The organism is Mesorhizobium sp. NZP2234 (assembly GCF_013170765.1).
Classification (GTDB): Bacteria; Pseudomonadota; Alphaproteobacteria; order Rhizobiales; family Rhizobiaceae; genus Mesorhizobium; species Mesorhizobium loti_D.
Genome location: NZ_CP033364.1, coordinates 4,692,892 through 4,914,161 on the forward strand (window position 1 = coordinate 4,692,892; position 221,270 = coordinate 4,914,161).

Sequence of the window (221,270 nt, forward strand, 5' to 3'; positions counted from 1 at the left end):
CCTGAAGACCGGCACCAGCGGCCGCCTTGCCAGCGGCGTCGGCGGCTTCGGCACCAGACTTTGCAAGCAGCAGTATGACAGGGGCAGCAGCACTGACCGCCGCAGAGACCGCGCCAATGCCGAGGGCAACGCGCTCGAAAGTGGATGTGATGTCGCTGCCGAAGTTGTGAAGCGCATTGCCGACGTTGGCGAACGAGACGTTTTTGGCAGCGGTATCGATCTTTTTAAGCGCAGCCTCGCCGGTGGTTCCGAGCTGTTTCAACTCGGTCGTCATCTCCTGGCCGCCCAAGAGCTTGATCAGGACATTGATCGCGTTTCGTTTGTCAGCCATCGGTCAGGCTCCCGCAAGCTGGGCTAGGGCCAAGGCCAGTGAATCCGGCTGCGTGTGGCGCAGCGCCAGCGAGGCCGAGCCGCGGCGATGGTTGGTGAAATGTTTGCCGGCCATGTCGACGCATCCGGCCGCCGGGATTTCGGGAAATTCAACAGCCAAGTTGAGCGCTGCCAGAAGCTTGGCGTCATTGCCGTTGCAGCCTCTCACGACGTCCATGAAGCGCCTGCCCTCCGCCTTCGCGCCAACCTTCTTGCCTTCGGCTATGCCCTCGAAATGGCCCGCCGATCGGGCTGCTGCGCATGCGCGCTCGTGCTCGGCCGGCGACGCCGTGTCTTCCTCGGCCGGCTCTTCGGCCATCAGCCGGGCCTCGCGATCGGCGCGCAACTCTTGCGCCAGAGAGGCGGTCACGGATCTCGCCGCCCCATAATCGAGATCGAAGTCGAAGTCCTGCCGCTGCTGCGAGATCAGCACCGGCTGGCCGTATTGATCGAGAATGTAAGGCATCAGGAATCCTCCTCGTCGTCTGGCTCGTCGTCGGGAAGACCGGCGCGAAGGTTGTTGGACATTTCGTCGAACTTGTCGGAAAGACGCTGCCGGCCGGTATCGATGATCGCTTCGATGCGCTGCCGTTCACGGGGTTCTCTCGTTATGCGCGCCGGCAAGCCGCCAATCGCCTGGAGGAAATCACCAGTCACGCGGTCCAGCGCCGCCACCGCCTCGCCCATATCGACGATCCGCCGGTCTTCACGGGCAATACGCAGTTCAATTTCAGCCGCTCGAGCATCCTGCGCCCGATTGCTCGATGCGCTTTTAGTCTGCCCGGCGATCGTGCCCTTCAAGAATTTGATGTAGCCGCGAACCGCTGCCTGTAGCGGATATCGGCCGCGCCCCAAGCTTCGGAATGTGGCCTTCCCTGACAAGCTGGTCGAGCCTGCTGGACCTGCCAGCGTCTTGCGGTCGATGTCGTCCGGCGGCGTTTTAGACAATTATTCCTCCCGCCGAGCGAAAGGAAAGCGGGAATTTGTGCACCGCAAAAACGCACGGTCCCCGGCCTAAGCCGTCCCGCATTGCTGTTCGACCTCCCAAAAGGAACCTATTTAGGGGGCAGTGCAGCATAAACCATTGTGCACTGCATATAGTTTGGAATGATTTTCTAATTTCGATCAGTTCGGGGGTGGCGGCCGGCGCCCGTCCAACGAGGCGCCGGCCGCCCTTTGCTGCCGATCGAACGGAGATTGATCCGATCGACAAGCGTTGGACGGCTCCATCCTCACGAGACCCGCCATCCAATGGTATGACCGGCACGACACCATCAGCGCGCACCGGTCCACGGCCATGATCAACCCAGCAGTAGACCATGGCCGATCTCCTATTCACCAATCCTGCCGCGGCTCTGGTCCGTCGATGCCAAGCAGTGCACGCGGATCGAGGTCGGCAGGGATGAGGTGGAAGGCAGCGTCACGCCACACGATGGCACCAAGCACGCGCTCCTCTGCCAGCAGCCGACCATTGAGGCGGGCAAGCTCTGCGGTGCGCTGCTCGGCGTCGAGCGCGATGTCGTCGTTAGCAGCCGCGTCGATCTCGGCATGGACCTTGGCAATGAACGCGTCACGGAAGAGCCAGCACATGATGGCCGTGCTGCTTGCTACCTGCCGCACATCGTACATGTCGCCCATGCCGCGACCGAAGCCACGAAGCGTGACGTCCTCGATATGAGGCCAGGCCATCTGCCCGCGATACTGGATCGACTGGCCGACTTCGATCTTGCCCTTACCGGCCAGGAAGTCGATCTCTGCTGTCGCGCGTGCCTTGGCGTCTGCGCTTGGCCATGGCTTCGATACCATGTCGAACACGTCGTTCCGGATGCTGGCGATGCGATCGGCCATGATGGCGAGCGTGTCGGCCTTGCCGATCCTGACGTCGGCGGCCGGCCTCATCTCCGAGATCTGCGCATAGGTGAGGTACTTGTCGACGCTGTTCAGCGCTTGGCCGATGGCATTCTGCCTCTCGATATGCGGCGCGCGGCGCGCCTCGATGCGATCGATGTCGGCTTTCAGCCTCGCGATATTCTTGTCGCAATCGATTTTCGAAGGATGATCGTCGGCAACGGTCTGGGTAGGGAATTCGTCGGCCAGGTGCTTCAGGCGAATCTGGTGCTGCTGAATTGCGGTCCGCTTATCATCGACCTCTTCACGTCCGCCGATGGCCAGGATCCAGGCCTCCTGCTTTGAGTCGAGCAAGGTCCGATATCGCTCGGCACCAGGCGCCGGGAGATATTCCGCCACCGTCTCCGGGCTGGAAAGCCGAAGGTGCGCCGGGACGGCCGAGTCGGGTGCCGCGGCTGGAGCGTTAGCACGAACCTGCTCCCATGACGGCGCCGGCAACGACGACGCTGCGGGTTCTGCCCGGCCACTCAATGCGCTCGGGCTGGGCGCAGCGTGCGCCGCTTCCTTGGCTTGGCGGAAGGCTTCCCACGATGCAGCGCCCGCCGGCTTGCTCTCGGGAAACGCGCCGTTGAACATCATTGCAGCGCCGATGGTGTCGTTGGTGGCCATGGGTGATCTCCGTTCTTGCAGAGATGATGACGCAGCAAACAGGACACACGAAGCCCCTAAAACAGGACAAAACAGGACAACTAGCGGATGCCGAGTTTGGCCTGCATCTTCGCGATCGAGACGTACCATCGGTTGCTGCCGTCGCGCTTCTGCCCGAAACTAGGATCGCGCTGGCACCATTTCTGGATCAGTTCCTTGGATTGTTCGAAGCGATCGGCCGCTTCCGTCGCTGGGATCCAGTCGTCGATGACGGCTTCTTTCTGCTCAGCCTTCAGCGCATGGGCTGCGGCAAGAGCGCCCTCGAGGTGTTCGATGAGGATGTCGAGGGAGGTCAAGCAGGACATCCCTCGCGCGCGGAGGAAGCGCTAAAGCTTATGAACGAAAGGGGCTCTGCCTCTCTGTCTCTCTGCTCTGTCTCTCTGGTCTGTGTCTGTGTCTCAGGTCTGTGTCTATCTGTGTCTGTGTCTATGGGATACCCTATGAATACGGTATCGAAACAGTATCGCTTCAAGGTCATTCTGCGGCCTCCTGATGTGGCCGGCGGACCTCGCTTTGTAACCTCAAACGCGACTTGGTGGCGTCCTTGAACTCGCCGAGCGCGACCAGTTTGACGGGCTCGCTCTCGATGTCGTTGACGCGTGTCATGGTGCCAACAGCATGCTTGTCGTTCATTGGCGGGCAGACCTTGAACCATCCGCAAACGAACACTTCTTCGGTGTCGTCGTCGTAGGCGATGAGGCATGCCTCGACGAGCTCGTCGAGGTGGATCCGATACTCTTCTGCCGACCAGCCGAGATCGGCCAGGGCATAGCCCACAGGGAGGCGGTAAGCGCCGGCACTGTTCTGATGCTGGCACGTGATCAGATACAGCAACAGCAGCCGTGCCCGGTCATGTCCGAGAGCCAAGAAGCGCTTTGAGTGCCACAGGGCCGACGACACCTTGGAGAACTCGCGCTTGCTCATGCCGCTGCCTCGATCCGATCGGGCGCGATTGCACCAACTTTTCTTGACAATCCGGCGCGATTACCGCTATCTTTGTGAACACCGACTGCCTGCCCAAATGCCCGGTTGCCGCCTGCCAGCGGCGCCGGGTTTCGCGTTTCAGGCGGCTGCATCGGCGCCTCCTGCCCGGATGAGATTGGCCAGGCGGACCGCTTCACAGGCGCCCTGCAGGTCAAGGGGATACCGCTCCCTCACCTCGACGACAGCCGGCCGAGGGCGTTGAACCTTTGGCGTCTCGACAATGAAGCGAGCGGCCTCCTGGACGACGAAATTGGGGTCGAGATCGGTCTGGCCCATATTATGCCGCCTCCCCTTTCAGAATGCGGTCAAGCGCCGCCTTCGGAACCAAGAGGCGCTTCCCGATTTTGATGACGGGAATCTCGCCACGCCGCACAGCGTCATAGCCCGCGTTTCGCCCGATCCCGAGAGCTTGGGCCGCTTCGGCGACCGTGATCGTTTGACGGGCATTTTCGATAACAGCAGTCATCGTGCATTTCTCCGTTTCGTTCCCGCCGGGACCACCCCAAACGGGTTAGTGTAAGAATGCACTAATAGTTAGGCTCGGCCTTTACAAACGTCAAGTGCGCACTTACACTAACCAACAGATACGGCGCGGGATGAAGCGCGACAGGTCGGGAGATGAAACGGAAATGATGCTGACCTATTCAGCGGCCGAAGCGGTTCTTGCCGGGATGTATGGCCTCGACGCAAACGTCCAGGAAAAGGCGTTCCGGGCACGGCTGAAGCATCTTAAGCGGCTGGGCGTGCCGCTAGGCTCAAACCCCGGTCGAGGTACTAAGATTTGGTATCACGACGAGCAGGTCTACCAGTGGGCTTTCTGCCTGGAACTGGCGGAGTTTGGGATTGATCCTACTTCGGTCGTTGGCTTCATCCGGGACTCGTGGGCCGACATTTTTCAGCACTTCAACGAGGCGCGCGGCCGGCAGGGTGAGGAAGAACTCTGCTTCTGTTCTGAGCCTCGATTTATGGCAGCGCCGTTGTCCGGTGGCGGGATTGGCTTCGAATACTCCTGGCGCGAAGCTGGGAGAGTGCGCGTTGACGGCGTCAGAAGAGCTCTGGTGATCAACCTGACAGCAATGGTCCGCGAGATCGATATCCTGCGCGTGCGCGCTGACAGCACGCAAGAGCGGAGTGACCACAATGGCTAAGGTTCGCAAGCGCACCCTGCCCTCCGGCGAAGTCCGCTGGCTCGCCGACTACTTCGATGCCGGCGGCAATCGTCGTGCGAAGCAGTTCGACAAGCGCAAGGATGCCGACGCCTATCTCGTCAAGGTCAGGCGCGATCTGCAGCTGGGTGTGCACGTCGCCGATAGCACCTCGATCACGATCAAAGAGGCGTCGAAGCTCTGGCTCGAAAGATGCGACGCCGAAGGCCTGGAGCGCTCCACGCGCGACGCCTACGCCCAGCACGTGAACATTCACATAGTCCCGCTGATCGGCGCCAGGAAGCTCTCGCAGTTCAACACGCCGCATGTCCACGCCTTCGCCGACGAACTGGCGAAAGACCGGTCGCCGGCCATGGTAAAGCGCGTGGTGCGCTCTCTCGGCGCGATCTTTGTTGAAGCGAGGCGGCGCGGCTTGGCTGCCACCAATCCGGTATCGGACGCCAAGGTGAAGGCAAACGATCGCCGAAAGTTGAAACGGCCCGAGATCCCGACCAAAGCCGAACTGCGCACCATTCTCGCCGCGGTCCAAGGCAAGCACCGGCCGCTGATCATCACCGCGCTATTCAGTGGCCTGCGCGCGTCCGAACTGCGTGGCCTCCGCTGGAGCGCCGTCGACTTGAAGCGCGGCGTGCTGACCGTCAAAGGCCGGGTTGACGCATGGGGCGATTTCGGCCTGCCTAAGACGTCCGCCGGCGAGCGCGACGTCCCGCTGGCGCCGATGGCGATCAATGCACTGAAGCAGCAGCGGCTCTCGATTCCGAATGGTCCAGATGGTCTGGTGTTCCCTTCCGACGAGGGGACGCCGCTCGACCACCACAACATCCTCGCTCGCGTCTGGACGCCCCTCCTAGTCGGTGCGGGTCTGTTCAAGACCCACACCACGAGGCTCGATGCGGACGGCAATCCGCTCAAGGTCGCCAAGTACAATTTCCATGCGCTACGGCATGCAGCGGCCAGCCTGTTCATCGAACAGAAGCTCTCGCCAAAGCGCGTTCAGACGATCATGGGGCATAGCTCGATCACGGTGACGTTTGACACGTACGGTCATCTTTTCGAGGACGACGCCGCCGATCAGACGGCAGTTGCAGAGATCGAGGCCCGTCTACTCTCCTGACGTCAGATGCAACACGACTGCAACACGACTGCAACACAAGGCCGGATTTGCCAGCGAAAACAACGGAGCAATCTGTCTCTGACTCCGTTAGTCCTGGTTCGAATCCAGGTTCCCCAGCCAATTCCCAATTGTAGAACCGTTTAGGGCCCCTTTGCGGACCGAGCAGTAGCTTCGCTTGCGGTGGGGGGGGGAAATGATGGCGGACCTTTAACCTCCAAGGGCCGACGTGGTGACTTGATGGCAGGCCGACGCCGGGGGCTTGGCTGCTTGGCAGGCTGGCCATGTCATCAAATTCGCGAGGACAACTCAAGCAACCATTGCGGAGAGCGGTCAACCAAATATGTCTCGATCCGCTTGTCCGCGCCGGTCAGAATGAACAGTCCGGTGATGAGCACCAGGCCACCGAGGGCCATCTTGCCGCTTCTTCCAGCCTTCAGCATTTGATCTCGCCTTCTTGCCAGCCATTCGCGCGAGAACCGCCCGAGCATGAGCAGCGGTAGCGCAGCGCCGAGCCCGAACGCCACCATGACGGCCGAGACCTGGAACAAATCCCTTCCTTGGGAGGCGAGCACCGAGGCTGCGCCCAAAGTCGGCCCTACGCACGGGCTCCATATCGCACCGAGCGATAGGCCCAAGCCGAACTGGCCCCCGAGCCCGCTGGCGCTGAAGCCGGATAGGCGGCGATCAGCCCAATTGCTCACCGGCCCGCCGGCAGAGGCGAACCGGGTCTGAAGGGCCGGGACGACGAGCACAACGCCGGTAGCCACCAGAAGCACCGCCGCGACGCCGCGGAAGACGTTGGTGTCGAGACCGAGGGCAAATCCAGTCGTTGCGACGAACAGGCCAATCGCGACGAAGGAAAGAGCCAGGCCCGCAGCCAACGCCGCTGGACCCCATCTGTGTTCCGATACCGCAGCGCCCAGCACCAGTGGCAAGAGAGGGAGAACGCATGGCGACAAGATCGAAAGCACTCCAGCGACAAAGCCAACGAACACGCTCGTTAACGACATGGGACGACGGCGCTCAATGAGTCGACTGGACAAGGCTCGCGATCGACTGGGGGGCGGTATCTCCAACCGAGCGGCCCGTTTCGTTCGGCCCGCGGAAGGCGATCAGAGTGCTTTGCGTGCGCGCGTTGAAATAGCGGACGACCTCTTTTTGCGTATCGAAGTCGACATCGAAGATGACCACATTTTGGTTTCCGGCTTCATCCATCAAGGCATTGACGATCGGCTCTTGTGCCCGGCAGGTCGGGCACCAATTCGCCGAGATATCGACCAGGATGCGCGCGTTCCGTTTCTGGGCTGCGGAAAAGGCCTCCCCGGAGAAGTGTTGCCTGTTCGCAGCTACGGCCGGGAGCGCCGAGATTGCGGCTATCAGAGACGTCGCGACAGCAAAGGTGGCAAATTGGCGTCGGTTCATGGCTATTCTCCAAGAGTCGGATCAGTTGAGGGTCGGGGATCGCGGCGCCACCCAGCCAAACATCGTGCGCGCAAAGACACCGCCCAAAAAGACGAGCATCGCGGCCATGCCGACGTTCATGATCAGGATCATGACGGTCGCATCGATCGGGTGGATCAAGGACAGTGCCGTGGCCGTGATGGCCGCGATGGACAGGCTGCCCATGACCGTCACGATGCGCGGTCGCAGCAACGCCGAATGGCGCAGCATGACCAGCATAGCGAGAGACAGCGGCAGGCTCGTCAGAACGATCGTGGCGAAACACCGGGCGGTTTCGCCGAAGGTCACGCCTTGCGGACCGATGCTCACCCATTGCGTGAGGCATTGATAGCCGATGTTCGACAGCCAAAGGCTGAGGGCCGGAATCGGCAACAACAGCCACAGCCGCGAGCGATCCGGCAAGCTCAGCGCGAAGGCGGCGATCGCCGAGAGGATTCCGGTTGCGAGCGAAGCCGTCATTCCGATCACGAAGGAAGGCTCGCGCAGACACTGTGCCAGGTCGAAACGGATGCCTTGGCTGATGACCAGCAGAAACAGGACCATCGCGGCGAGCAGAAGCCAGATTGCCGCACGGTTTACCGGCGGCCGAAGCCGTTTGACGGGCTTTACGTCGCTTGCCAAACCGGCAATGAGATCATCGGTTCTCACGACTGTCGTCTCCCTTGAGGATTGCCCTGCGCAGGCTTGCAATGGCGCGGTGCGTGGCCACTTTGAGCGAACCAATTGAAATGCCTGTAGCCGCTGCCGCCTCCTTCAGCGATAGGCCTTCCAACTTCAGAAGCCGGATCGCCGTCTGCTGGATGGGCGGAAGGTTCGTGACGGCGCGGGCCAGGCCTATCGAATCGCTGTCCGTTGCGGTGTCGGGGCTTGCCCACCATTCTTCGTAGCCGTCCGGAAGCTGCGTTTCACGCGTCCGGATGCGCGTCCCTCTGCGCGACCGATCGACAACACGTCGATTGGCGATCGCATGAAGCCACGGCCCGAACGGGCGCGTCGGGTCGAAAGTGTGACGGATGGAGTGGAGCGTCAGCAGGATGTCCTGCACGACGTCCTCGCGATCGGACGGCGGAGTGTACCATCGGGCCACATAGGATCGGAGGTAGGGAGTGATCTCACGCAGCAGCCGTTCGTAGGACTGTGAATCGCCCTCCTGGGCCCGCGTCATCAGGATGGACCATTCGACGTCGGGAATTGTCCGTCGCATGTGCGCCGCCTTCGGACGAACGGCGGCTGGACCGCCCTCTTCGTCCGACACGAGCCGGAGCTTTGGTTGCGTTTTGCGCGTCGCATGTGTCATCGGAATGGTGCTTTCCTCACGCGTTGCCATCCGATGCTAGGCCAGCAAGGCCGTCGAGCAGGCGGTCCAGCGAGGCCGGCCCGGGTCCGACCGCAACAATTGCGATCGCCAAGGCTGCCCAAGGCAAATGGAAGTTGGCCCATCCCTCGGGCACGACGAGCTGGATGACGCCGGTCATCACTAGGAGAGCCAAAGCGCTGAGGCGCGTCGCCAGGCCGACGATGAGCAAAATCGGCAGTACGATCTCTGCGATGCCATCCAGGAGCGCCATCAGGTCGGGCGCCGGCATGTCGTAGAGCTGGCCGAAAATGTGCAGCTTGAATTCATCCTCGAAGAGGTACGAAGCGGTCGGCGCCAGTTGCAGGAAGCCGTCCCACTTGGTCATGCCCGACATCAGGAACGGCATCGCGAGGGCAATTCGCAGAGCGATCGGTGCCACCAAGGCGGCAATGCCGGCCAAGCCGCTCAGCCCCGCCCGCACAGCCGCGATCAGGCCGTCGAGCAGGCCGGGGTTCGCGTTTCTAGCTGGCAACATCGCTTGTCCCCTCAGGAAGGTGCCAACCGGTGAGCGCACCGATGGCAATCAAATCTTGAATATTGCCCGCCAGGTCGAACCGCTCATCGGCACGAAACCCCGTCTTGGCGGCCTCCGCCAGGCAGCGGCCTTCGGCAAGGGCGCTTACGAACTCAAATGCACCGGGCGGCATTGCGCGGATTTCCACGTCGGCGTCTGGTCTCACCAGCATGACATCCTCGGCCACGTCGAGGTTCACCGGTGCCGGACTGCAGCCAGGCTGGTTCATCTGCCAGATCGTCAAGGCCGGGAAGGTCGAGCGCACCAGTCTCAGCGTCGGATGGAGCGAAAAGCTCATCAAAGGTGCGACATGCTGTGGAATCGCGTTGAAAGCCGCCGGCTCGAGCGAGGTCGCGTCCGTCCCGTGGAAGGCCTCCGTGAAGGACCGTTCGATGCACGCCACGTCGCTGAGATAAGGCACAGTCGCGGCTGGGGGAAAGCCGCGCAGGAACTCCGGAAAGCCCGCGCCGTATTCCAAGAGGACCGGGGTCGCGGGCGGCGAGCGGCGAAGGAAAATGCCCGCTATGGCATCGAAGAACTCATCGCCGACAATCCGAACGACCGCAGGGTAGGCGGCGCGAAGCGCCTCCGTCAGTCCGACGACCACATTGTTGCGGTAGACCGCAAAGCGCTTAGGGCTGGGCTCGCCGTCAGGCCCGACGAGTCCCGGAGGGACCAACTGGCCCGGATCGAGCAAAGCAGCGCCAAAGCTCCTCAACCGTTCGTCAAGCGACAGCATGGCGCGGTCCCTTGCTGCCCTTGTCGCGAAGAATAGTCTCGGCACGATCGGCTTCCGACTTCAACTCGCTCCACGACGGGACATTGGCGTCCCATTCGATCAGGGTCGGGAGAGCCCCTGTCCGGGTCACTGACTTGGAATACAGCGCCCAAACTCTCTGACTGACGGGGCGGTCATGGGTATCGATAAGGAGTGGGCGATCCCTATCGTCGGTTTCCTGGGTGTAACCCGCCAGATGAATCTCCTGCACGCGGGTAAGTGGGAAGCGGTCGATGTAGTCGATAGGATCCCACTGCTGATTGGTGCAGGCGATATGCACGTTGTTGACATCGAGCAGCAGTCCGCAGTCCGTGCGTTTCGCAATTTCGGCCATGAAGTCGACCTCGTCGTAGGTGCTTTCGACAAAGGCCAGGTAGGTCGAAGGATTCTCAAGCAGCATCTGCCGCCCGAGAAACTCTTGGACCTCGTCGATATGCTGGCAGACCCGCGCAAGGGTCTCCCTCGTATAAGGCACTGGCAGAAGGTCATCCATGAACCCCGCGTCATGAGTCGACCAGGCCAGATGCTCGGAAAAGAGACCGGGTTCATATCGGGTGATCAGCGCCTTGAGCCGGACCAGATGATCACGATCAAGAGGACGATCGCCGCCGATCGACAGGCCGACGCCATGGAGCGACAGCGGGTAGCGCTCCCGAATGGCAGTGAGATAGCGGTGCGGCGGGCCACCCGCACCCATATAGTTCTCCGCATGGACCTCAAAGAAACCGAGATCGGGAGCTGACTCCAGGATGATCCGGTAATGCTCAGGCTTGAGCCCGACGCCCGCTCTGGCGGGGATAGTCGCCGCGCGAAAGTTTTGAAGAGAGTGCATGTTCATGGTGGGGCCTGTCCAGAGAGGTCGGTAGGTTTGTGATGGGCAGCCGGGAATACCGCCCATCACCACCGACGTTTAGGCCTTGAGGGGCTTGAGGCTGCCGTGGCCGCTCGGGGTCGAGATTGTGGTGCAGCTACCCTTGGCGACGAGCTTCCAGGCATTGCCCTGGTAGTCGATCATGCTGGTGCCCGCGCAGGTCGTGCCGGCGCCGGCGTAGCAGTCGTTGTGGCCCTTCACCGCCACGCCGTAGCATTTCTCGAACTTGCCGGTTTTCATCTTGGCCTGGTTCTTGGCCTGGGTTTCCTTCATCATCTTTTCCATGTCGGCCTTGCTCGTGCTCATGGCGGCATAAGCAGGCGCGAGCGAGACGACCGCGGTTGCGAACGCTGCGGAAACGACGGCTGAGATCATGCGGTTGGACATCTGTTTCTCCACTGAGTGAAACTGGCCTTCGCCAGACGAGGCCAGTGATGGCTCGCTCTATCCAAGTTCGCTCGGAGGACCGTTTAGGTTACGCGAGTCCGCAAAAAAGCGATCGCGACCTCGATCTGGCGGAGACCAATACTGGCGGGCACGTTGTCGTCCTGGCGTCGATCCCGGAGGCAATTCGCTTTTCCAAGAAATTGCGGGCTCAATACCGAGGTCTGCCCTCTATTTCACATTGATGGGCCGGGTCCACTTTGCCCGACGAGGCGTCGTGAACGGTCAGCGATTCGAAGACGGCTAGGAGCACGCTAATGGCAATCTCGCTGCGCAACCTTCAGTGGGTTACAGCTATCGCAGGGCGCGAGCATAGTTTGTTGGAGAATCTCCGGCGAACTTCTGGATCAATTCCAAGGGACTTGCGCTAACTGATGTTCACGACCAATGACGGCACGCGCCAGAATCTAATGTCCGCAGTCACCCATTCAGGTGATGAGCGCGGGCTGTGGCCGAGCCTTTGCTTATAAAAGCATTTTCTAATATAATTGAAGGTGCCCGCTTTTGGGTCCGCGTCGCGTATGGGAGGATGCCATGGCCGATGGTGGAATGAATGTCACCAAACTTGAATCCAAATCTCACGACAACCCGGATGAGGTTCGCTCGCCCGCCAAGACACGCGTCGAGGTGGTACGGCTTCCGGGCTTTACGCTTGGACGGCTCAATATGGAGCCGGGATGGAAATGGTCCGAATGCGTGAAGCCGGTCGTCAAGACGGATAGCTGTCAGGTATCGCATGTCGGCTACGTCGTTTCCGGAACCATCACCGTCAGGATGAATGACGGAACTCAGAAAACCTTCACGAAGGGTACGTCCTACACAATCCCGCCCGGTCACGACGCCTGGGTGGAAGGCAACGAACGCTTTGTCTGCATCGAGGTCATGAGCGCCGAGCAATACGCCAAGCCGGCGTAGGGCAGGCTGCAAAAAGGTTCGCGTCGCGCGGCGAGGCTGCCGCCGCAACATGAACATGCAGTCCACAACCACCGCGCATATCAGCGCCACGCCATTGTCGCGGTCGCACGCCGGTCGCCTCATCCCTTCCACATCGTCGATCGAAGAACGGCCTGCATATGCTCCGGGAGGTCGAGTTCGCCGCGCGCCTCGATCTCCAAAAGATACCGGGCCTTGGCCACGCGATCGCCTTCCTCGACCGCGGCATGGCCGCAGATGGCGAGCAGCGCCCTCTCCTCCTCCCGGCCTGCCCTGCCGGAGTCGCCGCCGCCTATGTCGTGCAGCGCCTTGCCGAACGCCGCATATGCCGTCCTGTGCGCCTCAATCAGTTCTCCCAGTCTATCGGACGGTTCCTGGTCTCGGCCCGGCGACTCCGTGTCGCGTGCGGTTGCCGCAACCGTCGAGGCGACGACTGCGCTGCCGGAATGGAAAAGCAGGGCGCGGCGGTTGATCCTGGACGTGGCGAACTCTCCCATTGCTCCGATGGCCATCCGATCGATGGCATGACACCATCAGACGTTAACACGACGGTTCGCACATTCGTGTCAGGATGGAAGGCCCCGAGGCAGCCGACGGCAAGCGCGGCAGGGTGATGCGCGGCACCTGAATCAAGCTTCCCGCCCCCGAGAACGGGCACGGCGCTTCACTTTGAGCGGCTTGAGGCAGCGAGATTTGCAAGGCAAAAAAAGATCGGTGGCTGCTGGCGCGGTCCAATGGCTAAGGTTGCGTAGAAGTTTCCTGCACGAGGCGGCGTAGTGGTCACTGATACCGAATTCATTCGCGAGAGCATCCGCCAAGGCTGCGTGATGCCTGCCGATCGCGAATTCGTCATCGACAGGCTGGTAAAGTATGTCGGCAACGGAAGGATCCGTTGGCATGTCGAGTTTCGTGGGCATCGCGTCGAGTTCACAACCGGCCAGTTGAAGAAGCAGCCTACCTTCCGCAGAAGGATGCTCGAACAGGCCGGTGTGCTGCCGCCGCAGCGTGCCGGGGCCGACTACAGGCGATGGGCTCTTGATCTGAGAAAGAATGCCATCGAGCTTCCCTGGCGGGATAGGCCGGTCGATGCCGGTTTTACCATCGACAGGCTCACCAGCCATGGGAATGACCGCTGGACGGTTGAACACCAGGGCAAGGTCATCAAATTCACGACGACCAAGCTCCGCAGACAAACCAGTTTCCGCAAACGCATGCTGGCCAAGGCCAAGGTTCTGCCGCCCCAACTGGATCCTGCTGCCTATCGCAAGTGGATGGATTGGCTCATTCAAAACGCCACCGAGGCAGACCTTCAGACCGGCGCTGCTTCAATGACCGAGAAAAGTTGGCTTGACCACCTGCCCGAGCTGGCTGGCTGGCAGAGCGAAGCGACGCCACAACGGCGCGGCCGAAGACCACCTACCTCGGGTTGACGAGTGCTGGCGGCGTTGCCATCGGGCTGACTTAGACCGCGCGGCTTCCCTTTTTGGGAAACCAGCCCCTCGGCCTTGCAGCCTATTGCGGTGACGCTTCCACAACCTTGGGCGACGGCTTCCCAGGTCTTTTTTTCGGGCCGGCGGAGAGCTCCCTTTCGGCAACGACAGGCTCCGCTTCCTGCATCCCACGGCCGCGGTCCACGATCCTGTCGGCATTTGCAAGCGCGGCGTAGACATCCGCGATCAGTTCCGGAAGTAGCGCGGCGTCGATCGAGTTCGATTCCACATAGGCCGTGATGATGTCCGTGGTCATCGAAAGAATGGGCATCGCCGGGTTTTCTGGAGAGACAGTCCCGGGAGACTGAATCGCCTCGCTCATCCCTGCGTGCCGCGTCTGCGCGATCGTGTCGAAGCCAATGTCCTGCCCGACGCTCGGCGCCATCACGGATTCGGTCATCGCCAATCCGTCGCCAACAGGACCATCAAATGACATTGCCCCCATCGTCACCGCCAGTGGAACCGCACCCGCCGGCCGCAGCGCCGAGAGGAAGCGGCTGTGGTATCCTGCTATTGCCTCGGCAACGCCGGGCTCATAGCCGTTGATGATCTTGCGCGCCCCGATCGGGTCATTCGTATGGGGGTTGAAGTAGCGCGTCAGCGTGTGCGGGCCGTGCGCGTCGCCTCGGAACCAACCCTGCACCATGCCGACAAACATCGCCGCCGCGGCATAGTCAGGTCTCAAGGCAAGGTCCGGAGACTGAACAAGGTTCGCCCCGACAAAGTCTCCGGCCTTCTTGTAGTTGGTCTGATGGGTCAGTTGAACGTAGCCACGCCCATAATATGGGTAGTAGCTCAGATGCGTCTTTCGCCACTGTTCCGACAGCCAGTAGGCCTCGCGAACAGGCACCATCTGTCTGGCGGTCTCATGAAAAGTCGTCGCAAACATGTAACCCAGCCAGCGCTGGTCGGCATTGGGCATCCGGATCTCCCACTGATCCAGCACCGCCGACATTCCGCTGACTTGAGCCTGGCTGAGACTGCCAAACAGGGACCGAATGCTATTAAAGAAGAAGGGACGATCGAAACTCATAATTTCTCTCCCATTTCGCCCATCACAGGGCCTTCTCGCTTTATTTCGGCGGGCCAGCTATTACCGCGCCAACGACCTCAAATCCTGTACCGGGCCGGATCCCTCATCGAACGGGGCCAACACCTCGACAACACTGTCGATGCATTGATCCGTTTTAGCGGGTGCCGACCAATTCAGCCCACCATCCTTGCTGCTGGCTGTGAAACACTCGGGCTTTCGCTCTTCGGAAAAATGGACGATGCCGTCCAGACTGCCATCGCCTGCGGCATCCAGAAGAACCGATCTGATCTGCATATAATCCAACGTATCAAGTTTGGTTTTTGGCGCAGGCACCTCGCCACACTTGACCGTCGCAAAGCCATCTCGCGTTGACAAAACCTGATAAGATTGGCCTGGCCCCTCGACACTGATCATCGAGAAAAATATGGCCCGCCCAGTTTCCGCATGCACATAGATATTCGAAAAACTGGCCTGCTCCTGCACGGCAAAGGCCTTCCACGCGTCCGCCTCTTTTACGAATATCGTGGAATAAACTCCGCCGTTTTCCATGTCTTTGACAAAGCCCCCGACGAACGCTGGAAGCTTGTCCTTCGCGGGATGGACGTAGGTCGGGTGAAAGGACGCAACGATTTCCGGACTGACTTCAATCCGGCTTCCGCAAGCCCAATGATCGGAGATCACAGGATTATGGGCAGGCTCGTCCGCGTATACGATTTCGGCAGAGGAAATGCCCATGCAAGCCGATGCAAGGATAGTGACACTCGTCAATGCTTTTAACGCAGTCATTTTTCCCGCCTTTCCAGATATATCCAATAAAATCATTTGCCTGGATGGCACCCTCTTCTTGCAGGGTGGGCGTGAAACGATCGTGAATTTCGGATAAGCACCAACAAGCGCATTTGACACGCTGAACCCGATCCCGCCCGCGTCGCCATGGATATCCATCCACGGCGTTTGCCAAGCGACGACATTCGTTACAAATTGCCCGCGGACAAAACTTGGCTGGCTTCGCGCCTGGCCGTCTTATTGCATGGACCCCATGGACCGCTTCGACCTCGGCACCTATCGCCGCCCCATCTCCACTCGCTCAACCGAAACCCAGCGCTGGTTCGATATCGGGCTCAACTGGTGCTATGGCTTCAATCATGAGGAAGGCATCAAGTGCTTTGAGAAGGCGCTGGAGACGGATCCCGACTGCGGCTTCGTGCATTGGGGCATCGCCTATGCGGCCGGGCCTTTCTATAACCTGACCTGGAAGGAACATGGCGAAGACGAGGCCAACAGGGCGACGAAACGCTGTTTCGAGCATGTCCAGCTGGCGCGCGCCAATGCCGCTGGCGCCAGCGATGTCGAACGGCGACTGATCGAGGCGCTGGCCAGCCGTTTTCAAAAGCCGCACAAGGTAAGCCCGCAGGAATTCGAACAATGGGATGATGCCTACGCCGCCGCGATGCGGCGGGTGTACCAGGACTTTCCCCACGACCATGATGTGATGGCGCTGCTGGTCGAGGCGCTGATGATGCGCACGGTGCGGCGGCTTTGGAACCTCAAGACCGGTGAACCGGCGCCGAATTCCGATGTCGTCGAGGCCCTGGAGGTTTGCGAGCGGTCGATCCGGCTCGCCGATGAGGCCGGCGCGGCACAGCACCCGGCGATCCTGCACCTGCATATCCATCTGCTGGAAATGTCCACCATGCCGGAACGCGGCATTCGCTCGGCCGACCGGCTGGGCGCGATGTGCCCCGATGCCGGGCACATGAACCACATGCCGGGGCATATCTATGTGCTGTGCGGCGATTATGAGAAGGCGAAGATCGCCAGCGAAAAGGCTGTCCGCGCCAACGACCTCTATCTCGCCTATGCCGACGAGCCGACCTATTATCTGCTCGGCTGCTGCCACGACCTGCATCTGATGATGTTCACCTGCATGTTCCTCGGCCAGTACCGGCCGGCCCTTTGGGCCGCCGACAAGGTGCGCAGCCTGGTGACGCGAGACGTGGTCGCCATCCAGGCCCGGCCCAAGCTGACGCAAACGGTGGAAGGCTATCATGCGATGAAATCGCATGTGCAGGTGCGCTTCGGCCGCTGGCAGGAGATCATCGACGAACCGGTGGTTGAAGAGCCCGGCCTGTATGTACTGACGGCGGCCATGCAGCACTACGCCAAGGGTGTCGCGCATGCGACGCTCAGGCAATTCACGGAGGCCGAGCGCGAGCGCAAGCGGTTCCAGAGGCATATGGAGAACATCCCGGCCGAACGGCGTTTCCTCAGCAACCCGACCCGCGCTTCGCTGGCCGTCGGTGCCGCCTTGCTGGATGGCGAGCTCGCCTACCATCAGGGCCGGCACGAGGAGGCCTACGCCCATTTGCGGCAGGCGGTCGAGCTGGACGACGACCTTTCCTACACCGAGCCATGGGCGTGGATGCACCCGCCGCGCCATGCGCTGGCGGCGCTGCTTCTCGACCAGGGCCATGCGCAAGAGGCCGAGCAGGTCTATCGCGACGATCTCGGCCTGAGCGCCAAGGTGCAACGCTGCGCCCAGCACCCGGACAATGTCTGGGCGCTGCACGGGCTGGTGGAATGCTTGAGGCGCCGCGGCGAACGCGAAGAGCTGCCGGCCCTGCAGGCAAGACTCGCCACGGCGATGGCCAAGGCCGATGTTGCGATCAGTTCGTCATGCCTGTGCCGAACGAGCGTGCCACCGGCGGCCAGCTGCTGTCATTGAGGCTCGGCAGGCGGCCCCCAGCTTCACCCTGCCGATCAGGCCAGCCCCACTGATCTGCCTTCCTCAATTAGCGCAGAGCAGTCTATCTCATCATGAAGTTGGGCGTGTGGGTCAGGCGCCAGCCAGGAAGCGTAAGACCGAAGCCGCTTAAGCCTGGCCGTTTTCTCGAGCCGCGCCTGACGCTCATCTTCTGGCTGAGTACGAGGCAGCCTTTTGTTCCACTCGCCAGGATATTGCATTCTCCGTTCTCCTCGGTCGGAGCGCATAAAGAGGCGCACTCAATGAGGGAGTTGGCCCCCCTGCCGGAGGACCACCTGTCGCTCCGGTCCCCGCTCTCCACCTGAGCTGGATGCCACCACAGGCGTGGACGAGAGTCGCCATCCATTTTGATGAGGCTGCCGCAATTAAGCTGGGCCTCGGCAAAGCTATCCTTCAAACCTCAAGCCTCGGCTTGTCGAACGCCGTGGCTCAACTGACGATCAGACATGTCATACCTGTGCCGGACGAGCGCGCAGCCGGCGCCAGGCTACCATTAAAAGCTGACGGCAGGCGACCGCCGCCCTGCCCTCAGCCCAGCCATTTCTCGTAGTCAGCCACCAGCAGGTGCACTGGAGCAACATCCTCGTCGATGTTGGAAAAGCGGCCGATCGGCTCGCGGAACACGTTGTCGGTCAGGTCGTCGTTGACGGTCGACACCTCACCGATCAGCACGTCCTTGCCCTCGGCCCAGAAGGCGTGCCAGACGCCGGGCAGCAGTGTGACGCTCTGACCCGGGTCGAGCTTCAGGAGGCCGCCCGCCGGCAGCCTGTGGATGGTCCCGTCGACCGACACGGAAACCTCCGCCTTGGGGTCGATGCCGCCGTCTCGATCGTGCATGAACAGTTCCAGCACCAGCTTGCCGCCGCCACGGTTGATGATGTCCTCGGCCTTGATGTTGTGGCGGTGCATGGGCGACAGCTGGTCCTTGCGCGAGATCATGATCTTCTCGGCATAGAGCATGCCCATGCCCTTCTTCATGTCCTCGTAGCGGCCATTGCGCACGGTGAACAGGAACAGGCCGAGTTCGTTGAATTTCTCCTGGCCGTAATCGGTGATGTCCCAGCCGAGCCGCGAGGTGAATATTGCGGAGGAGTCGACCTGGCGCGCCTTCATCTCCTCGGGCGACCAGTAGGCGAAGGGCGGCATGATGTAGCCGAACGAGCGGATGAAAGCGTCGGCTTCGCGGATGATGTCATTGATGGCGGAGCGTTTCATGATCGTAACCCCTCGTGTCGACACGCTTTAGGTTGTTGCTTGTCGTCATCCCAAAACCGCTGGGCACTTTTGGGCGACATGCATTGCAAATCGCATAGCCGAACGCCGATGCGGTGTCGATCCATCTCGCGCCTGCCCGGTGCTGCGCCACGCGCGGATGGCCCACCGATCCGGTCCGCTGGCCGCGTGACATCAACCGCTTTCAGGCTCATAACCCCCGCGAATTCTCACAGAGTGATAGCCCATGCCGACCATCCACGACCTCGACACGCCGTCGATCCTGATCGACGCCGCGCGCGCCGAAGCCAACATTGCACGCGCACAGGCCCATGCCGACCGAAACGGGCTGAAGCTCAGGCCGCACATCAAGACGCACAAGCTGCCTTACTGGGCGAAGAAGCAGGTGGCGGCGGGTGCCGTCGGCATCACCTGCCAGAAGATCGGCGAGGCCGAGGTGATGGCCGATGCCGGGCTGACCGACATTTTTCTTCCCTACAACATCCTCGGCCGCGCCAAGCTGGAGCGGCTGAAGGCGCTGCACGGTCGCGTGACCCTGTCAGTCACGGCGGACAGCATGGATACGCTGGAAGGACTGGCCGCCACATTCACCGATGCCGGCCATCGCCTCCCCGTGCTGGTCGAATGCGACACCGGCATGGGCCGCTGCGGCGTCCAGACGGCCGATGAGGCGGTTGCGCTGGCAAGGGCGATCGACAAGGCCGGTGGCCTCGCCTTTGGCGGGCTGATGACCTATCCGGCGGCCGGTCGCGCAGCGGAGGCCGAAGCGTGGCTCGCCGACGCCAGGCAGGCGCTGACCGGTTCGGGTCTCGCCTGCGAACGCATCTCCAGCGGCGGCACGCCCGACATGTGGCGGTCCAGCGATACATCTGTCGTCACCGAGTATCGGCCAGGCACCTACATCTATCTCGACCGCTATCAGGTCGCCAAAGGGGTCGGCACCTTGGACGATTGCGCGCTGACGGTGCTGTCGACCGTGGTCAGCCACCCGACGCCGACGCGTGCCATACTCGATGCGGGCAGCAAGGCGCTGTCCAGCGACACGCTCGGGTTAAAGGATTTTGGCGAGTTGCTCGGCGCTGCCGACGCAAGGGTGACCGGGCTTAGCGAAGAGCATGGCACCGTCACGCTTTCCGGTGAAGCGAAACTGCGCATCGGCGATCGCGTGCGCGTGGTGCCCGATCATTGCTGTGTCGTCACCAATCTCTTCAACCAGGTCAACCTGATCGACGGCGAGAAAGTGCTGGAAACGCTGCCGGTCGCTGCGCGCGGGCTGATGGCGTGAGCTCTTTCGGCGGGTAACGGGTGAACTAGCCCGGTTGCCGTTCCGCCTGTCGAGCCGCGACCCTGCGCATGGCGATGACCCTGCGGCGGCGTATCTCGGTGCGCATTGCCATCAAGTGCAGCGCGAAGAACAGCGCGGTAAAGCCGATAGCCATGACCAGCAGTGGCCAAAGCAGGCTGGGATCGATGGTCGGGCCGTCCATCCGGAACACCGAGGCCGGCTGGTGCAGCGTGTTCCACCAGTCGACCGAGAATTTGATGATCGGGATGTTGATGAAGCCGACCAGCGTGATGATGGCGGCGGCCCAGGCTGCGCGGCTGGCATCATCGAGTGCGCGGGTCAGCGCGATGATGCCGAGATACATCAGGAACAGCACGAAGACCGAGGTCAGGCGGGCATCCCACACCCACCAGGTGCCCCACATCGGCTTGCCCCAGATCGAACCGGTGATCAGCGCAAGTGCCGTGAAGACCGCGCCGATGGGTGCCGCCGATTTCAGCGCGACATCGGCCAGCGGATGGCGCCAGACCAGCGTGCCGAGGGCGGAAACCGCCATCAGCGTGTAGCACATCATGGCGAGCCAGGCGAAAGGCACGTGGATGTACATGATGCGGACGGTGATGCCTTGCTGGAAATCCTCGGGCGCGGTGAAGCTCATATAGAGGCCCACCGCAAGGATGAGTGCGGCGATCGCCGCCAGCCACGGCACGATCCTGTCCACCAGCGCGACGAAGCGCGTCGGGTTGGCAAGGTCCATCCAGCCGCTCGGGCGTGAAGTCGTGTCGCTCATGCGACTTTACATAGACCGCCGGCGCGATCGGGGCAATCGAGCGGCGGTGTCGCAGGCTGGATCAGCCCTGCCCCTCGCGGGGACGATCGCTGCGAGCCAAAGGGCGGCGCTGCCCCCCGGCACATCTGGTCCGACCTCCCCACAAGGAAGAGGTAAAAAGGACGATTCTTACGCGGCCTCGCCCTGCACGGAGCGGCTGAGACGGCGGACTTCTTCGTCGTTGAGCAAGCCGCCGGCGCGCAGCAGGCTGGCAAAGCGGCCGTTGCGCAGCGACAGTTCGGCGAAGCCGCCCATTTCGACAACCCTGCCCTTGTCCATGAACACGACCAGATCGGCGTCGCGAACGGTGGTCAGGCGGTGCGCGATGATGAAGGTGGTGCGGTCGCGCCGCAGCTCGTCGATCGCTTCCTTGACGCGGTCCTCGGTCTCGACGTCGAGCGCGCTGGTTGCCTCGTCGAGCACCAGGATCGGAGCATCCTTCAGCACGGCGCGGGCAATGGCTATGCGCTGGCGCTCGCCACCCGACAGCTGGCCGCCACGCTCGCCGACCACGGTGTCGTAGCCATTGCTCTTGGCCAGGATGAAGTCCTGCGCGGCAGCCGCGACGGCGGCGGCATGGATCTCGTCATTGCTCGCATCGGCGCGGCCGACGCGGATATTGTCCTCGATCGAGCGGTTGAGAAGCCCGGCGTCCTGGAACACGGTGGCGATCGAATGGCGCAGCGACTTGCGGGTCACGGTGCGGGTATCGATGCCATCGATCAGGATGCGGCCGCTGGACGGCGAGAAGACGCGCTGCAGTAGATTGATCAGCGTGGTCTTGCCGGCACCCGTCGGTCCGACGATGGCAACCGTCTGGCCGGCCTGGACCTCGAAGGAGACGTCGCTGACGCCTTGCCCCGAATTGGCGAATTCGAAGCTGACATCCTCGAAACGGACATGGCCGGTGACATTGGTGAGGTCGCGCAGGCCATCGGGCTCCGCGGCGTCGGCGGCCGAGTCCTCGAGCTTGTAGAAGTCCTCGAGCTTGGCGCGGGCTTCCGAGATCTGATTGGCGAAAGCCGACATCTGGTCGAGCCGCGAGATCAGCAGCGTGGCGAAGCCTGTGAAGGCGATCACGTCGCCGACGCGCAACTGGCCATGCGTGACTAGGTAGGCGCCGATCAGAAGCACCACCATCATCGAGATCGTCGACGACAGGCGATTGAGCGCATTGGCGATGGCCCACCAGTCGAGCACGGGGTTTTGCGCGTCGAGCAGGTTCTTGACATAGCGGCGCAGCGTCTCGGCCTCGTGGCCCAGACGGTTGTAGCTCTGCAGAACAGCGACGTTGCTCACCGAGTCCGTCACATGCGCGAACACCTTGTGGTAGTGACGCTCGACGGCGGCCTGGCCTGCCTTGGTGCGCTTCATGACCAGCCGGCCGATGCAGACATAGAGCACTCCGAGCCCGAGCAGCACCATCGACATGCGCACGTCCATGCTGAGCGCCGTCGGCACCAGCAGCACGAGTGCAACGGCGGTGGACAGATGCTGGCGCATGAATTCAAGCCACAGGCTGAACAGCGTCTCGACGGCGCGCAACAAGGTGTGCAGCGCGTTGGAAGTGCCGCGCTGATGATGCCAGGCGAGCGGCATGGTGATGACGCGTTCGAAGGACTGGCACAGCACTTCGCTACGCCTTGCGTGGGCAAAGCGGTCCGCGCCGCGTGCCACCAGGACGAAAGCGATCACATTGAAGGCGCCCAGGCCGGCCCATACGGCAAGCGTGGAGAACACCGAGCCGCGCGCGGAAATCGCATCGATGACCCGGCCAAACATGATCGGCTCAAGAATGGCTATGGCGGCAAGGGCGACGTTGGCCGAACAGATCAGCGCCACGCGCTTCTTGTCGGCGGCCAGATAGCCCAGCGCTCTCCAATAGATCTGCAGAAGTGACACTTCAGCTACTCCGCCAACTCTGTATTGTGCCCAATACCAGTATTGTGCACTGCACCATTCCATGACACGTAACGGTTGATGCGTCGCAAAACAATGCCCGTCTATCGCTTCCGTTCCCATTTAGCGAACAAAAGATGACGACGATACGAAATCTGACGTGATCACCTAACGGTTTGAGATAAAAGGTGAAATGCCAGCCTTGCGGCAAAATCATGGCAACGGCCGAGCGCTGCCACAATTTTAATCACAACAGGTTTGCAGGAATTGGCACTGGGTGCGCCTGGCGAACGTCATCGCGGATCGCGCAAGTAACAAGGGGCCATGCCGCGCGTCCCGAAGGACGCGCGATCCATTGATCTAAGCCACTGATTTCACGCCGGTATCTTGACCACGATCTCGGTCTTCGAACCAGCTTTGGGTTCGAAAGAAGCGGATTTTGTTTTCGAACCATCAACTTCCAGCGAGATCGTCTTGGTCTTTTTGTCGCGAATGACATGAACCTTGATCTCGGCGCCAAGCATCTTGAGCGTGGCGTGGTAGCCATCCCAATGGCTGGGCAGCTTCGGCCGGAACGTGATCTGCTTCCCGCGCCGTTCGATGCCGAGGATGCCCTCGACCGCCGCCCGGTAGAGCCAGCCCGCCGAGCCGGTGTACCAGGTCCAGCCGCCGCGCCCGCCCTTGTCCTCTCCGGCATAGATATCGGCCGCCACCACATAGGGTTCGACGCGATAGTGTTCGGTCGAGGCCTCGTCGATTGCGTGGTTGACCGGGTTCAGCATCGAGAAGCAGCGATAGGCTTCGTCGGTCTGTCCCATCTCGGCGAGCGCGATGACGAACCAGGTCGCGGCGTGGGTGTACTGGCCGCCATTCTCGCGCACTCCAGGCGGATAGCTCTTGATGTAGCCAGGATCTTTCTGCGTCTTCGAGAAGGGTGGCGTGAACAGTTTGACGATCTTGAGCTTGTCGTCCACCAGCAGGCTGGTAGCCTGCCGCATCGCAGTCGTCGACCGCGCCGGGTCGCCCTCACCCGAAAGCACGCTCCAGGACTGGGCGATGGAGTCGATCCTGCACTCTTCGGACGTGCGTGAGCCCAAAGGCGTGCCGTCATCGAAGCTGCCGCGCCGGTACCATTCGCCGTCCCATGCCGTGCTCTCAAGTGCCCGCTTCAGCGCATCGGCATGCTTTGCCCAGGCCTGCTCGCGCTTGCTGTCGCCCTCGGCCTTGGCGACGGTGGCGAAGTCGCCCAGCGTCTTCAGCAGGAACCAGCCCAGCCACACGCTCTCGCCCTTGCCGTGTTCGCCGACACGGTTCATGCCGTCGTTCCAGTCGCCGCCAAGGATCAGCGGCAGGCCGGCAGGACTGCTGCGCTTGATGGCGAGGTCGAGCGCGCGCGCGCAGTGATCGTAGAGCGACACCGTCTTCTTAGAGATTTCCGGGGTGAAGAAGGCATCGTGCTCGCCCTCGCCCAGCGCCTGCCCATCGATGAAGGGCAGTTGCTCCTTCAGGATCGTGGCGTCGCCGGTCACCGAAAGGTAGCGCGCCGTGGCGTGGGCCAGCCAGACCACGTCGTCGGAGATCATCGTGCGCACGCCGGCCCCGGTGCGCGGCAGCCACCAATGTTGCACGTCGCCCTCCGGGAACTGACGCCGCGCGGCGTTGAGTATCTGGTCGCGCGCCAGCGTCGGATCATGCGCCAGCAGTGCCAGCGTGTCCTGCAACTGGTCGCGGAAGCCGAAGGCGCCGCTCGCCTGATAGAAGGCCGAGCGGGCGCGGATGCGGCAGGCAAGGCTCTGATAGGGCAGCCAGTGATTGACCATGGCATCGAGCCCCTTGTCCGGCGTCTCGACCTGGATGGTGTCGAGGAAGCCGCGCCACTCGCGCTCGTTGTCGGCCAGGCGCTGGTCGAAATCCTTGCCCCGGTGCTTTTGCACCAGCGCGCTCGCCTGCGCCGCGGAATCGGCGTCGCCGAGCAGCCAGAGCAGCGTGACGTCGCCGCCGGCCGGGATCTCGATGTCGCGGGCGATCGCCGCGCATGGATCGTCTCCGGCCTCGACGCGACCCGACAGCGCCGCGCCGCTCAGCACCGCCTGCGGCAGTTCGCTGGACCCGTGCCGGCCGAGGAACTCGGAACGGTCCGCCGTCACCGAATGAACAGCCGCGTCGGCGGCGAGGAAGGCCACGCGCTCGCTGAAATCGAGCCCGTAGGGGTTTTGCGCCAGCAAGGCGCCGGTCGCGCTGTCGCGGGACGGAACGATGGTCGCCGCGGTGCGTGACCGGTGCCCACCAAGCACCCATTCGGCATACGCATAGACGCGCAGCCGCGCCGGTACCGAGCCGGAATTCTGGATGCGCAGCCGCGTGATCTTCACCGGATCAATGGGGTCCACGACATGGGTCAGGTCCATCGACAACGGCCCGCGCTTCGACCGGAACGTCGAGAAGCCCTGCCCGTGCCAGGCCTCGTACGTCATCGAGGGATCGCGCACCATGGCCGCGAGCGGCGAGAATGCCCTGCCGCTGGCCTGATCGTAGATATAAATGCCCTCGCCCGGCCGGTTCGAGACCGGATCGTTCGACCACGGCGTCAACTGGTAGTCGCGGCTGTTGCGGCTCCAGGTGAAGGCGGCGCCCTCGGCCGAGGTGTGGAAGCCGAACGAGGCGTTGGAGACGACGTTGATCCAGGGCTGCGGCGTGCTGCGCCGGCCAGCCAGGCGCACCACATAGTGCCGTCCGTCGCCGTCGAAGCCGCCAAAGCCGTTCCATTGGTTGAGGCCGGTGCCATCGGCGCTGACATCCGCCACGGCTTGCGAGGCGAATGCATGCGCCACCGGCGCCGGAATCTCGCGCGGCGTCGTCAACCCGGTCGGCACAAGCGCGTCGCGCGCCTGCAGGGCCGCTGCCTCGGCCCGCTCGATCTGATCGAAGATGGTGCCGTTGCGCGTATGCAGCACCACCCGGGCGACGGCGAGCAATGTCTTGTATGTGGTCTCTTCCATCAGGTCGCGGCGCACCGCGAAAATATGCTGCCGTGGTCCGAGTTCCTTGCCGCGCAGACGGCTGTTTTCGCACAGCGTCTCGACCGCCCGCTGCAGGTCCTGGACATAGGACGAGGCCTGCTCGTTGACGACGACGAAGTCGATCATCATGCCGCGGGTGCGCATATACTCCTGGAAGCGCAGCGCCTGGGCGACGATTTCCAGGTCGGCGACGTCGCCGATCCTGACCAGGAAGATCGGAAAATCGCCCGAAATGCTGGTCGGCCACAGGCTCGACTGCTTGCCCAGGCCCGAAGCGATGGATTCGGCAGGCAGCCGCAGGAACGCATCGGGATAGATCAGATAGCGTGCCAGTTTCTGCACATTGGCGGCATCGGTCAGGCTAAGGCCCATGTGGCGGGTCTGCACCTGGCTGCGGGTCCAGGCAAGCATCGCCTGGCGGGCAAAGCTCTCCTGATGGTCGAGCCGATTGATGGCATCGTCCAGCTCGGCGCGATTGGCCCCGACCACGGTCCAGAAGGTCAACGATATCTTCTTGTTGGCGGGTACGCGCACCTGGCGGCGGAGCGAGGCGATGGGATCGAGCGTGAAGCCGGAATGGCCGCCAAGTCTCGCGCCTGGATCGAAAGCGGCGGCATCGACGATGGAGCGGCCACGGCCGATGAAGGCACGCCTGTCGGTCTCGGCCTCCGCATCGCGCGCCGGCCCGGACGGATCGGTGACGAAATGCGCCAGGGTGATATCAGGCTCGCTGGTTTCGCGCTTGCGGCGCGTGGCGAAGATCGCGCCGTTGTTGGCGGCGATTTCGGTCTCCACGAACATCTTCGAGAAGGCCGGATGCGCGTTGTCGGAAGCCTCCGAACCCAGCACCAGTTCGGCGAAGGACGTCACCTCGATGTGACGATCGGATGTGCTTTCATTGTAGAGCGTTATGCGACGGCCTTCGCCATTGCCTTCGGAAACGACGATGCAATCGACCTCGGAGCGCAACGTGCCGACCGATTTGACGAAGCTCGCCTTGTCGTCGGAGAACAGGGTCTGCACCTTCTCCTCGGCCGCGCGCTTGGGCTCCGCCGTTGCCGACCACCAGTCGCCAGTGCTGACGTCACGCAGGAAGATGTACGAGCCCAGACGGTCCTCGACCGGATCCGGCTGCCAGCGGGTCACGGACAGATCGCCCCAGCGGCTGTAGCCGGAACCGGTCGCGGTCACCATCACCGAATAACGGCCATTCGACATCACATTGGTCGATCGCAACGCTCGCAAGGGATCGAGCACGATGCGGGTGTCGGGACTCTCGGTCTCGGTCTCGTCCTTGGCTCGCTCGTCCGCTTCGGTCCTGACGGTGGCGGTCGGGATGTCGCGCGGCGCCCTTTCCTGCAGCAGGAGTTCAGCCGATTCAATAACCGGATCGCTGTGGAAACGGTCGCGCAGGCGACCCTCGAAGATCGCGTCGGCGACCGCCGCGATCGACATGCCCGAATGGTGCGCATAGTAATTCAGCACGACCGCGTGGTTGGTACCTTCAGGCACGCGTTGCGGCGTGAAATCGACCGCATCGTAATAGCCATGAGGACCAAGCGCACCGATCTCGCGCAGCCGAGACAGGTTCTGCACGGCTTCGCGCGGGTTGAACTGCGCCGCCAGGATGGTGGCGTAGGGCGCGATCACCGTGTTCTGGCCAAGGCCGCGCTTCAGCCCAAGCCCGGGCACACCGAAATTGGTATACTGATAGGTCAGTTCCCGGTCGCGAGCGTTGTAGGCCGCTTCCGAAATGCCCCACGGCACGTTCTTCTGGCGGCCGTACTGCATCTGGCGCTTGATAATCAGCTTGCTGGTCTGGTTGAGGATCGAGCCTTGCGGCTCCTTCATTACCAGTGGCGGCATCAGATACTCGAACATCGAGCCCGACCAGGACATCAGCGCGCCCTGGAAGCCGATCTCGACGATTGGGCGGCCGAGCCGGAACCAATGCTCGGTAGGCAGGTCGCCCTTTGCGATTGCGAACAGGCTAGTCAGCCGCGCCTCGGAGGCGAGAAGGTCGTAGCAGCTTTCGTCGAGCTGGTGCTCCTCGACCCGGTAGCCGATCGACAGCAGCTTGCGCTCCGGCCGCATCAGGAAGGCGAATTCCATCTCGAAGGCGAAACGGCGCGTGCGCTCGCGCAAGGTCAGTAGCTTGGCGCGCAGTGCCTCGACGGCGTTGTCGTCGCTGTGGGCGTCGTGGACATGCGCCTCGCAGGTCGCTTCCAGCCTTGCCGCCCAGTCGACGATGACGTCGCTCTGTGCCGACGCTGCCTCGGTGTGGATGGCGGTGGCCAGCTTGCGGATCTCGCCCGCCAGCACGGCAAGGTTGATGGTGCGGATCGAGGCCATTTCCGGCTGCGCCTTGATCGTCTCCACGGCACGCCGCATGCCGTCCAGGCGGTCAGCGAGGCGCTGGCGCAAGGGCCGCAACTGGCGGCGATCGTCAGGCAACTCATCGAGGCTTTCGCTCAGAATGGTCACCGTGTCGAGAATGCCTTCGAAATCGCCCTGGAGGTGAACGGAAGGGGCTTCCGCCCACTCGGCACAGGCAGCCGCCACCGCCACCAGGTGGCCGGCGAGATTGCCGCTGTCGACAGCCGAGATATAGAGCGGGTAGAGCGGCTTCAGCGTCGTGGTGTCGTACCAGTTGAAGAGATGGCCGCGGTGGCGCGGCATGCTCTCGATGGTCGTCATGGTGGCGTCGATGCGGGTGATGGCATCGGACAGGCTGATCCAGCCGAAATCGCGCGCCGAGACGACCGACAGCAGGTAGACACCGACATTGGTGGGCGAAGTGCGCGGTGCCACGACCGGCGCCGGGCTTTCCTGGAAATTGTCCGGCGGCAGATTGTGATGCTCCGCCGTGACGAAGCTTTCGAAATAGTGCCAGGTGCGCCGCGCCACGGTGCGCAGCGCATGAATGTCGGCCTGCGATATGCGCAGACGATCCTCCGTTTCAGCCGAGCGGCTGATCCAGCTGGCGATCGCCGGCGATCCGATCCAGAACAGGGCGAAGAAGAAGGCGACGAAGGCGCCGGTGGAATCGGCCAGCACCGGAATGGCGAGGCCGACGAAGCCGATGATTACGGCACCGTACATCATGCCGTAATAGGAGCCCACATCATTGTCGCCGGCCTTGTGCGCCTGCGAGGCGGTGCGCCATTCCAGGAGGTTCTGGCGGCTGACGAACAGCCGGTAGAGCGTACGCACGATGGCGTCGCCCATCATCCAGGCATTGTGCGCCATCAGCACGATCTTCAGCGCCACCATCGCGGTGCCAAAGGCAACGTCGCGCGCGAGCGCCGAGAAATGGCCGCGCGGCGTCTGGTCGCCGCTCTTGGGCAGGATGGCGTTGACGACGTCGAAGGTCGGCGCCATGAACAGGCTGAGGATCAGCAGCGCCTGCCACTGTGCCGCCTGCGTGAACGGCAGCAGGGTCCAGCCGGCGATCGCCGCCATCACCCAGAAGATCGGCGTCAGCGAGCGGCGCAGATTGTCGACCATCTTCCAGCGCGACAGGGCCGGAACGCCGGAGCGCGGATCAAGGATATAGCCCAGAAGCTGCCAGTCGCCGCGTGCCCAGCGATGGTGACGCGAGGCGTCGACCGAGTATCGGGTCGGATAGTCCTCGACCAGTTCGACGTCGGTGACCAGCGCCGCGCGCGCCAGCGCGCCTTCGAGCAGATCGTGGCTGAGGATGGTGTTTTCCTCGATGCGGCCCTGCAGGGCCGCCTCGAAGGCATCGACGTGATAGAGGCCCTTGCCGGTGAAGGAGCCGTCACTGAACACGTCCTGATAAAGATCCGAGACGGCGAAGACGTAGGGATCAAGGCCGCGATTGGCCGAGAACACGCGCTGGAAGAACGAGGCCTCGTCGCCTGATGTCAGCGAAGCGGTGATGCGTGGCTGCAGGATCGTGTAGCCGGCGGTGACGACGCGCCTGGTGGCGTCGAAATGCGGGCGGTTGAGCGGATGACAGAGCTTGCCGACGAGGCTCGCCACTGCATCGCGCGTGGTACGCGTGTCGGCGTCCAGCGTCATCACATGGACGACTTTTTCCGGCAGCGGCACATCCAGCGGCAGGAAGGTGGTGTCGCTGTCGCCGCGCAGCAAAAGGTCGAGCTCATGCAGCTTGCCGCGCTTGCGCTCCCAGCCCATCCAGGCCCCTTGAGCAGCGTTGAAGAGCCGGCGGCGGTGCAGGATGTAGAAGCGCGGCGCGCCTTCCGAGGGATAGCGGGCGTTGAGACGGGCGATCTCGGCGCGGGCGTATTCGAGGATCTCGGTGTCGGCCGCATCGATCTCGATCTTGCTGTCGGGCCAGTCCGACAAAAGCGCGAAATGGATCTCATCCACCAGGTTGGCCAGGTAATGCACTTCGATGTTGCGGATGTTCTCCTCGACATCGTCACGCGAGCCGATCAGCGAAGGGACGACCACCAGCGTGCGCGCCTCGGGCGGCACGCCGTGCCTGTAGTCATAGCCGATCAGGCGTGTCGGCTTGAGGAACAGCGAGACCACGGTGTTGAAGAAGGCGAGCGCGCCCTCGCTCGCCGGCACGGCAAACAGCGCCAGCATCAGGACGATCGAGGTTACCGACAGGCCGAGATTGGCCAACGCATTGCCGGTGAGGACAAGAAGCAGGGCCGTCAGCGCGAAGACCGGCAGGACGATACCAAGCCATCCGGTCTTGGCGAAGGCCCGCTTGACTGTCTGGCTGATGGTCGGCCGATAGCCGATCGCCTTTTCCAATTCCAGACGGCGCGGACCGACGAGATAGAAGCCGACATCGGTGTGAGCGGATGCCGTTGGCGTGTCACCCTCTTCAATGCTCGAGCCGGTCTCGCCGGTGGCGTGGCCGGCCAGTTCGATCGCCTTTTCGGCGACGCGGTATTCCGACAGGTCGGAGCGGCGCGCCAGTTCCTCGATCGCGGTCCGGTACTGGTCGCGCGAGAAGAAGTCGAGCGCGGCGAAATCGGTGCGTTCGCGCAACACGGTATCGATGCGGCTGACGCCCTCGAACCATACTGTCCAGTCGACGTCGTTGATGAGGCGCAGGCCGCGGATGATGTTGCCGGTCGTCACATTGCCGCTGGACAGCGTGTGATGCTCGGAGATGATTATCTCCTCGGCATCGGAGCCGGTCTTTTCGAGCTCGCCTTCCAGCCATTCCAGGGCCTTGCCGGCATTCTGCGACCCGTCGCGCAGGCGATAGAGAAGCTGGGTGGCAAAGGTGGTGTCCTGCGCGTGGGCGCTGAAATTGGCCAGGATAGCCTGCCGGTCGGCGCTGTCGTCGGTCGCCAGCACCTTGTCGGCCACATCGTTGGCGATCTGCCGCATCTGGCGGGTGCGATTGACCCTGACCGCCAGACGGCGGAGATTCTCGATCAGCACGAAGCGCAGAAGCGATGGCAGTGCCCAGAGTTCACCGATCTTCAGCGGCTCGACCGACTGAAAGCCTTGGACGATGGACTTGAACATGGTCGCGGAGACGGAACTGTCCGAATGCGCGACATAGGTCCAGGCCAGTGCCAGCGCACGCGGCACGGTGCCGCCATCAGGCAGCTTCAGCGTCGGCAGCTGGCGGTAGAAGCGGCGTGGCAGATCGCGCTTGACCTGGAAAATGGTCTCTTCGACGAGGTAATTGTTGTCGAGCAGCCATTGCGCGGCCGGGGTGATCGTTTCGCCCTTGGCTTGTGCCGCATTGGTCGAACGGTAGACTTCGAGGATCTTCTTGGCGCTGTCGCGGATACGCGCCTGGAAGTCGAACGGGATAAGCCCGAACAGGTCGGTGAGATCGCCTTTTGCCAGGCTTTCGCCGAGCAGCCGGAGCCGTTCCTCCGGCAGGAATGTCGACCTTATCGGCTCTTCCGTAATGGCCGGGAAGCTGGCGCTGGTCTTCTCGATCTGGGCTGGGTTCGTCTGAATATTCATTGAAAATTCCGTAAGCGGGCACTCAGCGGCGTCACCGCCACGGCAATGGCCCTAAAACCGGTTCAAATGCAATTGGTTGCATAGTCCCACTTGCCGAAAGTTTGTTTCCGCACCGCGACAGGGCGTCATCTCTCGGCAAAATTCCAAGACGAGCGCCCCTCTTCCCGTCGAGATCGATCGGCGGAGAGGATTCGGGCTTTTTCGTGATGCCGGCAAGAGCTTACGCTATATTTCGCCGGCAGCACGATCATGTTTGGAAACAGGCGGTAACCGTTGGCGCGAAGGCGTCAGGCCGCGATGGTTACGCGGACCACGAACAGCGTCGTATCCCGAGCAGGCTCGACCCTCAGCGCCGGGGCATCCGGCCCGAGCAGCAGCGTGTCGAGCGGCCCGAGGCGAATTGACCCGGCCTCGTGGAAGACGGCTTCGCCCTTGTGACACAGGATGAGGGTCGAACCGGCCTGGGTCGCGATTTCCACAGGCCGCGAAATCGCCAAGCGCTCGACCGAATGCAGTGTGCGGCCACGGCGGGTCATGACGTTGAGATCGGTGATCGGGCCTGCGATCAGCGCGGCGCTGGTCGGCTGGTCGGCTGGAAAGGAAAAAGGCTGGGAAGCCGGTGTCAGCCGCGCCGCCGGCCGGCCGGCGATATCAAGCACGATGCCCTCGCCCTCCAGCACCGACAGTGTGCGGTCGATGCCGGCAAAGGTGGAGAATGGCCCGCTGCCTTCGACGCGGGCCATCGACACGCGCCAGTCGAACTCATCGAGGCCCGCCCCGTCGGGCGAAACGGCGATCTCGGTTGTCGTGCCGCCGCCGTTCTTCCACGGCATGACGCGGTAGTCGGCGGCACGAAGAATGCGCATGATCTCAGCCTATCACCCGAGGATGCCGGGCAAATTGAGCTGATGCTCCTTGGCGCACTCGATGGCGATGTCGTAGCCGGCATCGGCATGACGCATGACGCCGGTCGCCGGGTCGTTCCACAGCACGCGCTCCAGGCGCCTGGCGGCATCGGGCGTGCCGTCGGCGACGATGACCATGCCGGCATGCTGTGAAAAACCCATGCCGACGCCGCCGCCATGGTGCAATGACACCCAGGTGGCGCCGGAAGCGGTGTTGAGCAGTGCGTTGAGCAGCGGCCAGTCGGATACGGCATCGGTGCCGTCCTTCATCGCTTCGGTCTCGCGGTTCGGCGAAGCAACCGAGCCGGAATCGAGGTGATCGCGACCGATGACGACTGGCGCCTTGAGTTCGCCCTTGGCAACCATCTCGTTGAAGGCGAGGCCGAGCCGGTGGCGGTCACCAAGACCGACCCAGCAGATGCGGGCCGGCAGGCCCTGGAAGGAAATGCGCTCGCGCGCCATGTCCAGCCAGTTGTGCAGATGGGTATTGCCAGGCGTCAATTCGCGCACCTTGGCGTCGGTCTTGTAGATATCTTCCGGATCGCCCGAGAGTGCCGCCCAACGGAATGGGCCGATGCCGCGGCAGAACAGCGGGCGGATATAGGCCGGCACGAAACCCGGGAATGCAAAGGCGTTCTCAAACCCTTCGTCCTTGGCGACCTGGCGGATATTGTTGCCGTAGTCCAGCGTCGGCACGCCGGCGTTCCAGAACGCCACCATCGCCTCGACATGCTCGCGCATGGAAGCCCGCGCCGCCTTCTCGACCGCCTTCGGGTCGCTGACGCGCTTCTCGCGCCACTCGGCCATCGTCCAGCCCTTGGGCAGATAGCCGTTGATCGGGTCGTGGGCCGAGGTCTGGTCGGTGACCATATCGGGGCGGATGCCGCGCCTGAACATTTCCGGCACGATCTCGGCGGCATTGCCGAGCAGCCCAACCGACTTCGCCTCGCCGGCCTTGGTCCAGCGCTCGATCATCTCCATCGCTTCATCGAGCGTCTCGGCCTTCTCGTCGACGTAGCGAGTGCGCAGGCGGAAATCGATCGAGTCCGGATTGCATTCGATCGCCAGGCAGCAGGCGCCGGCCATGACGGCGGCGAGCGGCTGGGCGCCGCCCATGCCGCCGAGGCCGCCCGTCAGGATCCATTTGCCCTTGAGATTGCCGCCATAATGCTGGCGGCCGGCCTCCACGAAGGTCTCGTAGGTGCCCTGCACAATGCCCTGCGTGCCGATATAGATCCAGGAGCCGGCCGTCATCTGGCCGTACATCATCAGACCTTTCTTATCGAGCTCGTTGAATTTCTCCCAGGTCGCCCAGTGCGGGACGAGGTTCGAGTTGGCGATCAGCACGCGTGGCGCGTCGGCGTGGGTGCGGAACACGCCGACCGGCTTGCCGGATTGCACCAAAAGTGTCTCGTCCTCACCAAGCGTCTTCAGCGAGGCAACGATGCGGTCGAAATCATTCCAGGTGCGCGCCGCCCGGCCGATGCCGCCATAGACGACCAGCTCGTTGGGATTTTCAGCGACGTCGGGGTCAAGATTGTTCATCAGCATGCGCAGCGGCGCTTCGGTCGTCCAATACCTGGCGTTGAGCTTGTCGCCGCGCGGCGCCCGGACTTCACGGATGTTGTGGCGGGGATTGTTCATCATTGTCCCTTTCAAGCAAGACGGGCGGCGCGTCAGCGCCTTGCCCAGTCGATCGCGGTTTCGAGGATGGTCTTCAGCGTCGCGCGGATCGGCGCCGCAAACTCGGCATCGTAGGGTACCGGCCAATTGTCCGGCGTTCCTTTTTCTTCCGGCTCGCGCATGTAGCCACGGTTTGAGAGTTCCATCTGCAAGGCGTGGACACCCTGTTGCGGTTGGCCGAAGTGGCGTGTGATCCAGCCGCCCTTGAAGCGCCCGTTGACGACAGAGGTTTCGCCGGTTTCGGCCATGATCTGGCTGACCGTTGCCTGCAGGTTCGGGTCGGCGCTCTTGCCGTCATTGGTGCCGAGGTTGAACACCGGCAGCGTGCCTTCGAACAGGCGCGGCAGCACCGAACGGATCGAGTGGCAATCGTAGAGGACGATCTTGTCGTGAAGGCCACGCAGCCGGTGGATCTCTGCCTGCAAGGCGGCATGATAAGGCACAAAGAACTTTTCGCGACGCTCGTCGACCTCCGACGGTCCCGGCTCTTCGCCCTCGCGGTAGAGCGGATCGCCATCAAAGGTTTCGGTCGGGCACAGACCGGTGGTGGCCTGGCCGGGATAGAGCGAAGCACCCGAAGGATCGCGGTTGACGTCGATGACGGTGCGCGAGATCGCGGTGTGGACGACGGTGGCGCCGAGGCTGCCGGCGAAGTCATAGAGATTGTCGATCCACCAGTCGCAGTCGCGGCGGCCGAGCCAGGGCGACACCAGCCGGTTTTCGAGGCCGGCAAGGTCGATGCCGGTGTGCGGGATCGACACCAGCAGGGGTGCTGTGCCTTGGCTGACGGTGAGCCAGGGTGTGGCGGCCATCACGCCGCTCCCGCAATCGAGGGCAGCGCCACCGCGCCGGCAGCCTTGACCGTCGCGCCACTGCGCACCATGGCGATTGCCTTCTCCATGTCAGGGTGGAAATGCCGGTCATTGTCGAGATGCGGCACTTCGGCCCGGACCAGTTTGCGCACCGCTTCGAGCGCGGCGCTCGACGCCAGTGGCGCATGGAAATCGCAGCCCTGCGCGGCGGCCAGCAACTCGATGCCGATCACCGCCGTCGCATTCTCGACCATGCCGATCAGACGGCGCGCGCCGTGCGCGGCCATCGAGACATGGTCTTCCTGGTTGGCCGAGGTCGGGATCGAATCGACGCTGGCCGGATAGGCCTTCTGCTTGTTTTCCGAGACAAGCGCCGCCGCCGTCACCTGCGGGATCATGAAGCCGGAGTTGAGGCCGGGCTTCGGTGTCAGGAAGGCGGGCATGCCGGACAGTGCCGGGTCGACCAGCATGGCGATACGGCGTTCCGACAGCGAGCCGATCTCGCAAACGGCAAGCGCGATCATGTCGGCGGCAAAGGCCACCGGCTCGGCGTGGAAATTGCCGCCGGAGAGCGCGGTATCGTCCTCGGCGAAGATCAGCGGATTGTCGGTGACGCCATTGGCCTCGGTTTCGAGCGTATCGGCGGCCTTGCGCAGCACGTCGAGCGCGGCACCCATCACCTGCGGCTGGCAGCGCAGGCAATAGGGATCCTGCACGCGCTCGTCGCCGAGACGGTGCGACTCGCGGATGGCACTGCCGGCCATCAGGTTGCGCAGCGCATCCGCCGTCTCGATCTGGCCACGGTGCTTTCTCAGGAGATGAATGCGCGGATCGAACGGCGCGTCGGACCCCTTGGCGGCATCGGTCGACAGCGCGCCGGCGACCAGCGCCGACTGATAGAGCACTTCGGCCTCGAACAGAGCGGCCAGCGCATAGGCGGTCGAGAACTGCGTGCCGTTGAGCAGCGCCAAACCTTCCTTGGCGCCAAGCGTCACCGGCTCGAGGCCGTGCGAGACGAAGGCGACCTTGGCCGGGAAGCGGCCATGCGGGGTAAAGCATTCGCCGACACCGATCATCACCGCCGTCATGTGCGACAGCGGCGCGAGGTCGCCGGAAGCGCCGACGGAGCCTTGCGCCGGCACCACGGGGATGACGTCGTTGGCGAGCATCGCTTCCAGCAACTCGATGGTTTCGGAGCGCACACCGGACGCTCCCTGCGCCAGGCTGGCAAGTTTCAGCGCCATCATCAGCCGGGCAACGGCAACCGGCATCGGTTCGCCGACGCCGGCGGCATGCGACAGCACGATGTTGCGCTGCAAGGTCTCGAGATCGCCGGCTGGGATACGCACGCTGGCCAATTTGCCGAACCCGGTGTTGATGCCATAGACCGGCTCGCCCTTGGCAACGATCCTGGCGACAGCCTCGGCGCTCGCCTTGATCTTTGGGCGGCACGCATCGTCCAGCCGCAATGCGGCGCCACGGTAGATGGCGCGCCAGTCGGCCAGCGTCGCATTGCCGGGCTTCAAGGTCAGTTCGGTCATTGTCCTCTCCAGATGCGGGCATGAAGCGGGTTGAAGCCCATGCGGTAAACGAGTTCGGCGGGGCGCTCGATGTCCCAGATCGCCAGGTCGGCGGATTTTCCCGCTTCCAGCGTGCCGGTTTCTCCCAACAGGCCTAGTGCGCGGGCGGCCTCGCGGGTAACGCCCGCCAGACATTCATCGACCGTCAATGCAAACAGGGTCGCCGCCATGTTCATGGTCAAAAGCAGCGATGTCAGCGGCGAGGTGCCGGGATTGTTGTCGGTAGCGACAGCCATCCTGACACCGTGCTGGCGGAACAGGCCGATCGGCGGCTTCTTCGTCTCGCGAATGAAGTAATAGGCGCCCGGCAGGATCGTGGCCACGGTCCCTGATTTGGCCATCGCCACGGCACCGGCCTCATCGGTGTATTCGAGATGATCGGCCGACAGTGCGCCATAGCGCGCGGCGAGTTCGGCGCCATGCAGGTTGGACAGTTGGTCGGCATGGAGTTTTACGGGAAGACCGGCTGCCTTTGCCGCATCGAATACGCGTGCCATCTGTTCCGGCGAGAACGCTATGCCTTCACAAAAACCGTCAACCGCGTCAGCCAGGCCTTCGGCGGCAACCGCCGGTACGATGGTTCCGGCAACAAGGTCGATAAAGGCGTCCTTGTCGCCCTTGGCTTCGGGCGGCAGCGCATGGGCGGCCAGACAAGTCGTGCGGATCGTCACAGCCCGTTCGCCACCCAGCCGGCGGGCGGCGCGCAGCGACTTCTTCTCATTGTCGACATCGAGCCCGTAGCCCGATTTGACCTCGACCGACGTGACCCCCTCGGCCATCAGCGCGTCGAGGCGGGGCAGCGTCTGGGCAACCAGTTCGTCCTCGCTGGCGGCGCGCAAGGACTTGACCGAGGACACGATGCCGCCGCCGGCCCTGGCGACTTCCTCATAGGTGGCGCCAGCCAGCCGCATCTCGAATTCGTTGGCGCGATTGCCGGCATGGACCAGATGGGTGTGGCAGTCGATCAGGCCGGGCGTGATCCAGCGGCCCTCGCAATCGACCGTTTCGCCCCGGGCAAGCGCCGAGGGCATCTCGGATTCCGGCCCGGCATAGACAATGCGGCCGTCTCGCGCGGCGACGGCGCCATGCTCCACGATACCGAGACCGGCGGAACTTTCGGCCAAGGTCGCCAGACGCGCATTGCGCCACAGACGAAGATCCCCTGCCCGGCTTTTGCTCTCTGCAGCCATCATCTTTTCCGTTTCAATCGGTGGCGATTATGTATATACATATTGAAACGCACTGCAAGTGGCATCATCGCACGAGAGACGGGAAAGCGGAGAGAAAAGTGACTGACATCTTTGCGGAACAGGCGCTTCTTCCCAATGGCTGGCACAACAATGTGCGGGTCACCTGCTCCGGCGGACGCATCGCGGCCGTTGCGTCCGGAGCCACCGCGTCAGTGGGCGACGAGCGCCACTCCATCCTGTTGCCCGGCATGCCCAATCTGCACAGCCACGCATTCCAGCGCGGCATGGCTGGTCTTGCCGAGCTTCGCGGCCCCTCCGCCGACAGTTTCTGGAGCTGGCGCGAGGTGATGTACCGTTTCGCACTGTCGATGACGCCGGACCAGGTCGAGGCGGTTGCCGCTCAGCTTTATGTCGAGATGCTCGAGGCCGGTTTTTGCCGCGTCGGCGAATTCCATTATCTGCATCACGACCGCGACGGGAAACCCTATGCCAATCTCGCCGAGATGGCCGAGCGCATCGCGGCCGCGGCTGGCGAAACCGGCATCGGCCTGACGCTGCTGCCGGTGTTTTACGCGCACTCCTCCTTCGGCGGCGCCGCACCAAATGAAGGCCAGCGCCGATTTATCAACGATGTGAATCGGTTCTCCCGGCTTGTTGAGAAGTCTAGCGAATCGGTTCGCGCGTTGAATCAAGCCGTCGTCGGTGTGGCGCCGCACAGCCTGCGCGCCGCGACGCCCGGAGAACTGGCCCAGGTCGCTGCCTTGGCTCCAAATGGGCCGATCCACATCCACGTCGCCGAACAGGTCAAGGAAGTCGAGGACTGCCTTGCCTGGTCCGGCGCACGCCCGGTCGAATTCCTGCTTGGCCATGCCGATGTCGACCAGCGCTGGTGCCTGATCCATGCCACCCACATGACCGATACCGAAACCACAGGCATGGCCAGGAGCGGCGCCATCGCCGGTCTTTGCCCGATCACCGAGGCCAATCTCGGCGACGGGACGTTCGCGGCGCCGCTGTTCAGGGAGCATGGCGGCCGTTTCGGTGTCGGCTCCGATTCCAACGTGCTGGTCGGCCTGCCCGACGAATTGCGGCAGCTCGAATATTCGCAGCGCCTGGCGCATCGCGCCCGCAACGTGCTCGCGGTGGCCGGTGGCTCGACCGGGCGGGCGCTGTTCGACGCGGCGCTCGAGGGCGGCGGCGTCGCGCTCGGTGCCGGTGCCTCGCGGATCGCCGTCGGCGCGGCCGCCGATCTCGTCTCGCTCGATGCCAAGACCCCCTCACTGGCCGGCAAGTCCGGTGACGCCATCCTCGACGCCTGGATCTTCGCCAATGGCAGCAAGGTCGATTGCGTCTGGGTGCATGGGCAGAAACAGGTCAGCGGCGGCAGGCATCTGAAGCGAGGCGTGGTAGGCGAGCGATTCCGCAAGGTGATGACGGCGCTGTCCGAGGGCTGATCCAAGATGAGCATGGCCGAAACGACAGAGATCGAGGACAGCGAGACCGTCTCGCTGCACCAGCGCATCCTCTCCGATATCCGCGAAAGAATCCTGTCCGGGGCCTGGGCGCCCGGTCACCGTATCCCGTTCGAGCACGAGCTGACCGCCGAATACAAATGCTCGCGCATGACTGTGAACAAGGCGCTGTCGCAGTTGGCAAAGGCCGGCCTGATCGAGCGCCGCCGCCGTTCCGGCAGTTTTGTACGCCAGCCGCAGTCGCAGGCGGCGGTGCTGGAACTTCACGACATCAGGATCGAGGTCGAAGCGCTCGGCCTGCCCTATCGCTACGAACGGCTGGAGCGCCTGAAGCGGCGCGGCAACGCGGAGGACAGAGCGCTGCTGGGGCTGTCCGCGGCAGGGCCATTGCTGTGGGTCGAAGGCCTGCATTTTGCCGGCGAGCGGCCGTTCGCGCTCGAGCAGCGTCTGATCAATCTTTCGGCTGTTCCGGAAGCGGGGGACGAAGAGTTCCTGGACATCGCCGCCGGGCCCTGGCTGATCGGCCGCGTGCCCTGGAGCGAGGCCGAACACCGCATCCGCGCCATGGCCGCGGATGAGACCATTGCCGACGCGCTCGACATCGATCCCGGCGCGCCCTGCCTTGTGGTCGAGCGCCGCACCTGGAGCGCGGAACACCCGGTCACCCATGTCCGGTTTGTCTATCCCGCGGAAAGCCACACGCTGGTGGCGAGGTTTACGCCTTCGCAGGGGTGAGTGATCTCCCCCACGTGGGGGGAGATTGGCAGTTCAGGCGCCGCGCTTAGATCGCCGCCGTAATAATGATCTCGACCAGATATTCCGGACCCGCGAGCTTGGCTTCGCCGGTGGCGCGGGCGGGGGTGTGGCCCTGCGGCACCCACTTGTCCCATTCTGAATTCATCTCGGCGAAGGTGCCCATGTCGGCCAGCCAGATGATCGCCTGAACGATCTTGGTCTTGTCGGTGCCGGCCTTGGCCAGCAATTCGTCGATGGTCGCCAGAATATCACGGGTCTGCGAGGCGACGTTGCCGCCGGGTTCGCCGACCTGGCCGGCCAGATAGACCGTGTTGCCGTGAATCACGATCTGGCTCATGCGCGGGCCAACATCGATGCGTCGAATGCTCATGGGAGGTTCCTTCCTGTTACAGGTGGCGACTGTTTAGAGTTGCGGTTCGCTTCGGGCAAGGCCGCCGGGCCAATTCCCCTTGGACCAGCAAGAGTGAGATTCACGGCAAGTTGAGCCGCCGTTCGCAATTCCGCCCGATTGGCTTGTTGACTAATGTAATAACATCACATATCCAAACCGCCATCCCTGCCGGACATGGCATCGCCACGGAACGACATGACCCAGACCTGCCTGACATTCCGTGATCTGACGCTGGGCTACAACAGCCACCCGGCAATCCATCACCTCGACGGCGTGATCCGCAAGGGCTCGCTGACGGCCGTGGTCGGGGCCAACGGATCCGGCAAATCGACGCTGATGAAGGGTATTGTCGGCGTGCTGAAGCCGATGGCCGGCGAGGTTGTTCGCGCACCCGGCGTGCGCGCCGCCTACCTTCCCCAGCAATCAGAACTCGACCGCTCCTTCCCGGCGCGCGTTGTCGACCTTGTCTCGCTGGGGCTCTGGCCGAAGCGCGGCATGCTCGGCCGCTACACATCAGAAGATCGCGCGGCGGTCAGCCAGGCGCTGATGGCGGTCGGCCTCGGCGGCTTCGAAGAGCGCCCGATCGACACGCTGTCGGGCGGCCAGTTGCAGCGCACGCTGTTCGCCCGCGTGCTGTTGCAAGACGCCGACCTCATCCTGCTCGACGAACCGTTCAACGCCGTCGATGCCAAGACCGTCGGTGACCTGATCGCCCTGATCAAGCGCTGGCATGGCGAAGAACGCACCATCATGGTCGTCGTCCATGATCTCGATCTGGTCCGTCAGAATTTCCCGGAAACCCTGCTTTTGGCCCGCCAGCCGATCGCCTGGGGCGAAACGCGCGAGACGCTGAAGCCGGAAAATCTGCTGCGCGCGCGCCGCTTTCATGAAGCCTGGGAAGAAAACGCGCCGTGGTGCGAACCGAACGACCACACCGACGATAATGCGCATGGCCACGATCATCACGGCCACCATCATCACGGCGCCGGACCGAGGGCTGCCTGATGGACACGCTCCATGGTCTTTTCATCGCGCCCTTTGCCGATTTCGCCTTCATGCAGCGGGCGCTGTTCGGCTCGCTGATGCTGTCGCTCGGCGCCTGCCCGATCGGCGTCTTCCTTATGCTGCGGCGCATGAGCCTGTCCGGTGACGCCATGGCGCACGCCATCCTGCCGGGTGCGGCCGCCGGCTTCCTGTTCTACGGCCTCGAAATCCTGCCGATGACCATTGGCGGGCTGATCGCAGGCATCATCGTCGCGCTCGGCGCCGGTGCCGTCTCGCGCTTCACCATCCAGCGTGAGGACGCCTCGATGGCGGCCTTCTACCTGATCTCGCTCGCCATCGGCGTGCTGATGGTCTCGATCCGCGGCTCCAGCGTCGATCTCATGCATGTGCTGTTCGGCACCGTGCTGGCGCTCAACAACGAAGCGCTGACACTGATCGGCGGCATCGTCGTGATAACCTTGGTCAGTCTCGCCGTCTTCTGGCGGGCACTGGTCGCCGAATGCCTCGATCCGCTGTTCCTGCGTTCGGTCAGCCGCATGGGCAGCCCGGTGCATTTCATCTTCCTTGGCCTGGTCGTGCTCAACCTCGTCGGCGGCTTCCAGGCGCTCGGCACCTTGTTGTCCGTCGGGTTGATGATGCTGCCGGCGGCCGCCGCCCGCTTCTGGACGGTGCGCGTCGAGCCGATGTGCGTGCTGGCCGTGCTGATCGGCTTTGCCTCCTGCATTGCCGGGCTGCTTTTGTCCTATCACGCCTCGCTGCCGTCCGGCCCGGCCATCATCCTGTCGGCCGGCGTCGTCTATTTCGCATCGATCCTGTTCGGCACGCGCGGCATTCTGCGCGCCCGCATCATCCATCACCGTCACAGAACAGCCTGACCCCCGCCCCTCGAAAGGAGACCCGTCCATGCTGAGATCGATCCGTGCCGCCTTGGCGATGAGCGTTATAACATTAACCGCCTTTAGCGCTTCTTCGGCCTTCGCGGCACCGCTGAAAGTGGTCGCCAGCTTCACCGTCATCGCCGATTTCGCCAGGAATGTCGGCGGCGACCGTGTCGACATCACCACCATCGTCGGCCCGGACGGCGACGCCCATGTCTATGAGCCGAGCCCGGCCGACGCGGTCGCCATGGCCAGGGCCGACATCGTGCTGGTCAACGGCCTGCATTTCGAAGGCTTTTTGCAGCGGCTGGTCGATGCCAGCGCCACCAAAGCCTCTATCGTCACCTTGACCAAGGGCGTGACGCCGATCGACTTCAAGCCTGAATTCGCCGACGCCGACGCGGCCGAAGGCGCCGGCACGGGCGGCGGCAAGACCGTCACCGATCCGCACGCCTTCCAGTCGATCGCCAATGCCAAGATCTATGTGAAGAACATCGCCGAGGCTTTCTGCGCGGCCGACAGCGAGGGCTGCGTCAGCTACCAGACCAATGCCGCCGCCTACACCAAGAAGCTCGATGCGCTGGAAGGCGAAGTGAAGGCGGCGATCCAGTCGATCCCCGAGGCGAAGCGCGTCGTTATCACCTCGCATGACGCCTTCGGCTATTTCGAACACGAATACGGCCTGATCTTCCTTGCCCCGCAAGGCATTTCGACCGATTCCGAGCCGTCGGCCGCCGATGTCGCCAAGCTGGTCGAGCAGGTGAAGCAGGACAAGGCGGCGGCCATCTTCGTCGAGAACATCACCAACCCGCGCCTGATCGAGCAGATCGCCAGCGAGACCGGCATCAAGGTGGGTGGCACGCTCTATTCGGATGCGCTGTCGCGGCCCGATGGCCCGGGCTCGACCTATATCGACATGATGCACAACAACATCCGCCAGATCAAAGGCGCCATCCTCGGCAGCTGAGGAGCGCCATGCTCGGAAAGGTGGAGCCAGTCTCCGCCTTTTGTTGCTGATCTGTGGTTGAAGCCGACGACTTCCGGCCCGAGCTGTGGAACGGGCCGCCCGATCCGTTCCCGGCCTGGGCCGCTTGAGTTGGATTCTCCGCTGGATGCGTCTATCTCAGTTGAATGATTTCTATCGGCGCGGATTGCCGGCCACGTCGGGGAGTGGCAAGACTCCCGACAAACCAGATTGCGAGGATGATGCCATGGAATACCGCGAGATCAGCGAAGACTATTCGGTCTCGGGCCAGATCCAGCCCGAAGACGTCGCGGCCATCAAGGCCGCCGGCTTCAAGAGCGTCATCTGCAACCGGCCGGATGACGAACAGCCCGGCCAGCCTTCGGCCGACACGCTCAAGGCGGCGGTCGAAGCCGCGGGCCTCGCCTTCCGCTACATTCCAGTGATCAGCGGCCAGATCACCGCCGAGAATGTCGAGGACCAGGCCGAAGCACTGGATGAATTGGAAGGCCCGGTGTTCGCCTATTGCCGCTCCGGCGCGCGTTGCACCAACCTTTATGGGCTGATCCAGCAGTCGAAGGGTTAAATCGGCAGCGCGCCGGTTTCCTTGAGCGTCTCCAGCACGATCGCCGTCTTCACATGCTGCACGGATTCGTGCGGCAGGAGCACGCCGTTGACGAATTCAGACAGCGACTTCAGGTCAGGCGTCACCACCTTCAGGATATAGTCCATCTCGCCGGTCAGCGCGTGCGCCTCCTGCACTTCCGGCAGCCGCGCCACCAGTTCGCCGAAGCGCCGGGCGTTGTCGCGGTTGTGGGTTGCCAGGGTCACGGAAATGACGTTGACCAGCGAGAAGCCGAGCTTGTCGCGGTCGAGCACCGCCCGATAGCCCTTGATATAGCCGTCTTCCTCGAGCCGCTGGCGACGGCGCGAGCATTGTGATGCCGACAGGTTCACCCGCTCCGAGAGATCATTGTTGGTCAGCCGCGCATCACCTTGCAGAAGCGCCATTATCTTGCGATCAAATTGATCAATGCGCGTCTCATCCATGGTTTTGTCTTTCAACATGCATGCTTCACGCATGAGATGACCATTTCAAGCGTTTGAATGCAAGCACCATGCGCCGGCTCCGCGCTATGATGGCGTCAGATGGCCGTTTCAGGCCGAGCCAGCTTCCGGAGGAATACCATGGGTCCCTTCCCGCACGATGCCCCGCCCGCCAAGATCAGCAAGGAAAACCCTGCCGGCACCGATGGTTTCGAGTTCGTCGAATTCGCGCATCCGGAGCCGCAGAAGCTGGCCGAGCTGTTTACCCGCATGGGTTATGTGACGGTGGCCAAGCATCGCACGAAAGACATCACCGTCTGGCGCCAGGGCGACATCAACTATGTCGTCAATGCCGAGCTGGGCTCGCATGCGATGAAATTCGCCGACAAGCATGGGCCCTGCGCCGCCTCGATGGCCTGGCGCGTGGTCGACGCCAAGCACGCTTTCGACCACGCCGTCTCGAAGGGCGCCACGCCTTACGAAGGTGACGACAAGGCGCTCGACGTGCCGGCAATCATAGGTATCGGCGGTTCGCTGCTCTATTTCATCGACGCCTACGGCAAAAAGGGCTCGGCTTACGATGCCGAGTTTGAATGGCTCGGCGCGCGCGACCCGCGGCCGCAAGGCGTCGGCTTCTATTTCCTCGACCACCTGACCCACAATGTCTATCGCGGCCAGATGGACAAATGGTGGGATTTCTACCGCAATCTGTTCGGCTTCAAGCAGATCCATTTCTTCGACATTGACGGCAAGATCACCGGCCTGGTCAGCCGGGCCATCACCTCGCCCTGCGGCAAGATCCGCATTCCGCTCAACGAATCCAAGGACGAGACCAGCCAGATCGCCGAGTACCTGAAGAAGTACAATGGCGAAGGCATCCAGCACATCGCGGTCGGCACCGACGAGATCTACGCCGCCACAGACAAGCTCGCCGCCAACGGGCTGAAGTTCATGCCAGGCCCACCGGAAACCTATTACGACATGTCGTATGCCAGGGTGAACGGCCATGACGAGCCGATCGAACGGATGAAGAAGCACGGTATCCTGATCGACGGCGAAGGCGTGGTGGACGGCGGCATGACCAAGATCCTGCTGCAGATCTTTTCGAAGACGGTGATCGGGCCGATCTTCTTCGAGTTCATCCAGCGCAAGGGTGACGAAGGCTTTGGCGAAGGCAATTTCCGCGCGCTGTTCGAATCGATCGAGCAGGACCAAATCAAGCGCGGCGTGATCAGGGTCGACGGCAAGGCGGCGTAGGCTGCCTCGAACCGAACTTCTTGCGGCGCGATCAATTATGACCTAAATTATGGTCATAAAGGATCGCGCTATGAATGTTTCCATCGCCGAGGCCAAGGCTAAATTGTCTGAACTCGTCAGCCGCGCTGAAGCCGGCGAGGAGATCATACTTACACGCCACGGCAAAGTGGCCGCGCGCATTGTACCACCGGCGGCCATCGAAACGCTGCCGCGTATCGGCGCCTTGAAGGGCAAGATCTGGATTGCGGACGATTTTGACGAACTCGGCCCCGAATGGGACGAGTACGTGAAATGACGGTCGGCCAGTATCTCGCCGACACCCATATCATCCTCTGGTCGATTTCGGACGACCGACGTCTCAGCGAACAGCACCGCGCTATCCTGGCTTCGGACGTCGTGGTGTTCGCCAGCGCGGCAAGCGTGTGGGAAATCGCCATCAAACGTTCGATCGGAAAACTCGATGCGCCGGACGATCTGCCAACGCTGCTTCCAAGGATGCGATTTCAGCCGCTCGCCGTAACTTTGCATCATGCGAATACCGTCAGCGGCCTACCCCACCACCATGGTGATCCGTTCGACAGACTGCTGATCGCGCAGGCGCAGGTGGAGAACCTGACCATCCTAACATCTGACCCGCATTTCGCCCGTTACGGCGTCGCTCTGGCCTGATAGGCGAAAACCGGCTCACAATCCCAGCTGCTCGACCTCCGCCTTCCTCAGCTTGATGTCATAATCGAGCAAAAACTCGTCCAGCTGCGGCGGCGCAACCGAGGTGCCGGACAGCATTGCGTGCACCTGACCGCGATGGTGGATATCGTGCAGGAAGACATGGGCAAGGATATCGCCGATGCGCTCGGGGATCATGCCGTCCTCACGCCGGTCGGTGATCACGCGGCGGTCGAGATCGGCCTCCGACAGGCCGTCGCAGAAGGCGATCAGACGCCGGTCGGCCGCGATCTGCGCGGCAAACAACGCATGGGGCTCGTCGAGAGGCACAAAATCATCATGGGCTGCGGCACCGACGCCACCCTCTTCGAGAAAATCGAGATAGAGATAGTCGACCGCAAGGACATGGTTGAGCGTCGCCTTGATCGACGGGAAAAAGCTGGTGCGCTCGGCCTCGAACTCACCGGGCTTGAGCGCCAGCACGGCGCGATAGAGCCGGTCGTTAGACCAGAGATTGTTCCCGGCCATGCGGCGCAGATGATCCAGAAGATTCATCGCTGAAACCTCTCTTAGCCCCTACCCCTCGTATTTCTCGACCTTCTGCTCGATGGCGCCGAAGATCGAATGTCCGGCCTTGTCCTTCATCTCGATCCGCACCGTGTCACCGAAGCGCAGGAACGGCGTCTTGGGCTCGCCTGACGCAATGGTCTCGATCATGCGCAATTCGGCGATGCAGGAATAGCCGGCGCCGCCCGCCGACACCGGCTTGCCCGGTCCGCCGTCGAGCTTGTTTGAAACCGTGCCCGAGCCGATGATCGTGCCGGCGACAAGTGGCCGCGTCTTCGCGGCGTGCGCGATAAGGGCCGGGAAATCGAATGTCATGTCGACGCCGGCATTGGCGCGGCCGAACGGCTTGCCGTTGAGATCGGCAAGAAGCGGCAGGCTGACCTTGCCGCCATCCCAGGCATCGCCCAGCTCGTCCGGCGTCACCGCCACGGGTGAAAAGGCCGAGGACGGTTTCGACTGGAAGAATCCGAAACCCTTGGCCAGTTCCGGCCCGGTGAGCGCGCGCAGGGTGACATCGTTGACCAGCATGACCAGCCGGATGGCGGCGTGCGCTTCATCGGGGCTTGCGCCCATCGGCACGTCATCAACGATGACGGCGACCTCCGCCTCCATGTCGATACCGAAGGCTTCGTCGGTCATGCGGATCGGATCGCGCGGCCCGATGAAGGAGTCCGAGCCGCCCTGGTAGATCAGCGGATCGGTCCAGAAGCTTGCCGGCATCTCGACGCCACGCGCCTTCCGCACCAGTTCGACATGGTTCACATAGGCCGAGCCGTCAGCCCACTGATAGGCGCGCGGCAGCGGCGAAAGTGCGTCGTGCTCGTGAAAGCGCGCGGACGGCACGGCGTTGTTCTCCAGAGATTCCGCTATGGTCGCCAGATGCGGCGAGATCCTGCGCCAGTCGTCGAGTGCGGCCTGCAGCGTGCGCGCCAGGAACGAGGCATCGGTGTACTGCGTCAGGTCGCGCGAGACGACGACGAGTTTCCCGTCGCGCGTCCCGTCCTTCAATGTGGCAAGCTTCATGCGGTTTCCTCTCCTTGTGCAGCCTTGGCGCCGCTTAACCCCACAACAAGGCCGTCGCGGGCGATCGTCAAGTCGCCGGCCCATGTATTCCTGACAGCGGCAAGCCAGTCCGCCTCGCCGATCTCGGGATCGTCGGCGGGGATGAGGTGGTTGAGCACCAGCCTCTTGACGCCGGCATCGCTGGCGATGCGCCCGGCTTCCTCGGCAAAGCTGTGGCTGGCGAGCAGATGTTCCTTGAGCCGGGCGCCATTGCCGGTTCTGGCGACCAGCCGCTCGATGCCTTCCTGCAGCATGGCTTCATGGACGAGAAGGTCGGCACCCTTGGCGAAATCGGCGAGCGGTGGAAAGAAGGCCGTATCGGCGGAAAAGACTACGTTTTTCCCGCCATGCTCGACGCGCAGGGCAAAACAGTCTGTAACCGGCGGATGGTCGACACGCAGCGCCGTGACCTTCAGGCCACCTTGCTCGACCACCTGGCCCTCGCCGAACTCGTCGATCGAAACCAATTCGCGAATGTCGGGCCGGCCCTCGTCGACGATGCGGATCTCGATGTCGAATTCCATCGCCTGGCAAAAGCGCCGCCAGTAGTGGCCGGTGCCGGGCGGACCAAACACGCTGATCGGCGTCGCCAGCCCCGCCGTCCAGGCGGTGTGGATCAGCGGCCCCAGTTCCAGCACATGATCGGAATGCAGATGCGTGATGAAGATCAGGTCGAGCGCCTTAAGGCTGATGCCGGCATCGACCAGCCCCCGCGTCACGCCAAGTCCGCAATCGACGACGATGGTTCGCCCCCCGATCTCAAGCAGTGACGAACTCGGCCACGGCCCGCCTGGCCGCAGCGCCGGGCCGCCCTTGGAGCCCAGCAGCACCAACCGATCCGGCATTGGCTTGCGGCTCAAGACCAGTCGCCCTCCGGCGTGCCATTAAAACGCTTCTTCAGGTCTGCCCAGCAATCGATGTAGTTGTCCTGGCGGGTTTCCAGTTCGGCGCCATAGCGGGTCAGCATCTGCGGGAAGCGGGTCTCGAACATGAAGGCCATGGTGTTGTCGAGCTTGACCGGTTTCAGATCCGCGCGCGAGGCTTTTTCGAAGCCAGGGGCATCCGGGCCATGGGCCAGCATCAGATTGTGCAGGCTGATGCCACCGGGAACAAAGCCTTCTTCCTTGGCATCGTACTGGCCATGGATCAGGCCCATGAACTCGCTCATGATGTTGCGGTGGTACCATGGCGGCCGGAACGTATCCTCTGCCACCAGCCATCGCGGCGGGAAGATGACGAAGTCGATATTGGCCGTGCCTTCCTCGCCGCTCGGCGCGGTCAGCACGGTGAAGATCGACGGATCGGGGTGGTCGAACAGGATGGCGCCGACCGGCGAAAACGTCGCCAGATCATATTTGTAGGGCGCGTAGTTGCCATGCCAGGCGACGACGTCGAGCGGCGAATGGCCGATCTCGGTGACATGGAAATTGCCGCACCATTTCACGATCAGCCGGCACGGCGTCTCCTTCTCCTCGAACCAGGCAAAGGGCGTCTTGAAATCGCGCGGGTTGGCCAGGCAATTGGCGCCGATCGGGCCCCGATCGGGCAAGGTCAGCTTGGCGCCGTAGTTCTCGCAGACATAGCCGCGTACTTGACTGTCGACCAATTCGACCTTGAAGACGAGGCCGCGCGGCAAAACGGCGATCTCGCCGGGCCGAAGCTCGATGACGCCCATTTCGGTGACGAAGCGCAAGGCGCCGACCTGCGGCACGACCAGCAACTCACCGTCGGCATTGAAGAAATGATCGTCGACCATCGATGTGTTGGCGACATAGACGTGGGCCGCCATGCCTGTCTGCCCGAGCACATCGCCTGCCGTGGTCATGCTGCGCATGCCTTGAATAAAATCGGTCGGTTCCTTCGGCATTGGTACCGGGTTCCAGCGATACTGGCCAAGCGCCAGTTCGTGGTCACCGACATTGGGAGCGGTCTTCCACAGGGGATAGCTCGCCGCCTTGAAGCGGTCGGTGTGCTTGACGCTCGGCCGGATGCGATAGAGCCAGGACCGCTCATTGGTGCCGCGCGGCGCGGTGAAGGGCGAACCGGAAAGCTGTTCGGCGTAAAGGCCGTAGGCCGGCCGCTGCGGGGAGTTCCGCCCCTGCGGGAGCGACCCCGGCAAGGTCTCGGTCTCGAAATCGTTGCCGAAGCCCGGCATGTAGGAAAAGGCCATCGCTTCCTCCCTTGCGCATCCGGCAGGCGCCAGCCGGATTGACCAAACTGGTTTCATTTGTAACCATCGAAAATGTAACTATCAATGCCACCATGGCGCTTAGGGAAATGAACCATGGACCCGGAGATCCTGGAGCTCGAAAGCTTCCTGCCCTACCGGCTGTATCGTCTTGCCGATGCGGTCAGCCGCGAATTCTCGCGGATATACAAGGACAGTCACGGGCTGACACGGCCGGAATGGCGAACGCTCTCCGGACTTGGCCAGCGCGGGACGATGACCGCGACGGAGCTCGGCGAGCAGTCGGCCATGCACAAGACCAAGGTGTCACGCGCGGTGGCCGAGCTTGAAAGGCGGCGCTGGCTCATCCGGACACCTGATGAGAACGATCGCCGTGTCGAGCATTTGAGGCTTACCAAAGCGGGCCTTGCCGCCTATCGTGAGATGGTACCGTTGGCGAAGGCGTTCGAGCAGGCGCTGCTGGCCCAGTTGAGCGCCGACGAACGGACTTCCATCGTAAAGGGCGTCTTGTCGCTGGAAACCGCATTGGATAGGAGATAGCCGCCGTCGCCGGAGGAGATATAAGACGGTCGCCGCGAAGGGGTCGCGCGTTCAGGCAGCCACGGGTCTCGCGGTCCCTGCTTGTCCGGTAGCGGATTTTCTGCGCCTGCATGTCAGCTGGCGGATGATCCATGAGCGAATTGGGGGATGGATGAAGTCGCTGATTGCCAAGCCGGTGGCGGTGATCGTCCTGCTGTTTGCGCGTGCCATCACCGCCGTGCGGCCGTTCTGGCACGAAGGCAGGCTGCCTCGCCGTCGCTCGATCTTCTTTGCCAACCACTCCAGCCATGGTGATTTCATCCTGATCTGGGCTGTTCTGCCGCCGCGCCTGCGTCGACGGGTCCGTCCCGTAGCGGGTGCCGACTACTGGCTGAAATCAAAACTCCGAAGCTTCATCGGGCGCGACGTTTTCAACGCAGTCCTGATCGATCGCAATCGCGACGCACGCACGATGGATCCTGTCGAGAGCATGGGGGAAGCGATGAAGGAAGGCTCTTCGCTGATCCTCTTCCCGGAAGGCACGCGCAACCAGTCCGATGCGTCCTTGCAGCCTTTCAAATCCGGCCTGTTCCATTTGGCGGCATTGCATCCGGACTTCGAACTGGTGCCGGTGTGGATCGCCAATCTCAACCGGGTGATGCCGAAGGGAGAGTTCGTTCCCATACCGCTGATCTGCACGGTGACGTTCGGCGAGCCAATGCATCTGGTTGATGGCGAGGACAAGGATACGTTTCTCGAGCGGGCACGGGAGGCGCTACTCGCGCTGGCGCCGAAAAAGGTAGCGGAATGAGCTCGACCCAATTCGACATGATGGTTCTCGTGCTCGGCGTCTTCGGGATCCTGCTTGCGGCCTCTTTCGTCGGCCAGATCCTGGAGCGACGCTTGTCGCCAGAGGGCTCAAACCCGGCCATCGAGAACCTCAACGCCCGCATCAATGCCTGGTGGGTGATGGCGATCCTCATCGCCATCGCATTCGTCGCTGGGCGCATCGGCGTTCTGCTCCTCTTCGGCTTCTGCTCCTTCGCAGCCCTTCGCGAGTTCGTGACGCTGACCAATACGCGGCGTGCCGACCACTGGGCGCTGGCCACCGCGTTTTTCGTCGTGCTGCCGTTGCAGTATGTCCTGCTCTGGATCGAGGACTACGAAATCTTTTCCGTTTTCATTCCGGTCTACGCCTTCCTGTTGATGCCCATCATCTCGGCGGTGCGAGGCGACACACAGCACTTCCTGGTCCGAATCGCGGAGGTGCAATGGGCGCTAATGATCTGCGTCTTCTGCGCCTCGCACGTGCCGGCTCTTCTGACGTTGCACATTCCCGGCTACGAGGGCCGCAATGTGCTTTTGATAGCCTTCCTTGTCATCGTCGTTCAGTTGAGCGATGTGCTGCAATATATCTGGGGCAAGATGATCGGGCGTACGAAGATCGCACCAAGGCTTTCGCCGTCCAAGACTGTTGAAGGGTTCGTCGGCGGCATCGCCTGCGCCAGCCTCGTCGGCGCTGGCCTGTGGTGGATCACGCCGTTCTCTCCGCTCCAGGCCGGCGCAATGGCCTTCCTGATCACGTTGATGGGTTTTTTCGGCGGCCTCGTGATGTCCGCCATCAAACGCGACCGCGGCGTGAAGGATTGGGGCCATCTGATAGACGGCCACGGGGGCCTGATCGATCGGCTGGATTCGGTGGTGTTCTCCGCTCCGATCTTCTTCCACCTCACGCGTTACTTCTGGTCGCCGGGATGAGGCAGTCATGAACACAGGCGACCGCAGACCCCTTGCAAGCCGCGACACGCGCTGGGCACAGGCGGCGGCCAGACGTCTCGCCGCACTCTCGGTGACCCCCAACCAGATTTCGCAGGCCAGCATCCTCGCCGGCGCGCTGGCCGGCGCCGCCTTCTGGCTTGGCGGGCAGAGCGACGGCATGGCGCGTCTGCTGTTGTTGCCTGGTGCCGCGCTGTTCTGCCAACTACGCCTACTGTGCAACCTTTTCGACGGCATGGTCGCCGTCGAAGGCGGCAAGGCGTCGGCCGATGGGCCGTTCTGGAACGAGTTCCCGGACAGGATCGCCGACATCGCCATCATGGTGGGCATAGGCTACGGCATCGCCATGCCTGGCCTTGGCTGGGCAGCCGCCTGTTTTTCGGTTCTCACCGCCTATGTGCGGGAACTCGGGCGGGCCAATGAAGCACCGAGCGATTTCTCCGGCCCGATGGCCAAACCGCATCGCATGGCGGTTGCAACCATCGCTGCGCTGCTGTCATCAGTGGAATTCCTCTGGCATGGCCGCAACGAAATCCTGACACTCGCGCTTGCCATCATCGCGATCGGCTCCGCCGCAACCGCGCTGCGCCGCGCATGGCGACAAGTGCGTTGGTTGAGAAGCGAGCGCCCCTGAGGCCTTTCCTGGCTGCGCTCGCCGGACGCGTCTACCAGTCCATCACGACCTTGCCCGAACTGCCGCTCCTCATCGCATCGAAGCCTGCCTGGAAATCGTCGATGCCGATGCGGTGCGTGATCAGTCCCGAGACATCGAGCGGACCCTGCACCAGCGCGATCATCTTGTACCAGGTCTCGAACATCTCGCGGCCGTAGATGCCCTTGAGATGCAGCATCTTGAAGATGACCTTGTTCCAGTCGATCTCGAAGCCGGTGGGCGCAATGCCCAGGATGGCAATCTTGCCGCCATTGTTCATGGTGTCGATCATGTCGCGGAAGGCCGGGGCGGCGCCCGACATTTCGAGGCCGACGTCAAAACCCTCGGTCATGCCGAGCGCCGGCATGACGTCGCGCAGCTTTTGCTTCGAGGCGTCGACGACATGCTGGACGCCCAGCTTTTTCGCCAGCGCCAGCCGAACCGGGTTGATGTCGGTGATGACCACCTTTCGCGCACCGACGCATTGCGCAACCAGCGCGCCCATGATGCCGATCGGCCCGGCGCCGGTGACCAGCACATCCTCGCCGACCAGATCGAAGGACAATGCCGTGTGGACGGCATTGCCCAGCGGATCGAAGATCGCCGCGACCTCGTCCGGCACGTCATCGGGGATCGGAACGACATTATGCTGCGGGATCGCCAGATACTCGCCGAAAGCGCCTGGCCGGTTGACGCCGACACCGAGCGTGTTGCGGCACAGATGCCCCCTGCCCGCACGGCAGTTGCGGCAATGGCCGCAGACGATGTGGCCTTCGCCCGAGACACGCTGGCCGACCTTGTATTCGGTGACGGCCGCGCCGAAATCGGCGACGGTGCCGACGAATTCATGGCCGGTCACCATCGGCACCGGCACCGTCTTCTGCGCCCACTGGTCCCAATTGTAGATATGAACGTCGGTGCCGCAGATCGCCGTCTTCTTGACCTTGATCAGCACATCATTGGGGCCGATCTCCGGCACCGGCACTTCTTCCATCCAGATGCCCGGTTCGGCCTTGGCCTTCACCAGCGCCTTCATCATGTTCGACATTCTCTTGTCCCTTGAATCTCTTGATCCGGAATCGCTTTTCGGCGCCGGCCGCTCAGGAAATCACGCCCAGTTCCCTGCCGACCGCGCCGAACGCCTCCACCGCGCGGTCGATGTGGGCGCTGGAATGCGCCGCCGACATCTGGGTGCGGATTCGCGCCTGGCCCTTCGGCACCACGGGGAACGAGAAGCCGATGACATAGATGCCGCGCTTCAACATGCGTGCCGCCATTTCCTGCGCCAATGTCGCCTCGCCCAGCATCACCGGAATGATCGGATGATCGGCACCGGCCAGCGTGAAGCCGAGCTTGCCCATCTGCGACCTGAACCGCGCCGCATTGGCATATAGGCGTTCGCGCAAGGCGTCGCCATTGCGGATCAGGTCGAACACCTTGATCGAGGCGCCGGCGATCGCCGGCATAAGCGTGTTGGAAAAGAGATAGGGCCGCGAGCGCTGGCGCAGCCAGTCGACCACCTGGCTCTTGCTGGAGGTGTAGCCACCGGAAGCGCCGCCGAGCGCCTTGCCCAGCGTGCCGGTGATGATGTCGACCCTGCCTTCGACGCCGCAGTGCTCGGCCGAGCCGCGGCCATTCTTGCCGACGAAGCCGACCGCATGGCTGTCGTCGACCATGACCATCGCATCGTATTTGTCGGCAAGGTCGCAGACGCCTTTCAGGTTGGCGATGATGCCGTCCATCGAGAACACGCCGTCGGTGGCGATCAGTCGGAAGCGGCAATCCTTCGCCTCCTTCAATCGCGCTTCGAGATCGGCCATGTCGTTGTTGGCGTAGCGGAAGCGCTTGGCCTTGGACAGCCTGACGCCATCGATGATCGAGGCGTGGTTCAGCGCATCCGAAATGATCGCGTCTTCCTCTCCAAGCAGCGTCTCGAACAGTCCGCCATTGGCGTCGAAACAGGAGCCGTAGAGGATGGTGTCTTCCAGGCCGAGGAAGGAGGAAATCGTCGCCTCGAGCTGCTTGTGTTCCTCCTGCGTGCCGCAGATGAAGCGCACCGAGGCCATGCCGTAGCCGTAGCGATCAAGCGCCTGCGTAGCCGCCTTTCGCAGGTCGGCGCTGTCGGCAAGGCCGAGATAGTTGTTGGCGCAGAAGTTCAGCACTTTCTCGCCGCCGACCTCGATCTGCGCCGACTGCATCGAGGAAATCACCCGCTCTGATTTGTAGAGCCCGGCTGATTTCAGCCCTGCAAGCTCATTGTCGATATGGGAGAGAAATGCTGCGGTCATGATCAGGCCTCGTTTGACGTGCGCAGACTGTCGTCCCGCTTGCGCAAAAAATCCATCGCAAAAGCGACCGGGTCGGGTGGTCGGACAGCATCAACCGGGGCGCGACTGGCATCGCCCGAGCGGCCGTTCGATAGCGTACGCGACAAGCAATGCTCAAATGCAGGGCGGCGGCGAAAGGAGCCGATAACCATTTAGCGATCTTCCCGGCTCTCCCCTTGCCGGGCCGGCTGTCGATTTCCAATCCTGTTAACGTTTGTGGCTCAATGGTGACCATACAGGAATCCGTTGGCGAGAGGGCCGCCCCCGAAAATGTCGCAGCAGCCGGTGCAAACCGTTTCAGGCAAGCTCATACTGCTGATCAAGGCTGGCTACTGGCTGGCGCTGTTGATCATTGCCACCATGGTGGCAGCCTCCTTCGTCCTGCTGCAGCAGACGATTGCCACGCAGCAGCACAACCACACCTTGCTCGATATCGTCGGCACGCAGAAGACATTGTCGCAGCGCATCGTCTTCCTTGCCAGCGCAACGGGTGCCGCGTCGCGCGACAAGCAGCCGGCGCTGGTCAGCGCGCTCAAGCAAGCCACGGCGGAGTTCGAGACCAATTACGATCTGCTGCTCAAGCAGACGGGCGCAGATCCGCAATCGCCGGCCAAGCTCGATGCGAAGTCGATCGAGAGCGTGCTTTTCGCCAAGCCCTTCCATCTCGACTATTTCTCGGTTGGGCTGATCGCCAATGGCGACCGTCTGATCTCGGCATTTGAATCGAAACTCAATCTCGACAATGACGGCTACAAGGGCGGCGCTGAACGCGTCAACCTCGATACGTCGGTCGCCAATGCAACCTTGTCGGGTTATGCGGCCCTTGGCCAGCGCATCAGCGCCGAGGCCGACGAGCGCTCCGAAAAGCTGCTCGCCCTCCACCGCACGCTGTTCTACGCAACACTCGGCGTCATCCTGCTGGTGGCACTGTTCATCTTCAGGCCGATGTCCAATGCGATCCTGCGCAAGACGCGGGAATTGGTCGATGCGCGCAACTCAATGGCCTTCATCGCGGTTCACGACGGCCTGACCGGCCTGCACAACCGCACTTTCCTGACCGACCATTTCGACACGCTCATCAAGGGTGCGCACCGGCGGCGCGAACGCCTGGCAGTGGTCCAGCTGGACCTCGACCGGTTCAAGCAGATCAACGACACGCTCGGCCACGCCGCCGGCGACTATGTCCTGGTGGTGACGGCGCAGCGCATGCGCGATTCGTGCCGGGCGTCGGATCTGTGCGCGCGGCTCGGTGGCGACGAATTCGTGATGATCCTCAATGGCGCGGGCAGCACCGAGGACATCAACATGCTGGCACGGCGGATCCTGGCGCATATCAACGAGCCGATCATTTTCCAGGGCACCACGATTCTTCCGGGTGCCAGCGGCGGCATCGCCGTCTATCCGATCGATGCCGACAATGCGCAGGACCTGCTCGTCCATGCCGATCTGGCGCTTTACTCCGCCAAGAAGATGGGCGGTGGCAACTTCTCGTTCTTCTCGGAGGAGTTGCGCCGCGAACTCGACTACCGCAAGCAACTCGAGCACGACATCAAGGTCGCCATTTCAGAAAGAGCGTTCCAGGTCTATTTCCAGCCGCAGGTCTCCCTGACAAACGGCGCCATCAGCGGCATCGAAGCCCTCGTGCGATGGAACCATCCCGAGCGCGGCATGATCTCGCCGGGCGAATTCATTCCTGTCGCCGAGAAATGCGGTTTCATGCCGGAGATCGGCCGTATCGTGATCAGCAAGGCGATCAACGAAGCCGCCGAGTGGAACCGTGCCGGGATTGCCTTCGGCCGGCTTGCCGTCAACGTTTCGGGCACCGAACTGCGCGAGCACGATTTCGATGCGTTCTTGTTCGATACGCTGGAAAAGGCCGGGCTGCCGCCGCAGAAACTCTCGCTGGAAATCGTCGAATCCGTCATTCTGGACGACGAGAAGACAGGCATCGCCGCCAAGCTGCGCCACATCAGGGCCGCGGGCGTGCATCTGGAACTCGATGATTTCGGCACCGGCTATGCGTCGCTCAGCCACGTCAATCCCAACGAGATCGATCGGCTCAAGATCGACCGCCGCTTCGTCCAGAACATCCATGAGAATGGGGACAACTCCAAGATCGTGCGCGCCATCACCGAGCTTGCCCGCGGGCTCGGCATCTCGATTGTCGCCGAGGGGGCTGAAACCGAGGCCGAACTCGACTCGCTGATGGCGATCGGCTGCGACCAGGTACAGGGCTATTCCATCGCCTTCCCGATGCCGCACGACAAGGCGCTCGAATGGCTGACCGCGCGCATGCCGAAGAAGGCCAGGCTGACGGTGCTGCAAGGCAGTCTGGCATAGCCGAAACCTGGCCCGCCTTGACAACCGTCCGCCGAAATGGCGGCCTGTCGTGATCGCAAACGGATACAGCGGCTTATGACATTCTTTCGGCTTGTGCTGGCGGCCATGCTGATGTCCGCGCTGCCGGCTCATGGGGCGGATCGCACCATCTATCTCACCTTCGACGATGGTCCGCTGAACGGCACCAGCAACATCCTCGATGTGTTGGCGGCGGAACAGGTTCCTGCGACGCTGTTCATGGTCGGCATGCATGCCGAGGCCAGTGTGTCCAACAAGGCCCTGGTCCGGCGCGCCAAGGCGATGCCGCTGGTGACGATCGGCAACCACAGCTACAGCCACGCCTACAATCACTACCGGCACTTCTACAGCGACACGGAAGGTGTGGTTGCCGACATGCTGATGGCGAATGCCGTGCTGGGCCTGAAGCCCGCGGTGCACGCGCGGCTGCCGGGTCGCGATGTATTCCGGCTGCCTTCGATGTCGAAGGACGACAACTCGCTTGGGCCGGCGCAAGCCGGCCGCGAGGATCCCGACTACGAATTCGTCGCGGCGTCCGGCTTCTATCTCTACGGCTGGGACCACGAGTGGGTGCACAAGGATAACGGCGAGCCGGTCCAGAGCGTCGACCATCTGGTCAGCGAAATAGATCACCTGTTCGGCTATGGCCGCTTCGCCAAACCGGGCAAGCTGATCCTCCTGATGCATGACGAGATGTTCCAGGACAGTTTCGACGGCAAGACGCAGCTCACCAACCTGATCACCGCACTGAAGTTGCGCCGCTATGCGTTTGGAACAATCCAGAGCTATGACTGAGCGGGCAAAGACGGCAAATTTTTCAACGGATTAAGCGTCGGCACCCCAAGCGGGCAAAATGAGGTTCGTTATCCGTCAGTATTGTCAAGCCATGGACCTCGGCGGTTGCCGCGATCACCATATCCTCAAATCCAGGCCTGTGCGCCCTCGCCCGATCCAGGAGTAGCCCAGCCGCATGCGGCATGCAGGTCGAAGGGAAGCACTCTTTCTCCGCAGAGGTGCTGGACCGCTCGCCACCATCTGCGCAGCAAGGTTTGCGGGGTCGAGACGGAATATCGTCAACGTCGCTGGGAAAAAGCCGCCAACAATTGACCAAAACTGGGCACGCGCGAGAGCCTTTCGTAGTCTTCGAAAGACAGAATGACAGCTTGCTTGCGTCCGTGACGGGTGATGACGGCAGGTTTCCCCGCGACGGCTTGGTCAACCACCGCCGAAAGCGTTGCCTTGGCATCCTTCAACGGAATCTCGCGCATGCTCCGCTCCAGAAATGACCATAGTGGTCATACAGCAAGGCAAGTTGGGTAAAACAAGGCTGTCGACCGACCGGGGTCAACCGACATTGTCGCGCAGCGCCGCCAGCACCTGCGCAAACTCCGCCAGACGCTCGTCGGGCAATCCTTTGCGGAGCCGCTTGTCGAAGGCGAGTGCGGCTTGTCGCAACGTCTCGAACAGCTCTTCTCCGGCTTCCGTCAATTCGACCAGATGGACCCTCCGGTTGACGGGATCGCGGCGGCGCGTCAGCAGGCCCTGCGCCTCCATCGCGTTGAGATGGTGGGTCAGCGTCGCGCCCTGGATGCCGATCATCCCGGCGAGTTCGCGCTGATTGGCGAGCTTGCTCGACTTGACCGACAGCAGCGTGAGCCAGACCGGCAATGTGCCGCCCGCTTCAACCAAAGCGGCGTCGAAGGCCTGCGCAACGAGCTTGGCGGTGCGGCCGAGATTCATGCCGACTGGCGGGCGTTCAAAGGGCGTCATTGCCGGACACTAGACGGTGTTTTCCGCGGATGGAACAGGCTCGCGTTTATACATTGACATCTAACAGTTAGATATCTAACTATTAACACGATAGCAGGCGAGAGAGGAGAGCCGGCATGCAATACGTCTACATCGTGGTTATCGGTCTTCACGTCATGGCCGGCGTGTTCTGGGCTGGCACCACAATCACGCTCGCCCGCGACCCCGAAATCAAGGCGGAGCGCTTCATCCAGCCGCAGATGGGCGCGGCCGGCATGGTTTTCCTGACCGGGGCGCTGCTGTGGTACTTCTTCCACGGCGCTTATTTCGGCTCGATGGAAATGGTGCTGGCGCTCGGCATCCTGGCCGCTTTTGCCGCGGCCGGCGTGCTCGGCGCCATGGTCAGGGCGCCGAGCAGGCGGCTTGCTGGCGCCAATGCGGAAATCGAAGTGCAACTGCGCGCCAGAATGGCGGTCGGCGAACGCATTGCCGCATGGCTGCTGGTGGTCACCGTGCTGTGCATGGCAATCGCCAGGATGGTCTGAGCGTCGTCCGCACCGCAAGCTCACAAGATCGCACGTTATCAGGCGATAAGCCAACGGCGTGCGGGCGCGCGGCCGGGCCGGCATACATGGGCTCTCGTATGCCGGTCCGGACCGCGCGCCACCAACATTTGCAATTGCCGAAGCCGCTTTCTCAGGTCAGTTTTTTGCAGGCCTGTTTCTCGAGTGCCTCCACGAAGACCGCCGGCTCCCATCCTGCATCCAGAGCACGATGGAAAAGCGCCTGTTGGGTCTCCGGCGCAAGGCCGCCGAGCGGCGGGTCGCGATCGAGATTGGTCGGAAAGGAATAGCCTTCCGCCGACGACGCAATGGCGTTGCCCGCCGCCTGACTGGTCAGGCTGCCATCGTCCAGCATACGCTGGAGAACGGGATAGAGGGCCGCGCTCATGCGGGTCCGGTCCACGCTCTCCATGGCGCGGCCATAGGCCGATGAGACCTGCAACAGGTTCGCCATGCGCTGGATGTCGGCCGACCGATTGGTGCCGGCGGCGTGGAACAGTGCCGGATTGAAGAAGGCCGCGTCGCCCTTTTTCAGGGGCAGCTGAACATGATGCTCGGCGAAATAGGCCTGGAATTCGGGGCGGTTCATCGCCAGGTAGCCAGGCAGGTAGGTCTGCGAATAGGGCAAATAAAGCGTGGGGCCGCTTTCCACCGGCATATCGCAATGAGCGACGGCCCCCTGCAGCGTCAGCACCGGCGAGACCCGATGGACGTGCACCGGATAGCGTTCGATGATGGGCGCGGTCTGGAAACCGAGATGATAGTCCCGGTGCGCGGACTGCGATGCGCCACCCGGCCTGACATTGTTCACCTGCGACGTCACCTGATAGGCCGGGCCGAGCCAGGCTTCCGATATCAGCGCGATAATATCGTTGCCGTAATAGGCGGCGAAGGTCGCGGGATCGCGCAGGCACAGCTTCTCCAGCGCATTCCACACCCGGTCGTTGGCGCCGGGCTTGGCAAAATGATCGCCGCCGCCTGCCCCGGCCGCACGTTCCTCGGCGATGATGGCATTGAACGCTTCGGTGGCTGCGTCGACTGGCGCCACATCCTCGAAGGCACCGCGAAACACGACGACACCCGGACCATCGGTCATCGCCTCGACCCATTCGGCCAGAAGCGCCTTGCGCCGGGCCGGATCGCCGGCGGCCGCACGAACAGGCGCACCATCGTAGATCAGGACGTTCTTCCGCACCTCGGACGCGAACGGATAGTCCGCTGGATTTGTCGTCCTTTGCGTCGACGCGGCAAAATCATCGATGCTGCACACATCGGCGGTAAGCCAGACACGATCGGATCTGAGCTTGGCATAATTGTCGGCCTTCACGGCATCCTCCCCTTGGTCTTGTTTCGACTGGATGGCGGAAGTATAGCTCTGGCTGAGAGGTAGCATACAGCTGAAACACCTCAAAAACACCTCAAAATTGATCGAGGCGGCCGATGGCGCATCCGTTTCTGGTGAAGGACATCGCCCTGCAGGCCGGCGTCAGCATCGCCACGGTCGACCGCGTCCTGCATGGGCGCAGCGGCGTGCGTCGGCACACAATACGCCGCATAGAGCAGGCGATCCGGGAACTGGAAACGCAACGCTCCCAACTCGGCCTATCGGGCCGCAAGTTCATTCTCGATCTCGTCATGGAGGCTCCCATGCGCTTCACCGAGGCGGTGCGCGCCGCGCTGGAGGCCGAGATGCCGGGCCTCCATCCGGCGGTGTTCCGCGCGCGCCACCACCTGGCCGAAGTGCGCGCGGCAGCGAACACGGTCGCACTGCTCGACGCGATCGCCCGGCGCGGCAGCAACGGGATTTTCCTCAAGGCGCCCGATATTCCGGAGATAGCGGCCGCGGTGGACCGGGTCGTCCGGTCGGGAATACCGGTGGTGACGCTGGTCACCGATCTGCCGAACAGCCGGAGGCTGGCCTATGTCGGCATCGACAACCGCGCCGCCGGCGAAACGGCTGCCTATCTGATCGGCGCATGGCTTGGCGAGCGTCGTGCCGATGTCCTGGTCACCTTGAGCAGCAACCGATTCCGGGGCGAGGAGGAGCGCGAAATCGGCTTTCGCCGCGCCTTGCGCGAAAACTTCCCCGACCTTGGGATCGTCGACATCAGCGAAGGCCACGGCATTGATCGCGCGACGGGCGAATTGGTCCGCACCGCGCTGGCACATCATCCCGATGTTGCGGCCGTGTATTCGATCGGCGGCGGAAACGCCTCAATCGTGCAGGCATTCGCCGAGATGAAGCGGCCCTGCCTTGTGTTCATCGGCCACGATCTCGACGCCGACAATATCGACTTGCTGCGAGGCCGGCACATCTCGGCCGTGCTGCATCACGATCTCAGGCAAGACATGCGTTCGGCCTGCATCCACATCATGCGGGCACAGGGCGCGTTGCCGAGATCGGTCGCGCCAGGCGCGTCCAACATCCAGATCATCACGCCGTTCAACATGCCGGCCTGAGCCGACGGTGCATCAGATCCGCAGGCCGAACCTGATCCCGTCGTAGATGGCGGCATGGATGTTTCGCGAGGCGACCGCGTCACCGATGCGGAACAGCACGAAGCCCGCCCCTGGATTACGCGCAGGAAAAATGTCGCCGCCGCCGACCAGACGTTCGTAGTCGACCGCCCCGCCATTCTTCGACAGCGGCTTCAGGCTGAGATAGAGATCGTCGAGCGGCGCCGCGCCGTGCTCGACCACCACCTGGTCGACCCTGCGCTCCCCGCGCCAGCCGTCGGCAAAGTCCGATGCGAGTTCCGCGACCAGTTGGTTGCCCTCGCGGCGCACCGAGCGCAGGCGCGTGTTGATGGTGATCGTGACGCCCTTTTCCTGGAAGGCGCGCATATAAGGCACGTGGTTCATGCCGCCCATTTCAGGAGCGAAGAAACGCTCCGGCGAAACCAGTTCCAGCCTCGCGCCGCTGTTGGCGATCAACTCGGCCGCGCCCATGCCTTGATGGCCGCCATTGTCGTCATAGATGAGCACGTTCTCGGCCGGCTTGACGCTGCCGGCCATGATGTCCCAGCTCGAAGTGACGAGAGTGTCGCCCGCTGTCAGCGGCGGGTTTCGCGGCAGGCCGCCGGTGGCCACGACGACCACATCGGGCGCCAGCGCCAGGACGTCATCCTGCTCCGCCCAGGTGTCGTACCGGATTTCGACGCCGAGCCGGTCGAGTTCGGCCAGCCGCCAGTCGATGATGCCGATCAGTTCCTTGCGGCGCGGGTTCTGCGTCGCCAGACGCACCTGGCCGCCGGCCTGGCTCGAAGCTTCAAGCACCGTCACCTGGTGGCCGCGCTCGGCCGCGACACGTGCCGCCTCCAGTCCGCCGGCCCCGGCGCCGACGACAACGACCTTTCTTCTCGGCCCTTCGGTCTTGACGATGATGTGCGGAATCTCGGCCTCGCGGCCGGTCGCCGCATTGTGCACGCACAGCGCCTCGCCGCCTTCATAGATGCGGTCGAGACAATAGGTGGCGCCGACGCAGGGACGAATCTCGTGCTCGCGGCCCTCCATCACCTTCCTGATGATGTGCGGATCGGCGATGTGCGCACGGGTCATGCCGACCATGTCGAGCTTGCCGGTGGCGATCGCATGGCGGGCGGTGGCGACATCGGAAATGCGCGCCGCGTGGAAGGTCGGGAACTTTGTCGCCGCCCTCACCTCGCCGGCGAAATCGAGATGCGGCGAAGACCGCATGCCGGCCACCGGAATGACCTTGGTCAATGCCGCGTCGCTTTCGATCGAGCCGCGGATGATGTTGAGGAAATCGACCTTGCCGGAGCCGGCGAGCCGCCTGGCGATCTCGACCCCCTCTTCCTTCGACAGGCCCTTCTCGAAATCCTCGTCGGCGACCATGCGGATGCCGACGACGAATTTTTCGCCGACCGCCGCGCGCACCGCATCCAGCACCATGTTGGTGAAGCGCAGCCGGTTGTCGAGCGAGCCGCCATACTCGTCGTCGCGATGATTGGTGGCCGGCGACCAGAAGCCATCCATAAGATGGCCGTAGGACTCGAACTCGATGCCGTCGAGGCCGGCGGCCTGGCAGCGTTGCGCGGCCGATGCATAGTCGGCGACAATGCGTTCGATGTCCCAGTCCTCGATGGTCTTGGGAAAGGCGCGATGCGCCGGCTCGCGCACCGGCGAAGCCGAGAGCACCGGCAGCCAGTCGGCCTTGTTCCAGCCGGTGCGGCGGCCAAGATGGGTGATCTGGATCATCACCTTGCAGTCATGCTCGTGGCAGGCGTCGGCGAGCTCGGCCAGCCACGGCACGATGCGGTCGTCATAGACATGCAAATTGCCGAAGGCGGCCGGGCTGTCGCGCGAGACGATCGCCGAGCCCGCGGTCATCGTCAGCGCCATGCCGCCCCTGGCCTTTTCGGCATGGTAGAGCCGGTAGCGTTGTTTCGGCATGCCGTCCTCGGAATAGGCCGGCTCATGGCTGGTCGACATCACCCGGTTCTTCAGCGTCAGATGCTTGAGCTGGTAGGGTTGGAGAAGCGGGTCGCTGGTGGTCATCGTCTTCCTGCCGTTTCAAATTGCGTTGGAGCGACATTTGCTGCTCCAGTTCCTATTTTAAGCATCGGATTTATCCGAAAACCGCTGCGCACTCTTCGGTCCGATGCTAAGAAGCGGCGAAAATCGAAAGAGATCCCGCCCATGATCGATACCAAGACCCTTACCCAGCTCGGCGCCCACGTCGAGACGCCACAGAGCCCTGAACAGGCGGTCCTGGAGACCGTGCCGTTTTCGCGCGGCGACGGTCCGCCGGCGATCGTGCGTTTCACCTGCCCGGAATTCACCTCGCTGTGCCCGGTGACCGGCCAGCCGGATTTCGCCCATATCGTCATCGACTACGCACCCGATGCGGCTCTGGTGGAATCGAAGTCTCTGAAGCTGTTCATGACCTCGTTTCGCAACCATGGCGCCTTCCATGAAGACTGTACCGTCATGATCGGCCGTCGCATCGTGGCGGCCACAAAGCCACTGTGGTTGCGCATAGGCGGCTACTGGTATCCGCGCGGCGGCATACCCATCGACGTTTTCTGGCAGACCGGCGCGCCACCCGATGGCGCCTGGCTGCCGGACACTGGAGTGGCCCCCTACCGCGGGCGCGGCTAGTCCAGCCATCATTCGCACTGATATTGGCTGAGCGCCCATTCGCCCGTCACCGACAGCAGGTCCGATATCTTCCAGTCGCCGCCGACCTTCTTGAACTTCCACTCCAGCCGGTGCTGATGGCCTTCGACGACGAAGGCGACCACCACCTTGGCTTGGTCGCCATTCACGGCCTCGATGCTCTTCAGGCTCTTGTCGATTGCGAGCTTGTCGTAGTCGGCATTGTCGAGCGCCATGTTGGGGTCCAGGCATTCGCCCTGCCCCGAAGCCCGCAGCGCATCGCTCTTGTCGAGCACTGTCTTGGCCGGATCGACAAAATTCTTGCGCTGGGTCGGATCGAGCTCCAGCCCGGGATGGTCGTAGAACGGCTTGACCACCGCCGTCGGCGAGCCCGGCAACACGGGCGCGGCCGGCTCGGACGGCGGCCATGCCAGCGGTGGCGTTGCCGGCTCCACCGCGTTGCCGGGTGGGTTTGCAGGCGGTGCATCGCCACCGCCCGGCGTGGCCTGCGCCGGGGCGTTTGCCGGCGGGGCACCGAACAGTCCCTGGCCAACAGCCTCGCTCAAACCCGCCGCCAGCAGGCACATTGCCGACAGAGCCAAGAATACGCGACGGGCCATCGCATCACTCCGGATCTTGACCCGCCATGCATTCGAGCTGGCTCAGCGTCCAATCGTTGGTCTTCGAGGCAATGTCCGAGACCTTCCACTTTCCGCCGACCTTCTTCAGCGACCAGTTCATTTCGCGTTTTGAATCGTCTCCGTCCGAAAAAAGGCTGAAGCTCGCCACCACTTGTGCCGTATCGCCGTCCACCGTCTCGGACAGTTTCAAGGTCTTGGAGACGGTCTTCTGATCGAAATCCTGCGCATCCAGGCCAGGATCGAAGTCGATACATGCGACCTGGTCGGGATTTTTCTTGGTCGCCTGGTCGTTGAGATCGAACAATTTCGTCACCGGCTCGGTGAAGCGGTCCCGGTACTGTGCGTCGGCCTCGAATCTCACCGCCGGGACATAGAAGAACTTCACGGCGTCGGACGCCGGCCCCGCCAGAGCGGCCGCTGGCAAGGCTGTCGTAAGGGCGGCAAGAAGCACTGTCCGTCTCATGCAGAATCTCCGGCTTTTGATGGCTTGAAGCTACCAATACCACGCATCCTGCATATCGGCTTTTTTGCGGCTCATGAAGTCCCTGCCCGGCCTCCTTTCAGCCGGCGAGCCAGACGTTCTGGAGATCCATTTCGAAGGTCTGGTGGACCCCGTAATTCCTGACCTTCTTGTTGGTGTGGCTGAAGAGCTTCTGCCAGAACGGCTGAATGATGACGCCCGAATCCTGCAGGATCTGCTCGACGTCCTTCATCACTTCCTTGCGCTTGGCCACGTCGATCAGCGAAAGCGCCTGTTTGAGCTTGGCGTCGAAGTCGGGATTGGAATAGGCGGATTCATTCCACGCCTCGCCGGTGCGATATCCAAGCGCCAGCACCTGAACGCCGAGCGGGCGCATGTACCAGATGGTCATCGAATAGGGATACTTCGTCCAGTCGTTCCAGAAGGTCGACCCCGGCAGCACCGTGCGCTTCACCTTGATGCCGGCGTCGCGCAGCTGACCGGCGATCGCGTCGCCGGTGTTCTTCTGCCAATCGTCCTCGATGGTGATCAGCTCGTGCTCGAAGTCGGCCTGGCCGGCTTCCGCCATCAGCTTCTTGGCGCCGGCGGCGTCGCGCTCCTTCTTCGGCAGGGCATAATATTCGGGATGGATCGGGCTGACATGGTGGTTCTCGCCGACCGTGCCGCGCCCATTGTAGCCGAGTTGCAGTACGGCGTTGTTGTCGACGGCCATCTGCAGTGCGTTGCGCACCCGCTTGTCGTCATAGGGTTTATGGGTGACGTTGGTGCGGGCAACGAGTGTCGTCGCCGTCGCGACCTCGGATTTCTGCAGGCCCATCTTGTCGAGAATGTCGATGAAGTCGGCGGGCGATTCGAAATTGAGGTCGATCTCGCCGGAGTCGAACGCGTTGACCGTGGCGTTGAAATCGGTGCCGTAGTCGATGAACTCGACGCCGTCGAGCGGCGCCTCGCCGCCCCACCATTTGCCGTTCTCGCGGCGCTTCACCACCGCCTTCTGGCCAACATCGTAGGAGACCAGTTCGAATGGTCCCGTGCCGACCGGCTTCTTGATCGGATCGGCGCCGTCGGCGTCGAAGTTGCGGTGCACGACAAGCGCGGGATAGTCGGTGAAGTTCGGGATCAGCGAGATGTCGGGTTCGCTGAGCTTCAGCTTGACCGTGCTGTCATCGACCTTGGTGATCGCGCCATCCCTCGCCTTTCCGGTTTTTGCGTCGATCAGCGCGCCGACACGGGCGGCCATCGAATTGCCGGCGACGCCTTTTTCACACCAGCGCGTCAGGTTGTGAACTACGTCGTCGGCGTTGAAAGCATCGCCATTGTTCCAGGTGATGCCCTTGCGCACATGCAGGACGTATTCGGTTGCGTCGTCGTTGATGTCCCAGCTTTCAAGCAGCACCGGCTCGAAGGTGAACTGTCTGGTATAGCGCACCAGCGGCTCCAGCCAGCTGCGCGAGATATTGGCAAGCTCCACCCAGTCATAGGTGCGCGGATCCTTTTGCGCCTTGACCGACATCGAGACGTGCAGCGTGCCGCCCTTCTTTGGCTCCTCGGCCAGAGCCTGCTGCGGGGCGGCGAGACCGATCATGCCATAGGCCAAAGCCGTCGATGCGCCAAAGGCGCTTGCCAGGGCCAGGAACTCACGCCGGTCCATGCCGCCCGCGCGCGCGTCTTCCGCCATCGCCTCGATAGCGCTAGGGACACGATCGCCATTGCTTCTGAAGAATGCCATTTCTCTCTCCCATTGGTTCCGTCGGGTCGTTGCCCGTTCTTTCTCAACTGACGGTATCCGGCAGCTTCTCCTCGCGCCGCGCGATCAAATCCCTGAGACCCTCGGCGATCCCCTCGTCCAGCTTCGGCTCCTCATAATCGGCCAGCATGTTGCGCGCTTTCTCACGGCCGCGCGTGTCGTGATCCTTCGCCCCTTCGGCATTCCATTGCTCATAGGAATTGAAGTCCATGATCGAGGGCATGAAGAAGGCGGACTCGAAGTGTTCGAGCGTGTGCTGGGTGCCGAGGAAATGGCCTTGCGGCCCGACCTCGCGGATCGCCGCCATCGCTTCCTTGAAATCGTCGAAGGAGAGCCCGCCCGCGTATTTGTACCAGCCGACAAGCTGCTCGCAGTCCGTCGCGAATTTCGAGTAGCCGCAGGTCAGGCCGGCTTCCAGCCATCCGGCGGAATGCCAGATATAGTTGGCGCCGGCGAGGATGGCGGCATGCATCAGCATGTTCGATTCGTAGCCAGCCTGGGCGTCGTTCAGCTTCGAGCCGACATGGAAACCAGACGTGCGCCATGGCAGCCGGTATTTCCGCGCCAAGGCACCCATCAGGTACATCATCTGGGCGGCCTCCGGCGTGCCGCCCATCGGCGCGCCGGTCTTCATATCGACCGTGACCATGAACTGGCCGTAGATCTGCGGCGAGCCTGGGCGGATGAGCTGGGTCAGCGCCACGCCGGCAAGCGCCTCGGCGTTGACCTGCGCCACCGCGCCGACGGCGGAAGCCGAGGTCGAGGCGCCGCACAGCGCGAAAGGCGCCAGGATCAGCGGCTGATTGTGGCTCGCGTAGACCCGCATGGCATCGATCATGGTGGCGTCCCATACCAGTGGCGAATTGCAGTTGGTGATCGCCACCAGCACAGGGTTGTCGCGTACGAACTCCTCGCCGAAGACGATGCCAGCCATCGCCATCGTGTCCTCGGCGCGCTCTTTCGACGTCACTATGCCCATGAACGGCTTGTCGGAATGCTTCAGGGCCGAGTGGATGATGTGTAGATGCCGTTTCGGCACCGCAATCTCCATCGGCTCGCAGATGACCGAGCTCGAGGAATGCAGCGCCGGCGCCATGTAGGCCATTTTGTGGAAATTGTTGAGGTCGGCGAGCGTGCCGTAGCGCCTGACATTGTCGAGGTCGCGGACGTAGGGCGCGCCATACATCGGCACGAAAATCGAGTTCTTGCCGCCGACGCGCACCGTGCGCTCGGGGTTGCGCGCATGGAGCGTGAACTCCAATGGAACCTTCGAGACGAGCTCCATCAGCAGCGCGCGGTCGATGCGGACACGCGTGTCCCTGACATCGGCGCCGGCCGCCTTCCAGAGTTCGATCGCGCCGTCGTCGCGGAATTCGCAGCCCACCTCCTCGAGGATCTTGAGCGATTCCTCGTGGATCAGTTCCACCGCCTCGTCAGGCACGATCTCATAGGCGGGGATCTTGCGCACCAAGGTCGGAAAGGAAGCGATCGGCGCGCTTCTTAGCGCCTTGCGGCCAAGACGGCCACCGCCGCGGCGGTGGGTCTGTTCGGTCAATTCGACGGCCGGTGCGTTCATGGAGCCTCCTTCTTCCCGCCATACACGTTAGCGACCCGAAATATGGCTGTGACGCTGGAAAATCCTGATCTTCTGTATAAGCTGTGCTTATGCGAAGCCTGCGCCACCTCCTGCCCTCCGCCGGCAGCCTGATCGTCTTCGAGGCAGCCGGCCGGCTGTCGAGCTTCACCGCCGCCGGGCGCGAGCTCGGCATGACGCAGGCAGCCGTCTCCTATGCCGTGCGCGGGCTGGAAGAGCAGCTCGGCGCCAAGCTGTTCCAGCGTCGTCATCGGCAGGTCAGCCTGACCGAAGCCGGCGAACGCTTCCACGCCGATGTCTCGCTGGGCCTGTCGCACATCCGCAAGTCGGCCGAGGATCTGCGCCTGCAGGCGACCGGCGGCCATGTGACGCTCGCCGCATCAACCGCTTTCGGCTCCTTCTGGATGATGCCGCGCCTGCAGCAGTTCCGCGACGAATTGCCGGGCATCGATCTGCGCATCCAGACCGCCGACCGCGACCTCAACATCATCGCCGAGGGCATCCCGCTCGGCGTGCGCGGAGGCGTGCCCGGACAATGGCCGGACTATCATTCGATGCCACTCTCAGACGAGGAGATCTTTCCGGTCGCGGGGCCCAATTATCTCGCCAAGTTCGGCCTGCCCAGGACCGTCGCGGAACTGGCCGCGCACCGGCTCATCCATCTTGAGGAACCCTATCGCGAGGCCCCCAACTGGGACGAATGGTTCGCATCCGCCGGAACCAGCCTGCGCAATGCTGAACGCGGACTGCGCATCAATGACTATGCCCTCGTGATCCAGGCGGTCATGGAAGGGCAAGGCATCGCGCTCGGCTGGCGGCATCTCGTCGAGCGGCTCGTGGCATCCGGCCTGCTGGTGCCGGTCACCGAGCATGTGATGAGGACCGGCATCGCTTTCTACGTCATCTGGCCGAAAAACCGCGACCTCAGCGAGAATGCCCGCAAGGTAAGGGATTGGCTGGTGGCGCAGGCGTGAGTTCAATGCAATCCGGCGCGTGGCCGGATTGCATTCGCAGGCTGGAACGATCAGACCGAACCGTCATTCTTGAGGCCCAGCACATCCACCTTGTCGATGGTCGGCGGGCCAGCGAACAGTGTTTCGGCATTGGCCATCAGCGCCTTTGCAATCTCGCCAGTGAGATGGGCCTGCCGCCCTGCCTCGTCATGAAAGGCATCGAACACGCCGAAGACGCTTGGCGAAAGCTGCAAGGCAAACCAGATCGGTGTTCCTGCTTCCCGATTGGCCAGCTGCAGTCCGGTTTTGAGGAACGCGGCGACATCCTTCTCCTTGCCCGGCTTGGCTTCGAAGCGTGCGAACAATGCGAGCTTGATCATTTGTCTTCTCCTCGTCGTTTGTGCGGCCGGAGGCGGCCGTCGCAAACAACAGTTGCAGCATCGAGCCCCAAAGCGTATTGGCAAAAATGACATCTTTGATACCATTATCGCCATGAACATTTCCGTCCTTGCGCTTGATGGCGTCTTCGACACCGGACTGGCCACGATGCTCGACGTGTTCGGCACCGCCAACGAACTGGTCGGGATGCTGGTGTCGCCGCCCAGCCGCTTCACAACGACTATCGTCGGGGTGAGCGCCTCGGTCCGCACGGCACAGGGCCTTCAAGTGCCGGTCGTCGCGATGGGCAGCCAGCCAGATCCCGATTGGCTGGTGATCCCGGCGATCGGCCAGAAGATGCCAGGCCCGCTTGCCGACGCCCTGAAACGCAGCGATATCGCCGACGCTACCAAGGCGTTGCGCGCTGCCGCCGAAACAGGCACACGCATCGGAGCTGCCTGTATCGGCACTTTCATCCTGGCCGAAACCGGCCTGCTCGACCACAGGCGGTCAACGACAACCTGGTGGCTGGCGCCGATGTTCCGGCAACTTTACCCACAAGTGCGGCTCGATGCCGCGCGCATGCTGATCAATGACGGGCAGTTCGCAACCGCCGGAGCCGCACTCGGCCACATCGACCTCGCTTTGATGATCATTCGCCAGACAAGCCCGGAACTCGCTGCGCTGACGGCGAAATACCTCATCGTCGACAGCCGGCCGTTGCAATCGGCCTATGCGATCTCCGACCACCTTGCCCATTCCAACCCGCTGGTCGAACGCTTCGAACGCTGGGCGCGCGACCATCTCGCCGCCGGGTTCAATCTCGACGAAGCAGCCACGGCACTCGGCGCCAGCAAGCGCACGCTGTCGCGACGGGTCAACGACGTGCTCGGCAAGACGCCGCTGTCCTATTTTCAGGATCTGCGCGTCGAGCAGGCCGTGCATTTGTTGAAAACCTCATCCGACAGCGTCGACGAGATCGCCGCGAAGGTCGGCTATAGCGAGGGGGTGACGTTGCGCAATTTGCTGCGCCGGCGGCTGCGCAAGGGTGTGCGCGAAATCCGCACCGCCAACTGATCCACCGCCAACGCAATTCTGCCCCTCCCGCGAAGCCCGAATCCGCCTATAGTGCCCCATGCCCATTCGCCAGCTTTCCGAAACGATGATCAACCAGATCGCCGCCGGCGAAGTCATCGAGCGTCCGGCCAGCGTGGTCAAGGAGCTGGTCGAGAACGCGCTCGATGCCGGCGCTTCGCGCGTCGAAATCGTCACGGCAGGCGGCGGGCTCAATCTGATCCGCGTCACCGATGACGGTTCCGGCATCCCCGAGCGGGAGCTGGCGCTGGCGATTGCCCGCCACTGCACCTCCAAGCTCACCGAGGATATCAACGACATCCGCTCGCTCGGCTTTCGCGGCGAGGCGCTGCCGTCGATCGGCTCGGTGTCGCGGCTGTCGATCCGCTCGCGCACGGCATTGGGAGACAGCGCCGCCGAAATCGGCATCGAGGGCGGCCGCGTCCTGCCCGTCAGGCCGGCGGCGGCCAATCGGGGAACCACGGTCGAGGTGCGCGACCTGTTCTTCGCCACGCCGGCGAGGCTGAAATTCATGAAAGGCGAGCGCGCCGAAAGCTCGGCGATCAGCGACGTCGTCAAGCGCATTGCCATCGCCTTTCCGGCCGTGCGGTTCACGCTGGCCGGTTCCGACCGCTCGACGCTGGAATTGCCGGCGACCGACGACAGTCAGGAAGGCAGCCTGCGTCGCGTCGCCCAGGTGATGGGAGGCGAGTTTCCCGACAATTCCATTGCCATCGACGCGATGCGCGAAGGCGTGCATCTGACCGGCCATGTGTCGATCCCGTCCTTCACCCGCGCCAATGCGCTGCAGCAATATGCCTATGTCAACGGCAGGCCGGTGCGCGACAAGCTGATCGCCGGCGCCATCCGCGGCGCCTTCGCCGATGTGCTGCCGCGCGACCGCCACGCCGTAACGGTGCTGTTCCTTTCGCTCGATCCGGCCATCGTCGACGTCAATGTCCACCCGGCCAAGGCCGATGTGCGCTTCCGCGACCCGGGCCTGGTGCGCGGGCTGATCGTCGGCGCCATCCGCCAGGCCCTGGCGGACGCCGGCATCCGCTCGGCCACGACCGGAGCCGCCGGCATGATGGCGGCGTTCCGGCCGGGCGCCGCACCCTACAATCATGGCGGCCCGGCCAACGGCCATCGCAGCTACGAAGCAGCATTCCACGCATCCGGCTCCGCCGGTTTCGACCCCTCGCGCTCGCCGCAGCGGCCTCTCGACATGCAATTCGAAGGCTCTGGCTTTGAACGCGCCGGTGCAAGGCATGGCGGCTTCGGTGAGCCCGGCCAGGCCGCGTTCGATACCGGCCCTCTTGCCAGCGCCGATGCGCGCGCCGGGCAGAGCGAGGCGGCCGAGACGCTGCTTGGCACGGTGCTGGGTGCCGCGCGCGCCCAGGTGCACGAGAACTACATCGTTGCCCAGACCAGGGATTCGCTCGTCATCGTCGACCAGCACGCGGCGCATGAGCGGCTGGTTTATGAAGCCCTGAAGAACGCCCTGCATTCGCGCCCCGTGCCCTCGCAGATGCTGCTTCTGCCCGAGATCATCGATCTGCCGGAAGAGGATGCCGAGCGGCTCGCCATGCATTCTGAGACATTGGCCCGCTTCGGCCTGGGCATTGAGCGTTTCGGCCCGGGCGCCGTTGCCGTGCGCGAGACGCCCTCGATGCTGGGCGAAACCAATGTCCCTCAACTGGTGCGTGATCTCGCCGACGAGATCGCCGACAACGACACGATCGAAACGCTCAAGGAGCGGCTGGACAAGATCGCCGCCACAATGGCCTGCCACGGCTCGGTGCGTTCCGGCCGCCTGCTCAAGGCCGAGGAGATGAACGCGCTGCTGCGCCAGATGGAGGCGACGCCGGGTTCGGGCACGTGCAACCATGGCCGCCCAACCTATATCGAGCTCAAACTGGCGGACATCGAGCGGCTGTTCGGTCGGCGGTAGGTGTGCCCTCCGACCGCCAACACCAAGGCCCGATGCCCCGCGTCAGTTCTTTTTCTGATATTTCCTGGTCGCGCGATTGAAGACGTAGTCCGTCGTGTAGCCGGCGCCGCCACCGCGAAAATTCACCGAAATGACGTCCTTGCCGTGCTCCACCGACTTCTGAACGTTCATGTAGATGGGCGTCATCAGCATGCCCGCATTGCAATCATCGTCATCGAAGCGGATTTGCTGGACGACCTTGCCGGTGCTCTTTTTGATCACCTGCATTTTCGTCATGCAAATACTGGCGCTGGTGTTCGCATAAACGCCGGCAAACCTGTCGGCGGCGGTCTCGGCCCAGAAGGGAATCTCGACGGTCCCGACGATCTTTGCGTCGCCGGTGTCATCAAGGCTCGCGACCTTCTTGAGAATGACGGGCAATTCGTCGGCGCCCTTGCTCAAGCTTCCCGTCGCGCCGTCCGCGTTGACATCAAGGACGATCGGGCATCCGGCGGTGTCGACCGGCGTCTTTGACCCCATTACCATGACCCGATAGAATTCCTTGTCATCCGCGATCTCGCAAAGCGAGACTTTGGTGCCGTTGACGGTGCCATACACTGCGATCGGCCTCTGTTCCGTGTCGCGGAAGTAACTTCCCTGGACGGTAATGCCGCTGCCAAAACTGTCATATCTCTGCAGCGACAAATGGACCGGATCGGGCCCGATGGTTCCTTCGTAGTTTTCGACGTGATACCAGCCCGCGACGGCTTCCCCGGTCAGCGACAAAACGCAAAAGAGCGCCGATATGAGCAGTTTTCCCATTCCGTCCCCCCAGTGAAAGCGGCTCACCATAACGGCCCTTCCTCCGGGTGTCTGCATGCTGGCGGATAAGGTTTCGGATTTGAGTCCGCAAACGCCTCCAACCTTCTGTTTTACCTCTTCAAATTCACCACGATGACGCCGCCCAGCGCCAGCGCGCCGCCGAGGATGCCGAGCAGCGTCGGCACTTCACCCAACCAGAAGAAACCGATCAGGGCGGACATGGGCGAGACCAGATAGAGAAAGTTCGACGCACGCGCTGCCGGCAGGCGCGACAGGGCCGTCGCCCAGGCCGCATAGGCAATCAGGCTCGGCACGATGCCGAGATAGATGACGGCGCCGAGACCGGCGGCGTTGGCGACAGCCGCCTGCTGAAAGGCGGCAGGCAGGAAGGGTGCCAGACAGAGCGCGCCGAGCACCATGTTGGACGCCGCGATGGTCAGCGGATGGTGGCGGGCAAACAGCGGCTTCTGGACGATGGTGTTGACGGCCGAGCAGAGCGCGGAGCCGAGCACCAGCAGTGCGCCGGCATTGAAGTGCAAGCCATGGCCGTCGGCCACGGCGATGATGCCGATGCCGGCGAAGGAGATGGCCGTACCAAGCCAGGCTAGAGGCGAGAAACGCTCGCCCAGAAGCGCCATCGCCATGATGGCGGTGAAGATCGGGCTGACATTGATGATGAAGCCGGCGGCTCCCGCCGAGACGGTCAGTTCGCCGAAATTGAGCATGGCCGTATAGAGCGCGACGAAAATGGCGCCGCCAAAGGCGAAGCGCCACATTTCGCCGACCCTGGGCAGCGCCGGGCGCTTGACCGCGAGGAAGATCGCCGCCGGCACCGCGGCGATGGCAAAGCGCAGGGCACCAAGCTCCAGCGGCTGGAAGGCGGCAAGGCCGGCACGGATCGCCGGAAAGGCGGACGCCCAACCGACAACCGTCAACGCCACGGCGATGGCCGCAGTGGTGTCCATCCGCTGTGTCTGATTCAACGTGCCCGTCATCGCACTCATCTCACTGTCCTCGTGTTCTTCGTCTTGAAAGCCACAAAACGCCCTTTCCCGCTTGTTGACAAACGACCAAATCGAGGATCACCTGTGACTATGGATCACAGCTCAGACACAATGGTGCCGCTCGAAACCCTGCGTGCCTTCGATGCGGCGGCGCGTACAGGCAGTTTCTCGGCGGCGGCCGAAAAGCTCAACATCACCCATGGCGCGGTCAGCCGGCAGATCGCCAAGCTCGAGGACTGGCTGGGGCTGAAGGTGTTCGATCGCGGCGCGCGCGGGGTGACGCTGACGATCGAGGGCAACCGGCTGCATCTGCGCACGTCCGAGGCTTTCGCGCTGATATCGACCCATTCCGACCGCTGGGTCGAGCCGCGCGGCACGGCGGTGGTGCGGCTGACCTCGATCCCCTCGGTGAGCGGGCTGTGGCTGATGCCACGCATGGCGGCCCTGGAGAACAATCCCACCAAGCTGCGCATCGTGCTCGATGTCGACATCCGCCAGGCTGACCTTGCCGATGAGGGCATCGATCTGTCGATCCGCTGCGGCCGCGGCGGCATTCCGGGCCGCGTCTCGGTGCAGCTTTTCGAGGAGCATGTCTTCCCTGTCGCCTCGCCGGAGCTTGCACGCGAGATCGGCCGCGGCGATCCGGCCCGGCTGCTCAAATTCCCCCTGATCAACGATTCGGACGCCTCAGGCTGGCGCGCCTGGTTCGCGGCACAAGGCATGGATTACCGTCCGCGCCCACAGGACAGGCGCTTCGAGGACTATAATCTGGTGCTGGACGCCGCCGCCTACGGGCTCGGCATCGCATTGGCACGTCCGCCGCTGACCGGGCATCAGCTGAAATCGGGCCGCATCACCGCGGTCGAAGAGCGCACCGCGCTCAATCCGGTATCCTACTGGCTCGACCGGCCAATGGGACTGCCACGCACGGCCGCGGCCGATCTCGCCCGCCGCATCGCGCGGCAGGCCGGACTGGCGCCCGAGAAGATCGAAGCGTTTATCGAGGCGGAGCGATAGGTCTCCAGGCCGGCCGCCCCATCACCGGTTCGCAACCAACCAGTTCGCAACCAACCGGTTCGCAACTCAGCGAAGCAGCAACAGAACGAACCCGAAGATCACGGTTGCCAATAGACCGGTCATGATCGAAACAAAGCCGATCCTCACCAGCAGGCGCTCGGGGTTCGGCGCCGCACCACCGGATTGAATGCCCGGCCTTCGCTGTCCCGCCGGAGCACCCAGGGCGGCGGCATTCTTCGGGACCGGAACCTGCGGTGGAATAAACGACAGCAAGGACACTCCCGCAGCCCTGGCGGGAGCGTTGTCGTTGGCGGTTGCGGTGGGTGGCAAGGCGCCTCGCTGCGTTTCGGTTTGAGGCGCCGCTTTCCTGGCCACGACGGTTGCCAAAGCCGCCTCGTCCCTCGTCTCGATCTGCGCCTGATAGGCCTCGACGATGCCAGCCGACGCAATCTGCTGCGATTTGACGGCCATTGGCGCCGCTGGCATTGCCAACAGGGCCGGAGCCGTACGTTCCGCGAACAGGGAGGGCGCCGGGGGCTGGACCAGTTCCCTGACCAGGGCCGTCCTGACCGGATCTGCCTTTGCCAACGGCACGGGTTGCGGCGTCATCGCCTCCTTGAGCAAGGAAGCCAGGCGGGCGGAAGAAATATCCATCATGCCCCCGATCAAAGCGCTTTTCAGCCTCTCGTAGCGCCTCAGCATTGTCCGAGGCTTGTCGCGAGCTTGACCTGGCCGGAGATTTGTGGCGATGAAATCTCCATGAACCTCGGCACCACTGCATGATGAACCGTTTCGAAGGCCCGGGCGGCAAGGAAGCCCGCATCCGCTACCTCGATGGCGATTTCCAGGTCACCAGCCCCGGCTCGTTCGTGCGCTGCGCCGTGACCGGGGAAAACATCCCATTGGACGAGCTGAAATACTGGAGCGTCGCCAGGCAGGAGCCCTACGTCAACGCCGCCGCCTCGCTGCGCCGCGAAATCGAAGTGCATCCGGAGCTGCGCAAGCGAAGCTAGAATGGTTCATCGTTTCACGCCGAACCGTTCCAGCTCTTTGTTTTGACGCAATTCCCAAGGGAAGCGCTACACGCTTTTCCCGGGAAAACCGCTTCACACTTTTCCTTGTTCTAGCCTCTCAGCTTGCGCTGCCGCCAGGCATCGAGCGTTTCCTCGATGATGCGTTCGGGCACGTGGTCGAGCTCGAAAACCGTGTCGATTTCCAGCACGTCGAGACCGTCGAGAAAGCCCTGCGGGGCGCCGTGACGCAACCGGGCGGCGTCCTTGGCGGTGGTGATGAGGCCGAGGCCTTCGGTGCGTGCCGTCGCCGCCAGTTCGGCAAGCTCGTCCTCGGCGTAGAAATGATGGTCCGGAAAGGGCTTTGAAAGAACAACTTCGCCGCCGGCCTCGCGCACCGTGTCGAAGAATTTGTCGGGATGGCCGATGCCGGCGAAGGCCAGGAAGCGCTTGCCGGCAAGCCTTGTCTTGCTGCTGGGCTCCGTATGGGCCTCGAAGATCGGCCGGCCGGCGCGGGCCGCCTGGCGCACCACGGCGTCGGCGGCGGTGCCCTCGCCCATCTTCAGCAGCCCACTGGTGAAGACCAGCTGGTCGACGACCCTGGCCCTGAGCGGGCCGCCCGGAATGACGCGGCCATTGCCGATCCCGTAGCGGGCATCGACGACGACCAGCGCATAGTCGATATGGATGCGCGCGCTCTGAAACCCGTCATCCATGATCAGGAAATCGCAGCCGTGCCTTTCCAGCAGCAGCCGGGCGCCGGCGGCGCGGTTCGGCGTCACAGCCACCGGCGCGTGTTCGGCCAATAGCAGCGGCTCGTCGCCAACATGCTTGGCGCTGTCATGACTGATATCAACGACATGCGGTTCGGCGAAGGAGCCGCCATGGCCGCGCGACAGGAAACCGGGCTTCAGCCGCATGCGCCTGGCCTGTTCGGCGAGCGCGATGGCGACCGGCGTCTTGCCGGTGCCGCCCACGGTGAAATTGCCGACGCACAGAACCGGCGCCTCGATCTTCTCGCGCCGGGCCCGCCGCATGCCGCGGCCGGCTACGAGCGCATAGACGGCCGACAGCGGCGACAGCGCCAGGACTTTCCAGTCCGGCTCTTCCCACCAGAATGGTGGTGCTTCAGAGGCCACCTTAACGCCCGTTCGCGCCCTTCAGGCGCGACTTGACGACCAGCGGCTGGATATAGGGTTCGAGCGATTTCAGCGTGCGCGCCAGCGCGCCGCGCATCTCATCGACGGTCGCGACCCCTGCCGCCATCATCTCATGGCGCGCCACTTCGTTGGTCAGAAGGAAGTTGACGGCGCCGGCCAGCATGTCTCGATCGCGCACCAGCTTGGCGCCGCCGCTGTCGATCAGCCGCTGATAGGCTTCGCGAAAATTCTGTACATTGCGGCCGGCAAGAACCGCGGTGTCGAGCATGGCCGGTTCGAGGGGATTCTGGCCGCCCTCGGAGGTCAGCGAGCGGCCGACGAAGGCGATCTCGGTCAACCGGAGATAGAGGCCCATCTCGCCAATCGTATCGCCGAGCAGGATATCGGTGTCGGGTCCGATACGATCGCCCTTGCTGCGCCGCGCGATCTTCAGCCCCATGCCCGAAATCTGCGCGGCAAGGGCCTCGGCACGATCGGGATGGCGCGGCACGACGATGGTCAGCAGGCCGTGGTGGCGCTTGTGCAGCGTGGCGTGGACCTCCGCCGCGACCACCTCCTCGCCATCATGGGTCGAGATCGCCGCCCAGGTCGGACGGCCGCCGATCTGCCGCTGCAAGTTGGCCAGCGCCCGTTCGTCGACAGGAGGCGGGTTGGTGTCGACCTTGAGGTTGCCCGACACCGTGACCGGGCGGGCACCCAGCGCGCGGAAACGTTCGCCGTCGACATCCGACTGGGCAACGACATGGGCAAGGTTCTCAAACAGAGCCTCGGCGATGTTGGCGCGCTTTTTCCAGGAGCTGAACGAGCGGTCGGAAAGCCTGCCATTGACCAGCACCTGCGGCACATGGCGCGCGCCAAGCTCGAGGATGGTCATCGGCCAGATTTCCGATTCGGCGATGATCGCCAGGTCCGGCCGCCAGTGATCGAGGAAGCGGCTGACCGCCGGCTTCAGGTCGAGCGGCACATATTGGTGGATGATGCGGTCGCCGAGCCGCTCGTCGGCAACCTGGGCCGATGTCACGGTGCCGGTCGTCAGCACGATGTTGACGCCATAGTCGAGAATGCTTTCGACCAAGGGCACGACGGCTATGGTTTCGCCGACGCTCGCGGCATGGATCCAGATAACAGGCCCTTCGGGGCGAGGACGCCCAGCGACGCCGTAGCGCTCGCGGCGGCGGTTGCGGTCTTCCTTGCCGCGCGAGGTGCGCCAGGCGACATACGGCCCGACCAGCGGATAGGCCGCGGCACCTGCGAAACGGTATGCCCCCAACATGGCACGCGCCCAGCGGCCACTCATCGCCGGCCATCCACGAGACGGTAGGCCTCGGCGGTCGCGGCGTTGAGCGCGGTCGTGATTTCCTGGCGCTTGCGCTCCATTTCGGCGTCATCGGCGTCCGCCGCCACAAAGATCGGCTCGCCGATGGTCACCGCGGAACGGCCGAATGGCAGGTTGATGGTGGTCTTGTCCCAGCTTTTTTCCAGCACCTTGCGGCGGCTGGTGGCAATGGCGACAGGCAGGAGCGGCCGGCCCGAGAGGCGCGCCAGGAGAACGATGCCGAGCCCTGCGTCGCGCGGCGTGCCGTGAGGAATGTCTGCAATCATGGCGACGTTCTTGCCAGCCGTGAGCGACTTTTTGAGGGCGATCAAAGCCTTGGCCCCGCCCTTGTCGAGATGCCTGGCATTGTCACGGCCGCCCGAACCGCGCACCGCCTCGATGCCGAATTTCTCCAGCATCAGTGCGTTGAGCTCGGCATCGGCGCTGCGCGACACCATGGCGACCAGCGGTTTGCGCTTCGGATAATAGGCTGGCGTCAAAAGATGTTGGCCGTGCCACAAAGCGATGATGCCGGGCTCGAATTCGGCGTAGGCACCGCCCGAAAAGCGCGCCGATCCGGCGACCAGCGGGCTGGTCAGGCGAACCAGGCGCACGAACTGGGCAAGCAGGCTGGCAATGGCGTTCTTGACGAATCGCGACTGCGCGAGCGGTTCGCGTATCTTGCGCCAGAAGGTCTTGGTCGTGCGTCTGCCGCCCCTGCCCTTGGGCGCGGCGTCGCTGGCTGGCCCTTTCGCCAGGTCCTGCTCCATCGAAGTCAACCGGCGTCCTTGCTGTCGGGATCCAGCAGGCGGTGCAGATGAACGACGAAATAACGCATATGGGCATTGTCCACGCTGGCTTGCGCCTTGGCTTTCCACGCTGTGTGCGCGGATTGATAGTCTGGATAGATGCCGACAATGTCGAGCCCATCGAGATCGCGGAACTCGGTACCCCCAAGTTTCTTCAGTTCGCCGCCGAACACCAGATGCAAAAGCTGTTTCTTACCGTCTTCCGCGGTCATGTCGGTCCTTCACATATTGTGAGTTTGTGACAGGTCTAGACCAAAGCCGCCGACTTTGGAACCTTCGAAAATGCTTTCACGCATCCAGCCCGGCGATGACGTCGACGAGCACCGCCAGCAATTCACCGCTGCCGGCGGCGAGCGCGCCGTGGCGGGTCACCTCCCCGGCATAGAGCGGCGCGCGGCCATTCGGGTCGAGCAATTGGCCGCCGGCCTCGCGCAGGATGAGATCGGCGGCGGCAATGTCCCAGTCATGCGCGTTCGGCTTGACGAAGGTGGCGTCGAGCGTGCCGTTGGCGATCATTGCGAGCCGATAGGCCAGCGACGGGCTGTAGGGCGCCCGTGTCAGCCGCTTCTGCCAGCCGGCCGGCACCAGGTCGATCAACTGCTTCAACCCTGATATCTCGGCCTTGTCGCCAAGCGCGCGCACGGCGATGCGCTTGCCGCTGCGGAACGCGCCCTGGCCGGGCAGCGCCCAGTAGGTTTCGTCCATTGCCGGGCATTCGAGCACGCCGGCGAGCGTGCGGCCCTGCTCGACGACGGCGACGCTGACGCACCAGGTGCGCTGGCCTTCCAGGAAGCCGCGCGTGCCGTCGATCGGATCGACGACGAAGGTGCGGCGCGCCGAAAGCCGCGCCGGATCGTCGACCGTCTCTTCCGACAGCCAGCCATAGTCCGGCCGCGCCGCCAGCAGGGTGCCGCGCAGATAGGCGTCCGCCGCATGGTCGGCTTCGCTGACCGGCGAGGTGCCGCCCTTCATCCAGACTTGCGGGCTGTTGCCGAAGTAGCGCATGGCGATGAGACCCGCTTCGCGGGCGGCGTCCTGCAGCAGCGGCAGATCCCCGCCGGCGTCAGAAGGGGCACCGGCGGTGATCGGCTCAGGCTCCGGCAAGGGTCATGCCTTCGATCAGGAGCGTCGGTGCGGCGGTGCCGAAATTGCGGTCGAGGTCATCAGCCGGCACCATGTTGAGGAACATCGTCTTCAGGTTGGAGGCGATGGTGACCTCGGCGACCGGATAGGCCAGTTCGCCATTCTCGATCCAGAAGCCGGAAGCGCCGCGGCTGTACTCGCCTGTCACCATGTCGACACCCTGGCCGAACACCTCGGTGACATAGAAACCGGTCTTGAGCGACTTGATCAGATCCTCGGGCGAGCGCTCGCCCGGCTCGATGGCGAAATTGGTGGAGGACGGCGAAACGGAGGAGCCGCTGCGCGATCCGCGCCCGTTGGTGATCAGTCCCAGTTCGCGCGCCGCCGAAGTCGACAGGAACCAGTGGTTGAGCACGCCCTTGTCGATCATGAGAAGCTTTTCGCCCTCGACGCCTTCGCCGTCGAAGGGACGCGAGGCCTGGCCACGCGGCCTGAGCGGCTCGTCGGTGACGGTGATCGCGGATGCGGCTACCTGCTTGCCCATCATGTCGCGCAGGAACGAGGTCTTGCGCGCGACCGAGGCGCCATTGATGGCGCCGGCAATATGGCCGGCGATGCCGCGCGCCACGCGCGGATCGAACACCACGTCGATCGGTCCGGTCGCCGCCTTGCGCGCGCCAAGCCTGCGCACGGCGCGCTCGCCGGCCTTGCGGCCGATATCCGCCGGCGCGTCGAGATCGGCAAAATGCTGGCGCGAGGAGAATTCATAGTCGCGCTCCATGCCAGTGCCTTCGCCGGCGATGACGCTGGCCGAGCGCGAGAAACGCGAGCCGACATAGTGGCCAAGGAACCCGTGCGAGGTGGCCAGCACCAGGCCGCCAAGACCGGCACCGGCGCTGGCGCCGGCCGAATTGGTCACGCCCTTGACGGCAAGTGCTGCCTCATCCGCCGCAAGGGCTGCTTCCTTCAACTGGTCGGCGGACACTTCGGTGGCATCGAACAGGTCGAGATCACGCGTTTGCCTTGCCAGCAGCGCCGGATCGGCCAGCCCCTGGTACGGGTCCTCGGGCGAGACTTTCGCCATGGCCACGGCGCGCTCGGCAAGCGCTGCCGGGTCGGACGCAGCGGTGGCCGAGACACTTGCCACCCGCTTGCCGACAAAGACGCGCAGCGCGACATCCTCGCTCTCGGATGATTCCGTGCCCTCGACCTTGCCGAGCCGCACCGAAACACCAGTCGAGCGGCCGCGCACGGCAACCGCGTCGGCGGCATCGGCGCCAGCCTTTTTGGCAGCTTCGACCAGGGCCGCGACACGGTCGGTCAACTTTGCTGCATCAAGCGTATCGGTCATGCCTGTGATCCTGCTGCTACGGCCAGCCCATGGCCGCCGCCCACCATCTATTGTTCCAATCCGGCTTGTGCAATGGCGAAGGCCGGAATCAGTGGATCGATCGCAGGTGTCGGCGCCAGCTTCTTGGCGGGCGGATCAAGGACAAAGCCGGTAGCCGGTCGGTTCACGGCTCGGCCACGGGCGTCCAGATCACATCCTCGATCTTCCGGGCACCGGTCGCCAGCATCGCCAGCCGGTCGAAGCCGAGCGCGATGCCGCTGGCCTGCGGCATGATGGCAAGGGCGGCGAGAAAATCCTCGTCCACCGGGTAACGTTCGCCATAGATGCGCTCCTTCTCGTCCATCTCGAGGATGAAGCGCCGACGCTGTTCTTCAGCATCGGTCAGTTCGCCAAAGCCGTTGGCGAGCTCGACACCGCAGCAATAGAGCTCGAAGCGCTCGGCGACGCGGGCATCGCGCGGGCTCGGCCGGGCCAGCGCCGCCTCGGCGACCGGATACTCACACAGGATGGTCGCGCGCCCCTGCCCCAGGTTGGGCTCGATCTTCTCCACCATCACCCGGCTGAACAGGTCGGCCCAGCTGTCGTCAGGCGCGGTTCGCAGGCCGGTTTTGGTCAAGGCGGCGTAGAGCGCGTGCCGGTCGGTGCCGCCATCGGCGGCGACGGTGGCCAGCAAATCGATGCCGGCATGTCGGGTGAAGGCATCCGCCACCGTCAGCCGTTCGGGCTCGGCGAAGGGATCGCAATCACGGCCCCGGAAGGAAAAGCGCATCGCCCCTGCCCTCGTCGCGGCCAGCGCCAGCAGATCGGCGCAATCGCGCATCAGGCTCTCATAGGTCTCGCCCGCCCGGTACCATTCGAGCATGGTGAATTCGGGATGGTGCAAGGGGCCGCGTTCGCGATTGCGGTAGACCGGACCGAGGCTGAAGATCCTGGGTTCACCGGCGGCGAGCAGCTTCTTGCAGGCGAATTCCGGCGAGGTGTGGAGATAGAGCGGCGCGCGCGCGCCATCCGGGCCGACCGCCTCCGTGGCGAAAGCCGCCAGATGCGCCTCGTTGCCGGGCGAGACCTGCAAGGCCGATGTTTCCACCTCGATGAAATCGTTGCGGGCAAACCAGTCGCGCAGGGCAGCAGTCAGGCCATTGCGCAGCAGCAGGCGCGGGCGGCGATCGGCGTGGACATGCGGCGTCCACCAGGGTGAAGCGGCGGTCATGAGCGGATTGAAGACGTGCTGGTGCGGGCAATGTCAGTTTGCAGCAGGGGCTGGCGGTTCGCGCCAAGATGCGCTACCAGCGCCGCACAAGCCGGCAAACGCCCGTCAACTCTCGCAGGATTTAAAACCGTGGTGAAAGTCATCGCCAGTTCGCTCCGCAAAGGCAATGTCGTCGACAAGGACGGCAAGCTTTATGTGATCCTCTTTGCCGAAAACATCCACCCAGGCAAGGGCACGCCCGTGACGCAGCTCGACATGCGCCGCATCGGCGATGGGGTGAAGGTTTCGGAGCGCTACCGCACCACCGAGCAAGTGGAGCGCGCCTATGTCGAGGAGCGCGAGCACACCTTCCTCTATGCCGACGGCGAAGGCTATCACTTCATGAACCCGGAGACCTACGACCAGGTGGCGGTGACGGAAGCCGTGGTGGGCGACGCGGCCCCCTACCTGCAGGAAGGCATGCCGGTGCAGATCTCGCAGTTCAACGGCATCGCGATCGCCCTTGTGCTGCCGCAGCGCGCCACCTTCGAAGTGGTCGAAACCGAGCCGACGACCAAGGGCCAGACGGCGTCATCGTCCTACAAGCCCGCCGTGCTCTCCAACGGCGTGCGCACCGCCGTGCCGCCGCACATCGCGCCGGGCACCCGCGTGGTGGTGATGACCGCCGATGGGGCTTACGTGGAGCGGGCGAAGGACTGAGGGGTTTGGTGCGTCGGCGAAGCATAACTCTTTGAAACAGTTTTCGCGGTGCCATTGCAGGAAATGAGGATGCGGACGTTCTAGCTGTCGGCGAGGCGGAAGCGCGCGCCCAGTCCTGTTTACGAACCCTTGCACGCTTTCAAGGTCATTGACCTGCCGAGATCAAGATTTCCAAACCATCGGAAAGGCTGATCAATCCACGATCGAACATCCAATGCAGGCGCTCGAAGCCCTCACCCAGCCACCTTCCTGCCTTCCGCCCCGCGCCTCCACCACCCTCTCAACCTCGCGCTTTAGCTGATCCTTGATATCAGCCGTCTCGCTCATCAATGCGTCGATCTTCAGGAAATCGAGCACGCGGTATTTTGACACTGCCGGGCGGACCAATATGTCGGGGCGGCATTGTTTCAGCTTGTTGGCGATGATCGACTGCATCATTAGCTGCGTGGCGCCGAACATCAGGTCGACGGAGGTGGGCTGCTTGCGGTCGACCTCTTCGGGCGCGCCGACGACGTCGACGCCGATGATGATGTCGGCGTCGTTCTCGATCAGGTCGAATGGCACGGGATTGTAGATGCCGCCATCGATCAGCAGCCTGCCGTCGCGCATCACCGGGCGGAACACGGCGGGAATGGCTGCCGAAGCGGCCAGGGCGGAATGCAGGTCGCCATCCGCGAACACGGCCAGCTTATGGCCGAAGTAATCGGTCGCCGTCACCTTCAGCGGAATTTTCAGCTCGGCGAAGGTTTCGGGAATGGCCTCGGGCAGAAACGCCTTCAGGATACGCTCGACATTGAACTGGCTGACACGGATGCCGTTCTGCATGGCTTCGGCGATCGTGCCCGGACGAGCGCGCCACATACGGCTCGCCACCTCGGCGCGCCGGCCGAGGATCGAGCGGGCGTAGTCGTGGATATCCTTGCCGGTCATGCCCGCGGCCATGCCGGCACCCATGATGGCACCGATCGACGAACCGGCGATCGCTACCGGCTTGATACCGAGTTCGTCCAGCACCTCGATGACATGGATATGCGCCAGCCCGCGCGCGCCGCCGCCGCCGAAAGCTATGCCGAAAGTCGGGCTCATCCCTTGCCGGCCCCCGCCAGCGGAGGTCCGACCACCATGATGGTCGGCTCGGCCGTCAGCAGCTTTTTCGCAGCCGCCTTGACCTGGTCGAGCGTCACCGCGTTGATGTAACCGGCGCGGCGCTGCATATAGTCGATGCCGAGATCGTCGAGCTGCAATTCAACCAGCGTCGCGGCGATGGAACTCGATGAGTCCAGATTGTTGATGGCATAGGCGCCGATCAGGTATTTCTTGGTCGCCGCGAGTTCCGCCTCGGTCGGACCGTTCTCGGCCAGTTGCTTGACGACATCGCGCACGATGCCGAGCGTCTCGGCCGCGCGGTCAGAGCGCGTTCCGGTGGTGACAATCAGCGCGTTGGCATGATCCTGGTTGACCAGCGAGGAGTTGACGCCATAGGCCAGCCCGCGCTTTTCGCGCACCTCCTGGAACAGGCGCGACGTGAAGGTGCCGCCGCCGAGGATCTCGTTCATCAGCACCGCCGGGAAGAAATCCGCCGACTTGCGCTTCACGCCGGGCCAGGCGAGTTGCAGCGAGGTCTGCGGCAAGTCGTAATTGACTTCCAGATGCTGCGCCAATTTGGGCTCGATATCGGCGACAGGCGCGAGCGCCTGGTTCTGTGGCAGGTCGCCGAACACCATGTCGAGCTTCTTCTTCAGCGTTTCGGCGTCGATGGCGCCGACGACGGCGATATGAAGGCCGCTGCGGGCGAACACCGCCTTGTGCAGGGTCTTCAGATCATCCTGAGTGATGGCCGCTATGCTCTTCCTGGTACCCTGGTCCGAGCGCGAATAGGGGTGGTCGCCATAGACGGCACGCGCCCATTTGTTCTGCGCCACCGTGTCGGGGTCGTTCTCGTTGGCGATGATGCCGGACAGGATCTGGGCGCGGATGCGATCGATCGGCACCTGGTCGAAGCGCGGCTCGTTGACCGCCAGCCGCAGCAGGTCGAACGCCTCGTCGCGCTGCTCGGCCAGCATGCGCATCGAACCATAGATGCCGTCGCGGCTCTCGTCGAAGCTCATCTCGGCTCCGGCATCGTCGAGCTTGATCTGGAAGGCTTCCGAATCGAGCGGGCCGGCACCCTCGTCGAACAGGCCAGTCATCAGATTGGCCAGACCTTCCTTGCCCGGCGGGTCCTGTGTCGAGCCGCCACCGAAGACCAGGCGGACGGCAACGATCGGTACCGAATAATCCTCCACCAGCCAGGCCGTGACACCCTTCGACGAGGTGACGGACTGGATTTCCATGGCGCGGGCCGCAAGCGCCGGCGGGACCAGGAAGAGGATGGTGAGGAGCAGAGTAACCAGCGGAACGCCGATATGCCTTGGCGACGATGTAGCAAGGTCGGCGCCGCCCCTCATCTGCCTGCCGGCATCCTCTCCCGGCAAACGGTCGGACGGACGCTCCAAGCGACGATTTCGCCAATCACCGGCTTTTGCGGTGCCAACGTCCATGAGGATCGAGTTCATCATCAATTCCCCGCCTGTTGCTGCGGCAAGAGATAGCCTGACGTCGAGCGAGCCAGCACCAGGTAGCGTGCGGCGACGGCCTTGACCTCGTCGGCCGTGACCTTTCGGATACGGTCCGGCCATTGCTGGACATCCTGCACATTGCCGCCGGTGGCGAGCGTCGAGCCATACATTTCGGCCATGGAGTCCTGTTTGTCGCGGGTAAAGACCATCGACCTGATATAGCGGTCCTTGGCCTTTTCAAGCTCATCGGGTGTGACGCCGTCGCTGGCGATGCGCGCCACCTCGGCATCGACCGCGGCCTCGACGTCGGCCAGCTTGGCGTCGCCGCGCGGCGCGCCAAAGACGGTGAAATTGGTGTCGTCGAGCATGGTGCCCTGGAAATACGCACCAGCATTGGACGCGATGCCCTGCTTGACCACAAGCGCCTGGTAGAGCCGGCTGCGGTTGCCGCCGCCGAGGATTTCGGCAAGCAGGTCAAGCGCCTCGGCCTCCCCCGGCTTGGCGGTGTGGTAGGATGGCACCACCCATTGCGTCGAGAAGCTCGGCACGCTGACGCGGGCGTCGGAGAGCGTGACGGTGCGCTTGGTGTTCTGCTCCGGCTCGACCGGGCGGACGCGCGGCGGCAGGTCCGGGCCGCGCGCCACCTTGCCATAGGTCTTCTCGGCCAGCGCCTTCACCGTCTCCGGTTCGACATCGCCGGCCACGATCAGCACGGCATTGTTTGGCCGGTAGTACTTGTCATAAAAGGCGGTGGCGTCGGTTCGGTTCAGCTGTTCCATCTCCTGCATCCAGCCGATGACCGGAATGCGATAGGGCTGGTTCTGCCACAGCGTGGCATCGACTTCCTCGTCGAGCACCGCCTGCGGATTGTTGTCGATGCGCGAACGGCGCTCCTCGAGGATGACATCGCGCTCGGTCTTGATGACATCATCCGTGAGGATGAGGTTGCGCATCCGGTCCGCCTCGAAGCCCATCATCTGCTCGAGCGCCGATGGCGCCACCGTCTCGTGGAAAGCGGTGTAGTCGTAGGAGGTGAAGGCGTTGTTGGAGCCGCCAATGTCGGAGACGGCGCGGTCGAACTCGCCGGCCGCGTGATTTGTCGTCGCCTTGAACATCAGATGTTCGAAGAAATGGGCGATACCGGATTTCCCCGGCGGCTCGTCGGCGCTGCCGATCTTGTACCACACCATATGAGTGACGATCGGCGCGCGATGGTCGGGAATGACGACCACTTCCATGCCGTTGTCGAGCAGGAAGTCGGTGACCGTGCCATCATCGGCTGCAAGGGCGGGGCTGATCAGCGCCAGAGCGGTCGTCAGCAGCATTGCGCGCAGCCATTCAGGACGTTTCATCGATGGCTCCGGTTGTCATGACGGGACGATAGGCGGGGTTGCCAGCCGAGGCAAAGCGAATTTGTTCGTCATTTTGAAGGCGCTCGGCCTACCGTTTGACTTCGGAAGGGATCGCGAACGCGGGCGTATCATTCAGCCTCGATGAAACGGATCACGGTTTCACCGTAATTGCGCTCATCCAGCACGGAAAAGCCCGGGCCTGGTTCGAAGGGAACCGCCGCCGTCTCCTCGACCACGCACAGCGCGCCGGGGCGCAGCCAGCCGCCGGCTTTCGCCGACCGCAAGGCAAGCTCGCCAAGGCCCTTGCCGTAGGGCGGGTCGGCGAAGACGAGGCCAAACGGCGCCAGCGTGCCCGCCTCGCCAAGACCTGTCGCATCGCGACGAAAAATCTTGGTGCGGCCAGTCAGGCCGAAGGCCTCGACATTGTCGCGGATCAGGCCACGGCCTTCGGCCGATTCCTCGATGAAGACACCATAGGATGCCCCGCGCGACAACGCCTCCAGACCGAGCGCACCGGTTCCGGCGAACAGGTCGAGCACACGCGCGCCGTCCAATTGTTCGGCAAAACGATGCGCCAGCACGTTGAAGACGGCCTCGCGGGTGCGGTCGGTCGTCGGGCGGATGGCGCTGCTGCGAGGCGTCGCCAGCGGACGCCCACGAAACTCACCGCCGACGATTCTCATCGTGTCCGGGGACCCTTGGGGCCGCCGCGCGGCCGCTCACCGCCGCCGGCGCCGCCAGGACGCTCGCCGCGCGGCTTGCCGAACGGCTTGGCGCCTGCCGGTTTTCCGCCGGGTTTGCCATAGGACGGTTTGAACGACGCCTTGCGCGCCTTGGCGTCGGCCGCCTTGGCGGCATCGGCTTCCGCCCTGCCCTTGCCGATCGGCCGGGCACCAGGCGCCATCCAGACATTGGCCTTGCGCTGGCCGGGCGGCTCGATCGGCCGCTGCTCGCGTTCGGATTTCTTGCCGCCACGAGGTTTGTCGCCGAAGCCACCGCGCGGCTTGTCGCCAAAACTGCCGCGTGGCTTGTCACCAAAGCCACCACGCTCTGGCCTCGGACCGCGCTCGCCAAAGCTCTTTTCCGGCCTCTCGCTTCTGTCGGGGCTTGTCGACAGTTTGCCGAGCGCCTCGTCGCGGCTGCCTTCCCGGCGCTTGCGGTTCTTGATCAGCCCGCCCTCGCCGATCGGCCGGCGCTCGCCATCACGCGTGAATTTCGGCCGTTCGGGTTCCGGCTCGCGAACCTCAGTGCGCCGCACCGGCTTGTTGGAGAAGGGCTTTGTTATCTCGGCATCGAAATTGGCGCCGGATTCCTCCACCAGGCGTTCGCCAAGCTGGTCGCGCAACACGCGGCCCTTGATCTCCAGCACATGGCCTTCGGGAAGGTCCTCGAGCTGGAACGGGCCGTAGGAGATGCGGATCAGCCGCGTCACGTCGAGGCCGAGCGCGCCGAGGATGTTCTTCACTTCCCGGTTCTTGCCTTCGCGCAGGCCGATCGTCAGCCAGGCATTTGAGCCCTGCTCGCGGTCGAGGCTGGCTTCGATGGCGCCATAGAACACGCCGTCGACGGCAATGCCTTCGCGCAGCCCGGCAAGCGCGCTTTCCTCGACCTTGCCGTGGACGCGCACGCGGTAGCGGCGCAGCCAGCCGGTGGCCGGCAGTTCGAGCACGCGCGACAGGCCACCATCGTTGGTGAGCAGCAGCAGGCCTTCGGTGTTGATGTCGAGCCGGCCAATGGTCATCAGCCGTGGCAATTCGGCCGGCAGCACGTCGAAGACGGTCTTGCGGCCCTCGGGATCGCGGTTGGTGGTGACGACGCCAGCCGGCTTGTGAAAAAGGAACAGGCGTGTGCGTTCGATCGGCGGGATTTCCATGCCGTCGAGATGAATGATGTCGCCTGGCATGACATTGAACGCCGGCGATGTCAGCGCCCGGCCATTGACCTTGACGCGGCCGGCGGCGATCAGCTCCTCGGCATCGCGGCGCGAGGCAAGCCCGGCGCGCGCCAGCCGCTTGGCGATGCGTTCGCCGGCCTCTTCCGTGGCTTCGGCGGACCGTTGTCGCGGCTTGAAGCCACCTGATGCCCCTTGCGGCCGATCACCGAAGTCGCGCTTGGGACGATCGCTGAAGTCGCGCTTCGGACGGTCGCCGAAATCACGCTTGGGGCGATCGAAACGCTTTTCGCCGCCCTCTGCTGAAGCGGCAACAGGACGGTCGCCACGCGGCGCGTAGGGTTTGCGTGGCCCTTCACGTTTTTCATACGGCTTGCGTTCGCCATCGGCCGCCGTCGGACGGTCGCCGCGTGGCGCATAAGGCTTGCGCGGTCCTTCACGCTTCTCATACGGCTTGCGCTCGCCTTCAGCCGCCATTGGCCGGTCGCCGCGCGGCGCGTAGGGCTTGCGTGGCCCTTCGCGCTTCTCATACGGCTTGCCCGCAGGGCGCGGCCCCTTGCTGAATGGCTTGTCGCCGCCCTTGAAGTCGCGCTTCGGGCGCTCGCCCTCGGTGGCCATCGGACGATCGCCGCGCGGCGCGTAGGGTTTCTTGGCGCCGAAGGATGGCTTGCCGCCCCTGTCGCCTCGCGGAGCCGCGGGTTTCTTGCCCGGACCTTTTTGGCGCGGAGATTTCTTGTCGTTGTCGTCCATGTGGCCTTCGTCCGTTTGCGCTGCTACATCGTGGCGCATCCTTTCGGGCGCGCAACGAACGCTGTAGCACTTTGATTTGGCGCATGATCTTTTCTGAAAATCGAGTCCGATTTTCAGGCTGATGCGCTCAATAACAGGATCATCAGAGTTTGTCAGGGAAAAGTGGAGGCCGGTATTTCCGGCAAGGCGAACGAAAATCAAAAGCTTGGCGTGGCGAGGAGATAATCGGAATGGAAACCGCGTGAAGCGGCCGGATTTCATGGCGGCGGCGCTGAAGGAGGCCGAAGCGGCAGCCTTGCGCGGCGAAGTGCCGGTCGGCGCCGTCATCGCCACGGGCAACACAATCGTGGCCAGTGCCGGCAACCGTACCCGCGAGCTGGCGGACCCGACGGCGCATGCCGAGATGCTGGTCATCCGCGAAGCGTGTGGGAAACTCTCAAGCGAGCGGCTTACCGGCCACGATCTCTATGTGACGCTGGAACCTTGCGCCATGTGCGCCGGCGCCATTTCCTTCGCCAGGCTGCGCCGTCTCTATTTCGGCGCCGAGGACGAAAAGGGCGGTGCTGTCGTCAACGGCGTGCGCTTCTTCGCCTCCCCGACGTGTCACCACACGCCCGACATCTATCCGGGTATGGCAGAGACCGAAGCGGCCCTGCTGCTCAAGGAATTTTTCAGGGAACGCCGCGACTGATGCCATGCCACCGAAAAGGCAGCGCGGGCCGTTCTTAGAGCGACGGCAGCCAATCGAACCAGCCGCCCTTCTTGCCTTCCGCCTGTTTCTTCAAACGGCGTTCCTTCTTGTATTCGTCCTCGCCGAGTTCGTTCTGTGGCGCGGTGTCCGATGCGACACGGTAGGCCAAGGGCGGCTCGCTCAAATACTTGCGCGTGTTCGGATCGCCCTGCTTGCTCACGGCGAGACGGCGCTGGATTTCAGCGGCGCGACCCTTGTCGGAGTCAGCGGGCGACCAAGCCGGCGGGTGGCTGGAACCAGACTCTGCCATAGCCTTTTTAACCGAAGCCGGATCCGTCTGCACGTCGTCAACGATCTCGGCCTGGTAGTTCGGATCATTCTGGTGGGCGGTGGCGTCGGCGCGCAAGCGCGCACGGCGCTGCTCGGGCGATTCGGGCCATTCGGCGCTTGCCGTCTCGATGCTGTCCTGCGGTGCAGGCAGGGCTTCCTTCTGTCCGGGAGCGGGCTTTACCAGGGTGGGGCGCGGCTTGTAGTCGATCGGATCCCTGCGCTTCGGCGCGAAGGAAACGGCGCCGGTGAGATCGCCGGCGAGCTGTTCGGCGGCAGTCTTGTCGGTGCCGTAGGTCGGAGAGCCCATGCAGCCGGACAAAGCGAGGCCCGATGCGACAAGCGGCGCCAGCAGCGCGAGGCGCGCATTATATCTCTCGGTCATGCCAAAAAGTCCCACTCTAGACAGCCTCTCGATCGCCACCGGTCTTGATGTCCGGCCCCCATCGTCCAAGCACTTGCGACGGAAATCCGGCGACAATTTGTCTTCCGGAGTTTCGCGTGTTTACCTCAACCGCTCGTTAAGGGCAACGCACGGGCGGATCCGCGCCGCCCGGCGTGGCATTTGTGCACCGATATGCCGCGCATTCCGGCTACGCCTGCCGTGATCCCAAAACCGCGGCACGCCCTCGGGCCAGGCCCGAGGGCGTGGTTTCGGGCGACATGCGTCAAAGCCGGCCGAGCGCCTGCAGTTCATGCAGCACGGCAGCGTCGCGCGCCGAGACATCGGGAAATGCAGGATCCTGGCCGACATCGGCCGTGTAGCGCCAGGAACGCGCGCATTTGACCAGACCGCGATCCTCGGCCTTCTCGACCACCACGGCGACGCCCTTGACGTCGTCGAGCGTGAAGGCACCTTCCGGCGCCTGGCCATGGGCAATGACGAGATCGCTGGTGATCGCCATCTCTGCCATGTCGACGTCCGAAATGGCCGCCTCAAGCGCCGCGTCGTTGATCGTGACCACCGGCACTGCCTCGAGCGAGGAGCCGATCACCTTCTGCGCCCGCGCGATCTCCAGCGCGCCGGTGACGACACGGCGGACCTGCCGCACCTTGCGCCATTTTTCCGCCAGCGCGTCATTCTTCCAATCCGCCGGGATTTCCGGGAACTGGTCGAGATGCAACGAAACGGCATCGGGATGCCGGTCGAGCCAGGCCTCTTCCATGGTGAAGGGCAGCATAGGCGCCAGCCATTTCACCAGGCAGTCGAAGAGATGGCGCACCACCTGCACCGAGGCCTTGCGCTTCACGCTCGACGGCGCGTCGCAGTAGAGCGCGTCCTTGCGGATGTCGAAATAGAAGGCCGACAGTTCGACCACCATGAAATCGAGCAATGCGCGGGTGATGCGCTTGAATTCAAAGGCGTCGTAGCCTTGGCGCACCACCTCGTCCAGCTCGGCCAGCCGATGCAGCATCAGCCGTTCGAGTTCTGGCATTTCAACCAGCGGCACCGTCTCGCCATCGTCATGGGCGAGCGTGCCCAGCATCCAGCGAATGGTGTTGCGCAGTTTGCGGTAGGCGTCGATGTTGGTCTGCAGCACGTTCTTGCCGAGCCGCTGGTCTTCCCAATAATCCGTCGTCACCACCCACAGGCGCAGAATGTCGGCGCCGGATTGCTTGATCACGTCCTGCGGCACCACGGTGTTGCCGAGCGATTTCGACATCTTGCGTCCGTCCTCGTCCATGGTGAAGCCATGGGTGACGACGGTGTCGTAAGGCGCCCTGCCCCTGGTGCCGCAGCTTTCGAGCAGCGAGGAGTGGAACCAGCCGCGATGCTGGTCGGAACCTTCGAGATAGACGTCGGCCGGCCACTTCAGGTCGGGACGATCCTCGAGCGTGAAGACGTGCGTCGAGCCCGAATCGAACCAGACGTCGAGGATGTCCATCACCTGCTTCCAACGGGAGGCGTCGTGGTTGCCGAGGAAGCGTTCCTTGGCGCCGGCGGCGAACCAAGCGTCGGCGCCTTCCTTCTCGAAGGCATCCATGATGCGCTGGTTGACCGCCTCGTCCTTCAGGACGTTGCCGTCCTCATCGGCGAATACGGCGATCGGCACACCCCAGGCGCGCTGGCGCGACAGCACCCAGTCGGGGCGCTCCTCGATCATGGCACGGATGCGATTCTGGCCGGCAGCCGGCACGAAGCGGGTGTCGTCGATGGCCTTCAACGCGCGGCTGCGCAGCGTCGTGCCGTCGCCGAGGTCCTTGTCCATGTAGACGAACCATTGCGGCGTGTTGCGGAAGATGACCGGCTTCTTCGACCGCCAGGAATGCGGATAGGAATGCTTCAGGCGGCCGCGCGCGAACAAGGCGTTGCGCTTGATCAGCTCGTCGATGACCGCCTGGTTGGCGTTGCCCTTCTTGCCATTGTCGTCGATGACGCGTGCCGGCCCACCTTCGCGGTCCGGGCCGAAGCCCGGCGCGTCCTTGGTAAGGAAGCCGGCGTCGTCGACGGTAAACGGGATCGCGGTATCGATGCCGCGCGCACGCAGTCCGGGCGCCGCGTCCATCCAGGCGTCGAAATCCTCGCGACCGTGGCCGGGTGCCGTGTGGACGAAACCGGTGCCGGCATCATCGGTGACATGGTCCCCGGCAAGCATCGGCACGGGGAACTCGTAGCCGCCGCCGAGGCCCTTGAAGGGGTGCGAAAGCACAAGATTTCCAAGCTGTTCGGTGCCGATGCCGTGAAGGCGCTTCAAGGTTACCTTGGCCTTGGCCTGGCTTTCCTCGGCCAGGGCGTCGGCAAAGATCAGCTTCTCACCCGGTTGCGGACCGAACGCATTCTCGGCTGCTGTCACCTCGTAGAGCCCGTAGGCGACGCGCGGCGAATAGTTGACGGCGCGATTGCCCGGGATGGTCCAAGGCGTCGTCGTCCAGATCACGACATGGGCATCCAGCAAATCCAGCGACCGCCCGCTCAGATCCGGATTGAGTTCCGCCGGCTGCCCGTCCACGACACTGGCAACGACGAGATTGGCGACGGGGAACTTCACCCAGATCGTGTCGGACTCGTAGTCCTGGTATTCGATCTCGGCCTCGGCCAATGCGGTGCGCTCGACGACGCTCCACATCACCGGCTTCGAGCCGCGATAGAGCTGGCCCGACATGGCGAATTTCAACAACTCGCCGGCGATGCGCGACTCGGCATGGAAGGCCATCGTCGTATAGGGGTTCTTGAAGTCGCCGACGACGCCGAGCCGCTGGAACTCTCCACCCTGCACAGAGATCCAGTGCGCGGCGAATTCGCGGCATTCCTGGCGGAATTCGTTGACCGGCACCTCGTCCTTGTTCTTGCCCTTGGCGCGGTACTGCTCCTCGATCTTCCACTCGATGGGAAGGCCGTGGCAGTCCCAGCCGGGAACGTAGTTCGAGTCATAGCCGCGCATCTGGAACGAGCGGGTGATGACGTCCTTGAGGATCTTGTTCAGCGCATGGCCGATATGGATGTTGCCGTTTGCGTAGGGCGGGCCGTCATGCAGTACGTATTTCGTGCGGCCGGCGGCACTCTCACGCAGCTTGGCGTAGAGGTCCATGTCCTGCCAGCGCTTGACCAGCACCGGCTCCTTCTCGGGCAAGCCGGCGCGCATCGGGAAATCCGTCTGCGGCAGATAAAGCGTCTTGGAATAGTCGATCGTCTCGGCCTTGTCGGCGGTAGGGGTATCGGTCATTGATCTGCCATCTCAATTGCCCGGCGGCGGGAAAGCCCCGGGGCTTGAAGTCTTGGTTGATGCACATCCGTTTCCCAAAACCGGACCCACTTTTGGGCGATATGCGTCGATGTTCTGGAAAAAACGCGAGGGTGCGCGCAAAAGTCCCGGCGGCTCCGGCGGCGCTCAGGCCGCCCGGAACACCGGGCCGGTAATTCGTATCGTCAGCACACGAAGGCGCGAAAAGCTCGTCATTGGTGGGCTTTTAGCGGAGATAGGCGCAGGAATAAAGCGTCTCGTTCAATTCGCCTACATCTTGAAGTCGAAGCGATAGGTGGTCGACACACCGACCATGAACTGGTTGCGGTCGCCGCGCTCCCTGACCAGGCTGGAATCGGCCGCCGGACCTTCCAGGCGCGAATATTCGCCGAACAGGCTGGCGGTCATCGGATCGGTCACCTTCCAGGTCACCGCACCGCCGAGGCCGACGGATTTCAGGCCGCCACTAGGATTATACTGGCTCAGGCCCGAGGCCACGGCTTCCTGCGCGTTGACGCCATAATAGGCGTCGAAATACTTGGCCGAGGCAAAGGACACGCGCGGGCCACCCGAAATCCTGACGGTTGGCGTCACATCGTAGAAGGCGTCGGCGGCGATATCGGCGACAAAGCCATTATGGGCACGGATGCCGTGCCGCAATTCGGCGCGCGCGCGCATCCAGTCCGTCGGATAGAATTCGAAAAAGCCACCGACTTCACCACCCCAACGGACCGGATCGAGGCCCTTGAGTTCGTCGGCATCGCCGTCGTCGCGCGAAAACAGGAACTTGCCGGTCAAACCGGCGCGAACGCCGCCATCGTCGACGAGCGCCAGCGAAATGTTGTCGTTGCGCGAGGTGAAGCGTGCCTGGGGACCGGCCTTGCCCAATGAGATGATGGGCTGGGCGCTAAGCATGTATTTCTTGCCGCCCTCGAAATTCGGCGCAACCATGCCAGTGGCGCCAACCGTCAGATACCAGTCGCCGGACAGCCAGCCCAAAGCGCCGTCGCCGGCCTCGGCCGCGCCCGACGTGGCCAGCATGACGGTAGCCAAGGCTGCAGAAATCTTTCCGAACGGACTCATGGCTACTCCACTAACACGATACAACTGTCCTTCTGAGACAGCTTTGACGAGGCTTTGGTAAAATTTGATTTAAAGCAGAGACATAAGCCTCGCATTGCTTGCATCCTCCTATCCGCCCTCGGCTGGACGCGGATCGGCCCCAGGGGTAACTTCGTTTTATTCTGGCAGTCCTCAAGGGAGGTGGCGACATGACACTGCACGGCGATACACTGAAGAACGCGATCGGCCAGACGCGAGCAAAGTGGGGATGGTTTGTCGGTCTGGGCGTATTGCTGCTGATCCTCGGCGGCATTGCCTTCGGCAATTTGTTCATCGCCACGGTGGCTTCCGTCTACGTCGTCGGCTGGCTGATGCTGGTGGCCGGCATCATCGAGATCATGCATGCTTTCGGGGTCAAGACCTGGGGGCGCTTCTTCTACTGGCTGCTGAGCGGCCTGCTATACGCGGTCGCCGGGTTTTTCGCTTTCGACAACCCGCTGCTTGCCTCGGCGGTGCTGACCTTCCTGCTGGCCGTCGCGCTCGTCGCGTCCGGCGCGCTGCGGGCCTGGGTCGGCTACAGTCACCGTCCGGAACAAGGCTGGGGCTGGATCGTCGCGGCAGGCGCCATCAGCGTGCTTGCCGGCCTGATCATCGCCATGGGTTGGCCGGTCAACAGCGTGTGGGTGCTCGGACTGTTCCTGGCGATCGACCTGATCTTCCAGGGCTGGACCTTCATCGCCGTCGGCCTGGCGCTGAAAAAGTAAAGCAGAGCCTACCCCCGCACGGTCTCGTGCGAAAACCGATCCGACGGGGCGGATATCCGGTTCGGGATAGCGCTTTTCAAAAAGCGATGGCGGCGTCGAGTTGTGAAAGCGGCTTGACGCCGGCAAGCAGCGCCCTCGCCTCGGCTTCGTCCCTCTTCATCTGCACGACCAGCGCGTCGAGCCCGTCGAATTTGATCTCGCTGCGCAGGAAGCCGAAGAACGAGACCTCGCAGGTCTCGCCATAGAGATCGCCGAAAAAATCGAAGACGAAGGTCTCCAGAAGCGGTGCGCCATTGTCGTCGACGGTCGGGCGGCGGCCGAAGCTGGCGACGCCATCGTGCAACGTGCCGTCGGCGCGCCGAAAGCGGACGGCGTAGATCCCTTCCCTGAGGGTGGCTTCCGCGGGAAGCCGCATATTCGCGGTCGGAAAGCCGAGCGTTCGGCCGAGCTGCTGGCCACCGACCACCTCGCTTTCGACCGTGAAGCGGTAGCCGAGCAGACCGGCGGCCTCGGCCACCTCGCCATCGCAGAGCAAGCCCCGGATCCGGCTTGACGAGACCACCTCGGCGCCCTCGTCGCGAAAAGCGTCGACGAGCGTGACGCCAAAGCCATGGCGTTCGCCGGCTGCCATCAGATAGGCCGGTCCGCCCTGGCGGTCCTTGCCGAAATGGAAATCGAAACCGGTCACGGCATGGGTGATGCCGAGCGTCCTCTCCAGCACCTCGGTGACGAAAGCTTCCGCCGACAGCGAGGCGAAGTCGCGCGTGAACGGCTGCTCGACGAGCGCGGCAAAGCCGAGCAACGACAGAAGGCGCGCCTTCATCGGCGGCGGGGTCAGCACAAACAACGGTATGTCGGGCCTGAAGACCTTGCGCGGGTGCGGCTCGAAGGTCAGCACCAGGGCCGGCACGTCACGCCGCGCAGCCTCGGCCAACGCCCGCTCGAGCACCGCCTGATGGCCACGGTGGACACCATCGAAATTGCCGATCGCGACAACGCCGCCCCGCAGATCGGCGGGCAGCGGCGCGGCTGCCGAGAGATGCTGGAAGGCCACCATTGTCACCTACTGCAGTCTGGCTATGACGGCCACCGGACGATAGCCGTGCCGTTCCAGGAAGAGTCCGAGCTTTGCCGGATCCGGCCGGGCTGCATCGCCATAGTCGCGGGCATGGATGCCGCCGGAGACATAAAGAACATCAAAACCATTGTCGGCCGCGCCCTTCACATCGGTCATCATCCCGTCGCCGATGGCCAGCACCTGCGAACGCTCAACCGGCCGCCCAAGCACCTCCGCCACTTCTTTCATCGCGACGTCGTAGATCGGCGTGTAAGGCTTTCCAGCGATCAGCGTGCGGCCGCCGAGCTGGGCATAGTCGCGCGCCAGGGCACCCGCACACCAGATGATCCGTTCGCCGCGCTCCACCATGATATCGGGATTGGCGCAGATGAACGGCAGGTTCCTGGCACGCAATCGGCGCAAAAGGTCCGTATAATCCTCAGGCTTCTCGACCTCGTCGTTGAACAACCCGGTGCAAACTACACCGGCGGCCTCGAATTCCTCGACGAGCTCGACATCGAGGCCGTCATAAAGGGTCAGGTCGCGTTCGGCGCCGATGTGGAAGATCTTGCGCGGGCCCTCCGCGATCAGGTCGCGGGTCACATCGCCCGAGGTCACCACACGGTCGTAGGCCGATGGCGGAACGCCGATCACGCTCATCTGAGCCACGACATCGGCGCTGCGGCGAGGCGAATTGGTGATAAGGACAACCGGTATACCGGCTGTCCTCGCCTCGGCAAGCGCCGCCGCGGCCGCCGGAAAATGCCATTCGCCATTGTGCACCACGCCCCAGACATCGCAAAGAATTGCCGAATAGGCTTTCGAGACGTCTTCGAGCGAGCCGACGATTTCAGGCGAATTCGCCATGCCGTTTCCTTCAGTATAAGCGTTGCGAGTGCCGCGGCCGACGGGTCGCCGCAGCGGGTTTCGAATTATCCGAACCGCTCCATGCTGTCACCAGCTTTCGCCTGGCAGCCTCGTCAATTGATCAATGAGAGTTGGCTGGACGACCATGAGCGCTCTCTTATCCGTCCTATCTGTCAGCCCAATATGCCTACGTCCTGCGTCGGCAGGCGTTTTTCTGGACGGCATCAGGGCCGTGGCCTTTGATTGGTTAGCGGTTGGTGAAGCGCCAACCAAGCAATAGAGCGGTTTCCCAAACCCGTCTTTCAGCGTTTTGTGAGAAGCTGGCGCAGACCGAAAATCCGCCGGCGGGGGCCGCTGCAAGACATGCATGAAATCTGGCGTCAGTTCCGCCGCGACCGGCGCGGCAACTATGCTCTTGTGACAGTCGTGGCGATGATACCGCTGATGGGCGGCCTGGCGATCGCGGTCGACTTCACGGAAATGAACCGTGAAAAGCAGGTGGTGACGAATGCGCTCGACGCCGCCAACTTCGCCACGGCGCGCCGGCTGACGGAAGGCGCGACGGACGACCAGCTGAAGGCCTACGCGCTCGACTTCTTCAACGCCAACCTGAACGATGTCGATCCCGCCAGCACGACCCTCAACGTCATCTTGCCGAGCAACACCGCCGGTGGCGGCCTGCTCACCATGACGGCGCAGCTTGCCTACAAGCCCTATTTCTACCCGGCCTTCGCGCAGCTTGTCGGTAAATCCGCAATCGATGCGAACCAAAGGATCAGCTTCAACGTCACCTCCCAGGTGAGGCTGAAGAACACGCTGGAAGTTGCCCTGGTGCTCGACAATTCCGGGTCGATGACCACACTCGGCACCGGCTCGGGACAAAAGCGCATCGATCTTCTCAAGACGGCGTCCAAGCAACTGGTCGACACGCTGGCCCAGCAGGCGGCCATGATCAAGCAGGTCGACAAGCCGGTGCAGTTCGGTCTCGTGCCCTTTGCCGCTTCGGTCAATGTCGGCCCCGGCAATGGCAATGCATCGTGGATGGACACAGAGGGCCTGTCCCCGGTGTCGAACGAGAATTTCGATTGGTCGACGCTGAATGCGGCCAACAAATACGCCCAGCAGACCAACGGCATCTGGTACAAGCGCGGCACCGGCTGGGGCAGCGAGGAAGGCCAGATTCTGACCCGGTTTTCGCTCTACCGGGACATGAAGGTCGTCACCAACCACGAGCGCGTCGTCAACAGCAAGCGGGTGGTTTGCGACGAATACAATTCGAACAACACCTGCAAGCGCAGCCACGACGAATATGACTACATCGACTCCTACGGGCCGTTTGCCAGCTGGCAAGGCTGCGTGGAGGCCCGGCCCTACCCCTACAATGTCAACGACACACCGGCATCCGGCGGCTCCGCCAACACCGGCATAGGCGTCGGCGATCCGGCAACGATGTTCGTGCCCATGTTCGCCCCGGACGAGCCCGGCAACCACTGGAAGCTCACCCAGGATCCCGACGAGGCGGCACCGGTGACTTATGGCGCGGTGAACAGCTGGTGGAATGACGATCCTTCGAGCAGCACCGGCCAATCGCGGCTGCGCAACATGGCCAAGTATTTCCAGCCGCGGCCGATCAATGCGCCGGCGCTGCCTGCCGGCAACGGCCCGAACTACAGCTGCACCACCAATCCAATCACGCCGCTGACCGATGTCAGCGTCACCGATGGGCTCACCTCGATCAAGGCCGCCATCGACCTGATGCAGCCGAATGGCGGCACCAATGTTCCCGAGGGCATGGCGTGGGGCTGGCGCGTGGTTTCGAGTGGCGAGCCGTTCACGCAAGGGCGGGCTGAAACCGAGAAAGGCAACGACAAGGTGGTGATCGTCCTGACCGACGGCGCCAACACCTACTATACGCCGTCCTCGCTGAGCTATTCCGATCCCGCCAACTCCAAATCGACCTATGCGTCCTATGGCTATCTCAACCCCGGCTACAACGGCACCTCGGTCGGTCGCCTGTTCATGGGCACATCGAGCGCCATCGGTCGGCTCGACTATTCGAACGGCAACTACACGAACGCGCTCAACGAGCAGATGGCAACGCTTTGCAACAACGCCAAGGCGGCCAACATCATGGTGATGACGGTGGCGCTCGACCTGTCGACGACCAAGGCCAGCGACAAGCTGGCGATCGATGCACTGAAATCCTGCTCCTCGGACTCGCGCTTCCGCAAGGATCCGGCGAACCCGAGCAAGCCTGCGAAGCTGTTCTGGAATGCGACCGGCGCCAGCCTGTCGAACGATTTCAAGGAAATCGGCAACGAACTGTCGAACCTGCGGGTGGTCGGCTAGAGCGTGTCGCGTCGAACGGCATCACGCGCGCTGGCGCAATGCCTGCGCCGCCCAAGCCCTTGCGGGCGCCCGCCGCGACAGGCAGATATTGGCCGCCCGCGGGATCCCGCTTCCATCGCGGCACGCCTGGGGACAAACAATGCCCGATACCGCCAACCATCTCGCTTTCGCGCTGGTCTGCCTCGGCATGGTGCTGACGCCAGGCCCGAACATGATCTACCTGATCTCACGCTCGCTGTCGCAAGGGCCGAAGGCCGGACTGATCTCGCTTGGCGGGGTTGCGGTCGGTTTCCTGTTCTATGTGCTTTCGGCGGCGTTCGGCATCACCGCACTGCTGCTCGCCGTGCCCTATGCTTACGATGCGTTGCGCTTTGCCGGCGTGCTCTATCTCTTGTGGTTGGCCTGGCAAGCGGTGAAACCTGGCGGACGTTCGCCATTCCAGGTGCGCGACCTGCCGAAAGACGGGCCGCGCAAGCTGTTCGCCATGGGCCTGATGACCAATCTGCTCAATCCGAAAGTGGCCGTTCTCTATCTGTCGCTGCTGCCGCAATTCATCAGCATCGGCAAAGGCCATGTCCTGTCGCAGTTGCTGGTTCTGGGCGCGACTCAGATCACCATCAGCCTGACCGTCAATGCCATCATCGCGGTGACGGCCGGTTCGATCGCCACTTTCCTTGCCGGACGGCCGTTGTGGCTGGTCATCCAACGCTGGATGATGGGAGGCGTGCTGACGGCACTGGCGCTGAAGATGGCGACCGACGCGCAGCGCTGAGGCCTCCGGCACGATCCTTTCCCAAAGCCGGTTCCCACCGCCTTAGCCTACATCGGCCGGCGGATCGGCCGGACCCGCGCCGGCTCGATCACCTTGCGGTAGAGGTGCCAGGTAGCGTGACCCAGGATCGGCATGACCACGGCCAGCCCGGCGAACAGCGGGATCGAGCCGATCACCAGAAGCACGGCGACCAGCAGCCCCCACAGCGCCATCTGCAGCGGGTTGGCCATCACCGCCCGGGCCGAAGTCTCGATTGCAGAGACGGCACCGACATCACGGTCGAGCAGCAGCGGAAAGGCGATCACCGTCGTCGCCAGCACCACCACCGCAAAGACAAAACCGGCCGCGTTGCCAAGCAGAATCAACGTCCAGCCCTTGCTGGTCGTCAGCACATCGCGGACAAAAGCGCCGATGGAAGCCGGTGGCTGGTCGCCGAACAGGCTGGTGTAGATCGATTGGGCGGTGAACAGCCACAACAGGAGCAGCACAAACAACATGATGCCGATGACCGCGATCGACGGCAGCGCCGGGGAGCGGCGCACATCGAGCGCGTGGCGCCAATCCGTGTTCATGCCGAGTTCGCGCCGGCGGCTGATCTCGTAAAGCCCGATCGCGGCAAAAGGCCCGACCAGGGCAAAGCCCGACATCAATGGATAGACAAGCTGGATGGCGTTGGAGCCCGACGTCCACTGCGTCAGGATCAGGCCGACGACCGGGTAGATCAGGCACAGGAACATATAATGCGAGGGCTTGGCCCAGAAATCCTCGGCGCCGAGCTTGAGCGCGTCCCAGAGATCCGCCGCGGTGATGCGGCGCACCGCAGGCTGCACATGCATCCCGTAAGCGTCCGCCATGACATGAAAGCCGGCCATAACCATCCTCCCGTGTGTCGGGGCGGTCACCGCCGAGATGGCCGCCCGCAGCTGCCACTAGTAGATGTCGCACCATAGCCGATTTGCCAGGGCTTGTCGCGCAATCGATGACCTGGATCCGTTCCTCGTTGCGCGCATCTCTTCATGTCGCCAAATTTGGCGTGCTTTGGCAGACCTTCGCTTTGGTCAACCATTGCATCAAATTTTAGCATTTACGTATTTTAGTTATTGCTTAAATTCATCGTAGAGACCCTTGGCGTATCACTTGAGCTTACCAAGTTTGGGCGAGGGGCAATGTTGGCATTGAAAGGCTTCTGGTCTTCGCGGCGTGGCAACTTTGCCATCGCGACCGCCATAGCGATGGTGCCGATAATGGTTGTCGTGGCTGGCACGATCGACCTCACGGGCACGAGCGACGACGCCTCACAATTGCAGAGCTCGCTGGACGCGGCCGGACTTGCTGTCGGCACAAAATACCTGGCCAGCATGCCCGCGAGTGATGTCCAGGGGCTTGGGCTGACATTCTTTGCGGCCAATATGAGCGTCGCCGACCAGCAGGAATATGCGGACAGCGTCTCCGCTTTTTCGGCAACCGCCAGCGGCGGCCCGAGCGCCTACTACATCTCGCTATCGTCCAGCATCAACCGTCCGAGCTTCATCAATGGCGCGGCCCCCTGGCCGGCTTACCGCTCGGCCATGGTCAAGATGGACCCTGGTGCGCAGGCCTGTGTGCTGGCGCTCGATCCGCATGCGTCGGCGGCCGTAAGCCTGCAAGGCTCGACCAATGTCTCTATGACCAGTTGCGTGATCGCGGCGAACTCCGACGCGTCCAATGCCGTCAGCAGAGGCGGTTCCGCACAGGTTTCGGCGGGCTGCGTCTCGACTGTCGGCGGCACTTACGGGCTGTCGCCGCCCAGCGCCAATCTCACCTGCGGAGCCCCGCTCGAACATCAATATGCGTCTTTCGATCCTCTGGCGAACGTCGTCGCTCCGCCTTACACATTGTGCCTGCCGGTTCCGAACGGGAAAACCTATACGCTGTCGCCCGGAACCTATTGCGACAAGACGTTGTCGGGAAACATCACGCTCAATCCGGGCGTCTACATCATGCGTGGCGTCACCATAAAACCGGGCGGCAACGGCAGCCTGACCGGTCAGGGCGTGACCATATTTCTCATGGAAGGCTCACAGATCTACATAAATGCCAATGAACAGGTGAATCTATCCCCACCCACCAGCGGTCCCTACGCCGGCATCACCATTTTCGAGAACCGCGGCAACACATCGGCCTTGACGCTGAATGGCGGCGCAAATTCCGTGATCAGCGGGTTCGTCTATGCGCCTGACGCCGCCATTTCCTTTGCCGGCAACTCAGACATGAGCGGTCAGGGGGACTGTCTGAGGATTGTTGGCTTGACCGTGCAGATGACCGGAAACTCATCCATCAAAACCGACTGCACGGCCGTGTTTGGAAATCGCGAGATGTATGCCAGCCGGATGATCACTCTCGTGAAATGAGAGACGTCCCCCAACGCTTAACCCGACGTCTCGGCGGCACCTGCGGTAGTGAGGGCGTCGGGCCGCTCACTCGTCTCGATCGATAGGTCGGCTGTGAAAACTGAGGCGCATCAGTCTTGAGGATTTCAACGCTGTCGGCGACATATTCGTTGGGGAGACGCGCGGCAAGCAGAGCAAAATGGACGCAGCCAACTCGATGAGCGTTTTGACCCTGCGGGTCAATCCGACGACGCTGAAAGAGAGACCGAGAGAGACCGGCGGCGATCAGAAAATAGCGGAACGCGGTGACCGCCGCCTGCATCAGCCCTGTGGGAATGTGTTAAAGACCTGCCTGGCCTTGCTAGTCCATTCCTAGCGGGAGGGGATCATTCGATGGAATTACCGGAGTCAGCGCCGGGCACGTCAACGCTTCGCAAACGTTTTAACTTTTTGGGAACCTTGGGCCCAGGCCTGATCACCGGCGCGGCCGACGATGATCCAAGCGGTATCGCTACCTATAGTCAGGTGGGGGCACAATTCGGTTACTCGCTCGCCTGGATCATGCTGTTCAGCTATCCGCTCATGGCCGTAACCCAAGGGATCAGTGCCGGGATCGGTGCGGTGACAGGCCAAGGTATCGCGCGCAACCTGCGTCGGCATTATTCGCCTTGGCTGTTGCGTTTTGCGGTGCTGCTACTCCTCGTCGCCAACGTTATCAACATAGGCGCCGACCTCGGGGCTATGGGAGCGGCGCTCGAATTGCTGGTCGGGGGGCCGCATCACCTCTATGCGATCCTTTTCGCTCTGATCTGCATCCTGTTGCAAGTCTTCGTGAGCTACCGCCGCTATGTCACGGTGCTCAAATGGCTGACTCTGTCCCTGCTTGCCTATGTCGCGGTAGTTCTGTCGGTGCATGTGCCCTGGGGAACAGCGCTCTATGGTGCGCTGGTTCCGCAAATCGTCTTCGACGGCGATCATGCTATGGCGCTGGTAGCGGTTCTCGGCACGACGATCAGCCCCTATCTGTTTTTCTGGCAGGCCGGCGAGGAAGTCGAGGAGCAGCATCGACAGCATAGGCTACGGCTCGGCGCTCACTCCCGCAGCGCCGCGCACCAGCTTGCGCGCATCAAGAGCGACACCTTGTTCGGAATGGGATTCTCCAACCTTGTCGCCGTCTTTATCATCATAGCCACGGCGGCGACCCTGCATGCCAACGGTGTCACCCAGATTCAAACCTCGTCGCAAGCGGCAGAGGCACTCCGACCCGTTGCCGGTGACTTTGCATTCGTGGTCTTTGCGGTCGGCATCATCGGCACAGGTATGCTTGCTGTGCCCGTCCTGGCCGGCTCCGCCGCGTATGCCATCGCGGAGATGTTTCAGTGGCCGGAGGGACTGGACCAACGCCCGCAGGACGCCAAGGCCTTCTACGGCACGATCGCGGTGGCGACGCTGGGCGGGGTGACCCTGACTTTCGTCGGACTGGACCCCATCAGGGCACTCTATTGGAGCGCTGTCGTCAATGGAATACTGGCTGCCCCGCTGATGGCAATCATGATGATGATCGCGATGAACCCACGGATCATGGGCCGGCTTACGCTGCCGCGCTGGATGACTTTCGGCGGAGTGCTTGCCACGGCGGTGATGGCTCTGGCCTCGATTGCCTTTTTCGTACTGTGACCGACAGTCAGGCCCGAGCCAAATTCACATCATGGCTGACTTTCGGCGCGGTCTGGCTTCTTCTGCATTTGGCCGTTGGGGCGCTCCGCTTGATGCAACTGCTCAGCCGCTGGAAATTGATCAGCGCACGGCAATCTGCATTGTTTTTCACAGCGGCCAAGTATTTGGAACGACATGCAGATTGGCTCCTCGCGCATGCGCAGGTAGCCCAACTATCCTTTAGTCCATGACAATCGACCGCGCGTGTTCAACAAATAGTTCGAGCCATCTGCTCATGTATGATGGTCCTCCGGCTCGGTCATACTGAAGGTAGTTCCCCCACCGAGCCCGCCCGAACCTGGATGGCGGCATCGACGGTCTTCTGCCCGTATCGCGTGATTTTGTCAGCCCCGCCCGGCAAAAGCCATGATCGCGGCTATGTCAGACGGGCATGACAGCTGAGAAAGTCGAAATCCGTCAAAAAGGCCTGAACAGGCGCACATGGCTCAAGGCAGCCGGCCTCGCGGCCTTGGTCGGGCCCGCCGCCTGCGGCACCGTCTCGCTGCCGACCGGGCAAGGCGCCGGGGTTTCCTCCTCCGCGACGGGCACGCTGGCGAGCCTGCGCGCCACGGCGGGACTGGGGCCGCTCGTTCCCGACACCCAGCTCGAACAGGCGGCGCTTCAGCAGGCCGGCTACATGGCATCGCGGGAGCGCATGAGCCACACCACGGGCTGGGGCAAGGATTTTGCCTCGCGCGTCAAGGACAATGGCATTGCCGGTGCCGCCGCCGAAAACATCGCCGAGGGCCGCTTCGACCAGGAGAAGCTGTTCGACATCTGGGCGCACTCGCCCGGCCATCGCCGTAACATGCTTGACCCGCGCTTCACCCGCTTCGGCCTCGCCTATGTGCGCGACGGCCGCGACTCCAGCCTGCGGTACTGGGCTCTCGTGCTCGGAAAATAGAACGGCCTATTTGGTCGTCGCCTTGAATTTTCCCATCAGATAGGGGCCGGAGCGCACAGGCTCGTATTTCGGCGCTTCGCCGTCGGCGAGGCAGGCGTGCAGCACGTTGATCTCCGCGTCCCAGTTCGGCTGGTGGAAGAAGGCCATGGACTGGCGCCGGTCCTTGCCACCCTGTTGCGCCGGCGGATTGACCACACGATGCACGGTGGAGACCCAGCGGTCGTTGGTCCAGCGCGCCATCAGGTCGCCGATATTGATGACGAAGGCCCCCGGGATCGGCGGCACCTCGGTCCATTCTCCATCCGGCGTGATGATCTGAAGGCCGCGTGATCCGGCCTGCGGCAGAAGGATGGTCAGGCTGCCGTAGTCGGTGTGAGCGCCGGCGCGGATCTGGCCGGGTTTCGGCGCGACATGCTGTTCGGGATAGTTGAGCGCCCGAAGCGCGCTGATCGGCGCATCGAGATAGCTGTCGAAATGATTTTCGGGCAGACCAAGCGCGGTGGCGAAGACACGCATGATGCGCAACGCCAGATCCTCGAGCGCAGCATAATAGGCTTTCCAGGCGGCGACGAACCCCTCAGGTTCCGCGGGCCAGATCGTTTCGGCATAGCAGAAGGCGAGCGCCTCGGGATCGGACATGCCTTGCGGCACGCCGAGGGGGCCGCCGTTGAAACTCTCCTTGAGGTCGGGCGGCGTGTCGACGTTGCGGGATTTGGCCAATGCTTCGAGTTCAGGGCCAAGATAACCATAGGGATAGCCCTTGTAGGGCGCCTTCGAGCGCTGCTTTTGCTCCGGCGCCAGATCGAAAAAGGCCCGCGCCTTCAACCATGCCGCGTCGATCACCGCCTGTGGTATGCCGTGGTTGGTCACGGCCAAGAACCCGGTGTCGCGGCAGATGCGGTCGACCTCGGCCCCGAGGGCCTGCTTCTCCTCGGCGCCGGCGTTTTCGAACCGCCCGAGATCGAATACCGGAAATGTCTGGTGCTGCATCGTTCTTGCGTCCCGCTGGGGTCAACGGCCAAACGATGCAGGCCGCTTGCGCAATGAGCTAGCACCAACCGACGCGGCAATCCTAGTCCATATCGGTGGCAGGCACATGCCTGCCACTTTGCCTGCCGCGGGGCCTAGTCCATATGCGCGGCGGGCGCGCCGCCACCAGCCGGGCCGGCTTTCGGCTTGCGCAGCAGGAAGACGAACGGGATGGCGAGCAGCGTCATCATCATCAGTATTTTGAAGTCGTTGACGTAGGAGATCATCATCGCCTGGATATTGACCATGCGATCGACCTCCGACAGCGCTGTCGGATCGCCGCCGGCGGCCGCGGGCGAGACCGCCCAGAGATTGGGATTGAACGGGTTGATGAAGGCAGAAAGCTCGGCGTGGTTGATCTGCGTGTTGCGCACCAGCAGCACCGTCACGACAGACACGCCGATCGACGAGCCAAGATTGCGCACCAGGCTGAACAACGCGGTCGCGTCGGTGCGGTAGCGTACGTCGAGCGTGGCGAATGTAACCGTCGACAGCGGCACGAACACCATTCCCATGCCCAGGCCCTGGATCACCCCGGAGGTGATGATCAACCAGTTGTCCATCTGCGGCGTGAAACTGGCCATGGTGTAGAGCGACTGCGCGGTCAGGAGAAAACCGATGACGACGAGAATTCTGGCATCGATCTTTCCCATGATGCGCCCCACGACGAGCATCGAGATCATCGTGCCGACACCGCGCGGACCGATGACGATGCCGATGGTGATGGTCGGATAGCCGAAGATGGTCGACAGCATCGGCGGCAGCAGCGCCATCGAGGCGAGGATGAGCACACCCATGACGAAGATGAACGCCAGGCCGGTCACGAAATTGCGGTCGAGGAAGATCTTGGGGTCGATAAAGGGATGTTCCGCCGTCATGGTGTGGATGATGAACACCCAGAAGCCCGTGATGGCCAGGCCGAGTTCGATCCATATCTCGACCGAGGAAAACCAGTCGACCTCACCGCCGCGATCGAGCATCAGCTGCAGCGCGCCGACGCCGAGCGATATCATGGCAAAGCCGAAGAAATCGAAGCTGCGCACCCGCCGGGCAACGGCTGGCAGATAGACGGCCATGCCAAGGAAGGCGACGATGCCGACCGGCAGGTTGATGAAGAACACCCAGCGCCAGTTGAAATTCTCGGTCAGCCAGCCGCCCAGCGTCGGGCCCAGAATCGGCCCCAGCATGATGCCGGCACCCCAGATGGCCATGGCCTGGCCGTGGCGCTCCCTGGGGTTAATGTCGAGCAGGAAGGTCTGCGACAGCGGCACGATGGCGGCGCCGAAGACGCCTTGCATCAGCCGGAACAGCACGATGGTTTCAAGGCTCCATGCCAGGCCGCACAGCATGGAGAAGATGGTGAAGCCGACCACGGCCGTCAGGAACAGCTCCTTGCGGCCGAAGCGGTCGGAGAGCCAGCCGGTGACCGGCGTCATGATGGCGGCGGCCACGATGTAGGAGGTCAGCACCCAGTTGATGTTGTCCGGAGAGGCGCCGAGGTCGCCGGTCATGGTCGGCAGCGCGACGTTGGCAATCGTGGTGTCGAGTGCCTGCATGATCGTCGCCAGCATGAGCGCGACCGTGATCAGGCCGCGATGCGGCACTTCTTTGAAGGATTCGGGCGTGCTCATCCGCGGAACTTCCAGCCGGTAACAAAAACGTGTACATGGGGTTTCCGGGCGGCAAAGCCTTCCGTTGAGAGAGCCTCATCGCGGTGGGACGCGATTGTCGATGTGGGGGTTACATCGACCGAGAATCTCTGATGAGCGGATGCCTGCCGCCCGGAAACATGAGGACCGACGGGTCCGTGTCGAAGATTTCAGTTTCGGCCAAGCCGCAACGCGGCTCGAACCAGGCGCTGACGCTTCCCACTCCTCCCATCAGACCAATCCTGTTATCCACGTCCGCCCGCCTCGTCCTGGCGGGCTTCCGCTCATTTATTGCGCGGCCTCGCCAGCCTTGGCGTGACCGAATATGGCGGGGAAACCGCGGGCTACGCCGGTATCGACGGTGACAGAGGCGCTCATGCCCGTCCGCAGCATCATCTTGGCGTCGGGATCGGTAAGCTCCAGGCGCACCGGGATGCGCTGCGTGACCTTGACCCAGTTGCCGGTGGCGTTCTGCGCGGGCAGCAGCGAGAATTCAGCACCCGTTCCCGCACCGATCGCCTTGACCGTCGCCTCGAAGGTCTTGCCCGGATAGGTATCGATCACGATCTCGGCCTTCTGGCCCGGCTTCATGTTGGTGAGCTGGGTTTCCTTGAAATTGGCATCGATCCAGGAGTCGCCGGTTTCGACCAGCGAAAACAGCGGTGTGCCGGAGCCGACAAACTGGCCGACCTTGAACGACGAGGCCTGCGAGATGACGCCATCGGCGGGCGCCTTGACCGTGGTCTGGGCCAGGTCGTAGGCGGCCTTGTCACGCGCGGCGAGAGCCGACATCACGGTTGGATGCTTGTCGGTTTCGATATCGGGATTGCCGCCAAGTGCGGCCTTGGCGCTGACGATGCCTTGCTGGGCGACGGCGACCTGCTGCTTTGCCTTGTCGAGGTCGTTGCGGGCCTGGTCCAGCGACGACTTGGCGTTGATGCCCTTCTGCGCGAGATCGGCGGCGCGGTCATATTGCGACTGGGCGTAGTCGACCTCGCTGCTGGCGGACTTCTCCTGCGCCATCGACTGGCTGTAGGCGGCGCGCAGTTGCTCGACATTGAGGCGTGCCGCGGCAACCGCGGCGTCGGCCTGGGCGAGCGCGATCCGGTAAGGCTCGGGGTCGATGGCGAACAGGAGATCCCCCCGCTTGACCATCTGATGGTCCGATATGGCGACCTGCACGATGCGGCCGGCCGTGTCCGAGGCAATCGACACCTTGGCCTGCTGCAGATTGGCGTTCTCCGTCTCCTGATAGCGCCCACCCGTCACCCAGACATAGCCGCCGCCGATGATCAGCGCGGCCGGCAGGGCGAACATCAGGAGAAAGCGGCCCATGCGGCGCTTCTTCTTCGGTGCCGCCGGGACCGGCGCTACAGGCGGGGCGACCGCCACAGGGGCGGCAACCGGCTGGGCCGGAGCTTCCATCTCAACCTTGGGGGCGTTTTCGTCGACCTTGGCTACCGCATTCATGCTGCTGCGCCTTCCGCACTCTTGATCTTTTCAAGCGACGAAGCCTCGCCGTCCGCCAGATTCTGCACGATTACATCGAGCGCCCTGATCAGGACGCGGCGGTCCTCGGGCGAAACGCCGACAAGCGATTCCTCATAAACTTTGCCGGCGAGACTCTTGACCTCGGCATAGGCAGCGCTCGCCTTGGCTGTCGGGAAAATCATGCGCACGCGGCGGTCGGCGGCGTCGGCGCGGCGTTCGATCCAGCCGCCCTCCTCCATCCGGTCGACGAGGCGCGAAACGCTGATCGGCTCGATTTCGAGCAGTTCCGCGAGCCGCGCCTGGGTAACGCCTGCCTCCTTGGCGACACGCACCATGAGGCGCCATTGCGCCGACGAAAGGCCAAGCCCGCTGGCGCGCGTCTCGAAGCGCTTGCGCAGCAGACGTTGCACGTCGTGGATCAAAAAGCCCAGTCTGTCTATGCCATCAGAAACCATGAGCGATAGATATAATAAGCGTGCTTACTATTCAAGATGTCACGTGGCGGTGAAAGCCGGCAAATATGCGTGGCGGTCTTGCAACGCGACCGAGGATGTCAATCCGTGAACCGCTGGAGACAGCCGGTCAGGCGGGAATCGGCCTTCTTCACAGGCGGTTTCGGACGACCAGCGTGACGACGAAGAAGGCACCGAGCGAACTGGTTATGATGCCGATCGGCAGTTCCTGCGGCGGAAGCAGCGTCCGTGCCAGAAGATCGCTTGCCAGCAAGAGCACCGCCCCGAACAATGCACAGCTGGCGATCAGGCGCAGATGCAAGGGACCGGCCAGCGGCCGCGAAAGATGCGGGATCATCAATCCGACAAAGCCGATGACGCCGGCGACCGAGACGAGAATTGCGGTCGAGAAGGCCGCGACGAGAAACGTCGCCCTGCGCATGCGCGCCACCGGCACGCCGAGGCTTTCGGCGGCACTTTCACCGGCCAGGAAGGCATCCAGCCTGCGGTGGTTCCACAGCCCGTAGGCCGCGATCGTGCCGGCTCCCAAGGCGCCCAGCCAGACATTGTCCCAGCGCGCCAGCCCCAGCCCGCCCATCGTCCAGAACAGCACCGAATGGGCCGCGCGCTGGTCTCCGGCAAAGACCAGATAATTGGTCAATGCCGTGAACAGGAAGGAGACGGCAAGGCCGGCGAGGATCAGCCGCTCCGGCCCCTGTCCCCTTACCCGTGCGACCAGCAGCAGGACGATGCAGGCGGCCAGTATGCCGCCGGTGAAGGCCGCGATGGGCAAGGTCGAGATGCCAAAACTGTCGCCGAAGACGGTGATGACGGAAACAGCGCCGGCGGCGGCTCCCGACGACAGGCCGAACAGGAACGGGTCGGCGAGATCGTTGCGGGTCACCGTCTGCAGCAACGCACCTGTCATGCCGAGGCCGGCACCGACACAGATCGCCAGGATCGTGCGCGGCAGCCTGAGATCGACGACGATCTTGCCGACCGGGCCCGACACCTGGTGTTCATGCAGCCCGACCGCATGGCCAAGCGAGCCGATGACGTCGCTCAGCGGGATCAGCGTCGAACCATAGGCGATCGACAGCAGCACGAGGGCGACGACCGCCACCATGCCCGCCACCATCGCCAACGCGAATCCCTTGTGCCCGGAAAGCGCGCCGGATTTATGCCCGGGGGCAAGAAGCATCAGAACGCTTCCGGATGCATCGCCTTGGCGATCTTGGCGATCGCCTCGATGTTTGCAGGTCCGGGCGTCAGTTCGGCATAGCGCAGCGCCACGAAACGCTCGTTCTTGACCGCGTCCGTCTCCCTCATTGCCGGATGGGCCTTCAAGAAATCGAGCAGTTTCCTGTAGCCGCCGCCATCCTGGTAATCGAGCAGGATGAGGAATTGCGGGTTGCGCGAGGCCACCGTTTCCCAGTCCGTATTGCCCCAGCTGGTGTCCATGTCGGCCATGATGTTGTCGCCGCCGGCGGCCGTGATCATGGCGCTGGGAATGGCGAATTTTCCGGCGGTGAACGGCTTGTCATCGCCGGAATCATAGAGGAACACGCGGGTTCCCTTGGCGCTGCCGACCTTCGCGGTGAGTTGCGCCTTCCAGCCGGCAACAAGCTTCTGCGCCTCTGTCTCCTTGCCAAAGATCTTGCCCAGCTTTTCAACATCGCCATAGAGCAGGTCCATGGAAGCCGCCGGGCGGTTCTTGTCGAGATGGACACAGCTTTCGGTCAGCACCAGTGTCTTGATGCCGTGCGGGGCGAGCGTGTCGGGCGTCACGTCGCCACCCGGCTTCATGCCATAGTACCAGCCGGCGAAGAAGAAATCGGGCTCGACGGCGACCAGGTTTTCGAGCGTCGGGTATTTGGGCGCGAGTTCCGGGATGGAGCCCTGCTCGGCCTTGAATTCGGGGCCGACCTTGTACCATCCGGTGATGCCGGTCAGGCCGACGATCGACGGCTGCAGCTTCAGCGCGAAGGCCATCTCGGCCATGTTGAGGTCGTGGATGACGGCGCGCTTGGGCGGCGCGTCGAAGGTCAACGGCTTGCCGCAACTGTCGACGGTGACGGGGAAAGCGAAGGCGGTAGAGGCCAGCAAAGAAAAGACGAGCGACAAGGCGAGACGTTTCACGGATTTTGCTCCTTGGTTGAACAGTGCCGATGGGGATGGGTTCGTTCAGGATGGCGGCGCGGCGCGGTTCGGAACATCGAACACGGTCAGTTCGCGGTCCTCGGTGGGATGGCGCAGGCGAAACACGTCGACACCGAAAATCTCGCGGATCAGCTGTTGCGTCAGCGCTTCGCGCGGTGCGGCCAACGCGTGCAGCCGGGCTTCGTTCATCACCGCGACCCTGGTGGCGAAAGGCGCCACCAGGGCCAGGTCGTGAAGCACCGCGATCACCGTCATGCCGAAGCCGGCGACGAGTTCGAGAAGCTCGCCGCGAGCACGCGGGTCGAGATGGTTGGTCGGCTCGTCGAGGAACAACACCTTCGGTTCCTGCGCGATGGCGCGCGCCAGCTGGGCGCGTTGGCGCTCCCCGCCGGACAGCGAGCCGATCGTGCGGCCAAGCAGCGGTAGAAGCCCAGTCCGGCGCAAGGCATCGACGACGATGTCGCGCTCCTCGCTCCTGCGCCTCAGGCCGGCATGCGGAACGCGGCCGAGTTCGACATAGTCGATCACCGCCAGCCGCGGATCCGGCTGGTCGGTCTGGCCGACGACGGCCATGTGCAGGGCCCGCTCGGCTGTCGAGATTCTGTCCAGGCGTCGCCCGCCAAGCTTCACCTCGCCCGAACTTGGCCTGAGCATGCCCGACAGCATGCGCAGCAGCGTCGTCTTGCCGGCGCCATTGGGGCCGATGATGGCGAGACGATCGCCGGTGGCGATGGAGAGGCTGACCGCATGGACCAGATTCCGGCCATTCGCCACGGCACCCAGGTCGCGCGCTTCAAGAAGTGGCATTGTCATCGACTATCCCCCCCAGCTTGCCCGGCGCCGGGATGCGAGCCAGCGTCTTGCCGGCCAGTCGCGGCGGACGTTGTCCGGAATTGCACCAGCCGTCGGCAAGCGAGGCGTAAAGCCTGGCAAATCGCACAAGATCGCCAACATCGGCCTCGGCATCGACGGAGCCGAAAAGATAGGTGGCCTTGCCCGGAGCCTGGAAGGCTACCGTCAACGGCCGTGCGCAGCCCGCCATGCATTCGACGCCTTCGATCGTGAAGCCATGCGCCACGGCGGGTTCATCGTGGGCCGAGAGCCGGGAGCGCAAATCGGCGCATAGGCTTTCGCCCGACCTGATGCCGGTCGGAACATCACGGCAAAGCGTGCACACGATGATGCGGTGATCGATGGCGCCGTCCAACTTCCGTCACTTTCCAAAACTGGCGACGGAAGGATGTTGGCGAGCCGGCCGACAAGACCGACGTCCACGTTTCCTCCCGGCACACCCCGTCCGGTCAACTTGGTGATGGCAGGTCTCCTGGCTCGCGGGTCCTTGCGCAATCCTGCCTTCCCAGCCTTGCCGGCCAGTGGCATTTCGGATCTTGCTCACCGCTTACAGTTGCGGGGGCAGCCACGGCTTCGACCTCTTGGGTCTCACCGTGTTCCCTTTTCACCCCTCGCCTTTCGACTCGGGGACCATCACCACTCGATCGTAGTTTTCCCCCAATTGCTTCGCAACGGATTTCTCGGTGCATTGTCGATCCCGCCGCGGCGCTCGAATATGTTATGTAATTACATTACGTCTTAGACGATAGCGCGCGGCGGCGTCAAGTGAGAGCTTGCTGCCGGAAGAAGCCGGCGAGCCAGATGCTGTTGGCTGCGGAGCGTTGCCGTCCGGATTGCGCGGCGAGCGCAATTCCGATCAAACTGCCGCGCGCGAAGGTGGCAAGATGATCCCCTCAATGCGAGGAGCCATGAACCCGACCGAGAAAGCGCTATGGTTCGTCGAGAGCCATCTGCCGGAGGCGATCTCGCTCGACGATGTCGCCCAAAGCAGCGGCGTGTCGCGCTTTCATGTGACGCGCGCCTTCGGCGCCGCCACCGGCCGCTCGGTCATGGGCTACATGCGCGCGCGCAGGCTGACCGAGGCGGCGCGCCGGCTGGCCGGCGGAGCGCCCGACATCCTATCGGTGGCGCTCGATGCCGGCTACAGCTCGCATGAGGCTTTCACCCGCGCCTTCCGCGACCAGTTCGGCACCACGCCGGAGATGGTGCGCGCGCAAGGCTCGACCAACACCCTCGACCTCGTGGAGCCGATCCTGATGGACCAATCCTTTCTTTCCGCCCTCGAACCACCGCGCTTCGAGACCAGCCGGCCGTTGCTGATCGCTGGGCTCGGCGAACGCTACAACTGTGAAACCAGCGCCGCCATTCCGATGCAGTGGCAACGCTTCGGCCCCTATATCGGCAACATTCCTGGCGAGACCGGCGACGTCGCCTATGGTGTCTGCGCCAACGGCGACGATGCCGGCAATTTCGACTACGTCGCCGGTGTCGAGGTCTCCGATTTTTCCGACCTTCCAAGGGAACTCAGCCGCGTGCGCATACCCGCCCAGAAATACGCGGTGTTTTCGCATCGCGAACACATCTCGACTATCCGCCGGACCGTCAACACGATCTGGAACAAATGGCTGCCGGCCTCCGGGCACGAGATAGCGGACGCCCCCGAATTCGAACGCTATGGCCCGGAGTTCGATCCGCGCAGCGGCAATGGCGGACTGGAGATCTGGATACCCGTCAAGGCTTAGCAGAGATCACAATTCCAAGTCCCAGGTCTGGCCGACCAGATCCTTGCCGAAGGAGTGGTGCGGTTCTTCCTCGGTCAGTTTGAAGCCGACCGCCTGGTAGATGTGCCGGGCGGCGATCAGGATATCGTTGGTCCACAAGGTCAGCGTCTTGTAGCCCTTCGCACGAGCAAAGCCGATGCATTCCTCGACCAGCCGCCTGCCGATGCCGAGACCACGGGCCGAAGGTTCGACATAGAGCAGGCGCAGCTTCGCCACCTGATCCGATTTGCGCACGACGAAGACCGAGCCGACCACCTCGCCATCGCGCTCGGCGATCCAGCTTCGTTCCCATTTCGGGTCGAAGGATTTGACAAATGCCGCGAGGATTTCGGCAACCAGCGCCTCATAGGTTTCGTCCCAGCCATAGTCCTGTGCGTAGAGCATGCCTTGCCGGCGGGTGATCCAGCCGATGTCGCCGACCTGCAGCGGGCGCAACAGATAAGGGATCCTTGGCTCTGCGCTTTCACCCAGCAGAGCCTGGACCGTCCGCATGGACTTCACCAGCCGGTCCTGCTCCGACGCGGGCAGCCGATCGAGCAGCGCCGCGACCTGGTCGTGCGAATCCTTGTTCAGCGGCGCGAAGGCATTCCTGCCCGCCGCGGTCAGCGCAATCGACGATTGCCTGGCGTCCGAAACCACCGTCGACCTGGAGATGAGGTGAAGGCGCTCGAACTTCTTCAGCAGACGGCTGACATAGCCGGCATCGAGACCGAGGTCGCGCCCGAGGTCGGTCGCGGTCAGGCCGTCGCGGTGCGCCAGTTCGTAGAGCACACGCGCCTCGGTCAGGGAGAAGGCGCTTTTCAGCAGCCCTTCGTCGAGCAGGCCGATCTGGCGGGTGTAGAAGCGGTTGAAAGCCCGCACCGCGTCGATCAGGTGCTTGTTGGGGAGGTTGTGGACGGTCATGGGATGGTTCTCCTGTCATGGAAAGGATCGACCAATTAGTTGACTTAGTCAATAAAATGATTGAAGCAATACAACCTCACAACTTCGTCATTCTAGGGTCTGCGCGCGTCGCTTCGCTCCTTGGTCCGCCCTAGAATGAGGACATCGCGGGGGGGCCGGAGCGCCAATCATGACCGCAGTGGCGCCCCTCACATCATCGGCAACACCGGCCAGCGATCAACGATCCTGCCGCCGGAAAGCACGGCGATCGGCCCGAATTGCTGCAGCACGGCCTCGCTTTGCGTCGGCCGCAGGAACGCATGGTCGCCGGGCATCACAGCAGCGTCGGCCGGCAGGCCCATGAATTGCTGGTTGGAGGACAGGCCGAGCAAACCGTTCGTCTTCATGCCTTCGGGAAATACCGGCTCGGCCATCCACTTGCCGCCATAGAGATAGCAGCCCTTGCGCGGAAACCGGCCAAGCGCCTGCAAGAGGCGGGAGACGGCGGGCGGGCCTGGCAGCATTGGTTCGACCACTTTCAGGATCGGCGTCGCGATGAAAGCCGCCGGTTGGAAACCTTCGAGACCGGGCGTGTCGAAATCGCCGGGCAGCACGAAGGCCGAGCCCATCGACACCTCATTGGCAATGCCGCGGTGATGAAGCAGCGCGGTCTTGCTGCCGCCAATGTTGAGGATGCTTCGCTGGTCGGCGCCCAGGCGCGCCAAAAAATCGGCGGCCTGCTCCGAGGCCCGCGCCAACGCCCTGCCCGGCCCGCCGAACAGGCCGGGAATGTGCGGTGCGTGCGCCTCATAGGCCATGACGCCTTCGCAGCGCAGCCCTTTGTGGGCCGGCAGCATCTTCAATGCCCGCGACAAGGCCTCCGATGTGGCAAACCCGCCGCGATGCAGGCCGACATCGATCTCGAAGGCGATACGCAGTTCGATAGCGAGCTCGGCGGTCAGCGCGCCATATTCCGCCAGTCTTTCGTCGCTGTCGATCAGCCAGCAGACACGCGACCAGTCGGCGTCGCCCTTCACCAGCGCCGCTCTCGCCGCGCTGACCGGCATCGGCTTGCCGTACAGCAGATCCGCATGCGGGAACGCGCTCAGCACCGCCGCGCTGATCGGCGGATGGAAGGTCATGAAGCGATCGGTTCCAAGCGTCTTGCCGATATGCGAAAGCAGCGGCAGGCAAGCGAGCGACTTGTCGACCAGCCGCACGGCAAGGCCGGGATCAAGCCTGGCCTTCACCAGGGCGATGTTGCCGTCCAGCCGGTCGCGATCCAGCACCAGACAGGGCTGGAAAATACCGGCCTGCTCCAGCGCCTGCGAAAGATTGGCGAAATAGGCGCTCATGGTTCGATGCCGAACAAGCCGGCCATGTAGGGCGAGACGAAACGGTTTTGCGGATCGATGTCGCGGCGCACCGCCATGGCATCGTCCCAGCGCGGATAGAGCTTCCTGAAGTCCGCCGCCTTCAGGCTGTGCATCTTGCCCCAGTGCGGCCTGCCGCCATATCTGCGCAAGACCGGCTCGGCCGCCTGCATGAACGGCAACGGATCGTTCGCCGCGTCATGGTGGATGGCGATCGAGCAGGTCGGCCTGTCGTAGAAGGGCGAGAGCCAGAACTGATCAGCCGCGACGCTGCGCACCTCCATCGGGAAATAGACCTCGGGAAAGCGCTTCTCGGTCAACTCGATGATTTCGGCCAGCGCCTTCGGTCCTTCCTCGAACGGAAGGTGATATTCCATCTCGTTGAATTTGGTCTGCCGGTCGCTGGCATAGACATTGAGCCAGTCCTGCACATAGTCCTCGGCCCGCACCCCGGCGACGGCACCCTGGATCAGCCGGCGGCGCAGCGACGGCAGCCTGGCGAGCCCGGTGCGCAGCCGGCGCAGTGTCCTCAGTCCGGCCTCGTCATCCTCGGTCGGGCGCGCGCTGGTCGCCGCGTCGCTCAAGTCGCTGGCGATGAACTGCGCATAGCCGGAGAACGGGATGTAGTAGAATTCGGCCGACCGATGCGCGGTCATCATCGTTTCGAAATCGCGCAGCATGTCGGCGACCGGCAGCACCCATTTGCGGCGGCGCAGCCGGTAGGTCGCAATGTTGTTCAGCGTCACTTCGCTCATGATCCCGAAGGCACCGAGCGAGACGCCGATGGCGTGGATCGTGTCTTGATCCCCTGCCCTGGTGAATTCACGAACATTGCCAAGGCCGTCGACGATCTGCACCGTCTCCAATTGCGTGTGATAGGCGCCGAGCGTCGGTCCCGAACCATGGGTAGCGGTCCCGAGCGCCCCGCCTATCGCCTGTCGGTCGATGTCGCCCATATTGGGCAGGCCCTGGCCGATATCCTGCAGGATGTGCATGAGCGAACCAAGCCGCGTCCCCGCCCGCACACGCGCCTGATGCTTTTCAGCGTCGTGCGAGACCAACCCCTCCAGTTTCTCCAGGGACAGGATGGTGCCTTGCGATTTCACCAGCGGGGTAAAGGAGTGACCGGCACCGACGACGCGGATCGGGCCGGGTGCGGTGCGAATGAGATCACCAACTTCACCGGCATCGGCGGGGCTGGCGATCAGCCGCGGTTCGGCGGTGACATAGCCCGACCAGTTGCTCCAGCTGGACATATTACCCCCGATCAGGCAACCGCGCGGCGGCGCCGCGAGACAAGGACGAACAGGCCAAGCAGCAGCACGCTGGCCAGGGCACTGCCGACAGCGAATTCCGGAACCGGGCGAAAATCCTTGCCGTCGATGAGCAGCGACGCCGCGACCGGCCCGATCGCCAGACCGAGGAGCTGCGCGGCCGGCACCAAGAGCACGGCCGTGCGTGTCTCGTCCGCCGTGATCGTCAGCCTGATCTGATAGGGCACGATGAACAGGAGAATAAAACCCATGACCAGGGCGGCGACCCAGAAGATCGGGAGACCAGGTCCGCTGGCGAGGATCAGCGAGGCGACAAGTGCGACGGTGCCAATTGCCGCTATGGCAAGGCGATAGTCGATGCGGGCCTCGAACACGGTCGCGGTCATCGCGCCCAGGACCTGCATCGCCAGGCTGGCCGAGACGATCAGGCCAACGGTGCGGCCGTCGACGCCGAATTGGGCGCCAAGCGGCTCCAGAAAGGCCCATATCGAGCCGAAGAACATGAAGTAGCAGAAGATGCACAACAACGCCGTGATCGAAGGAACCGTCAGCACATTGGCCAGATCCTCGTCCTTGGGCAGGTCGGCATAGTCGGCGGGAACCGTGAAGGCGACCACCAGCGACAGGATGCAGACGACCGCCAGAGCGAGGAAGCCGCCGACCGACCCGGCCGCTGGAATGACATAGAGCGCCAGCAGCAGGGCAAGAGGGCATTGCGCCAGCGTCTGCATGGTGACGAAATAGCCGCCGATGCGCTCGGCCCGGCGCGAGCGGGCGATCAGTTCGGTGGCGACCGCGACAAGGCCGCCTTCGGCAAGGCCGGCCACGGCGCGGGCCGCCATCAACATGTTGGCGCCGGCGGCATAGGCGGTCCAGACATTCGCCAGCGCCAGCAGGAGCAGAAGCGCCGCACTTTTCCAGCGCATGTTGCGGGCCGAGAGCAGCGTCGCAACGATCGCCGAACCGATCGCGATGGCGATCAGCTCGGCGGTGGCGACCAGTGCCAGTTCATCGCCGCTGACATGGCCCTCTGTGTAGAGGGCGCCGAGCAAAACCGGCTGCATACCGAGAATGAGCAGACCGACCGATCCGATCCACAGGGCGGAGGCAAGCTGCCTGCCGGTTGGGTTGCCGACCAGCCAGTCGCCGCTTCCGGTATGCAGGTCACCAGATGTCAAAGGCGCCTCCCAACGTCCTTGCCGCACGGCAAAAAAGCTGACACTCTGTCAGCATTTTCAAGACCTGATACTTGATCATATTTCTTCTCAACCAGAATTTGGCAGTTCGAGCGAAAGACCGGTGCATGACACAAGCAAGGCGAACAGCGACCGAACCGAGGCGCCAGCCGAAGCAGGAGCGCAGCCGCGAGCGCATCGACGCCATCCTGTCGACAACCATGAAGCTGATCGGCGAGAAGGGCATCGATGCCGTCACCATGAAGGAGGTCGGCATGCTGGCGGGCGGGCCGATCGCCACCGTCTACCACTACTTCCCCAACAAGTCGGCGATCCTGGCGATGCTCTATGAGCGGTTTTCGGAGGTAAGCCGCGCGCGACTGGCTGATATCATCGCCGATATCCGCGAAGCCAAGGACGTCATCGTCGCGGCCGACCGCCTGCTTGACGATTATCTGAGCCGCGTCGCCGGCGACCCAGCCATCCAGGATCTGCAGAACGCCATCCAGGCCGACAAGGCGCTCAAGAATCTCGACATCGCCGAAACTCGGCGCCAGGCCAGGATGTTCTGCGACCATGTCATCGGCTTGATCGAGCCGCCGAAGCACGAGCAGTTCGAACGCATCGTTCTGTTGATCTTCCAGCTCGCCGGCGGCGTGGTGCGCCTGGCACTTGCGGAGGGCGAAGCGGAAAGCCGCCGCACCATCGAGGATTACCGGTCGATCATCCACACCCAGTTGCGGCTGTTTCTTTAGCGGAGCGGCGACCGGGATTTTTCGGCACCGCCGGTCAGCGCCAGAAAAAATTCCCGTGATTGCCCCTTCCCGTGCGCCTTGACTCTCGCAGGCCGTCAGCCTATTTCAGCGCCACGTTAGCACTCGCCATTGGTGAGTGCTAACCGTATGTCCGGCTTCGCCGGACGGAGGAACTGTTTCTCACCGTTCTCATTCGAGGAAGAAAAAATGGCAAAGTCGAAGTTCCGCCCGCTTCATGACCGCGTGGTCGTTCGCCGGGTCGAATCCGAATCCAAGACCGCCGGCGGGATCATCATCCCGGATACGGCGAAGGAAAAGCCGCAGGAAGGCGAGATCATCGCCGTCGGCTCCGGCGCCCGCGACGAAAGCGGCAAGCTGGTGCCCCTGGACGTCAAGGCCGGCGACCGCATCCTGTTCGGCAAGTGGTCGGGCACCGAAGTCAAGCTCAATGGCGAAGACCTTCTGATCATGAAGGAATCCGACATCATGGGCATCATCGGCTGATTATCGGCCTCACCGTCAACTGAATTCCGGGCTTACCCCAAGCCCCTGCCAGGAGCTTAAAAATGGCTGCCAAAGACGTAAAATTCTCCCGTGATGCCCGCGAGCGCATGCTGCGCGGCGTCAACATCCTCGCCGACGCGGTGAAGGTGACCCTCGGCCCCAAGGGCCGCAACGTCGTCATCGACAAGTCGTTCGGCGCCCCGCGCATCACCAAGGACGGCGTCACCGTCGCCAAGGAAATCGAGCTTGAGGACAAGTTCGAGAACATGGGCGCGCAGATGGTCCGTGAGGTCGCCTCGAAGACCAACGACATCGCCGGCGACGGCACCACGACCGCGACCGTTCTGGCGCAGTCGATCGTCCAGGAAGGCCACAAGGCGGTTGCCGCCGGCATGAACCCGATGGACCTGAAGCGCGGCATCGATCTCGCCGTCACCGAAGTCGTCGCGGCTCTCGGCAAGGCTGCCAAGAAGATCAAGACCTCCGAGGAAGTTGCCCAGGTCGGCACGATCTCGGCGAACGGCGACGAGTCGGTCGGCAAGATGATCGCGGAAGCGATGCAGAAGGTCGGCAACGAAGGCGTCATCACCGTCGAGGAGGCCAAGACCGCCGAGACCGAACTCGAAGTCGTCGAAGGCATGCAGTTCGACCGCGGCTATCTCTCGCCCTACTTCGTCACCAACGCGGACAAGATGGTTGCCGATCTCGAGGACGCCTACATCCTGCTCCACGAGAAGAAGCTCTCCAACCTGCAGGCCATGCTGCCGGTTCTCGAAGCCGTCGTGCAGACCTCGAAGCCGCTGCTCATCATCTCGGAAGACGTCGAAGGCGAGGCTCTGGCCACGCTCGTCGTCAACAAGCTGCGTGGCGGCCTGAAGATCGCCGCCGTCAAGGCGCCGGGCTTCGGTGATCGCCGCAAGGCCATGCTGGAAGACATCGCCATCCTCACCGGTGGCCAGGTCATCTCGGAAGACCTCGGCATCAAGCTCGAGAATGTCGGCCTCAACATGCTCGGCCGCGCCAAGAAGGTGTCGATCTCCAAGGAGAACACCACCATCGTCGACGGCGCCGGCAAGAAGGCCGAGATCCAGGGCCGCGTTGCCCAGATCAAGCAGCAGATCGAAGAGACCACCTCGGACTATGACAAGGAGAAGCTGCAGGAACGTCTCGCCAAGCTGGCGGGCGGCGTTGCGGTGATCCGCGTCGGCGGTGCGACGGAAGTGGAAGTCAAGGAAAAGAAGGACCGCGTTGATGACGCCCTGAACGCGACCCGCGCGGCCGTGGAAGAAGGCATCGTCGCCGGCGGTGGCGTGGCCCTGCTGCGCGCTTCGGCCAACATCAAGGCTACCGGCGCCAATGCCGACCAGGCTGCTGGCATCAACATCGTGCGTCGCGCGCTGCAGGCTCCGGCCCGCCAGATCGCCTCGAACGCCGGTGCGGAAGCTTCGATCGTTGCCGGCAAGATCCTTGAGAACAAGGGCGCGACCTTCGGCTACAACGCCCAGTCGGGCGAGTATGGCGACATGATCGCCATGGGCATCGTCGACCCGGTCAAGGTCGTGCGTACCGCTCTCCAGGACGCGGCTTCGGTCGCCGGCCTGCTCGTCACCACCGAAGCCATGATCGCGGAGGCTCCGAAGAAGGAGTCGGCTGGCGGCGGCATGCCTGGCGGCATGGGCGGCGGCGGCATGGGCGGCATGGGCGGCATGGACTTCTAAGAAGTCCATAAAGCACGCCCATCAACTAACATTGCTCAAGCCCGCTTGCGGGCTTGAGTGGCGGCATGGACTTCTAAGAAGTCCATAAAGCACGCCCATCAACTAACATTGCTCAAGCCCGCTTGCGGGCTTGAGTGGCGGCATGGACTTCTAATCCAGCCTACCTGGCGTATGTATGCGGAAAGGGGCGGCAGCGATGCCGCCCTTTTTGTTGTGCGGTTGGCCTGGCCGGCGCGATCGGGCAGCCAAGCGAAAACTCATCGTCCTCCAGCATCCGGGCCACGGACTGATAGATGTGGTGGACCGCGACCGCCGGATTATTTTCCGGGGCCAGTTGAGCGCCCAAGCGCTCCGTCACCTCGGCCACGCTGGCGTGCGTCACCTCGACGACCAGTTGGTCCTTGCCGCCCGGGAAATGGAAATAGAGCGAGCCTCGGGTGCGGCGCTGGCGCTTAAAATGTCGTTCAGCGACGTGCCGTGATAGCCGCCGCCGCTTCGATCATCCGAGTGCGTGTATCAGGAACCGGGCCACAACAAATACGTGGAAGCCGATCGGCGAAGCCGCGCTGCTCGCCGCATCAGGGGTGCGACACGACAATCCGCGGCATGGCGTGATGGCGAAGATGCGCCGCCTTGCGCGGCCACACCTGCCATCAATGAGAACGGTTGACTATTTATCTGTCTTTTTCATCAATAAAATCAGTCACTTCCATCAAATTTCCGTGGTCCGGCAAAAACTGTCGGACAATATTTTTTAACACATTCGCGATTACCAAAGGGCAAGCGCAAGGCGAAGTCGCTCGAGCGTGTGGTGTCGGGTAACCAGCGATGCATTTTTTCCGGCGATTTTTGTGGAACCGCGACGGCAACATCCTGATCATTTCGGCACTGGTGATGCCGGTCTTGATCGGCATGGCGGCGCTGGTGACCGAATATGGCGCCGCGCTGGTCCAGCAGGCCGACAATCAGCGCGTTGCCGACCTCTCGGCCTATGCGGGCGCGCTCGCCTACAATGCCAACAAGTCCACCGACCAGATGACTGCCACAGCTGTCGGCGTCGCGGTGCTTAACGGCGTCGACGCCGCCAATGTCCAGGTCAGCCTGGTTGCCTCCCCCAGGACAACCGGCGTCAACGCCGTTTCGGTGTCGATCAACACTTACAGGACCCTGTTCCTGGCACGCGTCCTGAACGATCGCCAGCAGTTGCAGATCTACGCCAATTCGGTGGCCGAGGTCGGCGCTCAACCACAGACACCCGGATGCATGCTCGCGCTTGACGGCACGCAGACCGGCGTGACGCTGAGCGGCGGCACCTCGATCTCGGCGCCGAAATGCACCGTCTCCTCCAACAACACCGTGACCGTCCCTTGCGGCACCAGCATTTCGGCAATCGGCGTCAACTACAATTCCGCCGCGGCTCCAAGCCAGCCCTGCAATGGCATCACCGGCCCAAACGGGGCGGCCGCGGTGATCACCAAGAAATCGACTCCCGACCCGCTGGCCGGCAATGCCGCGGTCACGGCCGCCGTGGCCCGCTTTTCAACCGTGGCCGCACTGTCGGCGACGACCGCCCCTTCCGCTCCGACCAATACGACCGGCACCAACATCGACTTCGCGTGGGACCAGACCGCGACGATGAACGCTGCTGCTGCCGCTGGCTGTACCGCGTCCTGGTCGCAGCCGACCTGGACGTTCAGTTGTGGCAGCAAAACGACCATCAATCTGGGGACCGTCACTATTGGCGGCGGCATCAACCTGAACTTCGCCCTGAACGGTGCGGCAACGACCACCTATAATTTCGCCGGCGATTTCACCACCAGCGCCACGACGAATTTCGGTCCCGGAATCTACAATTTCACCAAGACCCTGACGACGGCGGGAACGACCACTTTCAAGACCGGCACTTACAATTTCGGCAAGCAGGTGACCACCGGTGGAACAACGACCTTTGGTGCCGGCACTTTCAACTTCACCAAGGGGTTGACCACCGGCGGCGGTGCCACCACAACCTTTGGCGCCGGCACTTTCAAGATTGGCCGCAGCGACACCGCCTGCAGCGGCTCCGGGCAGGTCAGCATCTGCAATACCTCCACCTTGACCTTTGGCGGACCGAGCGTTTTCGAACTGCCCGGCGGCTATACCAACACCGGCGGCTCGACACTCGTCTTCGGCTCGGGTACGACCAATTCCTACAAGATCGGCCCCGGCAGCAACGGCGATGCCATCACGATCGGCGGCGGGTCCACCACGATCATGGCCGATGCGACCGGCGCGAGCAGCGTCTTCCAGGTCGTCGGCAATGTGAATGGCGGTGGCGGCGGCAGCTGCTTTGTCGTCAGCGCCGCGGCACAACACGACATCTCAGGCAACTTCATCGGCTCGGGCGCCATCCTGCTTGGCGCCGGCGTCTATACCGTGGACGGCTATTTCGCGCTTGGCGGCAATGGCGGCGGCAGCGCCAACTGCAACGGCAGCACCATCAGCGTCAGCGGCGCCAGTGTGACGCTTGTGCTGTCGGGCAAGGCAAAGTCCAGTTCGGGAAGTTGCAACGGCTATGTCTTCTGCGTCGCCGCCGGCTACAGCAACATCGTGCTCACCGCACCGCAGTCGGGAGCAACGGCGAAGCTGGCGGTTATCGGTCCGACGGCGACCACAAACACCGGCGGCGCGACATTCGCCGAAGGCGGCTCCAACGCCCAGATATCAGGTGCATTCTATTTTCCCTATGGCCCGATCGTCATGAATGGCGGCTCGAGCGTGCTGGGATCGAAGACCGACTCGAGCAAGTGCCTGCAGATGATCGGCTCGCGCATCACGCTATCAGGCGGCACCGCGGCCGCTTCGGAATGCATCGCCGCCCCGAGCACCAGTGCCAGCAGCAAGGTGAGCCTCGTGCAATGAGAAATCCGTCACGCCTTGGCCTCAGCCTGCTCGCCGGCATCGCTCATTCATTCACGGACTTCCTTCGGCGTCAGAAAGCAGGCGTATCGGCGGTCGAGTTCGCGCTCGTTACTCCGGTGCTGCTCGTGATCCTGGCGGGAACCGTCGACATAGGCGGCTCACTGAAGGCCAAGTTCGAACTGAGCTCGGCGGTCTCGGCCGGTTCGAACTATGCGCTGCTCAATGGCGACAAGGTCAACTCCTCCGGCGGCAGCGCGCTGGCCGGCAACATCGCCACGGTGGTAACGAGCGGCCTGAGCGGCAATGCCGGCAACATTCAGGTCGTCATCAACAACGGCCCGACGATCGCGTATGACGCCAGCACGTCCAAGGCGACCCAGAGCGGCACGGCCGCGAATGCGGATCTCTGCTACTGCCCGGGCAATTCCGGGACTGTCGCCTGGAGCGCTCCGGTCGCATGCGCCAGCATCTGCAGTGCCGGCGGGATCGCCGGAAAATTCGTGACGATCGCGGCCAGCAAGCCCTACACGCCGCTTTTTGGCGGCTTCGGCATCGTCACCAACGGCAATATCACCGTCAACTCGGTGGTGCAGCCGCAATGAGCCGCTCTCGGTCGTTCCTGCGCGACAGATCCGGCGCCAACGCCGTCGAGTTCGCGCTGCTGTCGGTGCCGTTGCTGATGGTGTTGATGGGCACGTTCGAGTTCGGTCGCATGTACTGGGCGCAGCACGTGCTGAATGAGATCGCCGCCGCGGGGGCGCGTTGCGTCGGCGTGCTGCAGAGCGGATGCACGCAGAACGGCGCTTACAACGCCGCCAGCGCCATCAGCTATATCAGCGACAGGGCGGCAGCCGACGGCATTGTCCTGAGCACGGCCAACATCACCGTCAGCAACAACACCACCTGCTCGGGTCTGTCCGGCTTTTCGAGCGTCCAGGTCTCCTACACGTTCGCGACCGTGCTGCCGGCCTTCCTCACCTCGCTGGCGAATGGCCCCGACCTCAGCGCCAAGGCTTGCTTCCCAAATCAGGGCGCCTGATGCAGTGCGCCTATAAGCGATCTCGGTTTTGAGAGGGCGGCACGCATGGGAACAAGGGCCTGGAGCTAGCGATCGGCAAGGGCCAGCTTGGCGCCGAGCATGACAAAGGCGCCCGCGAACGTCCTGCGCATCCAGGTCAGCACCATCGGCCGCGACACGACATGGCTGCGGATCGAGGCGGCGAAGATGCCGTAGCCGACGAAAACCACGAAGGTCAGAAGCATGAAGACGGCGCTGAGTTCCAGCATCCTCGACAGCGCGTTGGGCTCAGTGGTGCTGACGAATTGCGGCAGGAAGGCGAAGAAGAAGATCGACAGCTTCGGATTGAGCACGTTGACCAGGATGCCGGTGGCGATCACCTTGCCGGCCGAGCGCGGCGCGACATTGTCCTCGACGCTCAAGCCGCCCTTCTCCTTCAGCGTGTTCCAAGCCATGTAGATGAGATAGGCGACGCCTAGATATTTCAGCGTTTCGAAAGCAACCGCGCTGGTGTGCAGCAACGCCGCAAGCCCGGTGATGGCGGCCGCCATGTGCGGGATGATGCCGAGCGTGCAGCCGAAGGCCGCAATGATCGAGGCCCGCGCACCGCGCGAAAGTCCGGCGCTCAGCGTGTAGAGAACGCCGGTGCCGGGCGAAGCCACGACGATCAGCGACGTCAACAGGAATTCGATGCTCACGATGGTTCCTCCACGGCCCTGCCCGGCCGGGAACGTACCGGGCCAACGGGCGCCGCACAAGCGGAGGCGATTTGCGCAATCCCCGTTTGGGTAGATCGGTAGTTACACCGGCAATCCGATCGCCCGGCGCGCCATCAGGCATTCCGCGTCGCCAGGCATGCAGGCGCGACAGACATCCGGACGCAATTCGTAGATGCCGCATGCGGTCGACTTGCCGATTTCGCCCGACAAGGCCGAACAGCGCACGCCCTCGCAGCGCATGCCCGACAGGTCGGCCGCTACATATTGCTCAGGGATGCGGTCGAGCTGCGCGTCATCCTCGGTCGAAAAGCGCGGCCATTCGGCTGAATATGAACAGCACGCGCCACAGCTCTGACAATCGAAGACAGAAGCGGTTTCGCGTCGCGACGACGAAAGTCTCGCGGCAGCGACCAGGGCGAACAGCCCTGGCGTGGCAGAATTGCGATCGGCGTCCTGCGGCAAGGCGCTATTTCTTCTTGCCTGTCTTGCGCGCCGGCGCTTCAGCGGGCGACTTGAACAGATCGGTCGCGGCTTCGCCAGCTTCGCTGGCTTTCGCGGCAACCGGCTTGGCCGGCTTTGCAGCGGGAGCCGGCGTTGCCGGCTGATCCTTGGCGGAAAATTTAATGGCCATGTCAGTCCTCGTCGGCGAAACGCGATGATGGTGCGCGCGGATTGCGCAAGCGGCCGATCAGCGCCGAAACCGCCGTGATGTTCATTTCCTCGGGCGACCAGTTCCTGGCTTCCGCTATGTGATGCGGCGCCAGTTCACGATGCGTGCTGCCGCTGTAGGCGGCATCCTGGTAGGTCACCCGCTCCTGGGTCTTTTTGTCCTCGCGGACATATTCGATCAGGTAGTTCGGGGCTTCGGCACGGCCGCGCACGCCTACGCGTACCTGGGCGTCGCCATGGGCGCGCTTGCAGCGTTCGAGTTTTTCCAGCACGCGCCGGACGTATTCGACCGGCTTGTCCAGGGTTTCGACCATGTCGGCAATGGTCGCATCGGCCGCGATCGGCGTCGGCGGTACGCGCTTGGTGGCCATCAGCGTTTTCCGGCTCGTTTCGGCTGCACCGCGAGTGCTGCCGCCGCCGCCATCTCGTCGGCTTCCTTTTCGAGGCGCAGCTCGCGCAAACGGGCGGTCTTGGCTTCCCGCGCCTCGCTTACGGCATCGCGTTCGGACATGATGCGGTTGAGCGACATTGACTGGGTTTGCGTCCTGCTGAACAGCGACACCGCCGGATCGGCGGTCTTCGAATGGGCGGTCAAGATCTTTCTCCTGTCAGGAGCCTGGTGCCGATAGGACGAGACCGGCTCTTCGGTCAGGGCCACGCACGAAGCAACACGGCATTGGGGCAATAGGGCAGCGGATTCAAATTGCTGAGGCGTTCCATAGCACGTTCAGCCCGACGCGCAGCGCATTTTCGGCGGCAACAGGCGTAAAATGAAAAAGGCCAGGCACCGCCTGACCTCCCCAGGAGTACCGCACATCCAGATGGATGCACAGGAACACTCCTTCATGCGCATGGCCTTGGAAACTCAGGTTTCCAAGGCCATGCGCCTAAATTCGCCCATCACCGGTGCCAGTACATCCGTGGTCACCGGGAGGGCTGAATTCTTTCTTCAGGCCGCCTTCAACTGGTCGGCGGACATCTTGCCCGACTTGTTGTCGCGGACCATCTCGTAGCCGAGCTTCTGGCCCTCGACGATGTCGCGCATGCCGGCACGCTCTACGGCCGAGATGTGGACAAAAACGTCGGCCGAGCCGTCGTCAGGCTGAATAAAACCAAAACCTTTGGTGGCGTTGAACCATTTAACTGTGCCGGTGCTCATAAACGAACCCTTTCCATGGCAAATATTCGTTAATCGCGGTGCGAATGCACAACGATTTTTGTCTCGATTTTTGATGGGGAAGTTCGTCAAAAGCGCGCATGCATGCGCGGATAACAAAAGTCAGTCAAACAAATATCGACATATTTCTTATAGGCTTCTTTTGCCGGCGAGTCAATTTCTGGTTTTCCATCGGCCAGCATTCAACCCGCGATTGCTCTAACTCGAAGCCTCAACTGGCGAAACGGCCGACAGACAAAGGTCCCCCAAAAAAACGCACACGCCCGGAACCAATTCCATGCCGACGCATTTCAACCGTGTCAGCATTTTAGAGAGCAATCTCGGGAAAGCTGACAAAAGGACGCCTCCCGCACGATAACAGGTGCGAGAGGCGTTCTTGTATGTGCCAGTTCTTGTATTTGCCAGGAGGCCGAAGCCGGGCCGCGAGGCGGGCTATATAATGGCACTGATCAGCGGCAGGATCTCGTAGTGGAAACCGCGGCCAGAACGCGATACCGGATCACCATCGATCACGGCTCTCGCCTCGACTTCGCTCCCGACACGCAGGATCAACAGGCCCCAGGGGCCGGCCGGGTCGGCGACCGGGCCAGCCACGACCATGGTACCCTCGCGAAGCTTGCCGCGCAGATAGTCGGCATGCCGTCCCATCAGTTCCTTTTCTTCCTCGGTCATGGTGAAGGCGAAATCCGGTCGAGGCGGGATCAGCCGGCAGTGAAAGATCAATGGCACCGTGAGCGGTCCGCCGTTGCTGGACATCGGTCCTCCTCCAAAACCCCGTCAATCGGCCATCGGTGCTTAGCGCCTCGATTGACCTATTCGTCCGGCCCCGGTTCCGGCCAGGGCTCCTTGGCCGCTTCCGCGTACCAGTGCCGCATCGCCGGCGTGGCCAGCACGGCGTCGACATAGGCCCTGGTGTCGGGCGCGAGTTCGCCGCCATAGGTGTCGAAGCGGGTGGCGACCGGCGCGTACATGGCATCGGCCGCGGTGAAATGGCCGAACAGGAAGGGTCCGCCCTTGCCGTATTTTTCGCGACACGTGCGCCAGATGGCCTCGATGCGGGCGCGCTGCACTTCCCCTTCGGCGTCGAGCGGCTTGTGGCCCTTGGGGCGGCGCAGATTCATCGGCCAGCCATAACGAACCTCGCGAAAGCCGGAATGCATCTCGGTGGCCACCGAGCGGGCCAAGGCCCGGGCGCCGATATCGTCGGGCCAGAGCCCTCTGTCCGGAAACAGGTCGGCAAGATATTCAAGAATGGCAAGGGTTTCCCAGACGACCCTGTCCCCGCCCTGCGACGGCTTGTGTTCCAAGACGGGGACCTGTCCGGTAGGCGAAACCTTGGCAAGATTGGCAAAGGTCTCGGGCGTCCGCAGGCGCACGAAGCTCTCCTCGAACGGGATCTCCAGATGCTTCATCGCCACCCATGGCCTGAGCGACCAGGAGGAGAAGCATTTGTTGCCGATGTAGAGCGTGAATTCAGCCAAGGCGATTTCCCCCAATTTTCATCACTCTAGAGCAATTCCAGGAAAGGTGTGTAACGGTTTTCCCGGGAAAAGCGCATAGCGCTTTCCCTTGGGAATTGCGTCCAAACAAAGAGTTAGAGCAGTTCGGCGTTTCCGTGAAACGATGAACTGCTCCAGCACGGAGTGCACTGGCAGCAAAGCGTGTCGGCAGCCTTGCGGCCTTCACCCGGTGATGAACTCAGTTTGCCTGTGCAGCCAATTGCGCCCCAGGCGAAACACCGGCGCGGGCGCGGATCGCGGCGACGGCGCTGGCAATATCGGCATTGACGCGCAGCGCCTCACGTCCGGCTTCTATAGTGAGATCGACCTCTTCGACCGGCAGCTTCAGCCTTGTCGGTATTGCGTTGAGCCTGATTTGCGCCGCCGGATCGAGGTCGGCGAAAGACAGGTGCTGCACCACAAGCCGGACGTCGCGGCAATTCCAGCCGCCCGTCGAGCCTCGATAGGCGGCCACCGTCGAGGCCGGCAAGGCGCAGCGGTAGCGCACCAACTCCTCCTTCCACTGCGAGACGGCCAGGGTCAGGGCATCGAATTCGTCGCGCACCGAGGAAGAAAGCGTGGTGCTGGTCACGGCGTCGAGCAGCTCCGAGGCCTTTGGTCCATGGAGTGATTTCGCCCAACTCACATCCCTGTTGCTGCCCGCATCGGCGACGATGAAGATCAGCGTCGTCAGGCGGACGGCTGCCGAAGGCGACAGCGGCCCATAGGGCGTGCCGGCGGCCGAGCGCTCGAGCGAAAAGCCGGTGACGCCGATATTGTCGGTCAAGCCGCCGTCGAGCAGCTTCACATAGTCGAGCGGATCGGCGTTCTGGTAGGAATCGAGCGCGCTGGCGTAGGCCTTCAGCCTGAGCGAGGCATTGCGGTCGGCAAGCGCCCGGCTCAGCCACAACGGCTTGCGGTAGCCGCAATCGGGCTTGGTGGCGGCGACCACGATCGGGGCGAAGACGATGGGCACGGCGGCGGAGGCGGCAACCGCATCGGCCAGCCGCACCTTGTCGAGGTCGCTGCACAGCGCCGCGAAGGTGTCGTAGGTGAACATGAACGGCGTACGGTTGTAGATATCGGACGCGTTGACCCAGACGATCGGCCGGTCCGGCTTGCGGAATGCCTCGAAGGTCGCGCCATCGAAAAGATGGTCGTTCAGCCATTTGGCGAAGCCGCTGCGGTCATTGACGCCGCCATAATAGGCGCGCACGAGATTGACCGGCGACACCGATGTCCTGAGATCGGCTTCCGCGTCCTGGATCAGGAAGCGCTGGCGAAAATCCTGGTAGCCGTCCTTGCCCTTGTAGCCGAAATAGGCCGCCGCGATGGCGCCGCCGGACGCTCCGGAAATCATCCTGATGTCGTCTACCAGCGTACGGCGATATGGCCGCTCGTCGATGACGATGTCGTCCAGGGCCCGCAGCACGCCATAGGAGAAGGCAGCCGCCCTGGTGCCCCCGCCGGAAAAGGCGAGGCCGACCACGGTCGAACCATCGTCGCCCGGATCAGGGATGAAGGTCGGTGAAGGGTGGCCTGCTTCAGATGTCAGGAGATTGATCGGACCGACATCGTCGGCAATGCAACCTGCCACCAGCAGGGAGACAGCGACCGCCAAGGCAAGGCGAAACAGAAAACGCATAGAACTCCCCCGGCGGCCCGTAGGCTGGTCCCGCGCAGACGGTAGCCGCATTGCCTCGCCAGAGGCAACCAGTTGTCTGGAACCTAAGCAGGGCTGGCTCGTTTGCCTTTCGCGAGTGAAAATCCCGAAATCCCAGGAGATGCGAAATGGTGAACAGGGATCAGGTCGCCGGCATGGCCAGGCAGGTCAAGGGCTCGATCAAGCAAGCAGCCGGCAAGGCCACCGGCAACTGGCAGGCCCAGGCCGAAGGCATGGCCGACAAGGTCGCGGGCAAGGTGCAGAAGGCCTATGGCGACGTGAAGGACAAGGTCAGGAAGGCGTTTTGATTCCGCATCGGGAAGGTCGGGAAAGGCGGCGGCCCGGGGCCGCCTTTTTCATGTGCTCCAGCCCTTGCTGAAAGCGTTGGTGAAAGCGATCTCGCCGTGGTCGTCGGTCGCCTCGCCCAGCACCACGTCCATGCCATCGCTGGTCACCCTGGCCAGAGCGAAACCTCCCATATAGGCAGCCTTTGGCTTGAACAGGTTGAGCCCGTCACGACGGTAGATCAGCGAGGTCTCGTGCTGATGGCCGTGGAAGATGGCAATGACATTGTACCCCTTCAGCACTGCCACCAGCGCCTGTCTGTCGGCCTCGCCCCACCAGTGCGGCGCACCGGCGCCGTCATCGTCATAGGTCCGCTTGGCGGGATCCCACCGCTCCGTCGAAAATGTGTCCCAGCCATAGTGCTGGAACAGGATGACGGGACGGCCATCCGCCGCGTAGGTCGCCAGATCCTGCTTGAGCCATGGCAGGCTGCTATCGGCACCATGGCCGGTATCGCCGGCGAAACGATGCGTCTGGACGAGATGCAGGCCACCCCAATCCCACGAATAGCAGTCAGTCTCGACATCGTAGTCGGTGGCCGGCACGGGCGGCTTGAAGAACACGCCGGCGCGATGGTTGACTTCGACATAGTCACGCAGTTCGCGCCGGTACCAGTCGACATGGTGCGGCGGACCGTTCTGGTCGAGATCGTGGTTGCCGAGCCCGATATAGACCGGCATGTGAACGCGATCCGGGCCGACCCCTTGGCTGTAGCGCTGGCTGAATTGAAGCAGCTGCGTACCCTCGCTCGGCTGGGTGATCTGGCCGCCGCCGTCGTCGGTGATGTCACCGCCGATGACAAGGCCGAACGGCATGCCGATCCGGCGGCCCGCTGAACGCAAGCGGGTGGCGACGCCATCGATCTCGTCCGGCCAGTCCTTGTCGCCAATGGCATTCAGTGCCGCGACATTGCGCAACAGCGCGGCGTCGGTCTTGCCTTCCTGCAGGCAGTTGGGGCTCAGGCCGCTTGCCATGCGGCAGGCATGGACATCGGCGATGAACAGGAAGGTGGCGTCGATGGGCTGGATGCGCTGCCCGGTCTGGCTGAGCGCCGGGCGTGAAAGCGCGCCGGCCGCGGCAAGACCCGCGGCCTGCACCAGAAAGCCGCGTCGTGAAAGCAATACAGGGGAATGGCGAGTCATCATGCCGGAATTTCAGCACAAGCGGCGTCCGTCCGTCCAGTTTCGGCAGTATCGCCACTTGCCTTGAGCATCGACATCGCAATGAACGTCCGCCACTTCTACCTGCGCTTGCATCCTCAAGAAACTGGTGGCGTGAAGAACGCGCTTGCCGGCATGGCATTGGCGGTTCTGCTGTCTGCAAGTGTTGCGCTTGCCAGTCCATCGCCGCGAAGCGGTGCACCCGCCTTAGATGGTGCCATGCCGCCGCAGCACCCTGCTACGTCGCCTCCCGCCCGGCGACGGTGCGACCTGGGAGGCGCCGCGCTCCAAAGCCGCAAGGCAGTCGCGCAACGGGCCGGCGTCCTGCGCCGTCTTGGCCATCGACATGGCGCCGGAATAGGTGGCGATGGCAAGTGCGGCAAAATGCTGGGGATCGGTGCCCTGCTCCTTGCCCTCCCGCTGGTCGGCGCTGACCTTGTCGGCGATCGCCTGACGCCATGCCGCAAAAATGCCGGCAAGGGCAGCGCGCAGATCGGGATCGGCAAGCGACAGTTCGTGCGCCAGATTGTTGAGCGGACAGCCCCGCACGAAACCCTGCTGGTCCAGTTCCGCCGCCACGGCCTCAAACACGGCCCGCACCCCGTCGCGCGCCGAAGCCGCCGCCTTGACCGGCGCGATCCATGTCTGCTCGACCGCCGCCGCCACGCGCTCCTCGATCACTGCCAGGGCAAGCGCCTTCTTGGTCGGGAAATGGTGATGCAACGCGCCGCCGCTGACCCCTGCCGTCGCCATCAGGTCACCCAGGCTGGAAGCATGATAGCCGCGTGCCTGAAACACGACCTCGGCCACATCGAGGACTTTTCTGCGCATGCCCTCCGGGTCGTTGACGCGCTTTCCAGGCCGGGGGCCTGATCGGGTGGTCATTTCTGCTGACATTGCCGGACCATAGCATGTTGACAAAACAGGACAACCGGTCTGTTTATAAACAGGATGATCATCCTGTTTATGGAGACTGCCGATGAATCCGCGCCTCGACCTTCCCGTGAAAGTGCTCGCCTCGCCCATCGTCGAGTTGAGGCAATACACATTGAAGCCAGGGCGGCGTGAAACGCTGATTGCTCTTTTCGACCGGGAGTTCGTCGAGAGCCAGGAGGCGACTGGCATGACCATCATCGGCCAGTTTCGCGACCTGGACCGTCCCGACATGTTCGTCTGGCTGCGCGGCTTCGAAAGCATGGACACCCGCAAGGAGGCCCTGGCCACCTTTTACGGCGGGTCGGTCTGGGCGGCACATCGTGACGTGGCCAATGCGACGATGATCGATTCCGACGACGTGTTGCTGCTGAAGCCGGCGTGGCCGGGCGCCGCCTTCGACCTTTCGGGCACGCAGCGCGCCGCCTCGACAACGGGCGAAAAGCCGATTCAAAACAAGCCCCTGGCTGGCATTGTTGCCATCCGGATTCATCATCTGCGACCAGGGGCGGAGACCGACTTCGCCAGCCGCTTCAAGGCCGAGGCGGTACCGATGATGAAGGCGCCAGGCGTCCGCCTCCTCGCCGCTTTTGTCACGGAGCATGCCGAAAACAGCTTTCCGCGCCTGCCGGTGCGGACGAGCGAAAACGTTTTCATTTCCGTAACCGGCTTCCACGGCAGCGAGGCGCATGCCCGCCATGAAGCCGCCTTGGCCGCGTCGCCGAACTGGCGGGCCTTCTGGCAGGCGGCCGAGCTCGACCTGACCAAGCCAACGGAGACTTTGCGGCTGTCGCCTACTTCGCGGTCGTTGGTCGGGCCGAGCCTCTAGGCTCCCAATGCCTCGATGATGGCCCCGGCGACAAAGGCCGGATCCTCCCAATGCGGGTTGTGGCCACACGCTTCGGCACGCAGGAGTCTTGCCCCCGCCAGGCTGCGCAACAGCGCCTCCTGGTGCGCCTCGCCGAACAGCGGGTCGCACGCGCCGGCGATGATCAGCGTTCGGGTCCGCACTGCCTGTGCCGCGCTGGTCAGGTCGGCCGGGCATATCTCTTCCAGAATGGCGCGCCAGCGCGCCGCGGGCATCGCCGATGCGTCTTTCGCCAGGCCGGCTAGGAACGGCTGGGGTACATCGGGCCGGCAGGCATGCCACCAGTCATAGAACGGATCGGCCGGCGATATCGGGTCACGCAGGGCCTGAACACCCGCGACAAGCGGATGATCGTGTGCGAAATCGGGCTTCAACGTGCCTGCCATGACCACCAACCCCCCTGGGAGCTCGGCGTATCGCGCAGCCAGAGCGACGGCCACCATGGCGCCCAGCGAATGGCCGACCACAACGGGCCGATGGAGCCGCAAATGCCGGATCAGGCCCGCAATATCATCGGCGAAGTCGGTAATGCCGCAACCCTTGCCCGCTGGCGAAGCGCCATGGCCGCGCAGGTCGGGCATGATCAGCCGCCGGCCGGCCAGGTGCGGCGCCAGCAGCGAAAAGCTGCGGCTGGTGTCGGTGAAGCCATGCACCAGAACCAGCGCCGGCTCGGCGCCCGATATCTCGACGTAGGCGATCTCGAGGCCGCCGGGATTGACGAATTGCTTGCGACCGGCCCAGGAGTCCTGCTCCGCGGCCGGTGTCGCCTTCGGTTCGACCGCCGTCACAGGCCGAGCTTCTCCTTGACCGGGGCAAGGCCGGGCTTGCCGTCGAAGGTGGTGACGCCGGCGAGCCAGGCGTCGAGGCGGTCCTTGTTCAGCGTGATCGCCTTCAGTGCCCCGTCCTCCGGCTTCATGCCGTCATTGATCAGGTAGCCCATGCCGACATTCTCGAAATCAATGTCGAAGGCGAGATTCTTCAGGAACTGCGCGACATTGGGGCATTGCTGCAGATAGCCCTTGCGCACCTGCGTCGTCACCGTCGCGGCGCCGAAGTTCGGGCCAAAGAACTTGTCGCCACCGGTCAGATATTTGAAATCGTACATGGTGTTCATCGGATGCGGGGCCCAGCCCTGAAAGACGATGAACTGCTTCTCCTTGATCTCATAGCCGACCTCCGAGAGCATACCCGCTTCGCTCGACTCGACCACGTGCCAGCCGTCAAGGCCGAAGGCCGGATCGGCGATGGCGTCCATCATCAATTGATTGGATCCGGGTTCGATGCCGTACATTTTCTTGCCGAACTTGTCGGCGAATTTGTGCAGGTCGGAAACGTCCTTGACCCCGGCCTCCCAGACATAAGTCGGTACGGCGAAGGTGTATTTGGCGCCGACAAGATTGACGCGGACATTCTCGATCGAGCCGTCCTTTTTGTAGGGCTCGTAATAGGTGACCATCGCCGGATCCCAGTAACCCAAGAACAGGTCGAGATCCCTGTTTTTCATGCCCTCGTAGATGACGTTGATGCCGAGCACTTCGCTCTGCGACTGATAACCCAGCGCATGCAGCAGGACGTTGGCCACTCCTGTGGTGAAGGCGAGATCGTTCCAGCCAGGCTCGGCCATGCGAACGGTCTTGCACTCTTCTGCCTCTGCCGCCCGGGCCGCTTGAGACGCCAGCACCAAAGCGGCAAGGCACACGCCATTTGCAAGGGCTCGCAACATTTCGGTTCTCCTCTTGTCCTAAATTGACCGGCTGGTCTTTTTATTGTCCCATTGGTCAATAGTTGATCTAGACGGACGAAGATGTCAACGTGGATTCGCAATGCCTGGATCGAACCCGTGAAACTCAAGCGTCTCGGTGACATACGCCGCAAGGAGTTGCGGCAAGCCGCTTTCGCGGTACTGGAGCGCGAAGGCATTGCCGGCGCGACCTTGGAAAAGGTTGCCGCCCATGCCGGCGCCTCCAAGGGCATCGTGCTGCATTATTTCCGCAACAAGCAGGAATTGTTCGAACATGCGATGCGGGAAGCAAACGCCGTGCTGCGCGACGCTGTGGTCGCCCGGCTTCGCCAGGCGCGCACGCCAAGGGAACGCCTTGATGCGGTGATCGATGGCAATTTCGAGGAGCATCTGTTCCAACCATCGCTTTGCCATGCCTGGCTTTCGCTCTGCGCCGAGGTGCCGCGCGACGAGAAGCTGGCGCGGATCCAGAGGGTGCTTCACGCGCGCATGCGCTCGAACCTGTTGTCCGGCCTGCACGGCCTCACCTCCCCCAAGGTTGCCGATGACATCGCGCTTGGCGTCACCTCACTGATCGACGGGCTTTGGCTGCGGCTCGGCCTGGAGCCGGGCAGCGTGTCGCGCGAACAGGCTATCCGCCAGGTCAAGGATTTCGTTGCCGCGCGGCTGGCCATGTACCAGCCTGCGACCGTCAACGCGTAGGCCGGCCCCGGCCTACGGCCAGGCCGAATTCCATGCCGAATGAACGGCCCGCCGTCAGGGCGGCCAGCCGGTCGCGCGCTTGCGCCGCTCAAGGCCGGATTTCAGATTGCCACCGGCGGCGGCGTGATCCTTCAGGAGCCTCGCCCATGCCGCCACCGCTGCCGCCCGCGTCAGGCGGGTCCGGGCGAAATCCTGCGCCTCCGCGGCTATCTCGGCCTCCAGTTTCGGATTGGCGCGCAGCCACTCTATGCGTTCGGCCAGATCGGACAGGTCGCGCGCCACCGGGACATAGTGGCGAAACGGTTCGATATCGTCGAAGAACCACTCGCGCCACGGCCGATCCTGCAACAGCACGACCCGCTTGGTGTGGAGCAGCATCTTGAACCGGCCACTGTAGCCCGCGCCCTCGATATCGATCATGTACCTGTAGGTGGCGACCTGGTCTTCCATTGTCTTGAAAGTCGCGGAATACCGATTGATGTCGGTGTTGTAGTTCGGCTCGGTGTCGTAGGCCTCAAGCAGATCCGGCCGCGCCTTTGCAATCTCGACTATCGCCTGGCGAGCATGGTTCATGCAGCGCCCCGCCCAGAACAATCGGTCATCGCGCGGCGGCTCTTCCGAGGCGGCAGCCATCGCCCGCGTCTTCCGGTCGTAATCGTCGAACTTCGCGTCCGGCCAGCCATCGAAAACGAAATCAGGCGCGGCCACCTCGCCATAGCCGTCGGCTTGAGAGAAGGCAAAGCGCGTGCGGAAATAGCGATGCCTTCTGCGCGACGGCGTGTCGCCGAGCAGCATATAGAAGGGCGGCAGGCTTTCGACATCCAGGGACGCCAATGCCTCGGCGATCAAGGTCAGGACCTGCACGTGCCGCTCAAGCCAGGCAGCGCGGGAGCGCACCTTGAGCGTCCCGCCTTCGAAACGGCAGTGGATCTCGCCGCGATTGAGCCCAGGCAGAAAGCGCCTGCCAACCTCGACGACATCGACAGCCATGGGAAGCGCTCTCGGTCCGTTCTTGAGTGGTGCCATTTTCAAAAAGACGCTCGCCGCAGCCTGTTTTCGATCAACGCGGCTATCCCTTTGGCGCGGCGGATGCAAGGGCGGACAATCCCGGCGTTGGCACCTGACGAAGTTCATACCGTGCGATAGGCCCGCGGCTTGACCTGGGCCGCGACCATGCGGTGCTCTGGCCTGACCCATGACTTCGGAGCGCCAGATGAGGCTTCAAGACAAGCATGCGCTGGTGACCGGCGGCTCGGACGGCATCGGCCTGGCAATAGCCGAGGCGTTTCTGCGCGAGGGCGCCGATGTCCTGATCGTCGGCCGCGACGCCGGCAAACTCGAAACCGCGCGCGACAAACTGGCGGCTGCCGGTCCAAGGAGAACCGTGGAGACGTTGTCGGCCGACCTTGCCACAAGCCCCGGCATCGCAGCGGTTGCCGAACATGTGAAAGCTTCCGGCCGGCCGCTCGACGTTCTCGTCAACAATGCCGGTGTCGCCTATCTCGTGCCATTCGAGACTGTCAGCGAGGCGCAGTTCCAGCACTCCTTCGCGCTCAATGTGACAGCCGCGTTCTTCCTTACCCAGGGACTGCTGCGGCATTTCGGTGCCGGCGCCTCCGTCATCAACATCTCCTCCTATTTCGCCAACAAGATGATCCCGAAGCGGCCGTCCAGCCTCTACTCCCTGTCCAAGGGCGCGTTGAACTCGCTGACCAGATCGCTTGCCTTCGAGCTCGGCCCGCGCGGCATCCGCGTCAACGCCATCGCGCCCGGCACGGTCGACACCGCCATGCGACGCAAGACCGTCGACAACCTGCCAGCCGCGGCAAAGGCGGAGCTGACGGCCTATGTCGAACGTAGCTATCCGCTGGGTCGCATCGGCCGGCCCGGGGACCTTGCCGGGATGGCGGTCTATCTCGCCAGCGACGAGGCTGGGTGGACCAGCGGCGGGATCTTCCCGGTGGATGGGGGCTATACGGCGGGATGAGAGCGCGAGAAGAGGGGAAATGCACTCATCTTCAACCGATTTGCATCCGCGCCACCCGCAATCTCCGCTTGAAGGCCATTGTGCAACGCGATACGCCCTTGCCCAAATCGACAGACCGGAGACTTGCCGTGAGCACGCCAAAGACCAGAACCGAAACCGATACGTTCGGCCCCATCGAGGTTGCAGCCGACCGCTATTGGGGCGCGCAGGCGCAGCGTTCCCTGGGCAATTTCAAGATCGGCTGGGAAAAGCAGCCGGCTTCGATCGTGCGCGCGCTCGGCATCGTCAAGCGCGCCGCGGCGGAAGCCAACATGGAGCTGAAGCGGCTCGATCCGGCGATCGGCAAGCCGATCATCGCGGCCGCGCAAGAGGTCATCGACGGCAAGCTCAACGACCATTTCCCGCTGGTGGTCTGGCAGACCGGCTCCGGCACCCAGTCCAACATGAACGCCAACGAGGTGATCTCCAACCGGGCGATCGAGATGCTCGGCGGCGTGATGGGATCGAAGAAGCCGGTGCATCCCAACGACCACGTCAATATGAGCCAGTCGTCGAACGACACCTATCCGACGGCCATGCACATTGCCTGCGCCGAGCGCATCGTGCACGATTTGCTGCCGGCGCTGAAGCACCTGCACAAGGCGCTGGACGCCAAGGCCAAGGCCTTCAATCACATCATCAAGATCGGCCGCACGCACACGCAGGATGCTACTCCCCTCACCCTCGGCCAGGAATTTTCCGGCTATGCGGCGCAGGTCGCCTCCTCGATCAAGCGCATCGAAATGACGCTGCCCGGCCTGCAGGAACTGGCGCAGGGCGGCACCGCCGTCGGCACCGGGCTCAATGCGCCTGTCGGCTTCGCCGAGCGGGTGGCTGATCGCATCGCCGCCATCACCGGCATCGCCTTCGTCACCGCGCCGAACAAGTTCGAGGCGCTTGCCGCCCACGATTCCATGGTGTTCTCGCACGGCGCCATCAACGCGGCCGCCGCCGCGCTGTTCAAGATCGCCAACGACATCCGCTTCCTCGGCTCCGGCCCACGCTCTGGGCTTGGCGAATTGTCGCTGCCGGAGAACGAGCCCGGCTCCTCGATCATGCCCGGCAAGGTCAACCCGACGCAGTGCGAAGCGATGACACAGGTCTGCGTGCAGGTGTTCGGCAACAACGCCGCGGTGACCTTCGCCGGCAGCCAGGGCCATTTCGAACTCAACGTCTACAATCCGCTGATGGCCTACAACTTCCTGCAGTCGGTGCAGCTCCTCGCCGACGCGTCGGTTTCCTTCACCGACAATTGCGTCGTCGGCATCGAGGCCCGCGAGGACAACATCAAGGCGGCGCTCGACCGCTCACTGATGCTGGTGACGGCGCTGGCCCCGACCATCGGCTACGACAACGCCGCCAAGATCGCCAAGACGGCGCACAAGAAGGGCACCACGCTGCGCGAGGAAGCACTGGCCACCGGGCTGGTCAGCGAGGCTGACTACGACCGGCTGGTCCGGCCGGAGGACATGACGCATCCGGGATAAGCTGTTTTCGGCGGGAGAATTTACTCCCGTCGCGGCACCGTTCGACACGAATTTCGCGCTTCTTGCCCGATCACGGAAATGTACAGGCTGTGAACAATGTGTCGCCACATAGGCGGCTTTGGTGAACAGTCGGCATCGTCTATCTCTTGGGTCATTCAACCCATTCGGAGAGCCACCATGTCCATCAACACTTCAGCCGCCGGCGCCGGCACCGCATCCAACGCCTCTACCACGATCCTTGTCGGCCGCGTCCTTTTGTCGATCCTGTTCATCCTTTCCGGCTTTGCCAAGCTGACTGCGATTTCCGCCACCGCGCAGTGGTTCGGCAGCATTGGCCTGCCGTTGCCGACAGCTGCCGCCGTGGGTTCCGGCCTGCTCGAATTCTTTGGCGGCCTCGCCATCCTGGTCGGCTTCCAGACCCGCATCGTGGCGATCGCGCTCGCAATCTTCACGCTCGCCGCGACCGCCGTCGCGCATCTCAACTTCGGCGACCAGATGCAGTTGCTGATGCTGCAGAAGAACCTCGGCCTGACCGGCGGCTTCCTGCTTCTGGCAGTGCTCGGCGCTGGCGCCTATTCGATCGACGCCAAACGCGGCTGAAACCTGCCAAGGGCCTGGCCAAAAGCGGCGCGGAATTTTCCGTGCCGCTTTTTCGTTGTCTGGAATAGGCAGTTCGGTTTCGGCTCTGGCTTCGCAGGCGTAAACTGCGCCGCGACCAGTTTAAGCCCGACCGGGCGCCGGCAAGGGAGGTGGCCATGACCCGCAACGCATTGCTTCTGGTTTCGCGACTGCTGTTTGCCGTGCTGTTCGTACCGTCCGGCTTCCAGGCCCTCGCCAACATTGCCGGCACGACCAGTTATTTCGCCGGCCTCGGCCTGCCGCTGCCGGCGCTTGCCGCCTGGGGCACGGGCCTGTTCGAGCTGATCGCCGGATTGCTGATCCTCGTCGGCTTCCAGACCCGGATCGTGGCGCTGCTGCTGGCGGCCTTCTGCGTCGTTGCCGGCTTCATCGGCCATTACGGCCAGGGTGCCGACGATGCGACGCTCGCCTTCCTGCACCAGCAGATGCTGATGAAGGACATTGCGATCTCGGGCGGCTTCCTGGCGCTGGCCATGGCCGGCGCCGGAGCCTGGTCGGCCGATGGGCGCGCTGCGGTTTAACATCTTTGCTTAAACGCGCCCGAGCTGGTCGACCGCCACTTCCGTCGCGGCTTCGCCGAGCCACCTCTCGCCCGATCGACGGGGTAGAGGAAGGACACGAGCCTATTGCCGCCAACGCTTCTCCAACCGGACTCCCTTCCTTTCCCTCCGGAGGGGGAAGGTGGCGCTGCAAAGCAGCGACGGATTGGGGGAAGCCGATCCACAATCGCGAGGCCCAAGACGACTGATCACCACCGGCAGTCCAATACCCGCTTGAATCAGGTAAGACACGGTCTGCTATCAGGCCGTGTTCATTTCACCGAAACGCTTGGCCCGCCTTCCACCGCCAGCACCAGCCTGCGGTTGGTGATCCGCGCCAGCTGCGCCAGCCGGCCGGCCGGCCGCTCGCCGTAGAGGTCGGAGAGCGAGGCCGGCAACACCAGCGCCAGCACACCATTGGCGCGCTGCTCCCATTTCAGCCTGGGCATGATGCCGGGCATCGAGGCGGTCAGCAGATAGACGACACGCATCATCGCCGCCAGCACCCGGGCACGCTCGAGGTAGCGCGGCGTCGCCAGCGCCTTGATTTCCGGCGCGATGGATTCGTTGAAGATGCCGTCGTGACGATAGGCGTTGGCCAGCGCCAGGAAGGCACGGCCCGGATGGTCGACGCCGAAGAAAGAGGCATGGGCAATGATGTTGAGCGATTGCCTGCCGCGATACTCGGGATGCGCGCGCCAGCCGATGTCGGCCAGCAGTGCGGCGGCATGGCGGTAGCGCGCCTCGTCCTCGGTCTCGTCGATACCGAAGGCGGCGAAGGATTTGGCCGTCCAGTCGACCAGTTCATGCGCATGGGTGAAAGAGCGCGAACGCAACCGGGCAAGCTCCTCGGACGCCGAAATCAACGGATCCGCCCTCTGCTCCGCCTCGTCGAGCAACGAATAGAGGAAGCCTTCGCGCACACCGAGCGCCGAGACGATGATCTTCGACGGCTGCATCGCCGCCATGATCTCCTGCAGCACGATGGCGCCGTAGGGCAGCAGCGAACGGCGATTCTTCGAGACGCCTTCGATGCCCTTGACCTTCTCGATCTCGGCCTTGCCCACCTGCTTGAGAAAGTTCGCCGCACTGTCGGCCGATATCTCGTAGTGGTGCATGACGCCGAGCGGGTAGTTGGTCATCTCCATGTGCAGCCGGGCGAGGTTTCGCCAGGTGCCGCCGACGGCGTAGAAGGGCCTGCCCTGCCCGCCCTTCAACAGCTTGGCCCGCGCAAGCTCTTCGCGCGCGATCTTCTGCGCCTGGGTGAGCGAGTTCTTCGCCATGTCCTGCAGGCGCAGGCCACCGAGCGGCAGCGTTATGCCGTCACCGATCGCCTCGCCACTGACGTCGACCAGTTCGAGGCTGCCGCCGCCCAGATCGCCGGCGATGCCATTGGCCGGATGGAAGCCGGAAATAACGCCGAGCGCCGAATAGTAGGCTTCCTGGCGCCCGCTGATCACCCGGATCTCGGTCTTGAGTACGTCCTCGGCCCGATGGATGAAATCGGGACCATTGATTGCCTCGCGCGCGGCGGCGGTGGCCAAGACATACATATGCTCGGCGCCGGCCTGATCGGACAGCGCGCGAAAGCGGCGAAACTCTTCCATCGAGCGCGTCACCGCCTCGGGGTCGAGTTTGCCGGTCGAAACGATGCCGCGGCCAAGACCGGCCAGCATCTTTTCGTTGAACAGCATGGTCGGCGAGCGCGCCAGCCCTTCATAGACAACGAGGCGGATCGAATTCGACCCGATGTCGATGATGGACAGCGGTCGGCGGTCCTGCAGCCGGCCCTGGGAATCAGACAGCATCAGGTGGACGCTGCGGCGTTCTTCTTGCGGCGCTTGAACTGCGCAATGCGTTTGGGCGCATGCGACTTCAGCGCGTCACCCCGTCCGGACAGGCTCGGATTGGTCATGAAATATTCCTGCGCGTTGAACGGTTCCTCGCCCTCCTCCAGCACCACGCGCCGGGAGGTTCCATCAGCCAATACGTCGAAACTTTGCTGATTGTCCATGATGTTGCCCAGCATGATCTGGCCGAGTACCTGTTCATGCACAGTTGGATTGGTGATCGGCACCATGGTCTCGACGCGACGGTCGAGGTTGCGCGGCATGAGGTCGGCCGAGGAGATGTAGACGATCGCCTCGTCCGACGGCAGGCCATGGCCGTTGCCGAAGCAATAGATACGGCTGTGCTCCAGGAAGCGGCCGACGATCGATTTGACCCTGATGTTTTCGGACAGGCCAGGCACCTGCGGCCGCAGGCAGCAGATGCCGCGCACGACGAGGTCGATCTCGACACCGGCGCGGCTGGCATCATAGAGGGCGTCGATGATGATCGGGTCGACAAGGGCGTTCATCTTCATCCAGATGCGCGCCGGCCTTGCTTCCAGAGCATGGGCGACTTCGTCGGAAATGTGCTGCAGGATGCGGTTCCGCAGCGTGAACGGCGAGATCGCCAGCCGCATTTCGGCGGTCGGTTCGGCATAGCCGGTGATGAAATTGAACAGCTGCGCGACGTCGCGCGCAATCGTCGGGTCCGTGGTGAAAAAGGACAGGTCGGTGTAGATGCGCGCGGTGACCGGATGGTAGTTTCCGGTGCCAAGATGCACGTAATTGCGCAGCTTGCCATCCTCGCGCCGAACCACCAGCGACATCTTGGCATGCGTCTTCAGCTCGAGGAAACCGAACACGACCTGCACGCCGGCGCGCTCCAAGTCGCGCGCCCAGCGGATGTTGGCTTCCTCGTCGAAGCGCGCCTTGAGCTCGACCAGTGCGGTCACCGACTTGCCGGCCTCCGCCGCGTCGACCAGCGCGCGCACGATCGGGCTGTCATTGGAGGTGCGGTAAAGCGTCTGCTTGATCGCCACCACTTCGGGATCGGCCATTGCCTGGCGCAGGAACTGCACCACCACGTCGAAGGATTCGTAGGGGTGGTGGACGATGATGTCCTTCTCGCGGATGGCGGCAAAGCAATCGCCGCCATGCTCGCGGATGCGCTCGGGAAAGCGCGGATTGTAGGGCGTGAATTTGAGGTCGTCGCGTGGAACGGCGACGATCTCCGAGATCTGGCTGAGCGCCAGCGGCCCGGTCAGGACGCTGATGCGGCTCGATGAGACGCCGAGTTCGCTGGCCACGAAATCGCGCAATTCGCCAGGCATCAGCCTGTCGAACTCGATGCGGATCACCGACCCGCGACGACGGCGCTTCAGCGCCGTCTCGAACAGGCGCACCAGATCTTCCGATTCTTCCTCGACCTCGATATCGCTGTCGCGGATGATGCGGAACGTGCCTGAACCCTTGACCTCGTAGCCGGGGAACAGCTTGCCGATATAGAGGCCGACCGCCTCCTCCAGCGGGATGAAGCGGACATGGTGCTTGCGATCCGGAAGACGGATGAAGCGCTTCAGCGCCACTGGCAGGCGCAGGAGCGCGCTCATCTCCTCGCCGTTCTTGCGATGGCGGAGCTGCAGCGCCATCGAGAAGCCGAGATTGGGAATGAACGGGAACGGGTGCGCCGGGTCGATCGACAGCGGGGTGAGCACCGGAAACACCTGGTCTTGGAAATGCTCTTCCAACCAGACCTTCTCGTCCTTGGTCAGAGCGTCGCGGGTGATCGTCTCGATGCCTTCCTTGTTGAGCAGCACAGTCAGCGCCGAAAGGCTCTTCTGCTGGTCTTCCTGCAGCCGTTCGACCTCGCGCAGCAGCTGTTCGAGCTGCTGTTCGGGAGTGCGGCCATCAGGGCTCTTCAGCACGATGCCCTCGCGGACCTGGCCGGCGAGGCCGGCGACCCGCACCATGAAGAATTCGTCGAGATTGGCAGCCGAGATCGACAGGAAACGAACGCGCTCCAGTAGCGGATGATGGGTGTTCAGCGATTCCTCGAGCACGCGGCGATTGAACTGCAGCCAGGAAAACTCGCGATTGACGAAACGATCGGGATTGCCGCCTTCCGGGCTCGCCGCTTCGACATTGATGAATTCGCTCTGCACCGGCTTCAGTTCGTTCATGGTTCCTGCTCTTTCCACCGCTCAGCCGGTTAACCGGCTTAACTTATCCTCTGACAGGCTTTTGCGACAGTTTCATTTCATCGATCTTGCAAAGAGACCTGTTATGATCCAGATGCATGCGAGACTGCGTTAAGGAGACGACGATGGCAGGCGGTTCCATTCCCCATTTCCAGAACGATGCGGGCCATCCGGCGATCGACATCGGCGTCAGGGAATTCATGTGCACGGGCGCCAACCCGCCTTTCGATCACCCGCATGTGTTTCTCGACATGGGCGACGACAATGAGAAGGTCTGCCCCTATTGTTCGACGCTCTACCGCTATTCGCCGAAGCTGAAGGCGACGGAAACGCTGCCTGCCGGCTGCCTCTACATCGACCAGGCCGCCTGATTCCTTCGCGACGGACCTGATGGAGGACCCGCGCTCCCGGCAAATCGTCATCGCCGGAGCGGGCGTCGCCGGGCTGACCTCGGCCCTTGCTTTTGCCAGACGCGGCTACCTCGTGCGGGTGTTCGAGCAGGCGCCACGCCTGGAAGCCGTAGGCGCCGGCCTGCAGCTTTCCCCCAACGCGACAAGCATCCTGCGTGACCTCGGCGTACTCGACCGGCTGTTGCCGGCGGCGGTGCGGCCGGAGGCCGTGGTGCTGAAGGATGCAAGGACGTTGCGCGCATTGGCGCATGTGCCGTTGGGGCAGTCGGGAGAAGACCATTGGGGCGCTCCCTATCTCGTCGCGCACCGGGCCGACCTGCAGAGCGCGCTGATGGCGCGTGTTGCCGAGATGCCTGATATCCATCTCACCCTCGGGGCGCGCGTCCAAGGAATTGCGACTGGCAGCCATGGTGTCACGGCGACCGTCGAAATCGGCGGCAAGACGGCGGAGGAACAGGGCTCCTTGCTGATCGGCGCCGATGGCGTCTGGTCGGCGGTGCGCGGGCTTGTCGATGCAAAAAGGATGGCATCGCCAGGAACCCGTTTTTCGGGAGAGTTGGCCTGGCGCACCACCGTCGCGGCCGACAGCAGCGCCGGGCAGGCCTTCGCCGCGATCGGCGCAGCCGATTGCGTCACGACTTTCCTGCATCCGGGTTTCCACATGGTCGCCTATCCGGTCAGCAAGGGCGACGCATTCAACCTCGTCGCCTTCACCAAGGGCGAGCGCATTGCCGAGGGCTGGTCCGGCCATGCCGATCTCGGCATCCTCGCCGCCGCCATGCGCGGCACCGCGCCAGGACTCGTGAAGCTGGTGGAAATGGCTGGCCCATGGCTGACCTGGCCGCTGCATACCGTCGAACGGAAACAGCCCTGGACAACGCCGGCCGGCATTGCGCTGATCGGCGATGCCGCGCATGCGATGACGCCATTCGCGGCACAGGGCGCGGCGATGGCGATCGAGGATGCCGCGACGCTTGCCACTCTGGTCGCCGACTTCCCCGCCGATCCGCGACAGGGCCTCAGCATCTGGGAGAATCTGCGGCGGCCGCGCGTGGAGAAGGTGCTTAGGCGCGGCGCCCTCAACCGGCTTGCCTGGCATGCCCGGGGCCCGGTGGCGCTGGCCCGCAACCTGGTGCTGGCGACGCGGCCGGCGGAGAAGCTCGCAACCGATCTCGACTGGCTTTATGGCTGGGAGGAACCGAAGGTCGTCAGGCGGTAGGACGTCGAGACAAGTCGGCCCGATAGGTTGGCCCGATAGGTTGGCGGGGACCGCGGCCCTCTCTGTCCTGCCGGATTTCTCCTCCACCTGTGAGGAAATTGGCGGCTTTGGCGTCGGCGTCCATCTTGGAAACGTTGACGGATCTCAGTTATACAACCGCATCGACCACCCCAGCGACACCGGCAACGGGTTCCACCAGCCGGTCCGCAGGCCGGCGGTACGCAGCGCCGCAGCGGTCCAGGTGTTGCAGCCGACCAGCGCGTTGAAATGGCCGTTGGCTTCGAAAAAGCCGTCGAATCTTGAATAAGCGGCGTTCGGGACATGGATCGGACCGTTCGGTCCCTGCTGAAAACTGGCCTGGATGAAGTCGAGCAACGCCGCGAACCGCATCCCGTCAATGTCGAAGCCCGCGACATCCGGATGCGGTTCGGCGATGGCGCCGGCGACATCGACGTGCATCACCGAGGCATCGAGGGTCAGCGCCTTCATCACCGGACCGGCTTTGAGTTCGGACCAGGTCGGTGTTTCCAGATAGAAGGCGCGGCCACCCCAGCCGAAAACGATGTAGCGCACCTCCGGACTATCGGCCGGGATGCCGGCTTCGACCAGAAAATGAAAGCGCTGGCGCACGGCATCGTCCACCGGGATGGCAATGTCGGTATGGATCGGGTTCTTCAGCACCAATATGTGCCGCATGCCCTCGCCCGCGGACGCCGCCGGCCAGAGCGGACGCGGCACCAGCGTGCCGAGGGCCGCTGCAAGCACGATCACGGCAAGCGACATGGAAAGGAAACGCAGGACGCTTCTCATCGATGACGCCCGCCGGTTTGTCGCCACTCGCATCAGCCGATCCATAAGAAAAGAGCCCGGCCGCAATGCGGCCGGGCTCTTGCGCTCGGTTTGGGACCGGTCAGTGCAGGATCTGCGACAGGAACAGCTTCGTGCGCTCATGGCGCGGATGGTCGAAGAATTCGGCCGGCGTGTTCTGCTCGACGATCTGGCCCTGATCCATGAAGATCACCCGGTTGGCGACCTTGCGGGCAAAACCCATTTCGTGCGTGACACACAGCATGGTCATGCCTTCCTCGGCGAGCCCCACCATGGTCTCCAGAACCTCCTTGATCATTTCCGGGTCGAGCGCCGAGGTCGGCTCGTCGAACAGCATGATGCGCGGGTTCATGCACAGCGAGCGCGCGATCGCCACGCGCTGCTGCTGGCCGCCCGACAACTGGCCGGGGTATTTGTTGGCCTGCTCCGGAATTTTCACGCGCTTGAGGAAATGCATGGCGATTTCCTCGGCCTGCTTCTTGGGCGTCTTGCGCACCCAGATCGGCGCCAGCGTGCAGTTTTCCAGGATGGTCAGATGCGGGAACAGGTTGAAGTGCTGGAACACCATGCCGACCTCGCGACGCACCTCGTCGATCTTCTTCAGATCGTTGGTGAGCTCCTTGCCATCGACGATGATCTTGCCCTTCTGGTGCTCCTCCAGCCGGTTGATGCAGCGGATCATGGTCGACTTGCCGGAGCCCGAGGGCCCGCAGATGACGATGCGCTCGCCGCGCATCACCTTCAAATTGATGTCCTTCAGCACATGGAATTCGCCATACCATTTGTGCATGGCGATGATGTCGATGGCGACATCGGTGGTTGAGATGTGCATCTTGGCGGCGTTGACCTTGATCTCTTCCGCGCTGACGGCATTTTCGGTGGCCATTGACAGGGTCCCCTTGGTCTTTCGTTTAGCGTTTGTGGCCGGTGTCGAGCCGGCGTTCGGTGTACATTGAATAGCGCGACATGCCGAAGCAGAACAGCCAGAAGACGAAGGCGGCGAACACCAGGCCGGACCGGGCCGTTTGCGGCGTCGCCCAGTTGGCGTCCGAGAAGTTCTGCTTGACGACACCGAGCAGGTCGAACATCGAGATGATCAGCACCAGGCTGGTGTCCTTGAACATGCCGATGAAGGTGTTGACTATGCCGGGAATGACCAGCTTCAGCGCCTGCGGCAGCACGATCAGCCCCATCTTCTGCCAATAGCCGAGTCCGAGGGAATCGGCGCCTTCATACTGGCCTTTGGGAATCGCCTGCAGGCCGCCACGCACGACTTCGGCCATATAGGCGGCGGCGAACAGCGACACGCCGATCAGCGCCCGGAGGAACTTGTCGAAGGTGACGCCAGCCGGCAGGAACAGCGGCAGCATGACGCTGACGAAGAACAGCACGGTGATCAGCGGAATGCCGCGCACCGTTTCGATGAAGATCACGCACAAAGTCTTGATGATCGGCATTTTCGAACGCCTGCCGAGCGCCAGCACCGTGCCCAGCGGCAGCGACACGGCAATGCCAACGAAGGACAGGCTGAGCGTGACCAGCAGGCCGCCCCACCGCGAGGTCTCGACATGCGGCAGGCCGAACACGCCGCCGATCAGCAGGAAAAAGGAGACGATCGGGAGCACCAGGAAAAGCAGGATGGCGTTCAGCCCCTTGCGGGGGACACGCGGGATCAGCATCGGCACCAGCAGCGCCACGAACAGGATGGCAACCAGGATCGGCCGCCAGCGCTCCTCGATCGGATAGGTGCCGAACATGAACTGGCCGAACTTGGCATTGACGAAAGCCCAGCAGGCGCCGGTCCAGCCATCCGGCTGAATGCCACCTTGTGCAACGGTCGCACAGACAGTGCGGTCCGGCCCTGTCCACTGCGCGTTGAGGAACGCCCAGTTGATGACCTGCGGCAGGATCCAGGCGACGATGACGATGCCGAGGATGGTGAGGATGGTGTCGCCAACCGTTCCGACCAGGTTCTTGCGCACCCAGGCTATCGGGCCGCGGACGCTTGTGGGCGCGGGCTGCGCCAGGGCCATTTCGGTGCGCACCCAGGACATATCGTGTTCCTGCATGGCTCTACCTTTCCACCAGCGCCATTCTGGCGTTGACCACGTTCATCACGGCCGAGGTCACCAGGCTGAGGATGAGATAGGCGATCATCATGATCAGCACGCCTTCGACCGCCTGCCCGGTCTGGTTCAGAACCGTGCCGGCCGTCGCCGTCAGGTCCGGATAGCCGATGGCGATCGCCAGCGACGAGTTCTTGGTCAGGTTGAGATACTGGCTGGTCAGCGGCGGGATGACGATGCGCATGGCCTGCGGCACCACAACCAGCCGCAGGATGGAGCCGGATCGTAGCCCTAGGGCCGCCGCCGCCTCGGTCTGGCCCTTGCTGACACCCCTGATGCCGGCGCGCACGATTTCGGCGATGAAGGCCGCCGTGTAGCAGGACAGCGCCAGATAGAGCGAGAGGAACTCCGGCTTGACCTGGAAGCCGCCGGTCAGGTTGAAGGTGGATTGTTTCGGAAGATCAAAGCTCAGCGGAAAACCGCTCAGAATGTAGGCGAGCAGCGGCAGGCCGACGATCAGCGCCACGGAAGTCCACAACACCGGAAATTGCTGGCCTGTCGCCATCTGCCGCTGACGCGCCCTGCGGGCGACGAACCACGCCATGGCTATGCCGACAAGCAGAGCGACGAAGATCAACCAGGAGCCCTCGCCCCACACCGCGCGGGGAAAATAGAAGCCACGCTGGTTGAGGAAGGAGCCGAAGGGCAGATGATAGCTGTCACGCGGCGCCGGCAGCACCGCCAGCACGCCGGAATACCAGAAGAAGATGACCAGCAGCGGCGGGATGTTGCGGAAGATCTCGACATAGACCGTGCAGATCTTCTGGATCAGCCAGTTCTGCGACAAGCGGCCGATGCCGATGACGAAGCCGATGATCGTGGCGGTTATGATGCCCGCAACGGCGACGATGATGGTGTTGATCAGGCCGACGAGGATGGCGCGGCCGTAGGTCGAATCCGACGTATAGGCGATCGGCGTATCCGAGATGTCGAACCCGGCGCGTCCCCTGAGGAAGCCGAAGCCGGAGGCGATGTGCAGACGCTGCAGATTGTCGATGACGTTCTGCACGATCCACCAGACAGAGCCAAACAGGACGATGACGACCAACGTCTGGAAGAAGAGGCCGCGGACTTTCGGATCATTGATGAAGGAAGCCCGGCTGGGCTCTTCGCGAAGAACTTCCTGCGATGCCATGTGACCGTCCCCTGGAAAGAGAAACCGGAAGGCAGAGTATCTGCCTTCCGGATCACATTTCGGTCAGCGGATCGGCGGAGCGTATTGCAGGCCGCCCTTGGTCCACAGCGCGTTGATGCCGCGCGCGATCTTGAGCGGGCTGCCCGAGCCAACATTGCGATCGAACATTTCGCCGTAATTGCCAACGGCCTTGACGATGTTGACGACCCAGTCGTTGGAGACGCCGAGATCGGTGCCGATCTTGGTGTCGGCCTCCTGGCCGAGCACGCGCTTGATCTCCGGGCTGGCCGAATTCTTCATCTCGTCGACATTGGCCTTGGTGATGCCGAGTTCCTCGGCGTCGAGCAGCGCGAAGTAAGTCCACTTGACGATATGATACCACTGGTCGTCACCCTGGCGCACGGCCGGGCCGAGCGGCTCCTTGGAGATGATCTCGGGCAGGACGACGTGATCGGCCGGCGAGCCGAGTGTCAGGCGGATGCCGTAAAGGCCCGACTGGTCGGTGGTGTAGACGTCGCAGCGGCCGGCGTCATAGGCGGCATTGACCTCTTCGAGCTTCTCGAAGACGACCGGATTGTACTCCATCTTGTTCGCCTTGAAGTAGTCGGCGAGGTTGAGTTCGGTGGTGGTGCCGCTCTGCACGCAGACGGCGGCGCCCGAGAGCTGGAGAGCCGAATTGACGCCCGGCAGCTTCTTGGCGTTGATCATGAAGCCCTGGCCGTCATAGTAGGTGGTGCCGACGAAATTCAGGCCGAGCGCGGTGTCGCGGTTAATGGTCCAGGTGGTGTTGCGCGAAAGGATGTCGACCTCGCCGGACTGCAGCGCGGTGAAGCGTTCCTTGGCGCTGAGCGGCGTGAACTTGACCTTGGTGCCGTCACCGAAGACGGCCGCCGCGACAGCGCGGCAGAAATCCGCATCTATGCCCTGCCAGTCGCCCTTGTCATCCGGCGCCGAGAAGCCGGCCAGACCGGTCGAGACGCCGCACTGGATGAAGCCCTTCGCCTTGACGGTGTCGAGCGTCGTGGCCGACGCGGCCGACGCCATCAATCCAAGCGTAGCGGCGCCAAGAATGCCGATAGCAATATGTTTCATGACCCACAGACCCTTTTCTCTGTTTTTCAGGCAAACCCTGATCTTTTTTCCCGTGTGAACGCAGCTCCCATCCCGGCCCATTCCCGGAACCCCGCATCGTAACCGACGCGCCGCCTCCCATTCACGAATGGCATCTAATTCCTGTGAGGTCAAGGAAAATGACCGAATCCGAACCTGTTTGAAAATCGATTGCCTGAAATGCCCGAACCCCAGACAAACGCGGTCGAGATCCAGGCCGTGACCTCATAAATCCGCCAAGCGGACTGCATGCAAGATACTCTGTGACCCGATAGCCAACTTATTATTACTGCACAGCAGCGCATCAACGCTGCGCCAACAGCCGACATTTCTTGATCAGCCGGCGCTCAAGCGCACGATTTTGCCGATGGCATGGTGCATGCTCGACATGGTCCCGATCTCGTGAGCGATCCGGCCCGCAGCGGCTCGAATTCCAGAATCGGCGAGTACTCTCCCTATTGCCGCGCGCAGCGATGTCGTATCGGGGTTCGGCAGCGCGATGCTTGCGGCGGTCCGGCGGGCACATGACGGAAGACGGCCTCCGCGAAAGAAATTGGCATATCAGAAGTCGGTTTCCTGGCGAACGCCATGCTGTTGCACGGCCCATGCCTCCGCACTATGGCTAGCGGCTTACCAGAAGAGGCAGGACGAATGGCAAGAGACGGCAACGAGCAGGGTTCCGGCACAGTAGGGATCAACACGCGGCTTGCCCATTCGGGCAACAACCCGCACGACTATTTCGGTTTCGTCAATCCGCCGGTCGTGCATGCCTCGACTGTGCTGTTTCGCAATGCCGCCGCGATGGCGAGCCGCAGCCAGAAATACACTTACGGCACGCGCGGCACGCCGACGACGGACGCACTTGCCCAGGCCATCGACGCGCTGGAGGGATCCGCCGGCACGATCGTGGTGCCGTCGGGCCTTGCGGCGGTGACCATTCCGCTGCTCGCCTTCGTATCGGCCGGCGATCATCTGCTGATCGTCGACAGCGTCTACCATCCGACCCGCAATTTCGCCGACACCATGCTGAAGCGGCTCGGCGTCGAGGTGGAGTATTATGATTCGCGTATCGGCGCCGGCATCGCCGCCTTGATCAAGCCCAACACCAGGGTGGTGTTCACGGAATCGCCGGCGTCCAACACATTCGAGGTGCAGGACATCCCGGCGATCGCCAAGGCGGCGCATGCGGCCGGCGCCATCGTGATGATGGACAACACCTGGGCGACGCCGCTCTATTTCCGGCCGCTCGACCATGGCGTCGACATCTCCATTCATGCCGCGACCAAGTATCCGGCCGGCCATTCCGACGTGCTGCTCGGCACGGTGTCGGCCAATGAAAGCCACTGGAAACAGCTCTATGAGAGCTTCTGCACGCTTGGCTGCTGCGCAGGCCCCGACGATGTCTACCAAGTGCTGCGCGGCCTGCGTACCATGGGCGTGCGCCTGGAGCATCATCAACGCAGCGCACTCGCCATCGCGTCGTGGCTCGAAGGCCAGAAGGGCGTGGCGCGCGTGCTCCACCCTGCCCTTCCCAGCCACCCGGACCACGATTTGTGGAAGCGTGACTTTTGCGGTTCGAGCGGCATCTTTTCCATCGTGCTTGCCGGAGGCGGCCAGAAGGAGCAGCACGCTTTCCTCGACGCGCTGCGGATCTTCGGGCTCGGCTATTCCTGGGGCGGCTACGAGAGCCTTGCGGTGCCGGTCTGGCTTGGCGACCGCGTCGTTGTACAAGCTCCTTATGAAGGCCCGTTGATCCGCCTGCAGATCGGCCTCGAGGATGTCGACGACCTGAAAGCCGACATTTTGCGTGGCCTAGCCGCAGCCGCGGGCTGACCGGTGCGCGCGAGCTGACCGCCGCACAGAGTCAGCAAACGGCCGCAAGGCCTTGGCGCTGATGACAAAGCGCGAGCCGCTCGCGGCATCCCATTGCCGCGCGGCGCGCAATATTATTCTCCCGGGCCGCGATTTTCCGGATTTGTTTGACTTTCAAATCCGCGGATTCGGCCGCATTGCGTGCTGCACGGCATCGCCGACCATTCCATTTGTCACAAAGCTTGCCATGGCCTTTCGTCTTTTTGTCCCCATCCTTGCCGGCGCGACGCTGCGCGAACGCATCCTGGCGTGTATCGGCGCCACGATCGGCATCGCGCTGACCGGCGTGATCAGCGGGCTGGCGATGGGTGGCGGCCCGCACGTGGCCCTGCTGGTGGCGCCTATGGGCGCGTCCGCCGTGCTTCTCTTTGCCGTGCCCGCGAGCCCGTTGGCGCAGCCCTGGTCGATCATCGGCGGCAATTCCATATCGGCGCTGGTGGGTGTGACCGTGGCGCATTTCGTCCATGATCCGGTCATTGCCTCGGGCCTCGCCGTGGCTTTCGCAATCGCGGCGATGTCGTTCACGCGCTGCCTGCACCCGCCAGGCGGCGCGGCGGCGCTGACCGCCGTCCTCGGCGGGCCTGCCGTTGTCAGCGCGGGCTTCCTGTTCCCTTTCGTGCCGGTGGCCTTGAATTCGATCATCCTGGTCACGCTCGGCTTCCTCTTCCACAGGCTGGCGCGGCGCAACTATCCGCATGTCGCCGCACCCGCTGCCAACAGCCATGGGACAGCCGATCCGCCGGCGCGGCAGCGCGTCGGCTTCCGGCCCGAGGATATCGACGCGGCGCTGACCACGCTCGACGAAACCTTCGACATCGACCGCAACGACCTCGAACGGCTCTTGAGGCAAGTCGAGCTGCAGGCCATGGTGCGCTCGCACAGGACGTTGCTGTGCGAGGACATCATGTCCCGCGACGTGGTGTCAGTGCCTGAGCAAGCCACCATCGAGGAGGCACGCCAGCAACTGCTCGATCACAATATCCGAACCCTGCCGGTGGTCGACGCGGACGCCCGTCTGGTGGGCGCGGTTGGCCTGCGTGAACTGACGAGGGCCAGCGACACGGTGAAGGGCGTCATGTCGAAGGCCGGCACCGCCTCGCCCGACACGCCGGCGATGGGCCTGCTGCCGGTGCTGACCGACGGGCGCAGCCACGCCGTGGTCATCGTCGACCGCGAACGGCGCATTCTCGGCCTTATCACCCAGACCGATCTTCTGGCGGCGGCCGCGCGCGTTCAGGCCGCAGACAAGGGATTGGCGGCGGCTTAGAATAGCAAAGACAGGTTGCCGAAATTCGGGAACCTTTTTCCGGCGGGCGCATCCAACGTGCAGTCATGCGTCTGTTCGGGGAGATCCGGTCGCGATGAGCAAGCTCACAATGCCCGCCAAAATGCCGGAGGCGGCTGAAGGCCTTTCCGGCGACGTGCTGCTCGTGCAGCGCGCGCTCGCACGCGAGGCTGGTGCCTTTCGCGCTATCATCAAGAAACATAACCAGTTGCTCTATCGGATCGCTCGCGGCGTGGTTCGCAACGACGCGGAGGCCGAGGACATCGTGCAGGAGGCCTATATGCGCGCCTTCGCCAGCCTCGGCTCCTTTCGCGGCGACTCCTCGCTCGCCACCTGGCTGTCGCGCATCGTCATCAACGAAGCGCTCGGCCGGCTGCGCAAGAGGCGGCACACCGTGGCGATGCCCGAGAACCCGGAAGCCCAGATCATCCGCTTTCCCCTCAATCCCAGCGACGATCCGGAGCGGACCATGGCGCAGCGGCAGATTCTCGCACTTGTCGAACGGGCGACCGACAGCCTGCCCGACATCTACCGTATGGTCTTCGTGGCCCGTGTCATAGAGGGCCTGAGCATGGAGGAAACCGCCGATCTGCTTGGTGTGCGGCCAGAGACCGTCAAGACAAGGTTGCACCGTGCGCGCGCCCTGTTGCGCAAGGCGCTGGACGACGAGATCGGCCCGGTGCTGCTCGACGCCTTCCCCTTCGCCGGCCGCCGCTGCGAGCGGCTGACCCAGTCGGTGATGAGACGCCTGGGCTTCGAATGATCCTGCTCTGATCTTGCGGGAACGTTTCTGCCGGCCGCGCATCCAATCAGCGTCAACTGAAAAAATCGAGCCCGGCGCCTCCGCGCGGCCGGGCGAAGGAGAATGCCATGCTCACCAGATATACCGCGGCCCTTGCCGCCCTGCTTCTCGTCAGCGCTGCCCCGTTCGCGCAAGCCGCCGACAAGCCGACCGACCCGCAGATCGCCCACATCGCCTATACAGCCGGCGTCCTCGACATCGAGGCGGCCAAGCACGCGATCAAGACATCGAAGAACAAGGAGGTCGTCGCCTTCGCCAAGGATATGGAGCGCGACCACGAGGCGGTGAACAAGCAGGCGCTCGACCTGGTCAAGAAGCTCAAGGTGAAGCCCGAGGACAACGCCACCAGCCAGGCGCTGAGCAAGGCGGCGGAGGCCGAACGCGCCAAGCTCGCCAAGCTGACGGGCGCAGAATTCGACAAGGCCTATATCGAGAATGAGGTGGCCTATCACAAGCAGGTCAACGGCGCGCTCGAAACCCTTCTCATACCCTCGGCCAGCAATGCCGAGCTGAAGAGCCTGCTCGAGACCGGCCTCAAGATCTTCCAGGGGCATGAGCAGCACGCCGAACATGTCGCCAGCATGCTGAAATGAAAGCGGGCGCATTGATCCATCCGTCGTGGCTGGCCGCCCTGGCTCTGGTGCTTACAGCAGCGCCGGCGGCGGCCGCGACCATAGAGATCACCATCGACAAACTCGTCTTCACGCCAGCGACCATCGAGGCGAAGGTCGGCGACACGATCGAGTGGGTGAACAAGGACGTGATTGCCCATACGGCCACCGTGAAGGGCGGCTGGGAAGTGATGATCCCGCCGAAGAAGTCGGCGAGCCTGACGTTGAAGGCGGCGGGCGCGGCCGACTATTTCTGCCGCTTCCACCCCAACATGAGGGGTCATCTGAACGTGGCGCCCTGATCAACGGCCCTGTCGAGTTGCAGCGAGGCGCGTCTGGCCTCGTCAGGCCGGGCAACATGCGTCCACGAGCCATCGCGGCTTGCCTTATGCCGCTCGATCCAGGCATCGAGCGCTTGGCGCAAATCAACGGTCGGAGCCATGCGGGCGAACTGCTCGGCTTCGACCAACAGGCCCTCGGCGATGCTTTGGTTGAGCCCGCGCGCCACGGCTGTGAGAATGCTCGCGACCGCAAGTCCTGAGTGCCGAAGGATACGCCCGGCCAGATAAAAAGCTGCCGGCATCAGATCGCCATGCGGCACGACTTGATTGACGAGACCAAGTTCGAGCGCCCGCGGCGGCGCAAACCAGTCGCCCGTCAACAGCAATTCGAGCGCCCGCTTGCGTCCGGCGAGCCTCGGCAGGCGCTGCGTGCCGCCGAAGGTCGGCGGCATTGCGAGGTTGATTTCCGGCTTGGCGAACAGGGCGCGGTCGCTGGCGATCGCCAGCGGCACGGCCTCCGTGATCTCGCAGCCGCCGCCGAAGGCAATACCGTTGACGGCGGCAATGATCGGCTTGCGGAAGGCTTCGAGCCGTGCCGTCAGCCGCTGGCCGCGCATGACAAAATCCCGCATGGCTGTGTCGGTACCATCGGCCACGCTGCCCGAGAACTCCTGGATGTCGCCGCCGGCCGAGAAGGCCCGATCTCCCGCGCCGGTCAGAATGATCGCGCGAATGCCGTCGTCGACCTCAACGTCATCGAGGATAGCAAGCAGGCGATCAATCAGGGCATAGTTCAGCGCATTGAGCTTTTCGGGGCGGTTGAGGGTAAGGACGGTGACCCCGTCGTGGGTCTCGTTCAGGACTAGATCGGCCATTGTTCTTCCTTTCCAGATACAGCGGAAAGGGATCATGCTTTTGATTGCGTGTATATTCACTAGTCGGTATACATGCTTCATGCCTGAAGCCGCCAGTCCGACCCGCAAACGCATCGTCGATGCCGCGACGAAGCTATTTTACGCCGAGGGAATCGGTCGCGTCAGCGTCGATGCCGTTGCCGAAAAGGCAGGCCTCACCAAGCGTACGCTTTACTATCACTTCAAGAGCAAGGACGACCTGATCGCCGCCTATCTCGACGGTCGCGACCAGCCCAATCTGCGGCAGATGGCCAGCTGGTTCGATGCCGCGGAGGGCGGCGCGGACCGCAAGGTCGAAGCGATCTTCACCAACCTTGCGCGGGTCGCGCACCATCCAAAATGGAAAGGATGCGGCTTTCTGCGCACGGCCGCCGAACTCGCCTCGATGCCCGGTCATCCGGCGGTCAAGGTCGGGTCGCGTCACAAGTCAAATTTTGAGACATGGCTCGCTGGCGCATTGTCCGACCATGGCATCGAGGACCCACAGGTCGTGGCGCGCGAGATCGTGCTTTTGATCGACGGCTCGTTTTCGATCATGCTGGTCCACCGCAATCCTGATTACATCGAGGCGGCAGGCCGGGCCGCGGCCACTCTGGCCAGGGCACGAATTCCGGGCAGCCCTGCCTAGAATCCGAACGCCAGCCACGCCGTGCCGACCACGAGCGTGATCAGCGTCAGCGGCAAGCCGACCTTGAAGAAGGCGCCGAAAGACAAGGGTGAGCCGGCAGCCTTGGACTGCTCGGCGACGATCAGGTTGGCGACCGAGCCGAGCAGCGTGAAATTACCGGCCAGCGTCGAGCTCATCGCCACCACCAGCCAGGCGCGTTCGGGGTTTTCCAACCCAGGTATGAACGGCCGCAAAGCCAGAACGGCCGGCACATTGCTCATGATGTTGGACAGCACCGCGGTGAACCCGGACAAACGCCAGACATCATCCAGGCCGAGATTCTTGGCAGAGGCGATGAGATCAGGCGTCAGCAGCGTCCTTTCGGCGCCTGCGACCACCACGAACAGACCCGCGAACATGAACAGCAGCGGTCCGTCGATCTCGCGGTAAATACGCGCGGGCTTGATGGCGCGGGTGAGCAGGAGGATGGCGCCGCCGATCAATGCCGCCTTGGCGACGGGAACGCCGGCGAAGAAGGCGACGGCCAATCCGACGCAGACGATCACCGCCTTCAACACCTGCCCGCGATGCATGCGCCCGCGCGACACATGCGGCGTCAATTCAGCGGTGCGGGTGAATTCGGCCCGATAGACGATCCGCACGATGACGATGACCGCGACCAGGCCGAACAGTGCGACCGGCGCGAGCGCCGCAGAAAAGGCAGGATAGGAAATGCCGGACAGCGCGCCAATGACCATATTCTGCGGATTGCCGGTGATGGTGGCGACGCTGCCGCAGTTCGACGCGGTGGCGGTGGCGATCAGATATGGGATCGGGTTGCGGTTGATGACGCGGGTGACGTGGACGACGATCGGCGCCATGACCAGGCAGATGGCATCATTGACCAGGAAGGCCGACAGCACGCCGGTCAGCAGCGTGACCATCACCAGCAACATGAAGGGGGCGTGCGCGTGTTCGATGGCGATGGCGCCGAGGCCGCGAAAGGCGCCGGAGACCTTCAGATGCGCGACCACGATCATCATGCCGAGCAGAAGCGTGATGGTGTCGAAATTGATCGCGCGGTAGGCATCCTCCATGCTGATCGCGCCGATGGCGATCATCGCGGCGCCGCCAAGCAGCGCAATCCCCGCCCGGTCGAGGCGCAATCCAGGTATGCGGCCGATAGCCACGCCGGCATAGGTCAGGACCAGGATCAGCAGTGCCGCCGCGCCCATCAACGTCATTGGTAAGAAGCCCCGCTCGATCTGGTGGCGCCGATGCGGTCCGCCCGGTGGTTCTTTTGCATGTCAACTTTGGTGATGTCGAGATTGATGACAAACGGAGTGGGCGTTGCGGGCGGTATCGCTAGCGCCGATAGAAATCCAGCCGCTGTTGCAGCGCCTGCGGCGAGAACAGCCGCTCGACGGTTTGCCGCGCTTTGCGGCCCACGTCGGCCCGCAGCGCCGGATCGGCCTTGAGCTCGGCCAGGATTTGCGCCGCCTGTTGCGTCGTCTCAAAGAGAAAACCGTTCTCGCCATGGATGATATGGTCGGCATAGCCGCCATGCGAATGGCAGACCACGGGCAAACCGCAAGCCATCGCCTCGAATACCACGCGGCCGAAGGTCTCCACATGCGAGCCGGTGCGGTAATAGAAGACATCGAGCGTCGGCAAAAACTGTTCGGCGGCAAACTGGCCTTGCGGCAGGAGTTCGAGTTGCGGATGTGGCGTGAGCTTGTCCTTGAGCGGCATCCCGCCCTGGATCCGCACCGCAACGCCATCGGCCAGCAATGCCTCATAAAGCGCCGCATCGTCGGCATGATGCTTGTCCGCCGTATCGCGGCTCAGCCGGCCCACGGTGAACGGCCGATCCCACCTTGCCGGCCATGGTGAGAAACGCCCGATATCGATCGGCGACGGATGCACGACGCCTTCGACCTGCAGCATGCGCTTCTGAAAATCGGAGATCAGCACCAGTTCGGCGTCGGGCCATCCCAGCAGGCGCGGCATGCCGGTCGTCAGCGCGATGATTTTTGGGTGAAAGGTGTTGAAGACATAGATCAGCCGGCGTGGCCGCCGGATCAGGTAAGGCCAGATCTTGTTGCGCCAATGCGCGCCGAGGAAGACGTAGGTGCCGCCGTCCGGCACGTCGCGCTTTGCCAGCGAGACGCGGTGAATCGGAAATTGCCGCATCAGTTCGTCGGACACGCGCGAAGAGGTTGCCCAAAGACGCGCCTGCTGGTCGGCGCTCAACAGCCGGTACAGGTCGAGCGTTTCGCGCTCGCTGCCGCCAAACGGGTTTTGGAAACCGTTGAAGAGATGGATCATGATCGCCGCGCTTGCCAGGCCTTGCCCGGGCCATCCCGCCACTCGTTCGTCGGCACCGAAAGGTCGCGACCGCGCCAGCGGACCGGAAGGCCGAGGAGATCAAGAAAGCAGAACGTCTCTGGCGATGCCCAATACATCACCTTAGGCGGAGGAAGCACACCGACAAGAAGGCGTCAAGGAAGCGGCCGCCTTCGCGCGCCGCAAGGCTGCCTTCAATGAACCGTGGCGGCGCTGGGCTGAGACACCAGGGCGGCTTCCGCCGGGTCGAAACTGACCTGGTCGCGTCCATTCGACTTGGCGGCATAGAGACGTCGGTCGGCGGCGGAGAAAATCGCCTCGTAGGTGGTCGGCCCGCTGAAGCTGGTGCCGCCGATCGAGACGGAAAGCGGACAGGCGCGGCCGCCGGGCGAAAAGTCCATCTCGCGAATCCGCCGGCGGATGCCTTCGGCAACCAGCCGGGATTGCGAGGGGTCGACACCGGGAAGAAACACGCCAAACTCCTCGCCGCCGATGCGGCCGACGATATCGCTGCCGCGCAGTTGCCCCTTGATCGCCTGCGCGATCAGCTTGAGTGCCTGGTCGCCGCAGTCATGACCGAGGCGGTCGTTGATCGACTTGAAGTGATCGGCATCGATGATCAGCAGCGCGCCGGAACGGATGTGCTCCTGCTTGCGGGTCTCCTCGAGATAGGCCTCGACCAGCATCGAGAAGGCGCCGCGGTTCAGCACCGCCGTAAGACTGTCGGTCGCGGCAATGACGCTGAGCTCGCGTTGGGCTATGGCCAGTTGGCGGATCTTCCACATGAGAAGAAACAGAAACGAGCCGCCCAGCACCAGGGGAAGAAGCAGGTCCGTCAGTTGCGCGCGCCAGATCGCCTCGGACGAGAGATAGGGGAAATTGAACGAATCAACAAAAAACGCCACGGCAATGAAGAATGCCGTGCCGGCCGTGGTGACAGCGATTACCCTGCCCCAGCTGGTCGGCGACAGGTCGAGCTTCATCCCATTCCACTCCGTTAGCCGCCTCTACCATGACGTGCCAACGCAAACAAAATGATAAGACTTTCCCTTCAATTCGAGATCAGGGAGCCGGAGCACGCCCGCCCAATCGGTGGTCGTGCTCCGGCGGTGAAAGCGGTTCGGTCCTTAAATTTCTCGCGATGCGGGAATTCCCGAACGTCAACGGCCGGGCGCCGGTCGACTCGCCTCCACAACGAAGGATGCGGCGATCAGGTCGTCGGCATCCAGTCGTAGCGAGCCGTCGCCTGCTCCCATGATGGCGGCGACCTTGTGGAAGGTCTTCATCTCATAGTCGGAAATTTCGGCATCCCGCATTCTGGCCCTGAGTTCAGCGATACGCCGCCCCAAGGCAGGGGACGTTCCAATTTCTCGTTTCGACATGGCCTGGCTTCTCCTCCCCCAACCCGCGCTTGCTTTGCCTCGCCCATTCGCTGGCCCGCACATTGCCTTTTATGAGGTTCCGCGAATACAAGGCCCCGAACGCCTCATGAGGCCTAAGGTTCCAACCTCGATGGATCACGAAATAATTCCAGCTCGCCCGTCGAGCCTTGCCCTATTGCGCGGCCATCGGCACCATCGTGATACTGGAATTCCGCGCCTCGACCCGCTCCAGGCATCGGGCCGGAATATTCGGCCATGTCGCGGAGGCGCACTCCTTGTCAGTGACCGCAACGGGCTCGCCATGCTGCACGGACGCCGCTTGGGTCGCCGTGGATGCAAAAAGAACCGTCTGGGTTATCAGAGCCGAGAAAACGGCAACCTGGAACAGCACGGCGGCGAAGGCGATCTTCTTGAGCATGCGAGGCAACGCGCTGACAGGCATCAGGTTCCCGCGGCCTGACACCGTCATTCACCGCATGGAAAAGAACCCATGAGGAACGAAATCTGCAAAACGACCAGTTTCGGTTGGTTTCAGACTCGCAATACAATATCTAACTACTTGAAAAGATTGGCGATCCCGACAGGATTCGAACCTGTGACCATCGGCTTAGAAGGCCGGTGCTCTATCCAGCTGAGCTACGGGACCGCTGGGCCGGCCGAAAGGGACCGGCTAGATATCTGGCGCTGGTCGCCGTTCAATGCGTCCAGGGCGTCCTGCGGTCATAGCGGAAATTCTCCGCGTAGGAAATCTGGCGGCGTTTGGTCTCTTTCGGCTCCTCGACCCGAAAGGCAAGCCCTTCCTTTTCGGCGTAAGCCACGGCCTCTTCCCGCGTGTCGAAGGTGAGCCTGATCTGGCTTCTCATATCCCCAGAGGTCGTATAGCCCATCAGGGGATCGATCTTCTTGCGCATCTCGGGATCGAATTCCAGCACCCAGTGGCCGGTCTTGGCCTTGCCGGACTGCATCGCGGTTTTGGCTGGGCTGAAAATGCGCGCGGACATGGCCACCTCATTGTTGTGCAAGGCAGCATCGCCGCCCTTTGCCCGTCATTACTGCGCAATGCGCATGGCGGCAAGGTTTTTGCACTTGCCATGCAGCACCGAAATGAATAGGCAACAGACCGTTCGGAGTGTAGCGCAGGCTGGTAGCGCATCTGGTTTGGGACCAGAGGGTCGGGAGTTCGAATCTCTCCACTCCGACCATCCCTTTCGAAAAGTGCGGTATCGATAGCCATTGGCGGCATCGAATGGCTATCTTGGTCGCTTCCGGCCGTGGGCCTTGCTGCGACGGTTTCCGGTGCGAATCTGAAGACGGCAGCAACTGGAGCACTGCAAAAATGGCGGGAAACGACAGCCGTGGCGGCTCGGAATGGTGGCGGCCGCCGTACAGGAGACCGGTCGATGCATTTGAAGGTAAGCTCGCCGGGCGAGAACCCCAACAACCTCATTCCCGGCGAGCCTACAACCTGATTTGGAACGCAATCAGGACCGGGGTCAGCCGGCAACCTCGCGCTGCAAGATGGATGCCAGCTGTTATTTCCCAAAATGGGACACGCTTCGCGTTCGCCGCCGTCTGAACACCGAGTCACCCCGAGCGCGTTGCGTCAAAACAGATCTATCCGGCCCGCTCAATGTCACTGTCTGTGCATGTCGTGTCCCAACACCAAGGGCAACCCTGGGCGACATGCGTCAAATCTCGAACGCGCCCTGCCCTTCGTCCATGGCGCTGACCGCTTCCGCCGCCAGCGCCCGCGTGATCGGCGTCTTGCGCTCGAGCGCGGTGCGGTCCAGCCGCTCCACCACGCGCATTGCGGTCGCCAGCGAACGCTCGATGCGCCGCACCAGATACTGCACGACATGCGGCTCGACCTCGACCTGACGGTCAGCGAACAGCTTGGTTATGACGCCGGCGAGGAGGAGATCATCCGGCTCGTGGATTTCGACCGTCGCCGCCGCTTTCAGCCGCGAGGCAAGATCGGGCAGGGAAACACCCCAGGCCGACGGAAAACGGCGCGCCGTCAACAGCAGCGTTGAGCCGGCGCCACGCACCGCATTGATCAGATGGAACAGGCCTTGCTCGTCGATCGCGCCTGTATCGACATCGTCGATCAGCACCGGCCGGGCGCCAAGGTTCGCGATGCCGTCGCCAATGCGCCCGGCATTCACGGCCAGCGCATTGGCGCGCGCGCGCCAGATGGCAGCCAGATGCGTCTTGCCGGAGCCGGCGGGACCTGCCAGCACCACCACCGGCGCGGGCCAGTCCGGCCAACGGTCGACCAGCGCCGCCGCCTGGTTGTTGGTGCCGGAGACGACAAGTTCGTCGCGCGAATAGCCGGTGCCATGGCCGAGATCGAGCGGCAGCTGGCGTGGCGGATCGGTTCGCTGAGCGGTCACTTCAGCGACGCGGCTGCGTGCGGTGGCCGCCGCCGCGATCGGCCGGCAGCGGCGGCAAGGTCTCGGTCGCGCGGCCCTTGTAGAGCGGCGATTCGAGATAGCGGGCGATGGCAAAGCGCACCAGAACCGCGACGGCAGCGGAAGCCGGAACGGCAATCAGCAGGCCGACAAAGCCGAACAACGCGCCGAAGGCGAACAGCGCGAACATCAGCCATACCGGATGCAGGCCGACGCTTTTGCCGACCAGCCTGGGCTGCAGGATGTTGCCTTCGATGAACTGGCCGATGAAGAAGACCACAGCGACGGCAACGATCATCGTCCAATCCGGCCAGAACTGGACGAAGGCGACGCCGACGGCCAGCACCAGCCCGGTCAGCGAGCCGACATAGGGGATGAAGGAGATCAGCCCGGCGAACAGGCCGATGAGGATCGCAAAATTCAGCCCGGTCAGTGTCAGGCCGGTGGCGTACATGGCGCCCAGCACCAGACAGAGCGTGCCCTGGCCGCGCACAAAGCCGGCGGTCGCGGTGTTGATGTCACGCGCGATGGCGCGCACGGTCGCGACGTTGTCACGCGGCACCCAGCTGTCGATGACCGCCACCATGCGGTCCCAGTCGAGCAGCATGTAGAAGGCAACGACCGGCGTCACCACGAACAGGCTGACCACCGAGACCAGTGCCATGCCGGAACTCCACAGCGAAGTGAACACGGTGGTGATCAGGCCAAAGCCCGAGGTCAGCAGCGAATTCAGCCCGTCACGCAAGCCATTGGCATTGACGCCGAACCTCTGCTCCAGCCATTTCGGATCAAAGGAGGTGATCAGGCTCTGCAGCCGGGTGAGATATTCCGGCAGCTTGCCGGCGAAATCGGCCATCTGCGTCGCCAGCACCGGAATGAGGATGACGAAGGCCAATACCAGCACGATGAGGAAGGTGATGAGGATGACCACAGTCGCCATGAAGCGGGACAGGCCGAGCCGCTGCAGCCGGTCGGCGACCGGGTCAAGGAAATAGGCGAGCACCATGCCGGCGACGAAAGGCAGCAGGATGGCGCTGAAGACATAGAGGAAAAGCGCCAGGATCGCCGCGCCGGCCAGCCAGAAGAAGATCTGGCGGCGGAACGCGGAGGACGCGGCAAGATCGGCAGCCGCGGCCTCGATCACTGCCGCTTCTTTCTCAGATGTCCGGATTGGAGCTTTCGCCATAGCCGCTCATATGCCTCAGCCAAGCCACGAGATAGGCTGCGGCCGAAGCTACGGTCAAGACCCCGGACAGCAATATGAGGGCCTGCCGCAGAGGGTCGAGGCGCACGGCAAAGGCGAGTTCGCCCAGCACAACCGCCGCCAGCACGATCTGGATGGCGGTATTGGCCTTCGATACCAGAAACGGCTTTATCTCGACGGGATGAGCCATCACCGTGGACAACAGGATCGCGCAGACGATCAGCGCATCGCGCGATACCATTGTGACGACCAGCCACAGCGGCAACTGCCCGGTGAAGCCCATGACGACGAACACCGAAACCAGAAGCAGCTTGTCGGCCATCGGATCGAGATAGGCACCAAGCCTGGACTGCTGGTTGAAACGGCGTGCGATAAAGCCATCGACACCATCCGACACGCCGGCAATGACGAAACCGGCAAAGGCCCAGTCCCAGCGCGCCTGCAGCATGGCCAGCACCACGGCAGGCACCAGAACAAGGCGCAGGATGCTGATCAGGTTGGGGATGGTCAACGTGTTGTCCCGCCATATTCCCTTTTCCGGATAGATGAGGGAGACGGAAGGGCGACACAAGGGAGAAGCAGTCCGTTCCAAGCGCGGGCGTCATGCAGGATGCCAGGCTATCCACCTTTTTGTCAGGCCAAATGGCGCTCGGTTCCGCCGTTATCCTTGCGGACCGAAACCGTTCATGCGAAGAGCCCGCAAACGAGCAGGAAAATTGTGATGAGCAAGCGCGAAACTGGCCAGCACAAAACGGGCCAGTCCAAAACGAGCAAGCGCGGGAACGGGCTCACCTATGCCGAGGCCGGCGTCGATATCGATGCCGGCAATCTCATGGTCGAGAAGATCAAGCCGCTGGTGCGCGCGACGCGCCGGCCGGGCGCGGATGGCGAGATAGGCGGTTTCGGCGGCCTGTTCGACCTCAAGGCCGCCGGTTTCACCGATCCGGTGCTGGTCGCCGCCAATGACGGCGTCGGTACCAAGCTCAAGATCGCCATCGATGCCGGCAAGCACGACACGATCGGCATCGACCTCGTCGCCATGTGCGTCAACGACATCGTCGTGCAGGGCGCGGAACCGCTGTTCTTCCTCGATTATTTCGCCACCGGCAAGCTCGACCCCGACCAGGGTGCGGCGATCGTCGGCGGCATTGCCGAAGGTTGCCGTCAGGCCGGCTGCGCGCTGATCGGCGGCGAGACGGCGGAAATGCCAGGCATGTATCACGGCAAGGATTATGACCTCGCCGGCTTTGCCGTGGGCGCGGCCGAACGTGGCCAGCTTTTGCCCACGGACGACATTGTCGAAGGCGATGTGCTGCTCGGCCTCGCCTCCTCCGGCCTGCATTCGAACGGTTTCTCGCTGGTGCGCCGCATCGTCGCCGCCAGCGGCCTGGCGTGGAGCGATCCGGCGCCATTCAACGACGAGGCGACGCTGGCCGAAGCGCTGCTCGAACCGACCCGCATCTATGTCAAATCGATCCTCAAGGCCATCCGCAACACGCATGGCATCAAGGCGCTGGCCCACATCACCGGTGGCGGCTTCCCGGAAAACATCCCGCGTGTGCTGCCCAAGGATTTTTCGGCCGAGCTCGATCTCGAAGCGATCGACGTCCCGCCGGTGTTCTCGTGGCTGGCCAAGACCGGCGGCGTGGCGCCGGAAGAGATGATGCGCACCTTCAATTGCGGCGTCGGCATGATCCTGGCCGTCGCGTCCGGCCAGGCGGCACAGGTCGCCGCCGTGCTGCAGGAGGCCGGCGAGACGGTGACGCCGATCGGCCGCATCGTGCCGCGCCGTGACGCCGGCGTCATCTATCGGGGCTCGATCGGCCTATGAGCAGAAAACGCACAGTCGTCCTGATATCGGGGCGCGGCTCCAACATGACCGCGCTGATCGCCGCTGCCAGCGACCCGGCCTTTCCGGCCGAGATCGTCGGCGTCATCTCCGACAAGGCGGACGCCGCCGGCCTCGGCATCGCCAAGGCGCGCGGCATCGCCACGCAGGTCATTACCCGCGCCGACCATGGCAGCAAGCAGGCGCATGACGCGGCGATCGACGCGGCGCTCAAGGCCTTCAATGCCGAGATCGTGGCGCTGGCCGGCTACATGCGCATCCTCACATCAGGCTTCGTCCAGAAATGGCAGGGTCGCATGATCAACATCCACCCTGCCCTGCTGCCTGCGTTCAAGGGCCTCGACACCCATGCGCGCGCGCTGGCCGCCGGCCTGCGCATCCATGGCTGCACCGTGCATTTCGTCACATCCGAGATGGATGACGGGCCGATCATCGCGCAGGCGGCCGTGCCGGTAATGGTCGGCGACAATGCCGATACGCTGGCCGCCCGGGTGCTGAAGGCCGAACACCGGCTTTATCCGCTGGCGCTCGGACTGGTCGCCGAGGGCAAGGCGCGCATGGAGGGCGGGCGCACGGTGCTTGCCCACTTTGCCGATGACGCCGACAACGGCACCTCGGTGGTGATGGCGCCCGATCCGCTGCGCGAGGAAGCCGACCTGGAACACCTGGCGCGGATCACGCCATGAGCCGAGAGTGCGGCGATGAGACAACTTCTTCTCCTGCGCCACGCCAAATCGAGCTGGGACGACCCTGACCTCGATGATTTCGACCGGCCGCTCGCCGAGCGCGGATTGAAGGCGGCGCGATTGATGGGGCGGGAGCTCGCGGCGCGCGCCTGGCTGCCGGATGAGGTGCTGGTGTCGTCGGCGCTGCGCACCCGCGACACGTGGCGATTGGTGGCCGCGAAGTTGCCCGTGCATCCACGGGTCGTGTTTGCCCAACCTCTCTACGAAGCTCCGGCTGCTGATATTCTGGGCCATATCCATAAGGCCGACCCGTCGAGCGGCTGCCTGATGGCGGTTGGCCACAATCCTGGACTGGAGGACCTGGCAAAACAGCTCGCCGGTACGGGCTCGGTGGCCGAGGCGCGCAAGAGGCTCGAGGAAAAGTTCCCCACGGCAGCCCTCGCGCGCTTCGTCTTCGAGGGCGAGTGGTCCGACCTGTTGTCCGCGCGGCTGACGCATTGCCTGCGCCCGAAGGATTTGGGCTAAAAGCCCATGCCGGGCGGATGCGGCGGACAGGTCCGCCGCATTCGTACCCTCAGTTGCCCCAGATGCCCTGGCCGGATTCCGGCCAGTCGGTGGTGGCGGTCTTCATCTTGGCGTCGGCAGTCTTGTGCCCGGCCATATCCGTGTTCTTGACCGCGCCGGTGACGGCATGATCGACGCCGGCAACCGAAGCAACCGGCTGGCTGGCATTGTCGGAGCCAAAGTGGTCGCTGCCGGCAAAGGCGCCGCCGGTCGCGAAGAGAAGAGCGAGGGCAGCGAGAGCAATCTTGTTCATTTCAATCTCCTGTTCATCCGTTGGGCGGCGTCTTGGGAGGACGGTTCCGCTGAGGACAAGACCCGGTGCCACCCGGCTTTATTCCTGAACGCGGACGTTTTTTTCTGCCGGCTGGGCAGATTGGTTGGTCAAACCGAGGTCACCAGCCCTGTCGCACAAAAAACAAGAGCGGCGGGCCAGGCCCACCGCTCTTTGTCTCGAAGCCTGCTTGAGCGTCGGCTCAGTTGCCCCAGATACCCTGGCCGGATTCCGGCTGGTTTGAATCGGGCGTCAGCTTGAAGCCGTGATGCTCGACCGGCTTGCGGATCGAAGCCGTGTGGCTGTAATCAATATTGCCAGCGGGCGCGGTAATTGCCGGCTGGTTGACGTTGTCCGAGCCATAATGGTCGCTGCCGGCGAAGGCGCTGCCCGTGGCAATGAGGATGGCGGCGGCGGTAAGTGCGATCTTGGTCATTTTCTTTACTCCGGTATTTCCAGTTCTGTCCGTCTAGTGGCGTGCCCTTGGGAGGAATTTCGCGTCGCTCGGACAGGCTGCAGGTGGTTTTTTCATTCGCCGACTTCCAATCACGAAGATGTTCCATCACGCACCGGATCGAGATGTCCGACCTCGGCCAAATCGTAGAACGACAACAATTTTACTGATCAATATCATATCGTTATAGGAACTCGCCCAACGCATGGCACGGCGATTTGCTGAACCGGCGGCCCCATCCGCTCACGGCTCGTCAAGATAAGTTGAACCGATCGGTTCGATTTCGATCAACCCCAATGTGAACCGCTGGAGCCCTGCCTCCCTCATAACTCGATCGGCATTGGCACTTATCCCATTGCACAAAAAACAAGAGCGGCGGGCCAAGCCCACCGCTCTTTGTCGTCTACCGTGGTTTGAAGGGATTAACGGCCCCAGATGCCCTGGCCCGACTGAGCCGGCACGTTGGCATTGGCGTCGCCCTGTACCTTTACGGGCTTGGCGATCGAACCGGTATGCGTGTTGTCGACGTTGGAGATCGACTGGTTGGCAACCGGCTGGTTGACATTGTTGGAGCCATAATTGTCGCTGCCGGCAAAAGCGGTGCCCGTGGCAACAAGGATGGCAGCGGCGGTAAGAGCGATCTTGGTCATTTTAAGTACTCCTGAATTGAAGGTCGGATTGAAATCGACAGTCGCGATTAGCGGCCGAAGAGGTTGCGGTCAGCGCCCTGCGGGGCCTGGGCCTGGACGGTTGCGGTCGACTTCGAGATCGAAGCGGTGACCGAATGGTCGACAGTGGCGGCGGGCTGGTTGACGTTGGCCGAGCCATAGTTGTCGCTGCCGGCAAAGGCGGTGCCCGTGGCAACGAGGATGGCGGCTGCTGTAAGAGCGATCTTGGTCATTTTCTTTACTCCAGTATTTATCTGTCCTGTCCGTCTAGTGGCGTGCCCTTGGGAGGAATTTCGCGTCGCTCGGACCACCCCGAAGTAGGGAATGCCTTTTGGGATTTCCAGTCGCCCCGGTCCTGCAGGACCTCGTTATATTATAGACGATGCATATTGCATCGCAGCGCACCAAATAAGAATTATTCAATTATTTCATTGCGTTAAACTCTTCCCCTCTGACGAGGGCCCAGTGATTCTGGAGGCCATTGTTCACCGTCTGCGGTACAATCTGTCAATCAGAACCGAACCGTTCGGTTCGATTTGTGTACAGAAACGGGCTGATTTGACCCAGGATGGGTCTGCTGTCACCCCGCGCCAGAGCCGCATTTGTCTTGCGTTGAGATCGATACTGTCGCTCATTCAGGAGAGATCAGGGGTGCCGCGGCCGATCAAGCCTTGGGCATTCCGCGGGGAGATGGGATCCGGACCGCCATAGATATGCGACTGCTGCTTGTTGAGGACAATCGTGAACTCGCCGACTGGTTGGGCAAAACCCTGCGCCAGGCAAATTACGTGGTCGACATCGTCCATGAGGGCGAGGATGTCGAGCACGCGCTGGCGGCGGGCGATCATGCGCTTGTCATCCTCGACCTGGCACTGCCGCGCATGGGCGGGATGGAGGTGCTGCGCATGCTGCGGGCACGCGGCAACGCAGTGCCTGTGATCGTGCTGACCGCCAACGCCAGTCTCGATGGCCGGGTCAAAGGCCTCAACGAAGGCGCGGACGACTATCTCGCCAAGCCGTTCCAGATCGAGGAGCTCGAAGCACGCATCCGCGTGCAACTGCGCCGCGCCAATGACCGCACCGCGCCTGTCGTTGCCTGCGGCGATCTCGTCTTCGACACCAACACGCGGCTGTTTTCGCTCGCCGGCGAAATGCTGGCACTGACGCCGCGAGAACACGCAGTGCTTGAACAATTGATGGTGAAAGCCGGACGCACGGTGAGCAAGGCTGCACTGTCGGCTGCCATCTATGACTTCGAGACCGATGCGGATCCAAGCGCCATCGAGATCTATGTGCACCGTGTGCGCAAGAAGCTCGAAGGGTCGCGCGTCCAGATCGCCACCTTGCGCGGCCTCGGCTATCTTTTGCGCCATGAGGATTAACAGTCTCCGCCTGCAACTGCTGGCTTGGGTGGTCTTGCCGCTCGTTGGGCTCGCCACCATCAACCTATGGACCAGCCATCGCAACGCGCTGGCGACCGCGGATCTCGTCACCGATCGCATGCTTATGGGCTCGGCGCGGGCTATCGCCGAACGTGTCGCCGTGAGCGACGGCGTGCTCGACGCCACAATACCGCCGGCGGCGATCGAGATGTTCGATACCGGTGACCGCGACAGCGTCTACTACCATGTCAAGGCTGCCGGAGGGCGGCTGCTGACCGGCTATCCCGACCTGCCGGAGGCGGTGAAGTATCCCGGCACCGAGGCAACCTATCGGGACCATCTGCTGCGGTTGCTTACTTACAGCCATACGGTGGTCGGCGCTGGAGACGACTCGCCGATATCAGTTACTGTTGGTGTCACGCTTGCCGGACACAATGCCATGGTCCGGCGGCTTTGGTTTGGCGCCTTTACCCAGCAGCTGGCGCTGGTGGCGATTGCCGGCTTGTTCGTTCTGCTGGGCCTGCATCGCGGCCTGGCGCCGCTGATCCGGCTGCGCGACGCGGTGCGCTCGCCGAGCCGCAGCGATCTCGACCCGGTCGAGGTGCCGGACGCGCAAAGCGAGATCCGGCCGCTGATCGAAGCGCTGAACGTCTATATGGAGCGCGTGCGGGCGCAGATGGCGGCGCAGCGCCGGTTCATCGCCAACGCCGCGCACCAGTTGCGCACGCCACTGGCGCTGCTTTCGACGCAGGCGAGCTATGCCTTGAGGGAAACTGTCCCCGACGCACGCCAGGAGGCGCTCATCGCGCTGCAGGCAAGCTCGGGCAAGCTGGCCCGTCTGGCCGAACAGTTGCTCACCTTGTCGCGGGCCGAGCCCGGCAGCCGGCGGCCACGCGCCGATCGCATCGACCTGACCGAGGCCGCCAGGCACGTGCTGGAAACGCAGGCGCCGGCGGCGATCGCCCGCAACATCGATCTCGGCCTCGAGGAGACCGGCCCCGTGCCTGTCGTCGGCGACGGCACCATGCTGCGCGAAATGATCGTCAACCTTGTCGACAATGCGCTGCGCTATTCCTCGTCAGGCGGCAGCGTCACGGTGAGGGTGGCGGCCGTCGATGGCGAAGCCGTGCTGACGGTTACCGACGACGGCCCCGGCATCCCGCCGGATGAGCGCGACCATGTATTCGAACGCTTCTACCGCATTGCCGGTTCGACCGAGGAAGGCAGCGGCCTGGGGCTTGCCATCGTGCGCGAGGTCGTCGAAAACGCCGGCGGCCGTGTCACCCTGCGGGATGGCGCGGCCGCCGGCCTGGTGGTTGAGGTGAAGTTGCCGCTGGCAGGCAGCTAGAGCACGTCGCCGCTCACTGCGTTTCATGCAGCGGCTGGGGACGCCATTTTGCCAGGCGATCCTCGACCATCGTCATCAGATATTCGGCCCCGAGCGCCACCACCATGACGATGACGATGGCGGCATACATGCCGGCGGCGTCGAAGGATCCCTTGGCAATGTTGATCAGCAGGCCGATGCCGTAGCGAGAGCCGACGAATTCGCCGACGATCGCGCCGATAATGGCAAAGCCGAAGCTGACATGCAGGCTGGCGAAGATCCAGCTCATCGCCGACGGGACGATCACCGAGCGGGTCAATTGCCAGTTGGAGGCACCCAGGATGCGGGCATTGGCAATCATTGCCCTGTCCGCTTCCCGCACGCCCTGGAATGCGTTGTGGAACACGACAAAGAAAACCATCACGAAGGCAAGGGCGACTTTCGAGGCGAGTCCGAGGCCAAGAATCATGATGAAGATCGGCGCCAGAACCACGCGCGGGATGGAGTTGATGACCTTGATGTAGATGGAGAAGATATCGGCGGCCATCCGATTGCGACCGAGCGCGACGCCGATGACGATCCCGGCAACCGAGCCTGTCACAAAGCCGATGACCGACTCCTCCATGGTGACATAGAGGTGGTACCAGAGAGGCCCTTCCGATGTTCCTTCGGTTGTCCATTCATAGAGCCGTTGCGCGATCGCGCTCGGCATCGCGTAGAAGAACGGATCGATCCAGGCCATCCGCGCGGCGATTTCCCACAAGGCCAGAAAGGCAACCAGAATGGCTATACGCCAGAACATCACGGTGCGGCGGCGGTGCTGTGCGGCCTTGGAGGCCGCCGCTTCGATTTCGGCGTCGGAGGTGCCCGGCCTGAAAGTTCCGGAGCTGATATCGATGGCGGCATCAGTCATGGCATTCCTCCTCAGGCTGCCGCACGCGCATAACTGGTCTCGACCTCTTCCTTGAGGTCGGCCCAGATCGTGCGTGAATAGTCGATGAACTTCTGTTCGTAGCGGATGTCGGCGACAACCCGCGGACGAGGCAGGTCGATAGTGTAGACCGACTTCACGGTCGCAGGTCCGGCAGTCAGAACATATACCTTGTCGGCCAGCGCAATCGCCTCCTCCAGGTCGTGCGTGACGAAGACCACCGAGGCCTTTGCTTGCGACCACAGGCGCAACAGTTCCTCGTGCATCAGCACGCGCGTCTGCACGTCGAGCGCTGAGAACGGCTCGTCCATGAGAAGGATCTCGGGTCCGTTGATGAATGTCTGGGCAAGCGCCACACGTTTGCGCATGCCGCCCGAAAGCTGATGGGGATAGTGATGCTCGAACCGCGATAGCCCAACGCGCGCCAGCCAGTCACGCGCCGCGACGGTGGCGTCCGATTTCGCCTTGCCACGAAAGAGTGGACCAGCCATCACGTTCTCGATCACGGTTCGCCAGGGGAACAGGGCATCGCTCTGGAAAACAAAGCCGATGCGCGGGTCTATCCCCTTGACCGGCGCGCCCATGACACGAACCTCGCCGGCACTGGGGCTTGCCAGTCCTGTGACAAGGTTGAGCGTGGTGGATTTTCCGCAACCCGTCGGGCCAACCACGGCAACGAATTCACCGCGCTCGACGGTCATTGTGAAATCGCGCAGCGCCGTCAGCGATTTGCCGGTGGGCGAGAGGAAGCGACGGCTGACATTGATCAGTTCGATCGCCGGCTCATTTTTTTCTAGTGCCATGGTGGAACTCCTGGATACGAGCGGACGCCCGCCGTCGGCCAAGGCCGCCGGACGTGAAAAATGACGGGTGCCGGCGTGATGTCGTTCACCGCGCCGGCATCGCCTGCTACTTGGCGTTCTTGACGAATTCCGAGGTGTAGGTCTTGGCAAGGTCGATCTGCTTGCCTTGCAGGTCCTTCGAGAAGGCCGAAAGCACCGTCAGCACCGTCTCCGGCCCACCCTCGGGCATGATCCCGTCGGGGGTGAACATCGCCTTGCCGGCATCGAGGGCCTTAACATAGCCCTCCTTGTCGCCGACATAGTAGTCCTTCGGCATCTTTTCGGCGATCTCGGCGCCGCTATGCGAGTTGATGAATTTCTGCGTCTTGACGAAGGCATTGGCCAGCTTCTGCACAATGTCCTTGTGCGCTTCGACCCAATCGGTCTGCATGTAGAGGGATGCGGCCGGGTAAGTGCCACCGAGCGCGGCCTTGGTGCCTTCCATGGTGCGCATGTCGACAAGTACAGAGGCTTCGCCGGTCTTCAGCAGCCGCGTGATCGTCGGCTCTGTCGTCATGCCCGCCTGGATCTTGTCCTGTTGCATGGCGGCGATGAAGGTGTTGCCGGCGCCAACGGGAACGGAAGTAAACTCACCGAGCTTCAAGCCGTTCTTGACCGCAAGATACTGCGTCAGGAAATTCGTCGAGGAGCCGAGGCCGGTCACGCCAAGGCTCATGCCCTTGAAATCGGCGGGCGACTTGATCTCGGGATGTTTGGTCGACACAAGCTCGACTTCGCCAGGCGCCTGGCTGAACTGGACGACGGATTCGACGAACTTGCCCTTTGCCTGCAGATCGATGCAGTGATCGTAGAAGCCGACGACCCCTTGCACGGCACCGGCAAGCATCTCGTTTTCAGCATCGACGCCGGCGGGTTCATTCAGCAACTCGACGTCGAGCCCCTCGTCCTTGAAGTAGCCGAGTGCCTCGGTCAGCTTGGCGGGTAGATAAATCTGTTTCTCGTAGCCACCGACCATGATGGAAACTTTTTCGTCGGCGCGCGCGGAGGGCGTGGCGAAAGCCATGGTGGCGACGAGTGCGGTTGTGGCGGCTGAATCAAGCAGTATTCGCGCGAGCGACATGGCCTCTTCCCTTTGTTCGTTTCCCGCGCCCCTCCTCTCTCCCACCGCTTTTTGCGTGATAATATGGGGACGCCAGCCAACAGTAATGGCATCAACCTTTCATTCAGCTTTCAGGGTAAAGCCGAAAATCATGGCAAATTTTACGTATAGGTAAGCCGCAACTGACGGGCTGTCGCGACGCTGTAACGATGCATGCCTTGTGTTCAGCCATTCAGTCCCAGCACGTCGCGCATATCATATTGGCCGGACGGGCGTCCCGGTACCCAAAGTGCCGCGGCGATCGCGCCACGGGCGAACATGATGCGGTCGCCTGCCGCATGCGACAAGGTAACAAGTTCACCCTCGGCACAGAAGCTGACACTGTGCTCGCCGATCATGCTGCCGCCACGGGTCACCGCAAAACCGATCTCGCCGGCCGGACGTGCGGCGACGAGCCCGTCGCGAACGCGCCTCGCGACCGCGCCCAGTTCGACGCCACGTCCGCCAGCAACGGCCTGCCCCAGCATCAGTGCGGTGCCCGACGGTGCATCGACCTTGTGGCGGTGATGCGCCTCGAAAATCTCGGCATCCCAGTCATCGGCATCGAGCGTTCTCGCCGCCTGTGCCACCAATCCGACCAGCATATTGAGCCCGAGCGAAAAACTGCCGGAGCGCACGATGGGAATCGTTTTCGCGGCGTCGGCGATATCGGCCAGTTCGGCGGCATCGAAACCCGTCGAGCCAACCACTAAAGCGGGGCCGCCCCGGTTTGCGCAAAACCGCGCCAGGTCGGCCGAAGCCCCCGGCGTGGTGAAATCGATCACCACATCGGCCATGGCAAGCGCCTCGTCGCGGCTCACCAGCCCGTCGCCGGCACTATCCGGGCGATGGAAGCGGGCAGCGAGCGCCAGCCGCGGATCAGCCCGCACGGCCTCCGCCATCTGGCGGCCCATGCGCCCCAGCGCGCCGGCAATGGCAATCCTGACCGGTGGGCGCGTCACGATTTCAGCTATTTCCACATGCCGCGCATGCGCGCGCCGATGTCGACGCGCACTTCCGGCCGGGGCGCCCTGCCCTGCGCCGCTTGCACGCCCGGCCACGACATCTGCTGGAACGCGGCGAGGATCGAAGCTGGGATAAAACGCGTGCGCGAGGCGTAGAGATGGCGGTCGCCGCGTGCCGCCTGGCCATGCGGAAAGAAGCGCTGCGGCATGACCAGGTTGAGGCTGTCCTTGGCCCGCGTCATCGCCACGTAGAGCAGCCGGCGCTCCTCCTCGATATCCTCCTTGGTGCCGACACCGAGATCGGCCGGAATGCAGCCATCGACCGTGTTGAGAACGAAGACGTTCTTCCATTCCTGGCCCTTGGCCGAATGGATGGTCGACAGGATCAGGTAATCCTCGTCGCGATGCGGCGGTCCGGCCTGGTCGCTGGTTGCGTCAGGCGGATCGAGGGTCAATTCGGTCAGGAACCGTTCGCGCGAAGCGTAGCTCGAGCCGATCTGCTCGAGCTGCAGCAGGTCGGCGCGGCGCGTGATCGCGTCCTCGTGGATGCGCTCCAGATGCGGCTCGTACCAGAGCCTGACCTGTTCGAGGTCGGCCGGCCATTTGGCGCCGGCCCGCAGGCCCGAATAGAGCGAGACGAAGCTCGGCCAGTCGTCCGCCGCGCGTTGCGGCGGCCGCCAGCCGGCCAGCCCCATCGCCTCATCAAGTGCTGTCGTCATAGTCTCGACGATCTGTGCCGCGGCTGAAGGTCCGATTCCCGGCATCAGCTGCAGGACGCGGAAGCCGGCGACGCGGTCGCGCGGGTTTTCGGCAAAGCGCAACACCGCCAGCACGTCCTTGACATGTGCGGCATCGAGGAATTTCAGCCCGCCGAACTTGACGAAGGGAATGTTGCGCCGCGTCAGCTCGATCTCCAGCGGGCCGCTATGGTGCGAGGCGCGAAACAGCACCGCCTGCGATTTCAGCGCCGTGCCAGCCTCGCGCTCGGCGAGGATGGTATCGCAGACGAAATTCGCCTGCTCGACCTCGTCGCGCACGCTCACCAGCCTTGGCTTGTCGGTGGATTTGCGCTCCGACCACAGGTTCTTGGTGAAGCGCTCCGAAGCCTCGCCGATCACCGCGTTTGCGGCCGCCAGAATGGTCTCGGTCGAGCGGTAGTTGCGCTCCAGCATCACCACATCGGCGGCCTGGGCGAACTGTTTTGGAAAATCGAGTATGTTGCGCACCTCCGCGGCGCGGAACGAATAGATCGACTGCGCATCGTCGCCGACCACCGTCAGCCCGGCACCGTCGGGTTTCAGCGCCATCAGGATCGAGGCCTGCAGCCGGTTGGTGTCCTGGTATTCGTCGACCAGCACATGGTCGAAACGCCCGCCCAGATGCGCCGCGATCTCCGGCTCGGCCGCCATCTGCGCCCAGTAGAGCAGCAGATCGTCGTAATCGAGCACATTCTGCGCCTGCTTGGCCTCGACATAACCTGCGAACAGCTGCTTCAGCTCTCCCGCCCAGCCGGCGCACCAAGGGAAGGCCGCCCCCAAAACTTCGCCGAGCGGCGCTTGCGCGTTGACGGCGCGCGAGTAGATGGCAAGGCAGGTGCCCTTGGTGGGGAAGCGCGCCTCGGTCTTTGAGAAGCCGAGCTCGTGACGCACGAGATTCATCAGGTCGGCGGAATCCTCGCGATCATGGATGGTGAAGGCCGGGTCGAGGCCGATCTCCAGCGCATAGTCGCGCAACAGCCGCGCGCCGATGCCGTGAAAGGTCCCCGCCCAGGTCAGCGCATCGGTGATGACAGCGGCGTCGCGGCCCAGCACTTCGCCGGCGATGCGCTCGACACGTTTTGCCATTTCGGAGGCGGCGCGGCGCGAAAAGGTCATCAGCAGGATGCGGCGCGGGTCGGCTCCCCTGACGATGAGATGGGCGACGCGATGCGCCAGCGTGTTGGTCTTGCCCGAACCGGCACCGGCAATGACCAGCAATGGCCCGGCGATCGTGCCGTCGCCATGCTCGACGGCCTGGCGCTGGGCGTCGTTCAGGCGGGCAAGATAGGCGGGCTGGACAGTCGGCTCCAGAAACGTCGAATCATGGGCGGCAAGGTTCATCGCCCATCAAGCATCGTTTCCGCTTTGTTCGCAACAAGGAAGCGGCGGGCGCTACTCCTGATTTTGACGCGATTCCCGGAATGGCTCTAGCGCCTGGGATCGACGCCCATGGCCGCCGATTGGCGTCGCAGAGCCTCGCGGTCACTTCTCGATGCCGGCAGCAACAGGGGATCAATGTCGTCGGGCACATCATCGATCATCTTGCGAGCGAAGCGGTAGGCCAGAAAGGCAAATGTGCCTGCCAGAAGCAAACGGATCATGCTGTGGTCTCCTCTAATAGGGATCAACCGGACGCGCGGCGTTTTGTTCCCTCTGCGCCGGTTCGCAACCAAACCGGCGCCGCCTCGTTGTGAGGTTGGAGGCGGCAGCAATGAAAAAGCTGAGATTAGCCCTCGCCCTGGTGGCTTTGACTGTAACGGCTTGCGACAACAAACTGCCACCGACAAAGGCTCCGGGAGCCGAACACGGCCTGTATTCGCCAATGCTTCCGCGATGACGCAGGGAACAGTTGGAGAATGTTGGGTGTCCTGAGGCCTCAGGGCATTGCGGCGATGCACTCCTCAAGGCGCTTGACACGGAACTTGGCATTGCGCAGTTCGTGCCCGGTTTCCTGCCGTTGCCGGTGGCTGCGGGGCGGGTATGCTGCCGTCAGATTTCTTTCCAGTTCGGCGAGGCGCGCGCGCACCTGCCGTGCCTCTTCCTGACGCAATGCCTTTATCCAGCTCCGCCCGCGCATCTGTCTTCCCGCCCCCAAAGACCTGAGGCTTCCTTGCCAGCAAGACCCCCTAACTTCATGCAAGTGCGAATACTCTAAATTTAATTAGCACTAATTTAGCAGGCGGTCGCCGCAAAGAAGAAGGCCGGCGCCGCTTGGGAGGTGTCTGATAGCGCCGGCCAGGCGGATATCAGGTCCGCCGCACGGTGAAGGCTAGCTGAGTCTTGCCGCCACGTCATGCGGGATCGCGGATCTCGGCCCTTTCAGGGCGTTTTCCCCCGCCAAATGCATCCCGTAGCCTGTCAAACCTCAAGCCGTTGCCGGGCGATCGCGACATGGAAATTGGCGCCGAACAACAGCCCGTCATCGTTGAAGTCATAGCTGGAATTGTGGAGCGGTGCCGAAGCCTCGCCGTTGCCGAGGAAGACGAAGCAGCCCGGCACGTGATCAAGAAACCGGGCAAAGTCCTCCGATGCCGTCATCGGCTCCCGGGCGACCGCGATATTGCCGGGCTCGAACACGCTTGCCGCGGCGGCAAAGGCCGCGTCGACCAGTTCGGCATCGTTGCGCAGCGGCACGAATTCTCTGCTGTAGTTCACCTCCGCGGCTACATTGTAGGCGGCAGCTGTGCCCTCGGCGATGGCTCGCATCTGGCGCTCGATCTCGGCGCTGACTTCTGGCCGGAAGCTGCGCGCATCGCCGAGGACGCGGGCAAGACCGGGCAGCGCGTTGCGGGTACCGTCGGTGATCAATTCGGTCACCGACACCACCGCTATGTCGGCCGGGCTCAGCCTGCGTGAGACGATGGTCTGCAGATTGGTGACCAGCGCGCAGGCGGCCACCAGCGTCTCGCTGCCCGAATGCGGCCGCGCCGCGTGGCCGCCGAGCCCCCTGAGCACGATCTCGAAATTGTCCTCCGCCGACATCACGGGACCGGCGCGGGTCTCGAAGTGCCCGACGGGAAGGCCGGGCATGTTGTGCAGGCCAAATATCTCGTCGAAGGGGAAGCGTTGCATCAGGCCATCGTCGAGCATGGCGAGCGCGCCCCTGCCCCACTCCTCGGCCGGCTGGAAGATGAAGCGCACTGTGCCGTCGAAACCGCCCTCGCTTGCCAGCAGCTTGGCCGCACCAAGCAACATGGCGGTGTGGCCGTCATGGCCGCAAGCGTGCATGATTCCCACATTGCCGGAGCGATAGGGCGCGGTCGATTGCTCGGATATGCGCAGCGCATCCATGTCGGCCCGCAGCGCGATCGCGCGGTTGCCGTCGCCGCGCTTCAACGTGCCGACGACGCCTGTGCCACCGACACCCTCGGCGACATCGTCAAGGCCGAACTCGCGCAGCTTGGCCGCGACGAAGGCAGATGTGCGCTTCTCCTCGAAGCCGAATTCGGGGTGCGCATGCAGGTCGCGCCGCCAACCGGTCATCTCGCGCTTCAGCGTTTCGGGATCGAGTTCGGCCATGTCCTCACCCTTCGAGTTTGGCAAGCTCAGTGATCACATCAAGCAGGATGTTGGCGCCGGCAACAAGCTCGGCATCCTCGGTGTGCTCACGCGGGCTGTGGCTGATGCCCCCCGCGCTCGGCACGAAGATCATCGCCGCCGGTGCGATGCGCGCGATCATCTGCGCGTCATGGCCGGCGCCCGAGGTCATGCGCCTCGAAACGAGCCCGCGCTTCCTCGCCGCGGTCTCGATCAGTTCGACCACTCGGCCGTCGAAGATAACCGGTTCGAAGCGCGCGAGCCTTTCGACCGTCACGGCGATGCCTTCGACGGCGAGCCGTTGCAGAAAGGCGGCCAGCGCCGCCTCTTCCGCCTGCAGGCGCTGCTCGTCGGGATCGCGCAGATCAACCGTGAAGACGGCGCGCGATGGAATGACGTTGATGGCGTTCGGTTCCAGACGCATCGTGCCGACTGTGGCAACGGTTGGTGCGTTGGACGCCGCTGCCCGGTCATGCAGGAAGGTGACGACACGTGCCGCGGCATATCCGGCATCGCGGCGCATCGACATCGGCGTGGTGCCGGCATGGTTGGCGACGCCATCGAGGGTGATGCGTTGCCAGGAGATGCCCTGCAGCGTCTCCACCGCGCCGATTGGAATGCCTTCGCGCTCCAGGACCGGCCCCTGTTCGATATGCAGCTCGACATAGATGTGCGGCTTGAGAAAGCCCGGTTCGCGTTCGCCGGCATAGCCGATGCGGGCAAGTTCCTGCCCAAGCGTGCCGCCGTCGGTCCCGACAGCGGCAAGTGCCGCCTCGACATCGACGCCGCCGGCATGGACCAGCGATCCCATCATGTCGGGAGAAAAGCGTACGCCTTCCTCATTGGTGAAGGCCGCGACGGCGAGCGGGCGCGACGGCGACAAGCCCGACGCCTTCAGCGTCTCGATCACCTCCAGCCCGGCAAGCACGCCGTAGCAGCCATCATAGATGCCGGCGTCGATGACGGTGTCGATATGCGAGCCGATAAGCAGCGGCGCCTTGCCTGCATTGCCGGCGCTTTGCCAGATGCCGAAGATGTTGCCGATACGGTCGATGGCAACATCGAGCCCGGCCTGGCGCAGCCAGCCGACGAAGAGATCACGGCCTTGCTTGTCGGTGTCGGAAGCGGCCAGCCGGGTCAGCCTGCCCTCACCATCGCGGCCGATTGCGCCCAGTTCACGGATGCGGCCAAGCAGGCGCCGCGCATCGACCGCGATCATGGCGTTGCCTCGGCGGCAAGCTTGCCGGCCAGCACATCGGCCGGGCTCATGCCGACCAGTTCGGCATAGCGATGCGGGTCGGTGGCGCCTTCGGTGTTGATCACCAGCACCCGGGATCTGCCGTCGAGACCGAGATCGGTCTTGTTTGCGGCCAGCGCCCGGATCAGCCCGGCAAGGCCGACGCCGCCGCTCTCGCCGGAGACGATCACCGGATCGTCGCCGGCCGGCCGTGCCAGCCGCCGCATCACCGCGATGGCGTCGTCCTCGTCCACGGTCATGAAGGCATCGGCGGCGCGCGCCAACACGCGCCAGGCGACCTGTGAGGCCTCGTAGCATTCAAGCATCGCCATGACAGTCGGCTGGTCGTGTGCCGCCTTGACCACACGCCCTGCCACAGCGGCTGCGACGATGCATGCGGCACGCGCGGGCTCGACGACGGTAAAGATTGGCCTGGCTTCGCCGAGCACGATGGCGAGATGGCCAGCCGCAGCAGCGGCAATGCCGCCAACGCCGGCCTGGACGAAGACGTGGGTTGGCGGTTCGCTGAGCTGGCGCAGCGCTTCGCGCACGATCGCCGTATAGCCCTGCATTACCAGGCCGGGAATGCGTTCATAACCCGGCCATGACGTATCCGACACCACGGTCCAGCCTTTCTGGGCCGCGACTTCGGCGGCTTGCCGGACCGAATCGTCATAATTGCCGTCGACACGAACCATCTCCGCGCCATAGCGGGCTATTGCCGAGATGCGCTCGTCGCTGACCCCGGCATGGACAAAGATCACGGCCCTGGCGCCGGCAAGCTCGGCGCCTTGCGCGACAGAGCGGCCATGATTGCCGTCGGTGGCGCAGGCAAAAGTCATCTTTGCGGCGACCGAGCGAACGTCGGCTCGATCGAGATCACTGACATCGACAGAGCGGCCAAGGCGCTTGCCTGCCTGCTCCAGCACCAGTCGGAAGACAGCATAGGCGCCGCCCAGCGCCTTGAAGCTGCCAAGGCCGAGACGAAAGCCCTCGTCCTTGACATGCAACGCGCCAAGGCCGAGCTCACTCGCCAGTGCCGGCAGCGCGTGCAGCGGCGTCATCGCGTGGTTTTCACGGTGGGCAAGGAAGCGCTCGACCGTGTCCGCGCCCGTGACCCCGAGGGTTTCGGCATCCGTCACATCAAGCGGCTTACCGTGCAAGGCATTGCGATTGAGCAGGAACACTGGCGGCCTCCTTGGCGGCGAGAATATATTGCAAGGCGGGCGCAAAGAGCGCTGTAATTAGGCCTTCAAAATGCAAGTTTCTTTCGCCGGGATAGTTCCATTGCCTTCATCGCCGCTCCCGCTCGACAGTTTCGACCTCGCCATCCTTGCCATCCTGCAACGGGACAATGCCACGCCGCAGCGGCTGATCGGCGAAGCGGTGAACCTGTCGGCGCCAGCGGTGCAACGGCGCATAAAGCGCATGGAGCAGACCGGCGTCATCGCCGCCAATGTCGCGATCATCGAACCCGCGGCGGTCGGCCAACCCATCACCATCTTCGTCGAGGTGGAGCTGGAGAGCGAACGCACCGAACTGATCGATGCCGCCAAGCGGCAATTCTCCGAAACGCCTGAAGTGCAGCAATGCTATTACGTCACCGGCGAAGCCGACTTCATCCTGGTCATCACGGTGGCCGACATGGGCGCCTATGAGGCGCTGACGCGCAAACTTTTCTTCGGCAGCAACAATGTCCGGAAATTCCGCACCTTCGTCGCCATGGACCGGGTCAAGGTCAGGCTGACGGTGCGGTTGCCGGACTGACCCTTGCCGGCAGGCAGGGCTCCAGCCAGGCTCGCCATGCTTTTGACATTCTCAGGACGCGAACTGAGCGGCGGAGGCGCGCTTGGACGATACCACCCCGGTTGCGATCATCGGTGCCGGGCCGGCGGGCCTGGCTGTTGCCGCATGCCTGCGCCAGGCCGGCGTCGACTTCATCATCATGGAAAAAGAGCAGCAGGCCGCACCCGCATGGCGGCGGCACTACGAGCGCGTCCACCTGCATACCACCAAGCGCTATTCGTCCCTGCCGTTCGCGCCCTTCCCCAGGCATTATCCACGTTATGTACCGCGCGATCTCTTCGTCGACTATATCGATGCCTATGCGCAGCGCTTCGACCTGCGACCCCAATTTGGGGAAACGGTCAAAGCGATCGCCCGGGAGGACCAGGGCTGGCGTGTGGAGGCGACATCCGGTCCGTTGCGCGCCAGGCATGTGGTGATTGCGTCAGGCTACAATGCCGAGCCCTTGCGGCCCGGATTTACCGGCATCGACACCTTTACTGGCAAGACATTGCACAGCGCCGACTATCGCAATGCCATGCCTTTCGCCGGCCAGTCGGTGCTGGTCGTCGGCATGGGCAACACCGGCGCCGAGATTGCGCTCGACCTGGCGGAAAACGGCGCAAAACCGACGATTTCCGTGCGCGGCGGCGTTCATGTCGTGCCGCGTGAGCTGTTCGGCGTGCCCATCCAGATGGTCGGCATGGCGGCGCGGCTCGGGCCGCAACGCGTCAATGACGCTCTCTTCCCCATCATCCTCGACCTGGTGCTGGGCAGGCTGGAAAAATATGGGCTCAAACGGCCGGGACAGGGCCTGCTGCAACAGATTGCGGTCGCATCGCGCATTCCGGTGATCGATGTGGGCACCATCGACAAGATCCGCGAAGGCGCGATCAAGGTCGCGCCCGATATCGCCGAGATCTCGGAACGCGGCGCCCGTTTTACCGATGGCAAGCACGGCGAATTCGACGCGATCATCTTCGCCACTGGTTTCCGGCCGGGCTATGCCAAATTTCTCGGGCCCGGCATCCAGCCAGGCCGCAGTGGCGTCACCGCACAGGCCTCGGATCTCGGCCTCTACCTCGTTGGCTTCCACAATGCGGTCACCGGGTTGTTGCGCGAGATCGCGATCGAAGCCCAGGCGATCGCCGATGACATCCATCACCGGCTGAACAGAAAAAAGGCCACCGAAATCCTGCCGGTATAGTCGACCCAGCACCTTGCCCGGCTCAACTTGCCTTGCGCAGCCAGACCTTGTTGTCATGGAAGGCGGCGCCGCCATAGGGCGCCGGCGCATCGGCGCCGGTCAGCACGTTGATGCCCTCGCCGCGCTCATGCGCGCTGTTTGGCCAGATGCCTTCGGCAATCACCACGCCGCGCTTGATGCCGTCGAAGAATTTCGCGTGCAGCACCAGGTCGCCCCGCCGGTTGCCGACCTCGACACGATCGCCATCGGCAAGTCCAAGGTCCGCCGCATCGTCGGGATGCAGGAGGAGTGCCGGCCTGCCTTCCTTTTCCTTTGACACCGGCGTCTCGGCAAAGGTCGAGTTGAGGAAGTTGCGCGCCGGCGAGGTCGTCAGCCGGAACGGATGCGCCTCGTCGGCGACCTCGATCAGATCGACATGGTCGGGAAATTCCGGCAGGCGTTCCACCGGTCCGAACAGGCCCATGCTCTTCGGCGGCCGGTTGGGAGCCGCCTGGCCGGTCCAGTCGGCGCGGAACCGGAACTTTCCATCCGCGTGGCCGAATCCTCCAATGAAATGCGCGCTCTCGAAATCAGGCTGCAGATCGACCCATTTCTCCTCTTTCAAGCTGTCGAAGCTGCCCAGCCCGCGCTTGCCGAGAATGATGTCGATGTGCTGCTGCTCGGTGAGGCCAAAGCCCGGGCGGTCGGCGACGCCGAGGCGTTTAGCCAGTTCCTCGATGACGAAATGATTGGTGCGCGGCCCTTCCGGCGGGTCGATCAGCTTGGGACCAAGCGTGATGTGCTGGTTGCCGCCGCCCTTGTAGACATCGTCATGCTCGAGGAACATCGTCGCCGGCAGCACGACGTCGGCCAGCTTGGCCGTGTCGGTCATGAACTGCTCGTGCACGCACGTGAACAGGTCGTCGCGCAGAAAACCCTGCTTTACCAGCCGCTGCTCGGGAGCGACATTCACCGGGTTGGTGTTCTGGATCAGCATGGCCGTCACCGGAGGTCCGCCATAGAGCGCGTCGCTGGCACCGGTCAGTACCGGGCCGATGCGCGAATGATCGAGATAGCGGATCGCTGGATCGCGCATCCTTGAGCCTTCCAGCACGTCCTGGTTGAGCTTGAAGATGCCGGAATTCGAATGGAAGGCGCCACCACCCTCATATTGCCAGCTGCCGGTGACCGCGGCGATGCAGGACGCGGCATGCATGTTCACCGCGCCGTTGCGCTGACGGGCAAAGCCGTAGCCCAGGCGGAAGTAGGTTTTCCTGGTCGTGCCAACCAGGCGGGCAAAGGCCTCGATTTCGGCCACTGAAAGCCCAGTGATCCCGGCTGCCCACTCCGGCGTGCGCGTCCTCAGATGCGCTTCCAAACCCTTCGGGTCATCGGTGTATTTTTCGAGATAGGCACGGTCGGCCCGGCCTTCCCTGAACAGCACATGCATGACCGCACAAGCCAGCGCTCCGTCGGTGCCGGGCTTCAGGACCAGGCCCATATCGGCCTGCTTCATGGTCGCGTTTTCATAGACGTCGATGACGACGATTTTGGCGCCGCGTTCCTTGCGCGCCCTGATGGCATGGGTCATCACATTGACCTGGGTGACCACCGCGTTGGTGCCCCAGATCACCACGCAGTCGGATTTGGCCATCTCGCGCGGGTCGGGCCCGCGCAAGGCTCCCGCCCCCATCATCCAGCCGGTCCAGGCCAGATTGGTGCAGATCGACCCGAAGAAGCCCGAATATTTTTTGGCGTGGCGCAGCCGGTGGATGCCGTCGCGCTGAACCAGTCCCATCGTGCCGGCATAGAAATAGGGCCACACCGTCTCCGAGCCGTATTTCTCTTCGGCCGCGTTGAACTTTTCGGCGACGAGGTCGAGTGCCGCGTCCCAGCTCGCTTCCTTCCACAGTCCGTCGCCCTTGGCGCCGGCCCGCACCAGCGGCTTCAGCAAGCGGTCGGGATGATGGACACGGTCGGCGTAGCGGGCAACCTTGGCGCAGACCACCCCCGATGTGTAGCTATTGGCCTTGGCGCCATGGACGCGGCCGATGCGGTTGCCGTCAAGCAGTTCGACCTCGAGCGCGCAGGTCGATGGGCAATCATGCGGACAGGCCGAATGGCCGATGCGGAGCTTGGCGTGCTGGTTCATGGGGTGAGGTTAGCCGGTTCCAGACGTAGCGTGTAGGGCCAGATTTGCCGACAAGCTGCGTTTGGGAGATGTCTTTTCCACCTGCCATGGCGTGACGGTGGCTCACCGTCCCTTGATGGGAAGGGCGGCGCGCGGCGCCGGGGTTGGTGAACCGCCGCGTTGCCCCCACACCGCTTCGCGGATCGACCCTCCCCCTCGAGGGGGAGGGTAAATCACTCCGCCGTGCCTTCCTCATATTCAGCCGACATGGTCAGCCATTTTTCCTCGTGGCCGGCCAGCGTCTGGGCGAGTTGCGAGCGTTCCTTGGCCAGGCGTGTCGCGGTCGAGGGATCCTTTTCGTAGATCGCCGGGTTGGCCAACTCGTCCTCGATGCCGTCGATGCGCTTGCGGATGCGGTCCATCAGCGCCTCGGTGGCGCGGATTTCCTTGGCCAGCGGCTCGAAAGCGGCGCGGCGTGCCGCCGCATCGCGGCGGCGGTCGGCTTTTGACGCCTTGTCAGCCTCACGCTTGCCGCGGCGGTCACCGGACACGCCGGTGACCAGCGTCTTGTAGTCCTCCAGGTCGCCGTCATAAGGGTTGACCGCGCCATCCTTGACCAGCCACAGCCGGTCGGCGGTCGCCTCGAGCAAGTGGCGGTCGTGCGAGATGAGGATGACCGCGCCGGGAAACTCGTTGAGCGCATGGATCAGCGATTCACGGCTGTCGATGTCGAGGTGGTTGGTCGGTTCGTCGAGGATGAACAGGTTCGGCCCCTCGAAGGCCGACAGGCCCATCAGAAGGCGCGCCTTCTCGCCGCCGGACAGGTCCTTGGCGGGCGTATTCATCTTCTCGGTGGTGAGACCGAACTGGGCGACGCGGCCGCGCACCTTGGATTCCGGCGCTTCCGGCATTAGCCGGCGCACATGCTCATAGGCATTTTCCTCCGGACGGAGATCGTCGAGCTGGTGCTGGGCGAAGATCGCCACCTTCAGCCCGGGCGCCACGGTCATGGTGCCGGTCTCCTGCTTGAGCCGGCCGGACAGCAGTTTGGCGAAAGTCGACTTGCCGTTGCCGTTGGCGCCGAGCAGCGCGATGCGGTCGTCGGCGTCGATGCGCAGCGTCATCTTCTTCAGGATCGGCTGGCCTTCGGTATAGCCGACATTGACGTTGTTCAGCGCAACGATCGGCGAGGCAACCGTCTTCACCGGTTCGGGAAAGGAGAACGGCCGCACCGAATCGTTCACGATGGCCGCGATCGGCTTCATCTTCTCCAGCGCCTTGATGCGCGACTGCGCCTGCCTGGCCTTGGAGGCCTTGGCGCGGAAGCGCTCGACGAAGGATTCCATATGCTTGCGGGCGGCCTCCTGCTTGACCCTGCCCTTTTCCTGCAATTCCTTCTGCTCGGTATACTGGCGCTCGAACTGGTCGTAGCCGCCGCGCCAGAAGGTCAGCTTCTTCTGGTCGAGATGAACGATCGAATTGACGGCGCGATTGAGCAGGTCGCGATCGTGCGAAATCAGAAGCACCGTGTGCGGATACTTCGACACATAGTTCTCCAGCCACAGCGCGCCTTCGAGATCGAGATAGTTGGTCGGCTCGTCGAGCAGCAGGAGATCTGGTTCCGAAAACAGCACGGCGGCCAGCGCCACGCGCATGCGCCAGCCGCCGGAGAAGGACGAGGCCGGACGGCGCTGCGCCGCATCGTCGAAGCCGAGGCCGGCGAGGATGGTGGCCGCGCGGGACTCGGCCGAATGCGCGTCGATGTCGGCCAGCCGCATGTGGATGTCGGCGATGCGGTGCGGATCGGTGGCGGTCTTTTCCTCTTCGAGCAGCGCCGTACGCTCAAGGTCGGCCTTGAGCACAATCTCGATCAGCGGCTCCTCGGTCCCCGGCGCTTCCTGCGCCACCTGGCCGATGCGCGTGTTCTTCGGCAGGCTGATCGAGCCTGTCTCGGAGGGAAAATCGCCGGTGATCGCCTTGAACAGCGTCGTCTTGCCGGTACCGTTGCGACCGACAAGGCCGGCCTTGGTGCCAGCCGGCAAGGTCAGCGAGGCATGGTCGAGAAGCAGGCGCCCGGCCATGCGGAGCGAAAGGTCATTGATGATCAGCATGGCCGCGCTTTTGCACCGGACATCGACGCTTCGCAAGACCTTGCGGACCGGTTGGCCGTACAAGGCCTGAAAACGGCGCCTGCGATTGCGCCGTCCAGCCGCCGATCAATGGCTCGCCGTACCGGCCGGCAAGGCCTCAGGCCGTGGCCTTGCCACGCTTTGTCGCCTTGGCGACAGTGGCCGGTGCAGCCGGCTTGCGGCCAAGTCCCGTCGACTTCGCCAGCGCCGACCGGGTCGCCGAGTAGTTCGGAGCAACCATCGGATAGTCCGGCGGCAAGCCCCATTTGGCCCGATAGTCGTCCGGGCTCAAACCATAGTCTGTCCTGAGGTGTCGCTTGAGCGACTTGAATTTCTTTCCATCCTCCAGGCAGACGATGTAGTCGGGAAACACCGACTTTTTCGGATTGACAGCCGGAACCAGGCTCGGGCTTTCCACGACGGCCGCGCCAGCCAGCTTGCGAACCGAGGCGCTGACGCTGGCAATCAGGTCAGGCAGGCCGGAAGCCGGAAGCGGATTGTTGCCGACATAGGCCGAGACAATATCGGCCGTCAGCTCGATAACGGTCTTATCCTCGATATTTGACAATTCTTTCACCTTCTTTGCGACAAAGTCATCCACCCCAGCGAAGACTTTTGTCGATGTATCTCTTTAACCGCGTCCCCCAACGGGCCGCCAAGCTCCAAAACGAATCAAGACTTGGCATCAACTACTTTTATGGAAAATCGACGTCACGCAAATTAGAAAATCTAATACTTGGAGCCGGCAGACTTGGTTGTCCGGCCGTCGGCCAATATCTCAAGAATACGCTTCCATCGGGCACAGCGCCCGAAATCCTTCTGTTCAATCGCCTTCTCGGCCTTCATCGCCGCGTAAAGCGGTGCCTCGGCGCCGAATTCCTTGATCAGCCAGTGCGCTTCCTGCCTCGCGAGACGTTCATCTTCGTCAAACATGGTCTTGCGCCTCCGAACGTTCCAGCCCGACCGCTATGCAACTGCCGATGACAAGGACTGCTCCGGCGATAGCGGTCGTCGTCAGTCGTTCGCCGGACAGGGTCAGCAGCAACGTCGACGCGATCGGCGTGAGATAGGCGATGACAGCGACCTTGCCGCTGCCTTCGAGCTTCAAGGCGCGAGACCAGAGGTGGTAACCCAGGCCCATCGGGCCGGCGCCAAGATAGAGCCCAAGGGCCAGATCCACCCCGGTGGGCCATGCGACGCCTTCGCGAGCCGACCATAAAAGCGTCAAGGCGACGCCGACCAGCGACGAGGGCAGCAACAGCCGCTCGGGCGACGTAGCGAGCCGCCTCACCATCACCGAATAAAAGGCCATGCACAGCGCGGACCCGAAGGCGGCGAAATAGCCGACAAGATCGCCCTGGAACCAGGCGCTCTCACGCCCGCCCGAAATCACCAGTGCGACGCCGACGAACCCAAGGGCCGCGGCAAGCCCCAGCAAAGCCGGACGGCGCGGATTTTCGAACACGATCACTGCCGCGGCCACCATCAAGGGCCAAGTGTAGGCCACGAGATTGGCCTCGATTACCGGCATCGATGCAAAGGCGATGTATTGCAGCACCATGGTGCCGACCAGACCGATGAAGCCGACCGCGAGCGATGCCAACGCCGCCCCGGCCACCGGCGCGGACTTTTCCCGGCTCATCAGCCGGATGACGGCGAGGACCAGTGCAGCCCCTGCAAATTGCAGGAACTGCACCTGCGAGACCGGATGGTTGGCCAAGAGGGATTTGCCGACCAAGGCATTGGTCGACCACAAAGCCACCGCGCCGGCGGCGAAGACCAGCCCGGATAGCGAGCCTGACCCATGCCGAAGGAATCGGCATGGCGCTCTATCTCCAGGCTTGACCATGACCTTGTCCGAAAACCGGGTTCTACTTTTCGGAATCATGGTTCGCTACCATGAGTCCCGTGTCCCGCCTGGAACCTGTGCTTCGGCAGATGGGGCGGGCGTGGGATGCTCCGCCTCGAACCGGCGATAGGCAGGCAACTGGTTGGTCCAGACATCTTCGGCCAGTTCGTTGACCCACTGGCGGTCGTGGTCGTTGTCGGCGGCAAGATAGAACATGCGGTTGTCGTCGACATAGGGCTTGGCCACCGAACGCTGGTTGAGCACCAATGTGACGCGCTCGCCGTACTGGATCGGCGCTGTGCGATGCAGGACGCCAAGGAACTGGCCGAGCGTCGCGTATTTCATCTTGTGATCGATGCGCATGATACGGTTGCGCGGGATTTCGCGTCCGGATTCGAGGATGGCGCGGCCGGTCTCGGAATCGTCGCAATAAATTTCGAGATGGCCGCCGACCAGCGGATCGCTGATCGACAGCGGAATGAGCTCGGTGACCGGAACGCCGTCGCAATGCCATTCGACGGCGCCATCCCTGGGATTCATGAAGGTGACGGTCGAGCCGACGATCGACAGCGGATAGGGCTCCAGCTTCGTGCCCATCATGTCAGACAGTCGCTCCAGGCGCAGCTTGTCGTGCAGCAATTCCTTGATTTCGGGGATGAAACGGTCAGCGCCGGTGATAAAGGTCAGGTCGAGATGCTTGTGCACAGCATGGCTCGCCTTGAGCTTCAGGGCAGCCTCCTCGATTGCGGCAAGCAGGGCCGGATCATAGCCATGAAGATACTGCGCAACGCCGAAACTCGACACTTTCCAGGCGGTTTCGTGTCCGATAATGGCCTCGCGGCTCATCGCATAGCGCAGTTCGGGTATGGTGTGTGCGTTCATTGTACTTCTCCAAGCGGGGGCAAACACTTGGTTAACAGTCGATTAAATTAGCCCCCCCTGTAAAATTAGGAATGCTAGTGCTACCGTAAGCCCAGCTTAAGGTCGAACCCAGTGCGTCTGCTCAGTCAGGTCAACCTCAATTCGCTGAAAATCGTGGAAAGTGCTGCAAGGCACGGCAATTTCACGCGCGCGGGCGAAGAGCAGTTTATCACCGCTTCCGCGGTCAGCCAGCGCGTCAAGAGCCTTGAGGACCAGCTGCGCTTCAAGATTTTCCAGCGCGGCGGCAATGCGGTGTCGCTGACGCCGGAGGGTGAGACCTATGTCTCGCGCGTTCGAGAGGCACTGGAGCGAATCGTCGCCGCCAGCATGGAAGCGACCGGGCAATCGCAGGAGCATGTGCTGAAAATATCCGTGCTGCCGACCTTTGCCGCGCGCTGGCTGTTTCCGCGCCTGCCGCTGTTTCAGCGGCGATATCCCGATATCGTGATGCGGGTTTCGACCTCCTACGCCACGCATGAGTTCACGACCTCCGATTTCGATCTCGAAATCCGCTATGGCGACGGCCACTTCAACGGGTTGCCATCCGATCTGCTGTTTCGGGAAGACCTGACGCCGGTGTGCAGCCGCAAGCTGTTCCATGAGGTTCTCGGCGACAAGCCGCTGTCGAAGGTGACCCCGGATGACCTCAAGCTCTTCACGCTATTGCATTCCGATACCTGCACCCAGAACTGGCAATCCTGGCTGGCTTTCTCCGGCGCCAGCTTCGTGCTCAGTGAGACCAAGAGCATCTATTTCGACTCGTGCATGATGTCCTACGAGGCGGCCAATGCCGGAATGGGTTTCGCCGTCGCCAACCGCGCCTACATGGCCAGCGACATCCGCGCCGAAAGGCTGGTCGCTCCCTTTGCCGTCCACCACCCGAACACGGCCGGCTGGTATTTCGTCTCCCCGCACAAGAGCCTGGCCGCACGCAAGGTGCAGCTGTTCAAACAATGGGTAATGGCGGAAGCGGCCTTGACGCAGCGCCAATTGGATAGCGAAATCAGAGACTTGGCTGCTGAAGCTGTCTGAAATTCGGATCGTCCCTCGATGACGGCGCGAGCCGCCAGCTCTCGAATCCAGAACGAAAACAACGGGATCAGGCGAAAGCCCTGCCCTCCTCCGTGCGCTGGAAATGCGCCAGATCGAGTTGCACGGAAGGGCGACCGAGAACCGTGAGGATCATATGCGCCTGACCGCGATGATGGGTCTGGTGGTTGAAGACATGAGCGAGCGCCGGCGCCAGGCGCTGCGAGACGGTGCGCATGTCCGATACGGTCATATAGGTGAAGCGGCCCGACAGCGCCTTGTCGCTCAAGCCGGCGAGCCAGTCGATGATCCGCCGATCCTCCGCCTCGCGCGCCGTCCTCAAATCGGGCAAGGTGCGATGCAGCACGGCGTCCAGCGCCGTCGGCGCGTCGCCTTCGCCGGTGAAGCGCTTCATCCAGATGCGATCGGCGGCGAGCAGGTGGTTGAGCGTGCCCATCAGCGAGCCGAAGAAGGCGCCGACATCGCGGTTGAATTCCTCCTCATCGAGATCGGTCGCCGCGGCATAGATGCGGCCATTGGCCCATTGATTGTAGGCCGCAAACATCATGAAGTGCTGTTTCATCTTTTCTCCCGCCGCCCGTCTCGGGGTGTCGCGAGCGATACCTAGACCGCAAAGGGACCCGCGCCAATGACCATTCTGCTTTATGATCTCGTCGGGCGTGACGAGAGCCGTCCGTTCAGCCCGCATTGCTGGAAGGCAACGATGGCGCTGGCCCACAAAGGCCTCGATGTCTCAACCGCGCCGACGCGTTTTCTCGAGGTCCCCACCATAGAAGGCGGCGCTTCGAAAAGCGTTCCGGTGATCCGCGACGGCGACAAGGTGGTCATCGATTCCTTCGCCATCGCGCTCTATCTAGACGAAGCCTATCCGGACCGGCCGACGCTGTTTGGCGGCGAAGGCGGCAAGGCGATGGCGCGCTTCATCGAGCGCTGGTCGCAATTGACCATCCATCCCTACGTCACCACGGCCGCGCTCACCGACCTCCATGCCATGCAGGACGAAGAGAACGCCGTGTATTTCCGGCAGAGCCGGGAGCAGCGCCTCGGCAAGCCGTTGGAAGATGTCGTCGCGGCACGCGACGGCGGATTGGCGGCGTTTCGGGCCTCGCTTGAGCCGCTGCGATCAATGCTGAGCTATCAGCCCTTTATCGGCGGTGCCTCGCCGCTGTTTGCGGACTATATCGTCTTCGGCGCGCTGCAATGGGCGCGCATTGCCACCCCTTATCAGCTGCTCGAAAACAGCGACGTGGCGGCGCAATGGTTCAGCCGCTGCCTCGACCTGCATGGCGGGCTGGGACGAAAGGTGGCGGCGGCGGCGTGACGGCCGCAAAACGCCCGCCCTGCCCGCAAGGCAGCTCGGGCGCCGTCAATCCGTGGCGAAGACCAGCTGCGGGATAGCAGGCTTACTTGGCCGCCTTCTTTGGCTTGCCGGTTTTCGGCTTGCTGGCTTTCGTGGCGGCCTTTTCTTCCTTGGGCGCGGCCTTGGCCTTGCCAGCGCCAGATGCCTTCCTGGCTGGCGTCTTGGCCGCCGACGGCTTGGCCGCGTCCTCCCGATCGATGTCGGCCGCCGCCTGGTGCCAATGGCGTTCGTGGTGACCGGCCGGTTGCCCTTCTTCCTGCCAGATCTGATGTGCGCGGTTGCGAATGCGCTCCTGACGATCGTCTGCCATGGTCATGTTGTCTCCATTCGGGCCGACTTCAGCGCGGCGCCGATACGCGACTATAGCAAGCAAAGCGTTGCTGTGCAGCCGTCTGATCCGGCCTAGGGGCTGCCGGCCCGACATCGAAGCACCTCGCCGGTCCGGCGCTCCGCGATGGGTGCTCTTCACGCGCGAGGCCAGGCAATTGGCTTTCCGTCCGCTTCGCGGACCGGTTCCCTGCCCTTCGCTATCGCTGCGGGCGTTCGTCGCTCGGAAAGCCAAGCAATTGGCTTTCCGTCCGCTTCGCGGACCGGTTCCCTGCCCTTCGCTGTCACTGCGGGCGTTCGTCGCTCGGAAAGCCAAGCAATTGGCTTTCCGTCCGCTTCGCGGACCGGTTCCCTGCCCTTCGCTGTCACTGCGGGCGTTCGTCGCTCGGAAAGCCAAGCAATTGGCTTTCCGTCCGCTTCGCGGACCGGTTCCCTGCCCTTCGCTGTCGCTGCGGGCGTTCGTCGCTCGGAAAGCCAAGCAATTGGCTTTCCGTCCGCTTCGCGGACCGCTCCTCACCCCTTGGCAATGGGTCGGGCGGCTTGTATAGAGCCCGCCACTCTCAATTCCATTCTCAGACAAGGACGACCCATGGCGCTCGAACGCACCTTCTCCATGATCAAGCCGGACGCAACCCGGCGCAACCTCACCGGCGCCATCACCAAGATGCTCGAGGACGCCGGCCTGCGCGTCATCGCTTCGCGCCGTGTGTGGATGAGCCGCCGCGAGGCGGAAGGCTTTTACGCTGTCCACAAGGACCGCCCGTTCTTCGGCGAACTGGTCGAGTTCATGTCCTCGGCTCCGACGATCGTCCAGGTTCTGGAGGGCGAGAACGCCATTGCCAGGAACCGCGAAGTGATGGGTGCCACCAACCCGGCCAACGCCGCCGAAGGCACCATCCGCAAGGTGCATGCGCTGTCGATCGGCGAGAATTCGGTGCACGGCTCCGACGCGCCGGAAACCGCCGCGCAGGAAATCAAGTACTGGTTCTCGGACACCGAGATCGTCGGCTGAGCCGACACTGCCAAGTCCTACGTGAAAAGGCCGGCACCTCGCCGGCCTTTTTCATTGGCGGTCAGCTCGCGGCGCTGAAGCGAAGGATTTCGCGGCCGTTCTTGTCCGATATGGTGAGCTTGCCGGCATCGACCTTGTAGGACGCGGCCCTGGCCAAGGCATCGAACAGCGCCTTTTCCTCGGCCATCACCTCGGACGCGCAGGCCTTGTAGGTCGAACCGATGTTGCTGATCGCGATCGCCTGGCCATCGACCTTCGCTGTGGCAAAATAGGCGTTGCAGGGGCCACTGCCGCCGGCCTTGCCAGCCTCGCTGACCCTGAACGTCGCCTGCGGCGCGGTGATGGCGCCGAAGCCGTCGACATAGTCGGCCACCCAGAGCTGACCAAAGACGGAAGCCGTCGGCTCGCCGCCTGGCGCGACCATCTTGAGCATGATGGTTTGCGGTGCGCCGGCCAGCGGATCGAGCTGGTGGCGCACATCGGAAATGAACATCAACTTGCCGTCGACAGTGATCCGCGCCTGCAGCGCATAGGTCATCTGTGACCGGATCGCCGCTGGATCGAATTTGATCTCGAAGCTGATCGGCACCTGGCCGGTCGGCTTGATGGTCTGCTCGCCGATGACCCTGGCCGGCGCGTCGGCCAGCGAGACATCGACAAGCTGGACGGAAAGCGCGGCGCTGGGCGGCAGGGCGATGCGCTCGCGATAGATCACCTCGCCTCTCACCGCCTTCTCGGCGGCCACGGACAGTTCCGGCACCGCCAGGATACCGACGATCAGAGGCACGAAACCGAAGACGAAGAACTCCGCGAGCCTGTCCAGCATGACCACCTCCCTTGCCAGGGATCGCCAATCCCCGGGCTGCCAATGGCTGACCACGCCGTCCATCTGGCCAAAGGATTGCGGTCAATGCATGGCTGCGACGGGGATTTATTCGGAAGGCGACTTCCAGCGCCCTGCCGCTTCGGCATCGATTTCCTTGGCCTCGACCCAGCCGCCTTCCGAGCCATCGGCGCGATGCTCCTTCTTCCAGAAGGGTGCACGCGACTTCAGATAATCCATGAGGAAATTCGCCGCATCGAACGCCGCCTGGCGATGGGCCGAGGCGGCCACCACCAGCACAATATTCTGACCCGGGGCGATCTTGCCATGGCGGTGGATGACGGTGAGGCCTTGCAGCGGCCAGCGCTGAACCGCCTCAGCGGCGATACGACCGATCTCGGCTTCCGCCATGCCGGGATAATGCTCGAGTTCCAGTGCTGACAGGGAGCCCTGCTCATCCCGACAAAGACCGGAGAATGTGACCACCGCGCCGATATCGGCGCGGCCTTGCGTCAGCCCGGCAATCTCGGCGGCGACGTCGAAATCCTGGCGCTGGATGCGCACGCTCGGCACAAGTACGGCCGACATGAGTATCAGCCCCCGGTCATGGGCGGGAACAGCGCGATCTCGCGTGCGCCCGATATCTTCTCGCGGTGGTCGACATGTTCCTGATTGATGGCAACGCGAATCACGTCGGGATACTGCAGCGCATGCTCGTAGCCCTCGCCACGCGATTGCAGCCAGCGCAACAGGTCGGCGACCGTCTCGATGCCGGCCGGCAATTCAACGTCTTCCTCCGATGTGCCGATCCGTTCGCGCACCCAGGCGAAATAGATGAGACGGGTCGTCATCTCACTCATCCATGATGTGCTTGAGGCCGGCGCGGAAATAGTCGTAGCCGGTGTAGAGCGTGACGAGCGCCGCGATCCACAGCAGCACCAGGCCGGTCTGCGTGGTCAGCGGGAATATCTTGTCGCCGGCCGGACCCGCCAGCAGGAAGGCGATGGCGACCATCTGGATGGTGGTCTTCCACTTGGCAAGCTGCGTCACCGGCACCGAGACCTTGAGCGCCGCCAGATATTCACGCAGGCCCGAAACCAGGATTTCGCGGCACAGGATGATGATCGCCGCCCACAGCGACCAGCCGGCGATGCCGGCATGACGATCGGTGTCGGCCGCCAGCAGCAAAAGGCACGTCGCGACCAGCAGCTTGTCGGCGATCGGATCGAGCATCTTGCCGATGTTGGAGGTCTGCTGCCAGGCGCGCGCAAAATAACCGTCGAAATAGTCGGTTATGGATGCGAGCAGGAAAATGATCAGCGCCAACCAGCGGGCGAAGTCGCTGGATTTGAGATGGCCTTCGAGAAAAAAGCACAGCACCACCAGCGGCACCGCGATAATGCGGGCGTAGGTCAGTATGTTGGGCAAGTTGAACGCGCGCTGGGCCATGTCTGGGGGACTCTTTCTGCCTGCGTACTCAAATCAGAAGCGAATGTAGGGGGTCAACAGGCCAGATTCGACTGACCAGCTGAAACTGCCGAATTTTTCAACTTTCGTGAAAATGATTGTAGACCAGCTTGGCGACCTGTTCGGAAATGCCGTCGACTTTCCTCAAATCCTCTATTGCCGCACGGCTGACCGCCTTGGCGGTGCCGAATGCCAGCAGCAGCGCCCGCTTGCGGCCGGGACCGATGCCGGCAATCTCATCGAGCGGGCTCTTGACCATTTCCTTCTTGCGCCGCGCCCGGTGCGAACCGATGGCGAAGCGATGGACTTCGTCGCGCAGGCGCTGCACGAAATAGAGCACGGGATCGCGCACCGGCAGCGAAAACGAATCCCTGCCCTTGACGAAAAAACGTTCGCGGCCGGCATCGCGGTCCTGGCCCTTGGCGATGCCGATGGCCACGACGCGGTCCTCGATGCCGAGATCGGCGAGAATCTTGCGCACCGCCGTCATCTGGCCCTGACCACCGTCGATCAGGATGACGTCGGGCCAGGCCGGAAAGCTGCCGGAGATGTCGTCATCGATATCATCGGCCGCCTCGCCTGCCGCGGTCTCGTCGGCCACGGCAACATCGCCATGCTCCTTGAGCAGCCGCGAAAAGCGCCGCTCCATCACCTCGCGCATCATGCCGAAATCGTCGCCCGGCGTGATCTCGGTCGAGCGGATATTGAATTTCCGGTACTGGTTTTTGACAAAACCTTCCGGCCCCGCGACCACCATGGCGCCGACGGCATTGGTGCCCATGATGTGCGAGTTGTCGTACACTTCGATGCGCACCGGCGGCTTGGCCAGCCCGAAGGTCTCGGCGAAGCCGGCAAGCAATCGTCCTTGCGTTGACGTTTCGGCCAGCCTGCGGCCCAACGCCTCCCTGGCGTTCTGAAGGGCGTTGTCGGTCAGGTCCTTCTTCTCGCCGCGCTGCGGCACCGAGATCGCCACCTTGCGGCCGGCGCGGGTGGAGAGCGCCTCGGCCAGCAGCTCCTGGTCTTCGACCCCACGCGACAGCAGAATGGCACGTGGCGTCGGCTTGTCGTCGTAGAACTGCGCCAGGAACGAGCCCAGCACTTCCGATCCCTCCAGTGCCGGGTCGGCCTTGGGGAAATAGGCGCGGTTGCCCCAGTTCTGGCCGGTGCGGAAGAAAAAGACCTGGATGCAGACCTGGCCACCTTCCTGATGGATGGCGAAGACATCGGCTTCGTCGACGGTCTGCGGGTTGATGCCCTGATGGCTCTGCACATGCGACAGGGCCGCCAGCCGATCGCGATAGATGGCGGCGCGCTCGAAATCGAGGTCTTCGGACGCCTGCTGCATGGCGGCTGAAATTTCGGTCTTCACCTTCTGGCTGCGGCCGGACAAGAAATCCTTCGCTTCGGCGACCAGCTCGGCGTAGCCCTCATGCGAGATCTCGCCGGTGCAAGGGCCCGCGCAGCGCTTGATCTGGTAGAGAAGGCACGGCCGGGTGCGGTTCTCGTAAAAGGAGTTGGTGCAGCTCCTGAGCAGGAAGGCGCGCTGCAGCGAATTGATGGTGCGGCCGACGGCGCCGGCCGAAGCAAAGGGGCCGAAGTAATCGCCCTTTCGCGACCGCGCGCCACGATGCTTGTAGATGCCGGGCGAGACGTGATCGCCGGTCAAAAGGATATACGGAAACGACTTGTCGTCGCGCATCAGCACGTTGAATCGCGGCCGCAAGCGCTTGATAAGGTTGGCTTCAAGCAGCAGCGCTTCGATTTCGGTGCGGGTGACGACGAACTCCATCGTCGCCGTCTCGCGCACCATGCGGCCGATGCGATTGGTGTGGAACCGGCCTTGCGCGTAGTTGGTGACGCGCTTCTTCAGGCTGCGCGCCTTGCCGACATAGAGCACGTCGCCGGCGGCGTTCATCATGCGGTATACGCCGGGGGCATTGGGCAGCCGCTTGACCAGCGTCTGGATCACCTCGGCGCCGACCATGCCTTCGGCATCGCCGGCATGCGGCGTCCAGTCGATGGCCGTGAAGGCGACATCCGGGCCGGCTGGTTCGACGATCTCCTCCAGCGCCTCGTCCTCGAGGTCGATTTCGGGAGGAAGATCATCGGCGCCGCCACGCACCTTGTTTTTGTGATCCAGTGGACTCATTCCGCCATGCCTGTCACATCGGGCGTCTGCCACGCAAGATGCTGGCCGCCATCAAGCGCGATCATCTGGCCGGTGACCGAGCGCGCATCCCAGAGATAGCGGATGGTGGCGCCGAATTCAGGCAATTCCGGGCCGCGCTTCAGGATCAGGCCGGCGACCTGCGCGTCAAAATCGGAATCATCCTGGCGCATGTTCTTCAACGTCGGCCCCGGACCGATCGCGTTGACACGAATCTTTGGGCCCAGCGCCTGCGCCAACATCTGCGTTTGCGTCCACAGGGCGGATTTGGACAGCGCATAGGAAAAATAGCGCGGCGTCGGCCGCCAGACGCGTTGGTCGATGATGTTGACGATCAGCCCCTCCTGCCCTTTCGGCAAGGCGCGGGCGAAATTCTGCGCCAACAGCGCCGGCGTCTTCACATGAATGGCAAAGTGGCGGTCCCAGGCCTGCCAGTCGAAATCGTCAACGGAATCATCGACAAAGAGCGAAGCGTTGTTGACCAGAAGTGAGATGGGCCCCAGCGCGACTTCCGCCTGGCCGACGAGGTCGCTGACGGCATCCATATCGGTCAGGTCGGCGCTCACCACCGCCGCGCGGCCGCCGGACTGGTTAATCCCCGCGGCCAAGGCGTCAGCCTCACCGCGCGAGCGATTGGCGTGGATGGCGACTGCAAAACCATGGCCGGCGAGGTCCTCAACGATCGCCCTTCCGATCCGTTTCGCCCCGCCGGTCACCAGCGCCGCGGTGGCTTTGCTCATATTCAGTCAATCCTCAATTTCGGCACAAAAAGACGGCGCCGGCAAAATATGGCCCGCCATCCATTAAATGGCGTTCGCACCTGGGGCAACATTGTGGCGAAACCGCCTGGCGGGCATTCAGACTCGCCCCGCAACAAGGCCAGTCACATCCCCATATAGGGCGGTGGACTCCTTGCACCAAGCGGTGTGCAGCGCAACATGGCCAAGCTGCTGACATTTCGCTGTTGCGAAGATGCAACGTCAAGGTTCTGCCTCATTCGCGCCGGGGAATGACCCAAGTTCAGGTTCGCTTCAGCCGCATTTTGACACGACATTTGGAACCGACGAGCGCCAGATCCGTTTCACCCCCCGGACGGGTTGATGGCGATCGTAAGAAACAAGCCTGTGTCCTGTGGCTTAAGGAGTAAAGAACAATGCAAGCCAATCTCAAATTCGCACGGCCGCTGGCCGTCGCGCTCGGGCTCTTCGCCCTCGGTGGAACCGCTTATGCCGCGGACGTCGTTCAGGAAGAGCCGCCGGCACCCGCTCCGGTTGCCGAACTGCCCGTCGCATCCTGGGCCGGCCCCTATGCCGGTATCAACCTCGGCTATGGCTTTTCCGGCCGTACCAAGGAAAAGGATCTCGGCTTCGAAACCGATACCAAGGGTTTTGTGGGCAGCGTCTTCGGCGGCTATCAGTGGCAGCAGGAGAACTTCGTGTACGGCGGTGAAGCCGAACTCGGCTACAACGGCGTCAAGGGTGACGACAACGGCATCCACTCCAAGGGTGGCTTCGAAGGTTCGCTGCGTGCCCGTCTCGGTTACGCCGTGACCCCGGAAATCCTGCTCTATGGCACCGGCGGTCTCGCTGGCAAAAGCCTGAAGGTTGATGACTCCGACATTCCGGCCAGCGACCGCGCTACGATGCTCGGCTGGACCGCCGGCGTCGGCACCGACATCAAGCTGACCGACAATGTGTTCGGCCGTGTCGAGTATCGCTACACCGACTTCGGCTCGAAGAGCTTCGACGGTATCGGTAAGGTCAAGGCCACCGACAACCGCGTCACCTTCGGCGTCGGTATGAAGTTCTAAGTCGTTCAAGCCACGACACGAAAAGGCCGGGCCTCGCGCCCGGCTTTTTTTGTGGCCGCCGGTCACCCCGGGATCGCGGACTTCAACTCCGGGAATTTCTCGTCGAAACGCGCCGCCCAGCGGGTCAACCGGCCGCGGCCCTTTTCCCATTTGCCGGCAAAGCGCAGTGAGAGGTAACCGAGGCAAGCCCGCAATGCCATCTGGCCTGCGGTGATCTTCTTCGGCAGTTTCGGCGGATTGGCGTTGAGCAGGTCGAGTGCTGCCGTGATCTTCGCCCACTGGCGGTCGAGCCAGGGCTGGTAGACCATCTCGTCTGGCCGCGTGCGGCGCTCGTAGACCATCGACAGCGCGCAATCACAAATGCCGTCGGCCAGCGCCTCCAGCACTTCCGCTTCCAGCCGCTTGTCGGGATTGCGCGGAAACAACGCGTTCTTCGAAATCCGGTTGAGGTGCTGGGTAATGGCGCGGCTGTCGTGAATCGAACGGCCGTCATCGAGCACCAGTACCGGGATCTTGCCGAGCGGATTGGCACCGATCAGTTCGGCCGGTCGGTCCTCGGTCTTGACCGGCACCAGATCGATCACGATCCCGGCATAGGCCGCAGCCATCCTGACCTTGGAGCTGTAGGGAGAGGTGGATGCGTAGAGCAGCTTCGGCATGATCGGTTTCCTGGTTGCGGACGTCCAGTGTTGACTGGACAATCACTTGCGATCAACCGCCAGAGCACAAAAAAAGAACTGCCAGAAACCGGTTGCGGTTTCCTTCCCAGGCATCAGCCTACAGAGGGGTACGCCGGAAACACGAGCGAGCGGCAGGTTGATAGTATTCAGACCTGCATTCCATCTCACCAACCCAGGCACTGCGCCGGGGCCTTCGCCAAGCGCGGCAAGGATACAGTCCGACGGGCGAGCGAGGCAGCCAACCGGCGCCTCGCTTTGCTTGCCCCATTCGGTCTCATCCCGATGTTCAGCCCCGAGGGCTGAACCCGCTGCCGGACTTGCGTCAATCCAGTGCGTCAGAGCGTCCTTGCCGAGCCCCGAAGGACACGCGACGCCCCAACGACCGGTCTACTTCTTGGCCGGAGCCTTGGCCTTCGCAGGCGCTGCCTTGGCCTTCGGCGCGGCGGCTTTCTTCACCGCGGGCTTTGTAGCGGCCGCTGCTGCTTTCGCTGCCGGCTTTGCCGCTGCTTTCACGGCGGGCTTTGCCACAGCCTTCGCGGCGGGCTTTGCCGCAGCCTTGGCGGGAGCTGCCTTTTTGGCCGCGGGTTTTGCCGCCGCCTTGGCCGCGGGCTTCTTCGACGGTGCTGCCTTCGCTGCGGGCTTCGCCACTGCCTTGGCGGGCGCCGCCTTCTTCACTGCTGGCTTCGCCACAGCCTTGGCCGCTGCCGGCTTCTTGGCCGGTGCTGCCTTCGCCGCGGGCTTTGCCGCCGCCTTCGCGGGCGCTGCTTTCTTCACTGCCGTTGCGGCCTTCGCCGCGACTGCTTTTGCGGGTGCTTTCTTTGCCGGTGCTTTGGATGCCGGCGCTTTAGATGACTGCTTAGCCATGTCATGCCCCTTCACGTTATGCCGATGGCCGTGAATGACCCCGGCGCGCAATGCATATCTGACTCGCGGCTCGCTAGCCAGCGAAGCAATGGTATGATTTTCTCAGCTTAAATTTTCGTTGAGATCGAGACGCGATCGCACTCATCATCGCAAAAATCCGTCGCTGATCTTCTGATACCGCCGACAATTTGACACCGGCATTTTCGATGCGAACCCATCACCGAACTACGAAGACTAGCGAGCAGCTTTAGGCATGATCGCCGGCCGTGAATATCATGACCTACCGCCTCATCAACGCGATCATCTTCAGCAAGCGAGCGATCTATGGGGATCACGAGCACGATACGAAGACCGATCCGAGGATCACCTTGTCAAGCGCGCATCCGTACCTCCAATTGACAGATAACTCTGCAAAGCAGAGTATTCTGCAAGAGATGATCGCGCTTTGCGATCGCGCAAGAGGCAAGTGACGGCGCCGCTTCCCGAGAGCGCCGTGCCACATGACAGTCCAAGGCTTGCCGCATTGGAGCCCATCGATGAGCGCCGACGACATCATCCACCAGAGTACGCGACTCAGGATCATGGCCATCCTCAACGCGCTGGAAAGGCGCGAGGCACTGGAGTTCACCCAGTTGAAGATCATGGTCGAAGCCACCGACGGAAATCTCGGGGCACACCTCGATACGCTGGCCAGGGCGGGCTATGTCGATATTGAAAAGCTTTTCGTCGGTCGACGGCCGCAGACACGGGTCAAGGCAACAACGATCGGGCGGCGGGCCTTTCGCGGCCACATAGCCTTCCTTCGCAAGATCATCGATCAGGCGGAGGCAACGCGGCGCGGCAAATAGATTCAGCGAACACCGTTGACGCGTCGCGACGACGGCGGCGGCCCGCATGCAGGCAAGGCGCATGGATTTTCGTCACGGCTGATAGCCCAGGCAGATGGCGCCGAGCACCACGACGGCGCAGGCGCCGACCCGCCGGGGCGTCAGCGTCTCGCCGAGCAACAGCCGGCCGATGAAAGCCGCAAAGACGACACTGGTCTCGCGGATCGCGGTGATCGGACCGGCAGGTCCGAGCGCGAAGGCCGTCACCACGACGCCATAGGCCAGAAGCGAGAACAGGCCGCCGCCAAGTGCCTTCCAGGTTTCCGGCGCCCGCGGGTCGAAAGCAAGCCGGCCACGACTGGCGACGAAGGTCGCCGGCAGCAATACGCCATAGGCCAGCAGGACCCAGGCGGTGTAGGCGCCGACATTGCCCGCCGCGCGAACGCCGATTGCATCGACAGTCGCATAGGCGGCGATGATTGCTCCCGTCGCCAGCGCATAGAGGATCGATGTCGTGGCGGCTCTTCCTCGTCCGAGCGAAAGACCCATGATGCCGCTACCGACCAGGGCAACGCCGACGGTCTCCAGAACGGTGAGCTGCTGGCCGGCCAGCAGGAGGCCGCCAAGGGTGACGAGCAGAGGCACGCTGCCGCGAACAATCGGGTAGACCTGTCCCAATTCGCCATATCTGTAGGCGGCCACCAGAAACACGCTGTAGCCGACCTGCAGGCAGGCCGAGAGCCCGACATAGGGCAAGGCTGATGTGGCGGGAAAACCGTTGAAGACGGCAAGGGGAATGGCCAGCGCCGTGCTGGAGAAGCTCATCACGGTGACGGTCCACAATCTGTCGGCGCCCGTTCGCAGGAAAGCGTTCCAGCTTGCGTGCAGGATCGCCGCGAATAGCGCGAGCCCGACGACCAGCGGGCTCATTGCGGCCTGCGCGAGGCGGCGACGATATCCAGGGCGGCCTTGCGGGCTTCACGAAGGGCGGTATCCGCCTGCCCCATCTGCGCCATCAGGGTGGCCCCTTCGATCAGCATCAACAAGGTTGCCGCCACGTTTTCGGCGCGCCCGCGCGGCATCACCTGCGCGAGCATCGATCGCATGCGCTGCCTGAAGCCGTCCTTCTGCCTGGCGACGGCCTTGAATACGGCATGCCGCGGATCGCCGAACTCGGCCAGCGCATGCGCGAAGAGGCAGCCGTGGAAATCCGGGCTGCGGAACCAGCGGCCATGCCAGTCGAAAATCCTGGCGATCTTCTGCTCCGGCGTCATGCTCTCCCGCGCAAGCTGGTCGAGCTGATCGTCAAAGCGCCTGGCGCGGTAGTCGAGCACGGCGACGATCAACTCATCCTTGCTGGGGAAATGGCGATACATCGTCATCTTGGCCACATCGGCTTCGGCGATGATCCGGTCGATCCCGGTGGCATGGAAGCCGGCACGCTTGAACAGCGCATAAGCGGTTTCGACGACGTGCTGGCGTTTGTCGGAGACAGGCGGCGGTGTCATGATACGCACCAAGTGATGAGACAGGTCTGTCTCATACCTATGCGATGGATTTCACCTTCTGTCAACGCGGCACGAAAAACGCCTGCGGCTGATCAAGCCGCAGGCGCTAACGGGAATCGAGAATCGGAAGGGTGCGTCTAGCGCAGAACGCGGCAGCGGCCGTTATAGACCATCCAGCGGTCGAAGCCCGAGACGCAGAATTCGACATTGTCGCCGATCGAGGCAAAGCCCTGACCTTCCTCGATCAGGTACCAGATGGACCTGTCGCGCCCGTCGGACAGGCTGACGGTGGCCCCGCAATAGCGGCGGCCGATCGGCCAGGTGTCGTCGGCCGGCAGATAGCGGTGCTGATGGATACGCCGGAAATCGATGATCTGCACATCCGGCAGATGGGGCACATGATGCACCTGGTAGGAGAAGCGGGAGGTGATCTTGCTCAGCACCCAGGGCTGGCCGCAGACGCCGCCATCGTCCTCCGAATAGACGCCAAGGTCAGCCGCCTGGACCGCATGGGTAATGCCAAGAGGCGCGGCGAGCGGGGTACAGAGCGAAATCAGGGCAGCAAGTGCGGATTTGGCGAAGCGAGTCATGACAGCCTCTCAAGGTCGATTGCGCGCACTGTGCGGATTCACTTGGCGTCGGTCAAGCGGTTGCTCAGACAATGGTTTCCAGAAACGAGCTGGAGCGTCTACCAACGTACCTGCCGGCTGCGCGTTCCTTCCAGTATCAGTCTTCCGGAAGAAAGGCGGGGTTGAAGACGACTTCCCAGAGATGGTCATCCGGATCCTGGAAATAACCGGCATAGCCGCCCCAGAACGTAGTCTGGGCCGGCTTGACGAGACGCGCGCCTGCCCTGACGGCCTGCGCCATCACGGCATCAACCTCGGCCTCGCTCGTGACATTGTGACCGATGGTGAACTCGGTCGGGCTGCGGCCGGTCTGGCCGATGCCGGCGTCTCGGGCGATGTTGGGACGTTCGAAGATCGCGAACTTCAAGCCGCCCTGCAGATCGAAGAAGGCCACGGCGCCATGCTCGAACTCCCTGCCGATGATGCCCTCGGTCGGAAGCCCAAGTCCGTCTCGATAGAATTCGAGCGACGCCTCCAGATTGTCTACACCAAGGGTGACGACACTGATGCGAGCTTTCATTTTGATTTCTCCTTTCTATATTCACGTTTCTATATTCACGACTTACGCGGTGACGTCAGCGCGGATGCGGTCGCTAATGCCAGCGGAAGGCTTCACGTGATTTGCCATTGCCGGAGCGGCGCGCATTGAAGATTTCGGCCAAAATGGCAGAGAGAGCGGATCGCGCGGCGAGCCTGCGATTGCCAGCCAAGCAGACGGATTATGACTGAAGGGATGGAAGCGGTACTGGCGCAGACCACCGGTTTTTTCCAGGAACGCCCGGCAGACAGGCGGCTGGGTGCCGTCTTCGCGTCCGTCTGGGTCCACCGCATGCAGGACCAGGACGCCCCACCTGTCGTGATAACGCCGGATGCGACGATCGACCTGCAGTGGATCGATGGCCGGTTCCGGGTCGCGGGGCCGGACCGGGAGCCGCAGATCGAGATATTGCCGTCAGGAGCAACGATTGTCGGATTCAGATTCCGGCCGGGGGCGGCCGCCGCGTGGCTGGGCGTGCCGGCCAACCGGATCGTTGGAGAACGCCTCGATCTCGGTGACTTCTGGGGCACCAGGGCGCGCCATCTGGCATGCCATGTGCGGGCCACGCCCGATCTTGCCGAGTTGGCGGGACAATTGGAGAAGGCAATCGGGGAATACACGCAAGAACACCGTGCGCCCGATGTGGTCATGGGCAATGCATTCGACGTCATCGACCGGGGGCTGCCGGCCGGCAAGCCGCTGGTGCCGTTCCTGCTGCGCAGCTTGCATATGAGCGAGCGGTCGCTGCGTCGCCGTTTCGAGGAAAGTTTCGGCTATGGCCCCAAGACGCTCGACCGCATCCTTCGCTTCCATCGATTCCGGCGTCTGCGGCGGACATTCAGCAATGACTCGACCGCCGTACTGGCGGTCGAGGCCGGCTATGCGGATCAGGCCCATTTGATACGTGAAAGCAGGCGGCTGTCCGGCATCACGCCTTCGGCACTGGCCGCCACCCGAGCATAGCGGCGCCTCGGCCGACAGGGTTCAAGCCGTTCCCGCCTGCTCCCCGGCCAGCCATTCCACCGACCAGTGCGCCGGCTTTTCCACCGCGAGCAATTTGTGCAGTGCCGGCAACACGGTCCGCAATTCGGCTTCCAGCGTGAAGGGCGGATTGACCACCACCATGCCGCTGCCATCAAGGCTGGGTTCGGAAGAGGCCGGTCGGATCTCGAACTCTATGTCGAGGATTTTCGGGATGCCGGATTGCTTCAGCGCCTTCCTGAAGGCGATGATCGCCTTGCGATCCTTGATCGGATACCACAGCGCGTAAATGCCGCCGGGCCAGCGCTTGTGCGCCCTTATGAGCCCGTCGACCAGGCGGCCGAACTCGCCCTCCTCCTCGAATGGCGGATCGATGAGGACCAGGCCGCGCTTCTCCTTCGGCGGCAGATGCGCGCCGAGCGCCAGCCAGCCATCGAGTTCCATCACCCTCACCTGGAAGTCGCCAGCGAATTCCGCCTTCAGCTTGGCGGCGTCTTTCGGGTGCAGTTCGATCGCCGACAACCGGTCCTGCTTGCGCAGAAGATGGCGCGCCAGCATCGGCGAACCCGGATATTTCTTCACGCCGTTCCCGGAATTGAGCGACCGCACAGCCTCCAGATAGGGCGCCAGCAGCGCGCCCGCCCTGGCGTCGAACGAGGCATCGATCAGCCTGCCGATGCCACCTTGCCATTCGCCGGTCTTCTGCGCCTCGAGCGACGACAGATCGTAGCGGCCAATGCCGGCATGGGTGTCGACGACGCGAAAAGCCTTGTCCTTCTGCTTGAGATAGTCGAGCAGACGCGTCAGCACGACATGCTTGACGACATCGGCGAAATTTCCGGCGTGGTAGGCGTGGCGATAGTTCACTTGGGTCCCCTGCCCCAGCGCGGCGGCGGCGGTTGCGAGTTCGGATTGTCCGGCCGGCCGCCACCAGAACGCAGGGACAGCAGGAAGCCGATCAGGCCGACCGCCATCAGCGAGAGGCCGACCGGCCGCGCACGACGGTCGGCTTCGCCGACACCGGAACGCAGCACAAGGTCGACCGCCCGCATCGGTATGTCCTCGGCATCGCCCGGACCGACGGTGAAGACATAAGGGCCGGGACTGACGGTCGCGATGACGCCCGCCTCGTCACGAAAGATCTTGTCGGGCAGTTGCGGGCTGACCTGGCGCGGGTTGTCGACATGGTTGAACCGCAACGTCGACGCAAGCACCGTGCGGCCATTGGTGGCGGCGGTCAGCGTCAACACCGTGTGTTGCTGCGAAACGATGCGCTCGGCTCTCGCGGTCAGGTCGACCAGCACGCGCACCGGCGCATCGCGGCTCGAGAGCGACACGGTCACTGGTTTGAAGCGGCCTTGTTCATAGACCCGCCAGGTGCCGATCTCGCGGCCTGAAAAATTGGTCATCGCCCAAGGATAGATGAGGCCGATGCCGGTGCCGGCGAGCAGGATCAGGACAAACAGAAAGCGCATTCAGACAGTCACCTTGTAGTCATGCCTTGGCAATCATGCCTCGCCGGGCAACTTGCCAGTACCGGCACCGTCACGCAGGCGTTCCATTTCGTCCAGCAGCATGTCGAGGCCGAGCTCGAATGTCTTGTCGAATTCGGCGGTGCCGAAAAAGCGCCCGGCCGCCGTGACATTGGGAAAATCCCGGGCCAGTTGCTCGTTGCTGACCGTGTTCACAGCCGACGGGCCCCTGGCGTAGCCCGCGTTCTCGTCCAGCACCGCGCCCATCAAGTAATAGCCGACGGCGCGAAACAGCCGCGCGCTGAGTTCGGTGTCAAAGCCGGCATCCTTGAACAGGCCGATAATGCCGTCCAGCCAGGCAAGGCAAATGGGCGAGTTCATACGGTAGGTGACGAAGAAGGCGGCATAGGCGGGATGGTCTCGGCCGATGCGACGAAAATCCTCGATGGCGATGCGCATCCTTTGCCGCCATGGGAGGCTGGCGTCGGGCATCTCAAGCGCACCGATCAACCGGTCGACGAGCGCTTCGTGCAAATGCGCCACCGAAGGAAAGTGGTGGTAAATGCTCATCGCCTCGCAACCGAGTGCCGCCGCCAGCTTGCGCATGGAAAAGCCGGCGAGCCCCTCCTTCTCGATCACCTCGAAGGCCGCGTCCTCGATCATCTCGCGCGACAGGCGGCCACGTGTTCCAGCTTTTTTTATCGATGAGTCCATGGCGCCGCTTGACAACTTACACTGTAAGGTTCATTTTCCGCATCACCTTACGCCGTAAGGCTTGGAAAAACCAGAGGAGAATGTCATGTTCGATTATCGCATTCTTTCATCCGTGCCTTCTTCCATGTGCCGGACCTTCCTGCTCGCCGCTACCGGCTGTGCACTCACGCTGGCCGCGACACCTGCTCATGCCGACGACTATGATGCGACCCTCAAGGATATCCAGTCGACCATGGGTGGCGTACCGAGCTTTGTGAAGCAGTTTCCCAAAGCCGGTCTGCCCGGTGCCTGGGCCGAGGTCAAGGCCATCGAACTCAGCGACAAGACGGCACTGCCGCCAAAGGTCAAGTCGCTGATCTCGCTGGCGGTGGCGGCGCAGATCCCGTGCAGCTATTGCATCTGGGAGGACACGCAGGACGCCAAGCGCGCCGGCGCCACCGACGAGGAGATCCAGGAAGCCGTGACAATGGCTGCGTTGACCCGCCACTGGAGCACCATCTTCAATGGCATGCAGGTCGATTTCGAAACGTTCAAGAAGGAAATGGGCGGGCAATAAGCCCCGCAGGCAAGAAGAAATCGGTGAAATGGCGAACCAGCCGATGACGGTTGTAATCGTCTAAGAGACCCGCCAAAGGGCGGGTCTCTTCATGGGCAGCCCATGCACCGACACTCGATTGCGACCTGGTCGCCATGTCGGCCGTTGCGCTGAAACCTAGGCCTTGCGCTCCCAGCGGCGGTCTGATGTCTGCTGCCAGTAGGTCACGGCATGGCCCGCGTCCTTCATCGCCTTCCAATGCGCGCGGGCCGCCTCGACCTGGCCGGCGTCATGGCCGTCGAACAGGAACACGGCGCGCTCGTAGCCGGCAAGATCGGGCGGCGCCGCGCCGTCGACCAGGAACCTTATCCTGGCTTCATTGGGATTGCCGTCGCCGGTGGTCAACAGGATAGGCTGCTCCCCGGGATAAGCCTCGCGATCTGTCGCGTGCGCCAGGAACGAATCATCGCGGAAGGTCCACAGATGCTGGTCGAGCGCGTCGCGCCGTTCCTCGGTGCCGGTCTGCACCACGGCGCGCCAGCCACGATCGACGCTGCGCTCCAGCAGACCCGGCAGCGCATCCTCCAGCGTCGATTCGGTCAGATGGTAGAACAGCACGTCGGCCATGGATCGAGGTCAGCTTTCGTAATGATCGCGCACCAGCCGGTCGAGCAGGCGCACGCCGAAGCCTGAACCCCAGGACTGGTTGATCTCGCTCGATGGCGCGCCCATGGCGGTGCCGGCAATGTCGAGATGCGCCCAGGGCGTATCCTTGACGAAGCGCTGCAGGAACTGCGCGGCGATGATGGCGCCGCCATAGCGGCCGCCGATGTTTTTCATGTCGGCGTTCTTGGAATCGATCAGCTTGTCGTATTCGACCCCGAGCGGCATGCGCCACAGCCGCTCCTGAGTCGCCTGCCCCGCCCCCGCCAGCCTCTCCGCCAATTCGTCATTGTTGGAAAACAGGCCGGCATAATGCAGGCCGAGCGCGACCATGATGGCGCCGGTCAGCGTCGCCAGATTGACCATGAATTTCGGCTGGAAGCGGTCGTTGCAGTACCACAGCGCATCGGCCAGCACGAGACGCCCTTCGGCGTCGGTGTTGAGCACCTCGATGGTCTGGCCCGACATGGAGGTGACAATGTCGCCAGGGCGCTGGGCATGGCCGTCGACGGCGTTCTCGACAAGACCGATGATGCCGACGACATTGGCTTTCGCCTTGCGAGCGGCCAGCGCGTGCATGAGCCCGGTTACCGCGGCAGCGCCGCCCATGTCGCCCTTCATGTCCTCCATGCCCGACGCCGGCTTCATCGAATTGCCGCCGGTGTCGAAGGTGACACCCTTGCCGACGAAGGCGATCGGGCTGTCCTTGGCTTTGCCGCCGTTCCACTGCATGATCGCCATGCGCGCGCCGCGCGGCGAGCCTTGCGCAACGCCGAGCAGCGAGCCCATGCCGAGCTTCTTCATCTCCTTCTCGGTCAGGATCTCGACCTTGACGCCGAGCGCCTCGAGCTCCTTGGCCCGGGCAGCGAACTCGACCGGTCCCAGAATATTTGCCGGTTCGTTGACAAGGTCGCGCGCCAGAAGCACACCGTCGACCACCGCCTCGGCATCCGCGAAAGCCTTCCTGGCGCCGGCCGGGTCAGCAGTGTGGATGGTTATCTTGACCGACTTCTTCGGATCGGCCTTTGCGTCATCCTTGTCCTTCCTGGTCTTGTACTTGTCGAAGGAATAGCCGCGCAGGAGGATACCAGCCGCAAGGTTGGCCGCGTCCTTGCCGTCAGGCGAGGCGCCGGCAAGGTCGATCACGACGGCAACGTCGGTTGCCTTGCGCAACGAGGCTGCAATGGTGCCGCCCAGTTTCAGCCAGGCATATTCGTCGAGCCCCGACGCCTTGCCGGCGCCGATCGCGACCAGCCTGTCGAGCGACGTTGCCTGCGGCGCCAGAACCTCGACGACGCCGGCGAACTTGCCCGTGAACTCGGCCACCGGGAAAGCCCGTTCCAGCGTCTTGCCGGGATCGTACGCCGAGGCGGCGTCGCTCAGGCTGCCGTCATCCGCCGACAGCACGAAGACCGTGCCCTTCCTGCCCGCCGCCGTCTGGGGCGCGGCAAATTTTGCAAAGGCGATCGACGGTCTCGGATTCATCATGTCCTGCTTTCGGGGATTGCGCGATGATGCGCGAAGCGGTTTGAAGCGATCCGCGACATTTGGTCGTTTTCCGGCATTTGGCAAGACTTTGCCAAAATGGCTACCCATATGACACACGGAATCGATGGCGATTCGTCGCGGCACGGCCCCGCTTCATGCCGCAACATGTTGTTAACCATCGATGTTCGCCCTTTCTTATCCATTCCCTCCGACACTCCGGTCCACTGCGGCACGCGACGTGGGACGGGAACCGGATCGCCTGCCTGATCGAGCCCACCGGAGCCAGTTGTGCGGTCGTCGCCGGACAGCTACCCTGAGCGTGGTGGCATGATGCCGTTCGAGAAAATCGAGTAAAGCCTTCATGAAGGTCGTTGAACGCTACATCATGCGCCGCGCTTTCGTGGTCTTCCTGGCAGCGCTGGTCTGGACGCTGGCCATCGTGTGGACCACGCAGGTGCTGGCCAAGATCGACCTTGTCACCGACAGTGGCCAGTCGTCGCTGACCTTCTTCGAGGTCGCCGCCCTCATTCTTCCCTCGATAATACCGATCGTCGTGCCTTTCGCGCTGGTGGTAGCGGTTGCCCAGACACTCAGTGTCATGAATTCGGATTCCGAACTCGCTGTCGTCAACGCGGCAGGCGCCTCGCGCTGGACGATCGTGCGGCCAATCATGCTTCTCGCGCTTGCGGCCAGCGTTTTTTCCTTTGCCGTCGACAATGGCATCGACCCCTATGCAAGGCAGAAGAACCGCGCCCTGGTGGCGCAGTCGCGCGCCGACCTGTTGTCGCTGATCATCCAGGAAGGCACCTTCCGCAAGATCGAGGACGGCCTGTTCCTGCAGATTGGCGAGCGGCTTCCGGACAATCGGCTGGGCGGCATCTTCGTCGCCGATTCGCGTGAGGAAGGCGTCAATCTCGTCTATTATGCCAAGACGGGCAGCATCGTCGAACGCGGCGGCGAGAAGGTGCTGATGATGAATGACGGCGTCATCCACCGCAAAACGCTGACCGGCGACCTCAGCGTCATTCGGTTCACCTCCTATGCCTTCGACATGTCGGCGTTCATGGCGGCGGCCTCCGAGGTGACGCTGCTGCCGAAGGACCAGACAACCCAGTACCTGCTCAATCCAAGCCCCAACGACAAGAATTTCCAGCAGAGACCGCAGGAATACAGGGCCGAGATCGACCAGCGATTTTCGGAATGGACCTATTCCATGGTGTTCGCGCTGATCGCGCTCGCGGTCGCCGGCGACGCGCGCTCGCATCGCGAGGCGCGCGTCAATCCCTTGATCACGGCGATCGCCATATCCCTGTTCGTGCGCTGGCTGGGCTTCTTCGCCGCCAGCAAGGCGGATGAGATCCCGCAATACGCCTATATGGTCTATGGCGTGCCGATCGTGGCTTCCGCCGTTGCCATCTGGTTCATCGTGTCGAACCGCACCATGGAACTGCCGGTGGCCTGGGCGGACTGGATGACGAACCTGGCCAGCCGCTTCGGTGACGGCTGGAACGCCCTCAAGCTGCGTTGGTCGCGGCGCGGCACTTCAGGTCAGGGGGTCGGCTGATGGGCTGGACACTGGGCCGTTATTTCTTCTTCCGTTACGTGACGATCACGATCTGGTTCTTCCTGGGCCTGCTGGCGCTGGTGTTCCTGATCGATTTCACAGAACTGTCCGGCCGCACCACCGGCCTGCCCGGCTTCACCTATGGAACGGCCGTGGCCATTTCGGGCCTTCGGATGCCGATGATCATGCTGCAGACGGTGCCATTTGTCGGCCTGTTCTCGGCGATGGCAACGCTGGTGTCCCTCAACCGCCGCTACGAGCTGGTCATCGCGCGTTCCGCCGGCGTTTCCGCCTGGCAATTCCTTTTGCCATGCTGCATCGGAGCATTGCTGTTCGGCTTCGTGTCGGTCGGGCTCATCAATCCGCTGGCCGCGCACGCCTTCTCCTTGTCGGAGCAGATCGAGACCCAGTTGCGCTCCGGCAAATCGAACACGGTTTCGGCCGATGCCGCTCCCTGGATTCGTCAGAAAACCGGCTCTGGTGACACCATCATCGGTGCGCGGGCCATCCTCAACCAGGGTCTGGAGATGGCCGACGCCGTCTTTTTCGTCCTCGACCAGCAAGGCAATATCGTCGAGCGCAAGGATGCCGCGCGTGCCTACCTGCGGGACGGTTATTGGGACTTGCAGGACGTAAAGACCTTCAAGAACGGCACCATCCAGCCCGCCGCGAGCGATCGTGTGCCGACCAATCTGAAGCCGGAATTCGTGCAGGAGCGGCTGGCGCGCCCGGAGACCATTCCATTCTACGACCTGCCCGGAAAAATCGAGGTTGCCCGTTCCTTCGGCCTCAAGGCAAATGCCTTTGCCATGCAGTTTGATTCGCTGGTGGCGTTGCCGTTCCTCCTCGTCGCCATGACGCTGATTGCGGCAACAGTTTCAATGCGATTTGCGAGGATGGGACAATCGGCAACGATGATTCTGGGTGGCGTCGTTGCCGGGTTTCTGCTTTATGTCGTTTCTGTGCTGGTGAAGGCATTCGGCGTGGCGGGGTTCGTGCCGACTGCCATAGCCGCCTGGGTGCCAGTTGTGGTAGCTATGTTCTTCGGGGTGACTTTCCTGCTATACAAGGAAGACGGCTAGTGAGGGAGGCGTTTTTGCCCAGCAACAGGCAGGCCAGGTTGGCGCGCCTCTATGCGGCGAGCGCCTTGGCGTGCCTGCTTGCCTGCGGCGTTCCATTGCCTGCGTTCGCGCAGGACGTCGGCGATGTGGCGACCAAGGTTCCGTCCGGCTCGCAGATGCTGCTCGCGGCCGATACGCTCGAGTACAACAACGACAACCAGACCGTGACCGCTATCGGCGGGGTCCAGATCGACTATGGCGGCAACCGCCTCGTCGCCCAGAAGGTCGTATACAACCGCAACACCAAGCGGATGGTTGCCAGCGGCAATGTCGAAATCGTCAACAGCGACGGCACCAAGATCAATTCGCAGCATATCGATATCACCGACGATTTCGCCGACGGCTTCGTCAATGCGCTTCGCGTCGAAACCGTAGACAAGGCCTATTTCGCCGCCGAAAGCGCCGAGCGCATGGGCGGCGTGCTGACCACCTTCCACAA

226 protein-coding genes, 2 tRNA genes, 2 pseudogenes and 1 riboswitch (2 of these 231 only partly in view) are annotated in these 221,270 nt (G+C 63.1%); of the genes and pseudogenes, 81 read left to right on the top strand and 149 right to left on the bottom strand.

Annotated elements, in window-relative coordinates; translation table 11 throughout:
• The 8 genes from EB230_RS23260 to EB230_RS23295 form a co-directional block, all read right to left on the bottom strand.
• On the bottom strand, window positions 1–331 hold the 5' portion of the coding sequence (locus EB230_RS23260; RefSeq protein WP_172374036.1) for a phage tail tape measure protein. The gene continues 2,693 nt to the left of window position 1, outside the view; only the first 331 of its 3,024 coding nucleotides appear in the window; it begins with the start codon at window positions 329–331; its stop codon lies off the left edge, out of view.
• A gap of 3 nt (window positions 332–334) precedes the next feature.
• Window positions 335–835, bottom strand: a complete 501-nt coding sequence (locus tag EB230_RS23265) for a hypothetical protein (RefSeq protein ID WP_172374037.1) — start codon at window positions 833–835, stop codon at window positions 335–337.
• Window positions 835–1,317, bottom strand: a complete 483-nt coding sequence (locus tag EB230_RS23270) for a hypothetical protein (protein WP_172374038.1) — start codon at window positions 1,315–1,317, stop codon at window positions 835–837. Before EB230_RS23270 ends, EB230_RS23265 begins: the two co-directional genes overlap by 1 nt.
• 387 nt (window positions 1,318–1,704) lie before the next feature.
• Window positions 1,705–2,886, bottom strand: a complete 1,182-nt coding sequence (locus EB230_RS23275; protein ID WP_172374039.1) for a hypothetical protein — start codon at window positions 2,884–2,886, stop codon at window positions 1,705–1,707.
• 80 nt (window positions 2,887–2,966) lie between these two features.
• Window positions 2,967–3,221: a hypothetical protein gene (locus EB230_RS23280; protein WP_172374040.1), complete on the bottom strand. Its 255-nt coding sequence runs from the start codon at window positions 3,219–3,221 to the stop codon at window positions 2,967–2,969.
• Window positions 3,222–3,399: 178 nt separating this feature from the next.
• Window positions 3,400–3,849, bottom strand: coding sequence for a hypothetical protein (locus EB230_RS23285; RefSeq protein ID WP_172374041.1), 450 nt, complete (start codon window positions 3,847–3,849; stop codon window positions 3,400–3,402).
• Window positions 3,850–3,987: 138 nt separating this feature from the next.
• Window positions 3,988–4,185, bottom strand: a complete 198-nt coding sequence (locus tag EB230_RS23290; RefSeq protein WP_172374042.1) for a hypothetical protein — start codon at window positions 4,183–4,185, stop codon at window positions 3,988–3,990.
• A gap of 1 nt (window position 4,186) precedes the next feature.
• Window positions 4,187–4,375, bottom strand: coding sequence for a helix-turn-helix domain-containing protein (locus tag EB230_RS23295; protein WP_172374043.1), 189 nt, complete (start codon window positions 4,373–4,375; stop codon window positions 4,187–4,189).
• Between the two features lie 163 nt (window positions 4,376–4,538).
• Between EB230_RS23295 and EB230_RS23300 the strand changes: the two genes are divergently transcribed.
• Both EB230_RS23300 and EB230_RS23305 read left to right on the top strand, forming a co-directional pair.
• Entirely contained in the window at window positions 4,539–5,057 is a 519-nt protein-coding gene (locus EB230_RS23300; RefSeq protein ID WP_172374044.1) for a hypothetical protein, read from the top strand.
• Window positions 5,050–6,189: a site-specific integrase gene (locus EB230_RS23305; RefSeq protein WP_172374045.1), complete on the top strand. Its 1,140-nt coding sequence runs from the start codon at window positions 5,050–5,052 to the stop codon at window positions 6,187–6,189. Before EB230_RS23300 ends, EB230_RS23305 begins: the two co-directional genes overlap by 8 nt.
• A gap of 287 nt (window positions 6,190–6,476) precedes the next feature.
• On the opposite strand, the gene EB230_RS23310 is transcribed toward EB230_RS23305, so the two are convergent.
• From EB230_RS23310 to EB230_RS23345, 8 genes are all read right to left on the bottom strand, one after another.
• Window positions 6,477–7,199: a cytochrome c biogenesis protein CcdA gene (locus tag EB230_RS23310; RefSeq protein ID WP_056562677.1), complete on the bottom strand. Its 723-nt coding sequence runs from the start codon at window positions 7,197–7,199 to the stop codon at window positions 6,477–6,479.
• A gap of 13 nt (window positions 7,200–7,212) precedes the next feature.
• Window positions 7,213–7,611 (bottom strand): thioredoxin family protein, encoded by a 399-nt coding sequence (locus EB230_RS23315; protein WP_056562680.1) that lies wholly within the window; start codon window positions 7,609–7,611, stop codon window positions 7,213–7,215.
• A 21-nt stretch (window positions 7,612–7,632) separates the two neighbouring features.
• Window positions 7,633–8,298: a DUF1109 domain-containing protein gene (locus tag EB230_RS23320; RefSeq protein WP_196772374.1), complete on the bottom strand. Its 666-nt coding sequence runs from the start codon at window positions 8,296–8,298 to the stop codon at window positions 7,633–7,635.
• Window positions 8,285–8,947 (bottom strand): sigma-70 family RNA polymerase sigma factor, encoded by a 663-nt coding sequence (locus tag EB230_RS23325; RefSeq protein WP_056565447.1) that lies wholly within the window; start codon window positions 8,945–8,947, stop codon window positions 8,285–8,287. Before EB230_RS23325 ends, EB230_RS23320 begins: the two co-directional genes overlap by 14 nt.
• A 16-nt stretch (window positions 8,948–8,963) precedes the next feature.
• Window positions 8,964–9,530 carry a DoxX family protein gene (locus tag EB230_RS23330; protein ID WP_320411990.1) on the bottom strand — a complete coding sequence of 189 codons (567 nt, stop codon included), beginning with the start codon at window positions 9,528–9,530 and terminating at the stop codon, window positions 8,964–8,966.
• The gene (locus EB230_RS23335) at window positions 9,469–10,260 is read right to left on the bottom strand and encodes a DNA-binding domain-containing protein (protein ID WP_056562691.1); all 792 of its coding nucleotides are present in this window, start codon (window positions 10,258–10,260) and stop codon (window positions 9,469–9,471) included. The genes EB230_RS23330 and EB230_RS23335 overlap by 62 nt, the downstream gene beginning before the upstream one ends.
• Window positions 10,247–11,137, bottom strand: a complete 891-nt coding sequence (locus EB230_RS23340; RefSeq protein ID WP_056562694.1) for a DUF692 domain-containing protein — start codon at window positions 11,135–11,137, stop codon at window positions 10,247–10,249. The genes EB230_RS23335 and EB230_RS23340 overlap by 14 nt, the downstream gene beginning before the upstream one ends.
• Before the next feature lie 72 nt (window positions 11,138–11,209).
• Entirely contained in the window at window positions 11,210–11,557 is a 348-nt protein-coding gene (locus EB230_RS23345; protein WP_056565450.1) for a DUF2282 domain-containing protein, read from the bottom strand.
• A gap of 591 nt (window positions 11,558–12,148) precedes the next feature.
• Here EB230_RS23345 and EB230_RS23350 point away from each other — a divergent pair.
• The gene (locus tag EB230_RS23350) at window positions 12,149–12,529 is read left to right on the top strand and encodes a cupin domain-containing protein (RefSeq protein ID WP_056562697.1); all 381 of its coding nucleotides are present in this window, start codon (window positions 12,149–12,151) and stop codon (window positions 12,527–12,529) included.
• A 119-nt stretch (window positions 12,530–12,648) separates the two neighbouring features.
• Here the strand turns inward: EB230_RS23350 and EB230_RS23355 are convergent, their stop codons facing one another.
• Complete coding sequence (locus EB230_RS23355; RefSeq protein ID WP_244493881.1) at window positions 12,649–13,059, bottom strand: hypothetical protein; 411 nt, start codon at window positions 13,057–13,059, stop codon at window positions 12,649–12,651.
• A gap of 264 nt (window positions 13,060–13,323) precedes the next feature.
• On the opposite strand from EB230_RS23355, the gene EB230_RS23360 reads away from it, so the two are divergent.
• The gene (locus EB230_RS23360; protein ID WP_172374046.1) at window positions 13,324–13,977 is read left to right on the top strand and encodes a hypothetical protein; all 654 of its coding nucleotides are present in this window, start codon (window positions 13,324–13,326) and stop codon (window positions 13,975–13,977) included.
• Window positions 13,978–14,059: 82 nt separating this feature from the next.
• Here the strand turns inward: EB230_RS23360 and EB230_RS23365 are convergent, their stop codons facing one another.
• Window positions 14,060–15,070, bottom strand: a complete 1,011-nt coding sequence (locus tag EB230_RS23365) for a glycoside hydrolase family 19 protein (RefSeq protein WP_172374047.1) — start codon at window positions 15,068–15,070, stop codon at window positions 14,060–14,062.
• Between the two features lie 60 nt (window positions 15,071–15,130).
• Window positions 15,131–16,015, bottom strand: a complete 885-nt coding sequence (locus tag EB230_RS23370) for a hypothetical protein (protein WP_155772387.1) — start codon at window positions 16,013–16,015, stop codon at window positions 15,131–15,133.
• A gap of 94 nt (window positions 16,016–16,109) precedes the next feature.
• Here EB230_RS23370 and EB230_RS23375 point away from each other — a divergent pair, with 94 nt between their 5' ends.
• Complete coding sequence (locus tag EB230_RS23375) at window positions 16,110–17,795, top strand: hypothetical protein (RefSeq protein WP_056562714.1); 1,686 nt, start codon at window positions 16,110–16,112, stop codon at window positions 17,793–17,795.
• A 567-nt stretch (window positions 17,796–18,362) separates the two neighbouring features.
• Here EB230_RS23375 and EB230_RS23380 read toward each other — a convergent pair.
• Entirely contained in the window at window positions 18,363–19,049 is a 687-nt protein-coding gene (locus EB230_RS23380; RefSeq protein WP_056562720.1) for a D-lyxose/D-mannose family sugar isomerase, read from the bottom strand.
• Window positions 19,050–19,293: 244 nt separating this feature from the next.
• Between EB230_RS23380 and EB230_RS23385 the strand changes: the two genes are divergently transcribed.
• Window positions 19,294–20,352, top strand: coding sequence for a D-TA family PLP-dependent enzyme (locus EB230_RS23385; RefSeq protein ID WP_056562725.1), 1,059 nt, complete (start codon window positions 19,294–19,296; stop codon window positions 20,350–20,352).
• 25 nt (window positions 20,353–20,377) lie between these two features.
• Here EB230_RS23385 and EB230_RS23390 read toward each other — a convergent pair whose 3' ends face one another.
• The 8 genes from EB230_RS23390 to hutI form a co-directional block, all read right to left on the bottom strand.
• Entirely contained in the window at window positions 20,378–21,142 is a 765-nt protein-coding gene (locus tag EB230_RS23390) for a heme ABC transporter permease (protein ID WP_056562728.1), read from the bottom strand.
• Between the two features lie 168 nt (window positions 21,143–21,310).
• Complete coding sequence (locus tag EB230_RS23395) at window positions 21,311–23,083, bottom strand: glucan ABC transporter ATP-binding protein/ permease (protein WP_056562731.1); 1,773 nt, start codon at window positions 23,081–23,083, stop codon at window positions 21,311–21,313.
• 371 nt (window positions 23,084–23,454) lie between these two features.
• Window positions 23,455–32,034, bottom strand: coding sequence for a glucoamylase family protein (locus EB230_RS23400; protein ID WP_056562734.1), 8,580 nt, complete (start codon window positions 32,032–32,034; stop codon window positions 23,455–23,457).
• Window positions 32,035–32,321: 287 nt separating this feature from the next.
• The gene (locus tag EB230_RS23405) at window positions 32,322–32,900 is read right to left on the bottom strand and encodes a HutD family protein (protein ID WP_056562737.1); all 579 of its coding nucleotides are present in this window, start codon (window positions 32,898–32,900) and stop codon (window positions 32,322–32,324) included.
• A 12-nt stretch (window positions 32,901–32,912) separates the two neighbouring features.
• Window positions 32,913–34,583, bottom strand: coding sequence for a urocanate hydratase (gene hutU, locus EB230_RS23410; RefSeq protein ID WP_056562741.1), 1,671 nt, complete (start codon window positions 34,581–34,583; stop codon window positions 32,913–32,915).
• Window positions 34,584–34,615: 32 nt separating this feature from the next.
• Window positions 34,616–35,434 (bottom strand): N-formylglutamate deformylase, encoded by an 819-nt coding sequence (gene hutG, locus EB230_RS23415; RefSeq protein WP_056562743.1) that lies wholly within the window; start codon window positions 35,432–35,434, stop codon window positions 34,616–34,618.
• On the bottom strand, window positions 35,434–36,975 hold the full coding sequence (gene hutH / locus EB230_RS23420) for a histidine ammonia-lyase (protein ID WP_172374048.1): 1,542 nt from the start codon (window positions 36,973–36,975) through the stop codon (window positions 35,434–35,436). The genes hutG and hutH overlap by 1 nt, the downstream gene beginning before the upstream one ends.
• A complete protein-coding gene (hutI, locus tag EB230_RS23425) occupies window positions 36,972–38,204 on the bottom strand; it encodes an imidazolonepropionase (RefSeq protein WP_056565453.1) in 1,233 nt (410 codons plus the stop codon). Before hutI ends, hutH begins: the two co-directional genes overlap by 4 nt.
• A gap of 98 nt (window positions 38,205–38,302) precedes the next feature.
• Here hutI and EB230_RS23430 point away from each other — a divergent pair, with 98 nt between their 5' ends.
• Window positions 38,303–39,658, top strand: coding sequence for a formimidoylglutamate deiminase (locus EB230_RS23430; protein WP_172374049.1), 1,356 nt, complete (start codon window positions 38,303–38,305; stop codon window positions 39,656–39,658).
• 6 nt (window positions 39,659–39,664) lie between these two features.
• The gene (gene hutC / locus EB230_RS23435) at window positions 39,665–40,411 is read left to right on the top strand and encodes a histidine utilization repressor (RefSeq protein ID WP_056562754.1); all 747 of its coding nucleotides are present in this window, start codon (window positions 39,665–39,667) and stop codon (window positions 40,409–40,411) included.
• Between the two features lie 46 nt (window positions 40,412–40,457).
• Here the strand turns inward: hutC and EB230_RS23440 are convergent, their stop codons facing one another.
• Window positions 40,458–40,802 carry a RidA family protein gene (locus EB230_RS23440; protein ID WP_056562755.1) on the bottom strand — a complete coding sequence of 115 codons (345 nt, stop codon included), beginning with the start codon at window positions 40,800–40,802 and terminating at the stop codon, window positions 40,458–40,460.
• Between the two features lie 216 nt (window positions 40,803–41,018).
• On the opposite strand from EB230_RS23440, the gene aztA reads away from it, so the two are divergent.
• The 4 genes from aztA (at window position 41,019) to EB230_RS23460 (ending at window position 44,256) form a co-directional block, all read left to right on the top strand.
• Complete coding sequence (gene aztA, locus EB230_RS23445; protein ID WP_056562760.1) at window positions 41,019–41,828, top strand: zinc ABC transporter ATP-binding protein AztA; 810 nt, start codon at window positions 41,019–41,021, stop codon at window positions 41,826–41,828.
• Window positions 41,828–42,703, top strand: coding sequence for a zinc ABC transporter permease AztB (gene aztB / locus EB230_RS23450; protein WP_056562764.1), 876 nt, complete (start codon window positions 41,828–41,830; stop codon window positions 42,701–42,703). Before aztA ends, aztB begins: the two co-directional genes overlap by 1 nt.
• 28 nt (window positions 42,704–42,731) lie before the next feature.
• Window positions 42,732–43,673, top strand: a complete 942-nt coding sequence (aztC, locus tag EB230_RS23455) for a zinc ABC transporter substrate-binding protein AztC (RefSeq protein WP_056562767.1) — start codon at window positions 42,732–42,734, stop codon at window positions 43,671–43,673.
• A gap of 244 nt (window positions 43,674–43,917) precedes the next feature.
• Complete coding sequence (locus EB230_RS23460; RefSeq protein WP_056562770.1) at window positions 43,918–44,256, top strand: TIGR01244 family sulfur transferase; 339 nt, start codon at window positions 43,918–43,920, stop codon at window positions 44,254–44,256.
• Here EB230_RS23460 and EB230_RS23465 read toward each other — a convergent pair.
• Window positions 44,253–44,720, bottom strand: a complete 468-nt coding sequence (locus EB230_RS23465; protein WP_032933331.1) for an Lrp/AsnC family transcriptional regulator — start codon at window positions 44,718–44,720, stop codon at window positions 44,253–44,255. The genes EB230_RS23460 and EB230_RS23465 overlap by 4 nt on opposite strands.
• A gap of 138 nt (window positions 44,721–44,858) precedes the next feature.
• On the opposite strand from EB230_RS23465, the gene hppD reads away from it, so the two are divergent.
• From hppD to EB230_RS23480, 3 genes are all read left to right on the top strand, one after another.
• Window positions 44,859–45,974, top strand: coding sequence for a 4-hydroxyphenylpyruvate dioxygenase (gene hppD, locus EB230_RS23470; RefSeq protein WP_056562773.1), 1,116 nt, complete (start codon window positions 44,859–44,861; stop codon window positions 45,972–45,974).
• Window positions 45,975–46,044: 70 nt separating this feature from the next.
• Window positions 46,045–46,269 carry a type II toxin-antitoxin system prevent-host-death family antitoxin gene (locus tag EB230_RS23475; RefSeq protein ID WP_056565456.1) on the top strand — a complete coding sequence of 75 codons (225 nt, stop codon included), beginning with the start codon at window positions 46,045–46,047 and terminating at the stop codon, window positions 46,267–46,269.
• Window positions 46,266–46,643 carry a type II toxin-antitoxin system VapC family toxin gene (locus EB230_RS23480; RefSeq protein ID WP_056562776.1) on the top strand — a complete coding sequence of 126 codons (378 nt, stop codon included), beginning with the start codon at window positions 46,266–46,268 and terminating at the stop codon, window positions 46,641–46,643. The genes EB230_RS23475 and EB230_RS23480 overlap by 4 nt, the downstream gene beginning before the upstream one ends.
• Window positions 46,644–46,658: 15 nt before the next feature.
• Here EB230_RS23480 and EB230_RS23485 read toward each other — a convergent pair whose 3' ends face one another.
• From EB230_RS23485 to hmgA, 4 genes are read right to left on the bottom strand one after another with little or no spacing between them, the layout of a single operon-like run.
• Window positions 46,659–47,195 carry a DinB family protein gene (locus EB230_RS23485; protein ID WP_056562779.1) on the bottom strand — a complete coding sequence of 179 codons (537 nt, stop codon included), beginning with the start codon at window positions 47,193–47,195 and terminating at the stop codon, window positions 46,659–46,661.
• Window positions 47,196–47,216: 21 nt separating this feature from the next.
• The gene (locus EB230_RS23490) at window positions 47,217–48,230 is read right to left on the bottom strand and encodes a fumarylacetoacetate hydrolase family protein (RefSeq protein ID WP_056562782.1); all 1,014 of its coding nucleotides are present in this window, start codon (window positions 48,228–48,230) and stop codon (window positions 47,217–47,219) included.
• Window positions 48,227–49,114, bottom strand: coding sequence for an MBL fold metallo-hydrolase (locus EB230_RS23495; protein WP_056565459.1), 888 nt, complete (start codon window positions 49,112–49,114; stop codon window positions 48,227–48,229). The genes EB230_RS23490 and EB230_RS23495 overlap by 4 nt, the downstream gene beginning before the upstream one ends.
• Window positions 49,115–49,125: 11 nt before the next feature.
• Window positions 49,126–50,439, bottom strand: a complete 1,314-nt coding sequence (hmgA, locus tag EB230_RS23500) for a homogentisate 1,2-dioxygenase (RefSeq protein ID WP_056562785.1) — start codon at window positions 50,437–50,439, stop codon at window positions 49,126–49,128.
• A 114-nt stretch (window positions 50,440–50,553) separates the two neighbouring features.
• Here hmgA and EB230_RS23505 point away from each other — a divergent pair, with 114 nt between their 5' ends.
• From EB230_RS23505 to EB230_RS23520, 4 genes are all read left to right on the top strand, one after another.
• On the top strand, window positions 50,554–50,997 hold the full coding sequence (locus EB230_RS23505) for a MarR family transcriptional regulator (protein ID WP_056562788.1): 444 nt from the start codon (window positions 50,554–50,556) through the stop codon (window positions 50,995–50,997).
• A gap of 151 nt (window positions 50,998–51,148) precedes the next feature.
• Window positions 51,149–51,787, top strand: coding sequence for a lysophospholipid acyltransferase family protein (locus tag EB230_RS23510; RefSeq protein ID WP_056562791.1), 639 nt, complete (start codon window positions 51,149–51,151; stop codon window positions 51,785–51,787).
• Window positions 51,784–52,734 (top strand): phosphatidate cytidylyltransferase, encoded by a 951-nt coding sequence (locus tag EB230_RS23515; RefSeq protein ID WP_056562798.1) that lies wholly within the window; start codon window positions 51,784–51,786, stop codon window positions 52,732–52,734. The genes EB230_RS23510 and EB230_RS23515 overlap by 4 nt, the downstream gene beginning before the upstream one ends.
• Before the next feature lie 7 nt (window positions 52,735–52,741).
• A complete protein-coding gene (locus tag EB230_RS23520) occupies window positions 52,742–53,386 on the top strand; it encodes a CDP-alcohol phosphatidyltransferase family protein (RefSeq protein ID WP_056562801.1) in 645 nt (214 codons plus the stop codon).
• 31 nt (window positions 53,387–53,417) lie between these two features.
• Here the strand turns inward: EB230_RS23520 and tdh are convergent, their stop codons facing one another.
• Both tdh and EB230_RS23530 read right to left on the bottom strand, forming a co-directional pair.
• Complete coding sequence (gene tdh / locus EB230_RS23525) at window positions 53,418–54,452, bottom strand: L-threonine 3-dehydrogenase (RefSeq protein ID WP_056562803.1); 1,035 nt, start codon at window positions 54,450–54,452, stop codon at window positions 53,418–53,420.
• Between the two features lie 52 nt (window positions 54,453–54,504).
• On the bottom strand, window positions 54,505–55,692 hold the full coding sequence (locus EB230_RS23530; RefSeq protein ID WP_056562806.1) for a glycine C-acetyltransferase: 1,188 nt from the start codon (window positions 55,690–55,692) through the stop codon (window positions 54,505–54,507).
• 309 nt (window positions 55,693–56,001) lie between these two features.
• On the opposite strand from EB230_RS23530, the gene EB230_RS23535 reads away from it, so the two are divergent.
• Together EB230_RS23535 and EB230_RS23540 are read left to right on the top strand one after the other, a co-directional pair.
• A complete protein-coding gene (locus EB230_RS23535; RefSeq protein WP_056562809.1) occupies window positions 56,002–58,071 on the top strand; it encodes an EAL domain-containing protein in 2,070 nt (689 codons plus the stop codon).
• A gap of 75 nt (window positions 58,072–58,146) precedes the next feature.
• Window positions 58,147–58,884 carry a polysaccharide deacetylase family protein gene (locus EB230_RS23540; protein ID WP_081294699.1) on the top strand — a complete coding sequence of 246 codons (738 nt, stop codon included), beginning with the start codon at window positions 58,147–58,149 and terminating at the stop codon, window positions 58,882–58,884.
• Between the two features lie 250 nt (window positions 58,885–59,134).
• Here the strand turns inward: EB230_RS23540 and EB230_RS23545 are convergent.
• Together EB230_RS23545 and EB230_RS23550 are read right to left on the bottom strand one after the other, a co-directional pair.
• Window positions 59,135–59,357, bottom strand: a pseudogene (locus tag EB230_RS23545) (type II toxin-antitoxin system Phd/YefM family antitoxin); the annotation flags it as partial.
• Between the two features lie 76 nt (window positions 59,358–59,433).
• The gene (locus EB230_RS23550; RefSeq protein ID WP_056562814.1) at window positions 59,434–59,859 is read right to left on the bottom strand and encodes a MarR family winged helix-turn-helix transcriptional regulator; all 426 of its coding nucleotides are present in this window, start codon (window positions 59,857–59,859) and stop codon (window positions 59,434–59,436) included.
• 116 nt (window positions 59,860–59,975) lie between these two features.
• Here EB230_RS23550 and EB230_RS23555 point away from each other — a divergent pair, with 116 nt between their 5' ends.
• A complete protein-coding gene (locus tag EB230_RS23555; RefSeq protein WP_056562817.1) occupies window positions 59,976–60,383 on the top strand; it encodes a hypothetical protein in 408 nt (135 codons plus the stop codon).
• Between the two features lie 151 nt (window positions 60,384–60,534).
• On the opposite strand, the gene EB230_RS23560 is transcribed toward EB230_RS23555, so the two are convergent.
• Entirely contained in the window at window positions 60,535–61,728 is a 1,194-nt protein-coding gene (locus EB230_RS23560; RefSeq protein WP_056562820.1) for a phytanoyl-CoA dioxygenase family protein, read from the bottom strand.
• A gap of 113 nt (window positions 61,729–61,841) precedes the next feature.
• On the opposite strand from EB230_RS23560, the gene EB230_RS23565 reads away from it, so the two are divergent.
• Entirely contained in the window at window positions 61,842–62,861 is a 1,020-nt protein-coding gene (locus EB230_RS23565) for a LacI family DNA-binding transcriptional regulator (protein WP_056562823.1), read from the top strand.
• A gap of 12 nt (window positions 62,862–62,873) precedes the next feature.
• Here EB230_RS23565 and EB230_RS23570 read toward each other — a convergent pair whose 3' ends face one another.
• Window positions 62,874–64,919 (bottom strand): NADH:flavin oxidoreductase, encoded by a 2,046-nt coding sequence (locus tag EB230_RS23570; RefSeq protein WP_172374050.1) that lies wholly within the window; start codon window positions 64,917–64,919, stop codon window positions 62,874–62,876.
• Window positions 64,920–65,060: 141 nt separating this feature from the next.
• Here EB230_RS23570 and queF point away from each other — a divergent pair, with 141 nt between their 5' ends.
• On the top strand, window positions 65,061–65,522 hold the full coding sequence (gene queF / locus EB230_RS23575) for a preQ(1) synthase (RefSeq protein WP_056562829.1): 462 nt from the start codon (window positions 65,061–65,063) through the stop codon (window positions 65,520–65,522).
• Window positions 65,523–65,530: 8 nt separating this feature from the next.
• Here the strand turns inward: queF and EB230_RS23580 are convergent, their stop codons facing one another.
• The 4 genes from EB230_RS23580 to EB230_RS23595 all read right to left on the bottom strand — a co-directional run bounded on the left by EB230_RS23580 (window position 65,531) and on the right by EB230_RS23595 (window position 69,964).
• Complete coding sequence (locus tag EB230_RS23580) at window positions 65,531–66,139, bottom strand: hypothetical protein (protein WP_056562832.1); 609 nt, start codon at window positions 66,137–66,139, stop codon at window positions 65,531–65,533.
• Between the two features lie 4 nt (window positions 66,140–66,143).
• Window positions 66,144–66,623: a DUF3828 domain-containing protein gene (locus EB230_RS23585; protein WP_056562835.1), complete on the bottom strand. Its 480-nt coding sequence runs from the start codon at window positions 66,621–66,623 to the stop codon at window positions 66,144–66,146.
• 97 nt (window positions 66,624–66,720) lie between these two features.
• A complete protein-coding gene (locus tag EB230_RS23590) occupies window positions 66,721–68,370 on the bottom strand; it encodes an ABC transporter substrate-binding protein (protein WP_056562837.1) in 1,650 nt (549 codons plus the stop codon).
• 43 nt (window positions 68,371–68,413) lie between these two features.
• Window positions 68,414–69,964, bottom strand: coding sequence for a trimethylamine methyltransferase family protein (locus tag EB230_RS23595; RefSeq protein ID WP_056562841.1), 1,551 nt, complete (start codon window positions 69,962–69,964; stop codon window positions 68,414–68,416).
• 89 nt (window positions 69,965–70,053) lie between these two features.
• Here EB230_RS23595 and EB230_RS23600 point away from each other — a divergent pair, with 89 nt between their 5' ends.
• A complete protein-coding gene (locus EB230_RS23600; RefSeq protein WP_056562845.1) occupies window positions 70,054–70,956 on the top strand; it encodes a LysR substrate-binding domain-containing protein in 903 nt (300 codons plus the stop codon).
• 50 nt (window positions 70,957–71,006) lie between these two features.
• On the opposite strand, the gene EB230_RS23605 is transcribed toward EB230_RS23600, so the two are convergent.
• A complete protein-coding gene (locus EB230_RS23605; RefSeq protein WP_056562850.1) occupies window positions 71,007–71,315 on the bottom strand; it encodes a hypothetical protein in 309 nt (102 codons plus the stop codon).
• Window positions 71,316–71,427: 112 nt separating this feature from the next.
• On the opposite strand from EB230_RS23605, the gene EB230_RS23610 reads away from it, so the two are divergent.
• Together EB230_RS23610 and mutL are read left to right on the top strand one after the other, a co-directional pair.
• On the top strand, window positions 71,428–72,390 hold the full coding sequence (locus EB230_RS23610) for a helix-turn-helix domain-containing protein (protein ID WP_056562853.1): 963 nt from the start codon (window positions 71,428–71,430) through the stop codon (window positions 72,388–72,390).
• 58 nt (window positions 72,391–72,448) lie between these two features.
• On the top strand, window positions 72,449–74,338 hold the full coding sequence (mutL, locus tag EB230_RS23615) for a DNA mismatch repair endonuclease MutL (RefSeq protein ID WP_056562856.1): 1,890 nt from the start codon (window positions 72,449–72,451) through the stop codon (window positions 74,336–74,338).
• Between the two features lie 42 nt (window positions 74,339–74,380).
• On the opposite strand, the gene EB230_RS23620 is transcribed toward mutL, so the two are convergent.
• The gene (locus EB230_RS23620; protein ID WP_056562859.1) at window positions 74,381–75,139 is read right to left on the bottom strand and encodes a hypothetical protein; all 759 of its coding nucleotides are present in this window, start codon (window positions 75,137–75,139) and stop codon (window positions 74,381–74,383) included.
• Window positions 75,140–75,249: 110 nt separating this feature from the next.
• The gene (locus EB230_RS23625; RefSeq protein ID WP_056562864.1) at window positions 75,250–76,143 is read right to left on the bottom strand and encodes a DMT family transporter; all 894 of its coding nucleotides are present in this window, start codon (window positions 76,141–76,143) and stop codon (window positions 75,250–75,252) included.
• 90 nt (window positions 76,144–76,233) lie between these two features.
• Here EB230_RS23625 and EB230_RS23630 point away from each other — a divergent pair, with 90 nt between their 5' ends.
• Window positions 76,234–77,160 carry a LysR family transcriptional regulator gene (locus tag EB230_RS23630; protein ID WP_056562867.1) on the top strand — a complete coding sequence of 309 codons (927 nt, stop codon included), beginning with the start codon at window positions 76,234–76,236 and terminating at the stop codon, window positions 77,158–77,160.
• A 66-nt stretch (window positions 77,161–77,226) separates the two neighbouring features.
• Here EB230_RS23630 and EB230_RS23635 read toward each other — a convergent pair whose 3' ends face one another.
• Entirely contained in the window at window positions 77,227–77,862 is a 636-nt protein-coding gene (locus EB230_RS23635) for a hypothetical protein (RefSeq protein WP_245303317.1), read from the bottom strand.
• Window positions 77,863–77,939: 77 nt separating this feature from the next.
• Here EB230_RS23635 and EB230_RS23640 point away from each other — a divergent pair, with 77 nt between their 5' ends.
• Window positions 77,940–78,173, top strand: a complete 234-nt coding sequence (locus EB230_RS23640; protein WP_056562870.1) for a DUF2093 domain-containing protein — start codon at window positions 77,940–77,942, stop codon at window positions 78,171–78,173.
• A 110-nt stretch (window positions 78,174–78,283) separates the two neighbouring features.
• Here EB230_RS23640 and lpxK read toward each other — a convergent pair whose 3' ends face one another.
• From lpxK to epmA, 7 genes are all read right to left on the bottom strand, one after another.
• Entirely contained in the window at window positions 78,284–79,309 is a 1,026-nt protein-coding gene (gene lpxK, locus EB230_RS23645; RefSeq protein WP_056562873.1) for a tetraacyldisaccharide 4'-kinase, read from the bottom strand.
• A 1-nt stretch (window position 79,310) separates the two neighbouring features.
• Window positions 79,311–80,627, bottom strand: coding sequence for a lipid IV(A) 3-deoxy-D-manno-octulosonic acid transferase (gene waaA, locus EB230_RS23650; RefSeq protein WP_056562876.1), 1,317 nt, complete (start codon window positions 80,625–80,627; stop codon window positions 79,311–79,313).
• The gene (locus EB230_RS23655; protein WP_056562879.1) at window positions 80,624–81,415 is read right to left on the bottom strand and encodes a lysophospholipid acyltransferase family protein; all 792 of its coding nucleotides are present in this window, start codon (window positions 81,413–81,415) and stop codon (window positions 80,624–80,626) included. The genes waaA and EB230_RS23655 overlap by 4 nt, the downstream gene beginning before the upstream one ends.
• A 5-nt stretch (window positions 81,416–81,420) precedes the next feature.
• Window positions 81,421–81,666, bottom strand: coding sequence for a DUF4170 domain-containing protein (locus tag EB230_RS23660; RefSeq protein ID WP_056562882.1), 246 nt, complete (start codon window positions 81,664–81,666; stop codon window positions 81,421–81,423).
• Between the two features lie 76 nt (window positions 81,667–81,742).
• Window positions 81,743–82,558: a 3'(2'),5'-bisphosphate nucleotidase CysQ gene (locus EB230_RS23665; protein WP_056562884.1), complete on the bottom strand. Its 816-nt coding sequence runs from the start codon at window positions 82,556–82,558 to the stop codon at window positions 81,743–81,745.
• Entirely contained in the window at window positions 82,545–83,888 is a 1,344-nt protein-coding gene (locus EB230_RS23670; protein ID WP_056562887.1) for a TldD/PmbA family protein, read from the bottom strand. Before EB230_RS23670 ends, EB230_RS23665 begins: the two co-directional genes overlap by 14 nt.
• Window positions 83,889–84,051: 163 nt before the next feature.
• On the bottom strand, window positions 84,052–85,098 hold the full coding sequence (epmA, locus tag EB230_RS23675; RefSeq protein ID WP_056562890.1) for an EF-P lysine aminoacylase EpmA: 1,047 nt from the start codon (window positions 85,096–85,098) through the stop codon (window positions 84,052–84,054).
• Window positions 85,099–85,227: 129 nt separating this feature from the next.
• On the opposite strand from epmA, the gene efp reads away from it, so the two are divergent.
• Window positions 85,228–85,797, top strand: coding sequence for an elongation factor P (efp, locus tag EB230_RS23680; protein ID WP_081294698.1), 570 nt, complete (start codon window positions 85,228–85,230; stop codon window positions 85,795–85,797).
• A gap of 27 nt (window positions 85,798–85,824) precedes the next feature.
• On the opposite strand, the pseudogene EB230_RS32730 reads toward efp, so the two are convergent.
• The 6 genes and pseudogenes from EB230_RS32730 to EB230_RS23705 all read right to left on the bottom strand — a co-directional run.
• A pseudogene (locus EB230_RS32730) lies at window positions 85,825–86,014 on the bottom strand (restriction endonuclease); the annotation flags it as partial.
• Window positions 85,990–86,883 (bottom strand): patatin-like phospholipase family protein, encoded by an 894-nt coding sequence (locus EB230_RS23685; protein WP_172374051.1) that lies wholly within the window; start codon window positions 86,881–86,883, stop codon window positions 85,990–85,992. The gene EB230_RS23685 and the pseudogene EB230_RS32730, both read right to left, overlap by 25 nt.
• Window positions 86,880–88,244: a pitrilysin family protein gene (locus EB230_RS23690; RefSeq protein ID WP_056565467.1), complete on the bottom strand. Its 1,365-nt coding sequence runs from the start codon at window positions 88,242–88,244 to the stop codon at window positions 86,880–86,882. The genes EB230_RS23685 and EB230_RS23690 overlap by 4 nt, the downstream gene beginning before the upstream one ends.
• 110 nt (window positions 88,245–88,354) lie before the next feature.
• Window positions 88,355–89,707 (bottom strand): pitrilysin family protein, encoded by a 1,353-nt coding sequence (locus tag EB230_RS23695; RefSeq protein WP_056562899.1) that lies wholly within the window; start codon window positions 89,705–89,707, stop codon window positions 88,355–88,357.
• Window positions 89,708–89,835: 128 nt separating this feature from the next.
• Window positions 89,836–90,390: a 16S rRNA (guanine(966)-N(2))-methyltransferase RsmD gene (rsmD, locus tag EB230_RS23700; RefSeq protein ID WP_056562902.1), complete on the bottom strand. Its 555-nt coding sequence runs from the start codon at window positions 90,388–90,390 to the stop codon at window positions 89,836–89,838.
• The gene (locus EB230_RS23705) at window positions 90,387–92,348 is read right to left on the bottom strand and encodes a pseudouridine synthase (protein WP_172374052.1); all 1,962 of its coding nucleotides are present in this window, start codon (window positions 92,346–92,348) and stop codon (window positions 90,387–90,389) included. The genes rsmD and EB230_RS23705 overlap by 4 nt, the downstream gene beginning before the upstream one ends.
• A 241-nt stretch (window positions 92,349–92,589) precedes the next feature.
• Here EB230_RS23705 and EB230_RS23710 point away from each other — a divergent pair, with 241 nt between their 5' ends.
• Complete coding sequence (locus EB230_RS23710; RefSeq protein WP_172374053.1) at window positions 92,590–93,039, top strand: nucleoside deaminase; 450 nt, start codon at window positions 92,590–92,592, stop codon at window positions 93,037–93,039.
• Window positions 93,040–93,073: 34 nt separating this feature from the next.
• Here the strand turns inward: EB230_RS23710 and EB230_RS23715 are convergent, their stop codons facing one another.
• The 3 genes from EB230_RS23715 to EB230_RS23725 form a co-directional block, all read right to left on the bottom strand.
• Complete coding sequence (locus tag EB230_RS23715) at window positions 93,074–93,751, bottom strand: hypothetical protein (protein WP_081294697.1); 678 nt, start codon at window positions 93,749–93,751, stop codon at window positions 93,074–93,076.
• Between the two features lie 283 nt (window positions 93,752–94,034).
• A complete protein-coding gene (ileS, locus tag EB230_RS23720; RefSeq protein WP_056562908.1) occupies window positions 94,035–97,031 on the bottom strand; it encodes an isoleucine--tRNA ligase in 2,997 nt (998 codons plus the stop codon).
• Between the two features lie 288 nt (window positions 97,032–97,319).
• Window positions 97,320–98,132, bottom strand: a complete 813-nt coding sequence (locus tag EB230_RS23725; protein ID WP_172374054.1) for a MipA/OmpV family protein — start codon at window positions 98,130–98,132, stop codon at window positions 97,320–97,322.
• A 188-nt stretch (window positions 98,133–98,320) separates the two neighbouring features.
• Between EB230_RS23725 and EB230_RS23730 the strand changes: the two genes are divergently transcribed.
• A complete protein-coding gene (locus tag EB230_RS23730) occupies window positions 98,321–98,875 on the top strand; it encodes an HdeD family acid-resistance protein (RefSeq protein ID WP_056562914.1) in 555 nt (184 codons plus the stop codon).
• Window positions 98,876–98,951: 76 nt separating this feature from the next.
• Here EB230_RS23730 and EB230_RS23735 read toward each other — a convergent pair whose 3' ends face one another.
• Window positions 98,952–99,932 carry a bifunctional riboflavin kinase/FAD synthetase gene (locus tag EB230_RS23735; protein WP_172374055.1) on the bottom strand — a complete coding sequence of 327 codons (981 nt, stop codon included), beginning with the start codon at window positions 99,930–99,932 and terminating at the stop codon, window positions 98,952–98,954.
• 6 nt (window positions 99,933–99,938) lie between these two features.
• Window positions 99,939–100,799, bottom strand: a complete 861-nt coding sequence (locus EB230_RS23740) for a TIGR01459 family HAD-type hydrolase (RefSeq protein WP_056562917.1) — start codon at window positions 100,797–100,799, stop codon at window positions 99,939–99,941.
• A 363-nt stretch (window positions 100,800–101,162) separates the two neighbouring features.
• Here EB230_RS23740 and EB230_RS23745 point away from each other — a divergent pair, with 363 nt between their 5' ends.
• Both EB230_RS23745 and EB230_RS23750 read left to right on the top strand, forming a co-directional pair.
• Window positions 101,163–103,148, top strand: a complete 1,986-nt coding sequence (locus EB230_RS23745; RefSeq protein WP_172374056.1) for a TadE/TadG family type IV pilus assembly protein — start codon at window positions 101,163–101,165, stop codon at window positions 103,146–103,148.
• Window positions 103,149–103,287: 139 nt separating this feature from the next.
• Window positions 103,288–103,920 carry a LysE family translocator gene (locus tag EB230_RS23750; protein ID WP_056562922.1) on the top strand — a complete coding sequence of 211 codons (633 nt, stop codon included), beginning with the start codon at window positions 103,288–103,290 and terminating at the stop codon, window positions 103,918–103,920.
• 47 nt (window positions 103,921–103,967) lie between these two features.
• Here EB230_RS23750 and EB230_RS23755 read toward each other — a convergent pair whose 3' ends face one another.
• Window positions 103,968–104,792 carry a DUF2189 domain-containing protein gene (locus tag EB230_RS23755; RefSeq protein WP_056565478.1) on the bottom strand — a complete coding sequence of 275 codons (825 nt, stop codon included), beginning with the start codon at window positions 104,790–104,792 and terminating at the stop codon, window positions 103,968–103,970.
• Window positions 104,793–105,086: 294 nt separating this feature from the next.
• Between EB230_RS23755 and EB230_RS23760 the strand changes: the two genes are divergently transcribed.
• The 4 genes from EB230_RS23760 to EB230_RS23775 all read left to right on the top strand — a co-directional run bounded on the left by EB230_RS23760 (window position 105,087) and on the right by EB230_RS23775 (window position 108,909).
• The gene (locus tag EB230_RS23760) at window positions 105,087–106,310 is read left to right on the top strand and encodes a TadE/TadG family type IV pilus assembly protein (RefSeq protein ID WP_056562925.1); all 1,224 of its coding nucleotides are present in this window, start codon (window positions 105,087–105,089) and stop codon (window positions 106,308–106,310) included.
• A 178-nt stretch (window positions 106,311–106,488) separates the two neighbouring features.
• Window positions 106,489–106,665, top strand: a complete 177-nt coding sequence (locus EB230_RS23765) for a hypothetical protein (protein WP_162258863.1) — start codon at window positions 106,489–106,491, stop codon at window positions 106,663–106,665.
• 17 nt (window positions 106,666–106,682) lie between these two features.
• Window positions 106,683–107,966: a divalent metal cation transporter gene (locus EB230_RS23770; RefSeq protein WP_056562927.1), complete on the top strand. Its 1,284-nt coding sequence runs from the start codon at window positions 106,683–106,685 to the stop codon at window positions 107,964–107,966.
• A gap of 430 nt (window positions 107,967–108,396) precedes the next feature.
• Entirely contained in the window at window positions 108,397–108,909 is a 513-nt protein-coding gene (locus EB230_RS23775) for a CAP domain-containing protein (protein ID WP_056562930.1), read from the top strand.
• Between the two features lie 6 nt (window positions 108,910–108,915).
• On the opposite strand, the gene EB230_RS23780 is transcribed toward EB230_RS23775, so the two are convergent.
• The 8 genes from EB230_RS23780 to EB230_RS23815 form a co-directional block, all read right to left on the bottom strand.
• Entirely contained in the window at window positions 108,916–109,899 is a 984-nt protein-coding gene (locus EB230_RS23780; RefSeq protein ID WP_056562932.1) for a 2OG-Fe(II) oxygenase family protein, read from the bottom strand.
• Between the two features lie 134 nt (window positions 109,900–110,033).
• Window positions 110,034–111,569, bottom strand: coding sequence for a DHA2 family efflux MFS transporter permease subunit (locus tag EB230_RS23785; RefSeq protein WP_056562935.1), 1,536 nt, complete (start codon window positions 111,567–111,569; stop codon window positions 110,034–110,036).
• 306 nt (window positions 111,570–111,875) lie between these two features.
• A complete protein-coding gene (locus EB230_RS23790) occupies window positions 111,876–113,057 on the bottom strand; it encodes an HlyD family secretion protein (protein ID WP_056562938.1) in 1,182 nt (393 codons plus the stop codon).
• Entirely contained in the window at window positions 113,054–113,533 is a 480-nt protein-coding gene (locus EB230_RS23795) for a MarR family transcriptional regulator (protein WP_056562941.1), read from the bottom strand. Before EB230_RS23795 ends, EB230_RS23790 begins: the two co-directional genes overlap by 4 nt.
• 148 nt (window positions 113,534–113,681) lie before the next feature.
• Window positions 113,682–114,731, bottom strand: coding sequence for an iron ABC transporter permease (locus tag EB230_RS23800; protein WP_056562944.1), 1,050 nt, complete (start codon window positions 114,729–114,731; stop codon window positions 113,682–113,684).
• The gene (locus tag EB230_RS23805) at window positions 114,731–115,669 is read right to left on the bottom strand and encodes an ABC transporter substrate-binding protein (protein WP_172374057.1); all 939 of its coding nucleotides are present in this window, start codon (window positions 115,667–115,669) and stop codon (window positions 114,731–114,733) included. The genes EB230_RS23800 and EB230_RS23805 overlap by 1 nt, the downstream gene beginning before the upstream one ends.
• Window positions 115,670–115,714: 45 nt before the next feature.
• Window positions 115,715–116,503: an ABC transporter ATP-binding protein gene (locus EB230_RS23810; protein ID WP_056562950.1), complete on the bottom strand. Its 789-nt coding sequence runs from the start codon at window positions 116,501–116,503 to the stop codon at window positions 115,715–115,717.
• On the bottom strand, window positions 116,484–116,897 hold the full coding sequence (locus EB230_RS23815) for a DUF1636 family protein (RefSeq protein ID WP_056562952.1): 414 nt from the start codon (window positions 116,895–116,897) through the stop codon (window positions 116,484–116,486). Before EB230_RS23815 ends, EB230_RS23810 begins: the two co-directional genes overlap by 20 nt.
• Window positions 116,898–116,986: 89 nt before the next feature.
• Window positions 116,987–117,192, bottom strand: a riboswitch (cobalamin riboswitch).
• Between the two features lie 258 nt (window positions 117,193–117,450).
• Here EB230_RS23815 and EB230_RS23820 point away from each other — a divergent pair.
• The gene (locus EB230_RS23820) at window positions 117,451–118,284 is read left to right on the top strand and encodes an AraC family transcriptional regulator (protein WP_056565482.1); all 834 of its coding nucleotides are present in this window, start codon (window positions 117,451–117,453) and stop codon (window positions 118,282–118,284) included.
• Between the two features lie 6 nt (window positions 118,285–118,290).
• Here EB230_RS23820 and EB230_RS23825 read toward each other — a convergent pair whose 3' ends face one another.
• From EB230_RS23825 to EB230_RS23840, 4 genes are all read right to left on the bottom strand, one after another.
• Complete coding sequence (locus EB230_RS23825; RefSeq protein WP_056562957.1) at window positions 118,291–119,226, bottom strand: helix-turn-helix domain-containing GNAT family N-acetyltransferase; 936 nt, start codon at window positions 119,224–119,226, stop codon at window positions 118,291–118,293.
• A 188-nt stretch (window positions 119,227–119,414) separates the two neighbouring features.
• Entirely contained in the window at window positions 119,415–120,560 is a 1,146-nt protein-coding gene (locus tag EB230_RS23830; RefSeq protein WP_056562960.1) for a DSD1 family PLP-dependent enzyme, read from the bottom strand.
• Window positions 120,557–121,834, bottom strand: coding sequence for a D-arabinono-1,4-lactone oxidase (locus EB230_RS23835; protein WP_172374058.1), 1,278 nt, complete (start codon window positions 121,832–121,834; stop codon window positions 120,557–120,559). The genes EB230_RS23830 and EB230_RS23835 overlap by 4 nt, the downstream gene beginning before the upstream one ends.
• 11 nt (window positions 121,835–121,845) lie before the next feature.
• Complete coding sequence (locus EB230_RS23840) at window positions 121,846–123,030, bottom strand: MFS transporter (RefSeq protein WP_172374059.1); 1,185 nt, start codon at window positions 123,028–123,030, stop codon at window positions 121,846–121,848.
• Window positions 123,031–123,155: 125 nt separating this feature from the next.
• Here EB230_RS23840 and EB230_RS23845 point away from each other — a divergent pair, with 125 nt between their 5' ends.
• The 7 genes from EB230_RS23845 to EB230_RS23875 all read left to right on the top strand — a co-directional run bounded on the left by EB230_RS23845 (window position 123,156) and on the right by EB230_RS23875 (window position 129,944).
• Window positions 123,156–123,782 carry a TetR/AcrR family transcriptional regulator gene (locus tag EB230_RS23845; protein ID WP_172374060.1) on the top strand — a complete coding sequence of 209 codons (627 nt, stop codon included), beginning with the start codon at window positions 123,156–123,158 and terminating at the stop codon, window positions 123,780–123,782.
• A 207-nt stretch (window positions 123,783–123,989) separates the two neighbouring features.
• A complete protein-coding gene (gene groES, locus EB230_RS23850) occupies window positions 123,990–124,286 on the top strand; it encodes a co-chaperone GroES (RefSeq protein WP_010915433.1) in 297 nt (98 codons plus the stop codon).
• Between the two features lie 62 nt (window positions 124,287–124,348).
• Window positions 124,349–126,004: a chaperonin GroEL gene (groL, locus tag EB230_RS23855; protein WP_065004977.1), complete on the top strand. Its 1,656-nt coding sequence runs from the start codon at window positions 124,349–124,351 to the stop codon at window positions 126,002–126,004.
• A gap of 196 nt (window positions 126,005–126,200) precedes the next feature.
• Window positions 126,201–126,485 (top strand): hypothetical protein, encoded by a 285-nt coding sequence (locus EB230_RS23860; protein WP_172374061.1) that lies wholly within the window; start codon window positions 126,201–126,203, stop codon window positions 126,483–126,485.
• A gap of 347 nt (window positions 126,486–126,832) precedes the next feature.
• Window positions 126,833–128,905, top strand: a complete 2,073-nt coding sequence (locus EB230_RS23865) for a TadE/TadG family type IV pilus assembly protein (RefSeq protein WP_244493883.1) — start codon at window positions 126,833–126,835, stop codon at window positions 128,903–128,905.
• Window positions 128,902–129,507 (top strand): TadE/TadG family type IV pilus assembly protein, encoded by a 606-nt coding sequence (locus tag EB230_RS23870; protein WP_155772382.1) that lies wholly within the window; start codon window positions 128,902–128,904, stop codon window positions 129,505–129,507. Before EB230_RS23865 ends, EB230_RS23870 begins: the two co-directional genes overlap by 4 nt.
• On the top strand, window positions 129,504–129,944 hold the full coding sequence (locus EB230_RS23875; RefSeq protein ID WP_065004976.1) for a TadE/TadG family type IV pilus assembly protein: 441 nt from the start codon (window positions 129,504–129,506) through the stop codon (window positions 129,942–129,944). Before EB230_RS23870 ends, EB230_RS23875 begins: the two co-directional genes overlap by 4 nt.
• 65 nt (window positions 129,945–130,009) lie before the next feature.
• Here the strand turns inward: EB230_RS23875 and EB230_RS23880 are convergent, their stop codons facing one another.
• The 9 genes from EB230_RS23880 to EB230_RS23920 form a co-directional block, all read right to left on the bottom strand.
• The gene (locus EB230_RS23880) at window positions 130,010–130,621 is read right to left on the bottom strand and encodes a LysE family translocator (protein ID WP_056562976.1); all 612 of its coding nucleotides are present in this window, start codon (window positions 130,619–130,621) and stop codon (window positions 130,010–130,012) included.
• 102 nt (window positions 130,622–130,723) lie between these two features.
• Complete coding sequence (locus EB230_RS23885) at window positions 130,724–131,104, bottom strand: YkgJ family cysteine cluster protein (RefSeq protein ID WP_081294696.1); 381 nt, start codon at window positions 131,102–131,104, stop codon at window positions 130,724–130,726.
• Between the two features lie 4 nt (window positions 131,105–131,108).
• A complete protein-coding gene (locus EB230_RS23890; protein ID WP_081294695.1) occupies window positions 131,109–131,273 on the bottom strand; it encodes a hypothetical protein in 165 nt (54 codons plus the stop codon).
• A gap of 1 nt (window position 131,274) precedes the next feature.
• On the bottom strand, window positions 131,275–131,682 hold the full coding sequence (locus EB230_RS23895) for a hypothetical protein (protein WP_056562978.1): 408 nt from the start codon (window positions 131,680–131,682) through the stop codon (window positions 131,275–131,277).
• Entirely contained in the window at window positions 131,682–131,906 is a 225-nt protein-coding gene (locus tag EB230_RS23900; protein ID WP_056565493.1) for a hypothetical protein, read from the bottom strand. Before EB230_RS23900 ends, EB230_RS23895 begins: the two co-directional genes overlap by 1 nt.
• Before the next feature lie 354 nt (window positions 131,907–132,260).
• The gene (locus EB230_RS23905; protein ID WP_010915421.1) at window positions 132,261–132,470 is read right to left on the bottom strand and encodes a cold-shock protein; all 210 of its coding nucleotides are present in this window, start codon (window positions 132,468–132,470) and stop codon (window positions 132,261–132,263) included.
• A 450-nt stretch (window positions 132,471–132,920) separates the two neighbouring features.
• A complete protein-coding gene (locus tag EB230_RS23910; RefSeq protein WP_172374062.1) occupies window positions 132,921–133,244 on the bottom strand; it encodes a YciI family protein in 324 nt (107 codons plus the stop codon).
• A 56-nt stretch (window positions 133,245–133,300) separates the two neighbouring features.
• Complete coding sequence (locus EB230_RS23915; protein WP_172374063.1) at window positions 133,301–133,969, bottom strand: glutathione S-transferase family protein; 669 nt, start codon at window positions 133,967–133,969, stop codon at window positions 133,301–133,303.
• A gap of 217 nt (window positions 133,970–134,186) precedes the next feature.
• Window positions 134,187–135,632 carry a patatin-like phospholipase family protein gene (locus tag EB230_RS23920; protein ID WP_172374064.1) on the bottom strand — a complete coding sequence of 482 codons (1,446 nt, stop codon included), beginning with the start codon at window positions 135,630–135,632 and terminating at the stop codon, window positions 134,187–134,189.
• Between the two features lie 146 nt (window positions 135,633–135,778).
• On the opposite strand from EB230_RS23920, the gene EB230_RS23925 reads away from it, so the two are divergent.
• Complete coding sequence (locus tag EB230_RS23925; RefSeq protein ID WP_172374065.1) at window positions 135,779–135,958, top strand: CsbD family protein; 180 nt, start codon at window positions 135,779–135,781, stop codon at window positions 135,956–135,958.
• A gap of 48 nt (window positions 135,959–136,006) precedes the next feature.
• On the opposite strand, the gene EB230_RS23930 is transcribed toward EB230_RS23925, so the two are convergent.
• Both EB230_RS23930 and EB230_RS23935 read right to left on the bottom strand, forming a co-directional pair.
• The gene (locus EB230_RS23930) at window positions 136,007–137,140 is read right to left on the bottom strand and encodes a metallophosphoesterase (protein ID WP_065004975.1); all 1,134 of its coding nucleotides are present in this window, start codon (window positions 137,138–137,140) and stop codon (window positions 136,007–136,009) included.
• A gap of 222 nt (window positions 137,141–137,362) precedes the next feature.
• The gene (locus EB230_RS23935; protein ID WP_246738840.1) at window positions 137,363–137,986 is read right to left on the bottom strand and encodes a TetR/AcrR family transcriptional regulator; all 624 of its coding nucleotides are present in this window, start codon (window positions 137,984–137,986) and stop codon (window positions 137,363–137,365) included.
• 148 nt (window positions 137,987–138,134) lie between these two features.
• On the opposite strand from EB230_RS23935, the gene EB230_RS23940 reads away from it, so the two are divergent.
• A complete protein-coding gene (locus EB230_RS23940; RefSeq protein WP_172374067.1) occupies window positions 138,135–138,917 on the top strand; it encodes an NIPSNAP family protein in 783 nt (260 codons plus the stop codon).
• Here the strand turns inward: EB230_RS23940 and EB230_RS23945 are convergent.
• Together EB230_RS23945 and choX are read right to left on the bottom strand one after the other, a co-directional pair.
• Complete coding sequence (locus EB230_RS23945) at window positions 138,914–139,744, bottom strand: alpha/beta hydrolase (protein ID WP_056562998.1); 831 nt, start codon at window positions 139,742–139,744, stop codon at window positions 138,914–138,916. The two genes, EB230_RS23940 and EB230_RS23945, sit on opposite strands and share 4 nt — an antisense overlap.
• Entirely contained in the window at window positions 139,741–140,679 is a 939-nt protein-coding gene (gene choX, locus EB230_RS23950) for a choline ABC transporter substrate-binding protein (RefSeq protein WP_172374068.1), read from the bottom strand. The genes EB230_RS23945 and choX overlap by 4 nt, the downstream gene beginning before the upstream one ends.
• Before the next feature lie 81 nt (window positions 140,680–140,760).
• On the opposite strand from choX, the gene betI reads away from it, so the two are divergent.
• A complete protein-coding gene (gene betI, locus EB230_RS23955; RefSeq protein ID WP_172374069.1) occupies window positions 140,761–141,399 on the top strand; it encodes a transcriptional regulator BetI in 639 nt (212 codons plus the stop codon).
• A 54-nt stretch (window positions 141,400–141,453) separates the two neighbouring features.
• Here the strand turns inward: betI and EB230_RS23960 are convergent, their stop codons facing one another.
• Complete coding sequence (locus EB230_RS23960) at window positions 141,454–142,389, bottom strand: glycosyl transferase family 90 (protein WP_172374070.1); 936 nt, start codon at window positions 142,387–142,389, stop codon at window positions 141,454–141,456.
• Window positions 142,390–142,612: 223 nt separating this feature from the next.
• Between EB230_RS23960 and EB230_RS23965 the strand changes: the two genes are divergently transcribed.
• The 4 genes from EB230_RS23965 (at window position 142,613) to EB230_RS23980 (ending at window position 146,072) form a co-directional block, all read left to right on the top strand.
• Window positions 142,613–143,386, top strand: coding sequence for an SDR family oxidoreductase (locus EB230_RS23965; RefSeq protein WP_172374071.1), 774 nt, complete (start codon window positions 142,613–142,615; stop codon window positions 143,384–143,386).
• A gap of 128 nt (window positions 143,387–143,514) precedes the next feature.
• Window positions 143,515–144,912, top strand: coding sequence for a class II fumarate hydratase (fumC, locus tag EB230_RS23970; RefSeq protein WP_056565502.1), 1,398 nt, complete (start codon window positions 143,515–143,517; stop codon window positions 144,910–144,912).
• A gap of 177 nt (window positions 144,913–145,089) precedes the next feature.
• On the top strand, window positions 145,090–145,512 hold the full coding sequence (locus tag EB230_RS23975) for a DoxX family protein (RefSeq protein WP_056563013.1): 423 nt from the start codon (window positions 145,090–145,092) through the stop codon (window positions 145,510–145,512).
• A gap of 155 nt (window positions 145,513–145,667) precedes the next feature.
• Window positions 145,668–146,072 (top strand): DoxX family protein, encoded by a 405-nt coding sequence (locus EB230_RS23980; RefSeq protein WP_056563015.1) that lies wholly within the window; start codon window positions 145,668–145,670, stop codon window positions 146,070–146,072.
• Between the two features lie 290 nt (window positions 146,073–146,362).
• On the opposite strand, the gene ppx is transcribed toward EB230_RS23980, so the two are convergent.
• Window positions 146,363–147,898 carry an exopolyphosphatase gene (gene ppx / locus EB230_RS23985; RefSeq protein WP_056563019.1) on the bottom strand — a complete coding sequence of 512 codons (1,536 nt, stop codon included), beginning with the start codon at window positions 147,896–147,898 and terminating at the stop codon, window positions 146,363–146,365.
• A complete protein-coding gene (locus tag EB230_RS23990) occupies window positions 147,898–150,099 on the bottom strand; it encodes an RNA degradosome polyphosphate kinase (protein WP_056563022.1) in 2,202 nt (733 codons plus the stop codon). Before EB230_RS23990 ends, ppx begins: the two co-directional genes overlap by 1 nt.
• A 143-nt stretch (window positions 150,100–150,242) precedes the next feature.
• On the opposite strand from EB230_RS23990, the gene EB230_RS23995 reads away from it, so the two are divergent.
• A complete protein-coding gene (locus EB230_RS23995) occupies window positions 150,243–150,488 on the top strand; it encodes a zinc-finger domain-containing protein (protein ID WP_056563026.1) in 246 nt (81 codons plus the stop codon).
• 19 nt (window positions 150,489–150,507) lie between these two features.
• A complete protein-coding gene (locus EB230_RS24000; protein ID WP_056563029.1) occupies window positions 150,508–151,746 on the top strand; it encodes an FAD-dependent monooxygenase in 1,239 nt (412 codons plus the stop codon).
• Between the two features lie 144 nt (window positions 151,747–151,890).
• Here the strand turns inward: EB230_RS24000 and EB230_RS24005 are convergent, their stop codons facing one another.
• From EB230_RS24005 to EB230_RS24025, 5 genes are all read right to left on the bottom strand, one after another.
• Entirely contained in the window at window positions 151,891–152,556 is a 666-nt protein-coding gene (locus tag EB230_RS24005) for a TIGR02117 family protein (RefSeq protein WP_056565507.1), read from the bottom strand.
• Between the two features lie 100 nt (window positions 152,557–152,656).
• A complete protein-coding gene (locus EB230_RS24010) occupies window positions 152,657–153,460 on the bottom strand; it encodes an amino acid ABC transporter ATP-binding protein (protein ID WP_010915400.1) in 804 nt (267 codons plus the stop codon).
• Window positions 153,461–153,485: 25 nt separating this feature from the next.
• On the bottom strand, window positions 153,486–154,643 hold the full coding sequence (locus EB230_RS24015; protein ID WP_056563032.1) for an amino acid ABC transporter permease: 1,158 nt from the start codon (window positions 154,641–154,643) through the stop codon (window positions 153,486–153,488).
• A 4-nt stretch (window positions 154,644–154,647) separates the two neighbouring features.
• Window positions 154,648–155,835: an amino acid ABC transporter permease gene (locus EB230_RS24020; RefSeq protein WP_056563035.1), complete on the bottom strand. Its 1,188-nt coding sequence runs from the start codon at window positions 155,833–155,835 to the stop codon at window positions 154,648–154,650.
• 63 nt (window positions 155,836–155,898) lie between these two features.
• On the bottom strand, window positions 155,899–156,927 hold the full coding sequence (locus EB230_RS24025) for an amino acid ABC transporter substrate-binding protein (protein ID WP_056563038.1): 1,029 nt from the start codon (window positions 156,925–156,927) through the stop codon (window positions 155,899–155,901).
• Between the two features lie 669 nt (window positions 156,928–157,596).
• Between EB230_RS24025 and EB230_RS24030 the strand changes: the two genes are divergently transcribed.
• From EB230_RS24030 to EB230_RS24050, 5 genes are all read left to right on the top strand, one after another.
• Window positions 157,597–158,778, top strand: a complete 1,182-nt coding sequence (locus tag EB230_RS24030) for a cystathionine beta-lyase (RefSeq protein ID WP_056563043.1) — start codon at window positions 157,597–157,599, stop codon at window positions 158,776–158,778.
• A 226-nt stretch (window positions 158,779–159,004) separates the two neighbouring features.
• A complete protein-coding gene (locus EB230_RS24035; protein WP_172374072.1) occupies window positions 159,005–160,084 on the top strand; it encodes an HPP family protein in 1,080 nt (359 codons plus the stop codon).
• Window positions 160,085–160,178: 94 nt separating this feature from the next.
• Window positions 160,179–160,865, top strand: a complete 687-nt coding sequence (locus tag EB230_RS24040; protein ID WP_172374073.1) for an RNA polymerase sigma factor — start codon at window positions 160,179–160,181, stop codon at window positions 160,863–160,865.
• Between the two features lie 107 nt (window positions 160,866–160,972).
• A complete protein-coding gene (locus EB230_RS24045; RefSeq protein WP_172374074.1) occupies window positions 160,973–161,497 on the top strand; it encodes a DUF4142 domain-containing protein in 525 nt (174 codons plus the stop codon).
• Entirely contained in the window at window positions 161,494–161,817 is a 324-nt protein-coding gene (locus tag EB230_RS24050) for a cupredoxin family copper-binding protein (RefSeq protein ID WP_172374075.1), read from the top strand. Before EB230_RS24045 ends, EB230_RS24050 begins: the two co-directional genes overlap by 4 nt.
• Here the strand turns inward: EB230_RS24050 and EB230_RS24055 are convergent.
• On the bottom strand, window positions 161,796–162,671 hold the full coding sequence (locus EB230_RS24055; protein WP_172375154.1) for a crotonase/enoyl-CoA hydratase family protein: 876 nt from the start codon (window positions 162,669–162,671) through the stop codon (window positions 161,796–161,798). The two genes, EB230_RS24050 and EB230_RS24055, sit on opposite strands and share 22 nt — an antisense overlap.
• Before the next feature lie 79 nt (window positions 162,672–162,750).
• On the opposite strand from EB230_RS24055, the gene EB230_RS24060 reads away from it, so the two are divergent.
• Window positions 162,751–163,338, top strand: a complete 588-nt coding sequence (locus EB230_RS24060) for a TetR/AcrR family transcriptional regulator (RefSeq protein WP_056563055.1) — start codon at window positions 162,751–162,753, stop codon at window positions 163,336–163,338.
• Here the strand turns inward: EB230_RS24060 and EB230_RS24065 are convergent.
• From EB230_RS24065 to EB230_RS24095, 7 genes are all read right to left on the bottom strand, one after another.
• Complete coding sequence (locus EB230_RS24065) at window positions 163,335–164,561, bottom strand: anion transporter (RefSeq protein WP_056563058.1); 1,227 nt, start codon at window positions 164,559–164,561, stop codon at window positions 163,335–163,337. The two genes, EB230_RS24060 and EB230_RS24065, sit on opposite strands and share 4 nt — an antisense overlap.
• Window positions 164,562–164,682: 121 nt before the next feature.
• Window positions 164,683–165,645, bottom strand: a complete 963-nt coding sequence (locus tag EB230_RS24070) for a glycosyltransferase (RefSeq protein ID WP_172374076.1) — start codon at window positions 165,643–165,645, stop codon at window positions 164,683–164,685.
• A 212-nt stretch (window positions 165,646–165,857) separates the two neighbouring features.
• Complete coding sequence (locus tag EB230_RS24075; RefSeq protein ID WP_172374077.1) at window positions 165,858–166,646, bottom strand: GGDEF domain-containing protein; 789 nt, start codon at window positions 166,644–166,646, stop codon at window positions 165,858–165,860.
• A 177-nt stretch (window positions 166,647–166,823) separates the two neighbouring features.
• Window positions 166,824–167,045: a hypothetical protein gene (locus tag EB230_RS24080; RefSeq protein WP_172374078.1), complete on the bottom strand. Its 222-nt coding sequence runs from the start codon at window positions 167,043–167,045 to the stop codon at window positions 166,824–166,826.
• A 172-nt stretch (window positions 167,046–167,217) separates the two neighbouring features.
• Entirely contained in the window at window positions 167,218–167,463 is a 246-nt protein-coding gene (locus EB230_RS24085) for a hypothetical protein (protein ID WP_244493888.1), read from the bottom strand.
• A gap of 151 nt (window positions 167,464–167,614) precedes the next feature.
• Window positions 167,615–167,691: transfer RNA gene (locus EB230_RS24090), tRNA-Arg, on the bottom strand.
• A 49-nt stretch (window positions 167,692–167,740) separates the two neighbouring features.
• A complete protein-coding gene (locus EB230_RS24095; protein WP_015318428.1) occupies window positions 167,741–168,046 on the bottom strand; it encodes an ETC complex I subunit in 306 nt (101 codons plus the stop codon).
• A gap of 124 nt (window positions 168,047–168,170) precedes the next feature.
• Here EB230_RS24095 and EB230_RS24100 point away from each other — a divergent pair.
• Window positions 168,171–168,247 (top strand) — tRNA-Pro (locus tag EB230_RS24100).
• Window positions 168,248–168,733: 486 nt separating this feature from the next.
• Here the strand turns inward: EB230_RS24100 and hdaA are convergent.
• Genes hdaA through EB230_RS24115 form a run of 3 tightly spaced genes read right to left on the bottom strand, consistent with a single transcriptional unit; the run spans window position 168,734 to window position 171,171 of the window.
• A complete protein-coding gene (gene hdaA, locus EB230_RS24105) occupies window positions 168,734–169,438 on the bottom strand; it encodes a DnaA regulatory inactivator HdaA (protein WP_056563067.1) in 705 nt (234 codons plus the stop codon).
• A gap of 1 nt (window position 169,439) precedes the next feature.
• Complete coding sequence (locus EB230_RS24110) at window positions 169,440–170,642, bottom strand: AI-2E family transporter (protein WP_056563073.1); 1,203 nt, start codon at window positions 170,640–170,642, stop codon at window positions 169,440–169,442.
• Complete coding sequence (locus EB230_RS24115) at window positions 170,614–171,171, bottom strand: CDP-alcohol phosphatidyltransferase family protein (protein WP_172374079.1); 558 nt, start codon at window positions 171,169–171,171, stop codon at window positions 170,614–170,616. The genes EB230_RS24110 and EB230_RS24115 overlap by 29 nt, the downstream gene beginning before the upstream one ends.
• A 210-nt stretch (window positions 171,172–171,381) precedes the next feature.
• On the opposite strand from EB230_RS24115, the gene purM reads away from it, so the two are divergent.
• From purM to EB230_RS24130, 3 genes are read left to right on the top strand one after another with little or no spacing between them, the layout of a single operon-like run.
• Complete coding sequence (gene purM / locus EB230_RS24120; protein WP_172374080.1) at window positions 171,382–172,491, top strand: phosphoribosylformylglycinamidine cyclo-ligase; 1,110 nt, start codon at window positions 171,382–171,384, stop codon at window positions 172,489–172,491.
• Complete coding sequence (gene purN, locus EB230_RS24125; RefSeq protein ID WP_056563083.1) at window positions 172,488–173,195, top strand: phosphoribosylglycinamide formyltransferase; 708 nt, start codon at window positions 172,488–172,490, stop codon at window positions 173,193–173,195. Before purM ends, purN begins: the two co-directional genes overlap by 4 nt.
• Window positions 173,196–173,210: 15 nt before the next feature.
• Window positions 173,211–173,720 (top strand): histidine phosphatase family protein, encoded by a 510-nt coding sequence (locus EB230_RS24130; RefSeq protein ID WP_056563086.1) that lies wholly within the window; start codon window positions 173,211–173,213, stop codon window positions 173,718–173,720.
• 49 nt (window positions 173,721–173,769) lie between these two features.
• Here the strand turns inward: EB230_RS24130 and EB230_RS24135 are convergent, their stop codons facing one another.
• The 4 genes from EB230_RS24135 to EB230_RS24150 all read right to left on the bottom strand — a co-directional run bounded on the left by EB230_RS24135 (window position 173,770) and on the right by EB230_RS24150 (window position 175,385).
• The gene (locus EB230_RS24135; RefSeq protein WP_056563090.1) at window positions 173,770–174,012 is read right to left on the bottom strand and encodes a DUF680 domain-containing protein; all 243 of its coding nucleotides are present in this window, start codon (window positions 174,010–174,012) and stop codon (window positions 173,770–173,772) included.
• A gap of 220 nt (window positions 174,013–174,232) precedes the next feature.
• On the bottom strand, window positions 174,233–174,466 hold the full coding sequence (locus EB230_RS24140) for a DUF680 domain-containing protein (protein WP_056563093.1): 234 nt from the start codon (window positions 174,464–174,466) through the stop codon (window positions 174,233–174,235).
• Between the two features lie 440 nt (window positions 174,467–174,906).
• Entirely contained in the window at window positions 174,907–175,134 is a 228-nt protein-coding gene (locus EB230_RS24145; RefSeq protein WP_172374081.1) for a DUF680 domain-containing protein, read from the bottom strand.
• 47 nt (window positions 175,135–175,181) lie between these two features.
• The gene (locus EB230_RS24150; RefSeq protein ID WP_056563099.1) at window positions 175,182–175,385 is read right to left on the bottom strand and encodes a DUF680 domain-containing protein; all 204 of its coding nucleotides are present in this window, start codon (window positions 175,383–175,385) and stop codon (window positions 175,182–175,184) included.
• A gap of 480 nt (window positions 175,386–175,865) precedes the next feature.
• Between EB230_RS24150 and EB230_RS24155 the strand changes: the two genes are divergently transcribed.
• Window positions 175,866–176,534, top strand: coding sequence for a response regulator (locus EB230_RS24155; RefSeq protein WP_056563102.1), 669 nt, complete (start codon window positions 175,866–175,868; stop codon window positions 176,532–176,534).
• A complete protein-coding gene (locus EB230_RS24160) occupies window positions 176,524–177,882 on the top strand; it encodes a sensor histidine kinase (RefSeq protein WP_056563105.1) in 1,359 nt (452 codons plus the stop codon). Before EB230_RS24155 ends, EB230_RS24160 begins: the two co-directional genes overlap by 11 nt.
• Window positions 177,883–177,895: 13 nt before the next feature.
• Here EB230_RS24160 and EB230_RS24165 read toward each other — a convergent pair whose 3' ends face one another.
• From EB230_RS24165 to EB230_RS24210, 10 genes are all read right to left on the bottom strand, one after another.
• Window positions 177,896–178,774: an ABC transporter permease gene (locus EB230_RS24165; RefSeq protein WP_172374082.1), complete on the bottom strand. Its 879-nt coding sequence runs from the start codon at window positions 178,772–178,774 to the stop codon at window positions 177,896–177,898.
• An 11-nt stretch (window positions 178,775–178,785) separates the two neighbouring features.
• Window positions 178,786–179,595, bottom strand: coding sequence for an ABC transporter ATP-binding protein (locus tag EB230_RS24170; RefSeq protein ID WP_056563111.1), 810 nt, complete (start codon window positions 179,593–179,595; stop codon window positions 178,786–178,788).
• Between the two features lie 106 nt (window positions 179,596–179,701).
• The gene (locus tag EB230_RS24175; RefSeq protein ID WP_172374083.1) at window positions 179,702–180,715 is read right to left on the bottom strand and encodes an ABC transporter substrate-binding protein; all 1,014 of its coding nucleotides are present in this window, start codon (window positions 180,713–180,715) and stop codon (window positions 179,702–179,704) included.
• A gap of 203 nt (window positions 180,716–180,918) precedes the next feature.
• Window positions 180,919–181,695: a 4-hydroxy-tetrahydrodipicolinate reductase gene (gene dapB, locus EB230_RS24180; RefSeq protein WP_172374084.1), complete on the bottom strand. Its 777-nt coding sequence runs from the start codon at window positions 181,693–181,695 to the stop codon at window positions 180,919–180,921.
• An 8-nt stretch (window positions 181,696–181,703) separates the two neighbouring features.
• Window positions 181,704–183,797: an ATP-dependent helicase gene (locus tag EB230_RS24185; RefSeq protein WP_172374085.1), complete on the bottom strand. Its 2,094-nt coding sequence runs from the start codon at window positions 183,795–183,797 to the stop codon at window positions 181,704–181,706.
• Window positions 183,798–183,883: 86 nt separating this feature from the next.
• Window positions 183,884–184,057 (bottom strand): hypothetical protein, encoded by a 174-nt coding sequence (locus EB230_RS24190; RefSeq protein ID WP_081294691.1) that lies wholly within the window; start codon window positions 184,055–184,057, stop codon window positions 183,884–183,886.
• Between the two features lie 275 nt (window positions 184,058–184,332).
• On the bottom strand, window positions 184,333–184,506 hold the full coding sequence (locus tag EB230_RS24195; protein ID WP_246738841.1) for a hypothetical protein: 174 nt from the start codon (window positions 184,504–184,506) through the stop codon (window positions 184,333–184,335).
• Between the two features lie 308 nt (window positions 184,507–184,814).
• A complete protein-coding gene (locus EB230_RS24200) occupies window positions 184,815–185,975 on the bottom strand; it encodes a M20 aminoacylase family protein (RefSeq protein WP_172374087.1) in 1,161 nt (386 codons plus the stop codon).
• A gap of 4 nt (window positions 185,976–185,979) precedes the next feature.
• A complete protein-coding gene (locus EB230_RS24205; RefSeq protein WP_172374088.1) occupies window positions 185,980–187,212 on the bottom strand; it encodes a Zn-dependent hydrolase in 1,233 nt (410 codons plus the stop codon).
• The gene (locus EB230_RS24210; protein WP_172374089.1) at window positions 187,209–188,417 is read right to left on the bottom strand and encodes a diaminopropionate ammonia-lyase; all 1,209 of its coding nucleotides are present in this window, start codon (window positions 188,415–188,417) and stop codon (window positions 187,209–187,211) included. The genes EB230_RS24205 and EB230_RS24210 overlap by 4 nt, the downstream gene beginning before the upstream one ends.
• Window positions 188,418–188,517: 100 nt before the next feature.
• Between EB230_RS24210 and EB230_RS24215 the strand changes: the two genes are divergently transcribed.
• The gene (locus EB230_RS24215) at window positions 188,518–188,997 is read left to right on the top strand and encodes an Lrp/AsnC family transcriptional regulator (protein WP_172374090.1); all 480 of its coding nucleotides are present in this window, start codon (window positions 188,518–188,520) and stop codon (window positions 188,995–188,997) included.
• A gap of 82 nt (window positions 188,998–189,079) precedes the next feature.
• The gene (locus EB230_RS24220; protein ID WP_172374091.1) at window positions 189,080–190,222 is read left to right on the top strand and encodes an NAD(P)/FAD-dependent oxidoreductase; all 1,143 of its coding nucleotides are present in this window, start codon (window positions 189,080–189,082) and stop codon (window positions 190,220–190,222) included.
• A gap of 22 nt (window positions 190,223–190,244) precedes the next feature.
• On the opposite strand, the gene EB230_RS24225 is transcribed toward EB230_RS24220, so the two are convergent.
• The 6 genes from EB230_RS24225 to EB230_RS24250 all read right to left on the bottom strand — a co-directional run bounded on the left by EB230_RS24225 (window position 190,245) and on the right by EB230_RS24250 (window position 197,192).
• Window positions 190,245–192,353, bottom strand: a complete 2,109-nt coding sequence (locus EB230_RS24225) for a molybdopterin oxidoreductase family protein (protein WP_172374092.1) — start codon at window positions 192,351–192,353, stop codon at window positions 190,245–190,247.
• A 212-nt stretch (window positions 192,354–192,565) separates the two neighbouring features.
• The gene (locus EB230_RS24230; protein ID WP_172374093.1) at window positions 192,566–194,443 is read right to left on the bottom strand and encodes an ABC-F family ATP-binding cassette domain-containing protein; all 1,878 of its coding nucleotides are present in this window, start codon (window positions 194,441–194,443) and stop codon (window positions 192,566–192,568) included.
• A gap of 136 nt (window positions 194,444–194,579) precedes the next feature.
• Window positions 194,580–195,029: a MucR family transcriptional regulator gene (locus EB230_RS24235; protein WP_081294783.1), complete on the bottom strand. Its 450-nt coding sequence runs from the start codon at window positions 195,027–195,029 to the stop codon at window positions 194,580–194,582.
• A 161-nt stretch (window positions 195,030–195,190) separates the two neighbouring features.
• Window positions 195,191–195,394 carry a hypothetical protein gene (locus EB230_RS24240; protein WP_056563138.1) on the bottom strand — a complete coding sequence of 68 codons (204 nt, stop codon included), beginning with the start codon at window positions 195,392–195,394 and terminating at the stop codon, window positions 195,191–195,193.
• Window positions 195,387–196,310 (bottom strand): DMT family transporter, encoded by a 924-nt coding sequence (locus tag EB230_RS24245; RefSeq protein WP_056563142.1) that lies wholly within the window; start codon window positions 196,308–196,310, stop codon window positions 195,387–195,389. The genes EB230_RS24240 and EB230_RS24245 overlap by 8 nt, the downstream gene beginning before the upstream one ends.
• Window positions 196,311–196,355: 45 nt before the next feature.
• Window positions 196,356–197,192, bottom strand: a complete 837-nt coding sequence (locus EB230_RS24250; protein ID WP_056563145.1) for a hypothetical protein — start codon at window positions 197,190–197,192, stop codon at window positions 196,356–196,358.
• A 111-nt stretch (window positions 197,193–197,303) separates the two neighbouring features.
• Between EB230_RS24250 and EB230_RS24255 the strand changes: the two genes are divergently transcribed.
• Window positions 197,304–198,263, top strand: coding sequence for a LysR substrate-binding domain-containing protein (locus tag EB230_RS24255; protein WP_056563148.1), 960 nt, complete (start codon window positions 197,304–197,306; stop codon window positions 198,261–198,263).
• A gap of 67 nt (window positions 198,264–198,330) precedes the next feature.
• On the opposite strand, the gene EB230_RS24260 is transcribed toward EB230_RS24255, so the two are convergent.
• Entirely contained in the window at window positions 198,331–198,843 is a 513-nt protein-coding gene (locus EB230_RS24260) for a DinB family protein (RefSeq protein WP_056563151.1), read from the bottom strand.
• Between the two features lie 66 nt (window positions 198,844–198,909).
• On the opposite strand from EB230_RS24260, the gene EB230_RS24265 reads away from it, so the two are divergent.
• On the top strand, window positions 198,910–199,602 hold the full coding sequence (locus tag EB230_RS24265) for a glutathione S-transferase family protein (RefSeq protein WP_056563153.1): 693 nt from the start codon (window positions 198,910–198,912) through the stop codon (window positions 199,600–199,602).
• A gap of 82 nt (window positions 199,603–199,684) precedes the next feature.
• Here the strand turns inward: EB230_RS24265 and EB230_RS24270 are convergent, their stop codons facing one another.
• Window positions 199,685–200,065 carry a DUF2934 domain-containing protein gene (locus EB230_RS24270; RefSeq protein ID WP_244493889.1) on the bottom strand — a complete coding sequence of 127 codons (381 nt, stop codon included), beginning with the start codon at window positions 200,063–200,065 and terminating at the stop codon, window positions 199,685–199,687.
• Window positions 200,066–200,557: 492 nt separating this feature from the next.
• Here EB230_RS24270 and ndk point away from each other — a divergent pair, with 492 nt between their 5' ends.
• Complete coding sequence (gene ndk / locus EB230_RS24275; protein ID WP_010915217.1) at window positions 200,558–200,980, top strand: nucleoside-diphosphate kinase; 423 nt, start codon at window positions 200,558–200,560, stop codon at window positions 200,978–200,980.
• Between the two features lie 61 nt (window positions 200,981–201,041).
• Here the strand turns inward: ndk and EB230_RS24280 are convergent, their stop codons facing one another.
• The 6 genes from EB230_RS24280 to EB230_RS24305 all read right to left on the bottom strand — a co-directional run bounded on the left by EB230_RS24280 (window position 201,042) and on the right by EB230_RS24305 (window position 206,177).
• Window positions 201,042–201,806 (bottom strand): YbaY family lipoprotein, encoded by a 765-nt coding sequence (locus EB230_RS24280; protein ID WP_056565535.1) that lies wholly within the window; start codon window positions 201,804–201,806, stop codon window positions 201,042–201,044.
• 105 nt (window positions 201,807–201,911) lie between these two features.
• Window positions 201,912–202,391, bottom strand: a complete 480-nt coding sequence (locus tag EB230_RS24285) for a molybdenum cofactor biosynthesis protein MoaE (protein ID WP_056563156.1) — start codon at window positions 202,389–202,391, stop codon at window positions 201,912–201,914.
• Window positions 202,392–202,396: 5 nt separating this feature from the next.
• Complete coding sequence (gene moaD, locus EB230_RS24290) at window positions 202,397–202,654, bottom strand: molybdopterin converting factor subunit 1 (RefSeq protein ID WP_056563159.1); 258 nt, start codon at window positions 202,652–202,654, stop codon at window positions 202,397–202,399.
• A gap of 1 nt (window position 202,655) precedes the next feature.
• A complete protein-coding gene (pgsA, locus tag EB230_RS24295; protein WP_056563161.1) occupies window positions 202,656–203,252 on the bottom strand; it encodes a CDP-diacylglycerol--glycerol-3-phosphate 3-phosphatidyltransferase in 597 nt (198 codons plus the stop codon).
• Between the two features lie 97 nt (window positions 203,253–203,349).
• Window positions 203,350–205,419 (bottom strand): excinuclease ABC subunit UvrC, encoded by a 2,070-nt coding sequence (gene uvrC / locus EB230_RS24300; protein ID WP_056563165.1) that lies wholly within the window; start codon window positions 205,417–205,419, stop codon window positions 203,350–203,352.
• Window positions 205,416–206,177, bottom strand: coding sequence for an SDR family oxidoreductase (locus tag EB230_RS24305; RefSeq protein WP_056563166.1), 762 nt, complete (start codon window positions 206,175–206,177; stop codon window positions 205,416–205,418). The genes uvrC and EB230_RS24305 overlap by 4 nt, the downstream gene beginning before the upstream one ends.
• Before the next feature lie 413 nt (window positions 206,178–206,590).
• On the opposite strand from EB230_RS24305, the gene EB230_RS24310 reads away from it, so the two are divergent.
• On the top strand, window positions 206,591–207,247 hold the full coding sequence (locus EB230_RS24310) for an outer membrane protein (RefSeq protein WP_056563168.1): 657 nt from the start codon (window positions 206,591–206,593) through the stop codon (window positions 207,245–207,247).
• A 62-nt stretch (window positions 207,248–207,309) separates the two neighbouring features.
• On the opposite strand, the gene EB230_RS24315 is transcribed toward EB230_RS24310, so the two are convergent.
• Entirely contained in the window at window positions 207,310–207,906 is a 597-nt protein-coding gene (locus tag EB230_RS24315; protein WP_056563171.1) for a glutathione S-transferase, read from the bottom strand.
• 448 nt (window positions 207,907–208,354) lie between these two features.
• Between EB230_RS24315 and EB230_RS24320 the strand changes: the two genes are divergently transcribed.
• From EB230_RS24320 to EB230_RS24330, 3 genes are all read left to right on the top strand, one after another.
• A complete protein-coding gene (locus EB230_RS24320) occupies window positions 208,355–208,825 on the top strand; it encodes a hypothetical protein (RefSeq protein WP_155772381.1) in 471 nt (156 codons plus the stop codon).
• A gap of 241 nt (window positions 208,826–209,066) precedes the next feature.
• Window positions 209,067–209,261: a hypothetical protein gene (locus EB230_RS24325; protein WP_056563177.1), complete on the top strand. Its 195-nt coding sequence runs from the start codon at window positions 209,067–209,069 to the stop codon at window positions 209,259–209,261.
• Window positions 209,262–209,327: 66 nt separating this feature from the next.
• A complete protein-coding gene (locus EB230_RS24330) occupies window positions 209,328–209,639 on the top strand; it encodes a transcriptional regulator (protein ID WP_056563180.1) in 312 nt (103 codons plus the stop codon).
• Window positions 209,640–209,711: 72 nt separating this feature from the next.
• Here EB230_RS24330 and EB230_RS24335 read toward each other — a convergent pair whose 3' ends face one another.
• The 4 genes from EB230_RS24335 to EB230_RS24350 form a co-directional block, all read right to left on the bottom strand.
• On the bottom strand, window positions 209,712–210,548 hold the full coding sequence (locus EB230_RS24335) for a DMT family transporter (protein ID WP_172374094.1): 837 nt from the start codon (window positions 210,546–210,548) through the stop codon (window positions 209,712–209,714).
• Entirely contained in the window at window positions 210,545–211,126 is a 582-nt protein-coding gene (locus EB230_RS24340; RefSeq protein WP_056563187.1) for a TetR/AcrR family transcriptional regulator, read from the bottom strand. The genes EB230_RS24335 and EB230_RS24340 overlap by 4 nt, the downstream gene beginning before the upstream one ends.
• Before the next feature lie 137 nt (window positions 211,127–211,263).
• The gene (locus tag EB230_RS24345) at window positions 211,264–211,716 is read right to left on the bottom strand and encodes a hypothetical protein (RefSeq protein ID WP_056563190.1); all 453 of its coding nucleotides are present in this window, start codon (window positions 211,714–211,716) and stop codon (window positions 211,264–211,266) included.
• Between the two features lie 136 nt (window positions 211,717–211,852).
• Complete coding sequence (locus EB230_RS24350) at window positions 211,853–212,275, bottom strand: VOC family protein (protein ID WP_056563193.1); 423 nt, start codon at window positions 212,273–212,275, stop codon at window positions 211,853–211,855.
• A gap of 201 nt (window positions 212,276–212,476) precedes the next feature.
• On the opposite strand from EB230_RS24350, the gene EB230_RS24355 reads away from it, so the two are divergent.
• The gene (locus EB230_RS24355; RefSeq protein WP_244493890.1) at window positions 212,477–213,256 is read left to right on the top strand and encodes a helix-turn-helix domain-containing protein; all 780 of its coding nucleotides are present in this window, start codon (window positions 212,477–212,479) and stop codon (window positions 213,254–213,256) included.
• 21 nt (window positions 213,257–213,277) lie between these two features.
• Here EB230_RS24355 and EB230_RS24360 read toward each other — a convergent pair whose 3' ends face one another.
• The 3 genes from EB230_RS24360 to EB230_RS24370 are packed head-to-tail and all read right to left on the bottom strand — an operon-like array spanning window position 213,278 to window position 215,460.
• A complete protein-coding gene (locus tag EB230_RS24360) occupies window positions 213,278–214,141 on the bottom strand; it encodes a 23S rRNA (adenine(2030)-N(6))-methyltransferase RlmJ (protein ID WP_056563200.1) in 864 nt (287 codons plus the stop codon).
• Window positions 214,138–214,749 (bottom strand): hypothetical protein, encoded by a 612-nt coding sequence (locus tag EB230_RS24365; protein ID WP_056563203.1) that lies wholly within the window; start codon window positions 214,747–214,749, stop codon window positions 214,138–214,140. Before EB230_RS24365 ends, EB230_RS24360 begins: the two co-directional genes overlap by 4 nt.
• Window positions 214,750–214,782: 33 nt before the next feature.
• Window positions 214,783–215,460: a TetR/AcrR family transcriptional regulator gene (locus EB230_RS24370; RefSeq protein WP_056563205.1), complete on the bottom strand. Its 678-nt coding sequence runs from the start codon at window positions 215,458–215,460 to the stop codon at window positions 214,783–214,785.
• Between the two features lie 85 nt (window positions 215,461–215,545).
• Here EB230_RS24370 and EB230_RS24375 point away from each other — a divergent pair, with 85 nt between their 5' ends.
• Window positions 215,546–216,016, top strand: coding sequence for a carboxymuconolactone decarboxylase family protein (locus EB230_RS24375; RefSeq protein WP_172374095.1), 471 nt, complete (start codon window positions 215,546–215,548; stop codon window positions 216,014–216,016).
• A 156-nt stretch (window positions 216,017–216,172) separates the two neighbouring features.
• On the opposite strand, the gene EB230_RS24380 is transcribed toward EB230_RS24375, so the two are convergent.
• Together EB230_RS24380 and EB230_RS24385 are read right to left on the bottom strand one after the other, a co-directional pair.
• A complete protein-coding gene (locus EB230_RS24380) occupies window positions 216,173–216,622 on the bottom strand; it encodes a DNA polymerase III subunit chi (protein ID WP_172374096.1) in 450 nt (149 codons plus the stop codon).
• Between the two features lie 9 nt (window positions 216,623–216,631).
• Complete coding sequence (locus EB230_RS24385; protein ID WP_172375155.1) at window positions 216,632–218,143, bottom strand: leucyl aminopeptidase; 1,512 nt, start codon at window positions 218,141–218,143, stop codon at window positions 216,632–216,634.
• A 364-nt stretch (window positions 218,144–218,507) separates the two neighbouring features.
• Between EB230_RS24385 and lptF the strand changes: the two genes are divergently transcribed.
• The 3 genes in view from lptF to EB230_RS24400 are tightly spaced (each overlapping or abutting the next) and all read left to right on the top strand, a layout consistent with a single transcriptional unit that may run on beyond the window.
• A complete protein-coding gene (gene lptF / locus EB230_RS24390; RefSeq protein WP_056563211.1) occupies window positions 218,508–219,710 on the top strand; it encodes an LPS export ABC transporter permease LptF in 1,203 nt (400 codons plus the stop codon).
• Window positions 219,707–220,792, top strand: coding sequence for an LPS export ABC transporter permease LptG (gene lptG, locus EB230_RS24395; protein ID WP_171883365.1), 1,086 nt, complete (start codon window positions 219,707–219,709; stop codon window positions 220,790–220,792). The genes lptF and lptG overlap by 4 nt, the downstream gene beginning before the upstream one ends.
• A protein-coding gene (locus tag EB230_RS24400) for an LPS-assembly protein LptD (RefSeq protein ID WP_172374097.1) crosses the window boundary here: on the top strand, window positions 220,792–221,270 show its beginning. The gene runs 1,942 nt beyond the window's last position; 479 of the gene's 2,421 nt are visible here — the first part of the coding sequence; its start codon is at window positions 220,792–220,794; the stop codon falls past the right edge of the window. Before lptG ends, EB230_RS24400 begins: the two co-directional genes overlap by 1 nt.

What these genes read in the sequence shown, in the direction of transcription:
- moaD (WP_056563159.1), bottom strand. Translation starts at nt 202,654, where the DNA reads ATGACGACCCGTCTCATCTATTTCGCCTGGGTGCGCGAACGGATCGGC.
- EB230_RS23820 (WP_056565482.1), top strand. Translation starts at nt 117,451, where the DNA reads ATGAACCCGACCGAGAAAGCGCTATGGTTCGTCGAGAGCCATCTGCCG.
- EB230_RS23530 (WP_056562806.1), bottom strand. Translation starts at nt 55,692, where the DNA reads ATGACCGCAGCATTTCTCTCCCATATCGACAATGAGCTTGCAGGGCTG.
- EB230_RS24050 (WP_172374075.1), top strand. Translation starts at nt 161,494, where the DNA reads ATGAAAGCGGGCGCATTGATCCATCCGTCGTGGCTGGCCGCCCTGGCT.
- EB230_RS23990 (WP_056563022.1), bottom strand. Translation starts at nt 150,099, where the DNA reads ATGAACGAACTGAAGCCGGTGCAGAGCGAATTCATCAATGTCGAAGCG.
- EB230_RS24225 (WP_172374092.1), bottom strand. Translation starts at nt 192,353, where the DNA reads ATGAACCAGCACGCCAAGCTCCGCATCGGCCATTCGGCCTGTCCGCAT.
- EB230_RS24035 (WP_172374072.1), top strand. Translation starts at nt 159,005, where the DNA reads ATGGCCTTTCGTCTTTTTGTCCCCATCCTTGCCGGCGCGACGCTGCGC.
- EB230_RS24000 (WP_056563029.1), top strand. Translation starts at nt 150,508, where the DNA reads ATGGAGGACCCGCGCTCCCGGCAAATCGTCATCGCCGGAGCGGGCGTC.
- EB230_RS24005 (WP_056565507.1), bottom strand. Translation starts at nt 152,556, where the DNA reads ATGAGAAGCGTCCTGCGTTTCCTTTCCATGTCGCTTGCCGTGATCGTG.
- EB230_RS24055 (WP_172375154.1), bottom strand. Translation starts at nt 162,671, where the DNA reads ATGGCCGATCTAGTCCTGAACGAGACCCACGACGGGGTCACCGTCCTT.
- EB230_RS23835 (WP_172374058.1), bottom strand. Translation starts at nt 121,834, where the DNA reads ATGTCCAGCTGGAGCAACTGGTCGGGCTATGTCACCGCCGAACCGCGG.
- EB230_RS23440 (WP_056562755.1), bottom strand. Translation starts at nt 40,802, where the DNA reads ATGAGCATTCGACGCATCGATGTTGGCCCGCGCATGAGCCAGATCGTG.
- EB230_RS23705 (WP_172374052.1), bottom strand. Translation starts at nt 92,348, where the DNA reads ATGGACGACAACGACAAGAAATCTCCGCGCCAAAAAGGTCCGGGCAAG.
- queF (WP_056562829.1), top strand. Translation starts at nt 65,061, where the DNA reads ATGATCGATACCAAGACCCTTACCCAGCTCGGCGCCCACGTCGAGACG.
- EB230_RS23580 (WP_056562832.1), bottom strand. Translation starts at nt 66,139, where the DNA reads ATGGCCCGTCGCGTATTCTTGGCTCTGTCGGCAATGTGCCTGCTGGCG.
- EB230_RS23375 (WP_056562714.1), top strand. Translation starts at nt 16,110, where the DNA reads ATGGACCGCTTCGACCTCGGCACCTATCGCCGCCCCATCTCCACTCGC.
- EB230_RS23760 (WP_056562925.1), top strand. Translation starts at nt 105,087, where the DNA reads ATGTTGGCATTGAAAGGCTTCTGGTCTTCGCGGCGTGGCAACTTTGCC.
- EB230_RS24345 (WP_056563190.1), bottom strand. Translation starts at nt 211,716, where the DNA reads ATGACTCGCTTCGCCAAATCCGCACTTGCTGCCCTGATTTCGCTCTGT.
- hutH (WP_172374048.1), bottom strand. Translation starts at nt 36,975, where the DNA reads ATGACCGAACTGACCTTGAAGCCCGGCAATGCGACGCTGGCCGACTGG.
- EB230_RS23535 (WP_056562809.1), top strand. Translation starts at nt 56,002, where the DNA reads ATGTCGCAGCAGCCGGTGCAAACCGTTTCAGGCAAGCTCATACTGCTG.
- aztB (WP_056562764.1), top strand. Translation starts at nt 41,828, where the DNA reads ATGGACACGCTCCATGGTCTTTTCATCGCGCCCTTTGCCGATTTCGCC.
- groL (WP_065004977.1), top strand. Translation starts at nt 124,349, where the DNA reads ATGGCTGCCAAAGACGTAAAATTCTCCCGTGATGCCCGCGAGCGCATG.
- EB230_RS24085 (WP_244493888.1), bottom strand. Translation starts at nt 167,463, where the DNA reads ATGCTCAAGAAGATCGCCTTCGCCGCCGTGCTGTTCCAGGTTGCCGTT.
- EB230_RS24135 (WP_056563090.1), bottom strand. Translation starts at nt 174,012, where the DNA reads ATGAACAAGATTGCTCTCGCTGCCCTCGCTCTTCTCTTCGCGACCGGC.
- EB230_RS24240 (WP_056563138.1), bottom strand. Translation starts at nt 195,394, where the DNA reads ATGTTTGACGAAGATGAACGTCTCGCGAGGCAGGAAGCGCACTGGCTG.
- EB230_RS24110 (WP_056563073.1), bottom strand. Translation starts at nt 170,642, where the DNA reads ATGGCGAAAGCTCCAATCCGGACATCTGAGAAAGAAGCGGCAGTGATC.
- EB230_RS24175 (WP_172374083.1), bottom strand. Translation starts at nt 180,715, where the DNA reads ATGTCGCTCGCGCGAATACTGCTTGATTCAGCCGCCACAACCGCACTC.
- EB230_RS23510 (WP_056562791.1), top strand. Translation starts at nt 51,149, where the DNA reads ATGAAGTCGCTGATTGCCAAGCCGGTGGCGGTGATCGTCCTGCTGTTT.
- EB230_RS23315 (WP_056562680.1), bottom strand. Translation starts at nt 7,611, where the DNA reads ATGAACCGACGCCAATTTGCCACCTTTGCTGTCGCGACGTCTCTGATA.
- EB230_RS24070 (WP_172374076.1), bottom strand. Translation starts at nt 165,645, where the DNA reads ATGATCCATCTCTTCAACGGTTTCCAAAACCCGTTTGGCGGCAGCGAG.
- EB230_RS24040 (WP_172374073.1), top strand. Translation starts at nt 160,179, where the DNA reads ATGAGCAAGCTCACAATGCCCGCCAAAATGCCGGAGGCGGCTGAAGGC.
- EB230_RS23590 (WP_056562837.1), bottom strand. Translation starts at nt 68,370, where the DNA reads ATGGCATTCTTCAGAAGCAATGGCGATCGTGTCCCTAGCGCTATCGAG.
- EB230_RS23785 (WP_056562935.1), bottom strand. Translation starts at nt 111,569, where the DNA reads ATGAGCACGCCCGAATCCTTCAAAGAAGTGCCGCATCGCGGCCTGATC.
- EB230_RS24025 (WP_056563038.1), bottom strand. Translation starts at nt 156,927, where the DNA reads ATGAAACATATTGCTATCGGCATTCTTGGCGCCGCTACGCTTGGATTG.
- EB230_RS24080 (WP_172374078.1), bottom strand. Translation starts at nt 167,045, where the DNA reads ATGTCGAAACGAGAAATTGGAACGTCCCCTGCCTTGGGGCGGCGTATC.
- EB230_RS24330 (WP_056563180.1), top strand. Translation starts at nt 209,328, where the DNA reads ATGAGCGCCGACGACATCATCCACCAGAGTACGCGACTCAGGATCATG.
- EB230_RS23790 (WP_056562938.1), bottom strand. Translation starts at nt 113,057, where the DNA reads ATGAATGCGGTAGCCAAGGTCGACGAAAACGCCCCCAAGGTTGAGATG.
- EB230_RS23390 (WP_056562728.1), bottom strand. Translation starts at nt 21,142, where the DNA reads ATGAGCGACACGACTTCACGCCCGAGCGGCTGGATGGACCTTGCCAAC.
- EB230_RS23600 (WP_056562845.1), top strand. Translation starts at nt 70,054, where the DNA reads ATGCGAAGCCTGCGCCACCTCCTGCCCTCCGCCGGCAGCCTGATCGTC.
- EB230_RS23465 (WP_032933331.1), bottom strand. Translation starts at nt 44,720, where the DNA reads ATGGATGAGACGCGCATTGATCAATTTGATCGCAAGATAATGGCGCTT.
- EB230_RS23555 (WP_056562817.1), top strand. Translation starts at nt 59,976, where the DNA reads ATGCAATACGTCTACATCGTGGTTATCGGTCTTCACGTCATGGCCGGC.
- EB230_RS23300 (WP_172374044.1), top strand. Translation starts at nt 4,539, where the DNA reads ATGATGCTGACCTATTCAGCGGCCGAAGCGGTTCTTGCCGGGATGTAT.
- EB230_RS23930 (WP_065004975.1), bottom strand. Translation starts at nt 137,140, where the DNA reads ATGATGACTCGCCATTCCCCTGTATTGCTTTCACGACGCGGCTTTCTG.
- EB230_RS24355 (WP_244493890.1), top strand. Translation starts at nt 212,477, where the DNA reads ATGACTGAAGGGATGGAAGCGGTACTGGCGCAGACCACCGGTTTTTTC.
- EB230_RS24310 (WP_056563168.1), top strand. Translation starts at nt 206,591, where the DNA reads ATGCAAGCCAATCTCAAATTCGCACGGCCGCTGGCCGTCGCGCTCGGG.
- EB230_RS23515 (WP_056562798.1), top strand. Translation starts at nt 51,784, where the DNA reads ATGAGCTCGACCCAATTCGACATGATGGTTCTCGTGCTCGGCGTCTTC.
- EB230_RS23380 (WP_056562720.1), bottom strand. Translation starts at nt 19,049, where the DNA reads ATGAAACGCTCCGCCATCAATGACATCATCCGCGAAGCCGACGCTTTC.
- EB230_RS23355 (WP_244493881.1), bottom strand. Translation starts at nt 13,059, where the DNA reads ATGGCCATCGGAGCAATGGGAGAGTTCGCCACGTCCAGGATCAACCGC.
- EB230_RS23765 (WP_162258863.1), top strand. Translation starts at nt 106,489, where the DNA reads ATGGACGCAGCCAACTCGATGAGCGTTTTGACCCTGCGGGTCAATCCG.
- EB230_RS24130 (WP_056563086.1), top strand. Translation starts at nt 173,211, where the DNA reads ATGAGACAACTTCTTCTCCTGCGCCACGCCAAATCGAGCTGGGACGAC.
- EB230_RS23265 (WP_172374037.1), bottom strand. Translation starts at nt 835, where the DNA reads ATGCCTTACATTCTCGATCAATACGGCCAGCCGGTGCTGATCTCGCAG.
- EB230_RS23695 (WP_056562899.1), bottom strand. Translation starts at nt 89,707, where the DNA reads ATGAAACGTCCTGAATGGCTGCGCGCAATGCTGCTGACGACCGCTCTG.
- EB230_RS23370 (WP_155772387.1), bottom strand. Translation starts at nt 16,015, where the DNA reads ATGGATATCCATGGCGACGCGGGCGGGATCGGGTTCAGCGTGTCAAAT.
- EB230_RS23540 (WP_081294699.1), top strand. Translation starts at nt 58,147, where the DNA reads ATGACATTCTTTCGGCTTGTGCTGGCGGCCATGCTGATGTCCGCGCTG.
- EB230_RS23890 (WP_081294695.1), bottom strand. Translation starts at nt 131,273, where the DNA reads ATGGCCATTAAATTTTCCGCCAAGGATCAGCCGGCAACGCCGGCTCCC.
- EB230_RS23735 (WP_172374055.1), bottom strand. Translation starts at nt 99,932, where the DNA reads ATGGTGGCCTTCCAGCATCTCTCGGCAGCCGCGCCGCTGCCCGCCGAT.
- EB230_RS23745 (WP_172374056.1), top strand. Translation starts at nt 101,163, where the DNA reads ATGCATGAAATCTGGCGTCAGTTCCGCCGCGACCGGCGCGGCAACTAT.
- EB230_RS23975 (WP_056563013.1), top strand. Translation starts at nt 145,090, where the DNA reads ATGTCCATCAACACTTCAGCCGCCGGCGCCGGCACCGCATCCAACGCC.
- ndk (WP_010915217.1), top strand. Translation starts at nt 200,558, where the DNA reads ATGGCGCTCGAACGCACCTTCTCCATGATCAAGCCGGACGCAACCCGG.
- EB230_RS23365 (WP_172374047.1), bottom strand. Translation starts at nt 15,070, where the DNA reads ATGAGTTTCGATCGTCCCTTCTTCTTTAATAGCATTCGGTCCCTGTTT.
- EB230_RS23335 (WP_056562691.1), bottom strand. Translation starts at nt 10,260, where the DNA reads ATGCTGTCGCTTGACGAACGGTTGAGGAGCTTTGGCGCTGCTTTGCTC.
- EB230_RS23610 (WP_056562853.1), top strand. Translation starts at nt 71,428, where the DNA reads ATGAACATTTCCGTCCTTGCGCTTGATGGCGTCTTCGACACCGGACTG.
- EB230_RS24365 (WP_056563203.1), bottom strand. Translation starts at nt 214,749, where the DNA reads ATGCGCTTTCTGTTTGTCCTGATCCTGCTCGCCGGCACCGGCATCGGC.
- EB230_RS23825 (WP_056562957.1), bottom strand. Translation starts at nt 119,226, where the DNA reads ATGACCGTCCACAACCTCCCCAACAAGCACCTGATCGACGCGGTGCGG.
- EB230_RS23895 (WP_056562978.1), bottom strand. Translation starts at nt 131,682, where the DNA reads ATGGCCACCAAGCGCGTACCGCCGACGCCGATCGCGGCCGATGCGACC.
- EB230_RS23870 (WP_155772382.1), top strand. Translation starts at nt 128,902, where the DNA reads ATGAGAAATCCGTCACGCCTTGGCCTCAGCCTGCTCGCCGGCATCGCT.
- EB230_RS24200 (WP_172374087.1), bottom strand. Translation starts at nt 185,975, where the DNA reads ATGGCCGAACTCGATCCCGAAACGCTGAAGCGCGAGATGACCGGTTGG.
- EB230_RS23845 (WP_172374060.1), top strand. Translation starts at nt 123,156, where the DNA reads ATGACACAAGCAAGGCGAACAGCGACCGAACCGAGGCGCCAGCCGAAG.
- EB230_RS23400 (WP_056562734.1), bottom strand. Translation starts at nt 32,034, where the DNA reads ATGAATATTCAGACGAACCCAGCCCAGATCGAGAAGACCAGCGCCAGC.
- EB230_RS24230 (WP_172374093.1), bottom strand. Translation starts at nt 194,443, where the DNA reads ATGCTGATCATCAATGACCTTTCGCTCCGCATGGCCGGGCGCCTGCTT.
- hutG (WP_056562743.1), bottom strand. Translation starts at nt 35,434, where the DNA reads ATGGCCGCCACACCCTGGCTCACCGTCAGCCAAGGCACAGCACCCCTG.
- EB230_RS23690 (WP_056565467.1), bottom strand. Translation starts at nt 88,244, where the DNA reads ATGAGGGGCGGCGCCGACCTTGCTACATCGTCGCCAAGGCATATCGGC.
- EB230_RS24170 (WP_056563111.1), bottom strand. Translation starts at nt 179,595, where the DNA reads ATGGCACTAGAAAAAAATGAGCCGGCGATCGAACTGATCAATGTCAGC.
- EB230_RS24060 (WP_056563055.1), top strand. Translation starts at nt 162,751, where the DNA reads ATGCCTGAAGCCGCCAGTCCGACCCGCAAACGCATCGTCGATGCCGCG.
- uvrC (WP_056563165.1), bottom strand. Translation starts at nt 205,419, where the DNA reads ATGAGTCCACTGGATCACAAAAACAAGGTGCGTGGCGGCGCCGATGAT.
- EB230_RS23715 (WP_081294697.1), bottom strand. Translation starts at nt 93,751, where the DNA reads ATGACCGAGAGATATAATGCGCGCCTCGCGCTGCTGGCGCCGCTTGTC.
- EB230_RS24350 (WP_056563193.1), bottom strand. Translation starts at nt 212,275, where the DNA reads ATGAAAGCTCGCATCAGTGTCGTCACCCTTGGTGTAGACAATCTGGAG.
- betI (WP_172374069.1), top strand. Translation starts at nt 140,761, where the DNA reads ATGTCAACGTGGATTCGCAATGCCTGGATCGAACCCGTGAAACTCAAG.
- EB230_RS23495 (WP_056565459.1), bottom strand. Translation starts at nt 49,114, where the DNA reads ATGCCGGATCGGTTGGTGCTGCTGGGCTCCAAGGGCGGCCCGGCGCTG.
- EB230_RS24045 (WP_172374074.1), top strand. Translation starts at nt 160,973, where the DNA reads ATGCTCACCAGATATACCGCGGCCCTTGCCGCCCTGCTTCTCGTCAGC.
- EB230_RS23385 (WP_056562725.1), top strand. Translation starts at nt 19,294, where the DNA reads ATGCCGACCATCCACGACCTCGACACGCCGTCGATCCTGATCGACGCC.
- EB230_RS23775 (WP_056562930.1), top strand. Translation starts at nt 108,397, where the DNA reads ATGACAGCTGAGAAAGTCGAAATCCGTCAAAAAGGCCTGAACAGGCGC.
- EB230_RS23670 (WP_056562887.1), bottom strand. Translation starts at nt 83,888, where the DNA reads ATGACCGATACGCTTGATGCAGCAAAGTTGACCGACCGTGTCGCGGCC.
- EB230_RS23405 (WP_056562737.1), bottom strand. Translation starts at nt 32,900, where the DNA reads ATGCGCATTCTTCGTGCCGCCGACTACCGCGTCATGCCGTGGAAGAAC.
- EB230_RS24185 (WP_172374085.1), bottom strand. Translation starts at nt 183,797, where the DNA reads ATGAACCTTGCCGCCCATGATTCGACGTTTCTGGAGCCGACTGTCCAG.
- EB230_RS24340 (WP_056563187.1), bottom strand. Translation starts at nt 211,126, where the DNA reads ATGACACCGCCGCCTGTCTCCGACAAACGCCAGCACGTCGTCGAAACC.
- EB230_RS23635 (WP_245303317.1), bottom strand. Translation starts at nt 77,862, where the DNA reads ATGCTGAGGCGCTACGAGAGGCTGAAAAGCGCTTTGATCGGGGGCATG.
- EB230_RS23965 (WP_172374071.1), top strand. Translation starts at nt 142,613, where the DNA reads ATGAGGCTTCAAGACAAGCATGCGCTGGTGACCGGCGGCTCGGACGGC.
- EB230_RS24155 (WP_056563102.1), top strand. Translation starts at nt 175,866, where the DNA reads ATGCGACTGCTGCTTGTTGAGGACAATCGTGAACTCGCCGACTGGTTG.
- ppx (WP_056563019.1), bottom strand. Translation starts at nt 147,898, where the DNA reads ATGCTGTCTGATTCCCAGGGCCGGCTGCAGGACCGCCGACCGCTGTCC.
- aztC (WP_056562767.1), top strand. Translation starts at nt 42,732, where the DNA reads ATGCTGAGATCGATCCGTGCCGCCTTGGCGATGAGCGTTATAACATTA.
- EB230_RS24145 (WP_172374081.1), bottom strand. Translation starts at nt 175,134, where the DNA reads ATGACCAAGATCGCTCTTACCGCCGCTGCCATCCTTGTTGCCACGGGC.
- EB230_RS23750 (WP_056562922.1), top strand. Translation starts at nt 103,288, where the DNA reads ATGCCCGATACCGCCAACCATCTCGCTTTCGCGCTGGTCTGCCTCGGC.
- EB230_RS24015 (WP_056563032.1), bottom strand. Translation starts at nt 154,643, where the DNA reads ATGCAGGAACACGATATGTCCTGGGTGCGCACCGAAATGGCCCTGGCG.
- EB230_RS23550 (WP_056562814.1), bottom strand. Translation starts at nt 59,859, where the DNA reads ATGACGCCCTTTGAACGCCCGCCAGTCGGCATGAATCTCGGCCGCACC.
- groES (WP_010915433.1), top strand. Translation starts at nt 123,990, where the DNA reads ATGGCAAAGTCGAAGTTCCGCCCGCTTCATGACCGCGTGGTCGTTCGC.
- purN (WP_056563083.1), top strand. Translation starts at nt 172,488, where the DNA reads ATGAGCAGAAAACGCACAGTCGTCCTGATATCGGGGCGCGGCTCCAAC.
- EB230_RS23655 (WP_056562879.1), bottom strand. Translation starts at nt 81,415, where the DNA reads ATGGAGCAGGACCTGGCGAAAGGGCCAGCCAGCGACGCCGCGCCCAAG.
- EB230_RS24280 (WP_056565535.1), bottom strand. Translation starts at nt 201,806, where the DNA reads ATGCTGGACAGGCTCGCGGAGTTCTTCGTCTTCGGTTTCGTGCCTCTG.
- ileS (WP_056562908.1), bottom strand. Translation starts at nt 97,031, where the DNA reads ATGACCGATACCCCTACCGCCGACAAGGCCGAGACGATCGACTATTCC.
- EB230_RS23905 (WP_010915421.1), bottom strand. Translation starts at nt 132,470, where the DNA reads ATGAGCACCGGCACAGTTAAATGGTTCAACGCCACCAAAGGTTTTGGT.
- EB230_RS24075 (WP_172374077.1), bottom strand. Translation starts at nt 166,646, where the DNA reads ATGAAGCTCGACCTGTCGCCGACCAGCTGGGGCAGGGTAATCGCTGTC.
- EB230_RS24165 (WP_172374082.1), bottom strand. Translation starts at nt 178,774, where the DNA reads ATGACTGATGCCGCCATCGATATCAGCTCCGGAACTTTCAGGCCGGGC.
- tdh (WP_056562803.1), bottom strand. Translation starts at nt 54,452, where the DNA reads ATGTCGAACATGATGAAGGCGCTGGTGAAGGCCAAGGCCGAACCGGGC.
- EB230_RS24325 (WP_056563177.1), top strand. Translation starts at nt 209,067, where the DNA reads ATGACCTACCGCCTCATCAACGCGATCATCTTCAGCAAGCGAGCGATC.
- EB230_RS24265 (WP_056563153.1), top strand. Translation starts at nt 198,910, where the DNA reads ATGACCATTCTGCTTTATGATCTCGTCGGGCGTGACGAGAGCCGTCCG.
- EB230_RS24370 (WP_056563205.1), bottom strand. Translation starts at nt 215,460, where the DNA reads ATGGACTCATCGATAAAAAAAGCTGGAACACGTGGCCGCCTGTCGCGC.
- EB230_RS23660 (WP_056562882.1), bottom strand. Translation starts at nt 81,666, where the DNA reads ATGACCGCGGAAGACGGTAAGAAACAGCTTTTGCATCTGGTGTTCGGC.
- EB230_RS23920 (WP_172374064.1), bottom strand. Translation starts at nt 135,632, where the DNA reads ATGCGTTTTCTGTTTCGCCTTGCCTTGGCGGTCGCTGTCTCCCTGCTG.
- hutU (WP_056562741.1), bottom strand. Translation starts at nt 34,583, where the DNA reads ATGAACAATCCCCGCCACAACATCCGTGAAGTCCGGGCGCCGCGCGGC.
- EB230_RS23620 (WP_056562859.1), bottom strand. Translation starts at nt 75,139, where the DNA reads ATGGGAAAACTGCTCATATCGGCGCTCTTTTGCGTTTTGTCGCTGACC.
- EB230_RS23460 (WP_056562770.1), top strand. Translation starts at nt 43,918, where the DNA reads ATGGAATACCGCGAGATCAGCGAAGACTATTCGGTCTCGGGCCAGATC.
- hutC (WP_056562754.1), top strand. Translation starts at nt 39,665, where the DNA reads ATGAGCATGGCCGAAACGACAGAGATCGAGGACAGCGAGACCGTCTCG.
- EB230_RS23770 (WP_056562927.1), top strand. Translation starts at nt 106,683, where the DNA reads ATGGAATTACCGGAGTCAGCGCCGGGCACGTCAACGCTTCGCAAACGT.
- EB230_RS24315 (WP_056563171.1), bottom strand. Translation starts at nt 207,906, where the DNA reads ATGCCGAAGCTGCTCTACGCATCCACCTCTCCCTACAGCTCCAAGGTC.
- EB230_RS23275 (WP_172374039.1), bottom strand. Translation starts at nt 2,886, where the DNA reads ATGGCCACCAACGACACCATCGGCGCTGCAATGATGTTCAACGGCGCG.
- EB230_RS23940 (WP_172374067.1), top strand. Translation starts at nt 138,135, where the DNA reads ATGAATCCGCGCCTCGACCTTCCCGTGAAAGTGCTCGCCTCGCCCATC.
- EB230_RS23755 (WP_056565478.1), bottom strand. Translation starts at nt 104,792, where the DNA reads ATGGCCGGCTTTCATGTCATGGCGGACGCTTACGGGATGCATGTGCAG.
- EB230_RS24380 (WP_172374096.1), bottom strand. Translation starts at nt 216,622, where the DNA reads ATGGCCGACGTGCTGTTCTACCATCTGACCGAATCGACGCTGGAGGAT.
- EB230_RS23345 (WP_056565450.1), bottom strand. Translation starts at nt 11,557, where the DNA reads ATGTCCAACCGCATGATCTCAGCCGTCGTTTCCGCAGCGTTCGCAACC.
- EB230_RS23350 (WP_056562697.1), top strand. Translation starts at nt 12,149, where the DNA reads ATGGCCGATGGTGGAATGAATGTCACCAAACTTGAATCCAAATCTCAC.
- EB230_RS24250 (WP_056563145.1), bottom strand. Translation starts at nt 197,192, where the DNA reads ATGAACGCACACACCATACCCGAACTGCGCTATGCGATGAGCCGCGAG.
- EB230_RS23295 (WP_172374043.1), bottom strand. Translation starts at nt 4,375, where the DNA reads ATGACTGCTGTTATCGAAAATGCCCGTCAAACGATCACGGTCGCCGAA.
- EB230_RS24095 (WP_015318428.1), bottom strand. Translation starts at nt 168,046, where the DNA reads ATGTCCGCGCGCATTTTCAGCCCAGCCAAAACCGCGATGCAGTCCGGC.
- EB230_RS23310 (WP_056562677.1), bottom strand. Translation starts at nt 7,199, where the DNA reads ATGTCGTTAACGAGCGTGTTCGTTGGCTTTGTCGCTGGAGTGCTTTCG.
- EB230_RS24160 (WP_056563105.1), top strand. Translation starts at nt 176,524, where the DNA reads ATGAGGATTAACAGTCTCCGCCTGCAACTGCTGGCTTGGGTGGTCTTG.
- hutI (WP_056565453.1), bottom strand. Translation starts at nt 38,204, where the DNA reads ATGGCTGCAGAGAGCAAAAGCCGGGCAGGGGATCTTCGTCTGTGGCGC.
- EB230_RS24270 (WP_244493889.1), bottom strand. Translation starts at nt 200,065, where the DNA reads ATGTCGGGCCGGCAGCCCCTAGGCCGGATCAGACGGCTGCACAGCAAC.
- EB230_RS23480 (WP_056562776.1), top strand. Translation starts at nt 46,266, where the DNA reads ATGACGGTCGGCCAGTATCTCGCCGACACCCATATCATCCTCTGGTCG.
- EB230_RS23520 (WP_056562801.1), top strand. Translation starts at nt 52,742, where the DNA reads ATGAACACAGGCGACCGCAGACCCCTTGCAAGCCGCGACACGCGCTGG.
- EB230_RS24150 (WP_056563099.1), bottom strand. Translation starts at nt 175,385, where the DNA reads ATGACCAAGATCGCTCTTACAGCAGCCGCCATCCTCGTTGCCACGGGC.
- EB230_RS23290 (WP_172374042.1), bottom strand. Translation starts at nt 4,185, where the DNA reads ATGGGCCAGACCGATCTCGACCCCAATTTCGTCGTCCAGGAGGCCGCT.
- aztA (WP_056562760.1), top strand. Translation starts at nt 41,019, where the DNA reads ATGACCCAGACCTGCCTGACATTCCGTGATCTGACGCTGGGCTACAAC.
- EB230_RS23640 (WP_056562870.1), top strand. Translation starts at nt 77,940, where the DNA reads ATGATGAACCGTTTCGAAGGCCCGGGCGGCAAGGAAGCCCGCATCCGC.
- EB230_RS24205 (WP_172374088.1), bottom strand. Translation starts at nt 187,212, where the DNA reads ATGATCGCGGTCGATGCGCGGCGCCTGCTTGGCCGCATCCGTGAACTG.
- EB230_RS23780 (WP_056562932.1), bottom strand. Translation starts at nt 109,899, where the DNA reads ATGCAGCACCAGACATTTCCGGTATTCGATCTCGGGCGGTTCGAAAAC.
- EB230_RS23740 (WP_056562917.1), bottom strand. Translation starts at nt 100,799, where the DNA reads ATGGCGAATTCGCCTGAAATCGTCGGCTCGCTCGAAGACGTCTCGAAA.
- hppD (WP_056562773.1), top strand. Translation starts at nt 44,859, where the DNA reads ATGGGTCCCTTCCCGCACGATGCCCCGCCCGCCAAGATCAGCAAGGAA.
- mutL (WP_056562856.1), top strand. Translation starts at nt 72,449, where the DNA reads ATGCCCATTCGCCAGCTTTCCGAAACGATGATCAACCAGATCGCCGCC.
- EB230_RS23800 (WP_056562944.1), bottom strand. Translation starts at nt 114,731, where the DNA reads ATGCTTCTTGCCCCCGGGCATAAATCCGGCGCGCTTTCCGGGCACAAG.
- choX (WP_172374068.1), bottom strand. Translation starts at nt 140,679, where the DNA reads ATGTTGCGAGCCCTTGCAAATGGCGTGTGCCTTGCCGCTTTGGTGCTG.
- purM (WP_172374080.1), top strand. Translation starts at nt 171,382, where the DNA reads ATGAGCAAGCGCGAAACTGGCCAGCACAAAACGGGCCAGTCCAAAACG.
- EB230_RS23725 (WP_172374054.1), bottom strand. Translation starts at nt 98,132, where the DNA reads ATGAGTCCGTTCGGAAAGATTTCTGCAGCCTTGGCTACCGTCATGCTG.
- EB230_RS24385 (WP_172375155.1), bottom strand. Translation starts at nt 218,143, where the DNA reads ATGAATCCGAGACCGTCGATCGCCTTTGCAAAATTTGCCGCGCCCCAG.
- EB230_RS23485 (WP_056562779.1), bottom strand. Translation starts at nt 47,195, where the DNA reads ATGAATCTTCTGGATCATCTGCGCCGCATGGCCGGGAACAATCTCTGG.
- EB230_RS24065 (WP_056563058.1), bottom strand. Translation starts at nt 164,561, where the DNA reads ATGACGTTGATGGGCGCGGCGGCACTGCTGATCCTGGTCCTGACCTAT.
- EB230_RS23810 (WP_056562950.1), bottom strand. Translation starts at nt 116,503, where the DNA reads ATGACAATGCCACTTCTTGAAGCGCGCGACCTGGGTGCCGTGGCGAAT.
- EB230_RS23685 (WP_172374051.1), bottom strand. Translation starts at nt 86,883, where the DNA reads ATGAGCCCGACTTTCGGCATAGCTTTCGGCGGCGGCGGCGCGCGCGGG.
- EB230_RS23935 (WP_246738840.1), bottom strand. Translation starts at nt 137,986, where the DNA reads ATGCGCAGAAAAGTCCTCGATGTGGCCGAGGTCGTGTTTCAGGCACGC.
- EB230_RS23960 (WP_172374070.1), bottom strand. Translation starts at nt 142,389, where the DNA reads ATGGCTGTCGATGTCGTCGAGGTTGGCAGGCGCTTTCTGCCTGGGCTC.
- EB230_RS24245 (WP_056563142.1), bottom strand. Translation starts at nt 196,310, where the DNA reads ATGGTCAAGCCTGGAGATAGAGCGCCATGCCGATTCCTTCGGCATGGG.
- EB230_RS23490 (WP_056562782.1), bottom strand. Translation starts at nt 48,230, where the DNA reads ATGAAGCTTGCCACATTGAAGGACGGGACGCGCGACGGGAAACTCGTC.
- EB230_RS23325 (WP_056565447.1), bottom strand. Translation starts at nt 8,947, where the DNA reads ATGACACATGCGACGCGCAAAACGCAACCAAAGCTCCGGCTCGTGTCG.
- EB230_RS24030 (WP_056563043.1), top strand. Translation starts at nt 157,597, where the DNA reads ATGGCAAGAGACGGCAACGAGCAGGGTTCCGGCACAGTAGGGATCAAC.
- EB230_RS23305 (WP_172374045.1), top strand. Translation starts at nt 5,050, where the DNA reads ATGGCTAAGGTTCGCAAGCGCACCCTGCCCTCCGGCGAAGTCCGCTGG.
- EB230_RS23860 (WP_172374061.1), top strand. Translation starts at nt 126,201, where the DNA reads ATGCCGCCCTTTTTGTTGTGCGGTTGGCCTGGCCGGCGCGATCGGGCA.
- EB230_RS23285 (WP_172374041.1), bottom strand. Translation starts at nt 3,849, where the DNA reads ATGAGCAAGCGCGAGTTCTCCAAGGTGTCGTCGGCCCTGTGGCACTCA.
- EB230_RS23875 (WP_065004976.1), top strand. Translation starts at nt 129,504, where the DNA reads ATGAGCCGCTCTCGGTCGTTCCTGCGCGACAGATCCGGCGCCAACGCC.
- EB230_RS23340 (WP_056562694.1), bottom strand. Translation starts at nt 11,137, where the DNA reads ATGAACATGCACTCTCTTCAAAACTTTCGCGCGGCGACTATCCCCGCC.
- EB230_RS23605 (WP_056562850.1), bottom strand. Translation starts at nt 71,315, where the DNA reads ATGATCAAGCTCGCATTGTTCGCACGCTTCGAAGCCAAGCCGGGCAAG.
- EB230_RS23570 (WP_172374050.1), bottom strand. Translation starts at nt 64,919, where the DNA reads ATGACCACCAGCGACCCGCTTCTCCAACCCTACCAGCTCAAGCATCTG.
- EB230_RS23980 (WP_056563015.1), top strand. Translation starts at nt 145,668, where the DNA reads ATGACCCGCAACGCATTGCTTCTGGTTTCGCGACTGCTGTTTGCCGTG.
- EB230_RS23585 (WP_056562835.1), bottom strand. Translation starts at nt 66,623, where the DNA reads ATGAGACGGACAGTGCTTCTTGCCGCCCTTACGACAGCCTTGCCAGCG.
- EB230_RS23995 (WP_056563026.1), top strand. Translation starts at nt 150,243, where the DNA reads ATGGCAGGCGGTTCCATTCCCCATTTCCAGAACGATGCGGGCCATCCG.
- EB230_RS23925 (WP_172374065.1), top strand. Translation starts at nt 135,779, where the DNA reads ATGGTGAACAGGGATCAGGTCGCCGGCATGGCCAGGCAGGTCAAGGGC.
- EB230_RS24305 (WP_056563166.1), bottom strand. Translation starts at nt 206,177, where the DNA reads ATGAGCAAAGCCACCGCGGCGCTGGTGACCGGCGGGGCGAAACGGATC.
- EB230_RS24190 (WP_081294691.1), bottom strand. Translation starts at nt 184,057, where the DNA reads ATGATCCGTTTGCTTCTGGCAGGCACATTTGCCTTTCTGGCCTACCGC.
- EB230_RS23730 (WP_056562914.1), top strand. Translation starts at nt 98,321, where the DNA reads ATGACACTGCACGGCGATACACTGAAGAACGCGATCGGCCAGACGCGA.
- EB230_RS23625 (WP_056562864.1), bottom strand. Translation starts at nt 76,143, where the DNA reads ATGAGTGCGATGACGGGCACGTTGAATCAGACACAGCGGATGGACACC.
- EB230_RS24335 (WP_172374094.1), bottom strand. Translation starts at nt 210,548, where the DNA reads ATGAGCCCGCTGGTCGTCGGGCTCGCGCTATTCGCGGCGATCCTGCAC.
- EB230_RS23505 (WP_056562788.1), top strand. Translation starts at nt 50,554, where the DNA reads ATGGACCCGGAGATCCTGGAGCTCGAAAGCTTCCTGCCCTACCGGCTG.
- EB230_RS23595 (WP_056562841.1), bottom strand. Translation starts at nt 69,964, where the DNA reads ATGAACGCACCGGCCGTCGAATTGACCGAACAGACCCACCGCCGCGGC.
- lptF (WP_056563211.1), top strand. Translation starts at nt 218,508, where the DNA reads ATGAAGGTCGTTGAACGCTACATCATGCGCCGCGCTTTCGTGGTCTTC.
- pgsA (WP_056563161.1), bottom strand. Translation starts at nt 203,252, where the DNA reads ATGGCCCAGCGCGCGTTCAACTTGCCCAACATACTGACCTACGCCCGC.
- EB230_RS23565 (WP_056562823.1), top strand. Translation starts at nt 61,842, where the DNA reads ATGGCGCATCCGTTTCTGGTGAAGGACATCGCCCTGCAGGCCGGCGTC.
- EB230_RS23910 (WP_172374062.1), bottom strand. Translation starts at nt 133,244, where the DNA reads ATGTCCAGCAACGGCGGACCGCTCACGGTGCCATTGATCTTTCACTGC.
- EB230_RS24020 (WP_056563035.1), bottom strand. Translation starts at nt 155,835, where the DNA reads ATGGCATCGCAGGAAGTTCTTCGCGAAGAGCCCAGCCGGGCTTCCTTC.
- epmA (WP_056562890.1), bottom strand. Translation starts at nt 85,098, where the DNA reads ATGACCGCCGCTTCACCCTGGTGGACGCCGCATGTCCACGCCGATCGC.
- EB230_RS23830 (WP_056562960.1), bottom strand. Translation starts at nt 120,560, where the DNA reads ATGAGCGCCTATTTCGCCAATCTTTCGCAGGCGCTGGAGCAGGCCGGT.
- EB230_RS24140 (WP_056563093.1), bottom strand. Translation starts at nt 174,466, where the DNA reads ATGACCAAGATCGCACTTACCGCCGCCGCCATCCTCATTGCCACGGGC.
- EB230_RS24285 (WP_056563156.1), bottom strand. Translation starts at nt 202,391, where the DNA reads ATGTCGGCCGTACTTGTGCCGAGCGTGCGCATCCAGCGCCAGGATTTC.
- EB230_RS23475 (WP_056565456.1), top strand. Translation starts at nt 46,045, where the DNA reads ATGAATGTTTCCATCGCCGAGGCCAAGGCTAAATTGTCTGAACTCGTC.
- EB230_RS23865 (WP_244493883.1), top strand. Translation starts at nt 126,833, where the DNA reads ATGCATTTTTTCCGGCGATTTTTGTGGAACCGCGACGGCAACATCCTG.
- rsmD (WP_056562902.1), bottom strand. Translation starts at nt 90,390, where the DNA reads ATGAGAATCGTCGGCGGTGAGTTTCGTGGGCGTCCGCTGGCGACGCCT.
- hmgA (WP_056562785.1), bottom strand. Translation starts at nt 50,439, where the DNA reads ATGGCCTTTTCCTACATGCCGGGCTTCGGCAACGATTTCGAGACCGAG.
- EB230_RS24375 (WP_172374095.1), top strand. Translation starts at nt 215,546, where the DNA reads ATGTTCGATTATCGCATTCTTTCATCCGTGCCTTCTTCCATGTGCCGG.
- EB230_RS23630 (WP_056562867.1), top strand. Translation starts at nt 76,234, where the DNA reads ATGGATCACAGCTCAGACACAATGGTGCCGCTCGAAACCCTGCGTGCC.
- waaA (WP_056562876.1), bottom strand. Translation starts at nt 80,627, where the DNA reads ATGAGTGGCCGCTGGGCGCGTGCCATGTTGGGGGCATACCGTTTCGCA.
- EB230_RS24010 (WP_010915400.1), bottom strand. Translation starts at nt 153,460, where the DNA reads ATGGCCACCGAAAATGCCGTCAGCGCGGAAGAGATCAAGGTCAACGCC.
- EB230_RS23795 (WP_056562941.1), bottom strand. Translation starts at nt 113,533, where the DNA reads ATGGTTTCTGATGGCATAGACAGACTGGGCTTTTTGATCCACGACGTG.
- EB230_RS24260 (WP_056563151.1), bottom strand. Translation starts at nt 198,843, where the DNA reads ATGAAACAGCACTTCATGATGTTTGCGGCCTACAATCAATGGGCCAAT.